At 53.5% G+C, this 230,686-nt stretch carries 192 protein-coding genes, 3 tRNA genes, 2 pseudogenes and 1 riboswitch (2 of these 198 only partly in view); of the genes and pseudogenes, 102 read left to right on the top strand and 95 right to left on the bottom strand.

Features of this window, described 5'->3' with window-relative positions:
* From RA157_RS04085 to RA157_RS04110, 6 genes are all read right to left on the bottom strand, one after another.
* Positions 1 to 371: the 5' portion of a hypothetical protein gene (locus RA157_RS04085; RefSeq protein WP_350335203.1), read on the bottom strand. Its footprint begins 442 nt before the window's first position; the window shows 371 of its 813 coding nt (coding positions 1-371); the start codon lies at positions 369 to 371; its stop codon lies off the left edge, out of view.
* Between the two features lie 225 nt (positions 372 to 596).
* A complete protein-coding gene (locus tag RA157_RS04090) occupies positions 597 to 1,991 on the bottom strand; it encodes an NAD(P)(+) transhydrogenase (Re/Si-specific) subunit beta (RefSeq protein ID WP_350336151.1) in 1,395 nt (464 codons plus the stop codon).
* Between the two features lie 9 nt (positions 1,992 to 2,000).
* Positions 2,001 to 2,465, bottom strand: coding sequence for a proton-translocating transhydrogenase family protein (locus RA157_RS04095; RefSeq protein WP_350335204.1), 465 nt, complete (start codon positions 2,463 to 2,465; stop codon positions 2,001 to 2,003).
* Entirely contained in the window at positions 2,462 to 3,607 is a 1,146-nt protein-coding gene (locus tag RA157_RS04100; RefSeq protein ID WP_350335205.1) for a Re/Si-specific NAD(P)(+) transhydrogenase subunit alpha, read from the bottom strand. The genes RA157_RS04095 and RA157_RS04100 overlap by 4 nt, the downstream gene beginning before the upstream one ends.
* Positions 3,608 to 3,733: 126 nt before the next feature.
* The gene (locus tag RA157_RS04105) at positions 3,734 to 3,868 is read right to left on the bottom strand and encodes an aa3-type cytochrome c oxidase subunit IV (RefSeq protein ID WP_434058468.1); all 135 of its coding nucleotides are present in this window, start codon (positions 3,866 to 3,868) and stop codon (positions 3,734 to 3,736) included.
* 120 nt (positions 3,869 to 3,988) lie between these two features.
* Positions 3,989 to 5,362 (bottom strand): ABC1 kinase family protein, encoded by a 1,374-nt coding sequence (locus RA157_RS04110; RefSeq protein WP_350335206.1) that lies wholly within the window; start codon positions 5,360 to 5,362, stop codon positions 3,989 to 3,991.
* A 437-nt stretch (positions 5,363 to 5,799) separates the two neighbouring features.
* On the opposite strand from RA157_RS04110, the gene RA157_RS04115 reads away from it, so the two are divergent.
* A complete protein-coding gene (locus RA157_RS04115; protein ID WP_350335207.1) occupies positions 5,800 to 7,815 on the top strand; it encodes a methyl-accepting chemotaxis protein in 2,016 nt (671 codons plus the stop codon).
* A 74-nt stretch (positions 7,816 to 7,889) separates the two neighbouring features.
* Here RA157_RS04115 and RA157_RS04120 read toward each other — a convergent pair whose 3' ends face one another.
* Positions 7,890 to 9,704 carry a M3 family oligoendopeptidase gene (locus RA157_RS04120; protein ID WP_350335208.1) on the bottom strand — a complete coding sequence of 605 codons (1,815 nt, stop codon included), beginning with the start codon at positions 9,702 to 9,704 and terminating at the stop codon, positions 7,890 to 7,892.
* 239 nt (positions 9,705 to 9,943) lie between these two features.
* Between RA157_RS04120 and RA157_RS04125 the strand changes: the two genes are divergently transcribed.
* The 3 genes from RA157_RS04125 (at position 9,944) to RA157_RS04135 (ending at position 15,408) form a co-directional block, all read left to right on the top strand.
* The gene (locus tag RA157_RS04125; protein WP_350335209.1) at positions 9,944 to 11,458 is read left to right on the top strand and encodes a sigma-54-dependent transcriptional regulator; all 1,515 of its coding nucleotides are present in this window, start codon (positions 9,944 to 9,946) and stop codon (positions 11,456 to 11,458) included.
* Between the two features lie 98 nt (positions 11,459 to 11,556).
* The gene (locus RA157_RS04130; RefSeq protein WP_350335210.1) at positions 11,557 to 13,236 is read left to right on the top strand and encodes a L,D-transpeptidase family protein; all 1,680 of its coding nucleotides are present in this window, start codon (positions 11,557 to 11,559) and stop codon (positions 13,234 to 13,236) included.
* Positions 13,237 to 13,539: 303 nt separating this feature from the next.
* A complete protein-coding gene (locus RA157_RS04135; RefSeq protein ID WP_350335211.1) occupies positions 13,540 to 15,408 on the top strand; it encodes a peptidoglycan L,D-endopeptidase MepK in 1,869 nt (622 codons plus the stop codon).
* A 266-nt stretch (positions 15,409 to 15,674) separates the two neighbouring features.
* Here RA157_RS04135 and RA157_RS04140 read toward each other — a convergent pair whose 3' ends face one another.
* The 3 genes from RA157_RS04140 to RA157_RS04150 form a co-directional block, all read right to left on the bottom strand.
* Positions 15,675 to 15,944 carry a DUF2312 domain-containing protein gene (locus tag RA157_RS04140; RefSeq protein WP_350335212.1) on the bottom strand — a complete coding sequence of 90 codons (270 nt, stop codon included), beginning with the start codon at positions 15,942 to 15,944 and terminating at the stop codon, positions 15,675 to 15,677.
* Positions 15,945 to 16,069: 125 nt separating this feature from the next.
* Positions 16,070 to 16,378, bottom strand: coding sequence for a DUF1244 domain-containing protein (locus tag RA157_RS04145; protein ID WP_350335213.1), 309 nt, complete (start codon positions 16,376 to 16,378; stop codon positions 16,070 to 16,072).
* A 24-nt stretch (positions 16,379 to 16,402) separates the two neighbouring features.
* Positions 16,403 to 17,179 (bottom strand): N-formylglutamate amidohydrolase, encoded by a 777-nt coding sequence (locus RA157_RS04150; RefSeq protein WP_350335214.1) that lies wholly within the window; start codon positions 17,177 to 17,179, stop codon positions 16,403 to 16,405.
* 263 nt (positions 17,180 to 17,442) lie between these two features.
* On the opposite strand from RA157_RS04150, the gene RA157_RS04155 reads away from it, so the two are divergent.
* Positions 17,443 to 17,889, top strand: coding sequence for a DUF1036 domain-containing protein (locus RA157_RS04155; protein ID WP_350335215.1), 447 nt, complete (start codon positions 17,443 to 17,445; stop codon positions 17,887 to 17,889).
* Positions 17,890 to 17,915: 26 nt separating this feature from the next.
* On the opposite strand, the gene RA157_RS04160 is transcribed toward RA157_RS04155, so the two are convergent.
* The 5 genes from RA157_RS04160 to RA157_RS04180 form a co-directional block, all read right to left on the bottom strand.
* The gene (locus RA157_RS04160; protein WP_350335216.1) at positions 17,916 to 18,536 is read right to left on the bottom strand and encodes a tetratricopeptide repeat protein; all 621 of its coding nucleotides are present in this window, start codon (positions 18,534 to 18,536) and stop codon (positions 17,916 to 17,918) included.
* A gap of 61 nt (positions 18,537 to 18,597) precedes the next feature.
* The gene (gene ykgO / locus RA157_RS04165) at positions 18,598 to 18,723 is read right to left on the bottom strand and encodes a type B 50S ribosomal protein L36 (protein WP_350335217.1); all 126 of its coding nucleotides are present in this window, start codon (positions 18,721 to 18,723) and stop codon (positions 18,598 to 18,600) included.
* 482 nt (positions 18,724 to 19,205) lie between these two features.
* Positions 19,206 to 20,333, bottom strand: coding sequence for an aminotransferase class V-fold PLP-dependent enzyme (locus RA157_RS04170; protein ID WP_350335218.1), 1,128 nt, complete (start codon positions 20,331 to 20,333; stop codon positions 19,206 to 19,208).
* A gap of 309 nt (positions 20,334 to 20,642) precedes the next feature.
* Positions 20,643 to 20,906: a BQ00720 family protein gene (locus tag RA157_RS04175; RefSeq protein WP_350335219.1), complete on the bottom strand. Its 264-nt coding sequence runs from the start codon at positions 20,904 to 20,906 to the stop codon at positions 20,643 to 20,645.
* Positions 20,907 to 20,970: 64 nt separating this feature from the next.
* Positions 20,971 to 21,399, bottom strand: coding sequence for an Hsp20 family protein (locus tag RA157_RS04180; RefSeq protein WP_350335220.1), 429 nt, complete (start codon positions 21,397 to 21,399; stop codon positions 20,971 to 20,973).
* A gap of 247 nt (positions 21,400 to 21,646) precedes the next feature.
* Here RA157_RS04180 and RA157_RS04185 point away from each other — a divergent pair, with 247 nt between their 5' ends.
* The 5 genes from RA157_RS04185 to RA157_RS04205 all read left to right on the top strand — a co-directional run bounded on the left by RA157_RS04185 (position 21,647) and on the right by RA157_RS04205 (position 27,695).
* Positions 21,647 to 22,231 (top strand): sigma-70 family RNA polymerase sigma factor, encoded by a 585-nt coding sequence (locus tag RA157_RS04185; protein ID WP_350335221.1) that lies wholly within the window; start codon positions 21,647 to 21,649, stop codon positions 22,229 to 22,231.
* Positions 22,228 to 22,935: a hypothetical protein gene (locus RA157_RS04190; protein WP_350335222.1), complete on the top strand. Its 708-nt coding sequence runs from the start codon at positions 22,228 to 22,230 to the stop codon at positions 22,933 to 22,935. The genes RA157_RS04185 and RA157_RS04190 overlap by 4 nt, the downstream gene beginning before the upstream one ends.
* Before the next feature lie 187 nt (positions 22,936 to 23,122).
* Positions 23,123 to 24,610, top strand: coding sequence for a S8 family serine peptidase (locus RA157_RS04195; protein WP_350335223.1), 1,488 nt, complete (start codon positions 23,123 to 23,125; stop codon positions 24,608 to 24,610).
* A 318-nt stretch (positions 24,611 to 24,928) separates the two neighbouring features.
* Positions 24,929 to 25,507 (top strand): PDC sensor domain-containing protein, encoded by a 579-nt coding sequence (locus RA157_RS04200; protein WP_350335224.1) that lies wholly within the window; start codon positions 24,929 to 24,931, stop codon positions 25,505 to 25,507.
* A gap of 64 nt (positions 25,508 to 25,571) precedes the next feature.
* The gene (locus tag RA157_RS04205) at positions 25,572 to 27,695 is read left to right on the top strand and encodes a methyl-accepting chemotaxis protein (RefSeq protein ID WP_350335225.1); all 2,124 of its coding nucleotides are present in this window, start codon (positions 25,572 to 25,574) and stop codon (positions 27,693 to 27,695) included.
* A gap of 84 nt (positions 27,696 to 27,779) precedes the next feature.
* Here the strand turns inward: RA157_RS04205 and ptsN are convergent, their stop codons facing one another.
* A complete protein-coding gene (ptsN, locus tag RA157_RS04210) occupies positions 27,780 to 28,241 on the bottom strand; it encodes a PTS IIA-like nitrogen regulatory protein PtsN (protein WP_350335226.1) in 462 nt (153 codons plus the stop codon).
* 66 nt (positions 28,242 to 28,307) lie between these two features.
* A complete protein-coding gene (gene hpf, locus RA157_RS04215; RefSeq protein WP_350335227.1) occupies positions 28,308 to 28,877 on the bottom strand; it encodes a ribosome hibernation-promoting factor, HPF/YfiA family in 570 nt (189 codons plus the stop codon).
* Between the two features lie 912 nt (positions 28,878 to 29,789).
* Here hpf and RA157_RS04220 point away from each other — a divergent pair.
* From RA157_RS04220 to RA157_RS04255, 8 genes are all read left to right on the top strand, one after another.
* Positions 29,790 to 31,382, top strand: a complete 1,593-nt coding sequence (locus RA157_RS04220) for a M6 family metalloprotease domain-containing protein (RefSeq protein WP_350335228.1) — start codon at positions 29,790 to 29,792, stop codon at positions 31,380 to 31,382.
* Between the two features lie 94 nt (positions 31,383 to 31,476).
* A complete protein-coding gene (gene legP / locus RA157_RS04225) occupies positions 31,477 to 32,517 on the top strand; it encodes a Dot/Icm T4SS effector Zinc-dependent metalloprotease LegP (protein ID WP_350335229.1) in 1,041 nt (346 codons plus the stop codon).
* A gap of 60 nt (positions 32,518 to 32,577) precedes the next feature.
* Positions 32,578 to 32,796 carry a hypothetical protein gene (locus RA157_RS04230; protein WP_350335230.1) on the top strand — a complete coding sequence of 73 codons (219 nt, stop codon included), beginning with the start codon at positions 32,578 to 32,580 and terminating at the stop codon, positions 32,794 to 32,796.
* A gap of 171 nt (positions 32,797 to 32,967) precedes the next feature.
* Positions 32,968 to 33,753, top strand: a complete 786-nt coding sequence (locus tag RA157_RS04235) for a hypothetical protein (protein WP_350335231.1) — start codon at positions 32,968 to 32,970, stop codon at positions 33,751 to 33,753.
* Between the two features lie 208 nt (positions 33,754 to 33,961).
* Positions 33,962 to 34,351 (top strand): YbaY family lipoprotein, encoded by a 390-nt coding sequence (locus tag RA157_RS04240; RefSeq protein ID WP_350335232.1) that lies wholly within the window; start codon positions 33,962 to 33,964, stop codon positions 34,349 to 34,351.
* A 37-nt stretch (positions 34,352 to 34,388) separates the two neighbouring features.
* Positions 34,389 to 34,766: a hypothetical protein gene (locus tag RA157_RS04245; protein WP_350335233.1), complete on the top strand. Its 378-nt coding sequence runs from the start codon at positions 34,389 to 34,391 to the stop codon at positions 34,764 to 34,766.
* Positions 34,767 to 35,192: 426 nt separating this feature from the next.
* A complete protein-coding gene (locus tag RA157_RS04250; protein WP_350335234.1) occupies positions 35,193 to 35,627 on the top strand; it encodes a plasmid mobilization protein in 435 nt (144 codons plus the stop codon).
* Between the two features lie 2 nt (positions 35,628 to 35,629).
* Positions 35,630 to 38,404, top strand: coding sequence for an AAA family ATPase (locus tag RA157_RS04255; protein WP_350335235.1), 2,775 nt, complete (start codon positions 35,630 to 35,632; stop codon positions 38,402 to 38,404).
* Between the two features lie 286 nt (positions 38,405 to 38,690).
* Here the strand turns inward: RA157_RS04255 and RA157_RS04260 are convergent, their stop codons facing one another.
* From RA157_RS04260 to RA157_RS04270, 3 genes are all read right to left on the bottom strand, one after another.
* Positions 38,691 to 39,659: a hypothetical protein gene (locus RA157_RS04260; protein WP_350335236.1), complete on the bottom strand. Its 969-nt coding sequence runs from the start codon at positions 39,657 to 39,659 to the stop codon at positions 38,691 to 38,693.
* 257 nt (positions 39,660 to 39,916) lie between these two features.
* Complete coding sequence (locus tag RA157_RS04265) at positions 39,917 to 40,915, bottom strand: phosphatidylglycerol lysyltransferase domain-containing protein (RefSeq protein WP_350335237.1); 999 nt, start codon at positions 40,913 to 40,915, stop codon at positions 39,917 to 39,919.
* Positions 40,912 to 41,529, bottom strand: coding sequence for a hypothetical protein (locus tag RA157_RS04270; RefSeq protein WP_350335238.1), 618 nt, complete (start codon positions 41,527 to 41,529; stop codon positions 40,912 to 40,914). Before RA157_RS04270 ends, RA157_RS04265 begins: the two co-directional genes overlap by 4 nt.
* A 207-nt stretch (positions 41,530 to 41,736) precedes the next feature.
* Here RA157_RS04270 and RA157_RS04275 point away from each other — a divergent pair, with 207 nt between their 5' ends.
* The 3 genes from RA157_RS04275 to RA157_RS04285 are packed head-to-tail and all read left to right on the top strand — an operon-like array spanning position 41,737 to position 42,442.
* Complete coding sequence (locus RA157_RS04275) at positions 41,737 to 41,967, top strand: hypothetical protein (RefSeq protein ID WP_350335239.1); 231 nt, start codon at positions 41,737 to 41,739, stop codon at positions 41,965 to 41,967.
* Between the two features lie 14 nt (positions 41,968 to 41,981).
* Positions 41,982 to 42,269 (top strand): hypothetical protein, encoded by a 288-nt coding sequence (locus tag RA157_RS04280; RefSeq protein ID WP_350335240.1) that lies wholly within the window; start codon positions 41,982 to 41,984, stop codon positions 42,267 to 42,269.
* Entirely contained in the window at positions 42,266 to 42,442 is a 177-nt protein-coding gene (locus tag RA157_RS04285; protein WP_350335241.1) for a hypothetical protein, read from the top strand. The genes RA157_RS04280 and RA157_RS04285 overlap by 4 nt, the downstream gene beginning before the upstream one ends.
* Positions 42,443 to 42,513: 71 nt before the next feature.
* Here RA157_RS04285 and RA157_RS04290 read toward each other — a convergent pair whose 3' ends face one another.
* A complete protein-coding gene (locus RA157_RS04290; RefSeq protein ID WP_350335242.1) occupies positions 42,514 to 43,266 on the bottom strand; it encodes a hypothetical protein in 753 nt (250 codons plus the stop codon).
* Positions 43,267 to 43,626, bottom strand: coding sequence for a hypothetical protein (locus tag RA157_RS04295; RefSeq protein WP_350335243.1), 360 nt, complete (start codon positions 43,624 to 43,626; stop codon positions 43,267 to 43,269).
* A 193-nt stretch (positions 43,627 to 43,819) separates the two neighbouring features.
* Between RA157_RS04295 and RA157_RS04300 the strand changes: the two genes are divergently transcribed.
* From RA157_RS04300 to RA157_RS04310, 3 genes are read left to right on the top strand one after another with little or no spacing between them, the layout of a single operon-like run.
* Positions 43,820 to 44,377, top strand: a complete 558-nt coding sequence (locus RA157_RS04300) for a recombinase family protein (protein ID WP_350335244.1) — start codon at positions 43,820 to 43,822, stop codon at positions 44,375 to 44,377.
* A gap of 46 nt (positions 44,378 to 44,423) precedes the next feature.
* Entirely contained in the window at positions 44,424 to 44,693 is a 270-nt protein-coding gene (locus RA157_RS04305) for a type II toxin-antitoxin system ParD family antitoxin (RefSeq protein WP_350335245.1), read from the top strand.
* A 6-nt stretch (positions 44,694 to 44,699) separates the two neighbouring features.
* On the top strand, positions 44,700 to 45,002 hold the full coding sequence (locus tag RA157_RS04310; RefSeq protein ID WP_350335246.1) for a type II toxin-antitoxin system RelE/ParE family toxin: 303 nt from the start codon (positions 44,700 to 44,702) through the stop codon (positions 45,000 to 45,002).
* Between the two features lie 65 nt (positions 45,003 to 45,067).
* On the opposite strand, the gene RA157_RS04315 is transcribed toward RA157_RS04310, so the two are convergent.
* From RA157_RS04315 to RA157_RS04370, 12 genes are all read right to left on the bottom strand, one after another.
* Positions 45,068 to 46,810 (bottom strand): ParB/RepB/Spo0J family partition protein, encoded by a 1,743-nt coding sequence (locus tag RA157_RS04315; protein WP_350335247.1) that lies wholly within the window; start codon positions 46,808 to 46,810, stop codon positions 45,068 to 45,070.
* A 65-nt stretch (positions 46,811 to 46,875) separates the two neighbouring features.
* Positions 46,876 to 47,235, bottom strand: coding sequence for a DUF3768 domain-containing protein (locus tag RA157_RS04320; RefSeq protein WP_350335248.1), 360 nt, complete (start codon positions 47,233 to 47,235; stop codon positions 46,876 to 46,878).
* Positions 47,235 to 47,906: an antirestriction protein ArdA gene (locus RA157_RS04325; protein WP_350335249.1), complete on the bottom strand. Its 672-nt coding sequence runs from the start codon at positions 47,904 to 47,906 to the stop codon at positions 47,235 to 47,237. Before RA157_RS04325 ends, RA157_RS04320 begins: the two co-directional genes overlap by 1 nt.
* A gap of 556 nt (positions 47,907 to 48,462) precedes the next feature.
* A complete protein-coding gene (locus RA157_RS04330; protein ID WP_350335250.1) occupies positions 48,463 to 49,080 on the bottom strand; it encodes a hypothetical protein in 618 nt (205 codons plus the stop codon).
* A 98-nt stretch (positions 49,081 to 49,178) separates the two neighbouring features.
* The gene (locus RA157_RS04335) at positions 49,179 to 51,050 is read right to left on the bottom strand and encodes a response regulator receiver domain (protein WP_350335251.1); all 1,872 of its coding nucleotides are present in this window, start codon (positions 51,048 to 51,050) and stop codon (positions 49,179 to 49,181) included.
* A gap of 5 nt (positions 51,051 to 51,055) precedes the next feature.
* A complete protein-coding gene (locus tag RA157_RS04340) occupies positions 51,056 to 54,094 on the bottom strand; it encodes an ATP-binding protein (RefSeq protein WP_350335252.1) in 3,039 nt (1,012 codons plus the stop codon).
* An 11-nt stretch (positions 54,095 to 54,105) separates the two neighbouring features.
* Positions 54,106 to 55,245 (bottom strand): DNA cytosine methyltransferase, encoded by a 1,140-nt coding sequence (locus tag RA157_RS04345; RefSeq protein ID WP_350335253.1) that lies wholly within the window; start codon positions 55,243 to 55,245, stop codon positions 54,106 to 54,108.
* Positions 55,246 to 56,006: 761 nt separating this feature from the next.
* Positions 56,007 to 61,529, bottom strand: coding sequence for a calcium-binding protein (locus RA157_RS04350; RefSeq protein ID WP_350335254.1), 5,523 nt, complete (start codon positions 61,527 to 61,529; stop codon positions 56,007 to 56,009).
* Between the two features lie 616 nt (positions 61,530 to 62,145).
* Positions 62,146 to 62,547, bottom strand: coding sequence for a hypothetical protein (locus tag RA157_RS04355; RefSeq protein WP_350335255.1), 402 nt, complete (start codon positions 62,545 to 62,547; stop codon positions 62,146 to 62,148).
* A gap of 237 nt (positions 62,548 to 62,784) precedes the next feature.
* Positions 62,785 to 63,237, bottom strand: coding sequence for a hypothetical protein (locus RA157_RS04360; protein WP_350335256.1), 453 nt, complete (start codon positions 63,235 to 63,237; stop codon positions 62,785 to 62,787).
* 66 nt (positions 63,238 to 63,303) lie between these two features.
* Positions 63,304 to 63,858, bottom strand: coding sequence for a GNAT family N-acetyltransferase (locus tag RA157_RS04365; protein WP_350335257.1), 555 nt, complete (start codon positions 63,856 to 63,858; stop codon positions 63,304 to 63,306).
* Positions 63,859 to 63,865: 7 nt separating this feature from the next.
* Positions 63,866 to 66,007 (bottom strand): type I secretion system permease/ATPase, encoded by a 2,142-nt coding sequence (locus RA157_RS04370; RefSeq protein ID WP_350335258.1) that lies wholly within the window; start codon positions 66,005 to 66,007, stop codon positions 63,866 to 63,868.
* A gap of 106 nt (positions 66,008 to 66,113) precedes the next feature.
* On the opposite strand from RA157_RS04370, the gene RA157_RS04375 reads away from it, so the two are divergent.
* From RA157_RS04375 to RA157_RS04385, 3 genes are all read left to right on the top strand, one after another.
* Complete coding sequence (locus RA157_RS04375) at positions 66,114 to 67,457, top strand: HlyD family type I secretion periplasmic adaptor subunit (RefSeq protein WP_350335259.1); 1,344 nt, start codon at positions 66,114 to 66,116, stop codon at positions 67,455 to 67,457.
* Between the two features lie 4 nt (positions 67,458 to 67,461).
* A complete protein-coding gene (locus tag RA157_RS04380; protein ID WP_350335260.1) occupies positions 67,462 to 68,172 on the top strand; it encodes an adenine nucleotide alpha hydrolase family protein in 711 nt (236 codons plus the stop codon).
* 384 nt (positions 68,173 to 68,556) lie between these two features.
* Positions 68,557 to 69,372 carry a hypothetical protein gene (locus tag RA157_RS04385; RefSeq protein ID WP_350335261.1) on the top strand — a complete coding sequence of 272 codons (816 nt, stop codon included), beginning with the start codon at positions 68,557 to 68,559 and terminating at the stop codon, positions 69,370 to 69,372.
* Between the two features lie 56 nt (positions 69,373 to 69,428).
* Here RA157_RS04385 and RA157_RS04390 read toward each other — a convergent pair whose 3' ends face one another.
* From RA157_RS04390 to RA157_RS04400, 3 genes are read right to left on the bottom strand one after another with little or no spacing between them, the layout of a single operon-like run.
* Positions 69,429 to 69,818: an ankyrin repeat domain-containing protein gene (locus tag RA157_RS04390; RefSeq protein ID WP_350335262.1), complete on the bottom strand. Its 390-nt coding sequence runs from the start codon at positions 69,816 to 69,818 to the stop codon at positions 69,429 to 69,431.
* 1 nt (position 69,819) lies between these two features.
* Entirely contained in the window at positions 69,820 to 70,716 is an 897-nt protein-coding gene (locus RA157_RS04395) for a hypothetical protein (protein WP_350335263.1), read from the bottom strand.
* Positions 70,717 to 70,724: 8 nt separating this feature from the next.
* Positions 70,725 to 72,107 carry a hypothetical protein gene (locus RA157_RS04400; protein ID WP_350335264.1) on the bottom strand — a complete coding sequence of 461 codons (1,383 nt, stop codon included), beginning with the start codon at positions 72,105 to 72,107 and terminating at the stop codon, positions 70,725 to 70,727.
* A 79-nt stretch (positions 72,108 to 72,186) separates the two neighbouring features.
* On the opposite strand from RA157_RS04400, the gene RA157_RS04405 reads away from it, so the two are divergent.
* The 12 genes and pseudogenes from RA157_RS04405 to RA157_RS04460 all read left to right on the top strand — a co-directional run.
* Positions 72,187 to 72,771 carry a hypothetical protein gene (locus RA157_RS04405; protein ID WP_350335265.1) on the top strand — a complete coding sequence of 195 codons (585 nt, stop codon included), beginning with the start codon at positions 72,187 to 72,189 and terminating at the stop codon, positions 72,769 to 72,771.
* A gap of 105 nt (positions 72,772 to 72,876) precedes the next feature.
* Positions 72,877 to 73,245, top strand: coding sequence for a hypothetical protein (locus RA157_RS04410; RefSeq protein ID WP_350335266.1), 369 nt, complete (start codon positions 72,877 to 72,879; stop codon positions 73,243 to 73,245).
* Positions 73,242 to 74,240 carry a hypothetical protein gene (locus RA157_RS04415; protein WP_350335267.1) on the top strand — a complete coding sequence of 333 codons (999 nt, stop codon included), beginning with the start codon at positions 73,242 to 73,244 and terminating at the stop codon, positions 74,238 to 74,240. Before RA157_RS04410 ends, RA157_RS04415 begins: the two co-directional genes overlap by 4 nt.
* The gene (locus tag RA157_RS04420; protein ID WP_350335268.1) at positions 74,227 to 74,934 is read left to right on the top strand and encodes a hypothetical protein; all 708 of its coding nucleotides are present in this window, start codon (positions 74,227 to 74,229) and stop codon (positions 74,932 to 74,934) included. Before RA157_RS04415 ends, RA157_RS04420 begins: the two co-directional genes overlap by 14 nt.
* A gap of 15 nt (positions 74,935 to 74,949) precedes the next feature.
* Positions 74,950 to 75,258 (top strand): hypothetical protein, encoded by a 309-nt coding sequence (locus RA157_RS04425; RefSeq protein WP_350335269.1) that lies wholly within the window; start codon positions 74,950 to 74,952, stop codon positions 75,256 to 75,258.
* A 140-nt stretch (positions 75,259 to 75,398) separates the two neighbouring features.
* Positions 75,399 to 76,844, top strand: a complete 1,446-nt coding sequence (locus RA157_RS04430; protein WP_350335270.1) for a type IV secretory system conjugative DNA transfer family protein — start codon at positions 75,399 to 75,401, stop codon at positions 76,842 to 76,844.
* On the top strand, positions 76,844 to 77,113 hold the full coding sequence (locus RA157_RS04435) for a hypothetical protein (RefSeq protein ID WP_350335271.1): 270 nt from the start codon (positions 76,844 to 76,846) through the stop codon (positions 77,111 to 77,113). The genes RA157_RS04430 and RA157_RS04435 overlap by 1 nt, the downstream gene beginning before the upstream one ends.
* Positions 77,110 to 77,658, top strand: coding sequence for a hypothetical protein (locus tag RA157_RS04440; RefSeq protein ID WP_350335272.1), 549 nt, complete (start codon positions 77,110 to 77,112; stop codon positions 77,656 to 77,658). Before RA157_RS04435 ends, RA157_RS04440 begins: the two co-directional genes overlap by 4 nt.
* 10 nt (positions 77,659 to 77,668) lie before the next feature.
* Complete coding sequence (locus tag RA157_RS04445; RefSeq protein ID WP_350335273.1) at positions 77,669 to 78,145, top strand: hypothetical protein; 477 nt, start codon at positions 77,669 to 77,671, stop codon at positions 78,143 to 78,145.
* 144 nt (positions 78,146 to 78,289) lie between these two features.
* On the top strand, positions 78,290 to 78,898 hold the full coding sequence (locus RA157_RS04450) for a hypothetical protein (protein WP_350335274.1): 609 nt from the start codon (positions 78,290 to 78,292) through the stop codon (positions 78,896 to 78,898).
* Between the two features lie 6 nt (positions 78,899 to 78,904).
* A complete protein-coding gene (locus RA157_RS04455; protein ID WP_350335275.1) occupies positions 78,905 to 79,243 on the top strand; it encodes a hypothetical protein in 339 nt (112 codons plus the stop codon).
* A pseudogene (locus RA157_RS04460) lies at positions 79,240 to 80,262 on the top strand (recombinase family protein); the annotation flags it as partial. The gene RA157_RS04455 and the pseudogene RA157_RS04460, both read left to right, overlap by 4 nt.
* 511 nt (positions 80,263 to 80,773) lie before the next feature.
* Here the strand turns inward: RA157_RS04460 and RA157_RS04465 are convergent.
* Positions 80,774 to 80,863: transfer RNA gene (locus tag RA157_RS04465), tRNA-Ser, on the bottom strand.
* Positions 80,864 to 81,158: 295 nt separating this feature from the next.
* Between RA157_RS04465 and RA157_RS04470 the strand changes: the two genes are divergently transcribed.
* Both RA157_RS04470 and msrA read left to right on the top strand, forming a co-directional pair.
* Positions 81,159 to 81,473, top strand: a complete 315-nt coding sequence (locus tag RA157_RS04470) for a hypothetical protein (protein WP_350335276.1) — start codon at positions 81,159 to 81,161, stop codon at positions 81,471 to 81,473.
* Positions 81,474 to 81,523: 50 nt separating this feature from the next.
* Positions 81,524 to 82,183: a peptide-methionine (S)-S-oxide reductase MsrA gene (msrA, locus tag RA157_RS04475; RefSeq protein ID WP_350335277.1), complete on the top strand. Its 660-nt coding sequence runs from the start codon at positions 81,524 to 81,526 to the stop codon at positions 82,181 to 82,183.
* 28 nt (positions 82,184 to 82,211) lie between these two features.
* Here the strand turns inward: msrA and mepA are convergent, their stop codons facing one another.
* On the bottom strand, positions 82,212 to 83,198 hold the full coding sequence (gene mepA, locus RA157_RS04480; RefSeq protein WP_350335278.1) for a penicillin-insensitive murein endopeptidase: 987 nt from the start codon (positions 83,196 to 83,198) through the stop codon (positions 82,212 to 82,214).
* Between the two features lie 135 nt (positions 83,199 to 83,333).
* Here mepA and RA157_RS04485 point away from each other — a divergent pair, with 135 nt between their 5' ends.
* The gene (locus tag RA157_RS04485; RefSeq protein ID WP_350335279.1) at positions 83,334 to 83,882 is read left to right on the top strand and encodes a DUF2799 domain-containing protein; all 549 of its coding nucleotides are present in this window, start codon (positions 83,334 to 83,336) and stop codon (positions 83,880 to 83,882) included.
* Between the two features lie 6 nt (positions 83,883 to 83,888).
* Here RA157_RS04485 and RA157_RS04490 read toward each other — a convergent pair whose 3' ends face one another.
* Complete coding sequence (locus tag RA157_RS04490) at positions 83,889 to 84,311, bottom strand: GFA family protein (protein WP_350335280.1); 423 nt, start codon at positions 84,309 to 84,311, stop codon at positions 83,889 to 83,891.
* 245 nt (positions 84,312 to 84,556) lie between these two features.
* On the opposite strand from RA157_RS04490, the gene RA157_RS04495 reads away from it, so the two are divergent.
* The 6 genes from RA157_RS04495 to RA157_RS04520 all read left to right on the top strand — a co-directional run bounded on the left by RA157_RS04495 (position 84,557) and on the right by RA157_RS04520 (position 90,436).
* The gene (locus RA157_RS04495; RefSeq protein ID WP_350335281.1) at positions 84,557 to 85,171 is read left to right on the top strand and encodes a ribonuclease D; all 615 of its coding nucleotides are present in this window, start codon (positions 84,557 to 84,559) and stop codon (positions 85,169 to 85,171) included.
* Between the two features lie 155 nt (positions 85,172 to 85,326).
* Positions 85,327 to 86,100, top strand: coding sequence for an LPS export ABC transporter periplasmic protein LptC (lptC, locus tag RA157_RS04500; RefSeq protein WP_350335282.1), 774 nt, complete (start codon positions 85,327 to 85,329; stop codon positions 86,098 to 86,100).
* Positions 86,101 to 86,136: 36 nt separating this feature from the next.
* Positions 86,137 to 86,742, top strand: coding sequence for an LptA/OstA family protein (locus tag RA157_RS04505; RefSeq protein WP_350335283.1), 606 nt, complete (start codon positions 86,137 to 86,139; stop codon positions 86,740 to 86,742).
* A gap of 152 nt (positions 86,743 to 86,894) precedes the next feature.
* Entirely contained in the window at positions 86,895 to 87,737 is an 843-nt protein-coding gene (gene lptB / locus RA157_RS04510) for an LPS export ABC transporter ATP-binding protein (protein WP_434058469.1), read from the top strand.
* A gap of 144 nt (positions 87,738 to 87,881) precedes the next feature.
* Positions 87,882 to 89,438: an RNA polymerase factor sigma-54 gene (rpoN, locus tag RA157_RS04515; RefSeq protein WP_350335284.1), complete on the top strand. Its 1,557-nt coding sequence runs from the start codon at positions 87,882 to 87,884 to the stop codon at positions 89,436 to 89,438.
* 95 nt (positions 89,439 to 89,533) lie between these two features.
* Entirely contained in the window at positions 89,534 to 90,436 is a 903-nt protein-coding gene (locus RA157_RS04520) for an alpha/beta hydrolase (RefSeq protein WP_350335285.1), read from the top strand.
* Positions 90,437 to 90,553: 117 nt separating this feature from the next.
* On the opposite strand, the gene thiC is transcribed toward RA157_RS04520, so the two are convergent.
* Positions 90,554 to 92,359, bottom strand: coding sequence for a phosphomethylpyrimidine synthase ThiC (gene thiC, locus RA157_RS04525; protein WP_350335286.1), 1,806 nt, complete (start codon positions 92,357 to 92,359; stop codon positions 90,554 to 90,556).
* 92 nt (positions 92,360 to 92,451) lie between these two features.
* Positions 92,452 to 92,579: riboswitch (TPP riboswitch) on the bottom strand.
* Between the two features lie 142 nt (positions 92,580 to 92,721).
* On the opposite strand from thiC, the gene RA157_RS04530 reads away from it, so the two are divergent.
* Entirely contained in the window at positions 92,722 to 94,098 is a 1,377-nt protein-coding gene (locus RA157_RS04530; protein WP_350335287.1) for an aminotransferase, read from the top strand.
* A 44-nt stretch (positions 94,099 to 94,142) separates the two neighbouring features.
* On the opposite strand, the gene RA157_RS04535 is transcribed toward RA157_RS04530, so the two are convergent.
* Positions 94,143 to 95,117 carry an MBL fold metallo-hydrolase gene (locus tag RA157_RS04535; RefSeq protein WP_350335288.1) on the bottom strand — a complete coding sequence of 325 codons (975 nt, stop codon included), beginning with the start codon at positions 95,115 to 95,117 and terminating at the stop codon, positions 94,143 to 94,145.
* A gap of 227 nt (positions 95,118 to 95,344) precedes the next feature.
* Between RA157_RS04535 and RA157_RS04540 the strand changes: the two genes are divergently transcribed.
* Positions 95,345 to 96,733 (top strand): amidase, encoded by a 1,389-nt coding sequence (locus RA157_RS04540; protein ID WP_350335289.1) that lies wholly within the window; start codon positions 95,345 to 95,347, stop codon positions 96,731 to 96,733.
* Positions 96,734 to 96,772: 39 nt separating this feature from the next.
* Here the strand turns inward: RA157_RS04540 and RA157_RS04545 are convergent, their stop codons facing one another.
* The 5 genes from RA157_RS04545 to RA157_RS04565 form a co-directional block, all read right to left on the bottom strand.
* On the bottom strand, positions 96,773 to 97,543 hold the full coding sequence (locus RA157_RS04545; RefSeq protein ID WP_350335290.1) for a class II glutamine amidotransferase: 771 nt from the start codon (positions 97,541 to 97,543) through the stop codon (positions 96,773 to 96,775).
* Between the two features lie 96 nt (positions 97,544 to 97,639).
* Positions 97,640 to 98,287, bottom strand: a complete 648-nt coding sequence (bluB, locus tag RA157_RS04550; RefSeq protein ID WP_434058470.1) for a 5,6-dimethylbenzimidazole synthase — start codon at positions 98,285 to 98,287, stop codon at positions 97,640 to 97,642.
* Positions 98,288 to 98,418: 131 nt separating this feature from the next.
* Positions 98,419 to 100,284 carry an ABC transporter ATP-binding protein gene (locus RA157_RS04555; RefSeq protein WP_434058487.1) on the bottom strand — a complete coding sequence of 622 codons (1,866 nt, stop codon included), beginning with the start codon at positions 100,282 to 100,284 and terminating at the stop codon, positions 98,419 to 98,421.
* Positions 100,285 to 100,462: 178 nt separating this feature from the next.
* Positions 100,463 to 102,076 carry a phosphoenolpyruvate carboxykinase gene (locus RA157_RS04560; protein WP_434058488.1) on the bottom strand — a complete coding sequence of 538 codons (1,614 nt, stop codon included), beginning with the start codon at positions 102,074 to 102,076 and terminating at the stop codon, positions 100,463 to 100,465.
* Between the two features lie 261 nt (positions 102,077 to 102,337).
* A complete protein-coding gene (locus RA157_RS04565; RefSeq protein WP_350335293.1) occupies positions 102,338 to 103,066 on the bottom strand; it encodes a HugZ family pyridoxamine 5'-phosphate oxidase in 729 nt (242 codons plus the stop codon).
* Positions 103,067 to 103,396: 330 nt separating this feature from the next.
* Between RA157_RS04565 and RA157_RS04570 the strand changes: the two genes are divergently transcribed.
* The 9 genes from RA157_RS04570 (at position 103,397) to RA157_RS04610 (ending at position 111,700) form a co-directional block, all read left to right on the top strand.
* A complete protein-coding gene (locus tag RA157_RS04570) occupies positions 103,397 to 104,095 on the top strand; it encodes a response regulator transcription factor (RefSeq protein WP_350335294.1) in 699 nt (232 codons plus the stop codon).
* A 71-nt stretch (positions 104,096 to 104,166) separates the two neighbouring features.
* Entirely contained in the window at positions 104,167 to 105,927 is a 1,761-nt protein-coding gene (locus tag RA157_RS04575) for a stimulus-sensing domain-containing protein (protein WP_350335295.1), read from the top strand.
* Positions 105,924 to 106,346 carry an HPr kinase/phosphorylase gene (locus RA157_RS04580; protein WP_350335296.1) on the top strand — a complete coding sequence of 141 codons (423 nt, stop codon included), beginning with the start codon at positions 105,924 to 105,926 and terminating at the stop codon, positions 106,344 to 106,346. The genes RA157_RS04575 and RA157_RS04580 overlap by 4 nt, the downstream gene beginning before the upstream one ends.
* Before the next feature lie 134 nt (positions 106,347 to 106,480).
* Positions 106,481 to 106,879: a PTS sugar transporter subunit IIA gene (locus tag RA157_RS04585; protein WP_350335297.1), complete on the top strand. Its 399-nt coding sequence runs from the start codon at positions 106,481 to 106,483 to the stop codon at positions 106,877 to 106,879.
* Between the two features lie 21 nt (positions 106,880 to 106,900).
* Positions 106,901 to 107,197, top strand: coding sequence for an HPr family phosphocarrier protein (locus RA157_RS04590; RefSeq protein ID WP_350335298.1), 297 nt, complete (start codon positions 106,901 to 106,903; stop codon positions 107,195 to 107,197).
* A gap of 139 nt (positions 107,198 to 107,336) precedes the next feature.
* Positions 107,337 to 107,951 (top strand): hypothetical protein, encoded by a 615-nt coding sequence (locus RA157_RS04595; RefSeq protein ID WP_350335299.1) that lies wholly within the window; start codon positions 107,337 to 107,339, stop codon positions 107,949 to 107,951.
* 180 nt (positions 107,952 to 108,131) lie between these two features.
* Positions 108,132 to 109,529, top strand: coding sequence for an adenosylhomocysteinase (gene ahcY, locus RA157_RS04600; protein WP_350335300.1), 1,398 nt, complete (start codon positions 108,132 to 108,134; stop codon positions 109,527 to 109,529).
* Positions 109,530 to 109,731: 202 nt separating this feature from the next.
* Positions 109,732 to 110,184, top strand: coding sequence for an NUDIX hydrolase (locus RA157_RS04605; protein WP_350335301.1), 453 nt, complete (start codon positions 109,732 to 109,734; stop codon positions 110,182 to 110,184).
* Positions 110,177 to 111,700, top strand: a complete 1,524-nt coding sequence (locus RA157_RS04610) for an inorganic phosphate transporter (RefSeq protein ID WP_350335302.1) — start codon at positions 110,177 to 110,179, stop codon at positions 111,698 to 111,700. The genes RA157_RS04605 and RA157_RS04610 overlap by 8 nt, the downstream gene beginning before the upstream one ends.
* Before the next feature lie 32 nt (positions 111,701 to 111,732).
* On the opposite strand, the gene RA157_RS04615 is transcribed toward RA157_RS04610, so the two are convergent.
* The 6 genes from RA157_RS04615 to RA157_RS04640 form a co-directional block, all read right to left on the bottom strand.
* A complete protein-coding gene (locus tag RA157_RS04615) occupies positions 111,733 to 112,383 on the bottom strand; it encodes a L,D-transpeptidase (RefSeq protein WP_350335303.1) in 651 nt (216 codons plus the stop codon).
* A gap of 79 nt (positions 112,384 to 112,462) precedes the next feature.
* The gene (locus RA157_RS04620; RefSeq protein ID WP_350335304.1) at positions 112,463 to 113,935 is read right to left on the bottom strand and encodes a hypothetical protein; all 1,473 of its coding nucleotides are present in this window, start codon (positions 113,933 to 113,935) and stop codon (positions 112,463 to 112,465) included.
* 105 nt (positions 113,936 to 114,040) lie between these two features.
* Positions 114,041 to 114,718: an NnrU family protein gene (locus tag RA157_RS04625; RefSeq protein WP_350335305.1), complete on the bottom strand. Its 678-nt coding sequence runs from the start codon at positions 114,716 to 114,718 to the stop codon at positions 114,041 to 114,043.
* Between the two features lie 68 nt (positions 114,719 to 114,786).
* Entirely contained in the window at positions 114,787 to 115,314 is a 528-nt protein-coding gene (locus RA157_RS04630) for a methylated-DNA--[protein]-cysteine S-methyltransferase (protein WP_350335306.1), read from the bottom strand.
* A gap of 66 nt (positions 115,315 to 115,380) precedes the next feature.
* Positions 115,381 to 117,369 (bottom strand): acetyl/propionyl/methylcrotonyl-CoA carboxylase subunit alpha, encoded by a 1,989-nt coding sequence (locus tag RA157_RS04635; protein WP_350335307.1) that lies wholly within the window; start codon positions 117,367 to 117,369, stop codon positions 115,381 to 115,383.
* A 9-nt stretch (positions 117,370 to 117,378) separates the two neighbouring features.
* Positions 117,379 to 118,986: a carboxyl transferase domain-containing protein gene (locus RA157_RS04640; protein WP_350335308.1), complete on the bottom strand. Its 1,608-nt coding sequence runs from the start codon at positions 118,984 to 118,986 to the stop codon at positions 117,379 to 117,381.
* 473 nt (positions 118,987 to 119,459) lie between these two features.
* Here RA157_RS04640 and RA157_RS04645 point away from each other — a divergent pair, with 473 nt between their 5' ends.
* Positions 119,460 to 121,094 (top strand): acyl-CoA synthetase, encoded by a 1,635-nt coding sequence (locus RA157_RS04645; protein ID WP_350335309.1) that lies wholly within the window; start codon positions 119,460 to 119,462, stop codon positions 121,092 to 121,094.
* A 136-nt stretch (positions 121,095 to 121,230) separates the two neighbouring features.
* Positions 121,231 to 122,838 (top strand): thiamine pyrophosphate-binding protein, encoded by a 1,608-nt coding sequence (locus RA157_RS04650; protein ID WP_350335310.1) that lies wholly within the window; start codon positions 121,231 to 121,233, stop codon positions 122,836 to 122,838.
* A gap of 15 nt (positions 122,839 to 122,853) precedes the next feature.
* On the opposite strand, the gene arfB is transcribed toward RA157_RS04650, so the two are convergent.
* The 4 genes and pseudogenes from arfB to RA157_RS04670 form a co-directional block, all read right to left on the bottom strand.
* Positions 122,854 to 123,273, bottom strand: a complete 420-nt coding sequence (gene arfB / locus RA157_RS04655) for an alternative ribosome rescue aminoacyl-tRNA hydrolase ArfB (protein WP_350335311.1) — start codon at positions 123,271 to 123,273, stop codon at positions 122,854 to 122,856.
* A gap of 14 nt (positions 123,274 to 123,287) precedes the next feature.
* A complete protein-coding gene (locus RA157_RS04660) occupies positions 123,288 to 124,322 on the bottom strand; it encodes a proline racemase family protein (RefSeq protein WP_350335312.1) in 1,035 nt (344 codons plus the stop codon).
* Between the two features lie 153 nt (positions 124,323 to 124,475).
* Positions 124,476 to 127,190, bottom strand: a pseudogene (locus RA157_RS04665) (EAL domain-containing protein); the annotation flags it as partial.
* A 182-nt stretch (positions 127,191 to 127,372) separates the two neighbouring features.
* On the bottom strand, positions 127,373 to 128,731 hold the full coding sequence (locus tag RA157_RS04670) for a FecR family protein (protein ID WP_350335314.1): 1,359 nt from the start codon (positions 128,729 to 128,731) through the stop codon (positions 127,373 to 127,375).
* 236 nt (positions 128,732 to 128,967) lie between these two features.
* Here RA157_RS04670 and RA157_RS04675 point away from each other — a divergent pair, with 236 nt between their 5' ends.
* Positions 128,968 to 130,224 carry an outer membrane beta-barrel protein gene (locus RA157_RS04675; RefSeq protein ID WP_350335315.1) on the top strand — a complete coding sequence of 419 codons (1,257 nt, stop codon included), beginning with the start codon at positions 128,968 to 128,970 and terminating at the stop codon, positions 130,222 to 130,224.
* A 227-nt stretch (positions 130,225 to 130,451) separates the two neighbouring features.
* Here RA157_RS04675 and RA157_RS04680 read toward each other — a convergent pair whose 3' ends face one another.
* Positions 130,452 to 133,196, bottom strand: coding sequence for a calcium-binding protein (locus RA157_RS04680; RefSeq protein ID WP_350335316.1), 2,745 nt, complete (start codon positions 133,194 to 133,196; stop codon positions 130,452 to 130,454).
* A 723-nt stretch (positions 133,197 to 133,919) separates the two neighbouring features.
* Here RA157_RS04680 and RA157_RS04685 point away from each other — a divergent pair.
* Positions 133,920 to 136,037, top strand: a complete 2,118-nt coding sequence (locus RA157_RS04685; RefSeq protein ID WP_350335317.1) for a DUF4114 domain-containing protein — start codon at positions 133,920 to 133,922, stop codon at positions 136,035 to 136,037.
* A gap of 182 nt (positions 136,038 to 136,219) precedes the next feature.
* On the opposite strand, the gene RA157_RS04690 is transcribed toward RA157_RS04685, so the two are convergent.
* The 6 genes from RA157_RS04690 to RA157_RS04715 form a co-directional block, all read right to left on the bottom strand.
* Entirely contained in the window at positions 136,220 to 138,157 is a 1,938-nt protein-coding gene (locus RA157_RS04690; protein ID WP_350335318.1) for a hypothetical protein, read from the bottom strand.
* Positions 138,158 to 138,167: 10 nt separating this feature from the next.
* Entirely contained in the window at positions 138,168 to 139,670 is a 1,503-nt protein-coding gene (locus tag RA157_RS04695; protein ID WP_350335319.1) for an MBOAT family O-acyltransferase, read from the bottom strand.
* A gap of 72 nt (positions 139,671 to 139,742) precedes the next feature.
* The gene (locus tag RA157_RS04700; RefSeq protein ID WP_350335320.1) at positions 139,743 to 140,939 is read right to left on the bottom strand and encodes a tetratricopeptide repeat protein; all 1,197 of its coding nucleotides are present in this window, start codon (positions 140,937 to 140,939) and stop codon (positions 139,743 to 139,745) included.
* On the bottom strand, positions 140,932 to 142,191 hold the full coding sequence (locus tag RA157_RS04705) for a hypothetical protein (protein WP_350335321.1): 1,260 nt from the start codon (positions 142,189 to 142,191) through the stop codon (positions 140,932 to 140,934). The genes RA157_RS04700 and RA157_RS04705 overlap by 8 nt, the downstream gene beginning before the upstream one ends.
* 185 nt (positions 142,192 to 142,376) lie before the next feature.
* On the bottom strand, positions 142,377 to 143,999 hold the full coding sequence (locus tag RA157_RS04710) for a glycosyltransferase (protein ID WP_350335322.1): 1,623 nt from the start codon (positions 143,997 to 143,999) through the stop codon (positions 142,377 to 142,379).
* Positions 143,983 to 145,743, bottom strand: a complete 1,761-nt coding sequence (locus RA157_RS04715; RefSeq protein ID WP_350335323.1) for a PilZ domain-containing protein — start codon at positions 145,741 to 145,743, stop codon at positions 143,983 to 143,985. The genes RA157_RS04710 and RA157_RS04715 overlap by 17 nt, the downstream gene beginning before the upstream one ends.
* A gap of 149 nt (positions 145,744 to 145,892) precedes the next feature.
* On the opposite strand from RA157_RS04715, the gene RA157_RS04720 reads away from it, so the two are divergent.
* Positions 145,893 to 147,431 carry a mannose-1-phosphate guanylyltransferase/mannose-6-phosphate isomerase gene (locus RA157_RS04720; protein ID WP_350335324.1) on the top strand — a complete coding sequence of 513 codons (1,539 nt, stop codon included), beginning with the start codon at positions 145,893 to 145,895 and terminating at the stop codon, positions 147,429 to 147,431.
* Positions 147,428 to 148,186: a hypothetical protein gene (locus tag RA157_RS04725; protein WP_350335325.1), complete on the top strand. Its 759-nt coding sequence runs from the start codon at positions 147,428 to 147,430 to the stop codon at positions 148,184 to 148,186. Before RA157_RS04720 ends, RA157_RS04725 begins: the two co-directional genes overlap by 4 nt.
* Before the next feature lie 58 nt (positions 148,187 to 148,244).
* Here the strand turns inward: RA157_RS04725 and RA157_RS04730 are convergent, their stop codons facing one another.
* Entirely contained in the window at positions 148,245 to 149,696 is a 1,452-nt protein-coding gene (locus RA157_RS04730) for a sigma-54-dependent transcriptional regulator (RefSeq protein WP_350335326.1), read from the bottom strand.
* Positions 149,697 to 149,716: 20 nt separating this feature from the next.
* Positions 149,717 to 152,812 (bottom strand): PAS domain S-box protein, encoded by a 3,096-nt coding sequence (locus tag RA157_RS04735; protein WP_350335327.1) that lies wholly within the window; start codon positions 152,810 to 152,812, stop codon positions 149,717 to 149,719.
* Positions 152,813 to 153,144: 332 nt separating this feature from the next.
* Here RA157_RS04735 and RA157_RS04740 point away from each other — a divergent pair, with 332 nt between their 5' ends.
* Positions 153,145 to 154,551, top strand: coding sequence for a nucleotide sugar dehydrogenase (locus RA157_RS04740; protein WP_350335328.1), 1,407 nt, complete (start codon positions 153,145 to 153,147; stop codon positions 154,549 to 154,551).
* Positions 154,552 to 154,841: 290 nt separating this feature from the next.
* On the opposite strand, the gene RA157_RS04745 is transcribed toward RA157_RS04740, so the two are convergent.
* Positions 154,842 to 154,917: transfer RNA gene (locus RA157_RS04745), tRNA-Ala, on the bottom strand.
* A 91-nt stretch (positions 154,918 to 155,008) separates the two neighbouring features.
* Positions 155,009 to 155,413, bottom strand: coding sequence for a TIGR02300 family protein (locus RA157_RS04750; protein ID WP_350335329.1), 405 nt, complete (start codon positions 155,411 to 155,413; stop codon positions 155,009 to 155,011).
* Positions 155,414 to 155,639: 226 nt separating this feature from the next.
* Between RA157_RS04750 and aroA the strand changes: the two genes are divergently transcribed.
* The 12 genes from aroA to RA157_RS04810 all read left to right on the top strand — a co-directional run bounded on the left by aroA (position 155,640) and on the right by RA157_RS04810 (position 167,437).
* Positions 155,640 to 156,992 (top strand): 3-phosphoshikimate 1-carboxyvinyltransferase, encoded by a 1,353-nt coding sequence (aroA, locus tag RA157_RS04755; RefSeq protein ID WP_350335330.1) that lies wholly within the window; start codon positions 155,640 to 155,642, stop codon positions 156,990 to 156,992.
* Entirely contained in the window at positions 156,989 to 157,600 is a 612-nt protein-coding gene (locus RA157_RS04760) for a LysE family translocator (RefSeq protein WP_350335331.1), read from the top strand. The genes aroA and RA157_RS04760 overlap by 4 nt, the downstream gene beginning before the upstream one ends.
* Before the next feature lie 10 nt (positions 157,601 to 157,610).
* The gene (cmk, locus tag RA157_RS04765; protein WP_350335332.1) at positions 157,611 to 158,246 is read left to right on the top strand and encodes a (d)CMP kinase; all 636 of its coding nucleotides are present in this window, start codon (positions 157,611 to 157,613) and stop codon (positions 158,244 to 158,246) included.
* Positions 158,247 to 158,431: 185 nt separating this feature from the next.
* Positions 158,432 to 160,135, top strand: a complete 1,704-nt coding sequence (rpsA, locus tag RA157_RS04770; RefSeq protein ID WP_350335333.1) for a 30S ribosomal protein S1 — start codon at positions 158,432 to 158,434, stop codon at positions 160,133 to 160,135.
* A gap of 170 nt (positions 160,136 to 160,305) precedes the next feature.
* Positions 160,306 to 161,277: a signal peptide peptidase SppA gene (gene sppA / locus RA157_RS04775; RefSeq protein ID WP_350335334.1), complete on the top strand. Its 972-nt coding sequence runs from the start codon at positions 160,306 to 160,308 to the stop codon at positions 161,275 to 161,277.
* 47 nt (positions 161,278 to 161,324) lie between these two features.
* A complete protein-coding gene (gene ihfB, locus RA157_RS04780) occupies positions 161,325 to 161,606 on the top strand; it encodes an integration host factor subunit beta (RefSeq protein WP_350335335.1) in 282 nt (93 codons plus the stop codon).
* Positions 161,607 to 161,705: 99 nt separating this feature from the next.
* Positions 161,706 to 162,074, top strand: a complete 369-nt coding sequence (locus tag RA157_RS04785) for a lipopolysaccharide assembly protein LapA domain-containing protein (RefSeq protein WP_350335336.1) — start codon at positions 161,706 to 161,708, stop codon at positions 162,072 to 162,074.
* Positions 162,075 to 162,202: 128 nt separating this feature from the next.
* Positions 162,203 to 162,853 (top strand): phosphoribosylanthranilate isomerase, encoded by a 651-nt coding sequence (locus tag RA157_RS04790; protein ID WP_350335337.1) that lies wholly within the window; start codon positions 162,203 to 162,205, stop codon positions 162,851 to 162,853.
* A gap of 18 nt (positions 162,854 to 162,871) precedes the next feature.
* The gene (trpB, locus tag RA157_RS04795; RefSeq protein ID WP_350335338.1) at positions 162,872 to 164,104 is read left to right on the top strand and encodes a tryptophan synthase subunit beta; all 1,233 of its coding nucleotides are present in this window, start codon (positions 162,872 to 162,874) and stop codon (positions 164,102 to 164,104) included.
* Between the two features lie 5 nt (positions 164,105 to 164,109).
* Positions 164,110 to 164,952: a tryptophan synthase subunit alpha gene (trpA, locus tag RA157_RS04800; protein ID WP_350335339.1), complete on the top strand. Its 843-nt coding sequence runs from the start codon at positions 164,110 to 164,112 to the stop codon at positions 164,950 to 164,952.
* Positions 164,953 to 165,005: 53 nt separating this feature from the next.
* Positions 165,006 to 165,968, top strand: a complete 963-nt coding sequence (accD, locus tag RA157_RS04805) for an acetyl-CoA carboxylase, carboxyltransferase subunit beta (RefSeq protein ID WP_350335340.1) — start codon at positions 165,006 to 165,008, stop codon at positions 165,966 to 165,968.
* Between the two features lie 152 nt (positions 165,969 to 166,120).
* Positions 166,121 to 167,437: a bifunctional folylpolyglutamate synthase/dihydrofolate synthase gene (locus RA157_RS04810; protein WP_350335341.1), complete on the top strand. Its 1,317-nt coding sequence runs from the start codon at positions 166,121 to 166,123 to the stop codon at positions 167,435 to 167,437.
* A gap of 73 nt (positions 167,438 to 167,510) precedes the next feature.
* On the opposite strand, the gene trxA is transcribed toward RA157_RS04810, so the two are convergent.
* The 12 genes from trxA to rpmH all read right to left on the bottom strand — a co-directional run bounded on the left by trxA (position 167,511) and on the right by rpmH (position 184,506).
* On the bottom strand, positions 167,511 to 167,840 hold the full coding sequence (trxA, locus tag RA157_RS04815; protein WP_350335342.1) for a thioredoxin: 330 nt from the start codon (positions 167,838 to 167,840) through the stop codon (positions 167,511 to 167,513).
* 95 nt (positions 167,841 to 167,935) lie between these two features.
* Positions 167,936 to 171,490, bottom strand: coding sequence for a double-strand break repair helicase AddA (gene addA, locus RA157_RS04820; protein ID WP_350335343.1), 3,555 nt, complete (start codon positions 171,488 to 171,490; stop codon positions 167,936 to 167,938).
* On the bottom strand, positions 171,483 to 174,626 hold the full coding sequence (addB, locus tag RA157_RS04825) for a double-strand break repair protein AddB (RefSeq protein WP_350335344.1): 3,144 nt from the start codon (positions 174,624 to 174,626) through the stop codon (positions 171,483 to 171,485). The genes addA and addB overlap by 8 nt, the downstream gene beginning before the upstream one ends.
* Before the next feature lie 49 nt (positions 174,627 to 174,675).
* Positions 174,676 to 175,404: a nucleotidyltransferase family protein gene (locus RA157_RS04830; RefSeq protein ID WP_350335345.1), complete on the bottom strand. Its 729-nt coding sequence runs from the start codon at positions 175,402 to 175,404 to the stop codon at positions 174,676 to 174,678.
* On the bottom strand, positions 175,401 to 176,912 hold the full coding sequence (gene tsaE / locus RA157_RS04835; protein ID WP_350335346.1) for a tRNA (adenosine(37)-N6)-threonylcarbamoyltransferase complex ATPase subunit type 1 TsaE: 1,512 nt from the start codon (positions 176,910 to 176,912) through the stop codon (positions 175,401 to 175,403). The genes RA157_RS04830 and tsaE overlap by 4 nt, the downstream gene beginning before the upstream one ends.
* A gap of 8 nt (positions 176,913 to 176,920) precedes the next feature.
* Positions 176,921 to 179,341, bottom strand: coding sequence for a PAS domain-containing sensor histidine kinase (locus tag RA157_RS04840; RefSeq protein ID WP_350335347.1), 2,421 nt, complete (start codon positions 179,339 to 179,341; stop codon positions 176,921 to 176,923).
* Positions 179,342 to 179,595: 254 nt separating this feature from the next.
* Positions 179,596 to 180,288 carry a pyrimidine 5'-nucleotidase gene (locus tag RA157_RS04845; protein WP_350335348.1) on the bottom strand — a complete coding sequence of 231 codons (693 nt, stop codon included), beginning with the start codon at positions 180,286 to 180,288 and terminating at the stop codon, positions 179,596 to 179,598.
* A 10-nt stretch (positions 180,289 to 180,298) separates the two neighbouring features.
* The gene (gene argB / locus RA157_RS04850; RefSeq protein WP_350335349.1) at positions 180,299 to 181,192 is read right to left on the bottom strand and encodes an acetylglutamate kinase; all 894 of its coding nucleotides are present in this window, start codon (positions 181,190 to 181,192) and stop codon (positions 180,299 to 180,301) included.
* A 256-nt stretch (positions 181,193 to 181,448) separates the two neighbouring features.
* Positions 181,449 to 182,093 carry a ribosome biogenesis GTP-binding protein YihA/YsxC gene (gene yihA, locus RA157_RS04855; RefSeq protein ID WP_350335350.1) on the bottom strand — a complete coding sequence of 215 codons (645 nt, stop codon included), beginning with the start codon at positions 182,091 to 182,093 and terminating at the stop codon, positions 181,449 to 181,451.
* A 75-nt stretch (positions 182,094 to 182,168) separates the two neighbouring features.
* Positions 182,169 to 183,965 carry a membrane protein insertase YidC gene (gene yidC / locus RA157_RS04860; RefSeq protein ID WP_350335351.1) on the bottom strand — a complete coding sequence of 599 codons (1,797 nt, stop codon included), beginning with the start codon at positions 183,963 to 183,965 and terminating at the stop codon, positions 182,169 to 182,171.
* Positions 183,962 to 184,339 (bottom strand): ribonuclease P protein component, encoded by a 378-nt coding sequence (gene rnpA, locus RA157_RS04865; protein ID WP_350336154.1) that lies wholly within the window; start codon positions 184,337 to 184,339, stop codon positions 183,962 to 183,964. The genes yidC and rnpA overlap by 4 nt, the downstream gene beginning before the upstream one ends.
* A gap of 32 nt (positions 184,340 to 184,371) precedes the next feature.
* A complete protein-coding gene (rpmH, locus tag RA157_RS04870; RefSeq protein ID WP_350335352.1) occupies positions 184,372 to 184,506 on the bottom strand; it encodes a 50S ribosomal protein L34 in 135 nt (44 codons plus the stop codon).
* A gap of 471 nt (positions 184,507 to 184,977) precedes the next feature.
* Here rpmH and RA157_RS04875 point away from each other — a divergent pair, with 471 nt between their 5' ends.
* The 4 genes from RA157_RS04875 to RA157_RS04890 all read left to right on the top strand — a co-directional run bounded on the left by RA157_RS04875 (position 184,978) and on the right by RA157_RS04890 (position 189,005).
* Positions 184,978 to 185,790, top strand: coding sequence for a TVP38/TMEM64 family protein (locus tag RA157_RS04875; RefSeq protein WP_350335353.1), 813 nt, complete (start codon positions 184,978 to 184,980; stop codon positions 185,788 to 185,790).
* Between the two features lie 91 nt (positions 185,791 to 185,881).
* On the top strand, positions 185,882 to 187,306 hold the full coding sequence (locus RA157_RS04880; RefSeq protein WP_350335354.1) for a dihydrolipoyl dehydrogenase family protein: 1,425 nt from the start codon (positions 185,882 to 185,884) through the stop codon (positions 187,304 to 187,306).
* Between the two features lie 19 nt (positions 187,307 to 187,325).
* Positions 187,326 to 188,780, top strand: coding sequence for an ATP-binding protein (locus tag RA157_RS04885; RefSeq protein WP_350335355.1), 1,455 nt, complete (start codon positions 187,326 to 187,328; stop codon positions 188,778 to 188,780).
* Positions 188,781 to 188,928: 148 nt separating this feature from the next.
* A tRNA-Arg gene (locus RA157_RS04890) sits at positions 188,929 to 189,005 on the top strand.
* Positions 189,006 to 189,311: 306 nt separating this feature from the next.
* Here RA157_RS04890 and RA157_RS04895 read toward each other — a convergent pair.
* From RA157_RS04895 to RA157_RS04905, 3 genes are all read right to left on the bottom strand, one after another.
* Positions 189,312 to 190,235 (bottom strand): LAPAL motif-containing putative phage structural protein, encoded by a 924-nt coding sequence (locus tag RA157_RS04895; protein ID WP_350335356.1) that lies wholly within the window; start codon positions 190,233 to 190,235, stop codon positions 189,312 to 189,314.
* Between the two features lie 564 nt (positions 190,236 to 190,799).
* A complete protein-coding gene (locus RA157_RS04900) occupies positions 190,800 to 191,552 on the bottom strand; it encodes an autotransporter outer membrane beta-barrel domain-containing protein (RefSeq protein WP_350336155.1) in 753 nt (250 codons plus the stop codon).
* Positions 191,553 to 192,833: an Ig-like domain-containing protein gene (locus RA157_RS04905; RefSeq protein WP_350335357.1), complete on the bottom strand. Its 1,281-nt coding sequence runs from the start codon at positions 192,831 to 192,833 to the stop codon at positions 191,553 to 191,555.
* 928 nt (positions 192,834 to 193,761) lie between these two features.
* Here RA157_RS04905 and RA157_RS04910 point away from each other — a divergent pair.
* A complete protein-coding gene (locus RA157_RS04910) occupies positions 193,762 to 194,790 on the top strand; it encodes an AraC family transcriptional regulator (protein WP_350335358.1) in 1,029 nt (342 codons plus the stop codon).
* Positions 194,791 to 194,861: 71 nt separating this feature from the next.
* Here RA157_RS04910 and RA157_RS04915 read toward each other — a convergent pair whose 3' ends face one another.
* From RA157_RS04915 to RA157_RS04935, 5 genes are all read right to left on the bottom strand, one after another.
* Positions 194,862 to 196,886 carry a putative 2-aminoethylphosphonate ABC transporter permease subunit gene (locus RA157_RS04915; RefSeq protein ID WP_350335359.1) on the bottom strand — a complete coding sequence of 675 codons (2,025 nt, stop codon included), beginning with the start codon at positions 196,884 to 196,886 and terminating at the stop codon, positions 194,862 to 194,864.
* The gene (locus tag RA157_RS04920; protein WP_350335360.1) at positions 196,883 to 198,013 is read right to left on the bottom strand and encodes a putative 2-aminoethylphosphonate ABC transporter ATP-binding protein; all 1,131 of its coding nucleotides are present in this window, start codon (positions 198,011 to 198,013) and stop codon (positions 196,883 to 196,885) included. The genes RA157_RS04915 and RA157_RS04920 overlap by 4 nt, the downstream gene beginning before the upstream one ends.
* 107 nt (positions 198,014 to 198,120) lie before the next feature.
* Positions 198,121 to 199,137, bottom strand: coding sequence for a putative 2-aminoethylphosphonate ABC transporter substrate-binding protein (locus RA157_RS04925; RefSeq protein WP_350335361.1), 1,017 nt, complete (start codon positions 199,135 to 199,137; stop codon positions 198,121 to 198,123).
* A gap of 113 nt (positions 199,138 to 199,250) precedes the next feature.
* On the bottom strand, positions 199,251 to 201,710 hold the full coding sequence (locus RA157_RS04930; protein WP_434058471.1) for a GcvT family protein: 2,460 nt from the start codon (positions 201,708 to 201,710) through the stop codon (positions 199,251 to 199,253).
* Between the two features lie 85 nt (positions 201,711 to 201,795).
* Positions 201,796 to 202,551 (bottom strand): DeoR/GlpR family DNA-binding transcription regulator, encoded by a 756-nt coding sequence (locus RA157_RS04935; RefSeq protein WP_350335362.1) that lies wholly within the window; start codon positions 202,549 to 202,551, stop codon positions 201,796 to 201,798.
* A gap of 214 nt (positions 202,552 to 202,765) precedes the next feature.
* Between RA157_RS04935 and RA157_RS04940 the strand changes: the two genes are divergently transcribed.
* Genes RA157_RS04940 through RA157_RS04950 form a run of 3 tightly spaced genes read left to right on the top strand, consistent with a single transcriptional unit; the run spans position 202,766 to position 205,789 of the window.
* Positions 202,766 to 203,650 (top strand): DUF547 domain-containing protein, encoded by an 885-nt coding sequence (locus RA157_RS04940; protein ID WP_350335363.1) that lies wholly within the window; start codon positions 202,766 to 202,768, stop codon positions 203,648 to 203,650.
* A complete protein-coding gene (locus RA157_RS04945; RefSeq protein WP_350335364.1) occupies positions 203,628 to 205,076 on the top strand; it encodes an MptA/MptB family glycosyltransferase in 1,449 nt (482 codons plus the stop codon). Before RA157_RS04940 ends, RA157_RS04945 begins: the two co-directional genes overlap by 23 nt.
* Entirely contained in the window at positions 205,073 to 205,789 is a 717-nt protein-coding gene (locus RA157_RS04950; RefSeq protein WP_350335365.1) for a glycosyltransferase family 2 protein, read from the top strand. Before RA157_RS04945 ends, RA157_RS04950 begins: the two co-directional genes overlap by 4 nt.
* On the opposite strand, the gene RA157_RS04955 is transcribed toward RA157_RS04950, so the two are convergent.
* The 3 genes from RA157_RS04955 to RA157_RS04965 all read right to left on the bottom strand — a co-directional run bounded on the left by RA157_RS04955 (position 205,786) and on the right by RA157_RS04965 (position 208,448).
* On the bottom strand, positions 205,786 to 206,637 hold the full coding sequence (locus RA157_RS04955; RefSeq protein WP_350335366.1) for a CE1 family esterase: 852 nt from the start codon (positions 206,635 to 206,637) through the stop codon (positions 205,786 to 205,788). The genes RA157_RS04950 and RA157_RS04955 overlap by 4 nt on opposite strands.
* 129 nt (positions 206,638 to 206,766) lie before the next feature.
* The gene (locus RA157_RS04960; RefSeq protein WP_350335367.1) at positions 206,767 to 207,249 is read right to left on the bottom strand and encodes a DUF302 domain-containing protein; all 483 of its coding nucleotides are present in this window, start codon (positions 207,247 to 207,249) and stop codon (positions 206,767 to 206,769) included.
* 29 nt (positions 207,250 to 207,278) lie between these two features.
* Positions 207,279 to 208,448 (bottom strand): YeeE/YedE family protein, encoded by a 1,170-nt coding sequence (locus RA157_RS04965; RefSeq protein ID WP_350335368.1) that lies wholly within the window; start codon positions 208,446 to 208,448, stop codon positions 207,279 to 207,281.
* A 206-nt stretch (positions 208,449 to 208,654) separates the two neighbouring features.
* On the opposite strand from RA157_RS04965, the gene RA157_RS04970 reads away from it, so the two are divergent.
* The 14 genes from RA157_RS04970 to RA157_RS05035 all read left to right on the top strand — a co-directional run bounded on the left by RA157_RS04970 (position 208,655) and on the right by RA157_RS05035 (position 223,602).
* Complete coding sequence (locus tag RA157_RS04970) at positions 208,655 to 210,010, top strand: tetratricopeptide repeat protein (RefSeq protein WP_350335369.1); 1,356 nt, start codon at positions 208,655 to 208,657, stop codon at positions 210,008 to 210,010.
* A 74-nt stretch (positions 210,011 to 210,084) separates the two neighbouring features.
* On the top strand, positions 210,085 to 211,425 hold the full coding sequence (locus RA157_RS04975; RefSeq protein ID WP_350335370.1) for an OpgC family protein: 1,341 nt from the start codon (positions 210,085 to 210,087) through the stop codon (positions 211,423 to 211,425).
* A 70-nt stretch (positions 211,426 to 211,495) separates the two neighbouring features.
* Complete coding sequence (locus RA157_RS04980) at positions 211,496 to 213,037, top strand: OpgD/OpgG family glucan biosynthesis protein (protein ID WP_350335371.1); 1,542 nt, start codon at positions 211,496 to 211,498, stop codon at positions 213,035 to 213,037.
* The gene (mdoH, locus tag RA157_RS04985; RefSeq protein WP_350335372.1) at positions 213,025 to 215,022 is read left to right on the top strand and encodes a glucans biosynthesis glucosyltransferase MdoH; all 1,998 of its coding nucleotides are present in this window, start codon (positions 213,025 to 213,027) and stop codon (positions 215,020 to 215,022) included. Before RA157_RS04980 ends, mdoH begins: the two co-directional genes overlap by 13 nt.
* 59 nt (positions 215,023 to 215,081) lie before the next feature.
* Positions 215,082 to 215,486 (top strand): c-type cytochrome, encoded by a 405-nt coding sequence (locus RA157_RS04990; protein WP_350335373.1) that lies wholly within the window; start codon positions 215,082 to 215,084, stop codon positions 215,484 to 215,486.
* Between the two features lie 14 nt (positions 215,487 to 215,500).
* Positions 215,501 to 215,962: a c-type cytochrome gene (locus RA157_RS04995; RefSeq protein ID WP_350335374.1), complete on the top strand. Its 462-nt coding sequence runs from the start codon at positions 215,501 to 215,503 to the stop codon at positions 215,960 to 215,962.
* 167 nt (positions 215,963 to 216,129) lie between these two features.
* Entirely contained in the window at positions 216,130 to 217,737 is a 1,608-nt protein-coding gene (locus tag RA157_RS05000; RefSeq protein ID WP_350335375.1) for a glutamate synthase-related protein, read from the top strand.
* Between the two features lie 80 nt (positions 217,738 to 217,817).
* Entirely contained in the window at positions 217,818 to 219,194 is a 1,377-nt protein-coding gene (locus tag RA157_RS05005) for a DUF3179 domain-containing protein (protein WP_350335376.1), read from the top strand.
* A gap of 123 nt (positions 219,195 to 219,317) precedes the next feature.
* Positions 219,318 to 219,602: a hypothetical protein gene (locus tag RA157_RS05010; RefSeq protein WP_350335377.1), complete on the top strand. Its 285-nt coding sequence runs from the start codon at positions 219,318 to 219,320 to the stop codon at positions 219,600 to 219,602.
* A gap of 3 nt (positions 219,603 to 219,605) precedes the next feature.
* Complete coding sequence (locus RA157_RS05015) at positions 219,606 to 219,767, top strand: hypothetical protein (protein ID WP_350335378.1); 162 nt, start codon at positions 219,606 to 219,608, stop codon at positions 219,765 to 219,767.
* Entirely contained in the window at positions 219,764 to 220,825 is a 1,062-nt protein-coding gene (locus RA157_RS05020) for a Rieske 2Fe-2S domain-containing protein (RefSeq protein ID WP_350335379.1), read from the top strand. The genes RA157_RS05015 and RA157_RS05020 overlap by 4 nt, the downstream gene beginning before the upstream one ends.
* Positions 220,822 to 221,601: a hypothetical protein gene (locus tag RA157_RS05025; protein ID WP_350335380.1), complete on the top strand. Its 780-nt coding sequence runs from the start codon at positions 220,822 to 220,824 to the stop codon at positions 221,599 to 221,601. Before RA157_RS05020 ends, RA157_RS05025 begins: the two co-directional genes overlap by 4 nt.
* Complete coding sequence (locus RA157_RS05030; RefSeq protein ID WP_350335381.1) at positions 221,601 to 221,840, top strand: hypothetical protein; 240 nt, start codon at positions 221,601 to 221,603, stop codon at positions 221,838 to 221,840. The genes RA157_RS05025 and RA157_RS05030 overlap by 1 nt, the downstream gene beginning before the upstream one ends.
* A 49-nt stretch (positions 221,841 to 221,889) precedes the next feature.
* A complete protein-coding gene (locus RA157_RS05035) occupies positions 221,890 to 223,602 on the top strand; it encodes a patatin-like phospholipase family protein (protein ID WP_350335382.1) in 1,713 nt (570 codons plus the stop codon).
* 30 nt (positions 223,603 to 223,632) lie between these two features.
* On the opposite strand, the gene hutU is transcribed toward RA157_RS05035, so the two are convergent.
* From hutU to hutI, 4 genes are read right to left on the bottom strand one after another with little or no spacing between them, the layout of a single operon-like run.
* Positions 223,633 to 225,306: a urocanate hydratase gene (gene hutU, locus RA157_RS05040; protein ID WP_350335383.1), complete on the bottom strand. Its 1,674-nt coding sequence runs from the start codon at positions 225,304 to 225,306 to the stop codon at positions 223,633 to 223,635.
* The gene (gene hutG / locus RA157_RS05045) at positions 225,303 to 226,118 is read right to left on the bottom strand and encodes an N-formylglutamate deformylase (protein WP_350335384.1); all 816 of its coding nucleotides are present in this window, start codon (positions 226,116 to 226,118) and stop codon (positions 225,303 to 225,305) included. The genes hutU and hutG overlap by 4 nt, the downstream gene beginning before the upstream one ends.
* A complete protein-coding gene (hutH, locus tag RA157_RS05050; RefSeq protein WP_350335385.1) occupies positions 226,118 to 227,653 on the bottom strand; it encodes a histidine ammonia-lyase in 1,536 nt (511 codons plus the stop codon). The genes hutG and hutH overlap by 1 nt, the downstream gene beginning before the upstream one ends.
* Complete coding sequence (gene hutI, locus RA157_RS05055; RefSeq protein WP_350335386.1) at positions 227,650 to 228,858, bottom strand: imidazolonepropionase; 1,209 nt, start codon at positions 228,856 to 228,858, stop codon at positions 227,650 to 227,652. Before hutI ends, hutH begins: the two co-directional genes overlap by 4 nt.
* 81 nt (positions 228,859 to 228,939) lie before the next feature.
* Here hutI and RA157_RS05060 point away from each other — a divergent pair, with 81 nt between their 5' ends.
* Together RA157_RS05060 and hutC are read left to right on the top strand one after the other, a co-directional pair.
* Positions 228,940 to 230,301, top strand: coding sequence for a formimidoylglutamate deiminase (locus RA157_RS05060; protein WP_350335387.1), 1,362 nt, complete (start codon positions 228,940 to 228,942; stop codon positions 230,299 to 230,301).
* 162 nt (positions 230,302 to 230,463) lie between these two features.
* Positions 230,464 to 230,686, top strand: the 5' portion of a protein-coding gene (gene hutC / locus RA157_RS05065; protein WP_350335388.1) for a histidine utilization transcriptional repressor HutC. 482 nt of this gene lie beyond the right edge of the window; 223 of the gene's 705 nt are visible here — the first part of the coding sequence; its start codon is at positions 230,464 to 230,466; the stop codon falls past the right edge of the window.

Raw genomic sequence — 230,686 nt, forward strand, 5'->3', positions numbered from 1 at the left:
CCATCGAATCGGACACCAGCTGAGAGGTAGTAGTCGATGTCGGGATCATCTATTGCCCTCTCAAAGAGACTAGTGTCGTTAAGCATCGGAAAAGTGACGGGCACCCGAATTTGGTTGGTGATGCGACGCAATTCGTTGTCGCAAAGCCAGCGTCGAACGATAACGGAGGCTTGCCTGATATGGCGGTTTTGCACCGGACCATTGGGAAATGTAAGTTCGATCAGGCTTCTGACGTCGTCTTCGAAAAGGTTCGTGAGTTCGAGAAATTCTGCCTCCGAAATCGGTTCTGGTTTCGGCATATTGTCTTTCCCGTCTTTTTGCTCATTGAGATCATCAACGAAGATATAGAGTTGGTGCGGACGTTTGTGCAAGCGGGGCGAACGACTGCTTTGTCGGCATATCCGACATTCCCATCCCAAATATCTTTAGCTTCACAATCAGCCACTATGCTCGCAATCTGACCACGATCTAATAAGAACCGTTCGCAACACGGCACGCATACAACAAAATGCCACCCCGACGTCTCAATGCACCACGAACGAAAACAGGCCACCAGATGGCGGCCTGTTTGAGTGTGTCGGACTGTGTCGCTTGGATCAGTCCATGCCTTTGACGATGTCCTCGACCATTTTCTTGGCGTCGGCGAACAGCATCATGGTGTTGTCCTTGAAGAACAGCTCGTTCTGAATGCCTGCATAGCCGGAGCCCATGCCGCGTTTGACGAAGAGGCAGGTGCCTGCCTTGTCCACATCCAGAATAGGCATACCGAAGATCGGTGACTGCGGGTCATCACGAGCCGCCGGGTTTGTCACGTCATTGGCACCAATAACAAAGGCCACATCAGCCTGGGCAAACTCGGAGTTGATATCCTCAAGCTCGAACACCTCGTCATAGGAGACGTTGGCTTCAGCCAGAAGAACGTTCATATGACCAGGCATACGACCGGCAACCGGATGGATGGCATATTTGACTTCAACACCTTCCGCCTTCAGCAGGTCGCCCATCTCACGCAGGGCATGCTGGGCCTGGGCAACCGCCATGCCATAACCCGGCACGATGATAACCTTTGACGCGTTCTTCATGATGAAGGCCGCATCATCCGCAGAACCCTGCTTAACCGTACGGTCATCATCTCCGCCACCGGCTACAGCAGTCTCACCACCGAAACCGCCAAGGATCACCGAGATGAAGGAGCGGTTCATGCCCTTACACATGATGTAGCTGAGGATAGCACCGGACGAGCCCACAAGCGCACCCGTGATAATCAGTGCCGTATTGCCCAGCGTAAAGCCGATACCAGCCGCAGCCCAACCGGAATAGGAGTTGAGCATGGAGACCACCACCGGCATATCAGCGCCGCCAATCGGGATAATGATCAGAACACCTAGAACCAGAGAGGCAATGACGATCAGCCAGAACAGGGTATGGCTTTCCGTGGCACAGAACACGATGACCATGATAACCAGCGCCGCGGCCAGACCACCATTGATCACATGACGGGCCGGAAGAATAATCGGCTTGCCCGACATCCGTCCATCAAGCTTGAGGAAGGCAATAACCGACCCTGTAAAGGTGATCGCACCGATAGCCACGCCCAGCGACATCTCAACAAGACTGGCTGCTGAAATCGTGCCAATGGACCCGATACCAAACGACGATGGCGCATAAAGCGCAGCGGCTGCGACCATCACAGCGGCCAGACCTACCAGCGAATGGAAGGCCGCCACAAGCTGTGGCATTGCCGTCATCTCGATACGGCGGGCAATAACAGCACCGGCACCGCCACCGATGCCAAGTCCGAGCAGGATCAGAAGCCAGCCCTGGCCTGATGGTGCTGCGACCAGCAACGTGGTGATGATGGCAATGGCCATACCGGCCATACCGTAATAGTTCCCCTGACGGGATGTCTCGGGATGAGACAGGCCACGCAGAGACAGAATGAAGAAGACGCCCGAAACTACATAGAGAAGGGCTGCAATACTTGCTGACATCATACCCTCCTATCGCGCTTTCTTCTTGTACATCGCCAGCATGCGCTGGGTGACAAGGAAACCGCCGAAAATATTCACACTGGCCAGAATGAGCGCAACAAAGCCGAAGCCTTGCGCCATGCCACCAGCGCCATCAATCGCATCAACTCCCACCGCGAGCAGTGCGCCCACGACAATCACCGATGAAATCGCATTGGTCACCGACATCAGAGGCGTATGCAGCGCTGGCGTTACCGACCAGACCACATAGTAACCGACGAAGATCGCAAGAATGAAAATTGCGAACCGGAAGACAAACGGATCAATCGCTCCGCCTGTTGCAGCGGCCACACCACCGCCGATCCCGTCAGCGAGCTGGTCGGCATAAGCTTGCGCCACACTTGCCGCATCCTGCGCGGCCTGCGCGGAATCCCGGGCGGCATCAGCTGCAGCCTGGGCGCGTTCTGCCGCTTCCTGACTTGTTAAGTCTGTCATGATTCGCCTCCCTCTTTGGCAAATGCCGGGTGAACGATTGCGCCATCTCGTGTCAGAGCTGTTGCGGAGACAAGCTCATCGTCCCAGTCAACAGCCAGAGATTTCTGTTCCTTGTCGATCAGTGTCTCGACAAAGGCGAACAGGTTCTTCGCATAGAGCTGGGAAGACGACGCGGCGATCCGTCCGGCCATATTGGCATGACCGACAATGCGAACATGACCAACTTCAGCCACTTCGCCAGCCACGGCGCCTTCAACATTGCCGCCACGTTCAACAGCCAGATCAACCAGAACAGAACCTGGCTTCATGCTGTCCAGCATATCCTTGCTGACCAGCTTCGGTGCCGGACGGCCCGGGATAAGCGCAGTGGTGATCACGATATCCTGTTTGGCGATGTGAGATGCGACCAGCTCAGCCTGCTGTTTCTTGTAGTCGTCAGACATTTCCTTGGCATAACCACCAGAGGTTTCTGCCTGACGGAACTCGTCATTCTCGACCGCAATAAACTTGGCACCAAGGCTTTCCACCTGTTCCTTGGCTGCAGGGCGCACATCCGTTGCGGTGACAACGGCACCAAGACGACGGGCTGTCGCAATGGCTTGCAGTCCGGCAACACCGGCACCCATGACAAAGATCTTGGCAGCCGGAACCGTACCAGCAGCCGTCATCATCATCGGGAAAGCCCGGTCAAAGACGGCAGCACCTTCAATCACAGCCTGATAGCCGGCAAGGTTGGCCTGTGACGACAGAACATCCATAACCTGTGCACGGGTAATGCGCGGCATGAACTCCATGGCAAATGCAGAGACCCCGGCTTCAGCCATGGCCGCTACGGCATCTTCATGACCGTGCGGGTCCATGATACCGAAAACAAGCGCACCGCTTTTCGCCAGCTTCAGCTCAGAGGCATCCGGGCGTCTGACTTTCAGAACCACGTCTGCATCTGCCCATGTTGCCTCGGCAGACGGAGCAAGCGTAGCCCCGGCTGCTTCATACTCCTGATCCGGGATGCGGGACAATGCTCCGGCACCAGCCTCGACGACGACCTCGAATCCCAGCCCAACGAACCGCTTCACAGTGTCAGGACTTGCGGAAACACGAGGCTCATCCGCCGCGATTTCGCGCGGGACGGCTAACTTCATCAGATTTCCTCCTTGATTCACGCAGCAGAACAACTGCGCAATTCAGCGTTCGTTGAAAAGAGGCATCCCTGCTTCGATTACGGCCTTGCAACCGCCCCCCAACCGGATGCCTTCAATCCTGGAGCGCTATACCAGCGTCGCCGCCATGATGATCATCAGCAGGACAAGAGCAATCGTGCTCCACTTGGTCAGGCCAATGAAGAATTTGTAGGTCTTCTCGTGTTCGTTATAGTCCATTGCGGACGGCAGTTTCTCAGACATGCTAGTCTCCCAGTTACCAGTAAATCACGGTTTTACATCAACCCGGCTTCAAGGACAACGCGGCGCTTTGTCCCGAAAAAGGCTAGAAATTCAAACAGTGAACAAGGATCAGATACAGGCTTATGACGCATGTGCAGTCTCCAATCCCGCCTGTGACAGAATTTCACTTTGCCGAACGTCCAGAGCAGGCACAGTAAAACCGTCAATTCTTTCGTTGAACATCTGATAGAAATTCAGCTCGGCCCCCAGATGGAGGAAGACACCCCCCAGCCCGATGGCTGCACGATCCATAAAGACAAATTCTCTGGGGACGGTGACAGGCCCCTTTTCTTTCAAGGCCTTATGAACCTGGAAGGCCTGTCGCCTGCCATATTGGCCGGGCTCAATACCATCCGCTATCGAGCGGACCCGGTCATCCAGTAGCGGTCCGTAGATGAAACCGGCCCAGATATTGAGAATATCGATCAGCTCATTGGACAGGTTCTTGAAGCCCCAACATTCATAGGCTGCAACAATCCGGTCACGATCATCTGTCCGCAGGCCGTGATAGAGATCGACAACCCCTTCCACAAAGCGGGGCGGGAAAATCCTGATACAACCGAAATCAAGCAGGTTGATGCCTTCAGGGCCATCCCCCGAATCGCGCACCGAATAATTGCCCAGATGAGGGTCCCCGTGAATTACTCCATAAGACGAAAACGGCAGCCACCACGCCTTGAACATGGCTTTGGCAATCCGATTCCGTTCTTCAAGAGAATGCTGCTTGTAGTCCAGCAGATGATGGCCATCCAGCCAGCTCATCGTCAGCAAGCGCCCGGTGGACAGATCAGGCAACAGCTCCGGAATCGATATGGCGTCATCATCCGCAAAAATGGTTCGGTAGATCGACATGTGTCCGGCCTCCCGGACATAATCAAGCTCCTCGCGAACCCGTGCCGCGATTTCCTTGCCGATCTGGCTGGTATCAATAGCCGGGTCCATACGCCGGTGCAGAGACAGAATGATGTCAAGCTGCTTCAGGTCAGCCTCAACAGCGGATTGCATGTCCGGATACTGAAGCTTGCAGGCCAGAACACGGCCGTCTCGAGCCGTTGCCCTGTGCACCTGACCGAGAGAGGCCGCAGCCGATGGTTTCTTGTCAAAATCGGCAAAGCGCCTTTCCCAGCCTGGTCCGAGTTCGGACCGCATCCGTCGCTTGACAAAGGGCCACCCCATGGGCGGTGCATCTGACTGAAGTTGGCTGAGTTCAGCAGCATATTCCGGCGGCAACGCATCGGGAATAGTTGCCATTAACTGGGCAACTTTCATGATCGGCCCCTTAAGCCCGCCAAGAGCCGCAGCCAGTTCGCTGGCATTTTTATTGCGATCAAGAGAATAGCCGAAGACACGCGAGCCAATCATCTTGGCCGCAATGCCACCGACACCGCTTCCCACATGCGCATAACGCTTCATGCGACCGGTGAACCGGTTGGACTCCAGATCTTTCTCGCTCATCGCATTCACATCTCCGTGCTGTCCAGAACGCAGTCTATTCCGATCTGTATCTGACGAACACGTTTTTCAAGGCCACCCGCACTCCTCTCAATGCAACGCGAGGACTACAATAGGAAACATATTTAAATATCGGAAACAAAATTCAAGACCCTTTCACCCCCGATATCCGAATTACCCATAGTCGCCGGCCAGGATCAGAAGCGACGAAGGAGCATATCAGGGAGCTGCATCCGGGCAAAAAAAAGGGTCGGTTAAATGCAATAAATATTACACTCATAAGTAGATTTAACCTGCTTAACTGTAACAATTTACCGCATAACATGTAATTTGTAACAATATATAAGTTGAAAATCACATCCAGCGCTTACAGTATTTTTACGAACCACCCCCTAGTCTGAACATCAGAATTAAAGATTTCTGCTCTTAGGGGGTTGCAGATGTTGCGTAGCGTATTGCGTCTGAATATCGGGCGGCGCGTCTTTCTGGGGTTCATTGCAGCCATGGCTGTCTTTGCAGCCGGCTCAGTCGTATCTGTCATGGGCATTCATGCCATTACAGACGAGGTGGCGCTGCTGGACCAGTCCGCGAACGAAAAGACCATCGCGCTGACCTTGAACAGCAAGATTTCCGAAGTTGAAACTCTTGCAGGTGACTATCTCCGAACAACAAGCGCCGAAGATCATCAGAAACTCGATCAGGGTATCGAGACCTTCCGCTCCGCTCTGACCGACGCCACCAAGACACTGAAAAACGAGCAGCATCTGGCTGAGCTCAATGCTATCGGACAGGATATCACAGCCTTTGCAGCATCAATTGCGCAGATGGACGAGCTTATCCAGAAGCGGCAGAAACAAGCAAAAGAGCTGACCAACAAGACCGGCCCTAATGCCAGTGCAGGCGTCCGTGTGATCGCCAATGTTGCCCAGAAAACCGGCAATAAAGATCTGACCAAACTGACCACTCGTTTGCAGGATTACTTCATCGTTGCCCGTATTGAAACGGCGCAATATGCCGAAACAGGCGCTGCCACAGGCCTGAGCCGCATTCTCACGCAGCTTGACACCGCAGAGAAGAACCTTGCCGAGGCGGAAACCAATCCGAAGGTCAAGGCATTCAAAGGGTTACTGAAACCCGTTTCGATCTTTATCGGCAAGTATCGCAAGGGCCTTGACCAGCTGAAAGCGCTGAACATAGAGCGCGAAGCCCTGCATGCTAAGCTTTTCGATGATATCGCCAAGCGCATCAAGGCCCGCACATCAGGAATGGAAGCAGCCGCTGTTGCTGAATATGCTCTGCATTCCGCCAACACGATATCGTCTCTGGAAGCTGAGGCCACGCTGACTTTTGCAGTCAGCATACTTGCCGGAATAGCTGGCCTGCTCTGTGCCTGGGTCATTACCAGAAGCCTGTCTCATCCCATTCGCCACCTGACTGGCACCATGAGCGAACTGGCAAACGGCAACACTTCCATTACACTGAACGGTGAAAATCGCACCGACGAAATCGGCGACATGTCGAGGGCAGTCGCCGTTTTCAGGGACAATGCCATTGAACGCGAAAGGCTGGAATCAGCTCAGGCGACCAGCCACGCGAATCGCGAAAAACGCCAAGCAAACGTAGACAATCTCATTCAGACATTCCGCTCCGACATTGTCGAACTTCTTCAGACAGTCGACAACAATATGGAAGTCATGAACCTGTCAGCGCAAACTCTGACGGATATTTCAGATGCGACAGAAAATCAGGCATCATCTGCGGCATCCATGACAGAGCAGGCGGCAGGCAAGATTTCTGAAGTTTCCGATTCCACCAGGACTCTATCCGAATCCGTCCGTCTCATCGGGAGCCAAATCGGGGAAACCACCAAAATCGTCGCAGACGCAACAGATCGCACCCGGTCCACCAACGAAACCGTTTCCGGTCTTGCCGAAGCTGCAAATCGCATTGGCGATGTTATCTCTCTCATTCAGGCGATTGCCGAGCAGACCAACCTTCTGGCCCTCAATGCAACCATTGAAGCCGCCCGTGCTGGTGATCAGGGCAAGGGTTTTGCTGTCGTTGCTGCCGAGGTGAAGGATCTTGCCAATCAGACGGCAAAAGCCACCGAGGAAATCTCGGGCCAAATCTCAACCATCCAGGGCACCACACAGGAAGCCGTTGATGCCATTCATGCCATTGCCAAGGCCATGGAAGACGTCAACAGCAACACAAGTGAAATCGCCAGCGCTATTGAAGAACAGCAGCATTCCATGAACGCGATCAGCAATCAGGTCGAGGATGTCTCATCCGGAACGCAGGCTGTCACCGACAACATGACACATGTGGTCAACGGCGCGTCAGAAACGGCCCAATCCGTCCGCCAGGCCCAGGCCGCATCAGACGAAGCGGCGTCCTGCACTGGCACTCTCAGGCGCACTGTAGACGACTTCCTCAACCGTGTTGCTGCGGCATAAGACAAAAAACAGGGCCATCATCAGAAGGCCCTGTTTTTATTGTAGCAGAAAAGAGCCAGATCCGGGTCGTGGCCCTACTCCTGATCAAGCGCCTCAATCTCATCCACCATAGCCTCGATAACAGACAGGCCCATGGACCAGAACTGCGGATCAGATGCATCAAGATCAAACGGAGCCAGAAGGTCCTTGTGATGCTTTGAGCCTCCTGCCTTCAGCATCTCGATATATTTCTCGGCAAATCCGGCCTCTGCATCCTGATAGCGGGCATAGAGAGAATTCACCAGACAATCGCCGAACGCATAGGCGTAGACATAGAACGGGGCGTGAATGAAATGGGGGATATAGGCCCAGAATGTCTCATATCCCTCACCAAGCCGGATTGATGGCCCGAGACTCTCTTTCTGCACGTCAAGCCACAGCTCTCCCAACCGTTCAGACGTCAGTTCGCCCTTGCGGCGTTCTGCATGAACCAGCCGCTCGAAACAGTAGAATGCAATCTGCCGGACGACAGTGTTGAGCATGTCCTCAACCTTGGAAGCCAGCAACCGCTTGCGAGCCGCCTTATCCGGTGTCGCATCAAGCAGTGAGCGGAAGGTGAGCATTTCCCCAAACACGCTGGCAGTCTCAGCCAGGGTAAGCGGCGTCTCAGCCATCAGAGCACCCTGCCCGCCAGCAAGGACCTGATGAACGCCATGGCCAAGTTCATGGGCCAGCGTCATCACATCACGGATCTTGCCCTGATAATTGACCAGCACATAAGGGTGTGCGCTCGGAACCGTCGGATGTGCAAAGGCTCCCGGAGCCTTACCAGGCCTGACCGGTGCATCAATCCAGCCCCGCTCAAAGAAATCACCGGCGATGGATGCCACATCCGGAGAGAACTGCGCATAGGCATCAAGAACAATCTTGCGAGCTTCAGACCATTCGATCACCCGGTCATCACTGTCCGGCAAAGGCGCATTCCGGTCCCAGTGATTCAGCTGGTCCATACCCAGCCATTTCGCCTTCATGGCATAATAGCGATGCGACAGGCGTGGATAGGAATCCCTTACGGCCGAAACCAGCGCATCCACCACCTCACGCTCCACACGGTTCGCAAGATGGCGGGAATCCGCAATATCCTCAAACCCGCGCCAGCGATCCGAAATTTCCTTGTCTTTGGCAAGCGTGTTGGTGATCAAGGTAAATGTATTGATCTGCTCCCCGAAGGTTTTGGCAAGCGCATCTGATGCGGCCTTGCGGCGCGCACCATCCTTGGACACCAATCTGTTCAGCGTTGCCTCAAGCCCCAGCGCTTCACCATCAAGGTCAAAAGTCAGGCGTGCCATCGTGTCATCGAACAATCTGTTCCAGGCACCGCGACCGGTCACACTCTTCTCATGGAAAAGCTGCTCCAGCTGCTCACTAAGCTGATAGGGTTTGTCCTGACGCACCACATCAAGCCAGGGCTTGTAATAGGCAAGCGCTTCTGAAGAGGCGACAGACCCTGCTAGTGCATCATCCTCAATTGCATTGAGTTCCAGTGTGAAAAACAAGAGATGTGCGCTGGCATTGGTCAGCTGCTCCTGAATGTCGCCATAGAACTTGGCATGTACAGGATTCGTGGTGTCGCTCGCATATAGCAGGCTCGCATAGGACGCGAGTTTACCGAGCTGGTCTTCCAGCCGTTCAAAATCAGCAATCGCCGCAGCCAGATCATCGGCCTTGTCGCCAGTCATAACCTGCAGCTTGCCTTTGTATCGGTCGGCAAAGGCCTCACAATTTGCAAGCGCCGCCGCAATATCAGACTGGACCGCATCTGAATCAGGAGACGGATACAGGTCGGTCAGATCCCATTCCGGCAGGTTAGAAAGCTGCTCGGCCCCGCTACCAGTTCCACTATCTGCCATGGGGAGTTTCCATTCAAATCGCGACCGAACTGACATCATCACCTATCCGCTTCCATCATTGGCTGTTGAATCTGCATGCACTACAGATCCCTGATCGTTATCAATATTGGCGCTTTCAGACAGCATGCAACAGAAATCGTGATCACCTCACACGATTGCGTTGAACAAAAGATAACGAGACTTAAGGCACCATTTACCCCGGACCACTATCGTTTGGAGAACGGTAACTGGACGGATCCATGGCTCAAACAATCCTCATTGTCGATGACGACCCTGTACAAAGACGCCTTTTGCAGGAGGCGACCAAACGTCTCGGCTATGAAGTCACCGCCGTAGAAGATGGTGAATCTGCTCTGGATCGCCTGTCTGACCAGGCAGCATCGCCTGTCTCGCTGATGATTCTGGATTTGGTCATGCCCGGCCTTGATGGGATGGGTGTGCTGGAGCGGTTGCGTCAGACAGGTCTGATCGTCCCGACAATCGTCCAGACCGCACATGGCGGCATTGATGTTGTCGTCAGCGCCATGCGCGCCGGAGCGGTCGATTTCATCGTCAAACCGGTTTCACCTGAACGCCTCGACATCTCAATCAAGAATGCCCTCAAAGTCAACGCACTCGAAAGCGAGCTGACACGGATCAAGCGCTCGGCATCCGGCACCCTCACCTTCAAGGACCTCATCACCAAGAGCCCGAGAATGGAACGGGTTATCCGTCTCGGTGAACGCGCTGCCAAGTCCAACATTCCCATTCTGATCGAAGGAGAATCCGGGGTTGGCAAGGAAGTTATTGCCCGCGCCATTCAGGGCTCGAGTGAACGTCGTTCCAAGGGTTTTGTGACGGTAAACTGTGGCGCCATTCCGGAAAACCTGGTGGAAAGCACCCTGTTCGGACACGAAAAGGGGGCTTTTACCGGTGCAATCGACAAGCATATCGGCAAGTTTCAGGAAGCCCACAAAGGGACCTTGTTCCTCGACGAGGTAGGTGAGCTGCCACTGTCTGTTCAGGTCAAGCTGCTCCGCGCCCTTCAGGAGGGAGAAATCGATCCTGTGGGAGCCAAGCGCTCCCAACGGGTTGACCTGCGTCTGATCTCCGCCACGAACCGGACCCTGCTGGATCTGGTGAAGGATGGTGATTTCAGGGAAGATCTTTTTTACCGGTTAAATGTCTTTCCAATCTATGTGCCGCCCCTTCGCGAGCGGCGGGAAGAGATTGCGGATCTCGCCCTGCACTTCCTCGCGCGTTTTGCTGCAGAGGAAGGACGCCGCCATCTGACAGCCATCGCACCATCCGCGCTGGCACTGCTGGAAAATTACGACTGGCCCGGCAATGTGCGCCAGCTGGAAAATGCCATTTTCAGAGCTGTGGTCCTCTGCGATGGAAACGAGCTTACCGTCGATGACATGCCGCAGATCGCCATGCAGGTTGACGGTGCCAGTGTCAAACCAAGAACACTGGACACTGCCGAGGATGCTCTTCAGCAACAACAGACTCCAGGGGTAGCTCATCAACCATCCCATCAGCCTGTCGAACACAGGCCCGCCTATGGCGTGATTCCGTTTCTCGACGAGACCGGAGAGGCACGACAGCTTGCGGACATGGAGGCCGAAATGATTCGCCATGTGCTGGACCATTACGACAACCGAATGTCAGAAGTTGCCCGCCGTTTGGGCATCGGACGGTCAACCCTTTACCGCAAGCTGAAGGAATTTGGTCTCGACAATGAGGATACCGCTGGGGAAGTCGCAACAAGGTGATGAAAAATCACCCTGGAACTGTTGCAAAACAGGACAGTTTCGTCTTCTTTAGCACCTTAGGGGACTTTATGAGCGGTTTTTAACCGGGGACACAAATAATGCGCATTTCGATATCACTGCTCCTGGCAGGAGCAATGCTGTGGTCATATCCAGCTCTGGCCGCTCAGACACCCCAGGATCCAGCAACGGATATCAAAGCCGAAGCGGTGTCAGAAACATCCGGTGAAACCACCGTGGATGTGACACCCGTCGAACCGGTTGACCCTTTTTCTGTCGCTCTTGAGGAAGCCTTCAAAGGCTGGCCCAAAGCCAAAACACTTGCAGCAAAGAAAGACCTTGCCGGCCTTAAAGAGCATTACACTCAGAACAGCTTTAAACCGCTCTGGATCGAAGACGGCAAACTGTCCATGCGGGCTCGGAAACTCATCTTTTTCCTGAGCCGTGCCGGTCGTGACGGTCTGAACCCGGAAGACTACAAGACCCCGTCCCTTTCCATCGGCAAAGACAGCTCTGTAACACTGGATGAACTCGCCAGGGCAGAGCTGGAACTGTCTCTCGCCATTGTGACCTACGCGCGCCACGCTCAGGCCGGGCGTCTGAAACCAACCAAGGTCAGCAAAAGCATCACGCTTGTTCCTGTTAGCCCGGACCCGCTCGCTGTCATTGATCAGGTCTCAAGCGCCGAGAAGCCGGAGAAAAGCCTTCACAGTTTCCAGCCACAGCAGGATGGATACAAGCGCCTCCGGGAACAGCTGGCCAAGTTCAGAACCCTGCCGAAGGAAAAGACGCCCATCCAGATCGCGCCGGGAAAAGCTCTCAAGCTCGGCTCAAAGGGCAAGCGCGTTGAAGCCCTCCGGGAGCGCCTCAATGTGGCGGCAACCGAAGAAAATACACGCGCTGTCTTTGACGAGGCTCTTCTGAAGGCAGTCAAAGAATTCCAGAAAAACAAAGACTTGCATGTAGACGGAATTGTCGGACGCAGAACACTGGCAATCCTGAACGGCAAGAAAACAAGTTCAGAAGCAGATCTGATCGCCAATATGGAAATGTGGCGCTGGATGCCGCGTGACCTCGGTCGTTTCCACGTCTTTGTCAATGTCCCGGAATATCGTCTGCGGGTTTACAAGGATGGCAGCCAGACACACACCACCCGGGTCGTCGTCGGCAAGTTCAGAAACAAGACACCGATCTTCTCCGACGAGATGGAACATGTGGTGGTGAACCCATACTGGAATGTTCCCGCTTCCATCGCGGTCAAGGAACTCCTGCCAAAGATCCGTCGTGATCCGCGTGGTTATCTCGCCAAGCGCAATTATCAGGTTCTGACCCGCGTCAAAGGACGGACCCGGGTCGTTGATCCACGCCAGATCAACTGGTCGAAATTCAATGCCGGGCGCGTCAGAATTCGTCAGGCACCAGGTGGCCGCAATGCTCTGGGCCGGATCAAGTTCCTGTTCCCGAACAAGCATGCCGTATACCTGCATGACACACCATCAAAGAGCCTGTTTTCACGGCAACGGCGCGCGTTCAGTCACGGCTGTATCCGCGTCCACAATCCTTTTGAATTTGCCGAAGCACTCTTTGCGGAAGACAAGGACTGGAATTCAGCCCGACTGCGGTCAATGCTGGGGAACAAGGAACGCTGGGTCAATCTCGACAAGCATGTTCCTGTTCATCTTGCCTATTTCACCATCCGGGTAAATGATGATGGGGACCTGAATACCTTTGATGATATTTACGGTCATATCGGCAAGCTCAAGGTATCACTGGGCCTTTAAAGAACCAGACCTTTAACTTGAATTGGTAGCGATGCTTTGAGAGTCTGTTTTTGCGCGAGCTTTTATCTGAAAAGTCTATCAACTTTTCAGAAGCACGCTGTAGGCAGCGGATTGAGCACAAAATCGATCACAACTGTCATCATTTGACCGCTTTTTGAAATAAGGTAAAGTCCCGTTAACCATTGATGCGTGAAAACAGGAAGATGGGGCTGTTTCAGGGTATGAACTGAGACGAACAAGGCGGGTCGAGTGACGCAAGGGATCAGGTTTAACGCATCCTGCCTCAGGCAGAACGACGGGCAGATGGCAGGCAGACTGCACATCGCCGCTTCTTTGTGCCTTTTTTTCCTCCTTGCCATCACCCAGGCGGGCCCGGCTGCGGCAGCCGATCGGTCTCTGTATCTTTACAACACCCATACAAAAGAAACCGCCCGGATCACCTATAAACGCAATGGCCGTTTTGATCCGTCCGGTCTGCAGAAGATGAACCGCTTCCTTCGCGACTGGCGTCGGAATGAAAGCACCAAGATGGATCCTCGTCTGTTTGATCTCATCTGGGAAGTTTACCGGGAAAGCGGTGCGCGCAAGCCTATCCACGTGGTCTCTGGCTATAGATCGCCTGCAACCAACAAACTGCTGAAGAAACGCGGACGTGGTGTAGCACGCAAGTCCCAGCATATTCTCGGCAAGGCAATGGATTTCTACCTGCCGGACGTTCCTGTCAGCAAACTTCGTCGGATCGGTTTGACAAAGCAGGTTGGTGGCGTCGGCTACTATCCGCGCTCAGCATCCCCGTTCGTCCATATGGACACCGGTCGTGTGCGCCATTGGCCACGCATGACCCGCAGGCAGCTGGCCAAGGTTTTCCCCTCCGGTCGGACCTTGCATATTCCAAGCGACGGCAAGCCATTGTCCGGCTACAAGCTCGCCCTGGCAGACAGCAAGAAACGCAAGAGTTCAACCCCAACGGTCAGACAGCAGCAACGGCCAACAAATGGCCGGGACAGATCTGTTCCAACGCCCGTAGCCGGCCCGGAAAGAAGTGGCAGCGGTGGCCTTCTGGCGTCACTGTTCTCCTCGAAATCACCAGCTGAGACGACCAGACCCGACAATCAGCAGACCATTGCGCGCAATCGTGCGCCAGGTGCAGTGTTTGAGACCGGGCAGACCACGGTCAAGCTGCCATCTGCTCCCCCGGTACCGACCGCCAATCCGAACCGGCTGATAGCCCTGGCACCCAAAGTTGCGGAACCACCAGCGCAGCCGGAACAACCGGAACTGCAGAATCCTGTCATCGCAAGTCTTGGGCAACAGCGGCCAGTACAATTGCCGGAGCAGGAACCAACCGTTCTGGCCCGGGCAACGCTGCCTGCCCCCCCTGCAGGGCTCTCTGTAGAGCCCCCGGCTCCGCTGCTCGCAACGGGGCAGAACACCGCCTCATCCCCCATATCCGCAGAGATTCCAGCACCGCCTTCAGAAACATCTGCAGCATCTGCAAGTGCGTTCCGTCTGGCCTCTGTGAACGAGAACACACCGCCAGCTCCGATACAGGACAATACGTTCCTCTCCGGAATTCCAGCTCCGGAATTGTCACCGCAGATCACAACGGCCTACGCTCCAGACATTCCTTTGCCGCAGGCCAAGCCTCTGATTACAGCCGGATTGCCGGATGTGGACCCCTATGCTGGCGAGCGGGGACTGGCTCAGGATGAAGTCACAACAGCGGACCTGAGAGGGAACGAGACAGAAACTCCTGTGCCCCCTGCAGAACCCGAAGCCAAGCCTCGGCAGGTCGCAGCGCTTGATCCCAATATCGTGCTGCCTCAGCCCCGTCCGGCTATTGAAACCCAGTTTGCGGTACCAACACCGCGCAATCAGGTTCGCAGTGCTCCGGTTCTTACAGCCTCCAGCGATCCTCTGGCACAGCTGTCCTCACGCTACAACACCCGGGTCATTTCCAGCCTGATGAACACGGAAGTCACCACACGGAGTGTCTATTTCTCAGCACTTGGCAATGCTGACCCGAACGGGCTCTCCGGTCTGATGGATTCACCGCAGAGAATTGTCGAGGATCGCTTCAGAAAAGGCGGGCAGACTCGTTTGAGGACACACCAGTTCGCTGGTGCGTCAGTGGTTGGCCTGCGCGTTCTGGCCTATAACAGCACCCGATAAAAAAATGGCGGCCCACAGAGCAGCCGCCATTCAAGCCTGATTTCTTGCAGAGATTAGAGCGTGTTGCGCCAAAGTGGGAACCGGTTTGGCGACAAACAACTCGCGTCATCAAAAACATAGAGCATGCGCATGAATCCTGTTCATCGCAAAATGCTCTAAAAGACTAGAGCATTTTATGTGAGAACGGTGTCACTTCAAATGCTCTATCTCTTTGTTTTCAAGCATATTCTTATCCGAAAACCGCGCACACTTTTCGGGTATATGCTCTAAAGGTCACCACCTGCAATCATGCCAAGTGCATGCAGGTACAGGTCGAGAAGAGCTTCCTGCTCCTGCCGCTCATTCGGCTCCTGCTTGCGCAGACGGATCACCTGGCGCAAAACCTTGACGTCAAATCCGTTGGCCTTCGCTTCCGCATAGACGTCTTTCACGTCATCCGCGATCGCCTTCTTTTCTTCTTCAAGACGTTCAATACGCTCAACAAACGCCTTAAGCTGATCACGGGCGAAGCTCGCCGTTGGTTCCGGATCTTCCATTCATAACTCCTGTTGATCTGGATGTATTTCCCTGGCAACCAGCCAAAAGCCAGCCTGCCCCTTAATCTGAAAGCACTTATCCCGGGACGCGCATTCCTATCGTCGCACCGCCGGAAGCAAGCCGCTTATGAATGACCGGGATGGGAGGTTTCAAACGCCTTGCGCTGCTCCTCCGTTGCCTCGGTCTGATATTTCTCTTTCCATTCGCCATAGGGCATGCCGTAGACGATCTCACGGCTCTCATCCTTGGTCAGGGAGAGGCCCTGCTCTTCCGCTGCATCGCGATACCAGTTGGACAGGCAGTTACGACAGAAACCGGCAAGGTTCATCATGTCGATATTCTGCACATCCGTTCTCTCGCGCAGATGGTTGACCAGGCGACGAAAGGCAGCCGCTTCAAGCTCCTGGCGCTTGGCATCACTTATCTCTGTCATCAGTTTATCTCCTGGTCTCATCTATCAATCAGCTCGTGAACCATAGTGGCTTATCGTGTGAAGGTCAGGCTCATCAAGCACTTTATCAATCACATGCCCCAGTCGGTCTGCCCACTGGGCGATTCCCTCTTGATCACCAATCAGATCCTGCCGGACTTCTATCAGCGCATGGGCAAGACCGCGCGCGGTTCCATGCTTATACAGGCAATCATTCTTCAACGCGCCATCATATGGTTCATTGTCCCCAACTGTCAGCGTTTCATCTGCTTCCAGCGCCCGAATCATCGGTACAGCGAGGCGCGGGTCTTTGTCCCACAGAATGCCGACTTCCCACGGCCGCGGCGTTCCCTTCCAGTTGTCGGTAAAGGAATGAACAGAAACAATTACCGGAGGTCTCCCGGAGGCAATCATCCGGTCGATCAGATCGGAAACCGCATCATGATAGGGCCGGTAATACGACTCAATCCGCTCGGATCGCTCCACCTGCGTTAAAGCCGAATTTCCTGGAATCTTGGCGCCATCAGCGATCCGCATGATCAATGTGGGATCATCCTCGCCCCGGTTGGGATCAATCAGCAGACGGGTATACCGGGTCAGAACCGCAGGTGCACCAAACCGGCTGCTGAGATGGCGCGTGAGCGCGTCCACACCAATGTCATATCCGATATGCCGAGCCAGATCCGTCTCGGACAAACCAAGCGTCCCCAGATGATCGGGAACCCGGTTTGAGGCATGATCACACAGCAGCAGCAAACCGCCATCCAGTGCCCCATCCAGAACTTCATGACTTTCTGTCAGCACGTTGTCTCGTCCATTGTAGATTTGTCGATCAGGCAAGATCAATACAGCGCAGAATCCGTGCTGAACAGCCCTATAAGGCAGATATTGAGATCAATGCGAGATTCAGTTACACAAGTTGCCATTCTCCTGCCGCATTACGCTTTCACGACGGGGGAACTCTGTCCCGGAAACCGGCTTTCGCCGATCCGGGAACCCCAAGATATAAGAAACAGAAATCGAGTCTGCGTATGGCCTTCAATGCTGCCGGTCTGAAGAAAAAAATCATGGTCAGAAAGAGCACACATGTCGCTCTGCTTGTTTGCCTGTTCGGACTGGGCCTGGTCAGCATGCCATCCGCGTCTGAAGCCGGCCTGAGGCTTTGCAACAAGACCACAAGCCGTATCGGTGTCGCGATCGGCTATCGTGGCGACACTGACTGGGTAACAGAAGGCTGGTGGAACCTTCCTCCAAGCGAATGCGGCGTTCTTCTGCCAGATCCCTTGCTGGCCCGTTACTATTATGTCTATGCAGTGGATTATGACCTTGGCGGTGAATGGGGCGGCAGACGGTTTATGTGCATCAAGGACAAGGAATTCGTCATCAACGGCCTGCGCGACTGTACCGTGAGAGGGTTCAAACGTGCCGGTTTCTTCGAAATCGATACGGGTGAACAAAAGAACTGGACAGTCCAGCTGGGTGAACCGGATGCGGGGAATGGAAATAGTCAGTAGCCGTTCCCGCTGAAGACCTCAACGGCTCAGAGATCTTCCCCTTCAACGACTTTCTCAAGATCTGCGACAGCATCCTGCGCAGCTCTCAGGCCGGGGTGAACATCAAGCGCCTGTCGGAAAGCGTAGAGCGCGCGCTCATTGTCTCCCAGCTCCCGCATAATCAGGCCAAGCCCGCTCAAGGCCCCGAAATGCCGTGGCTCAAGCGCCAGCACTTTCTGAATGTCTGCAATTGATCGCTGTGGGTCCTGCACGAGAAAATAGACGGTTGCCCGCTTGTTCCAGCCTTCGGCATAATCCGGCTTCAAGGCAATGACCGCGTCCAGCAGATCCAGAGCAATCGGATAATTCTGATCCTGCATGGCATTGATGGCACGGGCCATCAGCAGATCCACCGTATCGCTCCCTGACATGAGCCAGGTCTGCAGTATGGCTTCTTCTATTTCTCGGAACTGATTGGGTGTGTCAGCGGTCTTCAGTTGACCGAACAGCTCATCCAGAGCGTCCTGCTGCTTGGCTGTTTCCGCTTCTCGTGCGGATTGGCTCTGAGCCTGAGGCTGGGCCTGAGTCTGCGCTATAGCATATCCAGTAAGGCCGGTCAGAAAACCGGCAGATCCCATCAGGGTGAGACCAAAAAGTAAAACGGGCACTCTCATAAGATCCGAGGATGGACCTTATGAGAGTGCCCGTCAAAACAATTCGTCGTGTTGCTTAGCCCTGACGAGCTTTAAAGCGCGGGTTCTGTTTATTGATGATATAAACCCGACCCTTACGACGGATCATGCGGTTCGCGCGATGGCGCTTCGCAAGAGCCTTAAGAGAGTTCTTAATTTTCATCGGTCACTGCCTTCAGCGTTTCCTAGCAGAAAACACAAGAGCGCACCTGAGTGCGCCCAAATTCGAGGCGGACATTAGGCGGGAGCCCTTCACTTGTCAAGCGTGACAAACAGAAAAGCAAGGTGCTGCAGATATTCTTCTGAACATCCTTTGAACATTCCATTGAAGGTCGGACTGAACAAAGCCTGCCCGTCCGACAGTTTCCAGTTGGCTCCAGCCTTCTACAGACGACCGGGCACCCCTGAATAAGACTTGAATTCAAGCTCTTAGAAGGAAGGAATATCACGCAAAACGATAAAACGTGAAAAATATCGTCATATTAGGACTTGCATAACACCGCTATCCCGGCGATGCTTATCAGGTCCAAAATGGATCCGGCATGGCCTGACACATCATATGTGTCGCCTGCTGATGTGTTTGGGACGGAGCTAACTTCAAGAGGTGGATCACTCCACCTCTTTTTTCTTGTCTGCAATCCGGATCTACAAAACCTGGTCGAGAATCGCCTCAAGCGACGCCACCGAACGATCCACATTATGCAGCTTGTCGAGGCCAAAGAGACCCAGTCGGAACGTGCGGAAATCCTCAGGCTCATCACACTGGAGCGGAACGCCCGCTGCAATCTGCATGCCCTGAGCGGCAAATTTCTTGCCATTCTGGATGTCTGGATCATTGGTGTAACTGACCACAACACCAGGCGCTTCAAACCCTGACGCGGCCACACTGCGAATCTGCCTGCTTGCCAGAAGCGCACGTACGCGACTGCCAAGCTCGAGCTGCTCCGCCTTGACCTTGTCGAAACCATAAGCCTCGGTCTCTTTCATCACATCCCGGAATACTGTCAGGGCATCGGTTGGCATGGTCGCATGATAAGCATGTCCACCGTTGATATAGGCCTGCATGATGTCATGCCATTTCCTGAGATCACAGGCGAAGCTGCTGCTCTGCGTTTCAGACAAACGTGCAAGGGCTCCGGCACCCAGCATCACCAGCCCGGCACATGGAGATGCGCTCCATCCTTTCTGGGGCGCGCTGATCAGAACATCGACCCCAAGCGCCTTCATATCAACCCAGATGGCACCTGATGCAATACAATCGAGAACAAACAATCCACCAACAGAATGCACGGCATCTGCGACGGCTTTGATATAGGCATCAGGCAGTATGATTCCCGACGATGTTTCCACATGCGGAGCAAAGACCATCTGAGGACGGGTTTCCTCAATGGTACGAACAACATCTTCAATAGCTGCCGGTGCAAAGGGTGCCTGGGAGCCTGCCTCGATCTGCCGGGCTTTCAGCACTTCACATGACGAGGGAATGTTCCCTGCCTCGAAAATCTGTGTCCAGCGGAAACTGAACCAGCCATTCCGCAGAACCATACAGGACTGCCCTGTCGCAAACTGCCGGGCCACAGCTTCCATGGCATAGGTACCACCGCCGGGGATCACCACGGATGCATCAGCCTGATAGACCGAATTCAGCGTTGAGTAGATATCGCGCATCACCTGCTGGAAGGATTGCGACATGTGATTCAGCGAGCGATCCGTGAAAACCACGGAATATTCCAGCAGACCATCCGGGTCTACATTCGGCAACAATCCAGCCATTCCCAAACTCCATTCGACAAGAAATCCTGAGAGACACAATCTCCGAGATTACATCTCGTACCACGATTTCAGGCAAGGGAATAACCAGATAACGTCAACAGTTCTGACGTTATCAATCCCTTTGATCTATCAATAGGAGAACAGATCCGGTTTCAGGCTGAAGTGTGCCACTCGTGAAACCTGTCGCTACCGACTCAAATGGTGCTTTACAGCGTGCTTCTGAAAAGTTGATAGACTTTTCAGATAAAAGCTCGCGCAAAAACAGACTCTTAAAGCACCGCGACCAATTCAAGTTAAAGGTCTGGTGCTTTAATGAACACTCGCAATGGTCATGTCTCGCTCAAGCGCATCAGCTTCAGCAACCTGGCGGGTATCGCTGACAATAATCGGAGAGCCGTCCGCACCGAGGAGCGCCCAGAGCATCATGGTTGGCTCAAGGTCACGAACCTCCGGCAGAATCTCGGCAAGATCGCCTGCCTGCATTTCACGCAGGAACGCGACTTCACCATTGCCAAGGTCTCTGAAACCGACAGAAGAAAGAGCGTCCCGGAATTCACTGGGTAACTTGGTCATGAAACGTCTCCTTTTCACTCAATACTGACGACAAGGCAGCCCGGATTGATCGGAGCAATCACATTTAAGTGGTCGTGATCTCGATCTTGCGGATGATCTTCTCGGGCTGTGGTCGCGCGAGGTCAATCATCAGCAGGCCATCCCGGAGCTCGGCTCCCAGGATCTCGATACCCTCAGCAAGGACAAATGAGCGCTGGAACTGCCGGGCCGCAATACCCCGATGCAGAAACTCCCGACCCTTGTCATCATCGACCTGACGGCCGCGGATAACAAGCTGGTTCTCCTCAAGAGACACGTCAAGCTGATCTCGCGTGAACCCGGCCACAGCCAGCGTGATACGCAACACATCACCCTGCTCGTCCGATTTGGGAAGACGTTCAATATTATATGGCGGATATCCATCACTGCTGCCCTTGGCAACACGATCCAGAACACGCTCAATCTCATCAAAGCCGAGCATGAACGGGCTCGACAATTGGGTTAGCCGTGACATAGGCATTGTCCTTCAAAAAGCGACTGGCGGGTAAACCCGAAGCATTTACCGCGATAACTGGAATATGGGTTTTTCAGACACGCTCCGCAAGAGAACTATCATCATATCCCCCGAACAGAACCGTGATCCGGGTGAGATTGGCGACTGTTCTACCGGCACTGTCTTGCGTCTTTATGGACTCATGCTAGGCTCTGGATGCAAATCGATTGAACCTTTCGATCCCTTACCGCGACATATGGGGGAGCTGTTGGCGGAAAGACAGCAAGTGAACAGTGTGGGCGACGACGATCACGACCTCGTCCGCCGGATTGCTGAAGGTGATAAAGAGGCCATGCGGCGTCTTTATAGCCATCATCATCTCCGGGTTTATCGGTTCATTTTGCGGTTTATCTCAAACAGTGCGACCGCTGAAGACTTGACCAACGATGTCTTCATCGATGTCTGGCAACAGGCAGGCCGTTTCGAATTCAAGTCAAAGGTTTCGACCTGGCTTCTTGGAATGGCCCGTTTCAAGGCGCTCTCCGAGATACGGAAAACCCGCATCTCGGTTGATCCCGATGATGCGCTCGGTGAGATGGAAGATGACGCGGATACGCCTGAAGTCACGGCTCAGAAACGCGATAAGGGAGCAGCATTGCGCGCCTGTATCGAAAAACTGACGCCTGACCACCGCGAGGTGATTGATCTGGTTTATTACCATGAGAAGTCAATCAAGGAGATCAGCGAAATCGTCGGAATTTCGGAAAACACCGTCAAAACGCGGATGTTTCATGCACGCAAGAAGCTCTCGGTCCTGATGCAAAGAGCCGGAATAGATCGAGGTTGGCCATGACCAGAGAACTGCAAACAGAAACACCTGATGAGCTCGAGCTTCTACTGCCCTTCTATGTGAACGGAACGCTGGACAGCGAAACCTGTGCCCGGATTGATGCAGCACTGGAAACCGATGACCGACTGGCTCACAGCCTCGCTCTGCTGATGGAAGACCAGGGCGAAGCCGTTGCAATGGCCAATGCCATCCCGGCACCGGCTTCAATGGAAACACGATTCCTTGCCCAGCTGGACAGTGAAATTGCACGGGCTAAATCCCAGGCGACCGTTGCCGACCACCAGAAAGCAGGAATTTTCAGCGCTATAGGGCAATGGCTGCAGGACAGCTTTGCTCTGATGACTCCACAACGCCTTGGCGTAGCCGGAGCCGTGGCCGCCCTCGTAATCGCTGTTCAGGCCGGTTACATCGCAACAACAGTCACAGGCGACAAACCAGCCACAGGCAGCACCTATCAGACTGCCTCGGGTGACGCCCAATCCGGCGAGACAGGACCTGCCGTTCTGGTTCAGTTTACACCGGGCGCAAGCATGGCGGACCTGTCCGCATTTCTTGAAGCGGAGAAAGGCATGATTGTCGATGGTCCTCTTCCCGGCGGTTTCTTCAAGCTGCGGTTTGATGAAACAGAAGGACGGACGACCGAAACAGTTCTTGAGCAAGTCCGCACGCGCAATGACCTCTTTACACTGAGCCTGCCAAGCGAATAAGCGCTTCCTTTTGCGCTTTTGCGCTAATCACGATACCATACGGGCCAAGAGAATACCTCGACTGACAGGCTGACTATGTCGCTGCAAGAGCAGACAGATTGCCTGAACGTCACACTCAACTGCTATGCGGGCGCTATCAAAGCTCCAGACAAGACGCTATGCAGCTGGATATAATCGGGAGGGAAAAATGACGGGAACCAAACACCTCTGGCGGATGACTGCAGCACTGGGCCTCAGTCTGGCTCTGATCGTCCCCTCACTTCCGACGCCGGCTCAGGCCAATCCAGCAAGTGGTCATACAAGCGGTGGCGGCAGCAAAACTGACGTTGGCGCGGCCATTTTCCTAGGCATTCAGGCCGGGAAAATCATTTATGATGCGGTCAAGGAAAAGAACAAGAAGAAAACCAAGAAGACCACAAAAACCAAGCCCAAGAAAAAGAAGACAAAACGCGTAACGCGCAGCAAGAAGCAACCCAAAAAGGCAACAGTCAAGCGCACCAGCAAAACACCTGCCAAGCGCCAGACTGCGAAACGTTCGGCACCACCGAAACAATTTGCCAGCGGCATGCCTCCTGAAACCGAAGACAGATATATCGACAATGAAGTAATTGTCCGGTACCGCATCGGTGCATCACAACGGCAGATGAATGCACTTGTTGGACGTCTTAAACTGCAATGGCGCAGTGCTCGAACATTCCGTCTGGCAGGCACGACAGTGCATCGCTACCGGATCAACAATGACACACCGGTCAGAGATGTGATTGCCGCTCTGGAGCAGGACCCGACCGTCGCCTCGGCTCAGCCCAATTATCTCTACAGCCTGCAGCAAGCCGCCGGGAACGCCGCAAATTCAGCCCAGTATGCATTGGCCAAACTGTCAATCTCTCCGGTCCACAGCATCACCCGTGGCGGCGCGGTGCCCATAGCCGTCATTGATTCCGGCATCGATATGAAACATCCGGAACTGAAAGCCACATCAATCGAGGCGATAGATACAACAGGCGAAAAGAAACACCAAGCAGATGCCCATGGCACCTCAATCGCAGGCATCATCGCATCAAACGGCACACTTCTTGGCATCGCTCCAGAATCACGCCTGATCGGCATTCGGGCATTTCTGAAGGACAAGACGACAGGCCTTTCAACCAGCTCAAGCTGGGCCATTGCAACGGCCCTGGATCGCGCTCACAAGGCAGGTGCAAGAGTTATCAATATGAGCTTTGCCGGACCAAAAGATCCACTGGTGGGTGATTCCATCAGAAGCGCCATCGATAAGGGACTGATTCCGGTGGCCGCTGCTGGAAATGACGGACCGGAATCACAGCCGCTCTATCCGGCTGCCTATGAAGGTGTCATTGCTGTCACGGCGACGGATAAAGATGACAGCGCCTATTCCAAGGCCAACCGTGGTGACTACATAACCGTTGCAGCTCCCGGCGTTGATATTCTCGCGCCAATTCCAAATGGCGGATATAGCGTCTCTTCAGGAACATCCATGGCCGCAGCTCATGTGAGCGGCCTGATTGCACTGGTTCTGAGCCGCGACAGCGACCTCGGATATGATGATATTCTCAAGGTCCTCAGCACATCCTCAACTGATCTTGGCAAACCGGGGCGCGACCCGGTCTTCGGCACAGGCCTGCCATCGGCAGCACAAGCATTGAATAAGCTTTAGGACTCGCCAGACAATAAGGACCAGACAAGTGATATAGATGGGAGTTCAAGTCTCCCATCTATACGATTTCGTCCAGCGAACAACAGCTGCTGAAGTAAAATGGTAGCTGGCTTGAGAACAATCCAGCGCTTGCAACCCTCTAAGATACTGAAGGCTAAAGCATAGAGAAACCCGCTATATTCAGCACTAAGCTCCAAATGCTGCATTGCAACACAACATGCCATACAAAAGTCTCATGCGATTCTGTTTTTGTTAACAAGATCGGAGGTAATCTGTTGACATGGACACCCCGTGGTGGGGGCAGCCAATGGAGGACACATGTTCAAGAACCTTATGAAGGGCGCAGCGCTTGTAGCAATTCTCGCTTGCTCCCCAGCTTCCGCAAATGAATTCGCAGACGGTCTCAATGCTCTGGCCAAAAACCAGATCAAAGCGTTCGCTCAGTCTGCTGATGTTGTTGCAGCAATCAAGGCCCAGAACGCCGAGACCGCTGGTTATGATGAAGCTGAGATCCTGAAGCTTGATAACAAATGGCGTGCTGAGGCTGATGCAGACAGCCAGCCAATGATCGATGGCGTGCTGGCTCGCCCGGCATCTGAAGCTCTGGCCAAAATCCGTGAGGACAGCGACGGTCTCTACACCGAAATCTTCGTCATGGACGCGAAAGGCCTGAACGTGGCCCAGAGCGACCCGACATCAGATTACTGGCAGGGCGACGAAGCCAAGTGGCAGAAGACCTACCAGGTTGGCCCGGACGCTATCCATCTGAGCGAAGTGGAAGAAGACGAATCCACACAGACCTTCCAGAGCCAGGTCAGCATGTCAATTACCGATCCTGCAGATGGCTCGGTGATCGGCGCCATTACAGTCGGCGTAAACGTCGAGTTGCTGCCTTAAGCTACGGGGAAAGACCAGGCGCGCACTCTCTGGTGCGCGCTTCTTCTGCATATTGGGGGCTCTAATGAAGATCTCGACACGATTTTCTGCAATTATTCTTGGTATCACACTCGCTTCGACCGCCGGTGTTGGCATCGCAAGTTATATTTCCGCGTCTGCCACAATCAATTCAATCGCCGAAGACCGGTTGAGAGCAAAAGCAGATGTCCAGAAAAACGATTTTGTTAACTACCTGACCGCAATCGAACGAGATCTAAAGGCTCTTTCCGACAGCTATGTGACCCGCAGAGCATTGACTGAGCTCAAGAAGGGCTGGAAGAAGGCCGGTGACAATCCCACTGAAGCCCTTCAGACCGCATATATCACGAAGAACAAATATCCATCTGAACGGGAAAAGCTCGTCTCAGGTGGTCGTTCCAAATATGACAAGGCCCACAAGTCGGTTCATCCGACCCTTCTGCGCCATCTGACTGACAACGGCTATTACGATATCTACGTCTTCGATACCGATGGAAATCTGATTTACTCGGTCAAGAAGAACAATGACTTCGCCACCAACATCAAGTCAGGTGCCTGGAAGGATACCCCCCTGCGGCAGGCTTTTGATCTGGCTATGGGCGGCGATACCAAAGACGCACATTATCTCGACTTCAAGCCTTATGCCGCGATGGACGGGCAGCACGCCAGTTTCCTCTCGACGCCAATCGCGATTGGTCGCAAGAAGATCGGTGTTCTGGCCTACCAGATGCCAATCAGCCGCATCACTTATTATACCTCCCGCTATCAGGGTCTGGGAGAGACCGGTGATCTGTTCCTGATCGGAAATGACGGACTGGCCCGTAACGATTCAGGCCGCACCGCCGATACAGATGAGTTCTTTAAACAGAGTTTCTCAGGCTCCGTTGTCAAACAGGCCATCGGGGGACAAGATGCATACGGCACGATTTCGGATTTCAGAGGCGAGTCCTACGACATAGCCACAGCCCCCTTCTCCTTTGGTGGGGTCAACTATGTGGCTGCTGTTTTGCAGGCTGAATCAGAAGTTCGCGCACCTCTTGTCTCCTTACGCAACTGGATGCTCATCATTGCAGGCCTGTGCGCCGCCATTGCAGGCGTTATCGGGTTCGTCATCACACGCGGTACAACAAACCGTATCGGAGTTCTCGTTGATGTCATGACCCGCCTGTCCAAAGGCGATCATTCAATTGACATCAAAGGTCGCGATCGCAAGGACGAACTGGGCAGTATGGCCCGCGCCGTCCAGGTTTTCCGCGATGCCGCAATCGAGAATGAACGCCTGTCAGCGGAGAGCGAACAGGCCAATCAGAATCGTATGCATCGCCAGGCAGCTGTAGAAGATCTGGTGAACGGTTTCGATCAGGATGTAACCAGCCTGCTTGGCACCGTCATGAACAATGCCGAAGTCATGAAATCAACCGCGGCATCCTTGACGGACACAACATCAGCCACATCCAACCGTACGGATAATGCAGCCTCTGCGACAGATGAAATGAGCTCCAACATCCAGATGGTGGCATCAGCCGCTGAGGAGCTTGAACAGTCCATCCGCGAGATTGCGCGGCAGGTTGGAGAGACGAAAGCTGTCGTCAAATCAGCAACTGACCAGGCAGATCAGGCGAATAGCCGCGTTGGAGCGCTGGATGAAGCAGCCCAGCGCATTGGTGATGTGGTCAGCCTCATCCAGGACATTGCAGAACAGACTAACCTTCTGGCTCTGAACGCAACCATCGAGGCTGCCCGTGCCGGGGAAATGGGCAAAGGCTTCGCTGTCGTTGCCGCAGAGGTGAAAGAACTGGCAAACCAGACCTCGAAGGCAACGGAAGAAATCTCGTCCCAGATTTCAGCAATCCAGCTTTCCACAAAGGATGCGGTGTCCTCTATTGAACAGATTGCCGGAACGATGGGAGAGGTCAATTCCTTCACCGGCTCCATCGCAGCCGCTGTCGACCAGCAGGGCGTTGCAACAAGCAACATCAGCGCCAATGTTCAGCAGGCCGCAACAGGGGCCAAACAGGTCTCCGACAATATGTCGGATGTTCGGACGCTCATTGGCGAGACCGATGGGTCTTCCGCCCAGGTGCTGGGGGCATCAGAAGATCTCAACAGCAGAACGGAAGAGCTGCGCGGGCTGGTAGCCAGCTTCCTCCAGAAGGTCAAGGCTGCTTAGCACCCTTTCCAGATCCGATAATGCATAAAGCCGCTGGATTAATCATCCAGCGGCTTTTCCTTTGAAAGAAAACCCGTGAAACCGTCAGGCTGCTGTTGCCACTTGTTGTGTCAACAGGGCAAAGATCGCAGCCCCATCATCGGTAGCCCTGAGCTTGGCAGCGACTTCCTTGTCACGAAGGACACGCGCAATCCGGGCCAGCGCCTTCAGATGATCAGCTCCTGCACTTTCCGGTGCCAGCAGCATGAACACCAGATCGACCGGTTCATCATCCAGCGATTCAAAATTGATCGGTTTTTCAAGCCGGGCAAACACGCCGGCAATCGATGTGATTTCTGACAGCTTGCCATGCGGAATGGCAATGCCATGGCCAACACCAGTCGAGCCCAGCCGCTCTCGCTGCAGCAGGGTATCGAAAATGACACGATGCGGGAGACTGGTTACATCTGCCGCAATCTCTGCCATTTCCTGGATAACCTGCTTCTTGGACGACGCCTTGAGCGCCGGAAGAATGGCATCCTGGGATAGCAGATCACTCAAATCCATGGTCTAATCCACTTGTTTCAAGCCGCATCAGCTCAACTGACACGGCTCGATCTCTTGATTATCTTGCTATTCAGCCAAAGCCGGGTCGACCCAGCCCACATGACCATCAGGGCGTCTGTAAACAACATTAACGCCACCGTTTCCAGCGTTACGGAACACGACCACAGAGGCCTCTGTTATATCCAGTTCCATAACGGCCTCCCCGACAGATAAGGTCGACAGGGTCGTTGAGCTTTCCGCAATAATCACCGGACTGTAATCTTCCGGGACTTCTTCCTCATCATCCGGCTGCTGCAAGACGTAAGCAGCAACATCAACGCCATTGCCACGGCCGTTGTTGGAATGATGGTCTTTCAGGCGACGCTTGTAGCGTCTCAGACGTTTCTCGATCTTCTCGGCGGCCTTATCAAAGCTGCCATGAGCATCTCCAGCATTTCCGCTGGCCTGCAAGACGGTGCCCGTATCCAGATGCACCATGCATTCCGCCTTGAAGCCCGACCCTTCCTTGGTAAAGGTCACATGGCCGGAATATCCGCCGTCAAAATACTTGCCGACCGATTCCTCAATCCGATCTTCTGCGGTGCCCCGAAGAGCATCGCCCACATCCATATTCTTTCCTGAAACACGTAGAGTCATAGATCCCCCTGACTATTAGGGTCTTCCCAAGTGCAGGATGCACCAGTGATTTGGGCCAATATCATCGTCCAAGGGATTGCGTATTACCAGAGCTTTGGTAGATGGCCTGTGGACAGCGGGGGCCCTTTTATTGCCGTGCACACCCCGTGTCAATGTTCCGCCTGAGCGATTAAGCTGAAAATTGGCCATCCTTATGAAATAATCCTTATCGCCGCCAAGGTCCAGAGAAAACATCTCACATCTGGGTAATCCCCATGCATGGTGGATAATCAGCAGGGGCCTCATCAGGGGTATGTGCGCTGTATCATATCTGGAAAACCCGCTCCTTCACACTCACCTCAAGAAGGTAACAGGGCTTCTACGCAGCCAGATGATCCCTACAGGAATATTTTTTCAACAAAGGAATCGACATTAAGAGGAGATCATAAAGCGTTGAAAGAACTGACCGGACAAAAATAGCAGAAGTAATATAGTACGCATTATCATTATAGACCGACCGTTTGAATAGACGAAGATCTCTTGACAAAATACAACTTTAAATATTCAATTCAGAAAACAAAATAATTGAATCTATCTATTATATTTGCAACCAGGCGATCTTTGATCGCAGTTGGGAGGTTGACTGCAAATGGCTTACTTGCACACCTAAATAAAATTTGAATTGAAGAGCTTCGGAAGGCGTAAAAACCCCGAAAACTATCATAAAATTAAGCGGAAGTGTCATCATGTACAGTTTTGGCGCTAACAGTTACTTTTTGTCTATTCTTCAGATGAATTGGTCTGCTTGGATAACGCGCAGCACCGATCTCCTCTCGAGCCTCCCTGTCATTGAATCATCACACAAAAACAACCAGTGCGTGTTGTTCAGTCTGTTGCAGACCTGTCGACACGATCCATCCAAAGGAGTTTATCATGTGTGGCTGTGATCATTTCTGCATGGCTCCTCCATCCCCGGAGCTGGAGGAACAGATTATCAGATCCAAGCAACGGCTGGACTCCGGTGCGGGTCTGCCTGAAACCGGCGACGATACGGTTCTGGATTTCGATCGCGCATACAGGATTCTCAACCGACCCAAGAAAACCCGCGCGCATACATTGATCCAGCGTGTAGCAGACCGGTCTCCTGTGGTTGGAACCCGCAAGGCCCTTGTTCTTCTTGTAGACTTTTCTGACCACCCGGCCAGCCAGTCCCAGGCCCATTACTCCAACATGCTGTTCTCTCAGGGAACCTATCCGACCGGTAGTATGCGGGACTACTACAGAGAAGCCTCGTACAATCAGCTGGACGTTACCGGCGAGGTAAGCGGGACCGGCGGCCCCACCGCAGGCTGGTATCGGGCACCCCAGACCAAGGCCTATTACACCAACAATGATTTTGGCTTCGGTTCATATCCGCAGAATGCCCAGAAACTCGTTGAGGATGTGGTCGATCTGGCTGCACCACACGTGAATTTTGCGGACTATGACAATGACGGTGACGGCGTGGTGGACGCGCTTGTCATCATCGTCGCCGGATCAGGTGGTGAGGCAACCGGCAACAAGGGCGATGTCTGGTCACACAAGTGGAGCATAACACCACGTGTCAAAGACGGGGTTCGCATCCAGAGTTACTTCATGGCACCTGAAGACGGCCGGGTCGGTGTCATGTCCCACGAACTTGGCCATCTCCTGATGAAGTGGCCCGACCTCTATGACACGGACTACAGCTCGCGCGGCACGGGCCGTTGGGATCTGATGGCAGGTGGCAGCTGGAACAATGGCGGCAATACGCCCGCCCATCCAACGGCCTGGTGCAAGCTTCAGGCCGGGTGGATCAGCCCTTCCACCGTCACAGGCGCAGCACAGGACGTCACCATCCAGCCCTACAATGCCAATGGTGATGTCTACAAACTGCCAATCGGCGGGGCGAATTCCAAGGAATACTTCCTCGTTTCCAACCGCCAGAGGTCCGGCTTTGACAGCCATATACCCGGCGAGGGCTGCCTTATCGAACATGTGGACGACAATCAGTCCAACAATACGGACGAAGATCACTATCTCGTTGATATTGAGCAGGCCGATGGACGGCGGGACCTCAACACCAATGCCAATTCCGGAGATGCGGAAGACGTTTATCCGACCGCATCAAACAACCGGTTTGATGGCGCTTCCACGCCAAACAGCAATTCCTACAACGGCACAGCTTCCAATATCTCCATCACCAATATCCAGCGCGCCGGAAACACAATCACCGCCCGCATTGACACAGGCGGCGGCGGTGGAGGTGGCGGCGGCGCAGCGACCGAACAATGGCACACCAACAAAGCGGTGCTGCGCACCTATACAAGCCATCACTCGCAGAATGCCTGGGCCTTTATCGAAGATCTTGGCTGGCTGAAAGTAGAGACCGGCTTCGCCGACGGTGTCACCAATTGTTTCGTGTTGCTCTGCGATGCCAGATCCAATGGACGCAATGTCAGCGTCTTCACAGATGGCACCACAATTTCAAGAGCTTATCTGCTCTGACCACAGGGGCATTGCCCCCGGCCTTAAGGCCGACACATAGCCGCACCCGACACACGGGTTAAACACTGGACCAGACAAAACAGGGACGAAATCCATGGCAGACAATGACCAATATGATGCCGATAATGATGGAATGCTCTCCGGAGAGGATGTCAGAACCGGGTTCATTTCAGGTGCAAATTTTACCAACAAACCGGTCCAGTACACCGTTGTTGACGGGGAAGCCATCCTGGAGGGTTGTATTGTCCTTGGCACCGTCGAGGAGATGGAAGCCAATGCGGCAGCCGTACGCGCCAGCATGGCTGAAGGCAGTTCCGGACAATCTGACCAGCCACAACGCGGTGTCGCCATATCGGGAGACCGGTTCCGCTGGCCCGATGCCTTGATGCCTTATGAGATCGATTCGAATCTCCCCAATCAGGCGCGAGTCACAAACGCTATCGCCCATTGGGAACAGAACACCAATATGCGGTTTGTGCGGCGGACATCCGCCAATGCATCGCAATATCCCAACTATGTGCGTTTCCGCCCCGGCAATGGTTGTTCATCGTCCGTCGGCATGCGCGGTGGACGCCAGAACATAACTTTGGCCAGCGGCTGCTCAACCGGCAACACAATCCACGAGATCGGTCATGCTTTCGGCCTCTGGCATGAGCAATCACGGGAGGATCGCGACCAGCATGTGACGATCAACTGGAGCAATATCACCTCCGGCAAGTCTCACAATTTCAACCAGCATGTATCCGATGGCGATGATTACGGCGCCTATGATTTCGGCTCGATCATGCACTATGGCGCAACAGCTTTCTCAAAGAACGGCCAGCCGACCATCACAACCATCCCGCCCGGCACACCTATAGGCCAGCGAACAGGCCTGAGCCCTGGTGACATCGCAACGATCCACGCCATGTACACGACCTGGCACAACAACAAGCGGGTACAGCGTGTTTATTCCACCCATGATTCCCAGAACGCATGGGCCGCGATTGAAGGGCTTGGTTGGCGCAAGATCAAGACTGGCGACAAGGACGGCGTGACCAACTGCTTCATCACCGTCTGCGACGCCATGGCAAATAATCGCAACGTCAATGTCTACGCGGACGGCTCAACGATCTCCCGGGTCTATCTGCTTTAGACCCGCGCACCGAATGACGAGAACACGCTAACAGACCTAATTCCAGGAAAGGACAAACCCATGTGGCATACAAACAAAACCGTTTCCCGCGTTTACACCACCCATGACGACCAGAATGCCTGGGCCAATATTGCCGGTCTCGGCTGGAGGCGGATCAAAACCGGCGACAAAGACGGCGTCACAAATACCTTTGTGCTGCTGTCAGGAGCAAAGGCAAACAACAGGACCGTCAATGTCTACATCGTGTCTGACCTGATTGAACGCGCTTATATGAACTAAAAGCGCGACACCCGTCAGACCTACGCATCTGCTCTTGGCCGGAGCCCATACTGCTCTGGCCAAGGTGGAACGCAGAGATGATCCTGATCATTCGACAATCTATCGCTCCGGTGAACTGAGCGCGGGCCTGGTCTCGCACCAGAAACCGGAAAATCGAAACGGAACCATCCAATGGCGACACACAGCACAAACCTACCTCCCGGGCCGGAAGAGCTATCTGGCCCTGCCTCAGTCGGCGCCGTATTGGTGAGTGGCGATGCCCCCGCACCTGATGATCTGTTCACAGACACTCAAACCGCGACGTCGACCACAGACGGAACGGCCCCAGGGCCGGAAGAACTGGCCGGTGATGAGCAGACCGGTTCAGCTCATGAAGGCGCACCGGCACCGGATGACGGGCTGGACGCGGCCAATGCAGTGACAACCAGCCTCGACACAGCCCCCGCCCCTTCGGATTCAGAAGGTGCTCTCGCTACCGCATCTGGCTCTCCACCCGGGCCGGACGAAGACCCGGGCAGCATCAGTTCGGGCATGAACGGCTCATCATCCCACAGCGCCCAGATACCAGGGCCAGAGGATAACCCGCCGCAGAACTACGCGGCCGGCTCTTCTCAGAAGACCGGGGGGCCTCCACCGGATGACACAGACTTCGGGCAGGACATGGCCAATATCGCAATAGGCAGCGCCCCTGGGCCATCAGGTGCTGATACCGAGCAGGTCAGCAGTTCATCAGAGGGCCACCCACCAGAGCCTGATGATCTTGATGGTACAGACACCGGCTCGTCATCATCTGCGTCCGGGCATCATGCCTCGCCAGGACCAGAAGAGCCAGAAGAGGATGAGCAGACCCAGCTCGCAGATCAGAGCTCATCAAACAGCGCTCCACCGCCTGATAACGAGGATGGTCTTGAAACAGGCAAGGAAAAGAAAGGCAAAGGCAAGAAAAAGAAGAAATGACATGCTTTTGCCAAAACCAGGCCAAGGTCTGCGCTAAACTTACAGCGTGCTTCTGGAAAGCGTACAGACTTTTCAGACAAAAGCTCACGCAGAGACAAACTCTTAGGGTCAAGACACATTGCTGACACCCATTCTGCTTATCAGCGATGCGCTGAATAGACAGAAACAAAACGACCGCACAACAACCTTGTATCAAAGGACGTGACCAATGTGTCCTGACCCAGACTTTCTGCGACCGGAACAAGCCTACCAGATAAGCGGTCAGATCCTGATCGGGCCTGAGGTGCCTCACATCAGGGCAGCCACACTGCATATCTATCTGGAAGACATAACAGTGCAGGATAGCGACGCTTTTCCTGTTGCCGGGAGCATAATTCCGGGCATCAGCCACGAGCCGGGACATGATGATCATCATCCGTTCGTGCTGAACTTCATGGCTGCTCTGGATGAGCGCGCTGACTATGCCCTGCGCGCGCATCTTGACCTGACCGGCGACACAGAGATCAAGACCGGTGACTGCATCACGACGCAAAACTATCCGGTACTCACGTTTGGCCACCCGACAACAGATCTGCTTCTGCGTCTTCATCAGATCTAACGTTCAGACTGACGGGTGAGGAACAGGGAGACTTGCAATGCGCTGGCTAACTCTCAATACTCTTCTCACGGCTCTCTTTTTAGGATGTGGCGCAATGGCACAAAACGGACCCACCCCTCCCCCAAGACCCGGCGGCGTGATCGCAGCTCCAAACCTTTCAAACATAGAAGCCGTACTGACCAGTTTGTCCCCGGTCGAGGACATTCCCGGAAAAACGGACCTCGAATTCAAGACCGTAATAGTCAAACCCTTGAGCGGCCCCACCTTCGCCGAACCCGGCGAGACCCTGCCCGGCTTCACATTCCAGGACGTAACAGGATTGTCCACAGGCGATCGCGTCAGCATGGAAACGGAATATATCGGGGGCCCGAAAGGCGGTCTTTATCAAGTCATCAGAATAGAGAAACTGCCATAACCAGGATCGCAGCGGAGGCCTTGCGAACAAGTTCGAGCCTGAAGAGCTCACAAACACAACCGCGCGCTGTCCGGTGAGGGTGCCCTATCTGAAGCATGAGCACAGCAAACTGTCGTGAGACAGATGAGAAATTTCGAACCTGAAGGGTTCGCAAGCACAAGCGTGCGCCGACCGGTCAGGTCGCCCCCGCGGAGGCGTTGAGCAAAGCGAAACTGCCGTGAGCGAAAGAATGGCGGACACGGAGGGATTGTCTTCGAACTCTTCTTCGCTGACAAAACTCTTTGAAGAACTAGAAAACTGGGAAGCATGTCTCAAGTCTGATCCAGAGCTTTCCCGGCATCTCCGTAAACTTGGGAATGAAAACTCTGAGGAGGAAAGTTCGGCTCGCCAAGCCTCATCCGCACCACAGATGCGGGGGCCGTCACGATGAAGCAAGACTTTCAAACGGCTTTCGGCAACACCTCAAACAAACCAAATACGAACCCTGTCAGAGAAAAAAAGCGAAAGACTAAGCGTTCTCACTCCCCGGTCACCCTTCGCCTGACAGCAGACGAACGGAAGACGCTGGAGACGTTGGCCCAAGGCATGACGTTATCAGCCTATATCCGCGCATGTATCTTTGAGCACGAGGATAAACGGCGCAAGAAACGTCCACAAAAGCAGGTAGCCGATAAACGGCTGCTTTCTGAGACACTGGCATTGCTCGGGCAGTCGCGCATCGCCAACAATCTCAATCAGCTTGCCTATCAAGCCAATGTCGGTGCGCTGGTGATTGATCAGCGGGAACAGAAGCAGATTGAGGAAGCCTATGGTTATGTCTGTGAACTGCGCATTTTGTTGATCAGGGCATTAAAAGCCTAGCCATGCTGTTTGTCGGCAATGAACGTGGATATGGATCAGAACTCGCCCGGCATTTGATGAATGGTCGGGATAATGAGCATGTCACGGTGCATTCTGTTGACGGGTTTATTGCCGATAATCTTCATGACGCCTTTGCGGAGGTCGAGGCAGTAGCGGCTGGCACGCAATGCCAGAACTACCTTTATTCTCTATCGCTCAATCCTCCCCAAAGTGCGCAAGTCCCTGTTCGAATGTTCGAAGAAACCATTGCCCGTATCGAGCAGGAATTCGGCTTGGCAGGCCAACCGCGCGCAATTGTCTTTCACGAAAAGAAAGGACGTCGTCATTGTCATTGCGTCTGGTCGCGTATTAATGCGCAGCAAATGCGGGCGATTAATCTGTCTCTGACCAAATCCCGCTTGATGCGCATATCCTATGCGATCTTTCAGGAACAGGGCTGGGAAATGCCAAAGGGTCTTGAAGACTGGCGCAAGCGTGATCCCAATGGTTATACGCGGGCACAGGCTGAACAAGCCAAACGTGCTGCGATTGATCCCCAAGAAACCAAGAAGATGTTTGTGCGCTGCTGGCAGCAATCAGACTCACGTGCCTCTTTTGCAGCGGCCTTGTGGTCTGAGGGCTATTGTCTGGCTCAGGGAGACCGCCGGGGCTTTGTCGCGATTGATGGCAATGGCAAGGTCCATTCCCTGTCTCGTTGGTGCGGGGTGAAGTCCAAAGAACTGAATGCTCGTCTGGGCGATTTTAATGAACTGCCGACGGTTAAAGAAGCGATAGCCATTCTCCACGGCACGGAACAAGCCGAACAGTCAAAGCGCACTGAACAACCCAATGCTGATTTTGCTGATCGCCGGGACAAGCTGGTGGCAAAGCAACGGGCAGAACGGGAAGCTTTACAGGCCGCACAGGAACAGCGCCGCATTCGCGAAACCAGACAACGTCAGGAACGGCTCCCAACGGGCATGAAACGCGTCTGGGCGCGGCTGTCGGGAAGCTATGATCGCCTTTTGAAAGAGTTAGAGACTGAGGCTTTGGCCAATCAGGCGCGGGATGAAGCCGAACACCAGACACTTATAGAAAAGCACCTTCGGGAATATCAGCATCTCACACCAGACAGCCGCTTTGACCCACAACATGATCGCGACATACGCAATAAGCTGGATCAGGCTTTTGCTGCGGCTCTTACAGACACGCGTCAAGAACTCATATTGCCGGAAGAGCCTCTTCCCTTCACCAAAGCGCAATTGCAACGGCAACCGGTACGGATACTGGATTATCTATCCGACAAACAATCGCGTTTTACAGCGCTTGATATCAAGCGCTCCCTTGCACGGTTCATTGATGACCCGCTGTCGTTGCGTACCGCCATTGATACGGTGATGGCCTCAAACGAACTGGTACAGCTCAGTCACGCTGGCACTATTGATTACACCACCCGTTCATATAAGCGGGCGGAGGATGCATTGTTCGCTACTACGTCCACCATGCACAAGCTTGGCAACTTCGGTGTCAGTTCGCGGCATGTCCAATGGGTCATCCGTTATCAAAACGCCATCATGCAACGCGGCTTTGGCGGTGAATTAAGTGATGAACAACAAAAAGCCCTGCATCATATTCTCGATAATAATCAGTTTGCAAATGTGTTCGGGATTGCCGGAGCTGGTAAAAGCATCATGCTCAATGCAGCCCGGATAGCATGGGAGAAACAGGGCATCAGAGTTCATGGGGCGGCCCTTGCGGGTATTGCCGCTGATGGCTTGCAAGCCTCTTCGGGCATTGAAAGCCGGACACTGGCCTCCCTTGAACTGAGTTGGGAGAATGGCAATCAACCAATCAGACAAGGTGATGTGTTGGTAATTGATGAGGCAGGCATGATTGGCACACGGCAATTATCCCGCATTGCCACTAAAATAAACGAAATCGGGGCAAAGCTTGTTCTGGTTGGTGATCCTGAGCAGCTCCAGCCGATTGAGGCGGGGCAACCCTTCCGCCAGTTGGTGAAGCGGCTTGATGCAGCAACCCTGACCGAAGTCCACCGCCAGAAATCCGACTGGCAGAAACAAGCGTCCTTGGATTTATCCCAAGGCCAACTTGAAAAGGCCGTAACCGCCTATCAGGAGAACGGCTCGGTTCATGTAGATCATAATAAGGACTCTGCGCTGTCAGCTCTGGTTGCCTCCTATCTGGCAGACAGGAAAACCGCACCGGACGCATCCCGCCTTGCCTTCGCGCATCGCCGCAAAGATGTTTACGATATCAATCAGGCCATACGGGCAGAGCTGCGTCACCGTATGGCTCTTCCTAACGAAGAATATCTCATCAAAACTGACAGCGGGCCCCGCATGTTTTCCATTGGTGACAGGATTGTGCTGACCCGTAACGACACATCACTCGGCGTGAAAAACGGCATGCTTGGCACCATCACCAAAATGGATCACGGCCTGATAGAACTGGCACTGGACCATAACAAACAAACCTCCGTGACGTTCAACCCACGGCGCTACCGTACTTTTGATCACGGGTATGCTGTCACCATTCACAAGTCCCAGGGCGCAACGGTAGATCGCGGGTTTGTATTGGCCAGCAAACGGCTTGATCCTCACCTTACCTATGTTGCCATGACACGGCATCGCGAGAAGCTAAACGTCTTCGTCAACGAGAAAGATAAGCCCAGAAGCTGGGGCTTTGATCTCAAGCGCAGCACTATTGAGGCAGACCGCAGGCAACGCCAAGACCACCAGCACAGTCAGCAACGCCACACGCTGCGATATGAGCGATAGGGCCACCACCCTATTTAACTATCATATGCTGTAGGTTTTCTTGTAACTCTCAGATGCAGCGGTATCATCTGAATCATCAATCATAGCCGTGAATTACTGAGTTGCGGGCAGAGCGACATTCATTTGTTCCCACTGGTCGAGGAGGCGACTGTATTCAGAATCTCAAATACATCTATAGATGGCCCTCTACCAGCCAATTTAAAGCGCTTTAATGGGAAATTCTTGATGCAAGCGCAGCCGGTGGTCTAAGTTGGAACTGCACTTTATCTTCGATATTAAAATTCAATTATCCTGCAAATGGGGCGCAAACTTCATTCGTATCGAATTTTGCTGAGACTTTTGCTGCGAGACTGGCCACCAAAACTGACCCTTCACCACCAATTTCAACTGTGAATTGATCTGGCCGAAATGCACTTTTACACACAGATTCAACGGTTGCTGCCATAGCATCTTGGATACTTGAAAATATGTCAGTACCCCATTTTGCAAGCCTTTTTCGGAAGTCCCCAGAGCTTGAGATTTGCGCCTTCTGAGCTTCGCTCAAAGGTACGCCATGAGGCTGCAATATCAACTCTGTAATCTCTCCCATTTTGTTGGAGAGCACATACGCATCTACTAGACCATTCGGTCTAGGCAAGCCTAACTTCTTAAGATCAACAGGGGCAACTGGGTCTTCAAACCACTGCCTTAACTGGCCTTCGCTAACACGGGGCTTCAGGAAATTTTCTCCAAACATCGCACCATCGCTGTAAACTTGGGGAGCCACCCGCAATATCTCTTCATTGGTCTTCGGCTCCTGCACCTCAAGACTCGCTACTCCAATAGGTTCGGAAAATCCAACTCCATATATGTTCATCCCGAGTTTCCCTCTGGCAATCATCTCGGACTGTATTTTCCTAAAGAAAGCTTCTTCATCTGTCTCAATCTTTGGTATTTCAAATATATTGTTTAACAATGCATCGTAATCCACTGGTCTGTTTGAAGAAAAATCTTTGAAGGCCTTCTTGTACCAATCTTTGCTTTTTGCGTGATCAGAGAAACCTGCGATTCCTTGTTCGGGAAAAGCCCCTCCGGACATAAAATTCTTTCCATCAGTCCCACGTAAGAAAAAACTACCGAAATTTTCAACTTTTATTCCAGAATCGTTTTGCCAGCTTGGGGAGGCTAGTTGAGAAATATGCTCGTCTGCCCCAATAGAATTCATGGACATAGAAAATGCTACAAGAAAAGCGAACCCACAAATAATGTTTCTCATTGATCTGCCCCCAATATTTACGTCCAATAATTTAGCCCACAAACTAGCACAACTCGCGTAGGGGGAAAATTGGAAAAATTCAGTATATAGTTGCATCAATTTGATAATTGTGGTGTGAAATTAAGTCACAGCATATCAAGTTGCTCGGCTGGATTCCGTCTAAATCGACCTAATTACATCCGTCCGCAACCGTTCTAAATGACGAAACAGGATGTTTGCTTTCCGTAGTTTGCAGAAACAAATCTGAACGCAAATGGTTATGGTTGCCGCGTAAATGCCGATTGCAGGGGTACGGACTTAACCGGGTTCATCTTGCGTTTGAACTGATCCAGCCCTGCGGTTTCTGACCCGCCAATACAAAGATGTGAGAAGCCGCGCCTGTTGAGTATTTCGCACATGGACAGATAGATGAACTCAATAACGCCCTTACCTTCGACCGCCAGTCCACATTGTGATGTGGCTGTTCGGTTGACTGGATCGGTTTCCTCCCATGTCATAAAGCCGACAGGGACGCCGTTCTTTTGAACCATCAAACCGTGAAGCGGTAATTCGGTATTCTCCATCAAGGAGAGAATGGCGTTGGTTGGTGCCACCAGATCATCAAGGGAATACCGTCTTCTGATACTCTCTGCCGCCCACTGATTGGTCAGGTTCTGGATTGCTGCTTTATCGCACTTCAAGTCGATCAAGGATGCGGTCAGATTGGCATCGCGGGCAAGGTTGATGCCGTGGCGAAAATTCCTGAACTGCCGTCCTTTGTGTTCGCTGACGGCTTTTGTTGAAAGGGTGTGAACTGGAAATAGCCAATCCAGCATTCCTTCCGGCGCAACTGTCATATGACCGGAAGCTTGCACCCATGCCAATAAAAGCTGATCTTGTTCGCTTATTCTGGCAAGCTGGACTTGCCCGCTGGAAATTCGCGTATCGTGAAGCGCCTGACTGAACAACTGTGCCGGTTCCCGCCCCATGGGTGGAAACAGCAACAAATGATCATTCTTATTGGGATGGCTGGCAACCACCATAAATGTGTCATCGGTTGAATAGAGCCAAAGGCCATTGCGTCCTGTCATGGCCAAATAAGACGCTGACTGCGAATAAGCGTCTGCCCTCGTTGTGCGTAACAAAGCGCGTTGCAGCATGCCAAGGTCGCTATCTTGCAATGGACGCAGGGATGGAAAGCGAGACGATTGCGCCTCTTCGGTAACGCGTTCAAATGTATCTTGTGCGATTGTCTGTTGGCGGGTTTGAGTGATCATGATGCGCTCTCCGCGTTAGAGAGAGGCGTTGCCCGCTTCCACAAGGCATAGAACATGGCGCGGAAGGTTTGCGCCATCAGACGGTCTTGCAGGATCGTCACCCGCTGTTGGGGTTCCCAGCTAATAATCGCCAGCTTGTCACCATATAAATGATGCGGTGCGGCGCTAAAGTCTTCTTCTGCTAATGATCTATGCCATTCGATGGGCGCGAGAAGATTGCTGTCGCCCTCCTCCACCAGTATTTTCTCGGTGATATTGGCATCTTGCAGCCGTTGGATATGCGCATGGACAAACTCTGTCAGGGTTTCATCTTCTTCTTCCGGCTCTGACAATCCGGCAATCAACACTTCACCGCCCCCGTCTTTGAGCGTGTGATAAATGTCATCCATCATATCCTTGACGGCAGAATCCCCCTCAAGAATGGAAACAAGACTGTCTTGCCATTCCACACCACCGTTTTTCGTGAAGGCAATTCCGGCCAGCTCGAATGCATGAACGATACGACGCATGGTGCGCGCCGCTGGTTTTGAAGCCCCGCCCTTTTCAAAGCTGATGATGGGATTGACGGTCAGTCCACTTCTTTGAGCCAGATCGGGTTGGCTCCAATTGAGCAAGGCTCGGGCAGCTCTACATTGTTCCGGTAATATTATTTGTGAATTCACAGCTTTATTCTTGTAGTTATTATTAAATCAAAATAAATATACTATATATCATAGTAAAAACGTAATGTTAATTATTTTTTAATAATTAATACGTATAAACACGTCTATTGATTACATAATCAATGTTTTTACTTAACCAATATTGAAAAGGGGAAAATTATGACTTCGATATTAAAAACAAGCCGGGCAGCTCTCGACCGGATAAAAACATGGGGCAACGCATCAGAACCGGTATCATTCGTCGAGGTCAAGGAACTGTACGACAATGCCTATGCAGCCATTGATGATTTGAACAAGCACAGCGTCCTGATCCGCAAAGCAGACCGCCTCAAACAGCGTTACATCAACCAACTGCAAGACAATCATCAGAGATTGGCAGGTGCCCTATGAGTGTGAAAATCAGAATGATCCATCTTCGTGATCCCGATGATCTGTTTGGACGAGAGAGCACAGAGCAAGAGATTTCGGCAAATCTCGTGACTGCGGAAGACATCGCAGCAGAAAGCCGCGCTAATGAGATTCTGGCAAAAATTCTTGACATCCGCCGCATGCTGCCACGCTCACAATTCCTGAACCAGATGATTGAGCGGACTGCCTTTCAGGACTTCAACACATTGCTGGATGAAGTGATTGAGGATTTTAAGCAGGCCTTCAGAAACCAGCAGACGCATAAAGGGGATAAGGTGACATGAGCAAGTCCAAAAAAGACCAAACACCTGTCGGCTATTCCAGTTCTGCCGGATTGAGTGCGAATATAGGCCAGCTTTGCAGCAGCATCAGAACGCTTGAGGCGGAGAAAATGGCCAAGCTTCTCACCAGACTAACAGCTATTGAGGCTCTGGTGTTTGAGGCAGAAAAGAAATAGCTGAAACCTGATACAACAGATTAGCGGGTGCTTGCCTGTGCGGGTATTTCGCTAATCTTGTTTGAGCGAGATTATTGGCCAAGGCCGGGTGTTACCGGGGCTTGCGCTGGCGCAACAGTAGAGATGGCTACATCTCTTGCTGTCGCCATAAAATCGGATGTCAGGCTTGTTTCCTGTGTCGGCTCGTAATCCGGCAACTGACGCTGAACGGCTGGGGGCATACGACCATCGAGATCCGCTTCCAGCTCCGCCAGTTCATCCTCTGTTATTTCGCCGGAACTGGCGTGTTCACGTACAGCATCCAGCTTTTCCTGATATTGGAATATTTCCTGACGTTCTATTTTGAGTTCACCTAACGTGCTTACAGATGCGTCAAAGCTTTCCCAAGTTGGTGCTTGATCAGATATTGATTCCGGATCGACGACTAATTGGTCAAGTTCGTTCCCATGCTCATCGAATACTCTTCTGCCGTCTTCGGTTTTGAAGACACGGCGACCATCTTCTAATTTATGCGCGCGGCTTAACATGTCGTCGATCTCAGCCTGAACAGCATCCAATGCCTCCTGATTTTCCATCAGGGCTCGCACTGTCGCTTCATCATAAGTATCAAGCTTTCGATTGAAGGCTTCGATCTGCGCTTCGGTGGCTATGGTGGCAGCAATAGCGAGGTCAATAAAGGTGTCTTCTGCACGCTCCTCCATCTCCTCGCGCTTTTGCCTTTGTTCTTTCGAAGCGATGAACCACTTTCTGCGCATGGCCTCAACTTGCTCGGGCGAGCCTGGCTTGCGGCTTGATGTGTGAAAATGGCTCAAGGCTGTCTGCATTTACTCTCCACAATCTCTTTTGATAAGAACGTATAATAGTCCATTGGCTTGCCTATTCAGATGCTTGCCAAGCCATGTTTGGATGCGCCGCTGCTGCGGTTTTCCACCCTTGTAATACCAGTTGTAGATACAATTCATCCCGGCTTGATCCGGTTTATCTTTTATCCAGCGAGCTTGCGCAAGCCCATCAACAAATCCAGAAAAGTATCCTGCCTGCTGGTCAGTATTCATTTTGTTGAGGACATCATCTGCCGTTAATGCATAAGCCTCTTTTTTATATAAGCCGTTGAACATAATAGCTAAAATTATAGCAGCGAATAGTGAAGATTTACTTAAAGTTAACGAAGTCCTACCCAACATAAGTCATGACTTTTGCGCAAATTTGCATCACGACCTGAGAGTTTGATAAACTGGTATGTGAAATGCATAAAAATCAACAGGTTAGGAAATTTAGGCAAAAGCCAAAGAGCGGACATTATTCGGATCACGAAAGGGATGACTTGTGTAGCAATAAACACAACAAAAGTGAATCCCCAGGAAGGTTCGGTCCAGCATGAAAATCGGTTATGTCCGCGTCAGCACAGAAGAACAGATCACAGACCGTCAGTTTGTCCAGCTCGTGGATATTTGCGACAAGGTGTTGGCAGAAAAGAAAAGCGCCAAGAATACAGATCGTCCCGTTTATCAACGCGTCATGAATATGCTGAAGGAAGGCGATACGCTGGTGATCATGTCCATAGACCGGGCGTTTCGCAACACGATGGATGCGCTTGGGGAGGAGAAGAAACTGCGGGAACGCGGGATATTCTTCCAGATCCTCAATCTGGCCGTTGATACATCAAACGCCGATGGCAGGCTGGCCTTTACCGTAGTGGCCGCTGTTGCACAGCATGAGCGTGAACGAAACGCGGAACGGGTCAAACAGGGTCAGGCGGTTGCCAAAGCTAAGGGTCAACATATCGGCAGGCCGCCCGTCATGTCGCCGCGCCAAATCCGCATTGCCAAAGAGAAGATCGACAGAGGTGAAGCGACTATTGAGGAAATCGCGGCACTGAACGGCATCCATCCGTGGACGGTCACGCGCAGCATTAAGCGGCTGGAGAAAGTATGACACTTTCATACTATTTATGATAGACTGGTATGAAAGGAGAAATTCAATGTCAGGAACGGATAGACGCACAGTCAGTCTCACCTCTGAAAACGCCGCTTTCATTGATGGCAAGGTCAAATCAGGTGGCTATGCGAATGCCAGTGAGGTTGTGCGTGCGGGGCTACGGGCTTTGCAGGAGCGTGATGAAGCGGTTGAACGCTGGCTATTGCGCGAGGTTGCTCCGACTTATGATGCGGTAAAATCCGGTGAGATGAAGACGTATCCGGTTGGTGATGTTCTGGACGATATCCGCAACCGTCACAAGGTAAAGAACTGACCCTTCATGAGACGGCGTATTGTCGAGATATCAGAAGCGGCCAGACAGGACATAGCCGGCATCTACGATTGGATTGCTACGGCTGGCAGTCCTCAAGATGGTTTGGGCTATGTTGAGCGTATCGTGGCCTTTTGCGAGGGATTTGATCTGGCCAGCGAGCGTGGCTCGTTGCGTGAGGATATCAGACCTGGCCTTCGCATCGTCGGGTTTGAGCGAAACGCCACCATCGCCTTCATGGTCGAAGATGAGCGTGTTATTATTCTGCGTGTCTTTTATGGCGGGCAGAATTGGGAAGATGCGATGGCGTAGCGTGCAAAGCCGCCTGCACCAAGAACGCCGAACACTGTCAGTATTCGGCGCTTTTGGTCTCCATCTTATGCCGCATAGGTCTTTTTGAGCGATTTCCAGTGCTCAACGGTACGTATACCGCTATTCTTGGTATAGGCTTTCATCGGGAAGTTCATATAGCGCGGTTGCCAATCCCTTTTCGCCTTACCCTTGCGCGTTCCATTGAGACAATTTTGAATAACCTGTTTTTGCACTTTGGCTGTTGAGGTGATGTGCGCGTCTGCGGTGATCTTTCCTGCCGCTTCCTTCACCATGGCATTAATAGCGCTCTTGTCACGCAAGAGATTGAAATAAGTTTCATCGGGCTTCCAGTAGTCCGCCATATTGACATTGAAGCGATTGCCAAGCACTTCCACCAAACCAGAACCAGAATCCAGTGTTTCGGCAATCACAAAAGTGAGGATTAGCGATACGCTGGCATCGTCGAGTTCGAGAAGCTTGGCGAACACATCATGGATATAATGACGCTTGTCCCAATCGCCTTTGCGGGGAACAAAGGTTTCATTGTTATGGTTTCTGATACCAAGCAAAGAGAAGACACGCTCTCTTTCTTCCGCGAATGCGGCTTCGGCCTTATTATCGGCAAGGCTGTCTTTGATGGCATCACTGCTGGCTTTTTGCGGGTCGGCTGTGGCGTTGAGTAAGCCGCCCCCTGCTATGATCTGTGCGGTTGCCAAACGAAGCGCCACGCCTTGGTGCGATAGCAATTCACAGCGCACCACCGCATGTCGATGGAGGCTCAGATAGTTTAGCATCGGGTTTGAGAGTTCGGGCTTGGCTTTGATCTCATCACTACCTTCCCCGTCTGCCTTCTCGGATGTGTCTGGGGCTTTCCGTCTGGCTTTTGCTTCCTTGCGGGATAACTGCCCTTCATAAAACGTCACTTCACCATTATGGGCAGTCGCAATATAGACCTTGCCACCATCTTGCCTTTCGGCATCGACATAATCATAGGACGGGAAGTACTCACCGCGTTCCAGAATAATAACATCCTGCCAACCATCGACCAGATAGGTTTCCCTTGCTTGTGCAATTGCGGTGTTTTGTAATTCCCAGAATTGTTCAGGGTCATCAAAATAGCTTTCCTCCCCAAACAGGTCGGAAACGATGCCACCGTTATAGTCCTCCACATCAAACAAGGCGGCACTGGTCGCAATCTGCTCCCCGCCAAATAGCCAATCTTTCAAACGATAGCCTTCGGGTGCACCTTCATCACTGCGCCATAATCCCAGCCATGCTTTTTGTTGTTTCTTGGTCGCCATGGTGAGAATACGAACGGTTTGGGCGTGTATTTCTTGCTTGCGGTAGAGCGTCAAAATTGGTGATAACAGATTGGCAATTGCCAATCGTTGTTTAACCAATCGCTCCGTCACACCGAATTGTGCGGCGATATCGTCAATCTCTTGCCCTTGCTTCACCAAAGCGGCGAAGGCTTTGAACTGGTCGATTTCGTCCATCGGCAGGCGGGCAATATTCTCTGCCAAGGATGCTTCAATCGCCTTGGCATCCTCCTCATCATCCATGATGATACAGGGCACAAGCGTCACATCCTGATTGTCTTCTTCTGTCGCCAGTTTGAGCGCGGCATGATAGCGGCGCTGTCCAGCCACCACCTCATACCCTTCACAGTTCGGGCGCACCAACAATGGTTGGACAATGCCAAGCGAGCGAATGGATGGCACAAGGTCATCGACGGACTTTGCGCCTTGCTTGCGAACATTCAGCGGGGTTGTTTTGAGGTGATCGAGTTCAATATGTTGCAGTTGCATTTTTAAAATTCCTTTCTTTAAAATCAGTGCGAAATTGCACCAGCGAACGGTCTTCGCAGGCCGCTCTATGGTGAAATCGGCTCACGGCAATATTCATCGGCAAGCATGAGTTTAAGAACGCGTGTGGTGATGTTAGGATTAGACGGATCAGTGCTTTTCCCGCCCGTATCCGTATCAAGATATTCAATCTTCCAGATCAGGCGGTGTGCGCCAATGGCGAAAGCCCCGAAGTCACGTTCGTCAAACGGGTCTGTATGACCTGATAAACTCTTGGCATCACGGACAAGCTGAAAAGCGCACATTTGCGTATAGGTATTGAGCGCATCAATACCCGCTGTTGTTTCCACACGTCCGCCTTTGAGAGAACGGCGGAAGGCATCATTCATTGCGCCAATCTTGCGGTAGTAACTTTCGAAGTCGCTCATTATGACGCTCTGTAGATAAGGTGTTCACCCGCGATAGTGGTTTCCGTGTATTCCACACTCAGGTCACGGGCGATTGCGTCATAATCTATGTAGAATTGCAGGTTTTCGGGGATATCGCCGTAGAGTCCTTCTTCGACAAATTGCTCTGCCAACGCCTTCATGGTGCTGACACAATAAATATCAATACCGTAATGGTCAGGGTCATTTTGCGGGTCAAAATCGTACCCAAGCTCATCAAGGGCAATGATAGTGTTGATTTTTTCCCAAAGCTCCCAAGCATCCACGCATTCAAGAAAGTCCTTAAAATTGGCCTGACTTAATCCAATGGCTTTAGCGAGGTGATTATCTTCCGTTTCACCGTCAATGAATTGTATTTCAAATTCTTCAACTGATTGACCAAAGCGGTCTTTGCAGGTTGCGGCCTTGCGGTCATATTCCTCACCATCATGAAAATAAAACCCCTGTGCCTCAATGTTGTAGGGTTGTGCATATAAAACTGTTCCCATCTTTCCCGTCCTTTCTCGGTGTTTGGGGTTTCCGACATCGGAGGAAACACGCGCTCCAACCCTTGCCGCACCCACCACCCCCCGCCGCATTTTTCCGGCCCGGGAGGGGGCGGATAAGAAAGTCGGGATTTTCAGCCACGGTTCTGAAATCAAGATCGCAACCACGTCCGTCTTGATTTCACGGTTCTGGCTGAGAGAAATTTTGACTTTCCGCCCCCTGCCGCGCGGGAAAAATCAATAAAAAAGCCGCCCTCGATTGATCGGGGGCGACTGTGTTGATCTGTCAGGGATGGAAGCCGAATGGCCAAGACCGCTTGTGGGCTTGGTTCACGACAGCTCGACCCGGCTTTCATTTATGAAAAGGCCGGGGACAGGATTCAAGAAGCGCTACTCCGAAGCGAGAGTGTCTGAACAACAAGTAACGTCGATAAACAAACGACGCTCTTGGATGAACAGCACCTGTGACATTGGTACGATAGCCAGTAGAGGTAGTCGCAGACTACAGGGCATGGATGGGCGGGGAGCGGACCTCTACCGCGGGTGCGAGATCCGAGACGCCTCCAATCGAAGCAGACATTCGAGAGAGCTCGAAACGCGTCCTGCGAGTAGTAGGCCCGTCGGTCGGGGAGCGGACATATTTTTGTATTCAGCAGTCTAATACAACGTGCTGATTGCACGGCATAACCACCAGCCCATCACTGTGATAAAAGCCGGAAGAATCTTATTCTCGGCGGTCTGAAGTTGGGGCTCGCTGCAGATTCAGTTTGTCAAACTCAGCTTGCCGCATAATTACTTCTTTCGCAAACTTGACCATATCTGTGATCACCCGAGCGTAAAGTATGAGCTCACCGTCATGTGCCTTTTCTAGACCGCATCCTGCAGCTTTTGCGCAGGCCAGTAGCAAAGGAACCTGGTCCTTATTTGCAAACAACACGACAAGGGCATGCTCTTCATGATGATTAGTATCCAGAAGACCACCACTACAACTTGAGAAAGTGAAGAAACCTGCGGCTGAAAGGGCAATTACACTTGCTGCAATGCCTACGTCGAGACCAGATATTTCACAATCTTCGCAACGCTCGTCGTCAATTTGCTCAAGCTCCCCATGCGGATCTTGAGCAGTTTCTATTCTTTGCAGAAATTCTTGCTCTTGTTCCAAAACGAGTCGAGCGTCGGCCCATGGCCAGCCTTGATAATTAGCGAAACTATGGTTTCCACCAAAGTATCCTGATTCATCTGCTGCCTCCAGTTCATCACGTTCTGGCTGTAAATCATATGCGTCAGGGACATCTCGTACGATTTCAATATCGGAACATCGAAAGATAGATTGTCTCTCCATTACTATCTCCTTTGTCGTTCAGAACCGCTTCTAGCCTTGAAATCTTGATCAATACAGAAACAAGCGCAGCACATGGATCCCGTCTTTCGACAACTTTTCTATGACGAAATAAACTCAAGTCCAACGCGCGTAAGATTGCTTCCGAGTTTCTGGTTTAGATTTAGCGCATATTCGTAGCGAAGCTGCCATTTGACTTCGGCTTGGAGGCTCTTGATCTCCAGATCTCTATGGGTGGAAGAAACCCAACTCAACTCCAATGTGCGAACCTTTTTGCCATCTACCTGATCGAAATTTCCCGCGTTCTTTGCCATAAATAGCCGCCAGTGCGGTTGTTTCGCACGGTCTGCATTCTCTTCGCCAAGCTTTCCATAAATACTGCGAACGAGAATTTCCCCCCTATCTTCAAGGAAGACGAATTCATTAGAGTTCACCTGATCAGCATTGAGTTGCTCTTGACCGAAACCGCCTTCCAGTCTGACGGCCATGAAAGCCTTTGCCGTGTTGCCATTTTCATCCGCTGAGCCTGGCTCTAAACCCACTTTTCGTTGGCCTGGCACCATGTCACAAGCAGGTGAAACACAAACCCAATACTCAGGTGGCTGATTAGTTTTTTTGGTAATGGTGAAAATGTGACCAGAGGTCAGATATGTCCCAGTGGCGGGTTTACTCGAAATATATGAGTTATAATGACATTCAGATGCTTCACACTCTTCTTTAGAAAAAACGCCATAGTGAGACAGTAAATTCTCGCCATTCTGGTCTGCTGCCAGAAGCCTCATGCCGAAGTCAACCACCGGTGCATTAGAGCGATCAAGGAGGCCTTCATGGTACCGATTAATCTGGTCACTGAGAGTTGCTCTTTTATCGGCCTCGCTTTTTTGTTCTTTTAGATGTTCAAAGAATTTTCGGAAAACCTGCCTTTTGCTTAGCAGATCATCTTCAACAGATACGCCCTGTCTATCAAGTTCAGCACGAAGACGTGTCGAAATAAGTCTGGATGGTGTCGGCTTCCATTGCTCTATTGCGTCTTGCAATACTTTGACGAGGTCATCTGCCTGAGACTTCTTTGCAAACGCTATGAAACCGCGATCAGAGCGTATCCAGAATACGCCATCTTCATGTCGTTGATCGCACCAATCCAGTGCATCATGAGGCGAACGGGAAAACTTGGGGGCTAATTTGTCCTGCCAACGCTTCAGCGCAAAAACCGCAAAATGGAAGGGTTCATTTTCCTCTGACAGTCCTTTTGATTTCGCCCAAACTTCAAATGGGCTGAACAATCCAGATCGATTAATTGTTCCCATGTCCATTTTATTGCTTGATGAGTGCTTATAGCAATAGAGGAACTGTTGGATGCCAATCAATTGTTCAAGCTCGCGATTAAAGTCTTCTATGGCGTCTTCGTCTTCCTCCTCTTTCCAGCTGCTGATGAGCCTTTCATAAATCCGCTGACCTCTTGCTACGAGGGGATCAGGGAAGCTTTTTTCTTCATGCAGTAGCCCGATTAACATCTGCTCGAAAGGTTCAGCCAAATCCTCAATGGCAGTGTGTACAGCTATCAAGTTATAGTGGGGATTTTCGAGCATTTGGCGTGCGATTTCAATTGCCTTGTCACCGCCGCCTTCAGCACCGTCTAGTTGATAGTCCAATACAAGCATATCGGAATGGTAGAGATGAGCGGCCAGTTGTTCGAACTGATCGTTTTCCTCAGTAGGCACCAGTTTGAGGTCATCATTACAGGCTTGTGCTGAAACACCATCATGCATGTCAACAATCATATTTGGCTTGCGGTTCTTAAACGCCTGTACCATTCGCCTGATACGGTCTTTATTAGTTAGCCATTTGGCGTGCTGCTTGTTATCTCCTTGATCACCCAAGATTTTGTTCCAAGTCGGGTATTCATCATCAATAATCAGAACGGAACGAATTGGATCGATGAAGGCTTCTCGAACAAGATCTGAATAGGACATCGTTATTACATATTCTCAAAATTGGAAAAGGTTACTGCGAAATTGGCGCCGTCAAGTGGCATTGAGGTTGCATCTGCCACATAGTCAATGGAGTGACCACCTGCTCTCAGGTTGGCTCGACAAAGATAGAGTCCGACACCACGCCCACCTCTGGACTTTCTGGTAAAGAAGAGCTGAAACAAGCGCTTAACATCATGGGCCTCAATGCCAGGGCCATTATCAGACACGATGGCCTTGCCGTCGATTAGGTCCAGCCGAATTTCTTTATTTTCTTTTTCGGTAACGAATAGCCAATATTGACTATTATTCACGAGGTTGATGAACACCGGAAATAGGCGGGCGGGTTGGTCATAAACCTTTATGTTTTTGAAAGTTTCAGAAGCTGAGAACTTAATATGTCTTTTCCTCAACAACTCCTCAAAGAAGTTCCGCAGATAATCAAACAACTCTTCGCCAGAAATGTTTCTAAATGTTCTTTGTCCAGACACCTTCAAAGGGGCAAGGAAATTGAGTTGCTTGGAAACCCCTTCATAGCCATTACGGATAGAATCAGCTGCTTGTGATTTGCGCACTTCTTCTGGAAGGTTCGCAAGTCCTCTCGACATCATATTGTCATAAGCGTGAAGCTCGTGGCCAAGTATTTCAACAGCAACACCGAGCTGGGCCAACTCATTCAAACGCTCTACTTCGGCTCTTAAATCCTCGCTCTCCGCAACCCCATGCAAGGCAACATTTTCAAGGTCAATACTTTCCTTCAGTGCGTCTAACGAAGAGATGTAGCTTTCAAATATCTCTGTATCTTCTTGCATAAACTCCGCATGCCATACTTCTAGCTTCTTGGTTGCAACCGCAAGCGTTTCGCGACCTTCTTGAACAAGATGCAATAGCAAATCGGCTTGCTTATCAAACTCAGTGGCTCTTTCTGCTCTGATCTTTGAAATTCGAGCGCGTTCACCGTCGAGAAGCGTGTCTACTTTCTGCTTCCAAATACCAAAGTTTCGCGAAGATTGCGTTTTCAATCGTTTGATTTGCTTATCAAGTAACTCTGCTGGCTTCGCAGGAGCGTCTCGCTCGATCCACTCAGAAATTCTAACTGAAAGCCTTTCTGCCAGTCCAGTCGCTTCCGCTATAGAGTGTTGATATGCCTGATAATCCCGGTCTTCTTTCCGAGTTGTTTTTGCTGGTATGCCGCTTCGAATCTTTATTCTTGCAATTGTCCGGCGAGCATTTTCAAGCTTCTCCTGCGCTGACTGAATATCACTCGATGCACTGGCCTTCGCTTGCTTAAGGTGCTGTCGTATTTCTTCAATTAGTTGCGGTAATAGCTTATTTGCAGCGTCCAAATTTTTCCCGAATTCTTTTTTCTGTTTAGCCTTCAGCTTTTCAGCATCTAGCTCTGCCTTCTCCTTAGCTTTCTTCTCAAGATTCTCGTTTTGGATAGTTTTTAGCTCAGATGTACGAATTTCGGACGCGCTTCCAAAATAATCCCTCGCCGCTGTCATCAAAATGTTTTCGACAAGTTTTTTAAGGGTTTTAGCGCTCGTATTATCAATGAAACCTTCTCTTCCAGCCTTGTCTTTCAAGTTAGGATTTAGTGAGCGGCTTAATCCTAACCTGCCAAACATTCTGCGCTTGTTCCAGAACTCTCGCCCAGCGTTAAGACTTCGTCGCTGTTCTATTTCAAAGAAATCGTTGTCTTCTCGTCCGTATGGTAGGACACGGAGACCATCTCTATAGATATAAAATCCTGAGTAACGTAAGGCTAGTTCCTCGAAAAACGCGAATTGTTCATCACTGAGTGTTGAGCTATTTAGAACCCTATCGTAGGTTCCTATATAGATGTCACAAGGTCCTAATTTAGAATCTGATCGTTTGGGGATATGCAAATCTTTAGGCGGAAATATCTTGTAAGTATAGTCACCCACTCTCCACTTTCCAAAAACCTTAACACAACCGCTGAAGACTCCATGTTCATCTATTGTGCCATAAAAAACGTGCTCTAGCTCATTAATAATTTTACGGTCAAAGGGTGTTTTCTCATCAACCTCAGCTCTACGCCGATTAGCTTCAACAATATCCATAGAAGGGGAAAAATCAACATTAACGGCATTGACTTCCTTTGAAATTAGTGGGCTATCGCCTTTATCAAAATAGGGATCCACAAAAGCTGCTAATGTTTGAAAGAATCTATCCTTGATATATCCCTGCGTGCTTGAGGTATTCCCGTCCTGCAAATAGACGTGGAAATCTTCGTTTATCTCAGAAACGAGCATGATCGTGCCGTGGTCCGACTGATTGTTCCACAGGGGCCATGCATCGGCATGACGCTCCTCGAAACCAGCATCGACAATAGATTGCGCTATTCTTTCTGAAGGCGCTAACCATTTTTTATTGTCAAACAGGTCCATTTTATCGTTGAAAGAGAGCCAATCCTCATGGGCACCTTTGTCAAATTCAGTCCATGCATTCTGGATCCGGGCGTTTCTTGCGTCATCGCCTGATGTTCCCCAAACATTCTCCATCAAGCTTTCGACGAGCAAAGGAACTTCTTCGAACAACAACCCTTTGTTAGCCACAGTAGTTACAGGAATCTGGATATCGGAAAGGAGCAGATATGGATTTTCGAACAAGCGCCAATCAATCATGGCGATGACAAACTCATCATTCTGTCGTTTGGAGATTAAAAGCATGATCGGGCCCAAATGGGCGGAAGAAAGCCGACCAATGCCCTTTTGTCCCTGTTTGGATCGACGCGGTAACCCAAATCTATCGGCTATAGGTGTCTCAGAAGAATGCATTTTGCTTTCGGTACCAACTACCAACCACTTCTCGACGAACTCGTCATAGTTCATCCCATGGCCATCATCGGCAATTGCTACAACAGGCTTTTCACCGTCATACAGCGTTACGTTAACGCCAGTTGAATAAGCGTCGTAGGCATTCTTCCATAATTCGGAAATAGCAGTGGGAACATCAGCAATTTGCTCCCTTCCCAGGTGATCAAGGGTTCTAGCGCGGGTCTTGAAAGTCAGAGAGTTGATCATTGGCTGGATCTTTAAGCTGCGTCGCTGACAACAGAGCAACTTTTTTCCTGCTCTGCAATCAAAGATTTAATATGCTTTACTAATACCATCCCCAACTTCACAGGAACGGCATTGCCAATCTGCGCTCCTGCGGCGATGAGCCCTCCATGAAAGACAAACTCATCAGGGAATGTTTGAATTCTGGCAGCGTGTCTGATGGTTATTCCGTGATGCTCAGTAGGGTGAACGAATCGTCCTTTTGATGGATTGATACATGCCGTCGTCATTGTTGGCGCTGGCTCGCTGGGATTTATTCTCCCGTACACATCTTTATGCCCGTCGTGATTCTCATGGCATGGAAGGATTCTTCCGGAATCTTTTCTAGACCCGCCGTTCAATGGTGTTCGTTTGAAAGCTTCAATCAACTCCGGGCCATGATTCATGTGACGATCATTGGGGTCATCTGGAACGGCTTCAATGAACACAGTCGAACACGGAACCCAAGGAAGCAAGTTCTCATCTTCGGTTCGTGCTTTTTCGCTTCCGTGCGATGGTGCCGGTGGCCATTGGAAAGCGCCAAGATCTAATCCCTCATCCACACCAAGAATAAAGACCCTCTTCCGTCGCTGTGGTACACCATAGTCTCGCGCATCGAGCGTCACTGGGTCGAAAAGCCGATATCCCGCTTTGAGACCTTGTTCATAAAACTTGCCTAGATAATTCTTGTGGCGGCTCCAAAGAATTCCCGGAACGTTTTCCATCAGGAAAGCTTTTGGGCGCAAAGCTCTTACAAAATCAAAATAGGCGTAGACGAGCCCATTTCTTGGGTCATCGACACCTGCGTTATTAATTCTATGGGTCGAAAAGCCTTGGCAAGGAGGACCACCCAAAAGAAGATCACATTGGCCAGGTTCACTAAAATGCTTCTCGCGGATTTTATCGGCAGAGAGCGTCAAAATATCTTCTGAATACAGGCATGGCGCATCGCTGCGGTTACCCACACCAAAATACTGCCTATAGCTTTCTGAAGCGTGGCGATTATTCTCAATTGCGAATGCAATTTTTGCGCCGCAAGCATGTGCAGCGAGAGAGAATCCGCCAGCTCCCGAAAACAAATCTGCAACCAAGAATTCTCGCTCTGAGTCATCTTGGGCACACGCCGAATCAATCATGTTCCACATCTTTTGCATTTAAGTTGCATCAGGATATAGATACTAGGCTGTGTTGACAAAAGGGTTTGCAAATCAGTCTTTATTTGATTCAAGGATTCTTTTACGAAGGTATCCTTGTCCGAAGTTCAACATCGCTGGGATCTAAATGATTTTCTAAGCCGAAGCGAACTGACACCTCGTTCGCACTGCCGACGCCAGTCATTGACGCCATCGCATATGCAGCGAATGTCCGCTATTTGATAAACACGACGCATTATCGAACAGCAGGAATGGGCCGGAAGCAGCATAGCACTTGGTAGACTTGCCGTTTCGGATAGAAGCTCGCGCAGAAACAAACTCTTAAAGCATCACAGCCAATTCAGGTTAAAGGCGTGGTGTTTTAGCCACGAGATACAGCTCAAGGAAAAACAATCAACAGCTTCAGAATGGTCATTGTTCCAACCTCATAATTGCTAAGAGTTTTCCCATGCTACCAAAAGATTCACAACCGGAAGAGATCAAGATTTTTGTCTTTGATTGGGAACCGAAGGGGCCTAGGTGGTGATCCAGTCGCTTGACCCGAACCATTTGAATGTAGAATTCGCTCCTGTTTCTTCCTCATGCCTAGACTGCGATCCAGGTCTGCTGAGAAGAGTCCTTGCATAGCCAAGTGACGCGGGCCAGATGATACGGTTGGCGTCAGCCTGGCAATGAAGGTAAGGCCTTAATAAGAAAAGAGGAGCAATAAATGCTCCTCTTGGGTTCAAGTTTATCAGCTAGGGTTATCGTCGAGACGACACCGGCCCAGACGGACTTCCCCGATAGCTACTCGTGCTACTCTCATAATTCGTTGGATCTTTCCATGTCCATGCAGATGCGATGCTCGTGGAAACAGCTTCAGGCAGCCGCGACCCGGTAATACCGTCGGCAGACCGGCCATCATTCGGGCTATGAGAAGCCATGGCAGAGATTAACTGCTGCAACCTGCCATGTGTCAGCTCACGATACCCTGTTTCAAATTTAGCCACTCTGTTGCCAGAACTGGAGAAGTAATCCTCAAACAACATGTCATCATCAGTGCCAATGATCGAAACGCGAAGATCATCACTTTCCTTTTCAAACCATAGATCTTCGGCACGAATGTCATTGGAAAACCGAACAATGTCAGCGGCGGCATTGACCCTGTTTTCTACCCGGAGCGTGTCATGACCATCACCAACACCAAACCGGATTTCATCAACACCGTGTCCTCGAATAATAAGATCGTCACCCAATGATCCGTTTATAACGTCATCATGGGCACCACCCGTTAGCGTATCATCGCCAATACCGCCAAACAGCCGGTCTTTGCCATTGCCTCCAGTAAGCCTGTCATCACCAGAGTTGCCATGGATGGTATCATCACCATCATCGCCATTTACTGTGTCATCGCCGTCACCAGCAAAGATGGCATCATGACCAGCACCGCCTCTCAGCGTATCTCGACCATCCAGAGCGATAATCCGGTCATCGCCAGATCCTCCAGACAGTGTATCATTCTTGTTGGATCCCTCGATCCAGTCTGCACGACTGGATCCGGTGACCGATCCACCATTCGTATTGGCAGCATAGGCATTGTCAATATCACTAAGCCTGAGCGCCAAACCATCAGTAAATTCGAGCCACTCAATACGGTTTGCTGCTTGGTTCCAATTTGACACTTTTATCCGATTGTCGCGTTGAGATGGTTTGACATCTGGCTGCTCGTTATCCCGGAGCGCTACGAAGAGATCATTCCCTACGCGTTCCAAAGCAACATGCTGCAGCGAGATGCCTGGGCCAAATACAATCGTGTCTTCGGAACCACCAGCATCGCTAATGGTATCAGCACCATCTCCAAAGTTGAAAACGTAAACATCATTACCGCCAGCATCCGTAATGCTGTCGTTGCCACGACCACCAACATAGATGTCACGCGAAGTTCCACCACTTATGTTGTCGTTGCCAAGATCACCGTCAAACCAGCTCGCTTGTGTCGCACTCAGAGTATCGTTGCCAGTCCCCCCGGTTTTGCTACCCTTCAGAGTGCTGATATCAGCGGCATAGCCATTAGCAAACAAAACCTCCTCAATGGAGTTTGTTGCATTGGTAAACTTGCTGATCGTGACTGTGTGATCGGGCTGATCGTTTTGCCCGTAAGGCAGAATTGAGAATTTCAGGTCACCGGAAGATGCATTGATATCAACCTTGAGGTCTGAGAACCAGATGCCTTGGCCAAACTGAAGCTGGTCCTGCCCTGATGTATCAAAAATAGTGTCATGATCTTCATTTCGGCCGATAAGATACACATCGTCTCCGGAGCCGCCACGCAGTATATCGTCACCACGTTCACCTCCGATCAGGTCGCGCCCCGCACGTCCTTCAATCGTATCATTGCCGTCATCGCCCGTAAGATAGTCGTCACCATTACCACCATCTACAAGGTCATCACCATCACCACCGAATAGGCGGTCATTCCCATCATAACCGCGAATTTTGTCGTCCCCATCAGCGCCAATGAACAGGTTTGCATCAGAAGATCCATTGATCGTATCATTTCCGTTGCCACCGACGTAAATACCGCGTCGATTGCTGACAGAGTCATTGTTAGCCGAACCAACACTGAATGTTCTGCCTTGATCTCCGGCAAAGCTGATGATGTTGATCGAGGAGTGGTCTGCAAACGTCAGGCGTTCAATAGAATGGGGATTGACCTCCTGGCCCTGATGATTTTCGCGTAGCGCCCAGTCCTTGATACGGACACGGTTCTCCATAGACCGTGCTGACGTCGACAGAGGGTTATCATCTTCAATTCCGATGATCAGATCATTTCCATCCACCTCAAAGGCAAGGTCGTCCAGTTCGATGCCCCGACCGAATAAGATCGTATCCCCGATGTGGTCTCCGTCAGGGTCGTGGTTATAGGTGACCGACGATGTAGCCGTCGTCCAGGTTTCTTTGTCCTCAGCGGCCCCTATCGATTGGGTAACAACACTTGAAGTGGCCGTATAATCAATGTTGTCACTGCGCAGGTCGTAAATCTCATCTACACCGCCATCCTTGCGGATAAAGTACAGATCATCGCCTTTGCCGCCATGCAGTTTGTCATTGCCTTCACCGCCAGCAAGAATATCGTCTCCGTCGCCGCCAAAAAGGTCATCATGACCTTCGTCGCCGAAGAGTGTATCGTGATCATCCCCGCCCCAGATGTCATCGTTTCCAGCGCCACCACGCAGCAAATCCTGGCCTTCATGGCCATATAACCGGTCATTACCATCACCGCCAATCGCGGTATCATCACCTTCACCGCCGGACAAGATATCTTTACCATCTCCCCCTTCCAGATGGTCGTGCCCCCCTTCCCCTTTAAGAGTGTCGTCTCCCCCGGAACCAAAGGCGATATCGTTACCTGCGCCCAGGATAATACGGTCTTTCTCATTTCCTGCGCGAATATACTGATCACCAGAATTGCCGGAATAATCATGCAACCTGCGTGTATCACCGGAATTCAGCTGTGACAAATAACCGGTTATATCCGTTCTTACACCATCAGCTGTTTCAACCCATTCAATCCGGTCTTTTTCATTGGTCCAGTTCTTGAGCACAATGCGATCAGCAAGTTTGGTGGGGTCTGTTGCAGGTTGGGCTGGGTTGACAATACCCGCAACAATATCATTACCCACGCGTTTAAAGAGCAAATCGGATATATCAATACCTGGTCCAAGAAGAATCGTATCCTGACCACCGTCAACATGATCTGTACGCGTTTTGGTCACATTACGAGACCCCACAAAAGTGGTTGGCCCAAAAACACCGTTTGCTGTGTATGTGTATGTTTCTCTTTCAACATAGGATTCGGTGACTTCATGATGATCTGTGATCGTCTCAACACCAGACCCTTTGCCGAAGACATAGACATCATCACCTCCGCCCCCATTCAGACGATCCGAACCGCCGCGGCCATCCAGAAGATCGTCATCCTTAGAGCCATTCAGGGTATTATTGCCTGAATTCCCCAAAACACGTTTGTGGTTTGTGTATGCATTTGCAGATGCCAGAGATTCGGACGGTGTCGGAAGAGAAATGGACTGCGATGTGTATCCGTTAGATATCTGTTCAATGCGTGACAGATCAAACACGGTCCCATCGCCAAAGCTGATATATTCGATCTTTTTGTTTGAGTTGACCCAGTCTTTGATCCGTATCTCATCATCACCGAAAGCACCGGTTTCATCATCTACGATACGTAATCGCAGGTCGCCACCATTGACAATGTCGATATGAACATCTTCGGCATCAATGCCATATCCGAAAGCTAATCGATCAACACCACCTTCAACGGACACAGCCTCATCGATTTCATCACGCCCATCACCACGAAGGTAAATGTAGAGATCATTCCCCTTGCCTCCAGACAACTTGTCCGCGCCCTGATCCCCGCGCAGGATATCATCCCCGGTTCCTGTGGTCAGAATGTCATTACCACCACGACCACGCAGGACGGAACCGTCCTCCGACAATGCTCTCAGATGATCATGCCCCTCAGTCCCGATAGCCGACTCAAACCCACGATCCGACAGCCTGAGATTGAAGCCACGATCTCCTTCAAGGATCAGGAGGTCATTGCCTTCACCCCCAGAAATCTGTGTCCAGTCATCTTCCTTGTCAGCCACGACGATGTCATCCCCGCCGCCAGCGTGCAACCAGTCGCGACCTGCACCACCATCCAGACGGTCATTGCCGTCATGACCCGTCAGACGGTCATTACCTTCGCCGCCGATCAGGACATCGGACAGCGCACCACCGACGAGATAATCATTACCCTTACCGCCGGACATAACGCTGTTCAGACGATCAGAACTCCCCCGAGACAGACGGTCGTGACCATCGCCACCATAGACCGCTTCCAGATTTGCTGATGTCAGATTGAGTGTGAGACCCTGATCGCCTTCGACATAGGCAACATCATAGCCGTCACCACCATCAATAACTTTGTCTGAGCCGTCAACGAAAAGAGCATCATGGCCATCGCCAGCCCGCAGGGTATCGGCTCCATCGCCACCAATCAGGACGTCATGACCAACCCCGGTCGTGAGAATGTCATCCCCGGCCTTGCCATCCAGAACCACGCCAGTTTTGTTCGAAGATGTGAAGCGGTCATTTCCACGGCCACCCGTCGCGCCAGAATAGTTCGTTCCACTGCCTTCAAGGGCCATATTGACTGGCGCATCGCCAGAGGCTTCGAAGTAATGATACTCAGTTCCCCAGGTTTCCAGAATGACCTTGCGACCGGTTGAGGTCTGCTCTTCTTTGATGCCGTTCTTCAGATGTGCGAATCCAAAGTCACCGGCATTGACCGTGGTGCCATCCGTGCGAGTGACTTCAGCCACGCCATGGATGGTTGAGCCATCCCTGAAAATAGCCAGTGGAGCTGCTTCAGTTTCGCCATTTTCGTCAAGGTCGACTTCTTCCGGGTCGACATTACCAAGATCAATTGACTGAATCTCTGCTTCAGCAAGGGTCAGCAATTCGCCGTCGTCAGAAACACCATTGAGATTTTCGTCCTTCCAGATCCGGAACTCGGACCACCGCGCATCCTTGCTGTCAAAAACACCGTCCTTGTTGGAATCGAAGCCACGCTTCAGTGCATCCAGATCTGTCAGAGCCCCCGAAATCAGTTCGGTCAGAACAATTTCTTCCGCACGGGTTATCTGGCCATCCGGGCCAGCTGATCCGTCTTCTGCCAGATCCAGCACCAGCAGCCCGTCATCCGGTCCAACCCACGCCGTTCTTTCCCTGAACCCGTCATTATCAATGTCAAAATAGACCGGAGACTGATCTGTTGTAAGGATTTCCAGACCATCACCATCCAGATCAATGACAATAGGCTTTGCAGAACCTGCGTCACCTTTACCGTCGTCCCGACCACCGAACACACTACCCAGAAGGTCACCAATCGCATCGCCAACGGTTTTTTTGCCTTCTCGTGCGCGTTCTGTCTGTTCCCTCGCAGACAATGCGGCCCAACCACCAGCGCTGATATCCGAACTGTGAGATAAAGCCGCAGACAGACCTATGCTGTAATCCTGGCTTTTCCAGCCATTATAGCCACTGATATTCGTCACCTCTTTAGGAACACCCGGGCTCGCCTGAGTCGTTTTCTTCAAGCCCTGCGTAGATGAGAAGGAAAAAGCAAGTGGCGTTGTTATCGTAGGTGTGCCGAAGTTGATTTCATCCGTCAGATCAAAGGCGGGGTCAAAGAAGTTCTGCAGGCCGGGTTCAACCAATGACGCTGCTGAAGGTGGTCGGTGACCTGCATACTGACCATAGGTTCCAGGATCATTGTGAGCAAGATCAGCAAGAAAATCTCCAGTGTTATACTCACTCCCAGCTAACGAGTAACTATCATTTATAGGATGAGTAACAGCAGCAGCGTTAACACTAGATACATGGCTTGTGTTAACGACTTGTCCACTGTGAATACCAAAATCAAAAGAAGGAGGCCCAGAATAGAATCCGTTATATAGCTGTTCTCCCAAAAACGAGCCAACAAAACTTCCGGTAGCAAATCCGATCGGACCAGCAACTGCCCCAACAATAGAACCTAATAAGAGTCCACCAGTAGCTTCAAACCCTAGCAGACCTGCTTCATATTGAACACCGGTTATCCCATTTGATGAATAAGCCACACCCAGCCGGACGGTACCAATAGCAATTCCCGTGATAGAATTAAATTTATCCAGATCATAATCCGTAACAGTAGATATAAACCCAGACTGAACAGATTTATAAGCTCCAATTACCTCTATAACACCCGTGTTATTATCCACTGGTCGATCTGAAGTACTAAAAACAGAACCAATAACACCACCTCTAAGATCATTCTCACCAATATTTGACATTTTACAGCACACTCCAACGAGTTCTTATAACCAGCCTTGCCATAACCATGTAATCAATCCCTATCATCCCGAAACAACTAATTAGAAAAGCGTCTCTTACAAAGAAAAACTCACCTTTTCCGATCATTGGATAGATCGGAAATCGCCCATTCGAATACCCAGCCTCATTACTTAAAATATAAATACCAAAAACTGCTAAACAAATAGCAGATCCAATAATAAAATAATTCAAGATATCAAATTCAGGATAATCATTTCCAATTTTTTCTTTTAATTTAGCTTTAAAGAAGGAAATAACAATAAATATTATTGCCAATAAATAGGACACAGAAACAAAAATAGAGAATTTTTTAAAAATTAATAAATCATTATTAGCGCTCAATTCATTAAATAATGATGTCATTATATTTTCAAAATCAAAACCTATCAAATAGTATAAACTAATGTAGAAATCACTGGATATACAAATTACATAATTTACAATTATCAGAAATGAAAATAGTATCTTCAGATATAGAATATCTGATAAAGATTTTTCATCTATATAAAAATCTCGAAAATTAATGTATTCTCTTCTTATGTTCTTCATGGAGCTCACCCAGTCGCATCTACAGCAAGATCAATCCCATTAGCTATCAAATTAGACATTACTACCCTCTCTCAGGCTAAATGATCCAAAAACACCATTCACAGCAAGACCAGACAAAGAAAAAACAAATATACCAGGAAACAAAACCCAAATAAAAAACTGAAAAATAAGAGACGTTTTTGCAAAACGAATTATTTCAACCCCATCATTTGCATCGATTGAATTCAAAGGTAATTTAAATTTTACAAAATTATTATTTAAATAAATCCACCCGTTTCTTGTAAATACTGACGGACTAAAGAAATATGAATTTATAAGCGCTGCAGACAACAAAAACAAACAACAAGCGCCGATAAAGACAAATACATTGTCATAAAAATAATCTAAACCAAGCTTGTATAAAGAAAAAAAGGCTGAAGTGGAAAGAATGAATACTGCGGTAGCTACGATTTTTCCAAATAGCAGGTTCTTATAATTTAAAGTGATATTATTAATATTTTGCATGATTGCCCCTTTTTTTCTTTAAGAAATTAAAATCGAATAACTAAGCTCCATACAGGTGCAAGAGTTCTAAAACAAAAGCTTTGACACATTTAATCCTAATACCTCATATCCCACCTTACCCAAAATAGAATAAAGGCGCCGATCCCGAACCGTACTCGCCGTATCATGCACCAACAGTCTTTTGCACCCGCGATGCTGAGACCAAAGCTCTGCTGCCTTGATCAGTCCTAGACCGACCCGGCCGACCAGCAATGTTCCACGCACTTCATCAGAAACATAGAAGACATGAACCGTTGTCATCGCGGTGCCTTCTCCGAAGAGATATTCCCCAGCAGAACAATAGAGAAAGCCCAAAGTGCGTCCGTGAAGCTCGGCCATTAAAACGGCTGACCGATTGGGATGCGAAACCGCATCCGCAAACAGACGGCGGCATTTGTCTTCGCTGAACGTGATATCGGAATAGATGCTCTTATCGTGAAACTCTCGACCCAAGGGGAGGATCTTCACCACTTCTTCCGCTTCCTGCGCAACGCGAATGCGCAGTCCTCTTCCGGCAACACGGCCCTTGTCGGCCTCGCTTTTGTCGCCTGCACTATTCTCGTCTGATGCTGTCAGCATCATGACCCCCCTATTGCATTCTGACCAACTCCGCATAGAGACCATCGGCTTTCACCAGGTCATTCTGCGTTCCGGTTTCTGCAACCTGCCCCTCGTCCATTACCACGATACGATCAGCACCCCTGACTGTGGTAAGGCGATGGGCCACAATTATCACGGTTCTTCCTCTCGCTACAAGAGACAAATTCTTCTGAAACGTGCGTTCTGATTCATAATCAAGCGCTGCAGTTGCTTCATCCAGAATGAGAATTCGCGGATTTGTCGCAAGCGCTCGGGCAATCGCGATCCGCTGCCTTTGGCCACCCGAAAGGTTGGAGCCGCGCTCCTCCAAAAGGGTGTCATATCCATGGGGTAATTGCAGGATGAACTCATGTGCACCTGCCAGCTCAGCGGCTTGAATCACCCGTTTCATCGGCATGGCCGGGTTAGATAATGCGATATTATCCCGCACGCTCCTGTTGAACAGAATATTGTCCTGAAGCACCACACCGATCTGCCGTCTGAGACGGGCTGGATCCAAAAGGCTGATATCTGTACCATCAATGAGAACACGACCATGCTCTGGGACATATAGTCGCTGCACCAGTTTGGTGATCGTTGACTTGCCTGATCCCGAGCGACCAACAATCCCAATTGTCTCACCTGATTCGATCGTCAGCGAAACATCACGCAGAATCTCCGGTTCACCTGGTCGGTATCTGAAGGTGACATTCTTAAGCTCTATACGCCCCTTGAGGCGGGGCAAATTGTCGGGCGTTGACGATGTAGTCGCTTCGGTTCTCGTATTCAGAATATCCCCGAGACGCTCAATCGAAATTCGAAACTGCTGAAAGTCCTGCCAAAGCTGGGCAAGACGAATAACCGGCTGACTGATATGACCCGCAAGCATATTGAAAGCCACAAGTTGGCCAACTGTCAGTTCCCCATTGATGACGGCCTTTGCACCTATCCAGAGAACCAGAGCCATTGTGATCTTGTTGATTGTCTGGACGGCCTGGGATCCGGCAGCTCCCAGCGTAATGGTCTTGAAGGAAGACTTCACATAGGCGGCAAGGTTTTCATCCCACCTCCTGTGCATCTGTGGCTCAACAGCCATAGATTTAAGGGTTTCGACCCCTGCAATGTTCTCCACCAGAAAAGACTGATTGATCGCCCCGCGCTGGAAACGCTCCTCCACACGCCTTCGCATCGCTGGCGTAATGCCAATCGATAGCGCAATGTAGAATGGCACAGACCCCAGTACAATCAGCGTCAGAACTGGCGAGAACAGCCACATGACCGAGAAGAAAACCACTGTAAACAGAAGATCAATTACAAGGGTCAATGCGGAGCTGGTCAGGAACTCCCGGATGCTATCAAGCTCACGAATCCGCGCAACCGTCTGCCCTGTCGGGCGGCTCTCAAAATACGCAATCGGTAGAGCCAGCATGTGGCGGAACAACTGGGCACCAAGCTGCACGTCAACACGGCTTGTCGTATGTGAGAAGATATAAGTTCTCAGGAAGCTGAGTACAGCTTCAAAAAATATGATGCCAACCAGACCGATGATCAGCACATCCAGCGTTGTCAGCCCCTGATGGACCAGCACCTTGTCGATAATAACCTGAAAGAAGAGTGGTGTTATCAGCGCAAAACACTGAATGAAGAATGAGGCAATCAAAACCTCCGAAAAGAGCCGTTTGTATTTTGCTATGATTGGCAGGAACCAACGAAACCCAAATTTCAGACTGGTCGCAAGATCCTGAGCCCGTCGGGCACCAAGGATAAGCTCCCCGGGCCACTCTGCCTCAAGCTCCGAAAGCAACATGTCTTCTGCGGGCTCCCCAGGCCTCTGGATCAGCACCCTGTCGCCACTCACTTTGGCGATAATAAAATATGTTCCATTTCTGGCACGTCCAATGCCTGGAAGTGGCAGGTTGCCCAGTTTACGTGAAGACGTTGTGACTGCTTTGGCCTTTAGACCCTGCTGCCGGGCAGCGCGGACCATATCAATTGGATTGATTTGCCCGTCATCCGATGAAAAGTGATGGGTGATCTGCTCGACATCTGCACGTATCCCGTGATAACCAAGCAGCAACACAAGGGATTCTGCACCTCCGAATGCCACATCCGGATCGTCAGATTCGGCTATTTCAGCGGGCTGTACGCTCACAACATTGATCCCGGAACAAGAAACTGTTACCACACATAAACAATCTTTGATATTTAGTCATCTACCCGTGATGGGAAAATTTGCCCTGTGGATGGTATGCGCGGAAATGACACAGTCTAAAGTATTTAAATCCGCCTCGGCGAACGACGCCCTTGAGTTTCTGCCTGCAGCACTCGAAGTTCTTGAAACCCCACCTGCACCTTCAGGGCGTATTCTCGCTCTGGTGATCGCATCCTTTTTTCTGATAGCAGTCGTCTGGGCAGCGATGGGCAGCATTGAAGTTGTTGCGGTGGCTCAGGGGCAAATCATTCCCAGCGGCCAAGTCAAGACGATCCAACCCCTGGAAACTGGCGTCATACGGGCGATCCATGTGAAAGACGGGCAGACAGTTGACCAAGGCGCACTTCTCATCGAACTGGATCCCACGGATGCATCAGCCAATGTGAACACATTGGAGCATGACCTTCTGATGACTCGCCTTGAAGCCGCGAGAACCAGTGCGCTGATGTCGGATAACGCGCTTGATGCATTTGAGCCGCCTAAAGGCTTAACAACGGCATTGGTCTCAAACGCAAGAAATCTGATTTCAGACACGAGAGAAAGACACAAGGCAGCGCTGAAAAGTCTGGAAGCAGAAATCGAGCGCAACCAGTCGACCCTTCGCTCGCTGAATATTGAGAAGGACAAACTGGATAAACTGCTGCCGATTGTCCGTGAGCGTCTCGACGCTCAAGAGCAATTGCTTGAAAAAGAGCTAACCCAGAAACCGATTGTCTTGTCGCTTAAGCAGGAATTGATCGAACGGACAGCCACCTGGAAAGATTTGAGAGAGAAACGGGCACAGACCTTCGCAACAATCGAAGGGCTTAAACAACGAAAGCAAGAACTGATCGCAAGCTTCATGCAGGAGCTCTATACTCAACATCAAACCTCACTTGCAGAAACAGCAAAGCTTGAACAGCAGCTCATTAAAGAAAAAAAACGACAAACCTATCGACAGTTGACATCACCGGTTACGGGCACTGTTCACCAACTCTCAGTTCATACTGTCGGGGCTGTGGTGAACTCCGCGCAAATGCTGATGACCATTGTACCGGCGCATTCAAAGCTTGAGATTGAAGCGATGATACCAAACAAGGATATTGGCTTTGTAGAACCCGGCCAGAAAGCCAGAGTCAAACTTGAGGCCTTTCCCTTCACGCGTTACGGCCATATCGATGGCACGTTGGCATCAATCAGTACAGATGCGATTGCCCATAAGGATCTTGGCGCAGTCTACAAAGCAGTTGTTCAACTGGATACACAAACAATAACCGCCGATGGCAAGGCAATTTCCCTGTCGCCGGGAATGTCAGCAACCGTAGAGGTCAATACTGGCCACCGAAGAATTATTGAATTTTTCCTGTCACCACTCCTGCGCTACCGAGACGAAGCTATCCGAGAACGCTGAAAACATGACTGACACTGTAATTGAAAACCCATTTGAAACGACGCTCGGTGATTCAAGCTGGGTAACGGAAATCAACAAGGATGATCAGGGCCAGCTGTTCAAAATGCGCCGAAAGCGTGCAAGTCTGATTATGTTTTCTGGCGGAATCGACAGCACCTACGCGCTCAAGAGAATGCTTAACGACACAGACGACGATATTCTGGTCCATCACATTCACCTCATTAATATTGAAGGTCGGCATAAAGCGGAAGCAAGAAGCTGTGCAGCGATTGTTGATCATCTGAAGGCAACGACACGAGACTTCTTCTATACGGAATGCACAATTGATCGCAGCCGGTTCCGGGCTTTCGGCATGGACGTCGTAACAGCAGCTTTCGAGGCTGGCATAGTCGCATCGAGCTTCTTTAGAGAGCGTGGCTATATGGCAGATCGCTGGACAACAGGCGCTTGCTTGGATGAGATTGAAAATTCAGGTGTCGAAGATGAGAAACAGAGGCTGGAAGCCATGTTGATGGCAGTAGACATAAACTGTCGCCCCAATCCATCACCCAAATATTTTCAGCTCCCGTACATCAGAAAGAAAGATCAGATCGCTTACCTCGGCCCAGAGCTGACTCAAATGTGCTGGACATGCAGAACGCCGATCGCAAATGAAGACGGCACGTTTGAAGCATGTGGTGAATGCAAAACATGCAAATTGATGCAGCGCTTGTGATTGTTCGTAGGGCTACCGAATTTGAGAGAGACCAAGATTATTCGTTGATATCATTATAAGCCGCAAGAATATTTCAACATATCGGGATGCAACGGGGCTTTGCCCCTTGCCAAGGTCGTATTGTAATACAATACACACCTTGCCTTGCCTTGCCTTGCCTTGCCTTTCGCGACATGTTTTCTTAGATCACCAGCATCACAAGAGTATCGCTAACATGTTTCGTTTGCTTCTGAAATTAACCGATGGCGACTATCGACGGTTTCTTGCGTCATACCCAAATGAAATTACAATGTCGTACTGGGAGTTCGTCAGCATCCGCCGAAGCTTTGAAAGAAAACGTCAACATGACCGAGCAGATGTAAATTTCTGGAAACGTCAAAGGGAATGTTCGAATTGAACCCAGCGGCAAAGATGGTAACCTTCATAAAAGTCGAAATGGGGTTGATCTTCTATGAATTATACGCGCGCATGCGCTACCTCCTTGCATGGCGTATCACGGCAGCGGTTCTGCTGGTTCCCATCGGGTATGCCCTTACAGTTGGCGCTATTGCATTTAATAACAACGTATCGAGCTGGGCAAGTTATTGGTCTCTGCATTACTTTGAGAGTGAAGAGGGTTTTGCGAAACATGATATCAATTTAGCAGACCCTATTGAGACACTTGAAACTACCACTGGACGGCACACCCTATACCGAGCAAAAGACTATGTGTGCCGTGTCGAGACTTGCTATGTAATTACAACAACGCACTCGCTGGGATTGGGTAATCCTATCCCACTACGAGAAGAAGAAGCACGCGAGCTTTTTCCTCAAATCACCACCAGTAATGACATCGTGCAGATACGTGGCCTCGTTCCGTACAACGCCAATGATGAACTTGCAATCTACAAAAAGCACGTCCAAATCTGGTTTGGTTTGTTGAGTGGATGGGGAGTAATAAATACGTTGCATCTGGATAATGAGGATATCAAAGAGAGTATCTGGCAATTCTTTCGCGACAACCAAGATGCGCAGGTAATTCAATGCATCTATTTTGATAGTGGCGATGGATATAGAATATTTTATTGGTTGGGGGACACGTGGCCTGATGGAGTTCAGCACAGTAAGTTAGTCGAAAGATGGGGCGCTAATCGACATCCCCTGCAGATAATACAGGAACCAAAGAGAAGCTGTCCAAAGTTGCGGAATTTTACCCACTAATTTAGAAATACGCGCTCCCGTGGAGGCATGCCCGGATAAATACCCACAATAAACAACTATATAGTGTAAGAAGGCGGCTTGCCTGTAGATTCATGCCGATACGGATTCATCTTATCCATCAACATTGTGCCAAGAGCATCATGGCCAATTCTTGCTGCATGTAAGAGAGCTGTTTCACCCCTCTTATCCTCTGCGTTCACATCAATGTCTGTGTGATCAACAAGGTATTTTGCGCAAGAATAATTGCCCAATCCGGCAGAAAAATGTAGGGCGTTCTTGCCCGTAAATTCGTCCACATAATGCACACAGGCTGGATTTTCGGCGACAGCCTGTTTTATGCCATCCAGATCACCGTAATATGCAGCCTCAATAATATCGTGTCTAAAATCCTTTATAAGATTACCCAAATTGTCAATTACGTTAAATGAAATAATATTACTTACCATTTTATACTATTCTTTCGAAATTATCAAAAAATATTTGAATATCAGGCCTATCTAATACCTCTATACTGGAAAACGGCTGTAAATATCCGGGCGTTGCAAAGGAAACAAAACTACATTCAAGCTGTTCATCAGGGTCGGCTTTGAATAGCAAATAAAGCGGAATGTGCGCATTATGGCTTGTCAGGTGACATGAAACGCCGTTCCGGGTAGCAATGCCAACGCCGGAGTATTGTTCTTCATTCCAATCACTCAAATCCTTTCCGGTGATCGACAATCGCGAAAACTCAATCTCTTCTGGTAACGGAATGATGGACACCCAGTAAAAGTGTTCATTTGGAATCTTAGTGATATAAATCAGGATAAGTTTGGATTGTAGTGGACCGGGGATCTGAGAAGTTTGCTCATGACAGACGTATAAGCAGCGCTCTCGCTTTAAAGCACCGAGCGAGTAACGGTCCGGCGGCGAGCCTTCGTCGTAATACTGAATTGCGGTCGATGCTCCCAACGTATCAAGGAATGTTTCGCGGTTGAACAGAACCAGCGCACCACGATTCTGAGCTATTAGGTAAGCCTGTACTGATCGACAGGTATGAAGTTCTGTCTTTGCGACACGATTCATTGACCCATTCAAAAAACGATCTAGTGTTTTGTAAGATAGACTTCCAAGTTCGAACGGCTGCTTGGTTTCTGGGTTTACAAGCGTCGTATCGCTATCTTGGAAATCCAGAACTTTTCTCCGAAAATGGTCGTGGAACGCCGGAAAACCTCCGCGCCCAGTCTGCGTTTGTCGCCAAGATAAGTGAGCGTCAGATAGTTGTTTCCACAATAGGATCTTCGCCGTTCGATCATACTCCACAGACAATTCGATAGTTTTTTGATCAGAAACAAGATGAATCATGAATAGCTCTAAAGCGCCTTTTGCCTGCCACTTTGTCCTAAATTCGTTGGTGTCAATCCGGCACCAGTGTGATGTCGAATTGTTGGGCCGTTTTCATCATATTGAACGGTATATGGCAGGCAAAAGTGCTCAATTTCAAATGGACGACCAGACTGCACGGCTTTGCTGACATCTAGATAAGTGCGTACATCGCCTAGAAATACTGCTCGTTGGTTTTCGGGATCAGTGATATCATGCGTTGCATCTCTGAAACATTGAAAGGCTATTTCGATAAATCGTTTTGCTCCTTCCTCTCCATATTCTTGCCGCAGGTTCAATAGTATTTTTTTGATAATGCTGATATCTGCAACCGGAAATCTTTCAACACCCGCATTACTTGCCAACTGAGAAACGGCATTCATATGTTCTTGACGTTGACTGGACTTTAAACCCTCGAGATGAACAACCTCTGAGCCAGAATGCTCTGGAGTTCGTCGCCTGATAACGATTTTATTCATCCCCTCCTGTGGCCCGGTACGTGCAAAATCGTGATCAGTCAGCCATGCAAACATACAAGCGGACGATAAAGCGCTTGCTACGGTCAGTGTTTCAGCATCGGCGACAGCTGCTTCACTCAAGTTTTCAAATTCATATTCACTCTCTGAAACCTCATCAATATCCCTCTTGAATATTCGACGAAAAAAACCTGTTAGTGATTTTAGCATGTTGTTCCTTTCCCACCTTGAATGGGCGCTCCAATAGACGGAACAGTTCCCAATGATGGGAACCAATATGGGGTTTTCATAGTAATGAAGTTTAAAGTCTTTCATGGAATTCGAACCTGTGAAAACCAAAAATTTATATGAATCTTCGTCGATGATCTTGAGAAGTCTTTTCCTCATTCTTCGAAAGTGTTTTGGTTTCAGGTCGTCAAACTTAAGCATTCTGGTCTGTGAGAAATGGCTCAGCATACAGTCGTATCTCGCTCCAAATATTACCTCAGCATAAATGCTCAGCATGATGGCGTTGACAATTTGGGAAGCATTTTCCGATGTCCAACATAACTGACGAGAAAACATAACCTCTACTTCTGGCTGCGAGGTCAGACGGAGTGCTGTGTCTACAACTGTGGCAGAGGGTTTATCTTCGTGGTTCAGCTCCAAGATTGGCTTTTGATTGCCGCCACACACCATGTATTCGACCTGCGGCTGAAGATTTGGCAACTGACCTAACAGCAACCAAGACTTACTAAAGGGTCGCTCACGGTCCTTTTCAGAATTCAGCGTCGGATAAAATGCATCATAAGGACGGCCAGCCTTTAACCAGTGTGCAATCGCCTGCTGTGACACGTTGTATGCGTACACAGCGACAGCGTTCTTAGCAATTTCCTTCGGAATTTCTCTTTTTTCCAACTTGTCCCATCCGTGTCCAACTCGCGGGTTGGCGACCCGTTATGAGAGATAAGTATCTCAGACGAAGGTGAAGAAATCCATGGTACAACCAGTAGAAAATAGACGACCTGATGTCACCGTTGCAAAAGCCTCGCCGCAGGTAGATTCCATCAAGCCACTAGGACAGCATTCACAAACCGATGCGTGCTCATTGTGGGCAGGAATAGAAGCCCATGCTCACCACCACCACCCTTACGATCATCTCAATAAGTCGCTACGTGACAACCTCTGCTCGTGTGATCACTACGCGCCGCCCCTTGAAGTGCTGGTCTCCACGGCCTTCAACCGTGACTTGGCAGCTTACTGGACCATCGAGGGTACCGGTGCCCCGGAGATCTACAAGGCGGTTCTTGATGAGCTCACCGTCTACCACACGGGCAAGCTCTACGGCTTCGACCGGAAGCGGCTAGATTTGTTCAAATGGGGCGAAGGTGGAGACGATTTCATTGACCGTGCCTTCGGTCAGGACGCCTATCGTTCCCTGCGGCGTTATCTGGATCGGGTGCGTGTTAATCGCGTCAACCGATTGAGCCGCGTTCACTATGACCTTGCTCTGCTTCTTCATCACGGCAGATCTATCAGAAATTGCCGCCTGATCGGCCCCTGCGCTCAAAGAGAGCGCTAGCCCTCATTTTTTCTCCGACAAATCCGCCCGCACCTAACGGGTGCGGGCGTCATCATTGTCTTGCCTGTTCCAGACAGGTTCACCCCCAAGAAGGAGGCTCCAGCCATGCTGAGGCATTTGAAGAGCTCGACCCCTGATGATGACACCGGCACCGAAATCGCTGTCACATCATCAAGCACGACGCCACCACCGACATCGCCATCAGGGTTCAACTGGAAACATGCGGTCACGCAATCTCTACGCGTGAACTGCATGGCCCCGTCTGCTGACGATATCACCCATGCCTATGATCTTTATTGCGATGAGCTGGATGCACCGTTTCTGGAGATCGAGCAGGAACAGGGCCTGATCTATGAGGAGCTGGTTGAAAGCATCGGAGCCCTCAAATCCCTTGCTCCTGAGATAGTCGAACGAGCGCTGGCGCAGCACGCAGTCGAGTATTCCCGTCCGGAAATCGAAGACGGGAGGTCATGATGAACTATTCAGAAGCACTGCCACGTGTGCAGCAAGTGCTCGGCTATCTGTCGAATGCGATACAGATTGAGGATCATCGTTACAAGGTCGCTCGCTGGAACATCGGAATATTCGGCTCCATGTTTGCAGGGACCGTCATTCTGGAAACCGTTCTCGCGGCCATGATGCTCTCCTTGTTGCAGGTCGAGATACTTGGCCATGTGGTCACAGGAGCAATCTTCGCCCTGCTGGTGCCGATTGTCATCGCAGCAGCCCATATCAAGCTGCATCATGAAGGCGAGTGGTTCATCCGGTTCTGGCTGCAGCGTTTAAGCAGTCTTGGCATTTTGCTGTTCGTTGTCGGCATGTCGCTGATGGTGGGGTATTCCTCATGGCAGGCCGCGCAAGACGCCGCATCGGAATATTCTCAAGGTCCTACGGGAACGATTGGTGGACAATCCATTGCAGGGGCCCCTGATACATCATCAGGGATAGCGGACTTGATCGCCCCCATTCCCAATGCGTTTCTTTTCCTCGGGCTTTCGTTCGCAATGATCATCTCGGTCTACTTTGCCAGTTTTTGTCTGGGCAAAGTGATTGATGCGCTGGCGCTCATCACCGAAGGGCCTCGGACTAACGAGAGAGTGCGTGAACTTATCGACCGGGCCAATGACGTGATTGCGCGCCTGCGTCTGTTGCAGCAGCAAGTGAAGACAGAGCAACGCAAGCTGCCCTTCGACAAGAAACACAAGTTTGCGCGCGAAGCCTCACAGGCCTGTCGTGCGGTAATCGAGAAAAAGCTGACTGTTGCCAAGCGCAAGTTTGCAACAACCGGGCCTGACCCGTTGAGCACCATCGGGACGGACACCGAAGCCGAAACCATCCCCGTATTCATTTCAACTCAAGACGAATTTGCCCGTCACATGGCTGACCAGATGGATGCCGTCCGCGTCCCCTATCTACTCAGCGTTCTGACAGGCGTTTCACCAGAAGGAGAGAACAATGACGTTGTTTAAGACAATTCTGACCACGACGGCACTAGCAACAACGTTTATGGCTGCTGTCATTGCTCCTACTCAGGCTGATCAATCAGTGCGCCGTACCTTGTTCGTTGTTGATACGTCCGGTTCTTCAACGTTTCTGGTTGAACAGTATTTTGCGGATCAGGCCGCTGACTATGTCCACGGCTATATTCTGGGGTTGAAGCCGCCGCATGATCTGCGGATGATCTCGGTTGGCAATGAAGGCTTTCATAAATCCCCCATCAATGTGCGTGGCAAGGTCACGAAGCGCCGTGCCTCCAGCCCAAAACGCGTTGCACCGCAATTTGCAGGGTATTTTAGATCCCTGCCGACTCTCGCCAAACAGGGTGTTGTTCAAGCCGATGGCATGACTTCCCTGACAGCGTTTTTTGAATCGCTGGAACCAATCTGCTCATCGGCCCCGTCGCGCGTAATCGTGTTCTCAGATGGCGTGCAGTGGGATTCACAAATTGACGGTCGTCAGTTCATCGCTGGAAAAGTCAAACTATCCAAGCCCATCGGAACACCGCTGACAGGTTGCCACGTTGAAATGCTTGGCGTGGGGCAACTGAAGATATCGCAGGCGTCTGACGGGCTCGCTGCCCGCCTCATCCCGCAATGGAAGGTCTGGCTGGAAGAAGCTGGCGCAACGTCTGTGCGCGTTGTCGGCAAGCTGTTTGCATTTTGAGATGGAGGATTGATCATGAATAACCAACAGGATGAAAGCACCTCGATCTGGAATATCAACTTCCGTTTTTTGTATTCGGTCTTCATCATGGCCGTGGGCTATGGCTACTGGCTGATGTCTTCCAGGGAGTGGTTCTTCTTCTACGTTCTTGCCATTGGCTGTGCCATTGCGGGAACCGCGTACTTTCTAGTCACGTTGAAGCTCCTCTTCCAGCGTATTCGTATGGACAGCAAGGCTGAGGCCTTCCGCACGAAGGGAACTACGGCCAAAGGCGATAAGCTGCCCGGCCCTGAGGACCTGCGCAAGCGGGGGCTTCTGAGATAACCGCTCTCTTCCATCACAAGCGGTCTGCTGCCTGTGGAACATCAACAGGCGGCAGAGAAACCCGCCCCCAGCAAAACATAACTCATGAGAAAAACGCCTGACCGACATCAAACCCTGTAATCCTCACAAGGAGTACGCAAATGAGTTGGCCATTTGGCAAACCCAAAGGGGTTGTACGAGCAAGAGAGAAGAAAGTCGTCGACAATGAAGGGCGGCGGATTCTCGGCTTCACCTTTGAAGGGAAAGCCATTCTTGAACCGAATACCTCTGCATCTTCCATTACCTATGCGGCAGCTGGTGGCGGCAAGACTACCGGCATCGCTATTCCAACTGTGCAGGCTCTTCTGGCCAGTACGAGCTGTGGCCTTGTGATCAATGATGTCAAATCTGAGATCGCCATGCAGATCGCAGACATGTGCATCAAGTATGGCCGCAAGTTTGGTGTCATCGATCCCTTTCACGTGTTGGGGAAAGATTATCCATACCAGCTATCCGTGAACCTCCTTTCCACGATTGTCGAAGCTGCCAGGAGCGGAGATCCGGATCTCCCTTTCTACATAGAGAGCTTTGTCCATACGGTGATCCCTGAGCCAAAGGGGGCGGAGAACGGAAGCGACCGGAATTTTTTCTGGAGAGAGATGCCCAGACAATACCTCTCGACGGCTTTGCGCAAGCTGCTCGCCTATCCGGAGATTGCGACACCCGGAGGTCTGGCGGATCTGGTCGGTAATCCCGAACTGTTTGCTGCCAGCATGAAAATGCTCGCCGAAGATGGTGACATGCCACTGAGTGGTCGTGCTGCACAGATTCTGGAGACAAGAGATCATAATCCGCAACTCTATTCCCAACATCTGACATCAGCTCAATCCGCACTGAATATTTTTGCGGAAGGTCCATTGCATGGCTTCGGCACGGATGCTGATGCCTCATTTGAGGAGCTGCTTTCTGAGAGCTACATTATTTGTGTCGTGATGCCCGGGCAACATGCCGAACGACTCGGCTCGGCCATTGCCCTGACCTTCAATGCAATGACTGACCTGCAAATGACTGGCCGCGTCGGCAGGACAGTCTTTCTGATTGATGAAGCCTGTGCGGGACCATTCGAGCCTGCATTGCGACGCATTACAATCATGTGTTGTATTGGTGGTGTTCTGGTTACGATCTGTCAGTCCAGAAAAGACCTTATCCGAAAATACGGCGAGGAGTTCACGGTCATTCTGGAAGAGAACAGCCTAGTAAAACACTACCTCAAAATTACCCAGTATGACGAAGCAGAACGCCTGTCCAAAGCAATCGGGGAATCCCTGATGCTGCAGGAGGGTTTGAGTATCGATCATAAAGACCCGTCCAAGATGAGTGGGACACTGGGACTGGGTCGTCAGAGACATTGGTCAGCCGCTGAATTAATGGCGCTACCGGAGGGAACCCAGATCCTTCATATCGCCGGTATCGGCTACATCCATTGCCTCACCCCCAAGCAGAATTGGCTTGGTCCCTATTGCTATGACCTTGGCTTCAACGAGTTCGAGGGCGGCATTCTGCCACCTGATCCCAAAATCACCCTGAAAACACCGGAGGTCGTCTGATGATGAAACGCCTTTTGCATCCGCGCTATCTGATGATGTGGCTGTGGCTCATCGTACCGATTGTCCTGTTCATGATCTACCTACTGGCCGGGCTTCCGCACATGATCATTGAATATCAATACCGCGCTCACAATGGCCGTCACTACGATCCATTTGCAGAGCGCACTTATTTCACATGCACATACGGTGGTCCTTACGGATTTAAAACGCGTCCTGCCATAAACGGGAAATGCGCATGGTTCCGCTTCTTCAAGGAGCAGGGTCAATGAGCCTCGACCTCACACGGAAAGTTCAAACGACTTTTAATCTGGCCGTCATGCGCCATGAGGTGAGCATGCGCGAGCGTGCGCACCAGTCCCAACGAGGGAAAGAACTGGCGCAACAAGATCGTGACAAGGACGCCGCGCAGGACATTGTCGAACGTCACAACAAGAGGCGTGATGAATTGCATGAGCATTACCGCGAGACCTATGACACACGCATAGCGGAAGCACGCCAGATTGTGCAGCGTGAAATCGCACAGATGCGCCAACAACCCCGACCTCCCTATGAGCTGGGCGCGGCACGAACCGACCAATTTGACACTGAATTGATTGATCGCCGCGCTGCAAAGCTGGTGGAGCGGGATTTGCAACGTGACCTGATGTCAATTGACCAGGATGAGACACAAGACCTCCAAACGCATTTTGAAACCGCATCGTATTCTGATGCGGCACCATCCCGAGACTACCAAAGCCGAACAACCGAGCGCGAAAACGCGCCGGATCAAACGCAAAATGCATCTTTGGCACAAGCCTTCCAACCCGTCCGATGAGGAATAAGGAATGAAACGCGATAGCTGGAATGCACTGGATTTGGATTTGCTGCGCCGTGAAGCCCGGTCACTAAACCGCACGGCTGATAGGGAAACCGCCGTCAAGATAACAGCAGATCATCATAAACTTCGCAGGATACAGGTACGTCGTTTTGAACGGGACAAAGACAAACGCATTGAAACGATGAAGAATCGCATTGCCAAAGAAAAGGGCATCAACTTTGACAGCATCAAACACCGCCGGGATTTGCGCAGCAGACGCCTTACCCACGCCGTGACTTCCAGAGCGACCAAAGAAGTGATGTTGGATCATCGCCGCCGGATTGATCACATTAACAATGCCGAGGGCAAGAAACTCACGGTTCTGATTGAAACTGCTCATCAGCGTGAACGGCTCGCCCGTGAAAACCCCAATCAACCCTCTCCACCCAAACAGCTTACAGATCAGCGCCAAAGCCCTGATCGCCTGCCGTTTCCGAGCCGATAGATCAATTCAGAATAAGGAGAAAACCCACGTAACATTATGAAAAATATATAGTTTTTGTTGAGTTTTGTAGGAATTTATGCCTATATTGTTCCCTTTTTGTACTCATTTGAGTGCAAGCAATAAACCAGAAAAGGAGACAACACCATGACAACAGAAACCCCGGATACAAAACACCTCGCAGCCCGCGACAGCTTCCATGGCAAGGCCATGACCGAGGCCCGGTTTGAAATGACCAACGCCATGGCAGGCATGCTTGAACGGGAAATCCGGAAATCGGGATCATTCTACAATCTAAGAATTGATCTGACGACGGCCCTTGCCCGCAACGAGAACATTGACCAACCCAAAGCTGAAGCCATGATTGCTGACGTGTTTAAGGCGCGCACGGGCGTCACCATGAAACAAATGCGCGATGGTTTGATCGAACGAGAAAAGCACCTTGCCGATACGATTGGTGATCAGGCACTGCAACAGGCCTATGCCAGCCTCAACATGATCAAAGACGCTGAAACCATGCCGCGTTATCGGGCAACCGATATTGCTGCTGTCACCTTGGCACAGGAAAACTCCATCACCGAGCTTGGCGCGAAACGATTCATGTCTGTGGCCTATGAACAGGCTGAGGGCAAGGAGTTCCACGAGGCCGGGAAAGAGGTTGAAGACGCCTATCACAAACCTGTCCGTGAAGCGCGAATTGCTGCCAGAAAGCAAACCGCACTTGAGAACCGCCAGCAACACCAGCCAACACGGTGATCCGATATGAACAAACCTGAAATTCCGCCACCCAAGTCAGACACAGGTTTGATGCCCGATGCGGACGCACCCGGCATTCGATTTGAGGTCGATGAATGGCTGCCGTATTTTGAAGATACGGACCTGACTTACGAGCAGAAATGTGAAACCGCAGAGGCTCTGTTCAACTTTATCCTTTCCGTCGTTGATCTGTATTTTGGCATGAATCCGACACAGGCGGCCTGTGGAGAGAAATTCGATATCGCCGCTATTTTGCAGCATCTTATGGTAGACTCGGATGATCACACAAATGCTGAATTCAACCAATTTGCAAAGGAGACAACGCCTAAGGAGGAGACCCTATGACAAATGAGACAGAAAAACCGTTGATTGCGATTATATACTGCCGTGTATCAACCGCATCCCAGACTAAAAAAGGAGACGGTCTTGGGTCACAAGAAACAAGATGCCGCGAGATATGCCAAGCGCGAGACTGGCCTGTAGAGCGAGTATTCTATGATCGGGCTGTTTCCGGGAGCCTATTAGATCGTCCGGGAATTAAAGAGCTTTTGCAGATTCTCAAACTCTCAAAGCATCCAGAAAATTATGTGGTTGTGTTTGATGATATCAGCCGCTTTGCCCGCGATATACGCACCCATCTTGATCTACGAGATGCCATTATTAATTCAGGGGCACAGATTTACTGCCCTACCGTGAAATTCGCCGAAGACTCTCACAGCCGCTACTTTGAAGAAATGAATGCATTGAACGCGCAGCACTATCGCCGCCTCAATGCGGAACAAACCTTGGAGCGCATGCGTGCGAGGGCACTGAAAGGCTACTGGCCGTTCAGTGCGCCTCCCGGTTACAAGTTCAAGAAGAAAGTGCCGGGCCATGGCAACGTGCTGGTACGCGACGAACCAATTGCCTCCATTCTTCAAGAGGCTTTACAGGGCTTCGCCAGCGGGCGGTTTGAAACTCAAGGGGAAGTCAAAACATTCCTTGAATCCCAACCGGAATTCACCTCCGGCAAAAAGAACCGCACAGTGCGCTACGAGGATGTCATTCGCATTCTTACACGGCCTCATTACTCTGGTTACATTGAATTCCCTGAATGGGATGTCTCGTTGCGTAAAGCCTATCATGAGCCATTGATCAGCCTCGAAGAGTATCAGCAAATTCAGGACCGGATTAATGGACGGGCAAAGGCAGCTGCACGAAAAGATATCAATGAAGATTTTCCTTTGCGAGGGTTTGTCACCTGCAATGATTGCAGCAACCCGCTGACCGCATCCTGGTCAACCAGCAAGACCGGGAAAAAACATCCTTACTACATGTGCTTTACCAAGGGCTGTGAGAGCTATCGCAAGTCTATCCGCCGGGACACATCGGAAGGTGAGTTTGCCGCACTCCTACACAACTTGCAGCCTTCTCAGAATCTCGTCAGCGTTACACAAGCCATGATCCGCAAGGTATGGGATGCGAGGATCGCTCAAGTCAAAGCTGGCTTCACGCGCCTGAAAGCGGAAACGACCAAACTGCAAAGACAAATCGACGGTTTACTTGACCGCATTGTAGACGCTGCTTCGCCCACAGTTATCACAGCCTACGAAACACGCTTGGCGAAGCTGGAAAAAGAAAAGCTGCTGACACAGGAAAAGCTCGCCAATCCGCCTGATTTTTCGAAAGGCTGTGATGAATTGTTCGAACTCGCTTTAATATTCCTCGCAAACCCTTGGAAACTATGGGATTCGGGGCGTTTAACCCTGCGTAGGACGGTGCTGAAACTGGCCTTTGTGGAGCCGATTTCTTACTGTCGGAAATCAGGACTTCGAACCCCAAAAACCACCTTACCGTTCAAGGTGTTAGAGGGAATTAGTACGGGGAAATGTGAAATGGCGGAGAGACAGGGATTCGAACCCTGGAGACGGTTTCCCGCCTACACGCGTTCCAGGCGTGCGCCTTCGACCACTCGGCCACCTCTCCGCAGGGCTGTGTGTTACAGCCAGCGCGGCGCACTATACTGATGATTTTCCAATAGGCAAGCCTCGTTTCAAAGGCTTGTGAACAAACGTGCATCCGCATAGGCTTGTGCTCTGATCTTATTGAGCTATTTCGTAAGGTCACAGAGCCTGAATCACGGGCTTTAGAGCGTGCTTCTGAAAAGTTGATAGACTTTTCAGATAAAAGCTCGCGCAGAAACAAACTCTTAAAGCACCGCCACCGGTTCAGGTTAAAGGTCTGGTGCTTTAATATGGAAACAGAAAGCCGGGGGCTGTAAATGATACGTCGAACCGTTCTACTGATTGGCCTGGCACTGATTGGCGTGGCAGCCGTGCTTGGTCTGTTCGACGCCACACGCAGTCTGGCAGCGGCCAGTCTTGAACTCACGCCACTTGGCGAAACCTGGTATCGGACAAGCCCCTATTCCCTCAATCTGTGCCAGGCAATTATCCAGCGCTATCTGTTGCCGGAAATCTGGGATCCGGGCATTCAGACTATTCTTCAATGGCCGAGTACTGCTGTCATCGGTATCAGCGGTTTCATGCTGCTGTTCCTTGGTCGCAAAAAGCGCCCCTCGACGGTGCGCGCCTGACCAGATAGGCTGCTGTTCCCTAAATTGACCTGCTGACCCTGGAGGATCTGATGTTTCTGATCAACATGCTCAACAAGAAACTGAAAATGCCTTCTGCTGAAGACGCTCTTCCAGGCAGGGCTGATCCGATCAAGACGGCGGATACTCATTTCATCAATGGCAATCCGCTGAAGGGCCCGTTTCCCGAGCATCTGGCCTTTGCCATGTTCGGCATGGGCTGCTTCTGGGGAGCCGAGCGGAAGTTCTGGCAGACCGATGGTGTATACATCACCGCCGTTGGCTACGCGGCAGGCTTGACCCGGAACGCCACCTATCAGGAAGTCTGCACAGGCCTGACGGGCCACAACGAAGTAGTTTTCGTCGCCTATGACCCGGATTTGATCTCCTATGAACAGCTGCTGGCCCTGTTCTGGGAAAGTCACGATCCCACGCAAGGTATGCGACAAGGCAACGACACTGGTACGCAATACCGATCAGGCATCTATACCTATTCGGATAGCCAGCACGAAACAGCACTCGCCTCCAAGACAGCGTTTCAGGCAGAACTGACACGGGCCGGATATGGACAGATCACAACGGAGATTCTGCCTGCCCCCGAGTTCTATTACGCGGAAGAGGCTCATCAGCAATATCTGGCCAAGAACCCTGGCGGCTATTGCGGACTGGGTGGCACGGGAGTGAGCTGTCCCACAGGCCTTGAAACAGCCTGAACCGGAACGACCAATCCGATTCTATTGATCAGTTCTGCCCCAGTGGTGCAGCATCAAGGACTGCTGTGCAGGACGGCGGAAGGTCCGCCAGTTTCAGCGGCCCACGTGGTTTCTTCGGCTTCTTTGACGGCTTGGGTGCCCAGGCCTCATCCGAAAACCACCAGGACAGTTCAGCGCCACATCCATCTCCAGCCGGCGGAGCAGCCTGATTGACGCACCCTGCCTGTCCTTCCGGACAGGATAGACGCACATGGAAATGATAGTGGTGTCCGTACCATGGCCGGACCTTGCGCAACCAATCTCGTGAGCCTGTTTCGGTTTCGCACAGCTTCTTCTTAATTCCAGGATGCACAAAAATCCGCGCCAAACCCACACCTTGCGCAGCCCGCTTCAAAACCCTGAAATGGGCTTCTGTCCAGACCCGGTCATCCACTTTCAATGTGTTCTTTTTCAGAACGGAAATAGCCGAGACAGTTTCCCGTTCTGCCTTTGAAAACCGCTTAGCAGGCATGGGGCGTAACCAGATATCCGCGTCGAGGCCAAGCTGATGAGATCGATGCCCTGTCAGCATCGGCCCGCCACGTGGTTGAGCAATGTCACCCACCAGCAATCCTGGCCAACCATCCAGCCGGGCAGCGTCACCGGCCAGTTTCTCAAGAAAACCGATCATGGCCGGATGACCCCAGTTCCGGTTCCGGCTTAGCCGCATTGCCTGCCAGTGGGGCCCATCAACGGACAGGGCCCGGCCGCCAGCCAGGCATCCCCGCGCGTAAGAACCAATGGACCGGGCCGCCAGGTTTGCGGGGCCATTCACATGACCAAACAGGGTCTTTGCCGCATCCCGGGTGCGATTACTTTTTGACGCGGGAACATGTGCAGGTGTCGTTTTCTCGGGAACATCATAAGGTCGGGACAAGGGAGCAGGAATCGTCGTAGCTTGCCCCTGCACCCCCAAAGCAGACCATATCACCACCCCAAGAAGTCCCGAAATCAGTCGTCCGTTCCCAGCGCTCATGATCTGCCTCTTATCCAATGCAAGAATCAGGTCCATGGTTGGTCGTTTTGCAATTGCGGTCAAGGCCATCCAGGAGTTGCATTGACCTGATGGAACAGGCACAGTTTCAGGAACGGTTCTATTAAGGTGATACTGATGCTGCGGTTTTCAGTTTTTTTCCTGTTCCTGCTCAGCCTCTCGGCCTGTTCTTTAATGTCGAAACGCGAATGCGCCAGCGCTGATTGGTCTTCCATCGGTCTCAACGACGCCTTGAGCGGTTTCCCCTCGGGCCTGTTCGCGGAACGGGCAAGTGCCTGTGCCAGCCACCATGTTGCGGCAGATGAAGAAGCCTATAGGCGTGGTTACTCCGTAGGTCTCATCAAATATTGCACCCCGGCAAGTGGCCTCGCCTCTGGACGCAACGGGGTTCTCTATCAGAAAACCTGCCCGAAGAACGAGGAACCACTCTTTCTCAAGGCTTATGAAGCTGGCAGCAAGGAAAGGGAAGCCCGGCAGGCTCTCGAAAGAGCCCAAGCAAGGGTCGATGAACTCACGCAGGCTCTGGAGCAGGAAACAGACAGCGGGAGGCGCAAAGATCTGCGCTACGACCTGAAACAGGCCGACAGGCAATTGAAAGCGGCTGAAAAGGAATGGAACACGGCCAGGGAGGCGAGTGAATCCTTTGAAACATCAGAGGAAAGCTGAACTACTCTATTCTGGAGCAAAGCCCCTGGGAGCACCATAATCCGGAAGATCATAGTAATCACCGGCATCCTCGCAATGGATCTGGGACCCATGACGGAAGCCAGACGGATCGTCGAACAGGCCGGGAGATATGGAGATTGTATGTTCGGCGTCTTCAGCCTGATCTGACCGATGATAGAAAAGCGATGACCCGCAACAGCGGCAGAATGCGCGTCGCGCCACGTCTGAAGATTGATACCAGGCGATCTGCTCTTCACCCTCATCAATGCTGAGATTATCGCAATAGACGCTGGTGGCACCCCAGTAATAACCGGTCCAGCGCCGACACTGTTTGCAATGACAGGCGATCACTTCCCGAAACGGGCCTGATGCAGACAGCTTGACCGCCCCACATAGACATTGGCCCGATTTCACTCTCTCGTCCGCCATAACGCGCACTCCCTAGGATCAAGACACATTGCTCGCAGATCAGGAAGCATGCTGGCACAGCGCAGGGAGCAGGCCTTGGTAAAACAGACCGAATTTGACTGGAAAGCGACTTCACTCCATCAAATCATGCAGAAACCGGCTGTTCAGCAAGTCTTGAGACTTTCTCTGTATGTGCGTATAGCAACAGCAAGGACGATGGCCTGTAACAGGCCAGAACAACAGAACAAGCCGGACGGATAAGACTCATGACCATCAGACTTCATAAAGGCGATCTGCCAGACCTGTCTCGCTATACCGGCTCCGTTGCAATCGACACGGAAACCATGGGCCTCAACCCACACAGGGACAGGCTCTGCGTGATTCAGCTCTCCCCGGGCGATGGCACGGCAGATGTGGTGCAGATTGCGCAGGGGCAAACAAAAGCGCCCAATATTCAGGCCCTCTTGGCGGATGCAACCAAGACGAAACTCTTTCACTTTGCCCGTTTTGATGTTGCCGTTCTCTACAACGCGTTCGGCACCATGACTGATGGTATCTACTGCACCAAGATCGCCTCCAAGCTGGTCAGAACCTACACAGATCGTCATGGTTTGAGAGATCTTTGCCGTGAGCTGATCGAGGTGGATATCTCCAAGCAACAGCAGAGTTCAGACTGGGGCGCTGACGAGTTGACTGAAGCCCAGACCGCTTATGCTGCATCAGACGTCCTGTATCTCCATCAGTTACGCTCCGTACTTGATGAACGGCTGGACCGTGAGGGGCGCAGCGAGATAGCCGATGCCTGCTTCTCATTCCTGCCGATACGCGCCAAACTGGATCTCGTTGGCTGGCCGGAAACAGATATTTTTGCGCATTCATAAGGCGGGCGATCAACTCTGCCCCGCTTTGTGGGGCAAATGCTCTACTTTCGTCACAATTCGTTATAATGTGAGCTGAATTCACCTGACCCTGGGGCGAGCCCCGGCAAGACCTTTGAGACATCCGGTTCGTCACAAAGGGCAATAGACGGATAGAGATGCAGAAATCAGATAACATCATCGCGGGTAATGCAGGATGGAAATCATCCTCGCTGATGCAGGCTCTGCATCAGCTGCGCCAGATGATTAAGACTGGTTTTCAACGCAGCAAAAACCGGCACGCCGGAAAGGGTCACGAAGCCTCACTGGCTACGCTGGCGCAGGATCGCCGTCAGATCTTTGAGAAGGCCAGACGGCACAGCCGCCGGGTCAGACGCCTCCGCTTCTGGCTTCCGATTTCAAGTGCTCTGATCATCGTGCTGTTTATCGGGTTTTCCTATGTCTCAAAAATAGGCCCCGGTCTTCTGATCACAGCAGCCTTGCTGTCTCAGGGAGGGTTGACCATGGACAATCCCAAGCTGAACGGCTTCGTTGATGGTCGCGCTTATCATGTGGAAGCCAAACAGGCGCGTCAAAGTCTGGATAATCCCAACGTGATCGATCTGGACACAATCCTGGCCAAAATCGATATGGACGACGGTCTCACCGTATCTTTCACGGCAGGACGCGGTCTGTTTGACACGAAAAAGGAAACTCTGGCGCTGGATCAGTCCATTACCATCGAGTCGAGCCAGGGTCATGCCGGTCGTCTTGAATCTGCCGACATTGATCTCAAGGCAGGCAAGCTGACAACAAATGGCAGCATTACACTGAGCCTTCCCGATGGCCGATTAGAAGCAGGTCACATGAGTGTTCGGGACGAGGGACGAACCGTTATTTTTGACCAGGGTGTGCGGATCAGCATCTTGCCAATCGGTAACTCGTTCCGCTAACAGATATATCGGACAGCAGGAAAGTCGGAAATCAACATGCTTATGCGCATCTGTCATGACATTGCCAGCCGCTTTTCAGCAGCTCTCACCAGCGGCCTGCTGCTTTCTTTTCTGCTTGTTTTTCCAGCAAACGCACAAGGGATCGGTGATGCCTTCAAGGGCTTTCGCAACAACTCAACCGACCCCATCCAGATTGAGGCTGGAAGCTTCGAGCTGCAGGACAAGAATCGCGTCGGCATTTTCCGTGGCAGCGTCGATGTCAGGCAGGCCAAGACACGTCTGAGAACTGCAGAACTCAGGGTTTATTATGCTGGAGATCTGACGGGCGGACAAAGCGACAGCGCCAGCAAAATCGAGCGATTGGAAGCCAAGGGCAAGGTCCGCGTGGATGCTGAGGGCGCAACCGCCACCGGAGACAGGGCCTGGGTTAATCTGAAGACAAACGAAGCCGAGCTCATCGGCAATGTTGTCCTCAGCCAGGATGGCAACGTCGCCAAAGGTGATCGCCTGATTGTCGACCTCAAGGCCGGGACCAGCCGTCTTGTGGCAGGGAAGAAAACAGGCCAGGCGAAAAAAGACGGTGGCCGAATTCGTATTCTGCTACAATCGCCAAGCAGTGCGAAAACGTTAAACAAGCAGTGATACAACACAGCGACCCGGATCTGTGATCCACGTGCTGGCGCCCTTATGGACTTGATGTGAAACCGTTCGACCCTAACCTAGATGCTTATCATCCGGCCTCGGACCAGCCTCTGACAGAGGCGGAATATGCACGTCAGCAAGAGCAAAGGGAAATGGATCTGATGGACGAGCTGGTCGGACAGACTGACCCGGCCTTTTTCCATCATCCGGAAGCACCTTATGAACATAGCTATGCGGACAACTATCCCCAGGAACCACTGATCCAGTCCGGTCCGGGATGGCTGACGGTGCGCGGCATCGGCAAGAGCTATCGCAAAAGAGCCGTTGTAAAGGGTGTAAGCCTGGCCCTTGCAAGAGGAGAAGCTGTCGGGCTTCTGGGTCCGAATGGCGCAGGTAAGACGACAGTATTCTATATGATTTCCGGCCTTGTCAGACCGGATTTCGGCGACATAGAACTGGATGGACAGGTCATCACGGATTACCCGATGTATCGCCGGGCACGGCTTGGCATCGGCTACCTGCCTCAGGAAGCGTCCATCTTCCGGGGATTATCTGTTGCCGACAATATCATGGCCGTCCTTGAGATGGTTGAACCCAGCCGCAAGCGCAGGCGTGAAGAGCTGGATGCTCTTCTGGAAGAATTCCGCATCACCCATCTGCGTAAGTCTGCCGCGATCGCCCTGTCCGGCGGTGAGCGTCGCCGTCTCGAAATTGCGCGCGCCCTGGCCAGCCGTCCCGCCTTTGTGCTGCTGGATGAGCCCTTTGCAGGCGTTGACCCGATTGCTGTCGGTGACATTCAGCAGCTTGTCCATCATCTGAAACTGCGCGGCATCGGCGTTCTGATTACCGACCACAACGTACGCGAGACCCTCGGCCTTATCGACCGGGCCTATATCATCCATAGCGGCAACGTACTGAAAAGCGGCACGCCCTCAGAGATCGTTTCCGACAAGGACGTTCGCCGCCTGTATCTTGGCGAAGGCTTCACGCTATAAAGCTACGATCCCGGTTCAAACCATTAAACATCTTTACAGATACCGGCGGGCATAACCCCCTGAGAGGGCTTTTCAGCTAATCGAGAAACGAATAGAGTAGCTGCAGGCAAAAAACAGGCCAACTCTCGAGGCACTTCACGACCCATGGCGTTATCCCCGCGGCTAGAAATCAGACAAAGCCAGTCTCTGGTGATGACGCCGCAACTGATGCAGGCCATTAAACTGCTTCAGATGTCGTCCCTCGATATTTCTGCTTATCTGGCTGAAGAACTGGACCGCAACCCTCTTCTGGAGATGTCACAAACTACAGAAGAGCCCGAAGAGGCCAGCTGGGCGGACGCTGAAACGCCAATAGAACCCCATCCAGATGACCAGACTGCCGGAGATCAGGCAGAAGCGTCTGATGAGAACTGGATGGAGAACAGCCTTGAGACCAGCGCGGACAGTATTTCCGACAAGCTGGATTCCTCTCTCGAGAACGTTTTCCCCGATGATTCAGAAACGCCGAAAGAAAGCCTCGAGCTGCCCGGCTCTGTTGACCCCTGGGGTACGGTCTCTCCCTCATCGACTGTCAGCTCGGATGACACAAATCTTGAAGCCTTCATCGCTGCGGAAGCAACCTTGGCCGACCATCTGTCAGAGCAGCTTTCTCTCGCCACCGATGATCCTGCCCTCCGCTTAATCGGACATTATCTGATCGATTTTGTCGATGACGCCGGATATCTGCGCGTTGATCTCGAAGAGGTTGAAGCGCGCCTTGGCGTGGTTAGTACACAGCTTGCGGAAGCTTTGGGCCTTCTGCAGAGTTTTGAGCCAAGCGGTGTCTGCGCACTGGATGTGAAGGATTGTATGAAGATCCAGCTGCGCGAACGTGATCGCCTGGACCCGGCCATGGAAGCGCTGGTTGATCATCTTGAACTGATAGCCGAGCACGATTTCGATCGCCTGAAAACGCTCTGCCGCGTGGATGACGAGGACTTCGCCGACATGCTCCAGGAGCTGCGATCTCTGCACCCCAAGCCGGGGCACCTGTTTGGCGGCGCGCCAACCCAGCCAATCGTGCCGGAGGTCTCCGTGCGCGCAGCCAATGACGGAAGCTGGCATGTGGAACTGAACGCAGACGCCATGCCAAAGGTGCTCGTCAACCAGACCTATTACGCAACAATTGCCAAGTCCGCATCATCAAAGGACGAAATCACTTATCTCAACGATTGCCTCCAGACGGCCAACTGGCTGGTGAAAAGCCTCGACCAGCGGGCACGGACAATCCTGAAAGTCTCGTCAGAAATCGTCCGTCAACAGGATGGTTTCCTGACCTACGGGATCAGTCATCTCCGCCCGCTGAATCTCAAAACGGTGGCCGAGGCAATCGATATGCACGAGTCCACCGTCAGTCGGGTAACATCGAACAAATACATGATGACACCCCGCGGTATTTTCGAGCTGAAATATTTCTTCTCATCATCCATTTCCGGCACGGACGGTGAGGATGCCCATTCCTCTGAAGCCGTCCGGCATCAGATCAAGGAACTGGTTGATGCGGAAAACCCGAAAAAGATCCTGTCTGATGATGCCATAGTCAAACTGCTGAAAGACAAAGGCATCGACATTGCCCGCCGCACCGTCGCCAAATATCGGGAAGCCATGCATATCCCCTCTTCCGTCCAGCGTCGGCGGGAGAAGAAGCATCTGCAGACCTGAAGTCACTGTCTGGTCACAAGGCTGTCAATCTCTGATCTGCCAACCGTCAACGAAGGTATCAATCATCAGACCACGTCGGCCTGGATGAGCCTTGAATGACTGCAACAAAACCCTGGAAGCGGCTGCAACAGCTTATACTTGCTCTTGGTATGACCCTGCTGGCCGGGTGTCAGCAGCTCGGGCTGAGCGTTGTCAACTGGCCGACCTATGCCAATTTTGACATGACGCTTCACAAGGGTATCGCCTATGGCGACCAGCCTCACCAGACACTGGATATCTATTTACCGGGCCCGGATGTATCCGGTTTTATCCCTGTTGTGGTGTTCTTCCATGGCGGCAGTTGGAGAGATGGCCAGAAAGAGGACTATCGCTTCCTTGGAGACCGTCTGACAAAGCACGGCCTGGCAGTCGTCATCCCGGATTACAGGAAATTTCCTGACGTCACATTCCCTGCATTCATGCACGATGCCGCAAAAGCTGTTGGCTGGGTCCACCGGACAATGAAGAAGATCGATCCACGCGTGAGCAACCTGCACCTGATGGGCCATTCCGCCGGGGCGCATATGGGTGCACTTCTCGCTGTTGATCCCGATTATCTTACTACGGAAGGACTAGCTCCCGATGCCATCACATCTTTCATCGGTCTCGCAGGTCCTTATGACTTCACGCCTGAAGAAGAGCCCTACACGACGATCTTCGGCCCGGAAGAAACCTATCCCAGAATGCGTGCCACAACGTTTGTCAGAGGGACAGAGCCGCCAATGATTCTGCTCCATGGCTCTGACGATGATGTGGTGAACGTCAGCAACCAGAACCGCCTGGCAGAAGCAATCAGGGCAAAAGGCGGCGTGGTTAAAACACGTGTCTACGACGACACCGATCACATCAGTATCATCAGCGCCTTCACATGGCTCTATGCTGACAGTTCAGACATTGTCAGAGATGTCATACAGGACATCCAGCCACGCGCGAATACAGGCTCGCCACAAGCAAACTAGACGGTCGTCCGACTCGAACTGAGCAGAATCAGCGAATGTCTGCAAAGACAATATCTTAGAGCATTGAGAAGGCTGGATTTCCCGACCTTCTCAACGCTCGAAAGATCGGTATCCAACCTATTTCACATCTCTGTCCAGCGGCATATAGAGGTCTCCACCCTCGCGGAACTTCTCTGCCATTTTCGCCATTCCCTCCTTCTGCGCCTCGGAACGAATGTCATGGGAAATCCGCATAGAGCAGAACTTCGGACCACACATGGAACAGAAATGTGCCACCTTGTGCGCTTCCTTCGGCAGGGTCTGGTCATGGAACGAGCGGGCCGTTTCCGGGTCGAGAGACAGGTTGAACTGGTCTTCCCAGCGAAACTCGAACCGCGCCCAGGATAGAGCGTCGTCTCTGATCTGCGCAGCGGGATGTCCCTTTGCCAGATCGGCTGCATGAGCCGCGACCTTGTAGGTGATCACTCCGGTTTTCACATCATCCCTGTCGGGCAGCCCAAGATGCTCTTTCGGCGTCACATAGCAAAGCATGGCCGTACCATACCAGCCAATCATCGCAGCCCCGATACCTGAAGTAATATGGTCATAACCCGGAGCAATATCCGTGGTCAGAGGGCCAAGCGTATAGAATGGCGCTTCACCGCAGGTCTCCAGCTGCTTGTCCATATTGGCCTTGATCTTGTGCATCGGCACATGACCCGGGCCCTCTATGATCACCTGACAGTCCTTGGCCCAGGCAATCTTGGTCAATTCACCAAGGGTTTCAAGCTCGGCAAACTGGGCCGCGTCATTGGCATCGGCAATGGATCCCGGCCGGAGGCCATCCCCGAGGGAGAAGCTGACATCATAGGCGCGGCAGATATCGCAGATTTCATTAAAATGCTCATACAGGAAGCTTTCCTTGTGATGATGCAGGCACCACTTGGCCATGATTGAACCACCCCGGGACACAATACCCGTCACCCGGTCAACCGTGAGCGGGATATGATGCAGCCTGATACCCGCATGGATGGTGAAGTAATCGACCCCCTGCTCCGCCTGCTCAATCAGCGTATCCCGATAAACCTCCCAGGTCAGATCCTCGGCGATCCCGTCAACCTTCTCAAGCGCCTGATAAAGCGGCACGGTTCCGATCGGCACAGGTGAGTTCCGGATAATCCATTCCCGGATATTGTGGATGTTCCGGCCCGTGGAGAGGTCCATCACCGTGTCTGCTCCCCAGCGGGTTGCCCAGACCATCTTCTCCACTTCCTCAGCCATTGAGGACGTAACAGCAGAGTTGCCGATATTGGCATTGATCTTGACGAGGAAGTTCCGCCCGATAATCATCGGCTCGGATTCCGGGTGATTGATATTTGACGGGATCACCGCCCGACCACGTGCGACCTCATCGCGAACAAATTCAGGTGTGATGAAATCCGGAATACTCGCGCCCCAGTCTTCTCCATCACGCTGCATTTTTTCTTTCAGCTCAGCCCGGCCGAGATTCTCGCGAATAGCAATAAATTCCATCTCAGGCGTGACAATGCCCGCCCGTGCATAGGCCAACTGGGTCACGGCCTTGCCATCCGTGGCACGCAGGGGCTGATGCTTTGACGGGAATTCGGGAACCAGCTTGGCACCGGAAACATTGCCATTATCTTCCGGCTTCACATCACGTCCCTGATAGGCTTCCACATCACCGCGTGCCTTTATCCATTCTGCGCGGTGGCGGTTCAGTCCCTTACTGATATCGGTCTGGATATCGGGATCGGTATACGGGCCGGAGGCATCATAAACGACAACGGCAGGTTCACCTGCAGTCGGGTGAACGGCAATCTCACGCATTGGCACCCGGATATCGGGAAACCGGACGCCATTCATGTAGATCTTGCGGGACGCGGGCAACGGACCCACGGAAACAGTTGGTGTTACAGCATTCATCAGGCTCTCCTCACAAAAGGAGATCCAGATTCAATTGGGTGGGAAGCGTTGCCCGGTTCCTTGCCCTGGACGGACTCCAGTCCGCGAACAGGCTTGCAGGCTCTGACCATCCCTACGCCAGTGTGAACTGGATCAGGTTCTAAGGGTCACTGCACCGCCTGTTCAACAGAACCGCATAGCAGACTCTCAGCCCCTTGCCGGGACTCCCCTGGTACGGAGCACACCATAAGGATGCGTGACGGGGACCGTCAACCCGGCCCGATTGATAAATCCGTGCACATGATAGCCTTCCCTCTTGGCAGGCACTGTAAAAACTCTCTAGGCTACAGACAGTAACAGTCATCAGCTCCTGGAGATCCCTTATGGCCGTCAGCAAGCCGAACTCGCTTGAAGCGAAAGACACGACCTTTCTGGTACATCCCTATACCAATCTGGCAGTTCATGAAGACAAAGGCCCGATGATCATTGATCATGCCAAAGGGATCCGTCTCTATGATCAGGACGGAAACGGCTATATTGACGGTCTTGGCGGCCTCTGGTGTGTTTCACTCGGCTTCAGCGAGAAACGCCTGCGGGATGCGGCTCAGAAGCAGCTGGAAACTCTGCCGTTTTCTCACAGTTTTGCCCATCGCTCCCATAAACCAGTCATCGAACTGGCTGAAAAACTCGTATCCATGGCACCGGAGCCAATCTCGCGCGCCTTCTTTACCAATTCCGGTTCGGAATCTGTCGACACCGCCATCAAGACCGTCTGGTATTACAACAACGCTCTGGATCGGCCTGAGAAGAAGAAAATCATCGGACGGGAACGCGCCTATCACGGGGTTCTCTGTGCATCCGGCAGCCTCACCGCGCTGCCCTACGCATCTGCTGGCTTTGACATGCCGGTGAATGACCGCTTCCTGAAAGTTTCAACACCCTGCCACTATCGATATGGCCAGGAGGGTGAAAGCGAGGAAGAGTTCGCCACACGTCTGGCCCAGGAACTGGATGACCTGATCATCGCAGAAGGCCCTGAGACAGTCGCCGCTTTCTTCGCCGAGCCGCTGATGGGTGCGGGTGGCGTCATGCCACCGCCAGCGACCTATTTCGACAAGGTTCAGGCAGTCCTCAAAAAGCATGATGTGCTGTTTGTGGCTGATGAGGTTATCTGCGGCTTTGGTCGCACGGGCAAGATGTGGGGATCGGAAACCTATGGCATTAAGCCGGATCTGATTACCTGCGCCAAACAGCTGTCCTCAGCCTATCTGCCAATCGGGGCCGTCCTGATGTCGGAACAGATCTATGAAGCCCTACGTGAACATTCTGCAAAGCTCGGCGTCTTCGGCATCGGCCTGACCTATGGCGGCCATCCTGTAAGCGCGGCTGTGGCTCTGGAAACGCTTCGGATCTATGAAGAAGACAACATTATTGACCATGTGCAGGCTGTCAGCCCACACTTCCAGAAGCGCCTGCGCGCGCTCGGCGACCACCCGCTGGTAGGCGACGCCCGTGGTGCGGGTCTGATCGGCGGGCTGGAACTGGTCAGAAACAAGGACACCAAAGAGAATTTTGACCCATCCGAGAAGATCGGTCCGATGGCGGTCGAAGAAGCACAACACCGGGGCCTGCTGAACCGGGCAACGCCGTTTGATACATACGCTCTATGCCCGCCACTGATCGTCAATGAGGCGGATATTGATGATATGTTTGATATCACCGAAGCCGCCCTGGATGCGGTCAAGGCTCGCATAGGTTAAGCGGAGAATGGTCTGGCTTCAAAAGGAAGCCAGACCATCTGACATTATTTCACGGCAAACTGGTAACTTGCCGGGGTCCAGACATAGCTGGTCTGATGCTTGGCCACATAGCCGACAGCCGGGAACGGCATATGATACCCGGTTACCGGAATCCGATCCGTCGCCACCATATCCAGAATACGCCTGCGGGTCTTTGCAGCGGCTTCCTTGTCAAAATCAAAGACGATATGCCATTCCGGTCTCTGCAGTGAGAGAACGAAATGGTTACAGATATCGCCCCAGATCAGGAGCTGCTGGCCCTCACTTTCAATGTGATAGGCCATATGCCCCGGTGTATGTCCAAATGTGGCCAGTGCCTTGATGCCGGTGACCACATCCCCTTCATTCTCAAGGAAACTCAGTTTCTCGGCAATCGGCTTGACATTGGACTGGACCAGCGTCCCGATGCGGGCTGTCGGGCCTGACAGGTGCTTGTCATCACTCCAGAAATCATACTCCACACGGCCCGTTACATAACGGGCATTCGGGAAGACTTCCTGACCATTGGCCATAATCCCGCCGATATGGTCCGGATGCATGTGGGTGATGACCACAACAGTCACAGAGGCCGGGTCGATGCCAGCCGCCTTCATACCATGGACGAGTTGACCACTGCCATCAGAGCCCTGGGCATTGCCCGTGTCGAACAGCACGACATCCTTGCCGGTCTTGATGATAACCGGGGTAAACTGGATCGCCATGGCACTGGTTGGCAGGAAATTGCTATCGGCCAGCGTGTGGACGTCATCAACCGGCTGATCAATGCCAAACACTTTGGTAATCGGCGACACCTTCCGGACACCGTCCAGAATGGTGGTGATTTCAAACGACCCCAGTTTGAACTGGTTGACCGTTGGGGTAACCAGCGGCGAAGACGCGGCGATTGCCGGGCTGGATGTAATAGACAATGACGGAGCAACCGCTGCAGCAGTCGCACCGGCTAACAAGGCACGGCGTGAGAAAGATAGATCTTGAGACATGATTTCACTCCCTTTTGGTGAAGTCTCACAATGGATACAGATTATTGGACCGCTCGTTCTTGTGTCGAGTTAAACACCCCTCATACGCAGACAACTTTTCGTTAGATCGGAATATGCCATGGAGACGCAGCGTTTGAATGACGACAAACGACAATCCATTTGACACAAGAGCCGGATCATGTCCCGACTAGGATCAAGACTCAGGGGCCACATCAGGATTTGCAGCGATGACAGACCTTGCCTTCACACCCGCAACCGATCTTATCGACATGCTGGACCGGCGGGAACTCTCTCCCGTTGAACTGATGGAGGCCATCATTGCGCGCATTGATGCAGACAATGACCAGATCAACGCTTTCATCACTCTTGATCTTGACCAGGCAATGGATGAGGCAAGGGCTTCCGAACGTCGGCGCATGCAAAACAATGCAAAAGGTATACTCGACGGCATTCCTTATGCGGTCAAGGATTCCTTCGATACGAAAGATCTGCGCAGTACGTCCGGCTCTCTGATTCATGAGGACAGGGTACCGGACCGCGACCATCTCCATGTCAAACGAATGCGGGATGCCGGAGCCATCGTCTTCGGCAAGACCAATATTCCCGAATTCTGTTATGGCGGGCAAAGTGCCAATGCCGTGGCAGGCATCACCCGCAATCCCTATGATCTGTCGCGCACCGTTGGCGGCAGTTCCGGTGGAGCGGGTGCTGCCATCGCAGCCGGGATGGCAAGTCTCGCCGATGGCAGCGATCTGGGCGGCTCTGTCCGCGTGCCTGCCGGATGGTGCAATATGGTCGGCTATCGGCCTTCTGTCGGCGGCATGCCGACCTACCCCAAGGCTTCTCCCTTTGATGGTCTTAGCGTCTGGGGGCCAATGACCCGCACAATCGCCGATACGGCACTGATGGTGGATGTGACAACAGGTTGGGACAAGCGCTCCCCGCTCAAGACCACATCGCGCCATGGATCCTGCCTCAAACGATTGAACAGACCCATCAGCGGGCTACGGATCGCATGGTCTTCAAGGCCTCTCGGAGCGCAAACGCATCCAGATGTAGAAACAGTCTTGGATACAGCACGGCAGGTGCTGGTCGATCTGGGCTGCGATGTAACGGATGCCTGTCCTGATATTCAGGAGATTTTCATCGCCCAGCACGTAGCACGCAGCTTGAAAGCCTTTTCCGAACTAGGCCCTCTTGTCGGAGAAAACGAGACCATCGTCAGCAAGGCCGTGCGAAATTCCATTGATGATGGCCGCCGCCTGTCTGTGCAGCAAATCGCTCATGCCCGACGTATTCAAGCCCAGTGCTGGGAAACGCTTATCGCATTCTTTGACGATTATGACATCCTGGCCTGGCCAACCAATCCGGGATTGGCCTTTTCGGCCGACACTCCGGTTCACGATGTGGAAGCGGACTGGACCAGTGTCACGGCAACACCGATCCTCGGCCTGCCCGCTCTTTCTGTGCCTGCCGGCTTCAGTCCGGATGGCTTGCCTGTGGGATTGCAGCTTCTGGCTCCGGTTTATGAAGACCTCGAGCTTCTGCAATTGGCCCACGCCTTTGAAGAGGCAACCGGCTGGTGGAAAACACGACCGACAGGCAGAGGTGACTAGGGCCAGTGTCAGGATCAGAACCCTGACCCGGCATACGCTCTAAACAGAGAACGGTTTGATGTGAACACCATCGCCGTCAGCGCACAGGGTGTGATGAGGCGGGACGCTGTTCCAGCATTCCGTCTGATCATCGAGAGGTTCAGACACGACAATCAGATCTCCCTTCAGGTTCCGCCTGTGATAGAGCGTTGGGGGAGCGTCATCTGATGCGCAGCGGAATGCAAAAATGCGTTCCCCATCTGATAGACAGGCCGTAAACCGCAGTGCGGATTCAATTCCAGCTTTGCGCATTTCATCCCGCGTCATTTCAAGCACCGTACGAACAGCCTCAATCGGATCCTGTTCCAGCCCGTGCATGATCATCAGCTTGAACAAAAGCTCTGAATCGGTCGTCCCAAGGCGGGACGCATAAAGATCATCGGGCAGTCTGTTCTCAAGCGCCCGACGGACCTTCCCATATCCTCCAATCTGACCATTATGCATAAACAGCCAGTTATTCCAGGTAAACGGATGACAGTTGGCACGGGTTGTCGCTGTGCCCGTTGACGCGCGCACATGAGCAAAGAACAGGCGTGACTGAATCTGGTCTGCCAGATGCCTGAGATTGTCATCATTCCAGGCCGGCAGAATTTCCCTGTAGAGACCTGGCACATCCCGGGAGCCATACCAGCCAAGCCCGAAACCGTCACCATTGGTCTCTGTCTTGGCCTCACTCGCATGCAGGCTCTGGTGGATCAGCGAATGATCCGGCTGTGTTACCAGGGCGCTGAGATAGACAGGTTCTCCATGATAGGCCAGCCAGCGGCACATGTCTCAATCCTCCGACATTGTTTATCGCAGCCTGCCACAAATCCCTTTCACAGCACGTTAAATTTACAGAGAGGCCAGGGTCAGGACCCTAACACCCTATCGCACATGGATGGTTCTGCACTTGTCGTCGCGCACCTGCCAACCGTGCCGGACAAGTTCCGGGTCTGCGTGTTCTTCTTCCGGATAACCGACACACAGAAGGGCGATGAACTGCCAGCTCTCCGGCACATCAAGGGAAGCCTTGATTTCATCCGGATCAATAATCGACACCCACCCAACACCAATCCGCTCGGCCCGTGCGGCAAGCCAGAGCGTATAGATGGCGGTTACGGTAGAATAGGCCAGGGTTTCGGGCATGGTTTTGCGCCCAAGTCCATGCCCTTCTTCCGGTTCTGTTTCCGAAAAAACCGCCAGAAGAACCGGCGCATCCTTCAGACCGGACAATTTGAGTTGAGCATAGAGCCGGGCCTGCTCGCCTTTATAGTCCTGAAGGGCCTCTGCATTGGCTGCTTCGAAATTCCGGATCAATCCATGCCGCAGTTCCGGCGATTTGATGGAGATAAACCGCCATGGCTGCGCATTCCCGACCGACGGGGAAAGGGACGCCACATCAATAAGGCCCTGAACCTGATCATCAGTCAGGGGGTCTGTTCTGAAGCGGCGCACATCCCGACGCCAGATCAGCAGATCCTGAAACTGATCCTGAAAATCTTCACCGAATTCCGGCGGCGATAGCTCCTGCACCGATAGCCCCAATTCTGTCCCCGAATATGATCGCATAAAGCTGATCTCTACAACCACAGGCACCCGAAATCACACATCTCGTCAAGTGTAAAGTATGCCGTAGCTTCATCTCATATTTATGCGTTTGTTACTTATTCGGCAACTGCCAGATCGGAGCTGAGGAAACCACCGGATTGCCGCGCCCAGAGAGAGGCATAAAGCCCACCACGCGCAAGGAGCTCATCATGGGTACCCTCTTCCACAATCCGGCCCTGATCCATGACAACCAGCCGGTCCATTGCCGCAATGGTCGAGAGGCGATGGGCAATGGCGATTACCGTCTTGCCTTCCATCAGCTCATAGAGATTTTCCTGAATGGCCGCTTCGACCTCACTGTCGAGCGCACTTGTGGCTTCATCAAGCACAAGGATAGGCGCATTTTTCAGGAGCACACGCGCAATGGCTATTCTCTGTCTCTGGCCGCCTGACAGCTTGACGCCGCGCTCACCCACATGGGCGTCATAGCCGCTGCGACCATTCATGTCTTCAAGCCCGAGAATAAAATCATGCGCCGACGCCTTGCGCGCCGCTTCCATCACATCGTCCCAGCTGGCGTCCGGATTGCCATAGCAGATATTGTCATAAACAGACCGATGCAGCAGCGATGTATCCTGTGTCACCATGCCGATAGCCTGCCGCAGGCTGTCCTGTGTCACAGCGGAAACATCCTGCCCGTCAATTTCAATTCGGCCGGTTTCAATATCATAGAAGCGCAGAAGCAGAGACACGAGTGTCGACTTGCCCGCTCCGGAACGACCCACAAGGCCAATTTTCTCACCCGGAGCAATGGACAGGGACAGATTGTCGATAACACCCGCAGTGCTCGAGCCAGCCCCCTTGCCATAATTGAAATGAATGGTCTGATAGGAGATGGAGCCTTTCGCCACGTCCAGTTTCCGTGCTCCCGGCCTGTCCACCACAGACTGGGTACAGGCAATGGTCTCCATTCCATCCCGAACAACGCCGATATTCTCAAACAGAACAAACACTTCCCAGAGAATCCACTGGGACATGCCCTGCAACCTGAGAACAAGCCCCATGGCAAAAGCCACCGCACCTGCCGTAACCGCTTCAGCCTGCCACAGCCAGACGGATACCGCGCCCACGGAAAAGATCAGCAGGCCATTCAGCAGATGCAGGATTGATGTGAGATTTGTCGACAGGCGCATCATCCGGAACACGGACTGCAGAAACCGGTCCATGCCCTCTCGCGCATAGGCATCTTCATGATGGGCATCGGCAAACATCTTGACCGTTGCAATATTGGTGTAGCTGTCCACAATCCGCCCGGTCACACCGGAGCGTTCATCAGCCTGTTCCTTGGCCAGAAGGCTCATCTTCGGAACATAATATCGCAGGATGATCAGGTACCCCGTGAACCACAGAATCATGGGCGCGGACAACCGGATATCCGTTGCCGCAAACATCACCACGGCGGCGGTGAAATAGACGACAACATAGAGCAGGACTTCAGTGATCTTGAGGACCGTGTCCCGGATCGCCAGAGAGGTTTGCATGATCTTGGTCGCCAGCCGCCCGGCAAAATCATCCTGAAAATACGCCAGGCTCTGGCGAAGCAGATAGCGGTGGGCCTGCCAGCGAATCCGCATGGCAAAGTTACCCAGAAGCCCCTGATGCAGAATGGCTTCGTAGATGAATTTGAGCACAGGCAGAACAATCAGGGTCAATATGCCCATTACAAGCAGGTCTGAGCTGTGATCCTGCCAGAACGTCTCCCGATTGCTGGACGATAGCCAGTCGACAATATCGCCCACAAACGAAAACAGCAGCACATCCAGGACGCCAACCACGGTCGCCAGGAGCGATGTCACTGCCAGCAGAGGCCAGAATGGTCGTGCATAGTGAATAATAAACGTCCAGAAGCCTTGCGGCGGCATATCAGGCCGCGCATCCGGAAAAGATGGCGTGAGAGATTCAAGCCATCGATAAAGTGACATCAGCACGAACGCCTCCGATGCAATCACTTGGCAACAAACGAAATTAATAGGTCTTGACCCTAGCATAAACAAAAATGAATTTATGCACTTAAATCATGAAACATATTGATCAATAGACAAAAAGAAAACGCTGCGGGTTATCCCGCAGCGCTTCCGTTTTCTGCATACCTGAAAAGGCCTATTCAGCAGCAATCGAGTAACAGGGAGCCGCCCCGAGTACACTGTCATCCACATGGTTCTCAAATTTTGAGAAATTCTCCACAAACATACCCACTAGGCGCGCAGCCTGAGCATCATAGGCGTCTTTGTCAGCCCATGTTTCACGCGGGTTGAGGATGCCGTTATCCAATCCGTCCAGAGCAATCGGCACATCAAAGCCGAAATGCTCATCCTGACGGAAGGAGGCATTCTCCAGCGAGCCATCAAGCGCGGCGCTCAGCAAACGGCGCGTTGCCTTGATCGGCATCCGCTCACCAACACCATAAGCGCCTCCGGTCCAGCCGGTATTCACCAGCCAGCAGGTCGCATCATGACGGGCAATGAGGTCGCGCAGCAGATTGCCGTATTCTGACGGATGCCGCGGCATGAACGGAGCACCAAAACATGTGGAGAATGTCGCCTGCGGTTCGGTCACACCTTTCTCGGTTCCAGCAACCTTGGCGGTATAACCGGACAGGAAGTGGTACATGGCCTGGGCCGGTGTCATTCTGGCAATCGGAGGCAGCACGCCAAAGGCATCCGCTGTCAACATGATGATGGACTTGGGATGCGGTGCACGACCGGTTGCGCTGGCATTTGGAATGAAGTGGATCGGATAGGCACACCGGGTGTTCTCCGTCTTCGATCCGTCAAAGAAATCCGGCTTGTGGGTATCTTCATCCAGAACCACATTTTCAAGAACGGTCCCAAACCGCTCCGTCGTCGCATAGATTTCCGGCTCAGCTTCACGGGTCAGGCGAATGGTTTTCGCGTAACAGCCCCCTTCGAAGTTGAAGATGCCGTCTTCACCCCAACCATGCTCATCATCCCCGATGAGCGTACGGTCCGGGTCAGCTGACAGGGTGGTCTTGCCAGTTCCGGAGAGACCAAAGAACAGGGCGGAATCTCCATTGTCTCCCACATTGGCTGAGCAATGCATCGGCATGACGCCCTGTGGTGGCAGCAGGAAATTCAGATAGGAGAAGACAGACTTTTTCATCTCGCCCGCATAGGACGTTCCTCCGACCAGAACAATCATCCGTGTGAGGTCGCAGGCGATAACCGTTTCAGTCCGGCATCCATGCCGCTCCGGATCAGTCTTGAAGCTGGGCAGATCGATGATCGTCATCTTCGCAGCGAAATCCGCCAGCTCATCACGCCCGGGGCGCAACAACAGATTACGAATGAAAAGGGAATGCCACGCATATTCTGTATAAACGCGCACAGGAAGGCGATAACTCGGATCCGCCCCGCCATAAAGATCCTGGGCGAACAGCTCACGCCCTTCGGCATGGGCCACAAAGTCCGACAGAAGCAGGTCGAAATGCTCCTGTGTCATCGGTTTGTTATTGTCCCACCATACTGTGTTTTCAGTGGTTGAATCACGGACGATGAATTTATCCTGGGCGGAACGACCGGTATGCTGGCCGGTTTCTACCGTCAGGGCTCCGCCTTCAGCCAGGCGGCTTTCACCGCGCTTCAGGCTTTCCTCGTAAAGGCGGGGCTCGGTATAGTTCCAGTGAACAGCGGCCAGATTGGTCAGGCTGATGGCATCAGTCCCTGCGATGGGACCTGTGGTGCTGGTCTGTGTCACCATGCACTCCCTGTTTGCGACAAGCTGGATGCACCGAATGCCGCAACAGGCCCCGGTACACCGTGTTTTGGGCGATGGACGAGCTTAAGCTCTGTAGTTTGAATGCCGCGAAACTAGTGGGTCTTCAGTAGACTGACAAGCTGTTCTTTTGTTCCATCCGACCTTTTTTATTCTATTTCCGAACAGAGAAATTATGTTCCGATATGCGAAATTTCGACAGATTGACTCCATCCATCGGAGAAAATGCGCCGAATTCTCCTATCAGGAGCCCGTTCTGGCCTTCCGGGCCATGGTTGCAAGCACCGCCCGCAGCTGATCCGGTGTGACTACCCTCTCAGGAAAGGGAATCCGCATCCGGTCGGCTCCGTTGGTGATGTCAATTCCATCCGGATCAAGCCCTGTCATCGTCCAGTTCACATCTACAGACTGATCGCCATGCATCTGCGCATAGAGCGCAAGGGCATCAGCGTGGTCAGTGTTCATATGCTCAATCGCACCCGCTTCCGCTTCAATCAGAGCTTCCGCATCAGAGCAATCAGTCAGAATATCCTCAGCTGCAACACTGACGATCCGTCCGAAGCCGGCCACCAGATGCGCCGCATCGATGGCCATGCGGTAGATGGCAAAATCCTTAAAATGGGCATACCCCTCAGCCTCTGGCTGCGCTGCAAGAAACCGGGCGCGATCAACAGGATCATCGGAGACAGAAACCTGCCCCATCATGGTGACACGGGCGATCATCAGGGGATCACCCGGCGCAAATTCATCACACAGGAGCGACACATGGCCATTCGCCTTGATGTTGGCTGTGTGCCTTGCCAGATCAGAAAGCAGCATCAGCGGTGATCCGTCATGAGCGGTCGCCACGGTCACCAGGCTGACAAAGGGATGACCTGTCTCGGCATCCTGGGTCCCGAGTGCCGCTGTGCGTGATGAACGGATCAGGCGACGGATTGTGTCAACGGGCGAGAATTCATCTTTTTCTGACATGGAACAGCTCATCTGAAAATCAAGCAAGAGGCATCGTTGATATCAAGTTGGCCCTCTGGATCTCAATCCACAACCCCGCGGCCAATTGTCGTCGTAAAAACACAGGTCAAATATCGAAACGCCGGAACAGATATACGCATCATCTGGCCCAACTTCACTCCTGATTGCCTGAAAAACAACGAAAAATACCGCTTCATCGCCTTATCTCCACTCGCATTTCCCGGCACTTGCCTTATTTTATACGTAATCGTCGGCGCAAAAGCGGATGATGACGAATAGGACCAAACAGGGGGGCTCCCAGAAGCCCATGGTCCGAAGAGGAGTCGATTTATGCCCACTATCGCGCTCGTTGATGATGACCGCAACATTCTCACATCCGTCTCCATGGTTCTGGAAGCGGAAGGCTACAAGGTACAGACCTATACCGACGGAGCATCCGCACTGGATGGCCTTGACATCGGCATGCCGGACCTTGCGATCTTCGACATCAAGATGCCTCGTATGGACGGCATGGAATTGTTGCGCCGCCTGCGACAGAAATCAGAACTGCCGGTTATCTTCCTGACATCCAAGGATGATGAGATTGACGAACTGTTCGGCCTGAAAATGGGGGCCGACGACTATATCCGCAAACCGTTCTCACAGCGTCTTCTGGTGGAGCGGGTGAAAGCTGTTCTGCGTCGCGCACAGCCCCGCATGGATGCAACGGCAAAACCCACCGATAGCGCTAAACTCCTGGAACGTGGCGCCCTGTCCATGGATCAGGAGCGCCACACCTGCACCTGGAATGGTGAGCAGGTCACCCTGACCGTAACCGAGTTCCTGATCCTCTATGCGCTGGCTCAACGCCCTGGCGTTGTCAAAAGCCGCAACGCCCTGATGGATGCCGCCTATGACGATCAGGTCTATGTGGATGACCGCACCATCGACAGCCACATCAAGCGCCTGCGGAAAAAATTCAAGGTCGTTGATGATGATTTCGACATGATTGAAACTCTTTATGGCGTAGGATATCGCTTCCGCGAGTGATCATCCTGACGCGGGGTCCAGTGTGAACCCGATCTGGGCCGAGAATGTGCAAGGCCCAAATGTGAGCAGAAATGGCTGAAGTACAGCAAAACAGAACTGCATCCCCTCTGTGGCGAAGGGCCAAGCGCCTGCCCCTGATGCGGTTATGGCTGCGCATTGGCCATTTCATCCGCCTGCATCTGCTATCAAGCCTGACGCGGCGCATTGCCGTGCTTAATCTGGCAGCGCTGGTGGTTCTGGTCTCAGGCATTCTTTACCTCAACCAGTTTCGCGATGGTCTGAATGATGCACGTGTGGAAAGCCTGCTGGTTCAAGGCGAGATCATTGCAGCGGCCATTGCATCTTCAGCGACGGTCGAAACCGACACCCTGACGGTTGACCCGGAACGACTTTTGCAGCTTCAGGCTGGCGAAAGTGTGTCACCGTTTGACGAGTTCCTCGACGACTTCCCGATCAATCCGGAGAAGGTTGCCCCAATTCTGCGTCGATTGATCTCACCAACACGGACCCGGGCCCGGATCTATGACCGGAATGGCGATCTGACGCTTGATTCCCGGAACCTCTACTCCCGCGGTCAGATCTTCAGCTTCAATCTGCCCAGCCCGGCAACCAGACAGCTACCCTGGTATCAGTCTGCCTGGTCCAGTTTCATCGCCTGGTTCAATCGCAATGATCTTCCGCCCTATAAGGAGCTTGGCGCGGCCAACGGACGCGGCTATCCGGAAGTGGTCACGGCACTGAATGGCTCACCCGCCAGTGTCATCCGCTCGACTGAGGACGGCGTTCAGATTGTATCGGTCGCGGTACCGATTTCGCGGTTCCGCGCTGTACATGGCGTATTGCTTTTATCCAAGCGCGGTGGCGATATTGATGCGATCATCCAGGCGGAACGTCTGGCGATTGTGCGCGTATTTGCCGTAGCCGCAGTCGTTACAAGCGTTCTCTCGATCCTGCTGGCCAGTACCATTGCAGGACCGATCCGCCGCCTGGCGGCAGCTGCAGACCGGGTACGCCAGTCTATTCGAGCCCGTGAAGAAATTCCGGATTTCTCTGAGCGTTCCGATGAAATTGCGGCTCTCTCCGGCTCTCTCCGCGACATGACCCGCGCGCTTTACGATCGGATTGCCGCCATTGAGAGTTTTGCAGCAGACGTGGCCCACGAATTGAAGAATCCGCTCACCTCTCTCAGAAGCGCGGTCGAGACCCTGCCGCTTGCACGCAATGATGAAAGTCGGGAACGGCTGCTTGGCATCATTCAGCACGATGTAAGACGGCTCGACAGGCTGATCAGTGATATCTCCGACGCATCCCGTCTGGATGCGGAACTGGTCAGACGTGATACAGAAACCGTCGATGTGGCAGAGCTGGTCGACGCGATGGTCTCACTTCAGCAGGAAACCGCGGCCCGTCACAACGTCACCATAGCGCACCATATCGAGCAGGATGGTGCGTCACTCAAGGTCCTGGGCCATGGCAGTCGGTTGGCGCAGGTTCTCACCAACCTGATGGACAATGCCCTGTCGTTTTCACCGGATGGAGGGACCATTACCCTGACCGTACGCCGCTATGGCCATTTTGTGGAAGTCATCGTGGATGACAATGGTCCCGGTATCCAGGCCGATCAGGTCGACCGTATTTTCACACGATTCTATACAGACAGGCCGGAAGGCGAAAGCTTCGGCAACCATAGCGGCCTCGGTCTCTCCATCTCCCGTCAGATCGTCGAGGCCCACAAAGGCACGCTTTCAGCGGAAAACCGCTATGCGCCGGATGCGGATGAGACTGCACGACCGGAAGGCGCGCGTTTCATCGTCTGCTTGCCTGCAAAATGACGACCACCTGTCTGCATGCAACAACCATCAGACTTGGCCATCACGGCGTCATGATCCGTGGGGCGTCCGGGTCCGGTAAATCAAGTCTCGCAGCCCACATTCTCAGACACAACGCCTCAGCCCTTGTCAGTGATGACTATACAAGCGTTACAGCCGTAAACGGCAGGCTGATTGGAAAAGCACCAGACACGATCAACGGCCTCATCGAAATCAGAGGAAAAGGCATAGAACGCTTCCCGGCAGAGCCTGCGGTTTGCATCCATCTCGTTGTCGATTTACTGCCTCGCGCTGATGTGGACCGCATGCCTGAACCAGAAGCACTGGAATGCACTATTCTTGATGTCGCGGTAAAACGGCAGCCTGTTCCCTGTTTCGATGAGAATGCAGAGGATCTGATCCGCTTCGCGCTGAGGGGCTGATTGAGGTTAAAACTGTCACAAAAAGCACCATTCTTTATTATTGGCACTTGCACTTGTAGTGTGACGAGCCAATGATATCTGACACAATGAGAAAGTCTTGCGACTCACTCGGGCATAACAAGGATACAAGCGGCATGATTGGCCTGATATTGGTGACCCATGGACGCCTGGCAGAGGAATTCAGGTCAGCCCTGGAACATGTAGTCGGTCCTCAATCCCATCTGGAAACCATCTGCATCGGCCCTGATGATGATATGGAGCAGCGGCGCGAGGATATTCTCGGCGCCATTGCCAGTGTGGAAACAGGGGAAGGGGCTGTTCTCCTCACAGATATGTTCGGCGGCACACCCTCCAATCTGGCCATTTCAGTAATGGAAGCAAACCGCATTGAGGTTGTTGCAGGGGTCAATCTGCCCATGCTGATCAAGCTGGCCAGTGTCAGACAGGACCGCACCCTCGCAGAAGCTGTAAGCGAGGCACAGGACTCAGGACGGAAATATATTACAGTAGCCAGTCAGGTTCTGCAGGGCTGATCAGGGGATAACAAAGACACTATGACTGTAGAAGCCGTTTCTGATGCGGACATCAAGACAACACTCACAATCGTCAACCAGCGTGGTCTTCACGCCAGAGCATCAGCTAAGTTCGTTCAGTGCGTTGAGCAGTTCTCTGCACAGATCACAGTGTCAAAAGATGGCCAGAACGTCTGCGGCACTTCAATCATGGGCCTGATGATGCTGGCCGCATCCCGGGGCTGCACCATTGATGTTGCAGCATCCGGCCCTGAAGCAGACCAGGTAATCAAGGCTCTTACAGAGCTCGTGGGAGACAAGTTTGGCGAAGGCGAATAACGCCTGGTGATCCAGTGTGAAAAACTGTGATACTACCTGAACGCTATATGAACGCGCTGTTCCGATTGGATACAGACAAGTTTGGCTAATCTCCTTTTCAACAGATCGGGCACCGCCCGCCAGCACCGAGGAGACCAACATGACATACGTTGCACGCAAACTGGTTCTGTCACTTATCGCCGCCTCCACCCTGTCACTGGGTGCGGTACAGGCATCCCACGCAAAAGGCGCCGTCACCTGGTCGGGTGTCGCAACAGAGCAGACAAGAACCGTCCAGCAGATTCATCACCGGGAAATTCGACGCAAACAGGTCCGCCGTATCCTGCGCCGCAATGGCTTTCATAATATTCATGACATCCGTCGCAAAGGCCGGATCTATGTCGCCCACGCCGTAACCAGCTATGGTCGGGATGCCAAGATCAAAGTTCATGCAAGATCCGGAGAGATTCTGTCTGTCCGCCACAAGCAGGCTCACCGCGCCCATGGCAAGCGTCAGGTCCGCAAGACAATTCAACGACTGCGGCACAAGGGATTCCACAATTTTTCCCACAGACGCCAACGGAACGGCCTGGTTATCTTTAAAGCCACAAACCGTTACGGAGAACGGATCAAATTCAAAATTGATCGCTATAGCGGCCGCGTCGTCAAACGTAAATTCGTTGGCTATGATCACAGAGCGAAGCCATATCACACCGGAAGCGATTTCAATTTTACAAGCCCGGACGGTTCTTTCAGCCTTGGCGTGAGTTTCTGAAAACACCCGCCCGCAAGAACTGCAGAGACGACAAGGTGGAGCAGTGATGCTCCACCTTTTTCATTTCTCATAAAGCATTCTTTATATCTTGATTGAACCATAACTCTTTCCGGTCTATATAAACCGCCGAGTAAAGGTTCAACCATGGGGTCATCTGACCGCTTGATCGAGAGAACAGCCATGACGAAGACAGAAGATTTTGTCGTCAAAGACCTGTCGCTGGCCGACTGGGGACGGAAAGAAATCGATATTGCAGAAACCGAAATGCCAGGTCTGATGGCCTGCCGCGATGAATTCGGTGCAAATCAGCCACTCAAGGGCGCCCGTATCACCGGCTCCCTGCACATGACGATTCAGACCGCCGTTCTGATCGAGACCCTGCAGGCTCTTGGCGCTGAAGTCCGCTGGGCATCCTGTAACATCTTCTCCACCCAGGACCATGCCGCAGCCGCGATTGCAGCAACCGGCACACCTGTCTTTGCCGTCAAAGGTGAGTCCCTCGAAGAATACTGGGATTACGTAGATCGCATTTTCGACTGGCCGGGTGAGCCATGCAACATGATCCTGGATGATGGCGGCGATGCCACCATGTACATCCTGCTCGGCGCAAAGGTCGACGCTGGTGAAGAAGTCATCCCGAACCCGGACAACGAAGAGGAAGAAGTGCTGAAAGCACAGATCCTCAAGCGCGCCAAGGCAACTCCGGGCTGGTTCACCAAGATCCGTGATTCCATTCTCGGCGTCTCCGAAGAAACCACCACAGGTGTTCACCGGCTGTATCAGCTGGCTCAGAAAGGTGAACTGCCTTTCCCTGCCATCAACGTGAACGATTCCGTCACCAAGTCGAAATTCGACAACCTTTATGGTTGCCGCGAATCACTCGTGGACGGCGTCAAACGCGCCACCGATGTGATGATTTCCGGCAAGGTCGCCGTCGTCGCCGGGTTCGGCGATGTGGGCAAAGGCTCAGCTGAATCTCTGCGCTCACAGGGTGCCCGCGTGATTGTCACAGAGATTGACCCGATCTGTGCTCTTCAGGCTGCCATGCAGGGCTATGAAGTCAAGACGATGGAAGTTGCGGCTCCGGAAGGCGACATTTTTGTCACCACAACCGGCAATAAGGACGTGATCACCATCGATCATATGCGGGACATGAAGGACCGCGCCATTGTTTGCAACATTGGCCATTTCGATAGTGAAATTCAGGTCGCTGCCCTGAAAAACTATGAATGGACGAACATCAAGCCACAGGTTGACGAGATCAAGTTCCCGGATGGCAAGAAGCTAATTCTGCTGGCAGAAGGTCGTCTGGTCAATCTGGGCTGCGCCACAGGTCACCCGAGCTTTGTGATGTCTGCGAGCTTCACCAACCAGACCCTGGCCCAGATTGAGCTGTTCCACAGCCATGGCAACTACAAGAACGATGTCTATGTCCTGCCGAAGCATCTTGATGAGAAGGTTGCACGCCTTCACCTCGACAAACTCGGCGTCAAGCTGACATCCCTCAGCCAGGATCAGGCAGACTATATCGGCGTTCCCGTCGAAGGCCCGTTCAAGCCTGAGCATTACCGTTATTAATCTGTCATAATTCGCATGCAGATTGAAACGCCGCATCCCGCCCGGATGCGGCGTTTCTTGTTGTCCAAGTACGTATTATAAGGTAAACAGGCGCGCCTTCACATTAGCCGGCTACACAGCACCACAAAGATTGAATTCGGTTCTGACTGACCATATTTGGTCTCTTTGGTGAACCACCCTCCAACCCCGGATTTGATTGACAATGGATCAGTTCAATCAATATGCCGCACTGCCTTATGTTGTCGTGGACAACAAACCCTTGCTGCTGCTCGCCACCAGCCGGGAAACACGGCGCTGGGTTCTGCCAAAGGGGTGGCATAAGGATGGGCTTGAACCTCACGAACTGGCCGAGCTCGAAGCGCTCGAAGAAGTCGGACTGAAAGGTACGATCTCCAGCACACCACTCGGCTGGTACACGTATACAAAGCGCCTTCATTTCTTCTCGCGCGTTACCTGCAAAGTCGACATCTTCGCCTTGAAGGCCGATCATCACCTGCTCGACTGGGCTGAAAAGAACCAGCGGGATCTGGCCTGGGTTTCACCTGGCGATGCCGCGAATATGGTCAGCGAGCGGGAACTGACCTCGCTTCTTGAGACCATTACCCTTCTGGATACTGAACTGACAGTCCACCCAACGGAGACAACAGGTGTCTGAGTCTCCGCGCCAGTTCGAAAAACAGGCTATCGACAAGGATCTCTCAAAGATCGGCCGCCTTGAAGATGCCGGTCGGTCCCAGATCCGACGTCTGGCTGTCCCCAGCCTCGGCGTCCTTGCCGGCCTCGTCTGCATGCTGATCATCGCCTTGACGACCGGCTGGAACCTCGAGTCCGCTCTGGTCGCAACGGCAATTCTGCTAGGTCTTTACATGGGCCTCAGCATCGGAGCCAACGACGTGGCCAATAATGTGGGACCAGCGGTTGGTGCCCAGGCCATGACCATGACAACGGCCCTTCTGATGGCCGCCACCTTCGAGATCAGCGGTGCACTCATTGCCGGAGGTGAGGTGGTGGAAACCATCCGGGGTGACATCATCAATGCCGAGCTGATGCCAAGTAGCCATGCTCTGGTTCTGACCATGCTGGCGGCTCTTCTTTCCGCCGCTCTCTGGGTTCACTGCGCCACTTATCTCCGGGCCCCGGTTTCAACAACACATTCCGTCATTGGCGGCATTCTGGGCGCGGCTATTGCCGCTGCCGGTTTTTCTGCTGTGAACTGGAATATTGTTGCTGCCGTCACCTCAAGCTGGATGGTGTCCCCCCTGCTTGGTGGCCTTGTCGGAGCCCTGCTCCAGTTGCTGGTAATGGATCGCATTCTGGAGCGTCAGAACAAGATAGCTGCCGCACGCTTCTGGGTACCGCTGCTTCTGGCCATCATGGCCTGTGCATTCATCAATTATCTGATCTTGAAAGGCTTCACCCATCTCTGGCAGCCACAGCCGGGAACACTGACCCTGACAACAGTGTTGCTGTTCGCAGGCACATATGCGCTTTGCAGGCCGTTGATCCATTTTCAGTCAAAGCCGCTTGAGAACAGCAAGCGCTCCGTCAGACAGCTCTTTCGTTTTCCTCTGCTTGTAGCCGCTGCACTTCTGTCCTTCGCGCACGGTGCCAACGATATCGCCAACGCGATTGGCCCTGTGGCCGCCATTCTGGAAACCGTTCAGACAGGTCGGATCTCAACCACAAGCACTGTCCCGTTCTGGGTCCTGGTTCTGGGGGCTCTGGGGATATCATCCGGGCTCCTGCTCTTTGGCAGACGCCTGGTCAGGCTGGTCGGTCACGAGATCACCCGCATGAATCCGATCCGTGCCTTTTGCATTGCCCTTGCAGCCACATCAACGGTCCTGCTTGCCAGCACACTGGGCCTGCCGGTCAGCACAACGCATATTACAATCGGCGCCTTGTTCGGGGTGGGCTTTGCCCGTGAGTTCAGAACCGCCTTTCAACGGGGCAGTCGGCTTAAATCAAAAAGCCTCCAGTCAAAGACCGCCAACGGGACCGCCAGCGGGACCGCGGACAAGTTTCAGCTTCAGGCCTACCAGAGACGCAAACTTGTACGCCGGTCGCATATCCTGACAATCAGCACGGCATGGGTCATCACCGTGCCGCTGACAGCCCTGCTGTCAGCCTTCATCTTTGCTGTTCTGTCAGCACTGTCCATCAGCGTCTGATCAGCCGCTACATCCTGAAACGGATTGAGGTTCTAGCTGTGTTCGACGACCACATCCGCATTGGGCTTGACCCGCTCATAAAGGTCAATAATGTCGTGATTATAGAGGCGAATGCAACCGCTGGAAGCAGCCGTCCCCACAGACCCCGGCTTGTTGGTGCCATGGATGCGGTAATAGTTATCGATGCCATTCTCAAGCAGATAGAGAGCCCGCGCGCCAAGCGGATTACTCAGACCCGGGTCCATGCCATCTTCATAGCGACGCAGTACCGGACGGCGTTGGATCATCTCTTTTGTCGGCGTCCATTTCGGCCATTCACGCTTCCAGCCGACTTTCGCGCGTCCTGACCAGGAATATCCGGCCCGACCTACACCAACGCGATAGCGCAGTGCCTTGTCCTGACCAAGCACCAGATAAAGAAACTTGTCCTTTGTGTTGATGACCAGAGTGCCACGCTTCTCATCGGTTTCATAATCAACCAGAACACGACGGTTCTGTTCCGGGATCCGTTCCACGTTCAGGGCATTAATCGGGAACTGTTCTTCCGGCAGGGATGAGTAAAGCGCCGCATAATCCGTGACACCCGCCTGCGGGAAATCAGCAAGGTTCAGCGTATTACATCCAGCCAGTCCAAGAGCCAGAGCACCTGCGAGCAATCCATTGCGTGTTACAGTCCAAGTCATCGGCTGAGGCCCACCATCCCTGAAAAACCATGCGATACTGCCTACACTGAAGATGGTTTCTTCACAAGTCTGCAGCCTATCAATTCTCATCATCCGATGGTGCAGGCACAGCCTTGCCAGCTTCCGGCTTGTTCTCAGGCATCGCCTTTTCTTCTGGCTGGTCGCTGGTTTTCAAGTCATGGAACAGCAGATGAACCGGCTGGTTGACCCAGGCCGCAATCGCTTTCTGTGCGTGTTCCGGTGTCTCCGTCGTACCGCGTATCCAGTCGTTCACAACCCCTTCGGATTCGCCCAGAAGTGCAATCAGGTTCTTGCGTGTCCGCTCACCACCCGCAGCTTCGCTCCTGGCCAAAGCAGCTTCCACACCGAACGCCCAGCGCCCCTTGCCAGCCAGATTTGCAGGCTTAAACAGGTTTTCCCCGGCCCGGTGCACATTCCCCAGCGCATTCTGGGCCATCAGGCCCGACACGATTGCAAGAAACGAGACAAAGAACGGGCTCAGGCTGTTGCCCGATCCGCTGGCAGTGGACGGATCAGCGACCACCAGCACACCGGCCTTTGCCAGGATGTAAATCGTGACTGCAGCGGAAACGCCCAGTATGGGCCGGAAAATATAATAGGATGGAGATTCGTTACGCTCCCCATAGAGGAAACCCTGGGTCAGATGGATCAGACCACCCAGCATACCCATGACCATCACAAGGATCAGAATGAGGATTTCAGGCTGCAGTGACACCAGTTTGAAGATTGGAATATAGCTTTTCTCTATGCTCTTGAGGCTCTGGAACTCGCTGGCAATCTTGTGGAGCTTGACGAATTCCTTGTTCTCACCATCCTTCACCTCGCCACTGACCTTGAACGTATAGCCCGTGACCTTCTGCACATATTCCCGTACGTCGGTAATCTGACTTTGCAGGCTCTTTTCGTTTTCAAGATCAGGTTTGCCCGCTTCAATGGCGCTGATCTGCCGGATTTGCACGTCAATCCGATCCTGTACAGCATTACGTCTGGTTACAGCCGCCTCGTAGGACAGGCGCAATTCCGTCAGCTTCCCGACATCAAGCTGGGCCGTTGAATCCGCGATCTCGATCGCGTAATTCACAAAAGACTCCATCGTGCTGTAAGTGGTTGGATAGCGCTCGCGTATCCCGGCCATAGCCTCAGGAGAGACCGCTTCGTAAACTTTCTTGCGGATCTGGATTTTCAGGGCGGAGACCGCCTCACTCTCCTTCAGCTTCACTTCCTGAAGAGCTTTCAGGCTGTCATTGGCCTGCTGAACATCATCCCGGTAGGCACGATTGCGATCCTCGCGATCGCTCAGCTTGTCTAGATAAAGCGCGATATCCTTGACCATCGAAATGGACACCGCTTCACCATTGATCTGGAGACTCTGCGCCTTGTGCTGCATCTGGTGCGCTGCAAGCGTCAGGACGACCGCAAGAATACAGAAGAGATAGAGAACAATCAGATAACTGCCAAGCAGGATCATCCGCCCCTGGCTGAACAGATCAAAAAGTGTCGACAGAAAAATCTGAAACCGTGTCTTCGACATGGTCCAACGCCCTCCCCCAAACAGAACGCAACACACGAATGGAGTGCATTTTCTCTGATACTAGCGGAAAAGAACGGAAATCACCAGAACAGGACACATTTGCAGTTAACGCACGAGAGCCACCGGGTCAGCACCAATCAGCCACAGGTGGGCTCCATGCATGAATCCCATATAGATGATCAGCCCCAGACTTCCGCCGATCAGAACGGACGCGGTTTTCAGTCCTCTCACCCTGATGAACGGGACTGCGCCAGCACCCGATACGGCCGACAGCCAGGCCTCTCGTCCCATCAGCCGTTGCATGCGCTTGTCAAAACCAAAGCTGCCCATAAGCGCGAAGAATGCAAAACTGCCGAACAGCAGGACAGAAATCAGATCACCATTTGGCGGAATATGAGACAGGGCCCACAGACCGAAGGCCCAAAGAATAGGATGACGCGACAGCACCCCCAGTGCAGACGGTATCCGGTTCGCATCCCCCTTCCGGAATCCGACAGAGAGAGGGTTGGGCACCAGACTGCCAGCAAAAAACAGGATTGAGGCAACAGGCATCACTGCAATCGGCACCCAGGCCTGCCAGACAGCGAAGGACCACAGTTCAATATAGGGGCCGCGTGCTGCAGCCGAGATAATCCAGACCAGAAGCCCCAGTGACAGGCCGGAATAGAGCACCATATAGGCGGGCCGCCCGATGACAGGGATCAACCTCTCACGCAGAGCCAGTTTGCGTGGCAGAACATGCGCTGCAAGAAACACAACAATCGACAGAACGAACTCAATCATGATCAGCTTCACTCACACACTCGATATGATCCCGGACATCTTCTGATCGAGCCATAAAAGCGCGTGTTCTAAAATGCAAACTGCATTTGGTCGCGGGGAGGATCGCCGGGAACCGGAATATTCTCGTGACGGAGCAGCCAGACCTTCAGATCAAGCCCGCCACCAAACCCGACCAGAGCACCATTGGCACCAATCACGCGGTGACAGGGCACAATCACAGGCAGAGGATTGGCATTGTTGGCCAGCCCGACCGCCCGGCTGGCACCAGGATTACCAAGCCGCCTGGCCACGTCACCATAAGACCATGTTTCCCCGAACGGGATCTGTTCAAGCTGAGCCCAGACCGATTTCTGGAACTCCGTGCCATCCAGACGGTAATCCAGATCAAACTCTGTCAGCTCACCGGCAAAATAGGCATCAAGCTGGGCGCAAGCTTCCGAAAAACCTGCATCATCCCGTCGCCAGGTCTCCGCTGGCTGTCGTAACCGATCGCTTTCGGGGAAATGCATGAAGGTCAGATGATCCGCATCACCGCCAATCAGCAGCGGCCCGATCGCGCTGTCGAGAATTGTATATCGAATGAGATCATCAGCCATGATCGAATCTCCCTGAGAGAGCAATCATCATAACAGGGGATGTTATGCCACGCCGCCCGTTTCCGGTTACGTCTGCTCGGGAGGCATGACGCGAGCCAGCAGGCTGCCATCTTCCACTTGCGCGCCGACACCATCAAACAGCAAATCAACCCGCCCGGCCACAGAAGCCGTCAAGGTATGTTCCATCTTCATGGCTTCCATCACAAGAACCGGCTGCCCCACGTCAATGATATCGCCATCAGCAACAAACAGCTTGGTGATGACCCCCGGCAGCGGTGCCGTCAATGTTGTATCACCACCAGCCGCATCATCAGCGTCAGCCAGAAGGTCTGGCAGTTCGAACACATACATCCGACCCTGATGCAGAACAGAGACCCGTCCGTCAGACGGAATAATTGTTGCCGTTACGATGCGGCCACCAAGATCGAGGCGATACCGGTCACCATCCGTATCACGAACAGAGACCCCGATTTCCTCATCTGCCACCGTCACCGTAAAGCGCCCTCCCCCCTGCGCAGTCACCAACAGATCGGACCGGTCTCCCTGATAATCGAGACTGATATGCTGCCGCGCCTCGCTCCAGTGACGCCAGCCGGACAGGGTCTCCCATGGATCGGTTCCCTCTTTCGGTTTCAAGAGCCCGAGGGCAAACAACCCCGCCACTGCAAACGCGCCCTTTGGAGGTTCAGCCGGAGCAGTCAGATCATCCAGATGCCGCTCAATCAGACCAGTATCCACATCCCCCCTGGAGAAATCTGCCTGTCGGGTCAGACGCGCCAGAAAATCAGCATTGGTCGTGCATCCAACTGCCTCTGTCGCTGTAAGGGCCTGCCACAAGCGGTTCAGCGCGGCATCCCGGTTGGGGCCATGCACAATGACCTTCGCGATCATCGGATCATAAAACGGAGTGATCACATCCCCCTGCCGCACCCCTGTATCAATACGGGCAAGCTCCTCAGGCAAGGACAGATGATGCAGTTTGCCAGTGGCGGGCATGAAGGTTCTTGACGGGTCTTCCGCATAAAGCCGAGCCTCAAAAGCCCAGCCGTTCAAGGTCAGATCATCCTGCGCGAACGGCAGAACCGCACCGGATGCGACAGCCAGTTGCAGGGCAACCAGATCAAGCCCGGTGATCAGCTCAGTGACCGGATGTTCCACCTGCAGGCGGGTATTCATTTCCATGAACCAGAAGCGATCGGGTTTGAGCCCGTCTGACCCGTCAACGATAAACTCGACAGTCCCGGCACCCTGATAGCCCACGGCCTTTGCCGCCTTGACAGCCGCGGCCCCCATGGCCTGGCGCATTGCGTCCGTCATACCCGGGGCAGGTGCTTCCTCGATGACCTTCTGATGGCGGCGCTGAAGAGAACAGTCCCGCTCGAACAGATGCACCACATTGCCATGACTGTCACCAAACACCTGGATCTCAATATGACGCGGAGAGGTGATGTATTTCTCGATCAGAACCCGACCATCGCCGAAACTCGATTGCCCCTCTCTCTGGGCAGCCTCAAGCGCAGCCTCAAAGGCGTCCGGTTGTTCCACCAGTCGCATGCCCTTGCCTCCGCCACCGGCACGCGCCTTGATCAGAACCGGATAGCCGATCTTGTCGGCCTCAGATGCCAGAAAAGCCGCATCCTGATTGTCCCCGTGATAGCCGGGAACCACGGGCACACCGGCCTCTTCCATCAGAGCCTTGGCAGCATCTTTCAGCCCCATATCCCGAATTGCAGATGCAGGTGGCCCAACAAAGACAAGGCCTGCAGCCTCAACCGCTTCAACAAATTCAGGATTCTCCGACAGAAAGCCGTAACCGGGATGGATTGCGTCTGCACCCGCTTTCCGGGCCGCTTCAATAATCCGGTCACCTTTGAGATAGCTTTCAGCAACAGCTGGAGGGCCAATCCGATATGCTTCATCAGCAAGCGTTACATGCATCGCATTCACATCCGCATCCGAATAGACGGCTACGGTGTGAATCCCGAGCTCTCTGGCAGACCGGATAATCCGACAGGCGATTTCGCCGCGATTCGCAATCAGAAGAGATCTGAACATGGTCCGGCCTCACATACGGAAAACGCCGAAGCGCGTTTCAGGAACAGGGGCATTCAGGCTGGCAGACAGGGACAGCGCCAGCACGTCGCGGCTCTTGCGCGGATCGATAATCCCGTCATCCCAGAGACGGGCCGATGCATAGAGCGGATGTCCCTGATGCTCGAACTGATCAATGATCGGTTGCTTGAACGCCATTTCCTCCTCTTCGGACCACGCGCCGCCCTTCCGCTCAATTCCGTCACGTCGAACTGTCGCCAGAACGCCGGCGGCCTGCTCACCACCCATCACGGATATCCGGCTGTTGGGCCATGTCCAGAGGAAGCGCGGCGAATAAGCCCGACCACACATGCCATAGTTTCCTGCGCCGAAAGACCCACCAACCAGCATGGTGATTTTCGGCACCCTTGCGCACGCCACAGCGGTTACAAGCTTGGCTCCATCCTTGGCGATGCCGCCAGTCTCATATTTGCGCCCGACCATAAACCCGGTGATATTCTGCAGGAACACCAGAGGAATACGCCGCTGGCAGCAGAGTTCGACAAAATGCGCGCCCTTGACTGCGCTTTCCGAAAACAGCACCCCGTTATTGGCAATAATCCCCACCGGCATACCATGGATATGGGCAAAGCCCGTTACCAGGGTCGTGCCATAGCGGGCTTTGAATTCATCAAACCGGGACCCATCCACCAGCCGTGCAATCACTTCCCTGATGTCATAGGGTTGCCTTAAATCCTGGGGAACAATTCCGGCAATCTCGGCCGGATCATAAAGCGGGTCTTCCGGGGTCTGAAGCTCCACATCCATCAGCTTCGGACGGTTCAGATCAGCAATTGATCGGCGCGCCAGAGCCAGAGCATGGGCATCATCCCGCGCCAGATGGTCCGCAACACCGGACAGTCTGGTGTGTACATCACCACCACCCAGATCTTCCGCCGTGACCTCTTCGCCTGTCGCAGCCTTCACCAGTGGCGGACCCGCAAGAAAGATCGTGCCCTGTTCTCGGACGATAATCGTCTCATCCGACATAGCCGGCACATAGGCTCCACCGGCGGTGCACGACCCCATCACAACAGCAATCTGCGGAATACCGTTGGCCGACATGTTGGCCTGGTTGAAAAAAATCCGCCCAAAATGGTCCCTGTCCGGAAACACTTCATCCTGATTGGGCAGATTGGCCCCACCGGAATCCACCAGATAGATACAGGGCAGATTATTCTCAGCGGCGATTTCCTGAGCGCGGAGATGCTTCTTCACCGACATCGGATAATACGTACCACCCTTAACAGTGGCATCATTGGCAACGATCATACAGTCGCGCCCGGAGACCCGGCCAACACCGGTGATGACACCTGCGGCGGGTGCGGCACCATCATACATGTCATGAGCCGCAAAAAGCCCTGTTTCGAGAAACGGGGAACCGGGATCCAGCAGACGACTGACACGCTCACGTGGCAGGATCTTGCCACGGGCCTCATGCCTGGCGCGCGCAGCATCTCCACCACCGGCAAGTGCCGAACCGACAGCGCCTTCGACCTCTGCCATGGCGTCTTGCATCGCCGCAACATTGTCCGCAAATCCCGGTGACGCGGGACTGATCTCACTTTTGAGAACCGCCACTCCTATCCTCCGCCTGTTCACCAAACCCAGAGTTCTGAACTCAGAACCCAAACCCTAAGCCATTGATGCACAGGACGCCATATCCGATCACAATCGAAAGCGGGGATAACATAACGTCAGCTGCCCAGGCATGGATGAAGTCTTCTAGGGTTCAGACTCATAAATTCCATCCGTTCTGCGGAGGATGGTTTTCTGTTCGGCGCGGCGGAAATCTGCAGGAAGCCTAGATGGCTTTCAAAGATTTCCAACAAAGCCGGGCTGGAAAACATCCCCGCCCTTCGGGTCTACGGGCAAGACACAGCCTGCACACGAATCAGGACTTGAATAGGATCCACCTGTCCTGCGTCCTGATTTCCGTCCATTCTGTGTCTTTCTCGTAGACAGAATGGACGGAATTTATGAGTCTGAACCCTAAATCCACTCCTCAGCCTGTAAAGAAAATGCAGTCTGGATGAAAAGGGAGACCCGGCACCATGCTGCCCGACGCTGATTCCTATGATGAACTGTGCAATGGCTTTGATTGGCAGATTCCTGAATTTTATAATATTGGCGTCGATATTTGCGACAAGTGGGCCAACAGGGAACCGGATCGCCTGGCTCTGATTGATGTGGGTGACAATGGACAGGTCAGCCACGTCACCTTTGGTGCACTCAAGGATATGTCCAATCAGCTCGCCAACCTGCTCTCCTCACTTGGTGTGGCGCGTGGGAACCGGATTGGGATTTTGCTTCCCCAAAGTGTTGAAACAGCATCCGGTCATATCGCAGCTCACAAGCTTGGCTGCATTTCCATTCCGCTTTTCATGCTGTTTGGTGAGGAAGCTCTGGCCTATCGGCTGTCAAATTCCGGCGCAAAGGTGGTGCTGACCAACAGGACCGGGGCAGAAAAACTGTCGGGCATCAGGGACGCGCTCCCCGCACTGACAACAATTCTGACCATCGACGGTTCCCATGACGGCAGCCTTGATCTCCATGCCGGGCTTGCTGACCAGTCAACTCATTTCGAACCGGTCAAAACCCGTGCGGACGATCCCGCTATCCTCATCTATACCTCTGGCACCACCGGCCAGCCGAAGGGCGCGCTTCATGCACACCGCGTTCTTCTCGGCCACCTGCCCGGCGTGGAAATGAGTCATGATCTCTTTCCCCAACCCGGTGACCGCATATGGACACCGGCTGACTGGGCCTGGATAGGCGGTCTCCTCGATGTCCTCATGCCGGCTCTTCATCATGGTGTTCCCGTGGTTGCCAGGCGGTTTGAGAAATTCACGGCAGAAGCCGCTTTTGAGCTGATTGCCGAACAGCAGATCCGCAATGCCTTCCTGCCACCAACGGCCCTGAAATTGATGCGCTCTGAACCGGAGCCGGAAAAACGCTGGACATTCGCCATGCGCACCATAGCAAGCGGCGGGGAAACGCTCGGCACCGAACTGATTGAATGGGGACGAAAGACATTCGGCCTCACGATCAATGAATTCTACGGCCAGACCGAATGCAACATGATCGTCTCGTCCTGCGCAAAACTGATGGAAGCCCGCCCCGGCATTATGGGACGCCCCGTCCCCGGCCATGAACTGGCAATCGTGTCAGACAAGGGAGAGATTCTGCCACCGGGTACTCTCGGCAATATTGCCGTCAAAAGACCTGATCCTGTCATGTTTCTTCAATACTGGAACAATCAGCAGGCAACAGAACAGAAGTTTGCCGGTGACTGGCTTCTGACCGGCGACACAGGCCTTCTGAGCGAGGACGGCTGGATTCGCTTTGTCGGGCGGGATGATGATGTCATCACCTCATCAGGTTACAGGATTGGCCCAGGGGAAATCGAAGACTGTCTGCTTGGGCATCCTGCCGTGCGCATGGCTGGTGTCGTCGGCAAACCGGACCCTCAGAGGACCGAAATCGTCAAAGCCTATATCCTCCTTGAGGACGGCACGCTGCCAGGTGACGAGCTGGCGGATGAAATCAAAGCCTGGGTCAAGTCGCGTCTGGCAGCCCACGAGTATCCACGTGAGGTCGCCTTTGTGGATGCCTTGCCAATGACAACAACCGGAAAGATCATCCGACGCAGTCTGAGAGAACAGGCCTGCGCGGAACTTGACGCTTGAGTTCTCAGAGTAGAGACACATATTCACATCATGATATCTTGAGCAGTTCTTGAGAAAACCTCATTGGCATGGTTCAAGCCCTTCCCATATGATCCGCCGCGAATAATCACTCTTTGAAGATTTCGGAACGACCCTCATGCAGTCAGCCGCAGATATTATTGCCGCCCGCCTTTATCAGGCCGGATGTCGTCACGCCTTTGGCATACCGGGCGGGGAAGTCCTCGCTCTCATGGATTCCCTCGACCGGGCAGGCCTGCGCATTACCCTGACCAAACATGAGAACTGCGCCGGTTTCATGGGCGAAGGGGTTCATCATGCCGATGGTGCCCCGGCAGTCCTGTTCGCGACCATCGGCCCCGGCCTTGCCAACGCGGCCAATGTTATCGCCAACGCCATGCAGGACCGCGTGCCGATGATCGTGCTGACCGGCTGCGCCCCTGCCATCGAGCGCCAAACCTATACACATCAGATCTTTGATCATGTCAAACTGTGCGAACCGATCGCAAAGGCTGTGTTCAGGGTGGAACCAGGAACCGCAGGCATTCTGATCGATAAGGCCGTCGCTATCGCCACTGAAGGTCGCCCGGGTCCTGTGGTTCTGGACGTGCCAATCGATGTGCAGAAAGAAATGCGGGACATCTGGCTGACCCCTCAACGACAGGACGCCGTGGCAATGGTTCCTGCGGACAGCCCGACACTCACCACAGCCCGGCACTGGTTCAAGGAAGCCCGAAAGCCCGTGATGATCGCCGGTGTGGATGCCATCAACCAGAATGCCCAGGATGATGTGGCGGCATTCTGCCAGGCCCATTCCATCCCGCTGATCACCACCTATAAAGGCAAAGGCATTCTGCCCGAGGATGACCCGCTTTCACTGGGTGCAGCCGGGCTTTCTCCGAAGATTGACAAGCTCGTACTGCCGTTCATCAAGGAGTCCGATTGTATTCTGCTTGCAGGATACGATCCGATCGAGATGCGCGTAGGCTGGCAGGATCCCTGGACACCGGACGACCGTGTTATCGACATCACCTCTGAGGTCAATCACCACTATATGCATCAGTCAGCACTGAACATTATCGGTGATATTTCTGCGACCCTGAACACCATTGCGGATGGAAGTTCAGTCACTGAAAGCTGGGCGGGCGGGCGCGCAGAAGCCTTGCGTGCAGATATCGTCGCCTCCAAGAACCTTAATGAAAACTGGGGTCCATCTGCCATTTCCGACGCCATCCGTTCGGTCACACCGCGCGATACAGTGGTCACCATGGATTCAGGCGCTCACCGCATTGTCCTCAGTCAGGTCTGGGATACCTATGTGCCACGCGGGGTTCTCCAGTCCTCGGCCCTTTGCACCATGGGCTCCGCCGTGCCCCTCGCGATTGGCCGCAAGCTGGCAGAGCCGGACCGGCCCGTCATTGCCTTTGTGGGAGATGCGGGGCTTGAAATGTTCCTTGGCGAACTGGCCACGGCCCGTGACCTGAAACTCGGCCTGCCTGTGGTTGTTTTTGTTGATGAACAACTGGCATTGATCGAACTGAAACAACGCGGCATGCAGATGCCCAATCTTGGTGTCGAATTCGCCGGGACCGATTTTCCCGCAGTCGCCAGGGCTATGGGCGGCCATGGTTTCGCTGTCAGGGACAGGGAAGCCCTGCAATCCGCGATCAAAGAGAGTTTTGACCGCGATACGTTTACGGTCATTGCTGCCATTATTGGCCGACAAGCCTATGACGGCCGCATCTGAAGCATCCGGCCAGGGTCAAAACTCAGGCTTGTCACGGCGCAGTTTCTTTAACGCGCCGTGCTTTGTCTTCTTGTCCATCCGGCGCTTCTGAGAGGCTCTGCTGGGCCTGGTCGGTCGCCGTGGCGGATCGCGGTGAGCCGCTTCTTTCAGAAGCGTCACAAGCCGTTCAAGCGCATCCGAGCGGTTCATATCCTGGGTTCTGTGCCGCATGGCCGAAATGACAATCACACCATCCTTGGTCAGTCGCTTGCCTGCCAATTGCTCCGCTCTGGCCTTCACATAATCAGGCAGGGATGGAGAGTGCCTGATATCGAAGCGCAACTGAACGGCCGTCGAGACCTTATTGACATTCTGCCCGCCCGGCCCTGCCGCGCGCACGAAAGTCTCCTCAAGCTCATCCTCGGAAATCGAAATGGTTCTGGTGATCTCAATCATTTCACCAGCCCCGGTTACAGCAGGAGGTCAAAGGCGTCCCCCCAGGTATCAGACAAAAGGAACCCCTGCGGATAGGGATCTGTCGGATCAACGCCGATCTGATGCAAGCCATGGATCCAGCCCCGTCCCGACAGGCGCGTCAATGTAGCCGGACGGTCACCCACACGGGTCTCACCAATCAGTTCCGCGTTGAAACGGCTGCCAATAATCGAACAAGCCTCAACCTTGTCGCCGACAGAAACCTCTCCGCGGGCATGGCGGACCGCCATGCGTGCTGTATTACCGGTTCCGCAGGGTGACCGGTCGAACCGCCCGGGCGGCAGGACCGTTCCGCCGATCAGCGCTCCATCCTCACGCTGGTCCACAAACATGGTGTAGGAAATCGTGTTGAGCGATGGCTCCGTCGGATGATTGAGAAGCACCGTCTCATTCAAGGCACGGTGAACCCGACTGCCAATATCGACCAGTGCCCGTGCCTGATCCGGTTCAATTACCCGCCCGAACTGTTTGGGGTCTATCAGGGCATAATAAACCCCGCCAAAGGCAATATCGACTGTCACAGGATCAAGGCCTGGAACATCAATCCGATAGTCGAGATGCTCAACAAAACCGGGAACCATATCCAGGACAACACGCTCGCATTTGCCGTCATGACACAGCGCCCTGGCTGTAACCAGCCCGGCAGGTGTATCAAGCTTTACGACGGTTTCAGGCTCTGTCATCGGCACAATGCCGGTTTCAAGCAGCACAGTCACAACGCAGATACAGTTTGACCCTGACATGGCATGGGCTCTGTCTCCCTGCAGGATGATAAAGCCTGCATCCGCGTCCGGTCTTGATGGTGGAAACAGAAGATTGGTACTCATCTGGGCAGAGCCGCGTGGCTCAAAGACACAGAACCGGCGCAGACTGTCATCCACATCGTTGAGATAGTTCATCTTTTCAAGCATGGTTTCGCCGGGCACAGTCAACACACCGCCGGTCACCACGCGGCCCACTTCGCCTTCCGCATGGGCCTCAACCATTGTCAGTGTTTTTGTCCAGCGCATTCGGATCACCTCTTTTGCTCAACGGCAGAGTGATGTCGGACGGTGATTAACGCAAGTCTTTTGGTCTTAAGAAACTGCTATCAAAGGTGCTTTCACCGGCTCGAATTGTCCGATCAGGCGTTCCCAGTCCGCAGTCGGCATCGGTTTGCCATAGAGATAGCCCTGACCGTAAGTGCAGCCGGCCAGATGCAACAGAGCCTGTTGCTCGGGCGTCTCGATACCTTCCGCCACTGTTTCCATGTTCAGGTCCGTTGCAAGCGTTGCCACAGAACGGATGATGGCAAGGGACTGGGAATCAAGCCCGATACCCCGGACAAAGGACTGATCGATCTTGATCTTGTCGATGGGAAAGCTCTGGATATAACCAAGCGATGAGTAACCCGTGCCGAAGTCATCCAGTGCAAAACGGAGACCCATATCCTTGATCTGCTGCATCAGGGACAGAATGTGGTCACTGTCCTCCACAAACAGGCTTTCCGTGATTTCCAGGTCAAGTCGGGACACAGGCAGGTGTGACCGCTCGAGGGCTCTTTCAACCGTCTTGACCACATCACCCTGCATGAACTGGACAGGAGACAGGTTGACGGCAACCTTCAAATCATTCGGCCATTTGGCCGCTTCCAAACAGGCGCGCTCCAGAATCCACGCACCCAGATCAACAATCAGATTGGATTGTTCGGCGATCGGTATAAACTCACCCGGAGATACCGGCCCGCGCTCCGGATGGATCCAGCGAACCAGAGCCTCAGCCCCGATAAGCTTGCCAGAAGACAGAGAGATCTGCGGCTGATAGTAGACAGAGAACTGATCCCGTTCAAAAGCCTTCCAAAGGTCAAGCTCAAGAGCCTGACGGGTCTTGATCCGCGACTCCATCCTGTCATCAAAAACAGAAAAACTGACTCCTGTCTGAGCGCGCGCTGCATCCAGAGCAATACCGGCTCGTTTTGCAAGGCTGTCGTAAGAAACCCCGGATGCATGATAGGCAATCCCCACTGTCAGTCCGATCGCAGCTCCGTGGCCTTCCAGGTAATAGGGCTGGCTGACATCCTCAATGGTGCACTTTACCAGTTCCTCAACAACGGCCCGGTCATCAAGGCTGCCGACAAATAACAGGAATTCACCATCACCAATCGCTGACAGAACATCGCCCGAACAGAGCAGACTGCGCAACCGGACGACGACCTGCTTCAGAATGGAATCCGCGAAATCCCCTCCCAGAGCATCCTTGACCTGCTGCAATCGGTCCACTGAGAGATGCAGAACAGCCGTAGCCGGGCCCGGTTCTTCGGATTGTTCGTCCAGAAGTTCAATGAACCGGCGTCGATTGGGCAAGCCGGTCAGTTCATCAAACCGTGCCATGTAATCAAGGCGTTCTTCGGCGATTTTCCTGTCGGTAATGTCCCGGAAACTGACACAGATGACGACCTGATCAGGCTTGGCCTGCCCGGAGCGATCCATCCCGCCATCCAGCCAGGAAGCCGTCACCACATATTCAATCACCAGTCTCTGGTCGTGGTCCGGGCGATAGTCGAGCACGATTGGACCGCCATTGGGGGACCCGCCGGACCGCATCAGACTGATAGCCTGTTCGACCGCAACGCCCATTTCTTCTGGAGCTATCAGTTGAAACCGGATACCTTTCAGGGTTTTGGATCCAAACCTCTTTGCTGTCCCAATCTCAGAGAAAAAGGCTAGTGCAGCCCGGTTAGCATTGTGGATTGTACCGTCTTCCTGAACGATGACGATGCCGTCGAAATTGTCCGCAATCACCCTGTCAAAGATGATCCGCATATTTTCAATGCGGCTCTCATAGATGACCTGCAGCAGTTTCCCAAGGTTGATCTCTCTAAAGACAATCAACGTTGCGAAGGAGAAAACCGCAAAATGCAGAGCTGCGGTCCGCATCGCATCAGCATACGCAACCTGTAAGACGGCCGCACCTGCCTCTAGTGCCAGAGCGAAGACGACACAGGCCAGAAGCATCTGGCTCCAGCGTACCTTACGCTGAAGAAAGAAAAGCCCCGCTCCAACAAGCAGCAACAGGCCTGCCGTGATCGGATTATCTGACTGCAATAACGCGCGATTCTGAAGCAGTGTCTCAGCTGCGACAGCCTGCAGCAAGTGACCCGAAATAATGCCAAATCGGGGTATGGCAAAGAAATCCCGAAGCTCAGCTGCACTGGCACCGACAATCACCTTACGACCATTCAGCTGCTCGGCGGGAACAGAACCATTGAGCAGGTCATGGACCGGAATATGTTCGATCAGATCAGCCCTGATACCGAAATCAATCAGATAGGCCCCATCCGTGCCACCAGAAAACCCACCGAGGACCGCAGCAATGGACTGCACCGGCTCACCATTGATCTCTTCACCGAATGGAAAAGTCCGGATCACACTGTCTGGGTCGGGAAAGACATTGACACTGGCAGGCCAGCTCAGATCGCCCAGTTGAGAAATGGCACTGTTGCCGTGCAGCTCCTCCGACAAAACCGATTTCGGTTGATTGAAGGCGGCAAGAATGACCAGCGCGTCCGAACGTTCAATGGCCTTGGCGAACAAGGCATCATCATAAGGATTTGATGGGCTGCTGAAATCGATATCGAACGCAATCTCACTGACACCGAGGGTATTGAGCCGATCAATAATGTCGCCATAGATACGCCGTTTCCAGGGCCATGCTCCAAGCTTTTCTATGCTTGCCGCATCAATATCAATGAGAACAATATCACCGGTAGGCGCACGATTGTCAGCGCTGAACCGCATATCGCGCAGGAAACGATCAACCGGTTCAAAAAGGCCGAAAAAATGCAGCGTGAACGCAAGGCAGATCACGAGAACAGGTGATTTCCTCAAACCCATCAACATGTTTTCCGCCACTCTCCCCTGCCACCCGGCATAAAGATCGCAGTTCGGTCAGAAAGATGCCGAATGCAGATCAAGGGAGAATAATAATTCCAACCTCTTAAGATTGGCTGAAATTGGCTGGAATCCAAAAGGCTGCATCTGATGACTGATACAGCCTCGAATCTTATTTCGGTTAAACCAGCTTAGCGGACTTTGTTGTTATTACGGATATATTGAACGGTCTGTATCAGATGTTTACCGGGGTACCAGCCCCCGGCCTGTTTGTCATTCCCATTACCCTGACCATTGTTGCCATTGGACTGGCCGAAGGCGTTACCATTGCCGTTGCCGTTGCCGTTGCCGTTGCCGTTGCCGTTGCCGTTGCCGTTGCCGTTGCCGTTGCCGTTGCCGTTGCCGTTGCCGTTGCCGTTGCCGTTGCCGTTGCCGTTGGAATTACCAGCTACACCGCTATTGCCACCATTATTTTGCGACTGTTCTGAAGAATTTCCATTCCCCTGATTCCCGGCACTGTTGCCATTGCCATTGCCATTGCCATTGCCATTGCCATTGCCATTGGGTCGCTCGTTAACGGCATCCTGTCCATTGTTATTTGAACCATTAGAGCCAGACAAAATCTGACGCACGATGCTCGTTTCAAAACGCGTCTTGTTTACAGTGCCTTTTTCACGGCCAGAATTTTGCTTCGGAGCGCTTGCGACTGATTTCGATTGCGCAGCCTTTGTCGCAGACCGTTCCTTGGCGCCTGCAAACCCGCGATAACCTGCTGTCGCATTCCAACCTGATCCGCTGTCTTTGGATGCTGATTCTGAGCTCTGCTTCTTGGCAGGTGCACTGGCAGCTTCCGTATCACCGCCGTCATTGGCTTTCGGAGCACTACGGGACGGCGCAGCGGCCTTTTTGATCGCCGCACGCACAGCACGTGCCGATTTCTGTGTCGGGCTGGCAGTCGGCTTACGTCTTTTGACAGAGATCTTACTGCCGCGTTTTGCCCGAAGGCCCGCGCCGGACCGGTTGGATGTTCCTACAGACTGACCACGACGAACATTAGCGAACTGACCAGTATCGTAGTCACCAACCTCTACCACACCACGCTGCACGGCAACCTGCGAACTCTTCTTCCCGACAGCAACCGTGAAGACGGTCCCTTTCACCACGGCAGCAAGGTAAGGCGTATCAACAGCAAAATGTTTCACATTCTTCTTTTTAACCGAATATGTGACAGCACCTGCATGCTGGTGGACAGCCGTCTTGCCACCACCATTACCTGCTTTCGGCAAGGTTATGACCGTTCCGGGACCAAGGGCCATGCTTTCCCGATTGCGTTTCAGGATGGCGCGCCCCCGTTTTCCGGTACGTAATGTGGCTCCGCGTTTCAGCGTCATACCGCGCTTGAGAGAAATCCACTGCCCCTTTGTATAAAGGTGCACATCCTTGTTGGCTTTCACCAGAGTCCAGGTGCTCGCGGCAGCCATTGCTGGCGACAGCAGCATCGGAGCCAGACACACAAGACATGTTGCAACAAATTTCAAAAGGGCACGCATAATGTTCCTCCTGGAACGCGGGTTTTCACAGCGTGGACCCTACTTCAAGAAATTTGAAAAACCGCAAACAACATATTTAGAATTTTAATCGGTGCGGTGCCTGAGTAGCCCTTGGTGACAAAATTCAGGCAAATAATGTCAGTATTTTCCTCTATCAACATAATTATTCAACCTTCATTAAGCATAGAAGGAATAAATTTATTGGTACCGGGGATCATTCAACAAACAGACACTTCATGCAGCGCGTATCAAAATACCTCTACTTGGCACTGCTGTATACGCTCCTCGCGTCCTTGCAAGCAACCGTCCATGCACAGTCTGTTGATCTTACCGACAACTACAATCTCGGATACAGAAGTCACGAGAAGAGTGACCCTTACAAGCTGGGAAGCTTCAAGGCAGGTGGTTCTGTAGGATCTGCCGTCGGCTATGATGACAATGTCCACGAGACGCCCGACGACAAGCGATCCGGTGCATTCGTGCAGACCGACGCCTTCTTGTGGATCAACTCAGACTGGGAGCGACATGCCCTCAACATCTCTGCCTATGGCAGCCAGTCCGTTTACCCCGACAACAATTCCGAAGACGAATATTACGCCAACATCTTTACCTATGGGCGTCTTGATCTGCCGTCTGACGTTCAGTTCGAACTGATCAGTACCTATCAGTTTGATGAAGATCCGCGCGGGGATCCGCGCATTCTGTTTAACCCATCCAAGACATCAGTTGACCAGGAAGCCGCTGTCAAAGCCTTTCTGTCAAAAGGGTTCGGCAAGGCCGCAATCACCGTGCGCGGCGGTGTCACGTACTCCCAGCACGAAGATACAACATCAAATCTCGGCCTTTCCCTGCAGCGGGATGACGATGACAGTATCCTCTATGATGTGCGCCTTCGCGGCAGTTTCAATTTCGGAGAACGTCTCAACGCCTATGTGGAAGGCGGATACAACCGCTGGGACTTTGAGCGCGAGACCGATCGCAATGGCATTCAGCGAGGGTCTCAAGGTGGCCATGTTGCAGCCGGACTTCTGTTCCAGCCCAACAACAAGATCAGCGGCGAGATTGCTGTCGGCTACAGACACCAGCAGTTCCGTGACCCGGGCTTTTCCGACTCAGGTGCACTAACCCTTGATGCCTGGGTTACATGGGCCGTAACCGACCGCTTCAACCTGAGCGCCGTTGCCGACACCCGGTTTGAAGAAGATAGTATTTTTGGGCAGGCCGGAACCCTGTCGCGCTCCCTGACATTGCAGGCTGACTATCGCGTTCATGATCGTCTGCGCCTGTTCACCAGCGGCTACTATCTTTACGAGGACAATATCGGAAGCAGTTTAGACGATCAGACCCTGATCGCCACAATCGGCTTCGACTATGAACTTTATTCAAGACTGGTTCTGACCGGCAAATATGAATACGAGTATTTCGATGCTGGTTTTGCAGGCGGTGACTACGATGCCAATCGCGTTCAGCTTGGTTTGAAGCTGACCCGGTAGGTTTATCGGGAACACCCTCAACACGGGCGTCTCAAAGCCCATTAAAGCGCCAGACCTTTAACCTGAATTTGCAATGGTGCTTTAGGAATTTGCTTCTGCGCGAGTTTTTATCTGAAGCACGCTCTAGCCATACGTCCTGAGAGGGCAAAGGCACGAGGCGATCACCAACGATCACGCCCCATGCACCAGACAGACCTGCGTCAAATCAAACGCAAATGCGAAGCAGATCAGACGAACCGGAAGTCATCATCATGAAGGTCAGCAACAACAGTATTCTTCAGAACAATACTGTTGCCGGCATCCAGCGTTATCGTCGTATCCGTGCCATCATCAGAAGCCAGAGCCAGCACCTCTGAAAAGTCACTCAATGCGGCTACACCATCGAATTCGATAACATCATCAGAGCCCGCACCTGCTGTGAAGTCGTCTATGACGTCTTGACCAAAGCCTGGGGCGAAAACGAAGGTGTCGTCTCCATTCCCACCTTCCAGACGGTCATTGCCACCAGCGCCCTCAAGTCGGTCATCACCACCGAAACCACGCAGCCAGTTCGCACCAGAATCACCGGTCAGATCATCATTTCCGGTACGCGAGCCGATGACATTCTCAATCGAAACATAGGCATCACCAGCAGCATCACCGAGGTTTTTGCTGTTATCTGACAGGTTGACCGTAACACCGGAACGGGAATTGTAGTACCGCACCGTATCAATACCGCTGCCACCATCAAGATAGTCTGCGCCGGACCCGTTGGCATTCAGGGTATCGTTACCGCCCTCACCAAAGAGGCGATCTTCACCACCATTGCCATACAGAACATTATTGGCTGAATTGCCCGTCAGAACATCATTGTGACGAGAGCCTGCGATCCACTCGATATTGGACAGAATGTCACCCTGAGCGTCACCACCAGACCCGGTTCCATTGGTCAGGTTGACTGTTACGCCCGTAGAAGACCCGGAATAAACTGCAAGGTCATTGCTACCAGAACCACCGTCCAATCGGTCAGCGCCCTGCCCACCTTCAAGACGGTCTTTGCCATCACCACCTTCAACGCTGTCATTGCCACCAGCACCACGAAGGCTGTCATTGCCACCAAAGCCGCGTAACCAGTTCGCACCAGAATCACCGGTCAGATCATCATTGCCGGTACGCGAGCCGATGACATTCTCAATCGAAACATAAACGTCACCAGCAGCATCACCACGGTTCTTGCTGTTATCGGTCAGGTTAACTGTCACACCGGAACGGGAATTATAGTACCGCACCGTATCGATACCGCTGCCACCATCAAGATAGTCTGCACCGGACCCGTTGGCATTCAGGGTGTCGTTACCACCCTCACCAAAGAGGCGATCTTCACCACCATTGCCGTACAGAACATTGTTGGCTGAATTGCCCGTCAGAACATCATTATGACGAGACCCGGCGATCCACTCGATATTGGACAGAGTATCACCCTGAGCGTCACCGCCAGACCCGGTTCCATTGGTCAGATTAACTGTTACGCCCGTAGAAGACCCGGAGTAAATTGCGAGGTCGCTACTGCCGGAACCGCCGTTCAGCTGGTCAGCGCCCTGCCCGCCTTCAAGGCGATCTTTGCCATCACCACCTTCAAGGCGGTCATTGCCACCAGCGCCCCGAAGGCTGTCGTTGCCACCGAAACCGCGTAGCCAGTTCGCGCCGGAATCACCGGTCAGACTATCATTGCCGGTACGTGACCCAACGACATTTTCGATGGAAACATAAACATCACCAGCAGCATCACCACGGTTCTTGCTGTTATCGGACAGGTTGACCGTCACACCGGAACGGGAATTGTAGTACCGCACCGTATCAATGCCACTACCGCCATCAAGATAGTCGGCACCAGGCCCGTTAGCATTCAGGATGTCATCGCCACCTTCCCCAAAGAGACGATCTTCACCACCATTGCCATAAAGATAGTTCCTGCCACCATCACCCGTAAGCACATCATCGTGCCGGGAGCCTGCAATATGCTCGATATTGAAGAGGCGATCACCACTGGCGTCTCCGCCAGATCCAAATGTTGTCGTCAGGTTTACGGTAACGCCAACCGATGAACCGGAGTAGATGGCGATATCATTATTCCCGGCACCACCGTCAAGTCGGTCGGCACCACGTCCACCATCAAGGCGATCCGTATCATCCCCACCATCAAGCTGATCATTGCTGTCACCACCATAAAGGCGATCATTACCACGACCACCCCTCAGGTCGTCGCTACCATCACCTCCATAGAGGTGATCATGGCCATCATCTCCTTCGAGAATGTCATTTCCATCCTCGCCAAAAAGCCTGTCATGATCATCACCACCGGAGAGACGGTCTCCATCGCGCCCACCGTAGATAATGTCATTTCCAGCGCCACCATCAAACGTATTGGAACCGATATTGCCAATAATCAGATCACGGGCAGAGCCGGAAGAAGTGTAATCGGTTGACACAGTCCAGGCCCGGTCGATTTTCTGCCCCATGGCATAATCCCGACCAACTGTCAGTGTGTTCGGGAAAGCGCCGCCGACATAGGAGAGCTGCTCATCAATGCCGAGCTCTTTATAGATGAGGTTGGCTTGAGTAACGGTGTCACCAGAGTGATCAAACTGACCCTGCCAATTGTCCAGCAAGCCATCAAGAGCATGCACAAATTCATGGGCTATTGTTCCGGCAACAGTTTCCTGGACAGCCACACCTTCCTTGTTGATATAGATGAAATTTCTACTGAAATTCACATCGTATAATACAATGCCTGTATTGAGAAAGGCTGCTGCCTGATTGGCTTCATATTCAAAGGAAATGGTGTTAGACGGAAAAGACAGAAAACGATCAATCATCGCTTTGCCAGTCGGCGTTTCATAGATATCCTGCATAGCAGCTTTGATCGTCGCAATATCCGCCGGATTAGTGTAACCTTCAAATGTCGTTCTGCTCAGAACAGTAGCAAAATTCATAACGAAGCCTTTGACTTACATAGAACCACTGACCCGGGGTCCAGGTTCATTCATCTCACACTTTCGGGAAATGCGTTTCGCGCCCAGCGCATCAGAAGCCCCTCGAAGCAAGATAAAGCTCGAGACTCCCAACGTAAAACCAGCCCAGAAACAACCCCACTCTTCAACACATTCGGAAAAGAGACGTCTAACACACAGCTCCATAACTCCAGGAGCTAGCCTCCAATCCAAAAGCAATCACAATCTATGGCGGAAGGTCGTGCTCATTCCTTAGATGGATAATACCCAAAGATTGCAATTCCACTACCATAACACCACGAATTTGAATCGTGTATATCCGCTTCAGCAAGCATTAATCCACCAGATATCTACCTTCGGTGTTATTTTTTCCAACCACCCGCTTGCGAGTTTTTGTCGCAGTCCCCCGCAAGTCCAGCCCACGGGATAAGGACCGGTCAACGTCAAGAGCATCAAGAATTCAATTCAGGGAAAATAGGTGTTCTCGCTTTGCAAAAGCAAAAACAATTCTGGCATTTTGCAAGACACCATTCCCAAGACCGGGGCAAGAAATCCTTAAAACATTGTAAATGCAGAGAGTTACATTTGACTCAGACACGTCCTGAACGTGGCATGTGCCTTGCCTCTCTGAACGGCAGGATGAACGAGCGGATCAAGCCGAGACCTTGTTTGTCTACACGCAATGCAGTTCAAAAGAGGTAGATTATGGCAGGCTTACCGGCAACACGACCGATTATCGGCACACAAGACAATGACACAATTATCGGGACGCGCCATTCCGATGTGATTTCGGGCCGAAATGGCGACGATACTCTTTATGGTCAGGATGGTTGGGACGAAGTCTGGGGCGGTCGTGGTGATGACACGCTGTATGGCAACAGTGGCAATGACATTCTTTATGGATCCGGAGGTCCAAACCTGGTCAATGTCACGTCAGTGACAATTGCCGATGACTATCCTGTTTCCGTAACATTTGAGGGAGAAACAGCCGGCTATCGCAATTCCTTCGGTTACTACAAGGTAGATAGCGAAACCGGTCAGATCGGGGATGTCCAGATCATCTGGGAGAACGCCTCCCTGCAAGGCAGTGGGGGCAGTCTGATCCAGGGTGTAACCAACCATGTGCTTGATGTGTCACAAGGTGATCAGATCGGCTTTTTTATCGTGTCCAATGGATACAGCTATAACAACTTCAGTGCTCTTGGCAGCGGATCTTATGCGTTCATCAACAATGACAGTTCAACAGCAACTCTGAACAGCGTTGACCCGACACTGGTCTTCACAGGCGACGATGGGAGCCAGACAGAAATCCGCTACCACACTTATCACACGGCAGCCTATGGAGATACGCTTCAGCTGAATCCGGACGGCATTCTTCATACAACGGGTGTTCTCAAGACAGACATGGGTACCCTGACACTCGGTTTCGAAGATCTCTTCGGAGGGGGTGACCGAGACTTCGATGACAGCGTTTTCACGGTCAATCTCGGCCCAACCAACGCGTCAGTTCTGAACGCACATTACCGCCTGGCCAACGGCCTCCCCGACCCTTCAGGACTGGAGGAGGGAACATCTCCAATCGTACCCGATTATCAGGATAACGATCTGCTTTATGGTGGAGCAGGCAGTGACGAGCTCTACGGTTTCCGCGGCAACGATGTCCTCTACGGAGGCAATGGCAGCGACGAGCTCCACGGTGGTCTTGGCAGCGATATTCTCTACGGTGGACAGGGCGAAGACGAGATCTACGGCAATTCTGGTGATGATGAGCTTTATGGAGGCAATCAGAACGACCTCCTGAACGGGAGTTCGGGAGACGATCTCCTCGACGGCGGTCACGGCGACGATACGCTTCTTGGTGGTTCAGGCGATGATCTTCTTCGTGGCGGTGACGGAAACGACATTCTCACCGGTACCGGAGGGAATGACGAACTCCATGGAGACAGCGGAAATGATGAACTCTCCGGTGGCAGTGGAAACGATGAACTCCACGGTGGCGCGGGAGCTGATGAACTCATCGGCAATTCCGGCTCGGACGTCCTGTCAGGCGGGAACGGTGATGACAGTCTGAGTGGTGGCAGCGACGCTGATATCCTCCAGGGCGGTTCAGGCAGCGATACTCTCAACGGCAACAGCGGCGATGATCTGCTTGATGGCGGATCGGGTAATGATACCATCAACGGAGGATCAGGAACGGATACGGTCGACTACAGCAGTTGGTCCAACAAAGTCAGCGGCAGCCTTCTTTCAGGTACCATCCGAGGTGATGGCACAGATACGCTGATCAGCGTTGAGAATGTCATCGGCACCAACTACTCCGACAACATTGTGGGCAATAGAAAAGACAATGTCCTGACCGGTCTTGATGGTAATGATCGCCTTATCGGCTATTCAGGTGATGATGAGCTCCACGGTGGAAATGGCTCTGACTATCTCCATGGTTCAAGTGGCGCGGACACGATCTACGGTGATGCTGGTGACGATATCATAAGGGGTGGAACAGGCAGCGACCAGATCTCCGGTGGCGAAGGTAACGATATCCTGACAGGTGGCGGCCTCAATCGCGCCGACGGCGTCATGGATCAGTTTATTTTCAACGTCGGAGATGGCCAGGACACAATCGTCGACTTTGAAATGGGCATCGATCAGCTGGTTGTCAGCAATGATCACTCTGTCGATATATATCTGGCTGCCCTTTCAGAAACCGACGATGGTGTTCTGATGAATTTCGAAGACATTGTCGCCGGATCTGAAGACAGCATCCTCTTTGAAAACCTGTCCCTCGACGACTTCTCGGCAAACGACTGGCTCTTTTTCATCTAGGGCTCAGACCCATAAGTGAAGACCTCTGAACTCAAACAGCAAAACCTCCTCATACGTCTTGTATGAGGAGGTTTTGTTATGAATTCCGGCCCATCACTTCGATGGCGATGACCCGTGCACTGTTCTGGGCTGGCAGAGAATACAGAACAAGGCCCTGATCAGAGCCAAAATCAGCAGGCTTTTCATGGAAGTTCTTTGATTGTGAAATACGGATTGTTCTCTACAAGATCCGTAAGCGAGTTCATTTGCCAGGCATTAATCCGCTCGCATCCGTCAAGATGACAGATCAGCTGTTTCAGGTTCACAGTCACAGGCTGTGACACGTCAACCAGATTGGCATAGGCCAGATGTTGATCTGTTGAAACACCTCCCGGCAGCTTACGGCTATAGAACTCCCGAAATCTCTCTGTGGCATAAGCGTCGAACCCCGCACCGGGTAACCAGCGAGGACCACGCGGGCCCTGGCCATCCAGATCCCGGGGGGTATTCAGATCACTCGGGAGCAAACGATCCAGTGTCTTTTTAAGAGGGGTCTTGAGATCGTTCGGAAGAGATGTGGACAGCCCGTTCAACCCGATCAGGCTTATTCCTGCATGACTGGTATCCTCGAAACGTCTTGGCACATGTTGTTTCTGGGTTGGTCGGCTCTTTGAGACCCCCATATCCAGCGTCCAGCCCTTGTAAAACTCCTCAGGCCAGTAATGCCATAATGCCCCTGCCTCGGAACGTGTCCAGCTCGTCAGAAATGCGCTGGAGAGACGGGAAGCCCGATCCGTCAGATATGGTTCGTTGAAGGCCTTGCCGACATGCTCGAGTACTGGCGCCCAGCTCATGTGCCAGTTCCAGGGAGCCCAGATACCGTCAAACCGGAAATTCACTCCGTAAGGAATCCGGTAGAGACCCGTTGCTGCATCGAAATTCGATTCATACGCGCGCACCAAGCATTGTGCATTATGCAGGATTTCCTGTTTCAATGCTGAAGGGCAGTGACCACCAAGAGCATCGCACGCCTCAATCATGCCAGCAGAAATCATGGCCTGGTTCACCAGAAAGGAAATCGGAGTTCTGCGATCATCTGAATAGATTCTTGAAGCCCAGGCACAGCCTGGGTTGACGTTGCCCGCTATCCCAGTGGTCCGGTTTGTCTGGCCAAGCGTTTGCCGGACCGCCATCCTGGCCAGAACCGCAAAGACGGGATGCTCGGTCTTGCCCGCAAGCACTCCCAGAACGCGCGTTCGGTAAGCCTGCCCCCAGCTCTGTCGTCCCGCTTCATCCGACGACCGACTGAACGGCTCTCCGAGTGACGACAGAAAGATACCTGAAACCGCGTGGAATGCTGTCAGACCATTTCGATTTCCGCTGAGATGGACAACCTGGATGCCAGTCCTATCAGGCGATGGCAAGGCGCCAAGGATTTCATCAGCCGGATCGTTGGCAAGCACGATTGTATTGCCGGTTTCAAAATCGAAATACAGAATATCATTGCCGGTTTTCATGCCACAGAATGCCTGAATGGCGAGGCCGTTTCCGTAGGGCTTTGCGGCCATGAAGAGACAGGTATTCAAAGATCCCAGGCGCGTTGGTGTCCTGCTCAGACTGCCATCCTGATTCCGGCTGTAGGCGAGAAATTCCATCCCCCCTGTCTGCCGGTCCTGTGACCCGAGAACCAGAGACTGCCTTGAGTAAGAGATCACTCTGATCAGCGCATCCCGTGGCCAATCCAGAACAGCGGTTCCATCCTGAAAAAGCTGGACACGGGCTTCAGGTCCTTTTGTCATATGCAGATAGACATAAGACCCACCGCGATCCATTTTAAAACCGCTCACGCGCGAGATATCATTCATGTCCTTGCCATCAACAAGGAGCTCACCATTCAGCTCGACGGTTTCACGAAAGCTGCCATTTTCCCAGTAGCGCAGAAGCACTTCATTCCTGCGTCTGATAACCGATACCAGACCCGGCCGGGTTATGCCTTTGATTGTCAGCATCCCCGTTTCCGTGTTGAACACTGTCTTGCGGCCAACAAGCTCAATTTCATAATGCGGGTCAGATGCAGAGGCGGTCTGCTGAGGTCCCAGAAAGCCGAGAAGCAGAGCTGCTGCGGGCAAGGTTCGATACATGACGCTGACCCTAGAAATTGAAGTAGATGAATTCTGTCATGTCACCCAGCATGTAAAGCTGGACCAGCGCCGTCAGGACCATGGCGGAGCTTGCAAAAGCCCAACGCCCTGTCGGCTTCCAGACAAAGCCTGGCTCTCTGAATTTCGAACCGAGGCTGGCTGCCATTTCCGTTATCGGACGATAGCGACGCATCAGCTCAATACTGTTCGGCATGAAGAAAACAACAAGGCCGAGACCTGCAAACTGAACCCAGGCGCTGGCGCTCACTGCCAGGAAGTCTCTCCAGACTCTCGTATCCACACTGCCTTCCAACCCCGCCATTGAGAGCAGAATTGTAGACGCTCCATTGAATGTTTCTGCCCTGAAGAAAACCCACGCGACAATGACGGCAAGCATGGTGATGGCTTGCGCCAGAATTCGGCGGATTTGCAAAGGGACATAAGCCATTGCCGTCATATCTTTCGTCATCATGTTCCAGCCATGATTGATGATGAGATACAGTCCGTGCAGGAACCCCCAGAAGACAAAAGTCCAGGCGGCACCATGCCAAAGGCCACCCAGAACCATCGTCGCCATAAGGTTGACGTAGCGACGGGCCGGACCCTTCTTGTTGCCGCCAAGCGGGATGTAGAGATAATCTCGCAGGAAGCGGGACAGCGTAATGTGCCAGCGCCTCCAGAAGTCGACAATCGATGTCGCCTTGTAAGGTGAATAGAAGTTGATCGGCAGGCGGATCCCGAACATGCGTGCCAGGCCAAGAGCCATGTCGCAATATCCCGAAAAGTCGAAATAGATCTGGAAAGTGTAGCTGAGAGCACCGATCCAGGCAGCTTCCATTGGAACAGCCTCCCCGGAATCAGCGAGGCCAAACACCATGTTGACCATCGGGGCGACCCCATCTGCAAAAACGAGTTTTTTAAACAGGCCAATGCCGAAAAGCGTGCCGCCAATGGCAAGATTGAGGAAGATCCGGTTCTGAAACACCGTGAGCCGAAACTGCGGGATTGTGTCTTTCTGCAGAACGATAGGTCCCGCAATCAGTTGCGGGAAGAAGACAACAAACAGACAGTACTTTGAAAAGTCACAATCAGCGATATCGCCCTTATACGTGTCATAGAGAAACGAGATCTGCTGGAATGTAAAAAAGGAAATCGCAAGCGGCAGCACAATCGATAGTACTGGCAACTCATTACCAAACAGCGGATTGATCATGTCCACTAGGAAATTCGCGTATTTGAAATAGGCGAGTGTCGCAAGGTTCCCGGAAATCCCAATCCCCAGAACCATTTTGCTCCGGTTCGCGAGAATGACACGATGAAGGGCGAAGTTGATGACGACCGAACTGATCAGAAGAACGAGATGGACAGGACTCCACCAGGCATAAAACGCCAGCGAAGCCACAATCAGCCACCAGATAATGCCACGTTCGGTACCAAGCCACCTGAGCAGCAGGAAAACACCAAGAACCGGCGGCAGGAACAGGTAGATAAATTCAAAAGAACTGAAAACCATGAAGTATCTCCGGAATATGCTTGGAAACAAAGCTAGAGCACTTGAAGTGACTCCGTTTTCACACGAAATGCTCTAGCTCGTTTTTCTGGGTTTCTCATCGACTGCGGTCATCTCACCGGAGCGCAGGTCCTTCAGCAGCTTCCTGGCGCCACGATGGCCAAGATCAGCACCCTGTTGCGCAAGAGCGAGGGCACCTCGCAGGTCTTTCGGGACGAGCTCACCACGAGCTTTCAGGCGTGCAAGCTCCTCCATGGAACCGCCATGGCTGGCTTTCACGCCTTTCTCGAACCAGGGGATCGCTCCTTCACGCTGAAGACCGAACTTCTCATGGAGATGCAGGCGGCCGAGAGCTGTCATCGCTCCACCGTGATTGAGCATCGCTGCCTTCTTTAGCCAGTCCAGGGCTTCTTCCAGGATTTGCTTGTCCTGCGCCATTACCGTTGTTGCAAGAAGTGCAAATTCATGCATGCCGCCCGGATCACCGAGAAGGCTGGATCGGCGAAACCAGTACATTGCCTTGGCATCACTTTGTCGGACGAATTCACCGTCACGATAAAGCCGACCGATAACCTTTGCCGCTGTCCCGGAGCCGTTTGCCGCCTTCACTTCGTAAGCAAGAATAGCCCGTTCAGCCAGAGCCTGCGCTCTGGCCGCATCGACATCCAGACCAGATCGCCCTGCCGCGTAAAGACGTGCAACACGCAGTGACACGGTTTCAAACCCGGCTTCAGCCGCCAGTTCATAATGTTCGAGAGCCAGGTCAATGTTCTTTTCAACACCGATACCCTGCTCGTAATGAATGGCAAGTTGGCGGTGCGCTTTCGGATAGTTCCATTTCAGCGCCTTCATAAACCAGGCAACGGCAACAGTCTGGCAGTTCTCCCCCGTTGACTGCTCATAAAGGCGCCCGAGTTTATAGGCACTTTCACCGCGCAGGTCGAACGTGTACTGCACGGCATCAAGGAGCAATTCCCGCGCCTCTTCCAGATCCGGTTCCACACCCCAGCCACTCATGTAAGCTTTGGCGAGGTAGAACATCGCTGTCGGATGGCCGAGAGCGGAAAGACGCTCCAGCTCGATAAAAGCTTCAGAGACCTTTCCGGCCTTTTGCAGACTACGGGCCTGTCGGACTGCTTCCACGATCTGAGGATCAATCGGCGGGTCTTTCGCTGCCATCTGCGAACCCGGTCCATGATAGAGGACTGCAGACGCCGCCATGCCTGCTGCCAGCACGCTGACAATGATAATGGTCTTCTTGCCCTTACCCATGGTTCCACGTCCATATTCTGCAGGATTGTCCCTCAACAACAGTCGCTGTACCGTCTGAGAATGTGTCGCTGGTATCAGCCGGGCTGACAGGACAGATGATGTCACTGCGCTTTCGTTGCGCGCGTTGCCGGATCCTCTTGTTATCTGAAATCAAAAGCGAAATTTCGCCGACAATTGCATGCGCGGACTTGCCTCTGAAGTGATAAGCATCTGTGAACCGGGAAAGGTCACGGGTGAATTTGCTGTCAAAATCGAAGTCAAATACCGGCGCGAGTTCCGAAAGCTTCACCCGGAAACGGTGGTTCAGATCCGTAAAACCGAAGCCAGCCATGCGCTGCTGCATCTCGACAATTGTGGGCGGGATGACAAAGACAAGCTGAACATTATTTTCACGGCTCCAGCTGGCAATGGTTTCAATCTTTTCCCAGAGCTCTTCGGAGAACCGGAAGCCCTCCCAGTCATTTGCACCATTCTTCCTGACCTGACGTTCGAACTTCCCCGGAAGGTCACGATTCAGCGCAACACTGCTCCACAAATGTCCCCAATGACCATATCCTCGACCAAGTCCGAGGTTGATCTGACGGGCAAGTCCTGGGTGCGGGTCAGCTTTTTTGCCAGTTGGCAGCACGCAATCTCGGCAATACCCGCGTCCTACCAGATCCGAAAGGTTGAAATCATCAGGTTGCTTGTCTTCTGCAGCCTTTGCAGTCCCGACCCATTCCGGAGTGAGGCGTTCGAGTTTTCTAAAAAAACCAGGGTAACGATGCTGGAGATTCCGTAAGCTCATCTTTGCAACAAACCAGCTGCTGTAATAGCTGATCGGATCCTGTGCGAGTCTGATTGCTTCCGGAACCCTGTTCATTCCGCCGCGATGGTCAGGGTCAAAACTGCGGAGAGGGAGTCCGACAACAAGAGTCTTGAGCTTGGGGCTGCTCTTCACATGCAGGAATGTGTCGTAGATTTCAGAAATCGTCGCCCCGCCATAGGCAAAGTTAAAGGCGTCGTGGCCAAGCCCCTTCCAGATCTTCTCTCGTAGTGCACGCGCACGGCTGTCACCCAGGATGACCACTTCCGCTCCGTCTTCAGGGAAGTTGATCATTTTCCATAAGGGATAATGCGCCCGTTCGCTGACCCGGAACTTTTCAAGATCAAGATCAAACCGGTTATTCATCCCGTAAGGATCAACGACGAAGTTGAAGAGAAAGGGCGTCAGGCCCGCTGCAAATGCAGCGCCCAGACTGAAGGCAAACAATCTTCCTCTGGAATAGTGATGTTTCACAACTGCTGCTCCAAGTTGATGATCAATCATCTCGAAGCACACGGCGTGCCAACTTCAACTATCTGTTTTTATTGATCTTTATCCCTCGGATAGATTTGCATTCCGCAATGTTCGCAATTTGCAAGGTGCCGTTTTCCAGTTCGCATAACAGGGCTGTCTCAGAAACCAGCCACTGATCTCAAGATTTCCTGGGATGGCACTGGTATCAGACCGGAATAATGCAACGTCACAATGAAAAGCAGGACAACCGACACAAATGTGCACCAGTTGGCCATGTTGTCACGGTAAACCTCAAGAAGCGAACCACCATCCAGGCCTGCGCTCTGATTTCCGCGATTGGACCAGCGCTGCTTGGACAGGCGGAAAATGCAATAGACCTTCACTGCGGCGTTGATGAGCTGGTTGAAATACAGGATCCAGGGATAATGCATGATCACACGCCTTGAATATCCGAACAGAAAAAGGGAAAGCAGCATCCTGCTGATCGCTATAAACAGGATATAGGACAACAGGTAGGCAAAACCCTTGATGAAGGTGGCACAAAGCGCCAGAACCGGGCTCACGAGCATGGTCCACATCGACAATCTCTGATCGACCAGACACCACCAGATAAACAAAGGCATACGCCTTGGTCCAAGTGCGATTGCTCTCGCCCCGTTCCGCAGCATATTACCCGACCAGCGCCGAAAATTCTGAACCATGCGATCCAGGCCGGACCCTTCAATGACTTCCACCGTATAACCCAAGGCATCAGGCACATATCGCATATGGGCACCGGATTTCAGCATGTAGTACCATGTACTTTTGTCATCTCCTGACAGGAACCTGAAATCACCCCAAAGCCAGTGGGACAGATGATCGGCTTCAAGCAGACGGATAAACTCATACTGCAAGAGATGCCGTGCTCGAAAAACCGACATGCGCCCGGTCAGGGTGAGAACACGACGTGACAGGGCATGGGACTGCATCGCCAGTCGTCTTTGCGAAAATCGCATCTTCAGCCAGTTCTCAACCCAGCGCGGCCCTATGCAGATAACTTCTTCATCTGTCGTGCATGCCTGAAGGTCAGGATAGAGTTTAAAGAGCGGCATACACCGGCTGATCGCACCCTTGTCGAGAATAAAATCACCATCCATGAAGATGACCAGATCATCATCCTGCACAGACGACCGGCTCATCGCCCGGAGAACAAGTCCGATGGCGGCCCGCTTGCCACTCACATTCTGCCGAATGATACGCAGCGTCAAATCGAGGCCTGCGGCTTCCCGCGCCAGGAAGTTCTGGATGATATCTTCATCATATCGGTCTGAAGAACCGAGCCAGATTGTTCCAGAAACACCGGAATCCGCAATTTCTCTGATAATTGAACGCACCACCATTTCGGTGATTTTTCGATGTTCCTTATAGGTCGTCATCATGAAGTGAAGATGGCGCGGCCGCCATCCGCTCTCCCAGATATTCTGGCCTTCGCGCCGCATCCTGGGATAGACGAATTTTCCATAGATATAGGCGCGAACTGCATGGGTAAACCACCAGCCGTATCGCCAGATACCAAGCGCGCCGATCACAAATGTGATCTGTCGCGTTTCAATATCCCAGATCACATTCGGAACGGTGAGAACGCCAATCAGGCAGCAGGCAAAATAGACAGACAGTTTCAACCAGACCAGGAAGGTCCATTTGTGCCGCCCCCCACGCCAGTCTGTCGGGTCGTCAATGGATTTGATTGTATGATATTTGACGTTCTCGAGAGCAACTTTCGTTTCAGATACCGAGACCATTGCTGCTCTCCCTTAGTGCGGAAAATAGCGCTCCGATACGCGCATGCAGTTCGCTCGTGGCACGACGATTGAAAACCACCACGGCGGGAAGGCCTGCCGACATCTGTTGGGCAGCAATAGTGTTCGCGTCAATCTTCAGGGAAACAACAGCAGACCTCCTGTCTGCCTCCTGCCAGCTGTAGTGCTGTGCGTTCGGATCAATCGCACTTGCATTTCGATCAACAGCGCTCACCGTCGCCTCAACAAGCTGGTCAAGTGCCGGCACATAAATGGATGCCTTGTCCTGAAGGCCGACTTCCAGAACTTCATCCTGACTTAAAAAGGCCGTAACAGATAGCTGGCTTGTCTGTTCGATTGTGAGCAAGGGCGCGTTCCGATCAACAGCTGTATCGGGAGGCTGAAAGACAGCAACCACATAGCCATCATTGGGTGCTTTGATGACGGTCTGCGCCTTCTGCCGCTCAAGGTTGGACAATTCCGCAAGCTCTATCTCCAGCTTTGAGCGAGCCTGACTGACTGCGACCTCCACCAGATCAAGATCAGCGACAAATACTTTATGATTGTAGTGACGACGTTTCGAAATTGTCTTCATGGCAATCGCCTGGCTGTGCTCAAGCTCTGCTTGTTTCAAAGCTGCCGCAGCCATGGCCTGACGGAGAACAGCATCCTCCAGCTCTGTTTTGGTGGCATAGCCGCTGGTGGCGAGCTCTGTCATGCGGGCAAAGTGGGTATCAGCAGCTTGCAGGACTTTTCTTTGCGCTTTCACCTTTGCGATAGAGACCTCCAGGTCTGTCTCGCTCACAAGCTGATAAAGCTTCATCCGGGCCTTTTCTATGCGGGCTTTTTGCTCCGCTTGCCATAACGCATGTCTGGCCTGACGGACCTGCAGCCGCGCATCCTCAATTCTCGCATCTATAACCGGACTCGAAATGCGAGCGATCAGGTCACCCTTTCTGAGGTGGAGACCAACTTCGTATCTGACCGGGATAATCCGCCCGTCAACCGGCATTCTGAGTGTACTGAGAGGTGCAGATACAACGGCTGTCTTCACTTCAAGCTTCATCGCAGTTGCATAGAGAAGCACTGCGGCATAACTGAACACAAAAAACCCCACGACCATATAGGCCGCACTCATGATGATTGTCTTGAGCGGCCAGCGCCTTAAACCTGTTTCCTCTTGCTGATTGACATCCGGTTGCGTTGAAATTGGCGTTACCGGGACATCAATCCTGCAGATCGTGTCCTCCACACTCGCCATTTTCCCCCGTATCAGATCATCAATGAAATGCGTCATCAGGTCCCGAGCCCGTTCGGGCAACTCCAAGAACTCAGCAGCAAAGGAATTTTGTTCATCGATGATATGAACAACACGGGCCTCAACCTCGAATGCAATGTCAAAGCCCTGGAACGGCAAATGCAATGTCAGTGGTAAAATCTGATCATTCTCTGGAAGTTCATCTGTCCAGGACACAATGCGCACTCCACCAAGACTCCAATCCGCTGCCGTGCATGTTCTTCCACTCTCTGCGGTGATTTTAAGCGGTGCGCTAACTCTGTGATAACGCCGCTGACAAGGTTTTTCGCGCGTTACTTTCATGCGACCTCCAAAGGTGGACTGACAGTCAACTGTCACTTTCTCACCAATAGAGTGGCAAACTGCATGCCAGTTATTTGAGCCTTTCTGAGGGGAATCCTTTTGCAACTTGCAAAGATACTGCAGGGTGAGAATATTCTTGCCCTGCATTCTGCAAAATCGGATATCAGACAGCAGATCTTAAAAGCTCAGGTAAAAATAAAAACAAACATAATCAAATACTTAAATAAAACCAATTCATGCTGAAAGATGTTGGCCCGCAGCTTGCGACAACGTTGATCACCAACAGGGAGATCAACATGTCCAGAGTACGCCCCTCTCTTGTAACTCAGGTTCCATCTGTAACACCTGTGATCCTCGCAGGCGGTGATGGCAGCCGTTTGTGGCCGGCATCACGTCCAGATTTGCCAAAACAGTTCATCGGCCTTGATGGTGACAGGTCATTATTTCAACAGACACTGCTGCGCTGTATTCAGTTTGAAGCCTTTCGGGCGCCCATCATTGTCGTTGGCGAGCGCCATCAGCATGTTGTTCAACGCCAGATCGATGAGCTGGGATTGACACCAGGCGCTCTGATCGTGGAGCCGGTCGGTCGTGACACGACAGCAGCCATTACGATGGCTGCCATGGCTGCTGCCGAAGATGGGCAGGACAACTCACTTATTGCTGTATTTCCGAGTGACCACAAAATCACCAATGAGGAAGCCTTCCGAACCGTTCTGAGTCAGGCCATTGTCGTTGCCCAACGCACAGGCATGCTCCTCACATTTGGTGTCAAGCCGACATCACCGGCAACCGGCTATGGCTATATCCGTCAAGGAGCGAAGCTGTATGAGCATCAGGCTCATCTGGTAGAGGATTTTGTTGAAAAGCCAAACAAAGCGCTGGCTGAACAATATCTGGCTGCTGGAACATATCTTTGGAACAGTGGCATGTTCCTCTTCCCGATTGACACTTTTCTGGCGGAAATGGCCAATTATTGCCAGTCAACACTCGTCGGGGTCGAGCGGGCTCTCACAGGAGGGCACAGTGACGGATATGCCATTTATCCGGCTCGGGATGTGTTTGATGAGATCGAAAAGCGCTCGATTGACTATGATCTGATGGAAAAAACCGGACTGTGCGCTGTCATGGCCTTTCCCTCAGAGTGGGACGATCTCGGTGACTGGGACGCCATTTGGCGGACCTCCAGACAGGACCACTCGGGGAATGGAACTTTCGGCCATGTTGCACTCAAAGAGACGCGGAACAGCTATATCCACACAACCGGCCCACTGACCTCTGTTATCGGCATGGACAACTGTATTGTTGTCGCCACACCTGATGCTATTCTTGTCACGGAGAAATCAAGAGCTTCTGAACTGAAATCCATGGTGCAGAAGTTGAAACGTCAGGAACGACCCGAGGTCTGCAAGCATCCTGGAGAGATACGCCCCTGGGGGCGTTTCGCCCCGCTGCACAATGGTGATGCCCATCAGGTCAAGGTCATTGAGGTCAATCCTGGTGGCCAGCTGTCTCTTCAGAAACATCGATACAGGGCAGAACACTGGGTCGTTGTATCCGGACAAGCAACCGTGACAATTGACGATGCCCGCATAACCGCCGGGCCAGGCGAGCACGTCCATATCCCACTGGGTGCTGTGCACCGCCTGGAAAACTTCTCCACCAGCCCTGTCATCCTGATCGAGATACAGACCGGCACTTATTTTGGTGAAGACGACATAATCCGGCTTGAAGATGTGTATGGCAGAGAGCCTGAGCCCGAGATGGCGACAGGTAATCACTCCAACCAAATCGACAGAACAGAAACCGTCAGGGCTGAAGGAGAGACGTCATGAAACCTGTCCTGCTCATGAACATCAATGGGGTTGTCTTATCAGAAACCTATGCTGATCGACGAGCCTTCGTGCAACAGTTCCTCGATGCAGGGAAAAAGCACCACATTCTCCTGCTCAGTGGCATGTCCTATGACCATGTCTATCATGTTCTGCCTGAACCGATCCGGAAAGGCGTTACGGGAATCATCTCTGGAAGCGGTTCTGAATTGTGGCGCAAAGACAATATAATCTGGCAGCAGGACGCCACCTTTCCAAAGACACTCACAAGCTTTGTTGATCGGTTTATCCATGCCGCTCGCGCTCCGACTCCAAAAGGCGGCTGGATTACGCCCCATAGCGCTTCCTTATCCTTCAACCTGGCCGGACACATGGCAAGCAGACAGATGAGGCACCTGTTTTCTTATTATGATGGCATCTATCACTACAGGGACCGTTTGCGTCGGGCCATCAACACGACGTATTCCGATCTGGAAGCAACCCTTGCCGGTTATACAAGTATAAATGTTGTGCCAAAGTTCGGCGGCTTCACTCAAGCAGTCAAATTCATCGCAAACAAGATTGAACGACCCAACTTCGCGTTAGTCAGCAACAGCCACAAAGATGGTATGCACCTGTCATCACTCGCAAACTATCTCAGGGTTGAACATAATGCAGGAGGCCAGATTCTCAGTTCATCCTGCCCCGATGAAACAGCAGCGCTCCTTGGGAGACTGGAACAGCGGATTGCTGACTATCAGCACTTTGAATCAGCATAACACTTATGCCAAAGAGCCGGGCAATCTGCCTGGCTCTTTCCGCGTCCTGAAGCTCCGTTTATCCGATCACGCTCAGATCAGTGTTGAGCCATTGCTCGCGTTTCCGATACAGTGTTGACGGACTCAATCCAAGTATATGTGCTGCTTTAGGCAGTGAGCCATCACATCGTGAAATCACGGCTTCGATAACTTCACGTTCAATCTCCGCCAAAGGTCGCTCGATGTTAACGGTCAAGCTCTTGTCTGCTGCGTGATAATCACCGGGCAATGAACTTACGGGAGCAGAAGCCGCTCTCTCATACTCGACAGGCAGTGAAGGTGGAGCTGTATGGTCAGCTGCGCTCAACATCGCTTCAGCCACTGCTTCACCATCATTCATGACCGCAACACCAGTAATGAGGTTTTCCAACTGACGCACGTTCCCCGGCCATCTGTGAGACAAAAGCCAGTTTTGCGCCTGGGCCTCAAAAGAGCATAAATCCTTTCCTTCCGCAGAAGACACCCGCTTCAGGAAATATTCGGCAAGTTCGAGGATGTCATGTCCACGGTCTCTGAGAGGTGGCAGAGAAATAGCCAGAACATGAAGTCGGTAGTAGAGATCTTCTCTAAAACGGCCTTCGGCCACTTCTTCAATCGGACGCCTGTTCGTAGCGGAAACAATACGAACATCAACGGTCTGAGTTTTGTCATCTCCTACCCGCTGAATCTGATTGGTCTGCAAAAACCGCAGGAGCTTGGCCTGCAGGTTGATGTCCATCTCACAGATTTCATCAAGAAACAACGTTCCACCAGATGCACTCATCACAGCGCCCAGTCGATCAGTTGTCGCCCCCGTGAAGGCGCCTTTCTTGTGTCCAAAAATCTCCGATTCAATCAGATCTTTCGGGATGGCTGCACAGTTAATGGCAATAAACGGCCCATCCTTGCGAGGACCAGCCTGGTGAATGGACTGGGCACATATTTCCTTTCCCGTCCCGCTTTCCCCGGTAATGAACACAGGCGCCTGGGATCGCGCAACACTCTCAACCATGCGATATACACCCTGCATCGCTGCAGAAGATCCGATAAATCCAAACGTGTTGTTTTCCTGCCCGGATACTGGGCCGCGTTCAGGCTTCTGGCTGACGATCCGGTTACTCTCAACCGCATTCCGCACACTGGTCACAAGGCGTTCGGAAGAAACGGGTTTCATCAGAAAGTCATATGCACCATGTCGCATCGCTTCCACTGCAATATTGACCGAGCCATGAGCGGTAATCATGATAGTGGTGACACTGACCCCGGCACGCTCTGCTGAGGCCAGAACCGAGCAACCGTCCTGATCCGGCAGTTGCAGGTCAAGCAGCATCACATCATATGTTTGCTTGCAAAGGGCCTCCAGGGCATCAGAACCTGTTTCAACAATATCCCCGGCAATTCCAGCAACTTGAAGCTGGTTCTGGTACAACGTAGCCAGCGAGGGGGTATCCTCGACAATCAAGACCCGTACATGATCCTTATGAGGTGGCATGTGCTGCTCCTTCCTGTCTTTCAGTTTGATGTCTCTGGTTTACTGTTGACATGATCAAACACCGTCAGCAGCGCATCCCGGCTTAGAGCCAATAACGTTGTGAAGTCAGCTATGACCTCCGCAATAGCGTCATGGTCTTCTGTCTTCGCCAGATTGGATAATTTCTCTGCAGAGGCATACAGCGCGGTCAGTCCGAAAGTGGAGGCAACGCCCTTCATAACATGCAGATGCCGACGCATCAGGGTTATGTCTTTCTCTCTGGACGCTTCAACGACTGCCTGTCCGTTTTCATCTATGTCAGCCAGACAGGTTGCCTGCAGTTTCGCCCGAACCGGGCGTGACACGCTTTCAAGCAATTCGATGGCAATATCTCTGTCCACAACAGACGAACCGCCCGGCCCTTCGTTGGAACTGAGCTGGTGCAGATCGGCATGGTTTGGCCCTCTGCCGGCAGTCAGCAGTTGCCTCAACGCAGTCATCACGCTACTGCGACGCGCCGGTTTCAGGAGCACATCGTCAAACCCCGAAGCAAGAAAACCATTGATCTCATGTTGCTGGGTGTAAGCCGTATAGGCCAGCATCGGAACCCTGTCACCGTTCGCCATCTGGCGGATGTTGCGCGCCGCTGTTGCTCCATCCATCTCAGGCATACCGATATCGAGAATAATCAGATCAAACACATCACCTGAAAAGCGCTCAAGCGCTTCCTTTCCGTTGGTGACTGAGGTGACCAGAATTCCCAGCGAAGTCAGCATGTCCGTCATCACCAGATTGTTGGTCGGATTATCTTCTGCGATGAGCACTTTCTTTCCGGCAAAATCAGCCTCGCCCTGACCAGAATCGTCAAGCTTATCATCGGGAGCCTGCAGGCCAATGGCAGGCCTCAGAGGCAGACGGACCGTAAAGCAACTTCCGACGCCCTCATCACTTTCGACCAGGATTTCTCCACCGAGCAGATCAACGAGCCCGCGTGAGATCGTCAACCCGAGGCCTGTGCCGCCGCGAACACGCGAGGGAGCATTATCGAGGGTGCGGAATCGCTCGAATAACCCCTCAAGATCGTGCGGGCTGATTCCAATACCCGTATCCGCAACATGAATGGCAAGACAATCTTCCCCTTCCTGGTCCCGATCCCGTGCCAGTTCGATCGTTACATGTCCCTTATCGGTAAACTTGATGGCATTGCCGGTCAGATTGAACAGAACCTGCCGCAGTCGCATCTGATCTTCTTCAATGAAACGAGGCAGAGTCTCATCCTGCTTGATGCGCAGTTCAAGCCCCTTCGCATTGGCCAGCGGGCGCACAAGATCCAATGTACTGTCAACCAGTGTGCGGGGTGAGAAAACTGTTCGGTTTGCGGCAACCTTCCCGGCCTCAAGTTTTGAGTAGTCCAGGATATCGTTCAGAAGTGTCGACAAGGCATTGGCGCTGTCCAGCGCAGTTTGCGCGTATTGATGGACCTTGGCTGCTGCCGGGCGCTGCTCAATTAATCCGAGAAGGCCAAGAACTCCGTTCAGCGGCGTTCTGATCTCATGACTCATGACAGCCAGGAACGCAGCCTTGGCACGGCTGGCCTGTTCAGCTTGATCCTTTGCCAGACTAAGCGCTTCCTGCTGTGCAAGGCTCTCTGTAATATCGCGCAGATACCCGACAAAAACCGGTCCATCGAACCCGTCAGCCAGATTCACCGCGAGCTCGACCGTGATCTCATTACCACTTTTTGTCTGCGCTTCGATCGTCAGTCTTTGGCCAAGGATCTTACCCTCACCGCCCTCTCTCAGTCGACGCATTCCGGCTTCATGGGCCTGCTGATAACGATGCGGGATGATGAGGTCAGTCATGGACTGCCCGACAGCTTCTGTCTTGCTGTATCCAAACACCTTTGTCGCAGCAGGATTAAATTCCAGGACTATCCCGTCGAGATTGATAATCAGGATTGGATCAAGTGCCGATTCTATGGTTGCCCTGAGCTGACCCTCTTTTGCGGCAAGAGCAAATTCGCGCTCTTTCAGCTCTGTGATATCGATCCTGAACCCAACAATGCCACCCATGTCGGTCCGCCGCTCAAATATGCGCAGCCATCTCCCGTCAGCCAGTTGCTGCTCTATCGGGTAGTCAAGCGGGTGTAAATGACGTGATAGGCGCTCTGCAATCCAGGCCTCGGGATTCGAAGCTGCTTCAGGATACTGCCCCCGGGCGACACCTTCGCGGATGATATCCTCAAATCGCACACCAGGTGCGATCAAGCCTGAACTTAACTTGTAGATTTCCCGGTATTTCTCGTTACAGAGCAGAAGCCTGTCATTCTCGTCATAAAGAACGAAACCATCCGGCAGGGCTTCCACCGCGTTCATCAGGCGTCTGTCGGATTCAATCAGCTGAGCGGTAACACGTTCCAGATCCTCCACGCGCTGCTTTTCTTCCTTTGCCTTCTCCTCAAGAGCAGTCACAACGCGTTGGTTTTTTACCGAGAGAAAAACAACAAATACAAGAAGCACTGCCAGGATTACTGCATACGTCATCAGGAAGGGTGTCAAACGCGTGAGTACGGGTTCGCTGTCGCTCCAGGAAATTTCAACCTGCTGCACACCCCGGACATCCCCGGCTTTCCAATCAGTTTTCGTCGACAGGGGATGGTTATTATGGCAGCTCACACAGGCCTGCTCCATGATAACCGGAACAGCATAACAAAGCACCGCATCACCATTTTCCTTATGGAAAAAGCGGTAGAACGGTTTATCCGGATTTGCCTGCAACTGCTCCAGCGCCGCTTTACTGAAGGCCGTTGTCGGGCGTTCTTTTCGGTGCTCAAACGGAAAGTCACTGACAATACTGTAGCTGGAACCCGTCATCTGGCCATTCAATTGCTCTGCGAGATCCATGGTCATGGTGACCGGAATAGGAAGTGCGCGCGTCTGATCCTGGTAGTCATGAGAAAAGGAAACATCAACGTCGTCCTGCTGCAGACGCCCCACCACATGCGTGGTGTAGTAGGAGCGAAACGCCAGCAAAGCGTCCGTTTGCGATCGCGCCGCCTGCAGGAGAAGTTCTTCTTTTTCCGATTTAAGAAACGATGTGGTCTGCGCAACCAACACGGCACAAGAAAGCAGCCCCATAGTGAATATGAGAAATACTCTTACAAAGAGATACCGTGGGATACGCAGCATATAATACCTTAATACTCCAAATTATTAGAAGTTATTTATGAAAAATGCTGGGATCACATTTCAATTTTCATAATTTTTATAGATAAAACAAAAGAAAATAGATCATTAAATATTTAAATTTTACTCTTTGCATGATGGATCAACACCTTTGCATCTTGCAATCACCACTTCTTACAGCCGATCACTGATTTTAGATAAAGTATTGATTCTAAAAGAAAGGCCAAGCTGGCATGCATCTTGTTACGTAGCTGTCAGGATCTCTAAGTCCTGGGAGCAAACGAATGAATATTGTTTCAAATAGCAGTGCTTGCGAAAGTCATCTGGAAAAACTTACATCGGCTGACACCGCTGACACGACAATCAGCATTATTGGTCTCGGATATGTGGGCACGGTCTCAGCCGCCTGCATGGCCAATCTGGGGTATTCCGTCATTGGCGTGGATCTGGATGCAACACTATGCGTTCGGTTGGCGGCAGGCATCTCACCGGTCAGTGAACCTGGTGTTGGCGAACTGCTCAGGCAGGCGGTTACAGATGCCCGGCTGTCAGCGACAGCATCACTGGGTGAAGCAATTGCAAAGTCGAATGTCACGTTCGTTTCAGTCAATACACCAACAGCCGATGATGGCTCCTGCAACACAGACGCAATCAGAGCTGTTGCAAAAGATATTGGCAGAGCTCTGTCCGAAAAGGATACCTACCACCTTCTGGTACTCCGCTGCTCTGTCCCCCCAGGAACGACCGAAGGTATTTTCCAGGCCATTGTTGAGCGCTGGTCCGGGAAGACAGCAGGGCAGGACTTCGGTGTCTGCTTCAATCCGGAATTCTTGAGAGAGAGTACCGCGGTGGAGGATTTCAACAGTCCTCCCAAAACGATCATCGGCGCATCCGATGATCGGGCTGGTCGGATGCTGGCCACCCTCTTAGCCCCCATTGACCAGCATCCGATCCATGCCACTCCGAAGGAAGCCGAAATGGTGAAATATGCCGATAATGTCTGGCATGCCGCCAAGGTCTGTTTCGGCAATGAGATAGGGCGTCTGTGCCATGTCCTGGATATAGACGGTCACAGGGTAATGGATCAGTTCTGTCAGGATCAGGTCCTGAACATTTCTCCTCAGTATCTGAAACCGGGTTTCGCCTATGGTGGGTCCTGCCTCCCGAAAGAAGTACGGGCTATGGCCCATCTGGGTCGAGCCTATGGCGTCGGTTTGCCACTTGTCGACAGCCTCCCCGGCTCCAACGAAACTCAGATCTGTCAGGCTCTGGATCTGATTGTAAAAACACAGCGCAAGCGTATCGGAATTTGCGGGCTGACTTTCAAACCGGACACCGACGATTTGAGGGAGAGTCCATCAACGGCACTCGCAAAACAGCTTCTGGACGCGGGATATGAAGCTTACGTCGCAGACCCGTTGTACACGAAACTGGAAGCCCTGCATCAGCAGGCCGTCCTTATGAAACCTCACTATCCAGAGGATGCAGCAACCCTTTATCGCCTCACACAGTTCCTGTGTTCGAGCACCGATGAACTGCTGCGGAACTGCGATGTCATCGTGACTGTCCACAAGAGCGATTACTGGGCGGACCAGCTGCGTGGCAGAACAGACAATCACCATATTGTTGATGTCAGTCGCTTATTCCATCGCGAGCCTGATTGCGTAACCTACCAGGGCATCGGTTGGTAACACCTGCCTTGCCCAGGGCTCAGGCCTTCAAAGCTCAGAAAGAACTGGCAGAATACGTCTGACGGTACGCGAACCAGCCGAACAAAGATATTTTAGGGAAAATGGTGGAGCATCGCGGAGACATATCGAACCCAGCGGGTTCGCAAGCACAAGCGTGCGCCGCGCTGTTAGCGCGTCCTATCGGAGACATGAGCAAAGCGAATTGTCGTGAGATAAAAAAGTGGTGGAGCCCAACGGACGAAGTCCGCACCACTCCCAGGAAACCATCAAGGGTTCGATTTTAAGAGAAATGGTGGAGCTAAGCGGAATCGAACCGCTGACCTCTTGAATGCCATTCAAGCGCTCTCCCAACTGAGCTATAGCCCCTCACCGAGGATGGCTGCGGTATAGGCCGCAGCCAGAGAAAGATCAAGCGAAAAAAGAGACTTTTTCACAGGGCCTGTTTCAGGCCGGGCAATCAGCCTTCGTCGTCGTCTTTGCCGCCGACTTCCGGGATGAACGGGACATTATCATCATCGTCATCTTCGAGGAAGGTGTCGTCGTCCTCATCGCCGATGTCCTCGACATCGTCCTCGCCGTCCAGATCAGGGATATCTTCCCCATCATCATCGTCAGCACCCTGCTCGGCATCAGCTTCTTCCAGAGAGATGATTTCCGGACCACTGGCGTCGTCCTCATCTTCATCATCATCGCTTTCAGTTGCCTTAGAGGCAGTTGCCGGAGTAACCGAGCTGACTGCCGCAGTGGCAACTTCAAACTCGCTGCCGCATTTCGGGCAGAAGATCGGCGACTTCTGGAGGTCGTAGAATTTAGCGCTGCAGCTGAGACAGGTGCGCTTTGTTCCAAGTTCAGGTTTGGCCACGGCTTACCCTCGATTTTTCAGTAAAGTTGCGACTGCATATGACAGGCATTGGCCACATGTCAAAGACAAATGCACAAGAATTGCTCCTTCTTTAGACTGTTTCTCGTGAAAATGCGGTTTGAAACGATGACGCTCACTGAAACTTGTGTTAACGAGCAGCTGCTTTGTCGCAACCTGCCAGCCGTTACCGGCACCATGGCTCAGACACAATCGGCATGAACCGACTATGACACATTCTCTCCCCCTGTCACCGATGCGCGCACATCAATCCCGTGGTCTTCAAGGACGTTTCCACCTTCCGGGAGACAAATCCGTGTCCCATCGGTCGCTGATGTTCGGCGCAATGGCTCTGGGTGAAACACGGATTACGGGCCTGCTGGAATCAGGCGACATCATGAGCACCGCGGATGCCATGCGGGCCTATGGCGCGACAATCACACGGAATGATGATGGCAGCTGGTCTGTGACAGGTTGCGGCGTTGGCGGGTTCAGCGAGCCGGACAATGTGATCGACTTCGGCAATGCAGGCACCGGTGTCCGCCTGGTCATGGGACTGGCGGCAGGTTATGATTTTGCATCGACCTTTGTTGGAGATGCCTCTCTTTCAAAGCGCCCGATGGGCCGGGTCCTCAATCCTTTGCGCGATATGGGCGTTCAGGTACTGGGACGCAGCGGAGATCGGCTGCCCCTCACATTGCAGGGCCCGCAGACACTTGCCCCCATCACCTATCGGGTACCCGTAGCTTCGGCCCAGGTAAAATCTGCCGTGCTCCTGGCCGGGTTGCACGCCCCAGGCATCACGTCTGTCATTGAACCGGTCATGACACGCGATCACACGGAAAAAATGCTGCAGGGCTTTGGGGCTGATCTATCAGTGGAAACAGATCAGGACGGCGTGCGCACGATTTCCCTTCAGGGGCATCCGACCCTGAAAGCCTGCTCGATTGCGGTTCCCGGGGACCCGAGCTCGGCTGCCTTTGCTCTGGTCGCTGCTCTTATTGTTCCGGGCTCCGAAATCGTAATTGAGAATCTTCTGCTCAACCCGACCCGCACCGGTCTAATCGACACTCTGATCGAAATGGGCGGTGATATCCGCATCGAGAACGAGCGCCTGGAAGGCGGTGAAACCGTCGGCGATATCCGCGTCAAGTCGAGCGACTTGAAAGGTGTCACCGTCCCCGCAGACCGCGCGCCCTCAATGATTGATGAATATCCGGTCCTCGCAATTGCCGCAGCCTTTGCCGAGGGCGAGACGCGGATGGACGGTCTTGAGGAATTGCGGGTGAAAGAATCTGACCGCCTGTCTGCGGTTGCTGCCGGGCTCGCCGTAAATGGCGTTGATCATGAAGAAGGGCCAGCCAGCCTGGTCGTCCGTGGAACCGGCCATCCTCCTGCAGGCGGCGGCACCGTTGAAACCCATCTTGACCACCGGATCGCCATGAGCTTCCTCACCATGGGCCTCGCTTCGAAGGAACCGGTCACAGTCGACGATGCAGCAATCATCGCAACCAGCTTCCCGAGTTTTAAACCAACCATGGAACGTCTGGGTGCAGAGTTCAGCGAGGGCGCGACGCAATGAATCTCGAGCTATGGCTCGCGTTTGCTGTAACCTATACTGTAATTTCAGCTATTCCCGGGCCAAGCGTTCTTATGGTTCTCGGGCTCACATTGAGCCATGGCCCGAAGACAGCCGCCTTCTGCATATTGGGAGATATACTCGGAGGATTGGCGATCATTTCACTCGCTTTCCTTGGCGTTGGAACGATTCTGGCTGCATCAGCCGAGCTTTTCCAGGCGCTCAAATGGGCCGGGATTCTCTATATGATTTACCTCGGCATCCAGCAGATACGGGTAGCACGTAAAGCAACGCAGACAACCATCACCAGAACAACAGGCAAGCAAGGTTTTCAAACCGGGTTTCTGACAGGGATTCTCAATCCAAAAGCCATTCTGTTCTATGTGGCTTTCCTCCCACAGTTTATGGACCCGACCTATGACGCTTTGGTACAGATCCTGATGTTGAGCGCCACGTCGTCAGCAATCGTTTTGATCATCCTGTCACTCTACCTGCTGATGGCGGTCAGGATTAGTCGAGCTATCCAATCACCATCGACCCAGCGCTATATCGGTTATGCAGGTGGGGGATGTCTTTTGGGCGGCGCTACCGCCATGGCAATAACGCGTTAGGGCAACACATATGATCATCGCAATTGACGGGCCTGCGGCGTCAGGCAAGGGAACCCTGGCCAGACGGCTTGCGGCTCATTTCAGTCTGGCTCATCTGGATACGGGCCTGACCTTTCGGGCCGTTGCCCATGCACTGCTTGAAGCGGGTCTGCCTCTTGATGATGAAGCTACTGCAGCCCGAACCGCATCCGAACTCGACCTGGGACAGCTGGATGGCAGCATTCTGTCTGCCCATCATATCGGTGAAGCCGCGTCCCGTGTGGCTGTGATGCCTCAGGTGCGCACTGCTCTTGTTGAAGCACAGCGTGATTTTGCAAAGCGCCCGGGCGGAGCGGTTCTTGATGGGCGCGATATTGGCACAGTTGTCTGCCCGGATGCCGATGTGAAGCTTTATGTGACAGCCAGCGCTGAGGTCCGCGCCAAGCGCCGAACGGATGAAACCATCGCCAAAGGCAAGGATGTACGCTTTGCTGATATTCTGGCCGACATCGTCCAGCGCGACGAGCGGGACATGAACAGAAGTGTCGCTCCGTTGAAACCTGCTGAAGATGCCTACTTGCTTGATACGAGCGATTTGGATATAGAAACAGCGTTCAAGGAAGCTGTGGATATCATTGAACGGTCCCGAAATGGCCAATTGGCCTGACAGGCCATCAGATCCAGCCAGCCCATCCGGCCTTTCAGCACTCTTGAACAAGCCTAATCATGCCGCATTGCATCCGCTACGGCGCCTCTCGTCTTTCGGGACGGGTTTCCTTGTTGGGAAAGCGGAACCATGCGGTCGGACAATTCAAACCCGGCGCCAGGACCGAAAGGTCATCAGGAGCATTTATGAGCTACGCAGCACCCTCCATGGAGGAATTTGAGGCCCTTCTCGAAGAATCGTTCCAGAAAACGGAACTGATGGAAGGCCAGGTCGTCAACGGTACGGTTATTGCAATCGAGAAAGACCAGGCGATCATTGACGTTGGTCTGAAAGTTGAAGGCCGCGTTCCGCTGAAAGAATTCGGCGCAGCCGCCAAGAATGGCGAGCTGGTTGTCGGAACCGAAGTTGAAGTTTACCTCGACCGCGTCGAAAACGCCCTCGGTGAAGCTATCCTCTCCCGCGACAAAGCCCGTCGTGAGGAAAGCTGGGTTCGCCTTGAGAAGGCTTTCGAAGCCGGCGAAAAAACCCAGGGCGTTATCTTCAACCAGGTCAAAGGCGGCTTCACCGTCGATCTGGATGGCGCAGTGGCCTTCCTGCCACGCAGCCAGGTGGATATTCGTCCGGTTCGCGACGTAACCCCGCTGATGAACAACCCGCAGCCGTTCCAGATCCTGAAAATGGACAAGCGTCGCGGCAACATCGTGGTTTCCCGTCGCGTGGTTCTCGAAGAGACCCGTGCCGAGCAGCGCTCTGAAATCGTCCAGAACCTCGAAGAAGGTCAGGTCGTTGAAGGCGTTGTCAAGAACATCACCGATTACGGTGCGTTCGTTGATCTCGGCGGCATTGACGGTCTGCTGCACGTCACCGACATTGCATGGCGTCGCATCAACCATCCGAGCGAAGTTCTGACCATCGGCCAGACGGTCAAGGTTCAGATCATCCGCGTCAACCACGAGACACACCGCATCAGCCTCGGCATGAAGCAGCTGGAAAGCGATCCGTGGGAAGGTATCGAAGCGAAATACCCGCTCGAAGCCAAATTCTCCGGTCGTGTTACGAACATCACCGACTACGGTGCGTTCGTCGAGCTGGAGCCAGGCATCGAAGGCCTTATCCACGTTTCCGAAATGTCCTGGACCAAGAAAAACGTCCATCCGGGCAAGGTGGTTTCCACCAGCCAGGAAGTGGAAGTCATGGTTCTCGAAGTGGATCCGGTCAAGCGTCGTATCTCTCTCGGCCTCAAGCAGACCCTCGACAATCCGTGGGATGCCTTTGCTGCTAACCACCCGATCGGTGCAACCGTTGAAGGTGAAGTCAAGAACAAGACCGAGTTCGGTCTGTTCATCGGCCTTGAAGGCGATGTTGACGGCATGGTTCACCTGTCCGATCTGGACTGGAACCGCCCGGGCGAGCAGGTCATCGACGAGTTCAACAAGGGCGACATGGTCAAAGCCATCGTTCTTGACGTGGATATCGATAAAGAGCGTATCTCCCTCGGCATCAAGCAGCTTGAAGGCGATCCGTTTGAATCTGCCGCATCTGGCGGAGAAGTTCGCAAGGGTGCAGTTGTTACCTGTGAAGTTGTTGAAGTCCAGGATGGTGGTCTTGAAGTCAAGATCGCTGACACAGACGTTACAGCTTACCTGCGTCGTGCAGACCTCAGCCGCGATCGCTCCGAACAGCGTCCTGAGCGTTTTGCCGTTGGCGACAAAATCGATGCACGCGTCACCCAGTTCGACAAGCGCAGCCGCAAGGTTTCCGTGTCGATCAAAGCTCTGGAGATCGCAGAAGAGAAAGAAGCAGTCGCACAGTTCGGCTCTTCCGACTCCGGCGCATCTCTCGGCGACATTCTCGGCGCTGCCCTCAAGGCCCGCGAAGACGACGAATAAGCCGAACGCTTTTCAAAACAAAATCGGAACCCGGGGCAATAGCTCCGGGTTTTTTGTTGCGTGCAAGACTTCCTTATCTAAAGATGGAGTGAGCATCGACGATCCTTGTCTTGCTGCTCCTGATTGCGTATATCCGGGACACCTGTTTTTCCTGACACGTGAGTGAACTTATGTCCCTTGATCTTGACGCTGTTCTTGACCGCAGGCGTCTCAGACGCAAACTGACCGTCTGGCGGGTGATTGCCTTCGCACTCGTGGCAGGCCTGATCGTGGTCGCTGCCAGCAGCATTCTTGATCAGTTTGGCGGGGATCATGTGGCCCGTGTCTCTATTCACGGCTTCATCTCGGAAGATCCGAACCAGCTGGCCATGCTGAAGCAGATCGAGAAGGACAAGAAGATCAAGGCGGTCATTGTCAGCATTGATTCTCCCGGCGGCTCCACCGCTGGCGGAGAAGCCCTGTATGAAGCGCTGCGCCGCATTGCCGAGAAAAAACCCATGGTAGCCACCATGAGCACGGTCGCGGCATCCGCCGGATATATGGTTGCCCTTGCGTCAGATCACATCCTGGCACGCCGCACCACCATTACCGGGTCCATTGGCGTTATCTTCCAGTCACCAGATGCATCAAAACTGCTGAATACCGTCGGCATCTCCTTTGAAGAGATCAAGAGTTCTCCGCTCAAAGCCGAGCCTGATCCACTGACGCCCACAACCGATGAAGCCCGTGAAATGGTCCGCTCTGTCATCCTTGATACATATGACTGGTTTGTAGACCTGGTGGCTGAACGACGTCCGTTTGACCGGGACACGGCGCTGGCTCTCGCGGATGGCCGGATCTTTTCAGGTCGCCAGGCCGTCGAAGCCAGACTTGTGGATGCCATCGGCGCTCAGGAAGAGGCGAGAGACTGGCTGAACACGGAGCACAAGGTCGCAACCGACCTGCCGTTGCGGGACTGGAAGCCCCACAATCCTGAAGAGGAGTTCGGTTTTCTGGGCCGGGCATTAACCGGCATCCGGGAAATTTCAGGACTTTCTGGCCTTTTGGGGCAATTATCTCAGCAGTTTGAGGGCATTAAACACCCTACTGCGCTTGACGGACTACGTTCGGTTTGGCAACCTCAACCCTCACAGGGTGAATAATTAGAACAATTCAACATCCACTACGTTCATCTCAGAGGAAGCGCGTTATGATCAAGTCCGAGCTGGTTCAAAGGATTGCAGAACAAAATCCGCATCTTTATCAGAGGGACGTCGAGAATATCGTCAACGCTATTCTGGATGAGGTCATTGACGCGATGGCGCGCGGAGATCGGGTCGAATTGCGCGGCTTCGGTGCGTTTTCCGTCAAGAACCGCCCGGCCCGCGTCGGCCGCAATCCACGGACCGGTGAAACCGTATCCGTGGATGAGAAACATGTGCCGTTCTTCAAGACCGGCAAGGAAATGCGCGAGCGCCTTAACGACGGCTGAGCGTCTTTCAAATAATCCTTATCCAGTCGTTTCTCAGCTTGGCAAATCATCGCCGAGATGATTGAATAGCGTTGTTTATATGCGTCGCGGGAGACAAGCGTGGTTCGCCTGTTCAAATTGCTGATCCTTATTCCAATCACCATTGTGACGGTGATTTTTCTGGTGATCAACAGAGCACCGGTGACGCTGACATTTGACCCGTTTTCATCCGACGCACCGGCCTTCACCCTGACTTTACCGCTGTTCATCATCATTGTTGCCTGTTTCGCACTTGGTGTTCTTGCAGGTGGCATTGGCGCCTGGATGAAGCAGGGCAAGTGGCGCAAGGCAGCCCGTGACACCCAGTACGAAGCCGCACGATGGCGTAGACGTGCCGGGCAGCTCAAGGATGAGCAGGAGCGCGCGCGCACAACAGCTGACACCAGCCTGTCAGCCCTTCCCGCGCCTCAGAACAGAACTGCAGCCTGATTATTCAGGTTTCCCTTCTGCCCTATTGAACCGATTGCTGCATGCATCTCTATGCATGAGAATGCGATCCTGTGTTCATCATCAAATCGTCTGCCCAAGCCATAGCCTTACACGGATAGAGTGATCCCATGACCCTAGACATCAAAACGTGCGGACTGAGCACCCCGGAGACAGTTGACGCGGCTCTTGACGCAGGCGCCGATATGATCGGATTTGTCTTCTTTCCCAAATCCCCCCGTGCCGTCACAGCTGACCGCGCTGCTGAACTGGCAAAACCCGCTCGTAACAGAACAGCCATCGTGTCGCTCAGCGTCAATATGGATGATGCCGGACTTGAAGCCATCGTCAGCATATTGAAACCGGATCTGCTGCAGCTGCATGGTTCGGAAACGCCTGAACGCGTCCGGGAGGTGAAGGAGAAATTCGGCCGTCCGGTCATGAAAGCCATCGGGGTGGCAAACGCCGGAGACCTTGACGTGATCACATCCTATCAGGGAGTAGCCGACAGGCTACTCATTGATGCAAAGCCACCGAAAGATGCCGATCTTCCAGGCGGGAATGGTCTCGCCTTTGACTGGCGACTGATCGAACGCCTTTCTGAGGAAACGCCTTTCATGCTGTCCGGCGGGCTGACTGTTGACAATGTGGCTGACGCCATCCGGATGACCCATCCGGGCGGTGTGGATGTTTCCTCTGGCATAGAACGGGAAAAGGGCATCAAGGACCCGGATCTCATTTATCAGTTTATCAGACATGCACGCGAGGCCGTTCAGGCCTGATCCTCAAGGAGCTGTTCCATGGCACAGACAGAAAACCAGCGCGCGAATTCCCTCAGAACCGGTCCGGATGAAGAGGGTTTCTTTGGCATATTCGGCGGACGTTTCGTCCCGGAAACGCTCATGCCGCTTATTCTGGATCTGGAACAGGCCTGGATGGAGGCTCGTGAGGACCCTGTCTTTCAGAGCGAACTCTACCAGCTCAATAAATACTACACGGGCCGCCCAAGCCCGCTCTATTTCGCAGAACGCCTGACCGAGCATCTGGGCGGAGCGAAAGTCTATTTCAAGCGGGACGAGCTCAACCACACCGGCAGCCACAAGATCAACAATTGCCTGGGCCAGATCCTGCTTGCAAAGCGCATGGGAAAAACCCGCATCATTGCAGAAACCGGTGCCGGGCAGCATGGCGTGGCATCTGCAACGGTTTGCGCCCGCTTCGGTTATCCCTGTGAGGTCTATATGGGCAAGACCGACGTGGAGCGGCAAAGTCCCAATGTCTTCCGCATGCGATTGCTTGGCGCTGAGGTCCATCCGGTCACCGCCGGGGCGGGCACGCTGAAAGATGCCATGAACGAAGCAATCCGCGACTGGGTCACCAATGTGGACAGTACCTACTACATCATCGGGACAGCAGCAGGAATGCACCCCTATCCGATGATGGTCCGCGACTTCCAGTCCGTTATCGGCAAGGAAGTCAGGACCCAGATGATGGAAGCGGAAGGCCGCCTGCCTGATGCGGTCGTCGCCTGCATTGGCGGCGGATCAAACGCCATCGGTCTGTTCCACCCTTTCCTTGATGACGAGGATGTGGAGATCATCGGCGTGGAAGCCGGAGGCAAGGGCCTTCAGGGCGACGAACATTGCGCCAGTCTCGCAGGCGGCCGCCCCGGCGTTCTTCACGGTAACCGGACGTATCTGCTGCAGAATGATGACGGCCAGATCCTCGAAGGCCATTCCATTTCGGCCGGTCTTGATTACCCCGGCATCGGGCCGGAACATTCCTGGCTGAAAGAAACGGGCCGGGTCCGGTACATTTCGGCAACCGATCAGGAAGCGCTTGAGGCCTTCCAGCTCTGCACCCGGCTTGAGGGTATTATTCCGGCTCTCGAACCAAGTCACGCCCTGGCAAAGGTCATGGAAATCGCACCCACCATGGCGAAGGACCAGATCATCGTCATGAACCTCTGCGGACGCGGCGACAAGGACGTCTTTACCGTCGCCAAACTGCTCGGCGTCGATATTGAAGGATAAGGCAGATGACAGACACACGCATTGACCGTCGTTTCGCCAGATTGCGCGACGAGAACCGTCCGGCACTGGTCACATTCATCACTGCCGGAGATCCATCTGAAGAGGTCGGCCAGGCCATTCTTGACGCTCTGCCGCAGGCAGGTGCTGATATTATCGAGCTCGGCATGCCCTTCTCGGACCCGATGGCCGAAGGTATTCCCATTCAGCTGTCATCACAAAGAGCCCTGAATGCGGGACAGACCCTGACAAAAACACTCGATATGGTTAAGGCGTTCAGAACCAGGGATAATGAAACCCCCATTGTCCTGATGGGGTATTACAATCCGATCTACTCCTATGGATCAGAGCGATTCCTGGATGATGCCAAAGACGCTGGTGTTGACGGCTTCATCATTGTCGACCTCCCGCCCGAAGTTGATACCGAGCTCTGTATTCCGGCAGTCAAACGCGGTTTGAATTTCATCCGTCTGGCCACGCCAACCACAGACGGGAAGCGGCTTCCCCGTGTCTTGCAGAACACCTCCGGCTTTGTCTACTATGTCTCCATCAAAGGCATAACAGGCACTGCCGCACCGGACAGCAGCGCGGTTTCAGAGGCTGTCACGCGGATCAAGTCCCATACCGATCTGCCTGTTGCAGTGGGATTTGGTGTCAAGACACCGGAACAGGCAAGAGAGCTCGGGCGCACCTCTGACGGGGTTGTTGTCGGCTCTGCTCTGGTGGAAGCGATAAGAACAAGTCTTGACTCAAACGGCAATGCCACGGAAAAGACAGTTTCAGCCGTTAGCGACCTGGTTCGGTCTCTGGCGGACGGGGTATGTTCGGCGCGATCCGCCGCAGCCGAATAAGCAGATGAACGCCGCCATATTGGCTCTGGCGTCTAACAGACAGGACGGAACCGGTGAACTGGATTAACAACGTCGTTCGACCGAAAATCAGATCGCTGCTGCCCAAGCGCGAGGTCCCGGACAATCTCTGGATCAAATGTCCGGAATCCGGTGAGATGGTTTTCCATCGCGATCTGGAAGCCAACCAGTGGGTCATTCCCAATTCCGGCTACCATATGAAGGTGCCCGCACGGGGCAGGCTGGAAAATCTGTTCGACGATGCCACATGGGATGACATTGAGTTACCTGATGTTGCCATTGATCCGCTCAAGTTCCGTGACGAGCGGAAATATACTGATCGTCTGAAGGACGCCCGTGCGAAGACCGGACGCAACGATGCTATCCTTGCAGGCACCGGCAAGGTGTTTGGCCAGCCGGTCACCGCAGCGGTTCAGGACTTCAACTTCATGGGCGGCTCCCTGGGCATGGCAGCAGGTGAAGGCCTCGTCACGTCCATGGAAAAGGCCGTTGAGCTGAAAACCCCTTATGTGCTGTTTGCCTCTTCTGGTGGCGCGCGCATGCAGGAAGGCATCCTGTCCCTCATGCAGATGCCGCGCACAACAGTTGCGGTTCAGGAACTGCGTGAAAACGGCCTGCCTTATATTGTGGTTCTGACCAATCCGACAACAGGCGGCGTCACTGCATCCTATGCAATGCTGGGCGATATTCATCTGGCAGAACCTGGCGCACTCATCGGCTTTGCCGGTCCACGCGTGATCGAACAGACCATTCGGGAAAAGCTGCCAGCCGGTTTCCAGCGCTCCGAGTATCTCAAGGATCACGGTATGGTCGACATGGTCGTTCATCGCCATGAACTGAAGCAGACCATCTCAAATCTCTGCTCAATCCTGATGAAATGGCAGCCGGAAGACACAGCGGTCGTCCCTGTTGAAGAACCTGAAGAAGCAGAAGTTCCAGCAGATGAGCCCGCAGCAGACGAGGCGACAGAAACCACGGCCCAGACCGAACAGGCCTGAAACACGCAAAGCTGAGCCGAACCCGGCTCAGCATGATTCTGTAGTTTGAGAACACCTGGATACATGCGATCCCTTAGAGTGAGGCGTCTCATGGTCCAGGGGCAGGACAGTCTCCGGCCTTTCGGCCGTTCCCTTAGAAAAGGCTGGGCTCCATGGCGGATTCCACAGCAATCCTTGATCGCCTGATCAAGCTCCACCCACGCGCGATTGATCTCTCTCTGGGCCGGATGGAACGGCTTCTGGAAGCCATTGGTCATCCGGAGAAACGTCTGCCACCGGTTCTGCATGTGGCAGGGACAAACGGCAAGGGCTCAACCGGCGCCTTCATGCGGTCCATTCTGGAAGCATCCGGCCTCGCTGTTCATGTCTACACGTCCCCCCATCTCGTTCGCTTTCATGAGCGCATACGACTGGGCAAACCGGGCGGTGGCCACTTTGTGGACGAAGACATTCTGGTTCAGGCCCTGCTGGATTGTGAAGCCGCCAACAGCGGTGAACCCATTACCCTGTTCGAAATCACCACAGCCGCCGCGCTGAAGCTCTTTGCTGATCACCCAGCTGATGTCCTGATCATGGAAGTCGGCCTTGGCGGTCGTCTGGACGCAACCAATGTGATTGATGAACCTCTGGTCTCTGTCATCACACCGGTTTCAGTCGACCATGAAGGGTTCCTCGGGTCATCCATTACAGGCATTGCAAAAGAGAAGGCCGGTATTCTCAAATCCGAGCGTCCCGGCATTCTGGCTCCACAGACCGATGAAGTCCGCGACACCATAGAAACCATCGCCGCAAGCCTCTCGGCACCTCTGTCCATCGCCAATCAGGACTGGCAGGTCTATGAGGAAAACGGCCGGATGATCTATCAGGATACGCACGGGCTGATGGATTTGCCCATGCCGAGGCTTCCCGGCCATCATCAGATCTGGAATGCTGGCACTGCCATCGCCGCACTGCGCGCAGCGCACTACCTGCCCGATGCAGATGTTATTGAGCGCGGGCTCCTGTCAACAACCTGGCCCGCACGGATGCAACGCCTGACGGAGGGCCATTTTGTCGAACAGGCCGGATCAGATGTAGAAATCTGGGTTGATGGCGGTCACAATCCTGGCGCAGGCATTGTCATCGCGCAGGCTCTTGCGGATCTGGAAGAGCGGTCTCCAAAGCCGCTTTACATGATCGCGGGCATGATCAACACCAAGGAGCCTGTCGGGTACTTCAAACCGTTCACCGGTCTGGCCCGGACAGTGATAGCGGTTCCTGTCACCATGTCGGATGCAGGCATTCCCCCTGTAGACCTGATCGCCTTTGTTACAGAAGCCGGGCTGAACGGACTTGAAACATCATCTCTGTCAGAAGCCTTTGACCTCGCCCTGAAAGAAATCGGCGATGGCCCGGCCCGTATTCTGTTCTGCGGCTCTCTCTATCTTGCCGGCGAAGTGCTCGAACAGAACGGCACCCTGCCTGCCTGATCCTGAAAACAACTCTGAAACAAAAAAGCCCGGAACGCATGTCCGGGCTTTTTGCATATCTGTCGGTCAGTGATCAGACTTCGCCATTGATCCAGTTGACCACATCGTTTTTGGAGTTGAGGCCACCAACACCAATCTTCATGGCAGCTGGCTCCCCATCCTTGAAGATCAGCAGCATCGGGATGGAACGAACGCCATAATTGGCCGCAACAGCCTGGTTCTCGTCCACATTGACCTTGGCCACTTTGACCTTGCCACCGAGGTCAGCTGCAGCATCTTCGAGCAGCGGAGACAGAGCCTTGCACGGGCCGCACCATGGTGCCCAGAAGTCTACCACTACCGGCTCGGATGAATTCAGAACATCTTCCTGGAAGGAAGCATCGGTTACATTAATGGTCGCCATTGTACCCACTTTCTTTGCCCGGGATCGCCAATCAGAGCGATCCACTTGATTTCACAGGTCAGCTGAAACTGTTTCAGCGCCTGAAAGTTCAATCTCTATGCACCGGAATCAGGTGCGTTGTCTGCTGAAAGGTAGGTAGCCGCCTCAGGCCCGTCAAGGCGTGTCGATGCGTCCGTCGACCAATCCGCCCAGGCAGCGTTCATCTGACCCTCTGGCAGCTCCATCAGACGGGCTGTCTCTGTCCAGTAGAGGAACCCTCTGACTGAAAGATCGGGATAGGCAGCTCCCAGCAGCTGCACATAGGCAGACATCTGCGCCAGATAGGAAAGCGGCACATTTTCCGCTGTAACAGGCGGCTTTCTGTTGGTCTTGTAGTCAAGGATAAACAGCTCAGCCCCCTGTTTCACCAGCCTGTCTATCCGTCCTGCAATCCGCACCGGCTTCCCTTCCCGCTCAAGCACGCCGACAATCGGCACCTCTGAGCGGGCATCTGCTGAAAAGAACGGGGTAAGCTGGGGGGAGGAAAGCATCACACAAACGTGATCTGCAAGTTGCTCTGCTTCTGCCCGGGATATACCGGGATGCCCTGATAGATAGGCAAACGCTCGTACGCGCCGTTCGTCTTCCACCACATCCGGGAGAAATTCCAGAAGCTTGTGAAGAAGAGTCCCGCGTTCTGCCCCCGACAACCCCGATGCCTGCGCCAGCGCTGCGACACCATCAGTGAAATCCGCATCATCAAGAGCGGACGCTGCAAGCGGGCGCGGTGGTTTGCTTTCGGGCCTCGCTGCGTGGGCCAGCCAGGCTGGCAGCGATGGAGCAGCGCGCGCGGCCTGTTCCGCCGCATCCGGTTTATGCTCTCGGGACGGCTGAACGCTGTCCCTCCACAACAGGCTTTCCCCTTCTGGCCTCTGCAGAAGGTTCGAGGATGCTGAAAGCCCCGCCTTGATGAGCGCGTACCAGCTTTGATCATGCGGTTCTTTCTGATTGCCATAGGCCGTCACCAGAAGACGATCACGTGCCCGCGTCATCGCCACATAAAGCAATCGCCTATATTCCTCTTCCTGTTTGCCGCGCAACATCTGAAGACGGTCTGCAAAGGCAGAAGGGCGGATAGCCTTGCGCGGAGCCCAAAGGAGCCTGGGATAATCCTCTTTAGGCTGAAGCAGAGACGGATCATGAGCCGCACTAACCGGGGCCGAACCGCTGTCGACGAGAAACACCACCGGTGCCTCAAGGCCCTTGGCACCATGAACGGTCATGACCCGGATTTCATCCCGACCCTGATCCAGCTCTCTTTTGATATCCGTGCCACTCTTGCGCATCAGTGTGAGAAAGCCCTGCAGCGACGGGATACCTTTCGATTCAAATGACAGGGCCAAGTTGAGGAATTCGTCCAGAACATCCTCCGCCTCTGCACCAAGCTGGCCAAGGATGGACTTACGACCTCCGCCCTCACCGAGAACACGGGCATAGAATTCAAAAGGCCGGTCAAAGTCTGTCCGTTCACGCCAGAGATTGAGTTGCCTGAAGGCTCTTTCGTGACAGCTACCCTTCTCCGTCCGTGCCCGGCGGCCAAGCTCACCCCACAGGGTTCCTTTCCTGTGGGCGGCCAGATCATAGAGTTCATCTTCGGAATATCCCACAAGCGGTGATTTCAGAACCACAGCGAGAGACAGGTCATCCTCCGGCAACAGCATCACATCGCCAAGAGCCAGCAGATCCTCAACCACGATGTGATCCGACAGAGACAACCGGTCCGCTCCGGCAATGGGAATGCTGCGATCCTTCAGAGCCCGATTGAGCGCATCAATGAAAGCACCACGTTTCCGCACCAGCACAAGGATATCACCAGCACTGATCCGTTCGCCTGTTCCTTCAAGACGCTCTCCATCCTGAAGCCAGCGCTGAATCGTATCGGCAATCCTGTTCGCCAGCCGGGAAAGCCCGGTCTGAGCCCCCACATGGTCCACCGGCACAGTCCAATCCGTATCGGCCTCGAGGTGATCCGTCAGTGTGGGTGGCCAGATCTCGACCAAGCCCGGATCATTCCGCCGTACGGCCTCGTGTACGGGTGGTTCTGGTTCAAGAGACAATCCCCGATGGGCATCCGGTGACCGGAACACCTGATCAACGGCCCCAAGCACATCCGGCGTAGAACGGAAGGACAGGTTCAGCTTCAGGGAATGCCAGGTCTTTTCCACTGCACGCGCTCGCCCAGAAAACGCCTTTTCCATACGGGCAAACTCTTCAGGTGCAGCCCCCTGAAATGAATAAATCGACTGCTTCTCATCACCCACGGCAAACAGGGTTCTCTCAACAGGGCGTGCACTGTCCCCGTCAAAGAAATCATCAGCCAGAGCACGGATAACCTGCCACTGGTTCGGGCTGGTATCCTGCGCCTCATCAACCAGAATATGATCCAGCCCCTGATCCATTTTGTACTGAACCCAGCGAGCTGCTTCCGTATCTGAAAGGAGACGCATTGTCTTCAGGATCAGATCATCATAATCCAGCAGTCCGCGATTGTTCTTCATCCGCTCATAGCGAGCAATAACCGCGTCACTCAGCCGAACAATTGCTTCTGTGGCTTCCAGCGCCTTCAACAGACGATACTGATCCAGAACGGCCAGAAGGCGGTCCTGTTCCTGAAGAACCTTGTCCTCAAATTCCGGATAGGTGGCCTTCACCGCTTTTGTGCAAAAGCGGGACCAGGCGCGGGGCTTCTCATCCCCTGGCTTGCCGGTAAAAAACACCTGAACCCAGGCCATCAGCCGCGCTTCATCATCAGACGCGTTCAACGCCGCTTCAAATCGGTCTGCGAGACTCTGATCAATCGAACTCCCCTGCCGCAACAGGATCAGAAGGTCATCAACAAACCGGTTTGGAAGCGTCGGAGAATGGCAACCCGATGTCAGAACCTGCGGCAGAGACAAACCTTCCGGCAGGTCGAGTGATCGAGCCAGCTCTGCCATGGCTTCAGGCACGGATCCAACCGTTTCAAGCCAGCGCCGAAGCACATCCCGCCGCCCGATCATGTCTGAGACAGCATCACGAGCCGCATCGTCAGACGCTGCAGCCACGGCATCAACAAGAGCCCTGCCCAGAACCGCAGCCGGATCAGCGGCCGCTTCCACCAGAACGGAATTGAGCGCCTCTGCAAGCATTTCCGATTGCTCGGCGTCATCAACAACCGAGAAATGCCCTGCTACATTGGCCTCGAACGGAAACTGCTGAAGGAGAGCCTGACAGAACGCGTGGATGGTCTGCACTTTCAGCCCGCCCGGCGTCTCAAGTGCGCGGGCAAACAACTGCCGCGCCTCATCCCGTTCGCCCGCCTTCGGCCTACGACCGACAAGGTCTTCCAGTCGCTTGTCCAGCTCCATATCCGAGAGGCCAGTCCAGTCCGCAAGCTCATCAAAGACCCGTGTCTTCATTTCTGCAGCCGCAGCTTTGGTAAAGGTCAGGCACAAAAGCCGGGAAGGGTCCGAGCCTGACAGCAACAGACGAATGACCCGCCGCGAGAGAACGAACGTCTTGCCCGATCCGGCATTGGCTGACACCCAGGCAGAGGATTCCGGGTCACAGGCCTTGCGCTGGGCCGCAATTGTCTCGGCAGGGATCGTCAGAGCAGGTAGAGCCTCAGTCATCAATCTGCTCCCCTGCCACCATCCATTCCTTCACCCGTGCCAGGTGATCATAATCTCCGGCAAACCGGTTTTCCCGTTCCACACGTGCGCGGGACAGGTAAGGCGTCGTCACCTGCCGGAAATGAGCAATCAGGCGCAGCAGTCGTTGTTCTGCTTCGAGCGCCAGCTGCTCGGGCGTCTTTTCCTTGTTCGCTGGCTTGACCTCTCCGGCTGGCATGCCGCCAGACAGTCTGACATAGGCTATCTCTGATGGTTGCCTGGGCCCAAGTCCCTTGAAACCGCCTCGCATGGCAATCAGCGCTTCCAGAGGCAATTGCGGAGCCAGCATGGATTCCACCTGCCGCGCCGTACTCGGTTGCCCGGTCTTGAAATCAACGACTGAAACAGTGCCATCGAGTTTTTCATCAACCCGATCCGCTCGGCCATGCAGAACAAAGGGCGGTTCCATCGCATCGAACGACAAACGGCCCGGGATCTCCGCATGACGACGATCCAGGTCAAGCACACGGGACACTTCCCAATCCTCAACAACCCATCGGGCGACCCGTTCAAAGCGCGGCCACCAGAACGCGCAAACTTCCGGGAAATCTGAAACCGTTTCAAAGGCCGCTTCTCCACAATCAAGCAAATGGGTAAGTGCGGCTTCTGTCAAAGGGCCATCCCAGCTCGCTGCAAAGTCGGCAAGCGCCTCGTGTATGATTGTTCCTTTTTCGGCAGCACCGGGCAGTTCACCAATCGGCCTTATGGGCTTCAGATTGAGAACATGCCTGGCATAGATCGCATAAGGATCGCGGATCAGGGTTTCAATTTCAGTGATGGACAGGCTATCGGGGCGATCATCAACCGGCGGGCACGGTGCCGGGCGCTCAATCGGACGCACCTGGTCCGGTTCATCAAGTCGTCTGGCCCAATCCAGAATTTCCGCCCCTCGCGCGCGACACACAGCCATTCTGGGCGAACCGGCGAAGGCTTCCAGACGCTGCAGCCAGCGAGAAGCAACAGAAGGCGCTCCATCAGTCCGGAGCGCGCGGGTGTAAACGACCTCCTGCATTCCGGATGCCATAATGAAATCATGCGCAGCAAGCCCGACCCGACGCTCTGGTGGGTCAAGTGTCATATCCCGTTTCATCGGGCGCGACAGCCATGGATCAGACCGGGTCTCGCCGGGCCAGACACCCTCGTTGAGACCACCAAGGACTATGCAGCTGACCGTTTGAAGCCGGGCTTCAAGCGAACCCCAGATGTGCACGCGAGGATGACCGGGAAGCCGCGACCGCACCGAATAGCGCGCCATGAAAGCATCGAACAGGGGATGGTAGTCATGACCGGCAACCGTCAGGGCAACATCCTGGGCATCTTCGCATTCATCAAGGAATGCCCGGAACATGTCCCCGGCGTCCCCTTCATAAAGCTCTCCGGTCGTCCCTGCTTCATCCAGGCACAATCCTTCCAGCACCTGTCGCTGGCACTGCAGAAGGTCATGGAACGGGACGACCTCACCCTGATCAAGGAGATTTTCAAGGGGCGCAAAGATATCCGCAAGCCGCATCAGACAGTCATGCGCACGATCCCAATCCTCATCAGACGCCCGAATCACCTGATCGGGAACCCTGACAGATTTTTGAGAAACAGCCTCCCGTCTGGCCCGAAAGGCATGGATCAGGGCTTCAAGCCCCGGCGTAACACGCGGGCCGCGCAGCAGTGCCAGCTCCACAAGGCGCGCCGCACGACGCACAAGACGACGATCCAGACCAAGGGCGACCAGCGGATGACGCAAAACCGCGAGAACAAGCTTCGGTTCGGTTCCCTGATGCACCAGATCAATCACAAGCCTTGAAAGAATGCCCGGCGGGGTCTGCGCCAGAGGCCGACCGGCTGAATCATCTACCGGGATTTTCCAGCGAAGCAGTTCCCCGGCAACCCGGCGAGCCAGCAGCCTGTCCGGTGTCACAAGAGCTGCGGTAGCACTGTCATTCTCTTCAATGACCTGCCGAAGCTTCAGGGCAATGGCCAGCGCTTCCTCACGGCTGTTATTGGCCTCAAGCAGCGTCACCGCGTTGAGGGCGTCTGTAATCTGCACATCACCCATCTGCTGACGGCTGTGTATCCAGCCAGCCGTTTCAGCCGATGGCCGCATCACTTCGGAAATGAGACGGTCCCGGGCCGGATGCAGGATGCCCCGCGCAGGCTCAAGCGACCGGACATCCTCACGATACGCTCCAAGACCATCCAGTATCCGCTTCAGAGCAGTTTGCGGATGGCCGACCTGATAGGGATGGATGCCTCCATCACCCAACGAAGCCCACCCCTCGGAGCTCATCTGGAAATCAAGACCAGGCAAGACCAGAGCGCCCTGGGGCAGAGCGCAAATGGTTCGCATCAGGTCAATGGCAGCTCGTGCGGTTGAGGTTGCCCCCAGAACAATAACCGGAGATGACGGCTGTGCGATATCGTAGCGTTCAGCCGCCAGACGCAACTGGGCATTTCTGAACTCGGCCGTATCTGACACTCCGCTTTCACTGAGGAACAGAGGCCACTGCTCTGTGACAATCCGCAGGAATGTGAGGGTCAGTTCCCAATACCCGGCATAGTCAGCCGGAACGAGTGACTGGAGCCCTTCCCAGTCTCCTCCTTCATTGGCGACCTGATCCATCAGCGAGAGGAGGTCACCGGCAAGCCAGGCCGCGTCCGCCGGGCTTGATGGAATGGCAATCTGGCGCAGCTGGTCAGCGGGCAGTACCCGTTGGGCCAGGCTTTGAGCCCAGCCATAAACCAGGCGGGTCATGGCCATTTGCCGCTTAAGAGAACTGATGGGCGGGGCTGATGTCTCAGATAAAAGCGCATCAATCGGGAAATCTGCCGAAAGGGTCAGCTCATCCTCATCAGAAACGCCCAGAAGCTCGATACGCGGCAGAATGGCTGCCTTCCCGCCCAGCCGGTCCAGGAAAACATCTTCAAGCCCGCGAACCGCTCGCCGTGTCGGCACAAGCACCGTGACATCGGCAAGGGCAAACGGATCCTCAGAAGGCCTGGATACGGGTCGGATCTGACCAGCCAGCAGTGCATCCACAAAGGTTTCAAAGAACGGCGCACTCGGCGGGATAGAAAACAGTGCAGACGTCGGCGAAACAGTCATGCCCGCACTCCAATCAGGATCTGATAACAACCGAATTCATCGGACCAGTTTATGAACCGCAACGCTGATCTGCAATCACCCGTTCAGCGGCAGGGATCGCATCCGGTGTCCCCACATGCAGCCAGACCCCATCCATCACCACACCAAACAGTCGCCCTTCGGAAAGGGCATGATCGAAGAGTACATTCATGGAGAAGGCACCATCTGGCGCATGGTCAAAAAGACGTCTGTGATAAAGCGCGGCACCGGCAAAGGCATAGCCCTGCCCCTCACCTTTCCCGAAACGGGCAAGGTGACCTGAAGCCGTTTTCTGGAAATCCCCCTCACCTGCATAACCGACAGCCCTGTCCAAAGGCGCAAGAAGAAGCAGCGCATCCATCCTGCCTTCATCCCACGCCTCAGTCATTTTCGAGAGGTTGGGTTCATCTCCATCCAGCCAGAACGTATCCGCATTCAAAGCAAAGAATGCCTCACCACTGAGAAGCGGCAAGGCGCGAACAATGCCGCCACCGGTTTCCAGAATGCTGTCACGCTCGTCAGATACGGTGACCGCTGGCTCATGGCGATTGCGCACATGGGCCTCAATCTGATCCGGCAGATAATGCACATTCACCACCGCATGGCTTATCGGGACACGGGCGAGAGCATCGAAGGCGTAGTCAATCAGGGGTTTGCCGGAAACCGGAACCAGCGGTTTGGGAATGCTGTCCGTTATGGGACGCATACGTTTGCCAAAACCAGCCGACAGAACAATCCCATCCGTGACAGGTCGGGTCATTGCCCCGCCTCCCCGGATGCAAATTGCTCGAACCAGCTCGCCAGCGGCTGCAAAGCCTCATGAGCAAAGGAGCGGTGCAGATAGTCGTGAATGCGGGGCAGGTGACGCAGATATCCTGACTTGCTATCTCTCATATGAAGGCGCGCAAAAATACCGAGAATCTTTGTATTCCGCTGGGCTGACATGATCGCATGTGACCGGCAGAAATCCGCCTCGTCGAAGCTAGCATCAGCCGTCGCTCTCAGCACACAATACCTTGTCAGAAGATCGCGATCCATGCCCTCGGAAACCGTAACCCGCGCATCTCGCGTCAGGCTTGCCACATCATAGGATGCCGGCCCCCTTACCGCGTCCTGAAAGTCAATCAGACCAACCCGTCTGGTACCCTGGCGGTCTGGCAGCCAGATGAGATTGGGCGAATGAAAATCCCGCAGACACCATGTCTCCTGCCTTGCGGCTTCCGGTTTAAGCAACTCCGTCCAGAGGGACTTAAACGCTGCTTCAGCGTCATCAGACAGGCGGGCACCACTGACATACGGCACATACCAGTCAAGCAGCAGGTCAACCTCTATCATCATAGCCTCAAGCCCATAGGCCGGGACATGATGTTGAAGACCATCAGGCAGGTGGACATTCTCAGGCCAGGACTGACTATGCATCTCGGCCAGCACCTCAATCGCAGCCTGATAACGGTCAGCAATTGTCCCGGTCTCATCGACCACCGACCCGACCCCGAGATCCTCAAGGACAATCAGACCATCCTCAGCAGACGAGGCCCGAATTTCCGGTGTACTGAGATGACGGTCAAAGAGACTTTGTCCAATGGCCAGAAACGGTCGAACATCCTCAGCCAGACACGCAATCCGGCTATAGGGAAGACCATTCCGGATGGGCGGCCCGTCGGGCTGCTTCGGGGCATTCATCAGAATGTGCGCGTCCCCCTGCTCATCCACAAGACGTTCATAGGCTCTTGTGGATGCATCACCCTGAATAGCCTGACGTCGGGCCGCCGCGAAGCCCTTTTGATCAAGGAAAGTCCGAATAAGGAGCGTGCGCTCAATGCGACGCAGCCAGGCATCGTCGCCCGCAAAGACGAATCGGCGAACCGTTCGCCCTTCAGGCTCGATCGTCACATCAAGACGATCTGAAGGCAGGTCATCCCCAGCCTTTGATGGCCATTCAATCAGCAATGCGGCATGATGGATGGCATCAAAGAAACCGATCTCTTCCAGCTCATCCGGGCTGCCGAGCCGATAGAGGTCGAAGTGGCTGACAGGGCAACGCGCCAGATCATAATCCTGGACCAGTGTGAAGGTCGGACTTGGAACTTCCAGAGCCTCATCATGGGCCAGAGCACGGATCAGAGCTCGCGCAAACGTGCTCTTTCCGACCCCCAGATCACCATGAAGTGCCAGCACATCACCAGAAGACAGGATAGTCGCGATATCTGCGGCCAACCGACCGGTTGCCGCCTCATCCTCACACAGAACGCTCACTGATTGCGCCATCAACGCCTCTATTCAGCAGCCTGAGCCAACTGATCCGGTCTGAGCGGGAATGAGCAGGACACCATGGAGCCTTCGCCCTCCGTTGACTGGACTTCGACCTCACCACCGTGGAGCTCCACAAAGCTCTTCACAATTGACAGGCCGAGGCCCGCTCCTCTGCGACCACCGGCTGAATCGCCGCTGATGAACCGATCAAAGACCGTGTCCAGAATGTCCTGCGGAATCCCGCTGCCATTGTCACAAACGGCGAACCGGACAAAGGACCCGCCGATTTCACAATGCAGTTCAATCTGGTCACCCTTGTCGGAATGGGCAATGGCATTGGATAGCAGATTAAACAGAACCTGGCGAATACGCTTTTCATCACCAACAAAGCTTGCGCCATCTTCCGGCAGCTGTGCCTGAATGGTGATATCTTCCTCCTGCAGCCGGTCGCGAATACCCTCAATCGCTGCTTCAAGGGTCGTCCGGACATCAATCTCGGTCAGATTGAGTTCCATGATCCCGGCGTCAATTGTTGCCAGATCAAGAATATCGTTGATCAACGCCAGCAGCGCAGCGCCGGACGACATGATGTGTTCGATATACTCGCCCTGCTTGTCATTCAGCTCGCCAATCCGCACATCATTCAGAAGTTCCGCGAAGCCGATAATATTAGTCAGCGGCGAGCGCAACTCATATGAAATGTGCTGAATGAAGGTGTTTTTCAGCCGGTCTGCTTCCTCAAGCGCATCATTACGCTCTTTCAGAGCGCGCTGGACCTGCACAGTTGCCGTCACATTGGTGAAGGTCAGCATGCTGGCGCCATCCGGGAGCGGAACAGTGGCAAAATCGATGACCCGTCCGTCCTCGTTCTCAATCCGCCCGCGATTGCGCTCACGACTATCTGCAAGGCCTGTCACATGCCGTGCAATACCGTCCCACGCATCCTGTTCCTGACCATCAAAATCAAGGAGGCCCGACAGATCCCGGATATGAGGCTCAGCCTCTAGATCCTTGCTCGCAACACCCCAGAGCTTCTGAAACGCCGGATTGAACAGGCGCAGGCGACCATCAGAGCCAAACACCGCCACCGCTTCACTCAGATGATCAAGCGTCTCACCCTGAACCCGTGTCAGAGTATTGTAGCGGCTTTCCAGCTCAATCTGCTCGGTAACATTCTCATAGATATAGGTGACACCGCCTTGGGGATGCGGGTTGGCAACCACACGGAGGGTCTTGCCATCCGGCAAATGCCACCAGAGTTCGCGGGCCTCAACGGCCTGATAGGATGCCAGAATATCGCGCTTCCAGCTCTTGTAGTCAGCCTGTTCCGGCAGCTTGCGCTGAGCCCGCAACTGGTCGAGAACCGCGCTGTCTTCAGGCGACTGCTCAAGAAAGGCCGCAGACAATCCGAAGAGATCGGTAAAGGCCTGATTATAGAACCGGAGACGCTTGTCAGAACCGAAAATCGCCACGGCTGTTGCCAGCTGATCAAGCGTTCTGGTGTGGAAATCAAGCGCCCGTCTCAGAGCCGTCTCCGCTTCTTCAAGAGCGCTGACGTCAGTAGCAATACCGGCGCTGCCCATCTCGGACGAGACATCAACAATATCCGCCACACGCCGCTTGCCGTTAATGATCACCGGCTGCCGACCCGTATAGAGCTCTGTCTTAAGCTGCTCGGCTGTGACGATATCCCGGTTGCGGCTGTCGAGAAGCTCCATGCTGTCCGAGACAGCATCCGCTTCATTATCCGCATCAACCGCATCCGCATAAGCCTGGTTCACCCAGGTCAGCTTGCCGTCTGCACCGCGCATCCAGACAGGTTGCGGCATGGTATGAAGAAGAGCTCTGACGACATCCACATCGCGCACCAGGCGGCCATAGCGCTCACGCAATTCAGCATGCTCAAGCCGTTCGCCAGCCAGATTTCGGATTCGGACAAAGGCGCGGGTCCCGATGGTCCGGCCAATCGCCTCAACAAAAATATTGCCCTTGGTCGCAATCGACAGGGAGAACACTTCCCCACGGGACCGAAGATTGGCAACGGCCCGATCAAGTTCAGTCGCTGATTCTGCCGTAAGCCAGGACCCGAATGAAAGGAAGGCGGTGACGTCGGAGGGAGCGGTATCGATCAGTGACAACCGGCCCGACACTTTTGGCATGCCGTCTCCGGACCACTGGACAATGACTTCATCCCCGGCCTCAATCAGGGCTTCCACCCGATCGAGCTCGGCCTGAAGCCGTCCCATCTGCCCGCGACGATCAGCGTCTTCAGCCGCTAGCTTGCGCTTCTGGGCAAGCGCCCAGGTCGCAACTGCAGCGGCTCCGCCAAGCGCTACAGCACCAAGAATACCAGAGATCATCCCTGTACTAGCTCCCGCATCCAGCGCCGTTTGCGCCAGAGCAGTTTTGGACGACAATCCGGTAAAAACAGATGCCAAAAGCAAGGACCTGGTCCGTGTTAGACTCCCCCCGTTAACCCGGCCGCATCCAGGCATTACACCACCCTCATTGTAAACATCTTTGCCGCGCTGCAGTCCGGGCGTTGCCTCTGCGCCTGGCTGCGAATCACTTTAAGTTACACTGTTCGGGAATCGCGCTAAAGAGTCCGAAAGAATAAATTCTGAACTTTTCGTAAATATCTTTGATAACCGCCTCGTCATCCCCAGTCATCATTCCCGGGAACGGGCAAACAGCCTCTTTACAGCTCAGCCAGTACAGACTGCAGGAAGCCCGCAAGATTATCTGTAACGAACTGAATATGCGGGGCATTGCGACCTTCAGCTTCCCACTCCTCATGGAAAACCTCGCGCGTATGCTCTGGCACAAGCAGCACAGTCCGCATGCCCATGTCATGGGGCACCTCGAGATTCCGGGACAGATCCTCAAACATGGCTGTCCGTTTCGGATCAAGCCCGGTTTCTTCCGCAAGGCGGTCATAGACCACACGATGCGGCTTCGGGATCAGATCAGCCCAGACGATATCAAAAATCTCTTCAAAATGATCGGTGACACCAAGGCGGTTAGCCACCGCCTCCGCATGGGCAACGGTACCATTGGTAAAGATGAATTTCCGTCCCGGCAGGGCCTCAATCGCTTTTGCAAGCGCGGGATCAGGCTTGACGGGTGAATGGTCGATATCGTGCACATATTCGAGAAATTCATCCGGCTCGATACCGTGTTCGATCATCAGTCCGCGAAGCGTGGTGCCGTATTCCTTGTAATAACTCTTCTGCAGGCGATGGGCATCGTCTGCGGGCATATCCAGCAGACATGATACGAAGTCACGAATCCGCACATCAACCTGGGCAAACAGGTCGCAATGGCGCGGATAAAGCGTGTTATCGAGATCGAACAGCCAGGTATCGACTCCACGAAAGGACGTCAGCTCCATGGGATCACTTTCAGCGTTTGATCAGTGTACCGATACCATGCTCTGTGAAGAGCTCCAGCAGCACCGTGTGAGGAACCTTGCCATTGAGGATAACAACACCCTCAACACCCTGCTCAACAGCCTGAATACAGGTCTCGACTTTCGGGATCATGCCACCCGAGATCGTGCCATCTGCAATAAGCCCGCGGGCCTCGGCAATCGTCAGTTCTTCAATGAGCTTGCCATTCTGATCAAGAACGCCATTCACATCGGTCAGGAACAGAAGACGCTTGGCATGCAGAGCACCCGCCACTGATCCGGCAAATGTATCCGCATTGACATTGTAGGTCTGACCATCTTCACCCGGACAGACCGGCGCGATCACCGGAATAAGATTACCGGTTGCCACAGTATCAAGAACCTGGCGGTTCACATGATAGGGTTCCCCGACAAATCCGAGATCGATCACTTTCTCAATGTTGGAATCCGGATCCACAATCGTCCGCGTCAGCTTGCGCGCGGTCACCATATTGCCGTCCTTGCCGCAGAGGCCGATGGCCCGACCACCCTGAGCGGTGATGGATTGCACGATCTGCTTGTTGATAGACCCGGCAAGAACCATTTCGACCACTTCAACAGTGGCCTTGTCCGTAATCCGCAGGCCTTCGGCAAACTCGCTCTTGATCTGCAGACGCTGCAGCATGGCCGCAATCTGCGGGCCGCCACCATGAACCACAACCGGATTGACGCCTGCCTGCTTCAGAACACCGATATCCCGTGCAAACGCTTTGCCAAGCTCAGGGTCACCCATGGCATGGCCGCCATACTTCACCACAACGGTCTGGCTTTCGTATCGCTGCATATAAGGCAGCGCTTCTGACAGAATACGTGCTTTTTCGAAAACTTGGCCGCTATCGGCTGACATGGCAGACTTCCTGACTTCCCTATTCTTATCGCCTAGAGCATTTTGAGCTTAAACAGAGTCACTCATAATGCTCTATCTACTTGTTTGTAAGCATATTCTTGTCCGAAAACCGCACACACTTTTCGGGAATATGCTCTAGCTCTCATCGAACAGGCGATTTTGACAGCCATAGCGCGTTTGGCCCGCACACTCAATTATCTTAAGCGTGAGCTCTCAGACTATCGGGAAAACAATTCAGCTTCCCGGACCCGGAGGCCTATTCTTCGCGCAGCATTGCAATCTCGGCCCGCAATTCATCAAGCCCCAGACGTTTCTCGCTGGATGTTGCCAGAATGAAGGGATGCGATGCCGGGTGTTTGCGAAGAGTTTCAAGAGATGCGGCCTTGAGCGCCTCCAGTTGCGTCGCGGAAATCTTGTCTGCCTTGGTCAGCACCACCTGATAGGAGACCGCTGACTTATCCAGCATGGACATCACTTCAATATCATTGGTCTTGATGCCATGCCGGGCATCGATCAGCACGTAGACGCGCCGGAGATTGGGGCGTCCCCGCAGATAGGAGCGGATCAATCTGTTCCAGTCATCAACCTTGGCTTTTGGCGCTTTGGCAAAGCCATAGCCAGGCATATCGACAATTGTAATGCCGGATTCCGAGACAAAGAAATTCAGCTCTTGCGTCCGGCCTGGCGTGTTGGATGTCCGCGCCAGCCCGTGCTGGCTGGTCAGAGCATTGATCAGGCTCGACTTACCAACATTCGACCGCCCGGCAAAAGCCACTTCAACCCCGTCAGCTTCCGGCAGGAACTTCATGGAGGGAACGCCTCGGGTAAACGTCCACGGTCGCGCAAACATGACACGCGCCTCTTCAAGGAGTTCCGGTTCGTACTGGCTGTCCTGATCCATCTCGTAACAATCTCACATCATCTGAAGAAAATGGCGCGGAAATCCGCGCCATCTGCAACCTCATACAACAAGGCTCTAACTGCTTGCCTCATCCTTCGACTTGCGGAAGGTATCCTTGATATTCTTGAGGATCTCCACCTTCACGCCCTGACGACGCATGATGACATATTGCTGGATGATGGACAGGAAGTTGTTCCACGCCCAGTAGATCACCAGACCAGCCGGGAAGCTCGCCAGCATGAAGGTAAACAGCACCGGCATCCAGTTGAAGATCATCTGCTGCGTCTTGTCTGGTGGTGCCGGGTTCAGCTTCATCTGGATGAACATGGTAACACCCATGATAAGCGGCCAGATACCAAGCGCCGGGAGCCAGCTCGGGTCCCAGGGGATCGCACCAAACAGGTTGAACAGGGATGTCGGGTCCGGCGCGGCCAGATCCTGAATCCATCCAAAGAACGGCGCCTGCCGCATCTCGATGGTGACGAACAGAACCTTATAGAGCGCAAAGAAGACCGGGATCTGGATAAAGATCGGCAGACAACCCGCAGCCGGATTGATCTTCTCTTTCTTGTAGAGCTCCATCATGGCCTTCTGCTGGGCCGGCTTGTCATCCTTGAAGCGCTCGCGGATCTTTTCCATTTCAGGCTGAACAAGCTTCATCTTACTCATGGATGCGTAAGACTTGTTGGCCAGCGGGAAGAAGACCATTTTCACCAGAACCGTTACAGCAAGAATGGCCAGACCGAAATTACCAAGCAGGTGGAAGAGCCAGTCGATCACATAGAAGAGCGGCTTGGTAATGAAGTGGAACCAGCCCCAGTCAATCAGAAGCTCGAACCGGTCAATGCCAATATTCTGCTCGTAGCCGTCAATCATATTGACCTGTTTGGCACCGGCAAACAGATGCGCTTCAATCGACTGTTCAGAGCCTGCCGCAATCGTCACGCTCTGCCCCAGATAATCGGCCTGATAGGCGTCCGCTGCCGAACCGCCCGTAAAGTCGAACCGCGGGGTAAAGGACTGATCCCGTGATGGAATCAGCGCAGCAGCCCAATATTTGTCCGTAAAGCCGAGCCAGCCACCTTTTGAAGCCCCAAACGTCTGGGCTCCATCTTCCTTCAGCTCGTCATAGTCGACTTCCTTGAGGCCATCTTCGCCAAAGACACCCAGAAGACCTTCATGCAGGATGAAGAAGCCTGAGATTTCAGGTGTGCCCGCCCGGGAGATAATACCGTATGGAAAGAGCGTAACCGGATTTGAACCGGTATTTTTCACACTCTGGCGAACTGAGAACATGTAGTTCTCATCCACAGAGATAACCCGCTTGAACTCAAGACCCTGACCATTGTCATAGCTCAGTTCTACCGGCGCATTTACAGAGAGGGTCTGATTACCATTGACGGTCCACTCGCTTTCAAGTGTCGGCAAACCATCAAGCGCACCACCAGAGCCAATCCAGCCATGATAGGAATAATAGGCGTTTGGACCACCCTGAGGAGAGAACAGGATAATGGTCTCGCTGTCCGCATCCACAGTCTCGCGATAATCCTTGAGACGCAGATCATCAAACCGCGCACCCTTCAGATTGATTGAACCGGCAAGACGCGGGGTATCAATCGTGACCCGGCCGCCCTGGGCCAGAGCTTCATCACGCGTTCCGGTAACCGTCTGCTGCACAGAGCCGGGAACAGACTGCTCAACAGAAGCGGCACCAGGTGTCTGGCTGGCAGGAGCCTCTCCGGTCTGGGTCTGCTGGGCGGCTGCGCGCAGCCGGTCCGCCTCCAGGCGAGGCTCAATAATGAAATACTGCCAGCCGATCAGGATCAGAACTGACAGCACCATGGCCAGGATTAGATTCTTGTTCTCGGTCATGGGTTCTTCAAACCTTCCATGGTCGATACTTGCGACCGTTTCCGTTTGTCACGACTGACGCGATGAAGCGCCTGACGAAAATCATTCAACAGTGCCGAATAAGGTTCTGTCAGGGTGCCCCGACGGCCGATCAGCACATAATCATGTCCCGGTTCGGAAAGCACTTCAGCCTCCCGCACCAATGCCCGCAACCGTCGCTTGACCCGATTGCGCACGACAGCATTGCCAACTTTCTTCGTCACGGTGAAACCAAACCGGGCAACGGGCCCGCCTTTCAGTCCGTGATCGAGCACTTGAAGAACAAAGCCGCGGCGAGGGATTTTCGTCCCTTTCGCCGCGGCCAAAAATTCAGAGCGTTTTTTTAGCCGAACCATCGGCAAATCCCCGGCCCAGAAGGAGACCGGGATTAAGCTGAAAGGCGCTTGCGGCCGCGAGCGCGGCGAGCAGCAAGAACCTTGCGGCCACCCTTGGTCGCCATACGCGCACGGAAACCGTGACGACGCTTGCGAACAAGCTTACTCGGTTGATATGTCCGTTTCATAGGTCTATTCCGCGCAAGCGCGGTCCCTAATTGCTCCAGATACAAAGATCGGAGTGTTAAGCTGGAAATCGATGCCCAAAGAGAGGTCACTCTTTGGCGACCCTCAAAAAACATCTCTAGTCGACCGCGGTCTATAAGTCCTTGTGCGATGGAAGTCAACGGAGTGTCGCCTCTTCAGAGCGATTCACCCTCAGTTTTCTTCTCTGACCGTCAAAACAGAGGGAACAGAGTTTCTGACTCCCGGATAAACGTCTTATAATACCTCACTCAGTATTCTGACAGCTCAAACCCCGTCCAAAGGGATCAAGGCTTATGACACACTCTGACAAACCCATCAAAACCCGGTGAGATCGCTGAAATTCAACCACCAGGGCCTCTACATGAAAGCCGGAAGCGAGTAGGTTCCCGGTCAACATACACAATGCTGAATGTGAACCGAAACTTAGGAAAACTACGCGAAGGTAAACCAGCATGACGCAACAAGACGGGGCACTTATGGAATCGGGTGACACTTCGGAAAAGCAAAAGAGTCCACTCAAGCGGTGGCTGCCACTGATCCTTATTGGGGGCCTGTCGCTCTTTGCAATCAGCCAGGGCTGGCATAATCACCTGTCGCTGACCTCTCTTGCAATCCACCGTACAGCTCTCCTCGACTTTGTCGCCAGCAATTTTCTTGTCGCTCTGCTTGGCTATATTGCCCTCTATACAACGCTGGTGGCCCTGTCTTCACCGGTGGCCAGTCTGGCAACGATTACCGGCGGGTTTCTGTTTGGCTGGCTCGTGGCCGGTCCTGCAACGGTTCTGTCCGCAACGCTTGGGGCATCCATTCTGTTCCTTGCCGCAAAAACATCCCTGGGCGGCGCGCTTGAAGCCAAGGCCGGTCCATGGCTACAGAAACTATCGGCAGGCTTCCGGTCCGAGGCTTTCAGTTATCTGCTGTTTCTGCGGCTGGTTCCGGTTTTCCCTTTCTGGCTGGTCAATCTGGCACCAGCCTTCTTCAACGTCCCACTGAAGACCTATGCTGTGGCAACTGCACTCGGCATTATCCCGGGCACATTTGCCTTTACCTATATCGGTGTGGGGCTGGGCTCGATCATTGACGCGCAAATGGAAGCCAGCGGCGCAACGCCAGCTTGCCTTGAGGCGGGAACATGTACACTCGAATTCAATATCGGCTCGCTCGTCACACCGGAACTCCTGATTGCGCTGGCAGGCCTCGGTATTGTCGCGATTATCCCCGTCGTTCTGAAAAAGCTGCGTAGCAACAAGGAAGCCGGAGCCTGAGCGCTCTCCGGCACAAGACACGTGCAGAGTCCGGCAACCTGTGCCGGGCTCTGTCTCATGAAGGCAACACTTACGGAGCATCGTTCCGACCATGACCAAAACCCTCACTCCCGATATCTGTGTCATCGGAGCCGGATCAGGTGGCCTGACCGTGGCTGCGGTGGCTGCCGCATTCAACGTGCCGGTCGTATTGATTGAAAAAGGCAAGATGGGCGGTGATTGCCTGAATTATGGATGCGTCCCCTCCAAAGCCCTGATTGCCGCAGGAAAACAGGCTCAGGCCATACGGGATGGAGCCAAGTTCGGTATCTCGGCTGGTGATCCGGTCGTGGATTTTGAACAGGTCCACAAGCACGTTCACGACGTCATCGCTGAAATCGCACCCCATGATTCAGTCGAGCGCTTCGAAGGGCTCGGTGTAACGGTCATTCAGGAAGCCGCCCGTTTTATCGACCATGAGACAGTTCAGGCCGGAGATGTGACGGTCAAGGCCAGACGGTTTGTCATCGCCACAGGCTCATCAGCAGCCCTGCCACCCGTTGAGGGCCTTGATGACGTTCCCTACCTGACAAACGAAACGGTCTTTGACCTCACAGAGCAACCCGAGCACCTGATTGTCATCGGTGGCGGCCCCATCGGCATGGAACTGGCACAGGCTCATCACCGGCTTGGCAGCCGCGTCACTGTTCTGGAAGCCTTCAAGGCGCTCGGCAAGGATGACCCGGAGCTGACCTCTATCGTTCTGGATCGCATCCGTTCAGAAGGCGTGGACATTCGCGAAGGTGTAAGAATTGCCCGTGTGGAATCTCTCGACGAGGGCATTCGGGTCGTTCTGGAACATGATGGCGGAGAACTCGCTCTAGACGGCGACAGATTGCTGGTTGCAGCGGGTCGCGCGCCCAACATTACAGGCCTCGGCCTTGATGAAGCGGGCATCAAACACGATAAGCGCTCTGTTCTTGTGGACCGGAGCCTGCGGACATCAAACCGCAAGGTCTATGCGATTGGTGATGTCATTGGAGGGCTGCAGTTCACCCATGTGGCATCCTATCACGCAACTCTGGTCATCCAGCAGATCCTGTTCCGTCTGCCGGCCAAGGAAGATCGATCCATCATTCCCTGGGCAACTTACACGGACCCGGAAATTGCTCATATCGGCCTGACAGAAGAAGACGCACGCAAGGCACACGGAACAATTTCTGTGCTGCGCTGGCCCTATTCAGAAAATGATCGTGCGCAGGCCGAGAAAAAAACCACCGGTCTCATCAAGATTATTACAGACAAGAAGGGTCGTATCCTTGGCGTCAGCATTGTCGGCGACAAGGCCAGCGAGATGATCAACATGTGGTCCCTTGTGGTCAGTCAGAAACAATCCGTCGGCAAGGTGAAAGGGTTCATTTCCCCCTACCCGACCATGACTGAAATCGGAAAGCGCGCTGCTGTGACCTTTTTCAAGGACTTCCCATCCAAGCCTCTGGTAGGGTATATCATTCGCATGCTGCGCGTGTTCGGTTAGGAGCAAGAGCATAGACCAGATGGCCGGGTCAGAGGCAAATGAGACTGGCAAGTCCAAGACAGTCCAACTCAAATGGAGTTTGTCGACCAAACTCCTGCTGCTGACGATTGCCTTCATCATGCTCAGCGAAGTGCTGATTTTCATTCCGTCAGCCGCCAATTTCCGCAACAACTGGCTGAAAGACAAGGTCGCGATGGCAGCAGTTGCCGCCGTGGGCGTGACCACCTTCGATCAGCGCGAGCCACCAAGGGTCCTCCAGGATCGCCTACTGGCGGCCACCGGGGCCCATGCAATTGCCGTCAGGTCTGCCGGGCTGAGACGCCTTGTTGCCATGGACCGCATGCCCTCTTCTGTCGATATCAGCACCGATCTGAGGGAGATCGGCCCGCTCACATCCATCATGCAGACCTTTGAGACCCTTTTTGCTTCAGACGGCCGCACACTTTTGGCCATAGGCACGCCTCCGGAAGGTGGAGAGGCGCTGGAGGTGATCATGGATGAAACCCCTCTCAGGGCCGATCTGATTGCCTTCAGCATCAACATTCTGCAGCTCTCCCTCATCATTTCCTTTGTGACCGCTGCATTGGTCTACATCAGCCTTCGCGCCCTGTTCCTGAAACCGATGGAAGCACTGACCCATGCCATTGTCGCATTCCGGGATGCACCGGAAGACAAGGCCAGCCGTGTGGTGCCAACCAATCGCACTGACGAAATCGGCCTGATGGAACAGAGCTTCTCGGACATGCAGGAGCAATTGTCAGACACCCTGCACCAGCAGAAGCGGCTCGCCGACCTGGGACTGGCCGTCTCCAAGATCAATCATGATTTGAGAAACATCCTGGCTTCAGCACAGCTCTTCTCAGATCGCCTGTCCGATCTGGATGACCCTCTGGCCAAACGGATTGTGCCAAAGATCTTCCATGCCCTCGACAGGGCTGTAAACTACACCAAGTCCGTTATGGACTACGGCAAGGCGCAGGAAGCCCCACCGTCCCGCCGTCGCATTCACTTGCGCAAGGTGATTGATGACATCGGCGAGACTCTGGCTCTTGGCGATCGGGAAGATATCGACTGGTATATTGCCTGTGATGACCACGTAGAACTGGATGCTGATCCGGAACAACTGTTCCGGGCCATGCTGAACCTCTGTCGCAATGCCATTCAGGCCATGGAAAGTGACAACCGGCCGGAGGTCATTCGCCGTCTGTCTGTCTATGCCATGCAGGCCGATGTGGGCATCCTGATCCGGATTTGTGATACAGGTCCCGGCGTGCCGGAAAAGGCCAAGGAAAAACTCTTCCAGGCATTCCAGGGCTCTGTTCGGCAAGGCGGAACCGGCCTTGGTCTGGCGATAGCTTCAGAACTGATCCGCGCCCATGACGGCACGTTGAGACTGGTTGAATCAGACACCGGAGCCACGTTCGAGATCTTCATACCAATGCCCGAACAAGAGCAGGTTCTGGCCGCCAAGTAGCAGGCTGCTGCACGCGCTACAAAGCCCAGGCAGGGCAGAGAATCTTTTTTGTTCACAAGCCCAAAAGAAAAACAAGAATAGGCTTGCCAAACCCTCCAGAAGCTATTACGAGTACGCCCCACACGAGGCAGTCAACTGCCCGCGGCAAGCACCGGTAGCTCAGCTGGATAGAGCACCAGACTACGAATCTGGGGGTCGGGAGTTCGAATCTTCCCCGGTGCGCCATTCCCCAAAGACACCATCAAAATAACCGACTGATATTTCAATGTTTTCGCAAGAGAGCATGACAGCGTGATTCTGAAAAGCTGATAGACTTTTCAGATAAAAACTCGTGAAAATACAAACCCTTAAAGCACCGCTACCAATTCAAGTTAAAGGTCTGGCGCTTGTGGCGCGCCTTTTCATTCTGCACAGACTGCGCTTTTAACGTGCACAGAGCGCTTTGTGGATGATGCTTTAATCAAGCGCATTTAGCGCCATCTCTTTGTGGTTCTTTTAACGCAACTTTTATGAGCGGATTAAACTGCACCATTATGCGTCGAACAAATCACCCGTTTTATCGGTTTGCAGGACAGCAAGAACCCTAACAATAGTTTGGTCACTATCCTTTAGATTTCCCAGTTCATCATATTTGTAATCGTGCCGCACACGAACCCTCAATGCTTGACCTGGTGTGATTGGATGCTTACCGGCATGGAACTCTTCCAGCCACTGTTCGTCTTCGATTGGAGCGTTAAAGTTGTTCTTTCCATGTTTGAACTGCCATTGGGATTGCCCAAGTAAATCAGGTTTCCTAATGATCAGCACCATGTCGATCTCATTAGACAACTCCTGAGCGGCTTCAACATCTGGCATATGCTCCGATGGCATCCATTTTGACTGTAAATCAACGGAATACTCTGTCTCGTCGAGTGTGATGGTAAGGCTTTCTCCGTCCTTGAACCTCTCTTTTGTCCGCTGGATCCGGTCGAGAGATTGAGCAACTCTCGATGAATTTAGTTTTGGGTAATCAGGCACATGCCTAACATCGGTTTCCTGAGCCAAGGCACGAAACTTCTCAGTCAGATCTTCAATCTGTACTGATTCTTCTTCATCGATATCTCGGTCGAGCCATTGAAGCGCTGCATATTTCGCCTTGACTAGATACTTGCCGACTTGGGGTTTCCAATCGAGGTCTTTCAGAGCTTGATCATCAGCTTCCTTCAATAGATTTCGCAGAAAGATTTTGATGCTGGATTTTTCAATATCTTCCAGGATTAACTGGGTTGAGATTTTCGTATCAATAGACGTAATCAGAACCCCATCCAGATCTTCGAAAGAGCGGATGAGCTCACTGGCAATATCAAACACCCGAGCCGCCGAACCGGTGGTGTCCCGATAATCAATTTTGATAACCAGATCAGATGGAGGTGTTCCCATTTTGTCACCTAGTACAATTTCAAAAGAATCATTCATGGGAATGATGATGTTTTGATTAAGGTGTATGAATTGATAATTCATCTAGAGATTGGTTGGAAATCACTAGCTCCCACGCCTTCTTTGAATCCTTTGCACCAGCCGCGTAACTCAATGTGACCTCCTCGAAATCGAAACCTGAGAAGATTTCGCGGATCTCTGGCACGTCATGAATCGACATCAGGAACCGGCCTTTTAGAGACCTGAGTTGATCGGCAAGGCTCTGGAAGTCTTCTACGCTGAATACGCTTTTGCCGTAGTGGCCGGATGTCAGACCAACATCCTCAATTCATTTTTCAAAGCGCGGCATATTCTGTTTTATCGCCGTATTCCGAAAAATCTGATGGAGCATGGTCAGGTCGACAGACTTGTAGTGTGCTTGAAGGCCAGGTGCCTATAGCAGGCTTCGGTGATACCGGGGCCTCTTCAAGACGTCGCTTAAGGGTCAGACCGACCCTTTACCCAGAACCAGGGTTCAGGCTCATAGGTTCCATCCGTTCTACATCTCTTCTTTAGACAGAACGGACAGAACCTATGAGCCTACCCCCCTGTTTCTCCCGGTTTTTACCAGTTGAGGCCTGCGCGTGCTCTTACGGTCCATGCTTCGAACGTGTCATCTCCGATACCGGCATAGCTGCCATCCACATTGAAATGCATGCCATCGGCTGTCATGAGAGCGAGACCGGCTGTGACGGATGCACTCAGGCGCTCGTCTGCCAATGTTGACGGGTTGGACTGGAACCGGTTCGCTGTGTTCTCGGCCGAGAACGTCCAGACCCCCCGGGCTCCAAGACTTGGGGTCAGTGCCATGCCGTTATCCAGCTCGAACGTTCTGCTGAAGGTCGGGCCGAATTCCAGCGTTCCCGATTCATAGGTCAGTGACGGGATCGCGGTGCCGACAGTGTCGACATAGGCATCTGTGTCCTCACGATAGTAGGACAGACGCACTTCCGGCTGGACCAGAACCTCATGGAAGGAAAACTCTCCAATCAGGGCACCTGTGACCAGCCACCGCTCTGAATCGAAATCATCAGAATACGTTCCCAGGGGAGAGACACTGTTGTCGGCCTGCCCCCAGGATGCTGCTGCATCGATATAGAACTGATCGGTGACCTTAGCCGTTAGATATGGCCCGACCATAAAGCCAAATCCGTCTGATTGACCGGCACCTGACGATTGATCATAGGTGATCCAGTCAAGCTGGGCACCAACACCAAGCAGCAGCCGTGATGTCATCAGATAGTCAGCCCCGGCGTGGAGAACTGTAAAGTTGCCCTCCCCTGACAGGCCCTCATATCGGCTGTATTTGCCTTCCAGTCAGATGTCAAACGGGTTGGTCTCTTTAACTCCGGGGCCACGCTCAAGCCCTTGCAGCTCATTGAGGGGCAGCTCATTGAGGGCACGCACACTCTCTGCATGTGTCTGACCTATGTCTGTGGTCTGTGTGGCATAGCCTGACGCGTGTGGCGGCGTCGACACGCTGCCGGCGCTGTCCCGGCGTTCTGTCGTCTCTTGTGGTGTCTTGTAGCTGCCCTGTGAGGGACGCGGTCCGGTCTGCTGAATCCCGGCATAGGACAGGATTGTGACGGGATCGGCGGAGACTGACGTCTCAGCGCCTGCGGCTTGCGCTTTACGGAGGCTGAAAGAGAAGCGTCCCTCTGTATCACTGATTGTTGCGGAGAAGGGCAGATAACCGCTCGACACCGTTACCCCAAACCCGGAAATGCCGCCATTATTTGTATCACGACCGTTTAACCGATCCAGACGACGGGACTGGCTCGGACGGTTCTGGAGGAGAAGATTGCCCCGGTTCTCAAGGAGAGACCCGATGATGGCCGTCGTCTGCTCCAAAGCCGTACCTTCTACGGTGACACGCGTTGCTGCGGTATTGTCGTTGCCTGCCTGGTCCTGCGCGACGCCTGCGGCCACATCGATTGTGATGTCAGACCCTGATGACGGTGTAATCGATGCGGTGAAGCTCTGATTATCCGTTGTTGTGAGGGCTGTCACGGTGCCATTGCCAACGGTTACATCCCCGGCAACGAAGTTCACAACGGGTTCTGAGAACTGAACCGTCACATTGAAGGGTGCAGTGCCATCATGCGTACCTGGCGCGTTCAGAATGGAAACGGTGGGCGCGATTGCATCTGCTACGGTGACCCGTGTTGCTGCAGCATTGTCGTTGCCAGCCTGGTCCTGCGCGACCCCAGCCGCTACATCAACTGTGACGGCAGCCCCTGATGACGGTGTAATCGATGCGGTGAAGCTCTGGTTATCGGTCGTTGTGAGACTGGTCACAGTGCCATTGCCGACGGTTACGTCCCCAGCAACGAAGTTCACCACGGGTTCGGAAAACTGAACAGTCACATCAAACGGCGTCACCCCGTCATGAGAGGCCGGGGCATTCAGAATGGAAACAGTGGGCGCGGTTATATCGGCTAAGGTGATGGATGCAGAGGTGGTCGGGATCGAATTTGCATCCGTAGACGCCAGACTGTACCGAAAATCGTAGACTGTCGTTCCGTCGCCGGTGATTGTACCGCTGGACGTACCAAAGCTTTGTCCATTATCGATTACGGCACGAAAACTTAGCCTCATTCTCACAAGCTCTGCAAAATTTGTCGCCGTGGCGCCTGAGGCAGTCTCAAATCCGGAAGAGACATTTGTAACAGAACTGAGACCACACATCCCCAGGAAACCCGCATCAACGACGGAACTAGCGGGCATTGCGGTTGCGTTCACAGCGCCTCCGAACACGCTTACCCTAATATCTGCACCCGTAGGGCTAGCACTCGTAAACGACGAAAAAGCGAACAATGCGTTGGTGGCCGAGTATGTAATGGCTCCAGTCGACCCGGTACTGTCGCGAAAAACATCTAAAAAGAAACCGCAAGCCCCGAAAGCGGGCAGAAGTCGAGCGAAATAGTCCTGCGTATCATTCCAGGCCCGGGCAGGAGATGACATCCCGATTGCTGCAGCGACAACAGCGAAGACCAGACCCAGCTTGACCAACCACGCCTGAAGGGACTGACCCAACTCTGACACGCGTGATGGTCTGGCTCCTGAACCCCGCCACATCCGGTACACCGCATTAGTATTTTTGATCGCTGAACTCTTACGGATAGATTTCATCTTGACGTGTCAATGCCGCAAAACAGCCCCTGTGTTTCGCTGCATTCTCTCCCCATGCCTTGGTTGTTTCAGGCGACAAAGACCAGCTTTTCGTTCTTTTCTGGCGACTGCGCCCAATTTGTTGCTTTCAACGCCCTACAGGAAGAAATTGCTCTGAGACAAATGAAAACAGGGGGTAATGGGGTATGTGAGACGCTCAAGCAATGTTTCTGAGACAAAGCGACCTGTTGTTCAGGCTTTTGAAATTCTATGAATAAAACTCTATACAACGAGAACCAGATAACAGGTCTCATTTATGCGAATTGCCGTTAGCATAGATCAAGATCAGTAGAATGGCAGTTCTGTGAACGGCCCAATAACAGAAAAATGGAATACGAAGCCAAGGGAGAGGAGCTTGGAACAAGAAAATGCAAAAAACTCAGCTTCCAAACACAGAATTGAATTCTGCACCGATAATGTTGATGCAAACGTCTCACTAGATTTTTGGAAAGACAAAATGGAAGCCTTTTTTGATGTAAAAGGCTTCGGTGAAGATGCGCCTTTGCAAGGTATTCAAGGGCACATCGCTCTTCTCCAGACCAATCGAACGATTTTTGGTAAAGTCAGCGCACAGCGCCAGACTTTTTATCGCGATAATCAGAAAATAGCGTCCGATTCACTGGACCATTTTATCGTACAGGTTTTCCTGAAAGGTGGAGGGCCGGTGCTGGATGGCCCGACAGTGCAAAACGGTGATCTCTTTGTCATCGACATGGCGCGTTTTCACGAGCGACTGAGTTATCCGTTCACAAATCTGTCCTTCATCATCCCGCGGGACCGTGATCCATCGCTCTCTCACATATTGGAGAGGCTGCACAATAAAACCCTGCCGGGGCGGCACCCTCTGGTCGCCATGATCCGAAGACAGATGACACAATTGTGGGACTATCAGGACGACTTTTCCATTGCGCAGATGGAGCTGGCAATGGAGAACACGGTCGAGCTCATCAAAGCAACGCTCAATCAATCCAATCCTGCCTCTTGTGAGGCGACCTATAACGCCAGCCCGGCTCTGGGACATGCGATCCGGGACTATATTGAGCAGAATCTGGGGCGCCCCCTGGAGGTTGAACGTCTTGTCGCCCGTTTTCAGATTTCACGGGCCCAACTCTATCGCTTGTTCGCGCAACATTCCGGGATTTCCCGTTATGTGCAAGAGCGGCGTCTGATGATGGCTTATCGGCTGCTTCTGCAAAAGGGCAATTCACTCAGCATATTTTCCATTGCTGCGACCTGTGGCTTTAAATCGGAAAGCCATTTTTCCAACTCCTTCAGAGCCCGTTTTGGACGAACAGCACAAGATGTCCGCGCGGAAGGGAATATACTGAAATTGCGGACAGACGGGGATCGTAAGCTTTTGGACCAGTGGCTTTCAGATCTGTAGGATCAAAATAAAACCTCCCAAACCATAAGATCCGGGAGGTTTTGTCGTCATGTCTCTGACAGACAGATAACCTATCTGTGCCGCCATTGCTGGGTTCTGGTCAGGATACCCTTTGAGATGATCTGATGCAGAATGCGGGCCGCTGCATTGGTATAGAAGATCATCATACCCATCGCCGCCGCAGGCGCGATATCTCCCGCATCATCCATGTTAAGCACGGCAATGGATGCCAGCGTGGTTTTTGGCGAATAGAGGAACACCACCGCTGAAACCGTCGTCATCGCATTCACAAAGAGATAGATCGAGATATCAAGAATGGCAGGCAGACACACCGGCACGGTAACCCGGCTGAACAGCTTCAGAGTCGGCTGTTTCAATGAAGCTGAAACCGATTCAAACTCCTTGTCCATCTGCTTCAGCGCCGTTACCGCAGTCAGATGGGATACCGTATAGAAGTGCGTCACGGTACAAACCACCAGAATAATCATGGTGCCATAGATCACACCGAGCGGGTTTGCCGGGTTGTTAAAGAAGAAGATATAGGCGAGACCGAGAACCATCCCAGGAATGGCCATGGGTAGCATGGCAATCATCTGGAAGGCTGTTCTGCCGGTCTTGAACCCGTTCGACTTCTCAACCAGATAGGCACCGAAGAAGATAACGGCAGTACCGATAACCGCAGTCAGGAACGCCATCTTGATGGAGTTGAAATAGGACCCCCATCCACCGCCATCCATGCGGTCAAAGTCATAATTGGTCAGACTGAGGCTCAGATCATACGGCCAGAACTTAATCAGCGCTGCGAACTGGCAGACCGCCAGAATACCGACGATGAAAATTGCAACGCCTGAGCAATAGGCAAAGAAGATGCGATCCATCTTCCGGTTCGGCTTCGGCTGGAACGGCACCGACCGCGCAGACAACAGGGCCACCTGACGGGACTGCACCAGTCGATCGATGGCAAAAGCAAGAATAGCCGGGATCACCAGAACAACCGAGACCACAGCCCCCATTTCAAAATTCTGCTGACCGATAACCTGCTTGTAGATGTCCACCGCCAGAACATTGAACTGCCCGCCAATAACCTTGGGCAGGCCGAAATCGGTGATCACCAGATTGAACACAACGAAAATCGCCGAGATCAGACCATAGCGGGCTCCGGGAATGGTAACAGTCCAGAAGGTGCGCCACGGCGACGCCCGAAGGCTGGATGCAGCCTCATAAAGCCGGGCATCCGAAATAGCCAGAGCGGTGGAGATGATGATGAAAGCATGCGGGAAGGTGAAGAAGACAGAGCCAATCACAATGCCTATCGGCCCATAAATACTGGCCCCGAACAGCAGCTCCTTGATCATGCCCTGATTGCCAAACAGGTAGACAAGAGCGATCCCCGGCAGCAGGGACGGCACAAGAATGGGTGCCATGGCCACCAGACGGAAAAAGCCTTTATATCGCATGCAGCTGCGATTGAGCGCATAAGCAAACCAGAATGCCAGTGACACCGTGATCACAGTACTGATCACCGCAATAACAACTGAATTCTGGATTGAATTGAACAGCGCCGGTGTCGAGAAATAATTGACGAAGTTCCCGATACCGGTGGATTTGGCCGGTCGCAGTTGCACACGCCGGAATGTGTTGCTGTCCAGCTCCAGCCACTCTGTCCCTGTCTGCAGGTTAGAGCCAACCAGAAAACGCCCGCCATCTACAACGTTGCGGATTTTGTATTTCACGGGGCTTCTGAAGCTGAAATCCGGGAAGAACTGCGTCAGTCCAAGACGACCGTCTGACCCCGCGATCAGGTCCTGCTCAGACAAGAGCTTCATATCCGCGTTTAATTGCGCGGGTGTCAGAATCTCAGTGCCAAACACACCCTGTTCGTCACTGACCTGCAACTCATAGGCGGCCAGATCGAACTTGAAGGTGGAAAAGCTCTTGGACAGCATGGCCCAGAGCGGAAAGACCATCGTGATAACGAGATAAAGCGCAATGATAACCATGCCGAGCCGCATGATGATATCATCCCGGCTGAGTTTACCTTTGATATCCGGCCCATCGGGCATCTTGCTGATTGGGGTGAGAACATCAGTCATCATGATTTCTCCGGCTGCGCAAACGCCATCAATCTGTTCTGCGGCAATTCAACTGATACCGTCTTGCCACTCTCAACATTCAGGCGTCGCACCGCATTGATAGACAGGTCCGCAATAAGATGTCCTGTACCCAGAATGTCATGCGACAGTCGGCAGCGCCAGAATGAGCCAAGAAATTCCATCTCGACAATCATCATATCAAAGGTGTTTTCCGGCGTGGTAATCACATCCGGGGCACCTGGTGAACGCGCGCCTTCACCATGTGGAATGATATCTTCCGGCCGGATTGCAGCAACAATCTTGTCCCCAGCCGCATGGCTATGCGCCTCACACTTCAGAGTAGCGCTTCCGATTGTCAGGCTGTCGCCCTGACCGGCAAGTGCCGGGATCTGGTTCATCTCACCGATGAAATCCGCAACGAAAAGATTGGCCGGATGGCGATAAATCTCCGTCGGCGTACCAACCTGCTCGATAACACCGTGGTTCATAACCACAATGCGGTCTGCCATGGCCAGAGCTTCTTCCTGGTCATGGGTCACCATAACTGTGGTAACACCCAGTTTCCGCTGAAGCTCCTTGATCTCATGACGCAGATGGACACGAACCTTGGCATCAAGAGCCGACAATGGCTCATCGAGCAGCAGCAGTCCGGGCTTGGATGCAATAGCGCGCGCCAGCGCAATACGCTGCTGCTGACCGCCTGACAATTGTGCCGGATATTTCTTGCCCTGATCCGGCAGGCCCACAAGCTCCAGCAGCTCGGCGACCCGAACGGCAATTTCAGAACTGCTGCGCCCGGAATTCTCAAGACCAAACGCGATATTCTTCTCAATCGTCAGATTAGGGAAAAGGGCGTAGGACTGGAACACGATGCCGAAATCACGCTCGGACGGCGGCAGATTGGACACATCCCGACCGCCTTGCATGACGGTGCCCTTGGTTTGCAGGTCAAGGCCTGCAATTGCCCTGAGAAGCGTTGTTTTTCCGCAGCCTGAGGGGCCAAGGAAACAGACGAATTCCCGCTCATTGATCTCGAGCGAGATGTCCTTGAGCGCAAGAAAGTCCCCGAAGGCTTTCCAGAGATTGTCAATGCTGAGATAAAGCGGAGCGTTGGCAGTATGCTCGGTCACGGGCGGGGTCCTTCTCCTCAAAAGGGCAAAGATGTCCTGTGTCTGGCGAAAGATAAGGCCAGAACGGAATCAGGGGGCTGTAAACAGCCCCCTGTACAGAATGTCACTTAGTTTTTCGGCTCGGATTTGCCGTCATAACGCTTGGCCCATTCTTTCAGAATGGCCGCACGATTATTTGCGGCATATTCGAAGTCGTTCTTGATCATCGCATCAAGAAGACCTTCCGGGAAATGCTCAACCGGCTTGGCAACGCCAGGCATGGCAACAACGGCGTAGCCTTTGTTGTACATTTCCATGGCACCTTTGGTGATGGAGAAGTCAACCAGCTTCTGGGCTGCTTCCGGAGCATCGGTACCGGCGACGATAGCCGTTGCTTCCATATCCCAGCCTACACCTTCACTTGGAACGATGATGTCGAGCGGCGCACCGGCTGCCTTGGACTTGGCTCCACGGAACGCGAAGGAAATTCCGATAGGAATCTCACCGGCTGCGGCCAGTTTACAAGGCTTGGAACCGGAATGGGTGTAGCGGGCAATATTCTGATGGAGACCATCCATATAGTTCCAGCCACCTTCTTCACCGAACATCTGCAGCCAGCTGGACACATCCAGGAAGCCGGTTCCGGAAGAATTCGGGTTCGGCATGATCACATGACCCTTGTACTGCGGGTCAGTCAGGTCTTTCCATGATTTCGGCGGGGTCAGGCCAAGCTTTCCTGCTTCAACTGTATTGTAACAGACAGAAGCAACCCAGGCATCCATGCCAACCCAGGTCGGCGTGTCACCGGAATCAACGAATTTTGGATCAAGTTTCTCAACACCAGCCGGCTTGTATGCTTCCAGCATGCCTTCTGACTTCAGAAGCAGCAGAGACGTCGCAGCAAGACCCCAGACAACATCGGCCTGCGGGTTGTCACGTTCGGCCAGAAGCTTGGCGGTGATGATACCTGTAGAGTCACGAACCCAATTGATCTTGATATCGGGATGCTTTTCGTTGAAAGCAGCCGCATAACGGCTCAGATCTTCCGCCTCAACGGCTGTATAAACCGTCAACTCGGTTTCCGCGAAAGCTGTTCCGGTAGCAAACACACCAGCCAGCAGCGACGCCATCCATGTCTTTTTCATGTTTCCTCCAAGGGGTTTTGAGACTTCTTTCTTATGATCCTTATGTTGCAGTTATATGACAGAAACTATCATTCGTACAGATATATTCATTCAAACTTATAATAGAAAATTTTCTACCCTGCTTTCGGTCGTGTGCCAGCAGGGTCATACGGCGTTCGCAGAACAGCCTGTGCCGAGATTTTTTTCCCTGCAATATCAATGAGAAAGGATGAACGGGACAGGAAGTCTCCGGTCACCGGCTGCGCCGCATGAATGTGGCACAGAGCCACCGACGCACCCAATGTATGACCATAACTTGCAGATCGAACCTCACCCATTTCCTGACCATTGCACAAAACGGCTTCACCACCCCAGAGCTGCGCCTCGCCACAGTCCAGAATCATCTGAACAACTCGGGTATTGAGATGAGCAGGATCCTCCTTCGCAGCCAGAAGGGCATCATGGCCGATGAATCCACCCGGTTTGTTCCAGTCCACAGCGAAACCAAGGCCAGCCTGAAGCGGCGTAATGTCAGGCGTCAGCTCACGACTCCAGGCGCGATATCCTTTTTCGATACGCAGACCCTCCAGAGCATAATATCCCGCATCACGGATGCCGAATGCAGCACCTGCAGACATAAGATCCTCGTAGACGCCAATGGTAAATTCCACGGGCACCAGAAGCTCCCAGCCGAGCTCACCCACATAGGTCATCCGATTGGCCAGAACCGTGGCATATCCAAGGTCGATGCTTTTATGTGTCCCAAACGGAAAAGCATCGTTTGACAGCTTCTGCCTCGTCAGGCTTTGCAAGACATCACGCGCTTTTGGCCCCATGACAGACAGCACGGACCAGGATGTGGTTACATCGGTCAGAAAGGCATGTGCATCTTCGGCGAGATTCTTTCTGATCCAGTCGGCATCACGCACAGCCTGCGCCGAACCTGTGACAAGAAGAAACTCCTCGTGCTTCAGACGCAGCACCGTCAAATCACTCTCATAACCGCCCCGCTCATTCAGGAGGCCGGTATAGACTGTCTGTCCGATCGCAACATCAACATTGGCAGAACAGATCCGGTTCAGCTCTCTGGCTGCATCGCGACCTTGCACCAGCAGCTTCGCAAATGAGCTCTGGTCAAACACAGCAACCCTTTCACGAACGGCTCTATGCTCCTCAGCCACAGCATCATGCCAGTTCTGTCGGTCGAAACTGTAGTCAATCGCCTTTTCCTGATCATTGCGTGCAAAATAGTTTGCCCGTTCCCATCCCATCTTTGATCCAAAGACAGCACCCTTTGCGGCCAACCTGTCATACAGTGCGGAACGGCGGAACGGTCTGGCGCTGTCGAGTTCGCGATTGGGCCACGGCATGGCGTAGTGAAGTCCGAGCGTCTCCTTCACCCTGTCATGAAGCCAGTTGGGATTGTTATTGAAATCAGCAAAACGCCGGATATCCACTGCAAAGAGATCCATTGTTGGAGCACCTTCGACAATCCACTCGGCAAGTGCGCGTCCGGCACCGCCCGCACTGGCAATTCCCATCGAGTTAAAGCCTGCGCCAACAAAGAAGTTTTTCAACTCAGGAGCTTCACCAAGCAGATAATTGTTGTCTGGCGTGAAGCTTTCGGGGCCGTTGTAGAATTTCCGCACACCGCTCTCTGCCATCTGAGGCACCCTGACCAGCGCATTCTCCATCAGAATCTCGAACTGATCCCAGTCATCTTCAAGCAGTTGAAAAAAGAACTTGTCCGGAATTCCATTCATGCCCCAGGGCTTGGCCTCCGGCTCAAACCCGCCCATGACAAGACCTCCGGTCTCTTCCTTGAAATAGATGTAGCCATCCGGGTCCCGCAGAACCGGAAGGTCAGGCGCAACACCTTCAATCTGCTCGGTAACAAGATACATGTGCTCAGCAGAATGAAGCGGCACATTAACCCCGCACATCAGCCCGATTTTGCGAGCCCATTGCCCGGCACAATTAATGACAACCCGCGCAGAAACACTACCCCAATCCGTCTCTACCCCAGTAACAGCGCCCTTTTCCGTCAGAATACCAGTAACTTCTATGCCTTCCAGCACTGTGACACCGCGCATACGTGCGCCCTTGGCAAGAGACTGAGTCAGATCCGTAGGGTTGGCCTTGCCGTCGCCAGGCATCCACAGACCGCCCTTGAGATCTGAAACCTGCATCACCGGCCACTTCGCCTGAGCCTCTTCAGGAGTGATAACATCCACCTCGACACCCTGCGCTCTGGCAGAGGCCGCTGTGCGTAACAACATGGTCATCCGGTCATCGGTCCGCGCAACGGTCACCGAACCGCATTGCGACCACCCGGTCGCAAGACCGGTCTCCGCTTCAATGTCTGAATAAAGCTGCGTCGAATAGCGAATGAGGTTGGTCATGGCCGGGGTAGACCGCAGCTGCCCCACAAGCCCGGCCGCATGCCAGGTCGTTCCACAGCTCAGCTGACCCTGCTCCAACAGAAGCACATCAGACTTGCCAAGTTTTGCAAGGTGATACGCAACGGAGCAGCCAACAATACCTCCACCAATAATGACGTATTCAGCGGAGGATGGGAGGTTTTTCATAGACATTGGCGCAACATCAGCCCTGTTCTGAGAATGATCAGGCTAGTTTTGTTGATTTTGCAAAATTTTGCAAATATTTTCTTTTGCCAAATTATCGCGCCGTAATGAGCTCTATCCCGTGCTCTTCCAGAACGCCGGACAAAGCAAAATCAGGCTCGCAATCACTAAGGATTGTGACATTGTCAGCCAGTGAAACCTGAATCCGGCTGACGCCGCCAAACTTGCTGCTGTCTGCAAGAACAAACGCATGCTCTGCCTGCCGCATCATCTGTTCACGGAGCGCCGATGTTTCACGGGAGAAATCAGTCGCCAGACAGCTCTCGGACAGGCCGCCAATACCGATGAGGGCAAACTCCGCCCTGTAGCGACTGAGGTGCTCAATGGCCTCTATCCCGTAAATCGCATGATCTTCAGGGTCCAGCCGTCCACCCAGAACAACCACTTCACGAGCAGCCCGGCCAATCGCCCAGGCAACCCTGAGGTCATTGGTGTAGATCATCAGATCTTTCCGCTCCGCCGCCAGACGCTTCGCCGAAGCAAGCGTTGTCGAACCACTGTCGATGATAACAGAGGCACCATCAGGAATACGGTCCATCACCAGGCCGGCAATTGCCGCCTTGCCTTCAGGGTTGGTTTCCGTCCGGTCCGCAATAGGCGGCTCCATCGCAAGAACCGGCACGGCACCGCCGCGAACCTGCTGCAGCCGCCCCTGTTCCGACAGGAAAACAATATCCTTTCGAACGGTTTCTCTGGAGACACCCAGCCGCTCGGTAAGATCACGAATGGAGACGGAAGGCTGACGGGAGACTTCCTCAAGAATAATCGAACGACGTTCCGTTGCCAGCACTTGGCTACCCCTGTCCCTGACAGATTGATCTCAGGCTTTGCAATCCGGTATCGAAGCCCGGACAGACCTGAATTTATCCGGATCCCAGGCCCTGACTCAAGCCTGCCATGCCTACGCTTAGACAGGCGAACCTCACTTCACAAGCCTATGATTGGTCAGATCGCCCTCAAAAGGTGATAGTCTGCCAGTCATTTTTCGGAGAACGTGGGTGAATATGATGATGCTTCGTATCCTGTGGACTTCTGTTCTGGTTCTGTGTGTATCCGCTGGCGTCTCACGGGTGGCGGCAGCACCAGAAGCAGAGGCCTGGACCTATTGGGCAACCCATGACCAGTCATCCCAGGCACAGATCGATCACAAGGTATGGAATACCATCCTGCAACAGGTGGTTTTCCGCGACAAGAACGGCATCAACCGCGTCGATTATGCGCGCCTGAAAACGCGCTGGCATCGGGAACTTACAAGCTATCTCGAAGACATGCAGAGCGTAACGGTCACCAGACTGAACAGGGACCAGCAATTCGCCTATTGGGTCAACCTCTATAACGCGCTGACGGTCAAGGTCATCGCCGATCACCACCCAGTCCGATCCATCAAGGATATCGATATCTCGCCCGGTTTCTTTTCCGATGGCCCATGGGGCGCGGAACTGCTCAAGATTGAAGGACACAGCCTGAGCCTTGACGATATCGAACACCGGATTCTCCGACCTCTCTGGCGTGACCCGCGCATTCATTATGCCGTCAATTGCGCGTCGGTCGGCTGCCCGAACCTGGCCACCTCAGCCTATGTGGCAGGGAAGCTTGAAAACCAGCTCGACAGGGCTGCGCAGGCCTTCATCAATCACCCCCGCGCTGTCACAGAAGCAAACGGCCGCCTGATCGCCTCAAAAATCTATTCCTGGTTTGAAGAAGATTTCGGCAAGGACAGTGCTGATGTTATCGCCCATCTCAAGCGCTATGCCGAACCTGATCTTGCCCAGACACTCAGTCGGGCTGATACCATCTCATCCTATCGCTATGACTGGAGCCTGAACGATCGCAAACCGGCCGGATCAACATCAGGGCGTGGATTTTATGACGGTCGCCGCGGCAGCTAAAATACGATCGGACCTGCCAGACCGTTCAACAGGCAGATCAGCAATCCTCATTGGCTGCCTGATTGGCTATCTGGCTGCTCCGGCCTATGCGATCCTTCTCTATCACACCCACAGCCTCGAGCTATTGTTTGAGCAGCTCGGCTTTAATGCACTGTTTCTTCTGCCCGCAATCGGCATTGCAGCCGGATTGGCTTATCTCGTCATGTGCATGGCACTTCTCGGAGAAGAGATCAAAACGAGGGTGTTCTGGACAGCCATCCTTGCCGGATGCCTCTGCAGAGCGATCCTGTTCTTCACAGATCCGGTCGCAGAGGCCGACTTCTTCCGTTATCTCTGGGATGGAGCTTCTGTGGCAAACGGCCTGTCTCCCTATGGATTCTCACCGGACGATGTCCTGTCCGGCACCGCAGGACCAGACCATCATGCGCTGATCACATCTGAAGACGCCCGAAATTGGCTGACACAGGTGACCTACCCTGACCTGCCGACAATTTACCCGATCATCACACAGCTCTTCTTTGGTCTTTCCCAGGCCATGACACCGTGGTCTCTGGCCGGGTGGAAACTGGTTCTGCTGGCTGTTGACGGTGCTACGCTCTGGTTGCTTTTCAGAACACTGCAGCAGCAGGATCTGCCGACATCGCTGGTTCTGATCTACTGGCTCAACCCGATCCTGCTGCGCTACGGCCACGCCAGTCTCCATATGGATGGCCTTGTCATGCTTGGACTGGCGGCAATGCTCTATTGCTTTTCAAGATACCGCCTTTGGCAGGCCACGGCATCCCTGAGCCTTGCCATCGGGGTAAAACTCTGGCCGATTTTGCTGGTACCGCTGCTTCTGCAATATCAGAAATTTAGTATCCGGCAGCGCCTCCTCGCCTGCAGCCTTGCGGGCTCCATAAGTGTAGCCTTTGTTGCAATAATGGTTTTGGGAGGCTCAAGCCTGCAGGTCTTTGCATCAGAATGGCAGCGGAATGATGCAGTCTTCGGAACTCTGGTTCTGTTTCTGGATCATTTTATATCAGACAGTTCCACAGCGGCACTGGACAGCAATCGCCTTGCCCGGCTGTTCTCCGGCCTGATGATCATGGTTCTGCTCTGTTTCCAGCTCAGGAAGCCATGGCATACAGAGTCTCAGATCGCATCAATTGCCACCATTGTCACTGCAGCTCTGTTTCTGCTCGCGCCCACTGGTTACCCCTGGTATTTCCTGTGGCTTCTGCCATTCCTGACCATTCGCCCGCAGATCGCTCTCCTGGCCCTGAGCGTCACACTGCCCCTTTACGAGCTCCGCTTCTGGTACGAGAATCTGCCTGATGCCAACTGGTGGAAGCAACTCGTGGTCTGGATTGAATTCGGCCCCATACTCATATGGCTTCTGGTCACCTCGATCAAACGGCCAGAACCAGACGAGGCAGCGAGATGAGGCACGGCCATTCTATTGTTGCCCTGATCCCCGCACTCAATGAAGCCGAGAGCATTTCCCATGTTCTTCGGGCAATGCCTCGCTGGGTCGATCAGGTAATCGTCGTGGACAATGGCTCAGAAGACGCCACAGCCAGTCTGGCCCGGGCATCAGGAGCAGATGTCATCTCAGAGCCAAGACGGGGTTACGGCGCGGCCTGTCTCCGCGGCCTTGATGCTGTTCAGGCGACAGACATCATCCTCTTTACCGATGCAGATTACAGTGATGACCTGGAACAGGCAGCCGAGCTCGTCGATCCTGTTGCGAAAGGTGATGCCGATCTGGTTATCGGCGCACGGGCCTCCGGTCTTGCGGAACCCGGTGCACTGTCACCGCATCAGAGGTTTGGCAACGGACTGGCCTGCTTGCTGATTCGCCGGATATGGGGCAGTTCGGTCTCAGACCTCGGCCCTTTCCGTGCGATCCGGGCAGAGACCCTCCGCAAACTCGCTATGCATGATCATGGTTATGGCTGGACCATCGAAATGCAGATCAAGGCCATCCAGCATAATCTGGAGATCCTGGAAATCCCTGTCACCTATCGGCGCCGGATTGGAACATCAAAGATATCGGGAACCGTCAGTGGAAGCCTCAAGGCAGGCTACACGATCCTCAAGGTCCTGTTCTCTCTTGCTCTGAAGGAGCGTTTTTCGCAATTGTCTGCGAAATTCTAATTCCACTTCAGCCGATCACTGAGCAGACGCCAGGCACGGGCGACCCAGACAGGACGGACAGAATGTCCACCGCTATGCTTGCAGAATTCCACAATCCGGCTGCCGCAATGTGAGCGGCGTTCACAGGTCAAACGCCCTTCCCGGATGGTCCTGGGCGGTTCTGCACTGCATTGCCCCTGTTTATAGACACGCTTGAACATCTCCCGGATATCACCTTGCTTCCACTGACCACGAATCCAGCGCCCAGTCAGCGGAAAAGTCTTGTCGGAGGTTCCATGTACGTGAATGATATTGGGTACGGGGCTCGGGCAGCTTATCGGCAGCGGCTCCCACAAAGTCCCCGCGATAGGTGCAAAACCGGCAAACTGGCTGCCACGGTAACAGGCCAGATTCCATGCCATGGTGCCGCCGATTGAAAAGCCCGAGACCATGATCCGGGACCGGTCAATCGCAAAACGCTTCATCGCATCATTCAGGACATCATCAATGAAGGCCAGTTCATCACGCCTCTGGCGTGGTCCGCCGGGAAAAGACCAGCTGCGATAGAGGCCATCCGGCGCGATCAGCGCGACGCCAAGTTCATCGGTCACCCGCTTCAGTGCGTTGAAATTCAACACGCCTTCCGCATTGCCATTGAACCCGTGGAAATAGAGGATTGCACCGACTTTTTGCCCCGGCTTGACACCATCCGGCATTCTCAGTCGGTAATCACCGCTTTTGACCTGACAAGGCTGGTCAAGGCCGCAGGACTGCTCCGCCTGTCTGGCATGCACAGATGTCGAAAAGCCTGATACAGACAGGAAAGCCAGAGCAAATCCGGCATATAGGGAACAAAAAGATCGCTTCATTGAGGACCCCGGCAATGGCTCTCACGAGAATAGTCTCATCACAGATTGCCCGTACGGGAGTGCTAATCAAGCGAAGCTTGAACACAAGCCTGTGAGGCACCGGACACAGCCCGGCACCTCCTCATGCGCTTATTCAGCAATCGCCTTTTTGGCAATAGAAGCGAAAATGCCGTCCAGCTCAGACGCCAGCGCCTTCAGCGCTTCACCACCCTCTTTGAAATAAGGAGAGAAGACATGGGTGGGCGTCTTGTAGGACAGGGTCGCCGTGCCATCCTCATTCTCGGTCACATAGAAACGGACCGGTGCTTCGATACCCGCTGAGACCGAGGCCTTCAGCATGCGGCGTGCAAAGTCATTGCGATAGACACCAATGATCCTGTTGCCCGGGATAGTAATGCCCTGCCGCTTGGCCCCTCCAGAGGCTGTTGCTGTGGTCACAAGCCCCATCTTGTGGTCCTTGACGGACGCTCTCACCCGCTCAACAAGATCGCTATAGCTATGCGTTGTCGGGTGGACATGCCATCCCTCCCGCTCAGCCGGAGCACCGGCAAACGCCAGACCGGACAAGGCGAAGCAGCCCAAAACAGCCATTAGAATTCTGGAAATCATCATAATTCTCCACCAATGAAAAATAATCGAAATCAAACCGCCTGCCGAGACCGGCCCGGCCAGGAATCAACAAGAGCTTTCAGATGAGAGCCGACAGTACTGCCGATAAAACCGAACACCAGCCAGCCCCAGCCATGCAGGCTGCCGGATACGAGACCGCCCAGATAGGCACCAATATTGCACCCGTAAGCAAGTCGTGCGCCGTATCCCATCAGAAGCCCGCCGAAAATAGCCGTTGCAATTTCTTTTGGTGGAATTTTGGCAACAGGCGCGAAGCGGCCGGACAGGGATGCAGCAATCAGCGCGCCCAGAATAATGCCAAAATTCATCACCGAGGTTGAATCCGTCAGAAGACTGCGATTGAGGCGACCCACCTGGTTCTGCCAGTAGGGCCAGGTTTCCACTTCTATCCCGGCGACAGAGAACACTTTCGCTCCCCAAAGCGCAAAGGCCGACGTAATCCCCCAGGGCCGCCCAAGAACCAGCAGCGTGGCCACAACAACAATAACCAGCGCCAGAGCACCTGCCAGCATCGACCATGGGCCTTTCAGGAAGGATTCGGTTTTCCCGAAGGACTGAAGTGTCCCATGGGATCGCTTCTCAAACACGATTGTCAGAAGGGCAATCGTGCCAAGCAGGCCAAGCGTCAGCAGTAATGCGGGTCCCAGACCCAGCTGCCTCACCATGGAATAGGCCTTGAGACTTGGCAAAGCCTGCCACTCAGGCAAATGAGCTGTTGCGATAACCGATCCGGCCACAAAGGCCGCAAGCGTAATCACCATTCGGGTTGAACCGCCACCCACCGTAAACAAGGTGCCGGATGCACAGCCGCCTCCAAATTGCATGCCAAGACCGAACATGAAGGCACCGAAGGCTGCCGCAATACCAAACGGAAACACAAAACCACCGGTTCTAAAACCGACATCAGCACCATAAACAAACAGAGGAAAGGAGATACAGACCGAGAGGCCGATCAGAATCATCTGAGCTCTCAGACCGGCACCACGGCGCTCAAGCACCATCCGTCGCCAGGCTGCTGTGAAGCCGAATTTCGCATGGTAAAGCGCAATACCGGCAAAGGCTCCAATAGCTGCACCACTAGCTATCCGACCGGATCCGATCTCAGCTGCAGCCCATATTAAAGCCACCAAAAGGCCAAATGCGACAACAAGAGGCGTAGTCTGGAGTTTGGTGTCCGACATAGAATTGCCTCATTAAAAGGAAAAGTGGCAAACAGCGCTGTTCCTAACGGAACGGATGCGGAGGGGGAATGCATATCGCAAAAATCAAGCATTCGAAAGTTCGCATCTATTCAAAGCTCGGTGAACAAGTTTGATGAGACCCGTTACCGGGCGCGCGTGTATAGAACCGAATACATATGTTCAAATGAATAAGTACGGAGCCAGCCATGCCGACAACCGATATGTTCGGTTACGAGATTTCCCTTGACGATAAGGCCGCTCTATCTTCCTGGAATTCTTTGGTTTTCGCTTTTCTTGCCCACTCCGCGGAAACCCCTGTTCATCTCGAAGCCCTGTTCAAACGCCTGCCGGATGCACCGATGGGACATGTTATGAAGGGTTTCTTCTGCCTGTTGCTCGGCAGGCGGGAGCTCGTCGAAACAGCCGCTGCAACAGCCGCAAAGGTAACCGGACTGCGTCAGATCGGTGCGCTTAATGAGCGCGAAAGCCTTTATGCCGACGCCTTGAATGCCTGGCTGAGCGGTCGCCCGACCCTTTCAGCCGAGCTGATGGACCGCATTCTGGCCCGCTGGCCCGCAGATGCTGTCGCTCTTAAGCTCGGTCATGGCATCCGCTTTATCCTGGGCGATTCAAAAGGCATGTTGACTTCCATTGAAGCTGTGCAGAACACCTACGGCACCGACCATCCTGCCTTTGGCTATGTGCAGGGGTGCCGGGCCTTTGCACTTGAGGAATGCGGTCGTCAGACAGAAGCCGAACAGGCTGGCATTCTGGCTCTGCAACACGCCAGAGACGACGCCTGGGGTCTGCATGCCGTCGCCCATGTCTATGACATGACCGGTCGGGCTGATACTGGCGTCACATGGCTGTCGAGCCAGCCGGAAGCCTGGCAGCATTGTAACAATTTCGGTTATCATGTCTGGTGGCACCTGGCGTTGTTCCATCTTGATCGCCGCGAGTTTGACGTGGTGCTTGACCTCTATGATCGCCATGTTCGCAAGGATCAGTCTGACGACTATCGCGACATTTCAAACGGTGCATCCATGCTGATGCGACTGGAGCTGGAAGGTGTCGATGTCGGCAATCGCTGGGAAGAGATGGCCGCCATCAGCGAAGGGCGGACGGAAGACGGTTGTGTTGTCTTTGCCGACCTTCACTATCTGCTGGCTCTGATGGGCGGTGACAGAACGGATTCCGCCAAGACCCTGGTGAACAGAATTCGCCGCGACGCAGTCAGACACCAGACGGATATGGATCAGGTCGCTCATACCCCTGGTATTGCCGCCGCCATCGGGATACAGGCCTTCATGGATGGAGATAACGCGTCAGCGTTTACCCATCTGAAGACGGCTTACGGATCCATGCAGCGCATCGGCGGCAGCCACGCGCAGCGTGATGTATTTGATCGACTGACCATTGAAGCCGCCATTCGCTCCGGCCAGATTGAGGACGCCAACCGGCTCCTTGAAGACCGTGTCAACAGACGCGGTGGCGAGGATGGCTATACAAGAACACGCGCGTCGTTTATAGCGCAGCTGGGAAGAGTTGAAGCCACGGCCTGACCGGGGTTTCTGCTCGACAGGAGCCACCACAAACGCTCCATCAGAAGACAAAGACCAAAGAGAGACCTGAAGGCATGAGTGCAACATCCGCACAGGCTAAGAAAAAGCCACGTGATCCGCGTCTGGACTTCTTTCGCGGCATAGCGATGTTCATCATCTTCATTGCTCATGTGCCGGGCAACTCCTGGACCATGTGGATTCCGGCACGCTTCGGATATTCAGACGCAACCGAGATCTTCGTCTTCTGCTCCGGCATGGCATCATCCTTTGCCTTTGCCAGCGTTTTCGTCTCTCATGGCTGGTGGATGGGCGCGGCCCGTATCTCACACCGCATCTGGCAGGTCTACTGGGCACAAATTGGCCTGTTCTTTGTCATTGCAGGCATGCTTTGGGCCATGGAAGCCAACAAGGAAGCACTGATTTCCACGCTGGCCGGGACATTTGACCCCACAGTTCACACACGGGATTTCGTCGGCGCGCTCAACCTCCGCAACTTTTTCAATGATCCCGGAACCAATCTGGTCGGGTTGATGACCCTGACCTATGTGCCGAACTATTTCGACATTCTGCCGATGTATCTGGGCATTCTGGCTCTTATTCCCGCAGTGATGCTGGCTCACCGGTATGGCGGCATGCCGCTGGTGATTGCTCTGAGCGTTGTGCTGTGGACCTGGGCTAATCTGTCCAATTTCGACGCCTTCATCTCGCAACTGGTCGGCAGCACGGACGGAATTGGTCTCTCCGCCTTGACCCTGCAACTGCCTGCAGAGCCCTGGACCGAGCGTCCCTGGTTTTTCAATCCGTTTGCCTGGCAGCTTGTGTTCTTCACCGGCTTTGCCTTCGGCCTCGGCTGGCTGAAGCAGCCTCCAGTCCGCAAAGGTCTGATTATTCTGGCCATTGCTGTTGTACTCATCAACATTCCTCTGCGCTTTCATCTGGTTCTGCGGAATATTCCAGACATTCAGGACGTCATCGGCTTTTTCCCAGACACGCGTGAATGGAGAGACTTCCTCCGCCCGCTTGGACAAAAGACCGAGTTTGGTGTTCTGCGTTACATCCATTTCCTTGCGCTGGCCTATCTGGCCTGGGCCGCTTTCGGGCGCTGGGGCTGGGCTCTGCTTGAATCACCCGTCTGGAGCCGGACCATCAATGTAATCCGCAAGGTTGGCCAGCAGTCCCTGGCCGTCTTCCTGGTCAGCATGGTCGCATCACGCGGCATTGGTGAAATTATCTGGATTTTCGAGCGGACAGAGCTTGCCCGTGCAATCGGTAATCTTTCAGGCTTTGCCATGTTGATCGCAACCGCTTATACCGTCTCCTGGTACAAGTCCCAGCCTTGGCGGAAGGTGGCTCCATCACCAGCCACCAACGCATTCGGAGACGCAACACCACCGGTACGGCAGCCTGCCGAGTGAGATTTCTGCCTCTGCTTCCAGTACCCGGATAACCGGGCAGGTACAGTTGGCAAGACTGTTGGGAGAACAGATGGATCTGCGCCGACGTAACGTTCTGCAAGCTTTGGCTTTTCTGGGCTTTATACCAGCTATTGGCAGCCCGACCGCCACACTTGCCGGTATGCCGGAACTGGAGGGTGACGAACCGTTCTCTCCCGACACCGTAAGGACCCTTGCGCAGGCGCTGTCAAAGGAAAGCTTCACACCGTCCAGCCCGTTGCCAAAAGCCTGGCGCGCACTGAGCTATCACCAGCATCACGAAATCCAGCCAAGAGCAGAAAAAGCCGTTTGGGCCGGACGCGAGGATGTAAAGGCACGCGGGCATCTTCTGGCACCGGGCTCGGTCTACAGAACTCCGGTCAACGTCTTTCTGGTGGAAGATAACCGCCAGCGACGCCTGGTCTTTGATGCCGACGCTTTCCACTTCGGCCCCGATGTTCCCAATCTGCCGATTAACGAGCAGGTCAATTATTCAGGCGTTGAATTGCTGACACCTGATGGCGGTGACCAACAGCTCCATCCCTTCCTCACCTTCCAGGGTGCCAGTTATTTCCGTGCGATTGCCCAGGGGCAGCACTATGGCCTCTCAGCCCGGGGACTTGCTCTCAGAACGGCAACCCATCACGGGGAGGAGTTCCCGGCGTTCAGAACGTTCTGGCTGGAAACACCTGACGACGGCGATCAGAAACTGGTGGTCCATGCTCTTCTTGAATCGCCCAGTGTTTCAGGGGCTTATACCTTCCATATCTGGCATGGAAATCCGACCCGGATGGATGTAAGCGCCTCTCTTTTCCCGCGTGTTGATCTGGACCATGTGGGGATAGCGCCCCTCACTTCCATGTTCCTCTACGATGAAAAGAACCGCATAAAGTTTGATGATGTAAGACCAGCGATACATGATTCAGACGGCTTGCTGGTCCATAACGGCAATGGGGAATGGCTCTGGCGTCCGCTGAACAATCCGGCATCCCTGCAGGTCAGCCAGTTTCTGGATACAAACCCGCAAGGGTTTGGTCTGGCCCAGCGGTCTCGCGAATTCAGTGATTTCGCAGACCCGGCAGCCCGGTATGAAATTCGGCCCACCCTCTGGGTTGAGCCCCATGATCCGTGGGGTAAAGGTGCTGTTTCACTCGTCGAGATTCCATCTGACAAGGAAACCAACGACAATATCGTTGCCTTCTGGCGACCGGACACGCCTCTGGAAGCCGAACGGGAACACCGGTTCGGCTATACGCTGCAATGGTGCTGGGAGCCTCCAGTCGATTGTCCCCTTTCAAAAGTCCAGACCACGCGGGAGGGCAAAAGCCGCACACACGCGCGTGTGATGGCAATTGATTTCCATAAATCCGACCTTCTGCCCGATGATGCTGGCGCGGTACGACCTTTCGTTAGCGGCTACCCGGGGGCAATCAGTAATGTATCCGTCACAAAAAATCCCGAAACAGGCGGTATGCAATTGCTGTTTGACTTTGATCCCGGTGAAGAAACAGCTATGGAACTGCGTGCCCAACTGCGAACACCTGACGGCAAGAACCCATTGACGGAGGTCTGGTTATACCGATGGACCAGCTAACCCATCTAGCAAATGCAGAGAAGATTGCCGTCCTTGGACCAAAGGCAGGCGATATTCATCCGCTGGTGCCGGAGGAAAATGGTCTGGATATGCCGGATCAGGACTTCAGTCAGACCTTTCAGGATGAAGATGCGCCTGAACGCCTGAAAGACCCTCAGGCCCGGATCTGGCGGATTGTGGTCTTTGGTGCAACTGCCGCATTATCCGGCTGGTGTTCATGGGAAATGTTCTCAATCCTGTCCATGCAGGGACTGAGCATTCTCGAAGCCATGATGGGCTTTGCCTTCACACTGAGCTTCATCTGGATTGCACTTGCCTGCGTCAATGCGATGATTGGCACCACAACGCTGCTCGGTGGCCTTTTGTCATCCCGCTGGCGGACAGAGGCGCAAGGGCCCACCGATCATCTGGATGTAGCCCTCTTGCTGCCGACCTATAATGAAAGTCCTTCCATGGTGCTCGGCAATGCGGTCGCCATGCTGCAGGAACTGGGTCAGGCCGAAACGAAGCATCAGTTCTCACTCTATGTCCTGAGTGACACGACAGATTATGCGGTTGTCGTAAAAGAGATCCAGGCAATCCAGGCAGCCCGTCGTCTTCTTCCGGACGGTACTCGCCTTTACTATCGACGTCGCGACAAGAATATCGGCAAGAAAGCTGGCAATATTGCCGAATGGTGTCGCCGCTGGGGTGGTCGCTACGATGCAATGCTGACGCTGGATGCTGACAGCCTGATGAGCAGCAGGGCTATTATCTCACTATCCGATGCCCTTGCATCTGATCCAACGGCAGGGCTCGTCCAGTCCATGCCGCAGATCATCAAGACCCAGACACTGTTTGCCCGCCTGCAGCAATTTGCCAACACCGCCTACGGTCCGGTTCTGGCCGCTGGTCTTGCCACATGGTCTCGTGGTGAAGGCAATTACTGGGGCCACAATGCCATTATCAGAACCCGCGTCTTTGCCAAATGTGCAGGCCTTCCGCACCTGAAAGGCCCAGGACTGATGGGTGGTCATATTCTGAGCCATGATTTCGTCGAAGCCGCTCTTTTGCGTCGTGCCGGCTGGCGGGTCCGTATGCTGCCGACACGGGAAGGGTCTTATGAAGAAGCGCCTCCAGGTCTGGTCGATCACGTCGTGCGCGACCGCCGCTGGTGTCAGGGCAACCTGCAGCATCTGGGCCTTCTGATGGCACGTGGCCTGCACCCGGTCAGCCGCTTTCACCTGCTGCAGGGCGCGATGGCCTACCTGTCTGCCCTGCTCTGGTTTGCCTTTCTGGCCGTGGGCATTGCAGTTGCCTCACAGGCCGAGGTCATGCCGGTCAATTACTTCCCCGACCCCTATGCACTGTTCCCCATCTGGCCGGTTCTGGACAGTGAACGCGCATGGACATTGCTTGCATGGACCATTGGTGTTCTGCTGATGCCAAAGGCACTGGGCATTCTGACCACGCTGATCCTGCCACCGGGAGCTCCAAGCTGGGGTGGCGCATTACGCTTTCTTGCCGGTGCCATTATCGAGCTCATTCTGTCAGCAGTTCTGGCACCCGTTATGATGATCCAGCAGACCATTGCGATATTCCGGATCGTCAGCGGCATTGATTCAGGCTGGAAACCGCAGCGCCGGGAAAGTGAGCCGCTGCCATTTCTCGACATCCTCCGCTTTCACCTGACCGAAACAGTTCTGGGCCTCGGGCTGACAGCAACACTCGTTATGGGCTGGATGCCGCTACTCCTGAGCCCTATCGCTATCAGCCTGCTTCTGGCCGTGCCGCTGTCACTTCTGACACAGGCACGGGTGAGCTGGCTGGTTCAGCGCGCCGGTATTCTGGCTACTCCAGCAGACATTCAGGAGCCGGAAATCGTCACCCAGGCCACATTGCACAGCCAGATCATCGATCATGTGCTGACAAAATGGCCAACCACTGTTGAAGACGCCCAGGATACGGTGCTTTCAGGCTCCGGCCCAAAGGCAGAAGCAGGATAAGAAAACAGCTTGAGCTTCCAGTAACTAGAACCTTTAAAACAGGTTCAAGGGAGTTCGAGATGATCCGAAGTTATCTTATGCTTGGCTGTATTGTGATTGTTGCAGGACTGTCCGCATTTCTGGTCAGTCAGGTGAGCCATACAGATATCGAAGCCCCAACGACGATCAAGTTCCCAAGCCTGACCGGTATGGCCCTTGAAGGCCAGACTGCTTTCAGGACAAGTTGCAGTTCCTGTCATGGCACCGGAGGGACAGGAACAGAATACGGCCCGCCTTTGATCCACAAGATCTACAAACCTTCTCATCATGGAGACGGCGCCTTCTGGGTTGCTGTTCGAAATGGAGTACGAGCACATCACTGGCAATTCGGAAACATGCCACCGCAGGCGGATGTGTCAGACAAAGAGATCACAAGCATCATTGCATATGTTCGGGCCGTTCAGAGATATAACAACATCAGGTAGAGAAAGACTGAGACATGATGTCCAAGAAAAAGGCCCGGTATGGGCTGTGTATTGCTCTTATCGCCATCCCGGCAATGGCCTTCGCTCATGGCGGTGCCACTGGTATTATCAAGCACCGTATGGATGCCATGACTTCTATCGGTGACAGCATGAAACTGATTGTAGCATCAGCCCGCGGCCAGCGTGCATTTGACAAAGACGCCATCAAAGGTGCTGCTGCTCGCATCTCTGCTCACGCAACAGACATTCCAAAACTCTTTCCCGAAGGAAGCCTCGACAAGCCGACAGAGGCCGTCCCGGCCATCTGGCAGGACTGGGATAGATTTACGGCCCTCGCCACAGACCTTGAAACCAGTGCCAAGGCACTCGAAACCAAAGTCGACAGTCTTTCAGATCCATCCGAACTCGGGGCATTCATCCCTGCCATGGGACAGACATGCAAGTCCTGCCACGAGTCTTTCCGTATCAAGAAGTAAGCCTGGCTGCTGAAGCTGCTCCGTTTGGCTCCCCTATCCCCCTTCTGACACAAGGGTGATTATCAGAACGGGCTAATCCGCTATAGTTTTGTGATTGGACGGATCATCACGCTCTCTTTCAGAGAACAGGCCCGGCCACTGGCACAGACAGAGCTGCGGGGGTTCCTATGCAGAAGGTTTCAATTGCGCAATTTGACGAGCTGGAGGACCGGCAACCGGCCTACGCCCTGGTTGGCGAAGTGGATCTGGTGGTCGTCCGGTTCGATGATGATGTATCCGTCATGTATGGCCGATGCCTCCATCGGGGCGCTCTTCTGTCAGATGGATATGTTCGCGGCCGCAATCTGATGTGCGGCCTTCACCATTGGGATTATCGGCTTGAGTCAGGCGTCTCCGCCTACAACAATGAAGAAGCGCTCCAGAAATTCGAAAGCTGGATCGAAGAGGGTCAGGTCTGGGTCAATGAGGATGAAATCCGCGCCTGGGGCCGGGAGAACCCGCAACCCTATGCACGGAAAGCATATCTGGGTCTGTATGCTGATCTTCACGGCACTGAAGATGAGCCCTATGTCAAGGAGATCCAGACCTATGCACGATCTGGTCTGTCCAAGACCGGTCATCATGGTGTTGTCGATGCAATGGGCGTCCCGCGCCACAAGCTCCCTGACTGGGATGACATCCAGATCCTGACAGGCCAGCTCAGTACACCACCTCTTCTTGATGACGAAGACGTGAGCACAGAAGTTGTTATCGGACCGGATGCTCAAAAACCCCTGAAACTGGCCATGCCACTCTTTGTGTCTGACATGAGTTTCGGCGCGCTGTCAGAACCGGCCAAGCGGGCTCTTGCCCGAGGAGCAGAACTTGCAGGAACAGGCATCTGTTCCGGCGAAGGAGGCATGCTGCCGGAAGAGCAGGAAGAGAATTCCCGCTATTTCTATGAGCTGGCATCAGGGCGGTTCGGTTTTTCATGGGACAAGCTTGAAAAGGTCCAGGCTTTCCATTTCAAGGGCGGACAAGGTGCCAAGACCGGCACAGGTGGCCACCTGCCCGGTGAGAAGGTGAAAGGCAAGATTGCAGAAGTACGGGGCCTTGCAGAGGGCGAAGCGGCTATCTCGCCTGCCCGTTTTCCGAACTGGACGTCTACGGATCAGATAAAGGCCTTTGCCGATGAAGTCCGTGACCGGACCGGTGGCATTCCCATCGGCTACAAGCTCTCGGCCCAGCACGTAGAAAAAGATATCGATGCAGCCCTCGCCGTGGGTGTCGATTACATCATCCTGGATGGTCGCGGCGGCGGAACAGGTGCCGCTCCAACCATCTTCCGTGACCATATTTCTGTCCCGACCATCCCCGCCCTGGCCCGTGCAAGACGGCATCTCGATGCATCGGGTGCGCGCGCTGTCACACTGGTCATAACCGGCGGATTGCGGACTCCCGCTGATTTCGTCAAGGCCCTGGCCCTGGGCGCTGATGCGGTTGCGCTCTCCACAGCTGCAATGCATGCCATCGGTTGCATCGCCATGCGGGCCTGTCATACGAACAATTGCCCCGTTGGCATCGCCACGCAGAAACCACATCTCGTCTCACGTCTGGTTATTGAAAATTCCGCTCAGCGCCTGACCAATTTCTTTGACGCATCCAACGAGCTGATCAAGGTTATGGCACGCGCATGTGGTCATCGTCATATCAGTCAGTTTACGCCGGACGACCTGACCACCTGGAACCACGATATGGCCAGGCTGTCTGGTATATCCTATGCCGGTGTCTCATGACGTATTCATAACCTGAAATTTAAGTGCAGGTGACCGCCCTCCATATCACTCTAGCAACAGATCAAGTTGGAGAGACCCGGATGATCACCAGACGCGCATTCGCGACACTTGCTGCCACAACGGCTCTGCTGCCGGAGGTATCCCTCGCGCAATCCATCCCCGAAGCCAGTGGTCTTTACCGGGCTCAGTGGGATCTGATTTTCGGAACCGATCAGGCATTCAACAAGGCTCTGGAGCAGATCCACGAGCGCGGCAACCCGGATATGGCCGCCAGCATCATTCAGGCGCTGCGGTTTTCCAATGGCTCCACAGAAGCCATGGTGGAGACCCTGGAAGCGATTACGGGAACAAAGAGCGGCAAGACCTGGTTTGACTGGATGCTCTGGCAGGAGACCCATCCCGAGGTCATACCACATCCCACATACACCCGGTTCAAACGCGAAATCTTCCTGCGGATCGACCCGAATTTCAGCGATTTTCTCAAGCCTGACTATCTCGCACGCGATCGCATGAAAATCCGCCTTGAGGAAATCACCTGGGGCGGTGTCTACAAGGATGGCATACCCTCTCTCGACAACCCGACCCTGATCCCTGCCACCGATGCCGACTACATGCTCGATACCGATCTGGTCTTCGGCGTGTCGATCAATGGTGACACACGTGCCTACCCGCTTCGGATCATGGGCTGGCATGAAATGTTCAACGAGGTGATCGGTGGTGTTCCTGTTGCGCTCGCCTATTGCACATTATGCGGCTCGGGGATCCTGTTCGAGACGGACGTAAAAGGCAGGCAGAAGCCCTTTGTGTTTGGATCATCGGGTTTTCTTTATCGATCAAACAAGCTGATGTTCGACCGGGAAACCCATTCTCTGTGGAACCAGTTCACAGGAAAGCCGGTTGTCGGACCACTCGTCGACCGCAATATTGAGCTCAAGCAGAGGCCGGTGGTCATCACCAGCTGGGCCGAGTGGCGCAGGAACAATCCTGATACCCGTATTCTTTCACTTAAAACCGGGCACAGGCGCGACTACGGGTCCGGCGTTGTCTATCAGGACTATTTCGCCTCAAATGACCTGATGTTCCCGACCCGGGTCGATCAAACCCGTCATCGCCAGAAGGATTATGTTTTCGGCATCCGCACTCAGGGCGCAGCCAAAGCCTGGCCACTGAAGGTTTTTGCAGGCGGCAAGGTCATCAATGACCGGATCAACGCGACGCCGCTTGTTCTCATCGGAGATGAAGCCACCCGCACGGTCCGCGCCTATGAAAGCCAAGGCCTTGTATTCAAAATCAAGGGCGATGGCCTCATCTCCGGCGATGGCCGTGCCTGGACAATATCAGAAGACAACCTCAAGGCCTCTGACGGTCAAAACCTGCCGCGCGTGGCAGGACATATCGCATACTGGTTTGCCTGGAACGGCTATCTTGGTGCGGAATCAGAGCTCTATGAAAGCTGATCAGAACATCACGGCTGTCGCCGGAGACAGGAAAACTGCACCTATATGAAATTGTGACAGGATTCGCATAAGATAGCAGAATGAATCGCCGAAACCATAAAGGTTCGAAACCGGGAGGATTATGTGACACTTGCTGAGACAATCATATCCGGTGTCGAAATATACGGGATAATCGGCCTTGTTATCGCCGGCTTATTTCTCTTTGTCGGGTTGGACAGGGTGGACCCGGCAGCCAAGGATGCCTACGCCTTCAGACCACTCCTCGTACCAGGCATCGTTGTGCTCTGGCCACTCGTGCTCTGGCGCTGGGCACAATTGGAGAAAGTCCGGGCAAAAGGATGCGGAAGTGATCATTGCCAGACATCCGAGGCTTCTACATCATCATCTGATCTGAAATCAGGAGGCTGACCCATGCGTCGCAGCCTGCGCTCTGCACACAAAACCATCTGGATTGGTTTCGCTCTCCTGATTCCGGCCATCATCGTAACCGCCCTTCTTGTCCGCCAGACCGGCCCTCTGGAAAAGGCACCGGTTCTGCTGTCTCCACCTGTCGCGGAAGGAGCAGCCTCATGAGTCATACCTACCGCCCGGTTCTCTGGAACAAGAACAAATACTGGTATGATGCGGTCCTTATTGTTGGCGTCACACTCTATCTGCTGGTCTTTCTCAAACTGGCACCGGAGTTTCAGTCCGTCACACGTCCGGTTGATGTTCCAATCCAGCGGATGCGAGCCTTTGGCTCCTGCGCTTTCCTGATGCTGACAGTCATTCTCTGTATCGGCCCGCTGGCGCGGCTCGACAGACGATTTGTGCCATTGCTCTACAACCGCCGTCATTTCGGCGTTCTGACCTGCATCGTGGCACTGCTCCATCTGCGCTATGTGCTGGCCTGGTACTATTCCTTCTCGCCCACACAGGATTTCGTAGCACTTCTGACCAGCAATACGAGCTTTGGCCAGTTGCTTGGTTTTCCGTTTGAACTGTTTGGCATCTTTGCCCTGATCATCCTGATCATTCTGGCTGTGACAAGCCATGACTTCTGGCTCAGCTTTCTGACGCCACCAGTCTGGAAAACCCTGCATATGGGAATTTATTTCGCCTATGCGTCCCTGGTGGCTCATGTGGCATTCGGCTATCTGCAGGATGTGGACAACCCGCTCTTTGCACTGGTCTTCATGGGAGGCGCACTCCTCGTTGTCGCCTTGCATGTGGTCGCAGGCCTGAAGGAAAGCGCGACAGATGGCCATCGGGATGGAGAAGCCCATCAGAACTGGGTGCCGGTCTGTGACGTGGATGAAATCGCCAACAAGCGAGGCCGTGTCGTTATCCTCCCCAATGATGAGCGCGCGGCTGTTTTTCGCTATGACGGCAAGCTTTCCGCCCTTTCCAATCTCTGTGCCCATCAGAATGGCCCTCTGGGTGAAGGGCGTATTCTCTATGGCTGTGTGACCTGTCCATGGCATGGCTTTCAGTATCGGCCAGCCGATGGCAGAGCACCGGCCCCGTTCACAGAAAAGCTGCCAACCTACCGTTTGAAACTGGAAGGCAACATGATCTTCATTGATCCAAAAGCCAATCCCGCGGGCACCTATGTGGAACCGGTTCTGATCCCGGAGGAGAATGCATCATGAGCGGCACCCGTTATGACGGCTTTTTCATCGGCTGGAGCAAGAAGCTTCCGAAGGGTCTACAGGTATTTCTGCCCGCTTTCGCCATGCTGCTTATCGGGCTTTTTGCCGGTGTTGCCTATTCTGTCGCTGTCACACAGGATGATCCGGGCGACGGGCGCTTTGCCTTCAATCTCGGTCGCCAGACGGTGGTGGGTGTGCTGGAAGCCGATCCCTATCCGACTATCCGCATTCCTCCGAATGAAACCTATCCGGACGGTCACACCATGATGCTGTCCGGCCCGGGCAAGCGCGGCGTTGCCAAACAGGCGCGCGCCCTTGATGGCCGCGTGGTCCATGCAACCGGCGTCCTGTTGCAACGGGGTGATCTGGATATGCTGCAGGTCAATGGCGGACGCTTGCGGTTGGCAACAGCAGTATCTGAAGACCCGGCACAGATGCCTGAAGATCTGATGACAGCGCAGAACCTTGGACGCTGGCGCCTCACCGGCGAAATCTGCGACGGTAAATGCTATGTGGGGGCCATGCGCCCCGGCTCCGGTCTGGCTCACAAGGCCTGCGCTAATCTTTGCCTTACCGGTGGCATACCGCCGGTTTTTGTCACAACAGGGCCGGTTGAAGGGCAAACCTTCTTTCTTCTTGGAGACAAGGACGGCAAGGCACTGACAGACCGCATTACAGATCTGACCGCCCTCCTGATCAAGGCCGAGGGCGAGATTGAACGGCGGGGAGACCTGCTGGTGTTCAAAATGGATCTTGAGACTGTGAAGGTGCAATAATGACAGGCAAGTTACGCCACGGTGTCGGACTGGGCATTGCAGCGCTCCTGATTGGTCTTATCTATTACGGCTGGGACACGGGTCTGCCGATGTTCGAACGGGAATTGAGGGGTTTACGCCTGTTTGGCAAGAACTATCCTGAACTGGCAACTCTGTTAGCCGTGTTTGGTGCCTACGGGTTGATGAGCTTCGCCCAGTGGCTGTGGGACAAGGTGCCGGGAGGGGACCATCACAGCTGATGGTGAGTAAGACGTGCGCAATGAGTTTTGACCCTGGGAGACACATCTGTTGCCGGTAGAGCCTGAACGGCTGAAGTCAGTGCCGCTGCTGAAAAGCCTCTCTGACCAGGATCTCGCCCATGTGGCGAGCAAGATGACCCGTATTCACCTGGCCGCTTCTGAAACACTGTTCCGGGCTGGTGAAGCCGGAGACGCGATTTATATCCTTGCGGCAGGATCACTTGGCATCTACGCGGAGGATAATCCTCTATCCCGACGCCTCGTCGCTTTGACGAAACCGGGAGAGACCGTCGGCGAGATGGCTCTCATCACCGATGAGCCACGATCAGCAACCGTGATCGGCATACGGGACTCAACCCTGTTCAAACTGACCCGTCAGAACTTCGAGCGCCTTGTCACCCTATACCCCTCCATTCTGATTGGTGTCAGCCGCCTGCTGGCCGAACGCCTGCGCGCAAGCTTTGACCCTCAGGGCCCAAGGATAGAACCCAAGGTCACCGCTCTTCTGCCGGTAACCTCCTCCTGCGCTCCTCTCGATATGGCAAATCGCCTCGCTGATATCCTGCGCGCCTCTGGTTCGAGTGTTTTCATCGCCACATCGGATGATAGAGACCAGCGCACGGGCTGGTTTGCAGAACTGGAAAGCCAGTATGATCATGTCCTGCTCTGCGGCGATATCACATCCAATGACTGGCTGGGCCGATGCGCCCGGCAGGCTGACCGTATTCTGGTCCTGTCCCGATCGGAAGACGTTCTGTTCTCACGCTTCCAGAGTGCTCTTCTGGCTCAGCGGGCAGAACACCAGCTCGTCGATCTTGTGGTTCTGCACGACAGTGAACGCCGACGCCCCACCGGGACATATCGCTGCCACAAGGATCTCTGCTTCAACCGGCATTTCCACATCAGGGAGCATCAGCCCCAGGACTGGCAGCGTCTCGCGAGACTGGTCTCAGGCAAAGCTGTAGGCTTGGTGCTTGGCGGCGGTGGAGCCCGCGCATACGCACATATCGGTGTTTACAAAGCCTGCCTTGAAAAAGGTATTCCCATTGATTTTGTCGGTGGCACATCCATGGGGGCCATTATTGCCGCCTGCATTGCCATGGGTTGGAATCTTGACGACATCATCCGCCGCATCAGGGCGACATTTGTGAAGAGCAATCCGCTGTCAGATTACTCACTTCCCCTGCTCGGACTTGTCAGTGGTGCCAAAGTGGAACGCCTTTTAAAGGAGCACTTCCGAGACATTCAGATAGCCGATATGTGGCTGCCCTTTTATTGCGTGTCATCAAATCTGACCACAGCCTCGGTGCACATTCACATGTCGGGCATGGTGAGAGAGGCCCTGCGCGCTTCCATTTCCCTGCCCGGCATCCTTCCGCCCGTCATCAACGATACAGGCGTCCTTGTGGACGGCGGCGTTATGAACAACCTGCCGGTAGACATCATGCAGCAGCAGAACCCCGGTGCGGTGATAGCGGTTGATGTCGCCCGGGATCTGTCCCTGACCCCGGACGCCCTGCGCCGGGAGCAGGAGAAACCCTTGTGGAGACGTTTTCTGTCCCCTCCTATTTTTAGCATCCTGATGCGTTCAGGTACGCTTGCAAGTGAGGCAGAAAACCAGGTGCAGCTTTCGGCCAGTGACTTGTCTATTACCCCGTCTCTCGGAGACATAGACATCCGCCACTGGCGCCGCTTTGATGATGTTGTTGAAGCAGGTTATCAGAGCGCCATGGCAACTCTTGAGCAGTTCAACGTGAGCTGAGGGTAGCCGCACTTCGCTTCAGGCCTCCTGTCAGTTGCCCAGAATACCAGGCAGACGCAGACCATGTTCGCGGGCGCAATCCTTGGCAGATTCATAACCTGCATCAGCATGACGCCAGACCCCCGATGCGGGATCGTTCCACAGAACACGTTCCAGGCGTTTGGCCGCGTCATCCGTACCATCCGCACAGATCACGACACCAGCATGCTGACTGAACCCCATACCCACGCCGCCACCGTGGTGCAATGACACCCAGGTCGCGCCTGATGCGGTGTTGACCAAAGCGTTCAGAAGTGGCCAGTCAGAGACAGCATCCGAGCCGTCCATCATCGCTTCAGTTTCACGGTTGGGCGAAGCCACGGAACCAGAATCAAGATGGTCACGTCCGATAACCACCGGTGCGCTCAGTTCACCGGTCCTGACCATCTCGTTGAAGGCAAGGCCCAGACGGTGGCGGTCTCCAAGACCAACCCAGCAGATACGGGCTGGCAGACCCTGGAAGGCAATGCGGTCGCGTGCCATATCCAGCCAGTTATGCAGATGCGTGTTATCCGGCAACAGCTCCTTGACCTTCTGATCGGTCTTGTAGATGTCCTCCGGATCACCGGAAAGGGCTGCCCAGCGGAACGGTCCAATCCCGCGACAGAACAGCGGACGAATATAGGCTGGTACAAACCCGGGGAAAGCAAAGGCATCATCCAGGCCTTCCTCCAGCGCCATCTGGCGAATGTTGTTGCCATAGTCGACCGTTGGCACTCCATCATTGTGGAAAGCCACCATGGCCTCAACCTGCACCTTCATTGAAGCGCGGGCAGCCTTTTCGACGTCCTTGGGGGCAGTTTCAGCTTTGGCTCGCCATTCAGCGACAGTCCAGCCCTGCGGCAGATAGCCATTGACCGGATCATGAGCCGACGTCTGATCGGTAACGATGTCCGGTCGAATACCCCGCTTGTGGATCTCCGGGAAGATATCGGCAGCATTTCCAATCAATGCCACCGACTTGGCCTCACCTGCACTGGTCCAGCGATCAATCATCTCAAGCGCTTCATCCAGGCTATGGGTTTTCTCATCCACATAGCGAGTGCGCAGTCGGAAATCGACCGATTTCTCATCGCATTCAACAGCCAGACAGCAGGCGCCAGCCATCACGCCGGCCAGAGGCTGTGCGCCGCCCATACCACCCAGTCCACCGGTCAGGATCCAGCGCCCTTTCAGATCACCACCATAATGTTGACGTCCCGCTTCCATGAATGTCTCATAGGTGCCCTGAACAATGCCCTGTGACCCGATATAGATCCACGACCCGGCCGTCATCTGGCCATACATGGCCAGGCCCTTCTTATCCAGCTTGTTGAAATGATCCCAGTTCGCCCAATGCGGCACGAGATTCGAGTTGGCAATCAGCACCCGTGGTGCATCCTTGTGGGTCGTGACGATTGCCACCGGTTTGCCGGACTGAACAACCAGCGTCTCATCCTCTTCCAGATCCTTCAGACTGTCGACAATCAGGTCAAAGTCCTTCCAGGTCCGGGCAGCGCGACCAATCCCGCCATAGACGACCAGCTCATGCGGGTTCTCGGCCACGTCCGGATGCAGGTTGTTCATCAGCATGCGCAGCGGCGCCTCGGTCAACCAGCTCTTCGCGTTCAGTTCAGGACCGGTCGGCGGAAAGACATCACGGGTGTTTTTGCGAGGATCACTCATTGGTCGCTTCCTTCAGAAGAAATGGAGCCCGAAAGGGCGAGATTATTGAGGTCTTCAAGCATCTGTTTCAGATGCTGCCGAACAGTCATAGCGCGGGCATTATCCCAGCCCCATGGCGGGGCCTCATGCATATAGGCGCGCTGCGCAAGTTCCATCTGAACGGCATGAATGCCAGTATCTGGCCGACCATAATGTCGTGTGGTCCAGCCGCCCTTGAAACGTCCGTTCAGAACCGCCCCCATGCCGGAGGCCCGGGCCACAGCATCAACTGCCGCCTCAATCTCGGGCGCACATGTCTCACCTGAATTGGTACCGGTATTGAAGACCGGCAATTCACCTTCGAAGAGAAACGGGATATGGGAGCGAATCGAATGGCAATCGAACAGGATTGCTACCCCGTGCCTGGCCCGGACGCGTTCCAGTTCGGCCTGCAGGGCATCGTGATAGGGCGCGTGATAGGTGAGGTGTCGTGTTTCCACCTCATCATCAGAAGGCTCCTGCCCGTCAGCCCAGATCGCCTGCCCGTCAAAATCAGTCAGTGGCACCAGTGTCGTTGTATTCTGGCCGGGGTAAAGCGACACGCCTTCAGGATCACGGTTGGCATCAATCACATAGCGATGCACATTGGATTTCACTACTGTGGCACCTGGCAGCAGGTCCTCATAAAGACGGGTTATATGCCAGTCCGTATCGGCCAGTCCGCTCCCGTTCTGATTAAGCCGCCCGGCGATGGCCTCAGGCACATACGTGCCGCCATGTGGCTGTCCCAGGACGATTGGCCCGTCACCGGATATGACATCAAAGACCTGCATCACATCAGCTCCGGCAGGTCCATGTTCAGAGCATCCAGCAAGGTTCCGGACGCAACGAGCTCCTTGGCTGTTTTCAGGTCCGGGGCCATATAACGGTCCTCCTGCAGGCTTGAGACATCCTCGCGCAGGCGTGCAATGGTTCTTTGCAGCAATGGGCTGGTCTGCAACGGTGCCCGGAATTCCACACCACGGGCTGCACACAAAAGCTCCACACCAAGAATGTGGTTCAGATTCTCAATCATGCGGCTCAGACGGCGCGCACCATGAGCAGCCATCGAAACATGATCTTCCTGGTTAGCGGAGGTCGGCGTGCTGTCGGTGACACAGGGATTAGCCAGATGCTTGTTCTCGCTCATCAGTGCTGCCGTGGTGACTTCCGCGATCATCAGGCCTGAATTGAGGCCTGGCTCAGGTGTCAGGAAGGGCGGCAGATCAAAACTCAGCGCCGGGTCTACCATCAGAGCAATGCGACGCTGGCTGATGGCGCCGATTTCAGACAGCGCCAGGGCCATCATATCGGCTGCAAAACCAACAGGCTCCGCATGGAAGTTACCACCGGACACGATCATACCCGTTTCAGTCAGAACGAGCGGGTTGTCGGTGGCAGCATTCGCTTCGACCAGGAGTGTCTGCGCCGCCTGTCGCAAGACATCCATGGCCGCGCCGGTAACCTGTGGCTGGCAGCGGATACAATAGGGATCCTGCACCCGGGTATCATTGTCCCGATGGCTCTCACGGATTTCGGAACCCGACAGGATTGAACGCATTGCATTGGCCGCATCAATCTGGCCATGATGTCCGCGCAACAGATGAATTTCCGGCTGCAGCGGGGCCGTTGACCCCATAATGGCATCCGTGGACATCGCAGAGGTCACTAACGCATTGCGGGCCGCGCGCCACCCGTCAAACAGGCCAGCAAGAGCATAGGCCGTCGAAAACTGCGTACCATTGATAAAGGCAAGGCCTTCTTTGGGTCCCAGCTCTATGGGAGCCAACCCGGCCTTGAGCAAGGCCTCGCTTCCAGGCAGGATTTTCCCGTCGTATTCCGCTTCCCCTTCGCCAATGACAACAGCAGTCATATGTGACAGCGGTGCCAGATCACCGGATGCACCGACAGACCCCTGAGCGGGCACAACAGGCGTCACACCGCGTTCCAGCATATCTTGCAGAAGCTCAATGAGTGCCCATCGCACACCCGAAGCCCCCCGACCGAAACTCAGAAGCTTCAGGGACATCATCAGCCGGACCAGCTGACGCGGCATGGCTTCGCCGACACCACAGCAATGGCTCAAAATCAGATTCCGTTGCAGGGTTGCTGTATCTTCAGCCTCGATCTTGAGGCTTGCCAGCTTCCCAAAACCGGTATTTACGCCATAGACGGGCGCATCTCCGGCGGCTGCGGCGGCGATACGGCTCGCTGCTTCCTCAACAGCCGAACGGCAGCACGGATCCAGACTGATGGGCGCTTCATCCCGATAGACGGTTTCAAGCTGTGACAGAGTAACCTGCCCGGGCTTCAGAGTGAGAACAGTCACACTTGACCTCCGAAGATACGATGATGCAGCGGGTTAAACCCGATACGATAGGAAAGTTCAGCAGGGTGTTCCACATCCCAGATGGCGAGATCAGCTCTCTGGCCTGGCGCAATCACACCCCGGTCATTCAGAGCCAGGGCCAGCGCGGCGTTACGCGTCACACCCGCGAGAGCCTCTTCCGGCGTCATCCGGAACAGGGTACAGGCCATATTCATCGTCAAAAGCAGGGATGTCAGCGGTGATGAGCCAGGATTACAGTCTGTTGCCAGCGCCATCGGGACCTTATATCGACGCAACAGATCGATTGGCGGCTGTTGTGTTTCACGCAAGGTATAGAACGCACCTGGCAGGATCACAGCCGCGGTTCCAGCCCGCGCCATGGCAGTCACGCCATCTTCATCAAGATATTCGATATGATCTGCAGACATTGCCCCGTAGGATGCTGCCATTCTGGCACCGCCCAGATTGGAAAGCTGTTCTGCATGCAGCTTCACAGGCAGACCAAGAGCCGTCGCTACATCAAAGACGCGGGCAATCTGTCGAGGCTGAAAGGCAATTCCCTCACAGAACCCGTCAACGGCATCAACCAGACCTTCTGCATGGGCTGCTTCGAGTGCCGGAATAACCACCTCGTCAATATAGGCGTCATCTTGATCCTTATAGTCCGGCGGGGTTGCATGAGCGCCAAGATACGTCGTGCGCACCGTGATCGGGCGGCATTTGCCAATCTCTCGGGCTGCCCGCAGCATGTTCAGTTCAGTTTCGTGGTTCAGCCCGTAACCTGACTTGATCTCAATGGTGGTCAACCCTTCCGCAATCAACGCATCAACGCGCGGCAAGGCTCCTTCGATTAACTGTTCAAGGCTGGCGGCCCGTGTCGCACGGACCGTTGAATTGATGCCCCCTCCGGCGCGAGCGATTTCCTCATATCCGGCCCCGTTCAGGCGCATTTCAAATTCCTGCGCGCGGTCACCACCAAAGATAACGTGCGTGTGGCAGTCAATCAGCCCCGGCGTCACAAGACGCCCCTCCAGATCAACAGCATCAAGAGACAAATACTCGTCCGGGGCGTCTGCAGCGGCTCCAACCCAGTCAATCTGGTCATCAGCCAGCACAAGGATACCATCATTGATCATTCCATAAGGCGTCTGATCATTGGCCTGTGTGGCGATCCTAGCGTTACGAAGAACGGTTTTCCCTGTCATGAGGATCTGTTCCAACATTGCATTTACAAGGCAATTGATATACTCAATATATTTTATTGTATACACAAAATGAAGATGAAAATGAAGATTCACGCTCGTCACGTTCTTTCCGGGCAGAACTGGTTGAAGGACTGCCGCATCACGTTGGTTGAAGGTCGGATAGCCAACATTGAGGAAGGCATGCCCGTCGCCGCTGCTGATTACTCCGTTGATGTCCTGCTTCCGTCCCTTGGAAACCTGCACAGTCATACGTTCCAGAGAGCAATGGCTGGCATGACGGAATTCCGGGCCGCCGGTAAAGAGAGCTTCTGGACCTGGCGTGAACTGATGTATCGGTTCCTCGATCACCTGACACCGGAGCAGTTTGAAGCAATTGCCGCGATGGTGTTCATGGAGATGCAGGAAGCCGGATATGCCTCGGTCGGTGAGTTTCATTATGTCCACCATCAACCTGGTGGCAGCCCCTATACCAGACTGTCCGAGCTAAGCGAACGTATCTTCGCCGCGGCCAGCCAGACCGGCATTGGCCTGACACACCTGCCTGTTCTCTACACGTATGGCGGGGTGAATCAGGAGCCTCTGGCGGGTGGTCAGCTGCGTTTTGCCAATGATGTGGACCGCTTCCTGTCCCTGACTGAAGCCTGCAGAGACAATCTCTCCAGCCTGCCTGCAGATGCACAGGTCGGAATCGCCCCTCATTCGTTGCGCGCCACATCACCTGCCGATCTGACACATGTGCTGAAAGAAACACCTCAGGGACCGATCCATATTCACATCTCGGAGCAACTCAGGGAAGTGGCAGATGTGGAAGCCAGACTGGGTCAGCGTCCGGTTGCCTGGCTGCTGGACAATGTGGACGTCGACACCCGCTGGTGCCTGATTCACGCAACCCATATGACTGAGGCTGAAACCATCTCAATGGCTAAAAGCGGTGCGGTTGCCGGCCTTTGCCCGATAACCGAAGCCAATCTCGGCGATGGTCCATTCAGCGGCCCCACTTATCTGGAGGGCGGTGGCCGATTCGGGCTGGGATCGGATTCAAACATCCGGATTTCACTGACCGAAGAATTGCGCACCCTGGAATATTCCCAACGTCTGCGTGACCTGAATCGCAATGTGCTTGTTGTGGGAGAAGGGTCTGTCGGAAAAGCTCTCTACACCGGCGCAGCGCTCGGCGGCGCTCAGGCGCTTGGTCGTGACGCGGGTATAGTCGAGATTGGCAAACTCGCGGACTTGGTTGCGATCGATCGAAGCCATCCTGCACTGTGCACTCTTCAGGATGACCAGCTTCTGGATGGCCTCTGTTTTGTCGCCCCCGACACCATTGTCACGGATACCTGGTCTGCAGGCCGTCATGTTGTTCAAGACGGCCGTCACCGCGAACGAGACTCAATCATAGCCCGCTACAGGGCAGCCCTTTCCGATTTGCTGGAGGCAGTATAGATGTCAAAAATGTGCAAGAGAGATAAAAGCCTGAAGCCGATCTGTCCCATTGATCTCAAGGTCGTCCGCTGAAAGCCGCCAGTAAATACACCGCACGTCACGGTCACCTCATTATGACTGTATATCTTTCCATCAAGACTGATCTATCGTCCGGACAGAACCATGCCAAGAGCTGCTGACAACCTGAGCTATCGCGACATCAAGCAGGTCGTCCTGGACCGAATACGAACCGGGATATGGCATCCGGACTCCCTGCTTCCGAGCGAGATGGATCTGGCAGCAGAGTTCTCCAGCACACGGACAACTGTAAACAGAGCTTTGAGAGAGCTTGCTGAAGAAGGATATCTCGAAAGGAAACGCAAGGCGGGCACCCGGGTCCTGAAAG

This window comes from Coralliovum pocilloporae, from assembly GCF_030845175.1.
Lineage (GTDB): Bacteria > Pseudomonadota > Alphaproteobacteria > Rhizobiales > Cohaesibacteraceae > Coralliovum > Coralliovum pocilloporae.

Excerpts from the sequence above, each read along its gene's own strand:
- RA157_RS04090 (WP_350336151.1), bottom strand. The coding sequence starts at position 1,991 with ATGTCAGCAAGTATTGCAGCCCTTCTCTATGTAGTTTCGGGCGTCTTC.
- RA157_RS04095 (WP_350335204.1), bottom strand. The coding sequence starts at position 2,465 with ATGACAGACTTAACAAGTCAGGAAGCGGCAGAACGCGCCCAGGCTGCA.
- RA157_RS04100 (WP_350335205.1), bottom strand. The coding sequence starts at position 3,607 with ATGAAGTTAGCCGTCCCGCGCGAAATCGCGGCGGATGAGCCTCGTGTT.
- RA157_RS04105 (WP_434058468.1), bottom strand. The coding sequence starts at position 3,868 with ATGTCTGAGAAACTGCCGTCCGCAATGGACTATAACGAACACGAGAAG.
- RA157_RS04110 (WP_350335206.1), bottom strand. The coding sequence starts at position 5,362 with ATGAGCGAGAAAGATCTGGAGTCCAACCGGTTCACCGGTCGCATGAAG.
- RA157_RS04115 (WP_350335207.1), top strand. The coding sequence starts at position 5,800 with ATGTTGCGTAGCGTATTGCGTCTGAATATCGGGCGGCGCGTCTTTCTG.
- RA157_RS04120 (WP_350335208.1), bottom strand. The coding sequence starts at position 9,704 with ATGGCAGATAGTGGAACTGGTAGCGGGGCCGAGCAGCTTTCTAACCTG.
- RA157_RS04125 (WP_350335209.1), top strand. The coding sequence starts at position 9,944 with ATGGCTCAAACAATCCTCATTGTCGATGACGACCCTGTACAAAGACGC.
- RA157_RS04130 (WP_350335210.1), top strand. The coding sequence starts at position 11,557 with ATGCGCATTTCGATATCACTGCTCCTGGCAGGAGCAATGCTGTGGTCA.
- RA157_RS04135 (WP_350335211.1), top strand. The coding sequence starts at position 13,540 with ATGGCAGGCAGACTGCACATCGCCGCTTCTTTGTGCCTTTTTTTCCTC.
- RA157_RS04140 (WP_350335212.1), bottom strand. The coding sequence starts at position 15,944 with ATGGAAGATCCGGAACCAACGGCGAGCTTCGCCCGTGATCAGCTTAAG.
- RA157_RS04145 (WP_350335213.1), bottom strand. The coding sequence starts at position 16,378 with ATGACAGAGATAAGTGATGCCAAGCGCCAGGAGCTTGAAGCGGCTGCC.
- RA157_RS04155 (WP_350335215.1), top strand. The coding sequence starts at position 17,443 with ATGGTCAGAAAGAGCACACATGTCGCTCTGCTTGTTTGCCTGTTCGGA.
- ykgO (WP_350335217.1), bottom strand. The coding sequence starts at position 18,723 with ATGAAAATTAAGAACTCTCTTAAGGCTCTTGCGAAGCGCCATCGCGCG.
- RA157_RS04170 (WP_350335218.1), bottom strand. The coding sequence starts at position 20,333 with ATGGCTGGATTGTTGCCGAATGTAGACCCGGATGGTCTGCTGGAATAT.
- RA157_RS04175 (WP_350335219.1), bottom strand. The coding sequence starts at position 20,906 with ATGACCAAGTTACCCAGTGAATTCCGGGACGCTCTTTCTTCTGTCGGT.
- RA157_RS04180 (WP_350335220.1), bottom strand. The coding sequence starts at position 21,399 with ATGTCACGGCTAACCCAATTGTCGAGCCCGTTCATGCTCGGCTTTGAT.
- RA157_RS04190 (WP_350335222.1), top strand. The coding sequence starts at position 22,228 with ATGACCAGAGAACTGCAAACAGAAACACCTGATGAGCTCGAGCTTCTA.
- RA157_RS04195 (WP_350335223.1), top strand. The coding sequence starts at position 23,123 with ATGACGGGAACCAAACACCTCTGGCGGATGACTGCAGCACTGGGCCTC.
- RA157_RS04200 (WP_350335224.1), top strand. The coding sequence starts at position 24,929 with ATGTTCAAGAACCTTATGAAGGGCGCAGCGCTTGTAGCAATTCTCGCT.
- RA157_RS04205 (WP_350335225.1), top strand. The coding sequence starts at position 25,572 with ATGAAGATCTCGACACGATTTTCTGCAATTATTCTTGGTATCACACTC.
- ptsN (WP_350335226.1), bottom strand. The coding sequence starts at position 28,241 with ATGGATTTGAGTGATCTGCTATCCCAGGATGCCATTCTTCCGGCGCTC.
- hpf (WP_350335227.1), bottom strand. The coding sequence starts at position 28,877 with ATGACTCTACGTGTTTCAGGAAAGAATATGGATGTGGGCGATGCTCTT.
- RA157_RS04220 (WP_350335228.1), top strand. The coding sequence starts at position 29,790 with ATGTGTGGCTGTGATCATTTCTGCATGGCTCCTCCATCCCCGGAGCTG.
- legP (WP_350335229.1), top strand. The coding sequence starts at position 31,477 with ATGGCAGACAATGACCAATATGATGCCGATAATGATGGAATGCTCTCC.
- RA157_RS04230 (WP_350335230.1), top strand. The coding sequence starts at position 32,578 with ATGTGGCATACAAACAAAACCGTTTCCCGCGTTTACACCACCCATGAC.
- RA157_RS04235 (WP_350335231.1), top strand. The coding sequence starts at position 32,968 with ATGGCGACACACAGCACAAACCTACCTCCCGGGCCGGAAGAGCTATCT.
- RA157_RS04240 (WP_350335232.1), top strand. The coding sequence starts at position 33,962 with ATGTGTCCTGACCCAGACTTTCTGCGACCGGAACAAGCCTACCAGATA.
- RA157_RS04245 (WP_350335233.1), top strand. The coding sequence starts at position 34,389 with ATGCGCTGGCTAACTCTCAATACTCTTCTCACGGCTCTCTTTTTAGGA.
- RA157_RS04250 (WP_350335234.1), top strand. The coding sequence starts at position 35,193 with ATGAAGCAAGACTTTCAAACGGCTTTCGGCAACACCTCAAACAAACCA.
- RA157_RS04255 (WP_350335235.1), top strand. The coding sequence starts at position 35,630 with ATGCTGTTTGTCGGCAATGAACGTGGATATGGATCAGAACTCGCCCGG.
- RA157_RS04260 (WP_350335236.1), bottom strand. The coding sequence starts at position 39,659 with ATGAGAAACATTATTTGTGGGTTCGCTTTTCTTGTAGCATTTTCTATG.
- RA157_RS04265 (WP_350335237.1), bottom strand. The coding sequence starts at position 40,915 with ATGATCACTCAAACCCGCCAACAGACAATCGCACAAGATACATTTGAA.
- RA157_RS04275 (WP_350335239.1), top strand. The coding sequence starts at position 41,737 with ATGACTTCGATATTAAAAACAAGCCGGGCAGCTCTCGACCGGATAAAA.
- RA157_RS04280 (WP_350335240.1), top strand. The coding sequence starts at position 41,982 with ATGATCCATCTTCGTGATCCCGATGATCTGTTTGGACGAGAGAGCACA.
- RA157_RS04285 (WP_350335241.1), top strand. The coding sequence starts at position 42,266 with ATGAGCAAGTCCAAAAAAGACCAAACACCTGTCGGCTATTCCAGTTCT.
- RA157_RS04290 (WP_350335242.1), bottom strand. The coding sequence starts at position 43,266 with ATGCAGACAGCCTTGAGCCATTTTCACACATCAAGCCGCAAGCCAGGC.
- RA157_RS04295 (WP_350335243.1), bottom strand. The coding sequence starts at position 43,626 with ATGTTGGGTAGGACTTCGTTAACTTTAAGTAAATCTTCACTATTCGCT.
- RA157_RS04300 (WP_350335244.1), top strand. The coding sequence starts at position 43,820 with ATGAAAATCGGTTATGTCCGCGTCAGCACAGAAGAACAGATCACAGAC.
- RA157_RS04305 (WP_350335245.1), top strand. The coding sequence starts at position 44,424 with ATGTCAGGAACGGATAGACGCACAGTCAGTCTCACCTCTGAAAACGCC.
- RA157_RS04310 (WP_350335246.1), top strand. The coding sequence starts at position 44,700 with ATGAGACGGCGTATTGTCGAGATATCAGAAGCGGCCAGACAGGACATA.
- RA157_RS04315 (WP_350335247.1), bottom strand. The coding sequence starts at position 46,810 with ATGCAACTGCAACATATTGAACTCGATCACCTCAAAACAACCCCGCTG.
- RA157_RS04320 (WP_350335248.1), bottom strand. The coding sequence starts at position 47,235 with ATGAGCGACTTCGAAAGTTACTACCGCAAGATTGGCGCAATGAATGAT.
- RA157_RS04330 (WP_350335250.1), bottom strand. The coding sequence starts at position 49,080 with ATGGAGAGACAATCTATCTTTCGATGTTCCGATATTGAAATCGTACGA.
- RA157_RS04335 (WP_350335251.1), bottom strand. The coding sequence starts at position 51,050 with ATGTCCTATTCAGATCTTGTTCGAGAAGCCTTCATCGATCCAATTCGT.
- RA157_RS04340 (WP_350335252.1), bottom strand. The coding sequence starts at position 54,094 with ATGATCAACTCTCTGACTTTCAAGACCCGCGCTAGAACCCTTGATCAC.
- RA157_RS04345 (WP_350335253.1), bottom strand. The coding sequence starts at position 55,245 with ATGATTGATTCGGCGTGTGCCCAAGATGACTCAGAGCGAGAATTCTTG.
- RA157_RS04355 (WP_350335255.1), bottom strand. The coding sequence starts at position 62,547 with ATGACATCATTATTTAATGAATTGAGCGCTAATAATGATTTATTAATT.
- RA157_RS04360 (WP_350335256.1), bottom strand. The coding sequence starts at position 63,237 with ATGCAAAATATTAATAATATCACTTTAAATTATAAGAACCTGCTATTT.
- RA157_RS04365 (WP_350335257.1), bottom strand. The coding sequence starts at position 63,858 with ATGATGCTGACAGCATCAGACGAGAATAGTGCAGGCGACAAAAGCGAG.
- RA157_RS04375 (WP_350335259.1), top strand. The coding sequence starts at position 66,114 with ATGACACAGTCTAAAGTATTTAAATCCGCCTCGGCGAACGACGCCCTT.
- RA157_RS04380 (WP_350335260.1), top strand. The coding sequence starts at position 67,462 with ATGACTGACACTGTAATTGAAAACCCATTTGAAACGACGCTCGGTGAT.
- RA157_RS04385 (WP_350335261.1), top strand. The coding sequence starts at position 68,557 with ATGTTCGAATTGAACCCAGCGGCAAAGATGGTAACCTTCATAAAAGTC.
- RA157_RS04390 (WP_350335262.1), bottom strand. The coding sequence starts at position 69,818 with ATGGTAAGTAATATTATTTCATTTAACGTAATTGACAATTTGGGTAAT.
- RA157_RS04395 (WP_350335263.1), bottom strand. The coding sequence starts at position 70,716 with ATGATTCATCTTGTTTCTGATCAAAAAACTATCGAATTGTCTGTGGAG.
- RA157_RS04405 (WP_350335265.1), top strand. The coding sequence starts at position 72,187 with ATGGTACAACCAGTAGAAAATAGACGACCTGATGTCACCGTTGCAAAA.
- RA157_RS04410 (WP_350335266.1), top strand. The coding sequence starts at position 72,877 with ATGCTGAGGCATTTGAAGAGCTCGACCCCTGATGATGACACCGGCACC.
- RA157_RS04415 (WP_350335267.1), top strand. The coding sequence starts at position 73,242 with ATGATGAACTATTCAGAAGCACTGCCACGTGTGCAGCAAGTGCTCGGC.
- RA157_RS04420 (WP_350335268.1), top strand. The coding sequence starts at position 74,227 with ATGACGTTGTTTAAGACAATTCTGACCACGACGGCACTAGCAACAACG.
- RA157_RS04425 (WP_350335269.1), top strand. The coding sequence starts at position 74,950 with ATGAATAACCAACAGGATGAAAGCACCTCGATCTGGAATATCAACTTC.
- RA157_RS04430 (WP_350335270.1), top strand. The coding sequence starts at position 75,399 with ATGAGTTGGCCATTTGGCAAACCCAAAGGGGTTGTACGAGCAAGAGAG.
- RA157_RS04435 (WP_350335271.1), top strand. The coding sequence starts at position 76,844 with ATGATGAAACGCCTTTTGCATCCGCGCTATCTGATGATGTGGCTGTGG.
- RA157_RS04440 (WP_350335272.1), top strand. The coding sequence starts at position 77,110 with ATGAGCCTCGACCTCACACGGAAAGTTCAAACGACTTTTAATCTGGCC.
- RA157_RS04445 (WP_350335273.1), top strand. The coding sequence starts at position 77,669 with ATGAAACGCGATAGCTGGAATGCACTGGATTTGGATTTGCTGCGCCGT.
- RA157_RS04450 (WP_350335274.1), top strand. The coding sequence starts at position 78,290 with ATGACAACAGAAACCCCGGATACAAAACACCTCGCAGCCCGCGACAGC.
- RA157_RS04455 (WP_350335275.1), top strand. The coding sequence starts at position 78,905 with ATGAACAAACCTGAAATTCCGCCACCCAAGTCAGACACAGGTTTGATG.
- RA157_RS04470 (WP_350335276.1), top strand. The coding sequence starts at position 81,159 with ATGATACGTCGAACCGTTCTACTGATTGGCCTGGCACTGATTGGCGTG.
- msrA (WP_350335277.1), top strand. The coding sequence starts at position 81,524 with ATGTTTCTGATCAACATGCTCAACAAGAAACTGAAAATGCCTTCTGCT.
- mepA (WP_350335278.1), bottom strand. The coding sequence starts at position 83,198 with ATGAGCGCTGGGAACGGACGACTGATTTCGGGACTTCTTGGGGTGGTG.
- RA157_RS04485 (WP_350335279.1), top strand. The coding sequence starts at position 83,334 with ATGCTGCGGTTTTCAGTTTTTTTCCTGTTCCTGCTCAGCCTCTCGGCC.
- RA157_RS04490 (WP_350335280.1), bottom strand. The coding sequence starts at position 84,311 with ATGGCGGACGAGAGAGTGAAATCGGGCCAATGTCTATGTGGGGCGGTC.
- RA157_RS04495 (WP_350335281.1), top strand. The coding sequence starts at position 84,557 with ATGACCATCAGACTTCATAAAGGCGATCTGCCAGACCTGTCTCGCTAT.
- lptC (WP_350335282.1), top strand. The coding sequence starts at position 85,327 with ATGCAGAAATCAGATAACATCATCGCGGGTAATGCAGGATGGAAATCA.
- RA157_RS04505 (WP_350335283.1), top strand. The coding sequence starts at position 86,137 with ATGCTTATGCGCATCTGTCATGACATTGCCAGCCGCTTTTCAGCAGCT.
- lptB (WP_434058469.1), top strand. The coding sequence starts at position 86,895 with ATGGATCTGATGGACGAGCTGGTCGGACAGACTGACCCGGCCTTTTTC.
- rpoN (WP_350335284.1), top strand. The coding sequence starts at position 87,882 with ATGGCGTTATCCCCGCGGCTAGAAATCAGACAAAGCCAGTCTCTGGTG.
- RA157_RS04520 (WP_350335285.1), top strand. The coding sequence starts at position 89,534 with ATGACTGCAACAAAACCCTGGAAGCGGCTGCAACAGCTTATACTTGCT.
- thiC (WP_350335286.1), bottom strand. The coding sequence starts at position 92,359 with ATGAATGCTGTAACACCAACTGTTTCCGTGGGTCCGTTGCCCGCGTCC.
- RA157_RS04530 (WP_350335287.1), top strand. The coding sequence starts at position 92,722 with ATGGCCGTCAGCAAGCCGAACTCGCTTGAAGCGAAAGACACGACCTTT.
- RA157_RS04535 (WP_350335288.1), bottom strand. The coding sequence starts at position 95,117 with ATGTCTCAAGATCTATCTTTCTCACGCCGTGCCTTGTTAGCCGGTGCG.
- RA157_RS04540 (WP_350335289.1), top strand. The coding sequence starts at position 95,345 with ATGACAGACCTTGCCTTCACACCCGCAACCGATCTTATCGACATGCTG.
- RA157_RS04545 (WP_350335290.1), bottom strand. The coding sequence starts at position 97,543 with ATGTGCCGCTGGCTGGCCTATCATGGAGAACCTGTCTATCTCAGCGCC.
- RA157_RS04555 (WP_434058487.1), bottom strand. The coding sequence starts at position 100,284 with ATGTCACTTTATCGATGGCTTGAATCTCTCACGCCATCTTTTCCGGAT.
- RA157_RS04565 (WP_350335293.1), bottom strand. The coding sequence starts at position 103,066 with ATGTCAGAAAAAGATGAATTCTCGCCCGTTGACACAATCCGTCGCCTG.
- RA157_RS04570 (WP_350335294.1), top strand. The coding sequence starts at position 103,397 with ATGCCCACTATCGCGCTCGTTGATGATGACCGCAACATTCTCACATCC.
- RA157_RS04575 (WP_350335295.1), top strand. The coding sequence starts at position 104,167 with ATGGCTGAAGTACAGCAAAACAGAACTGCATCCCCTCTGTGGCGAAGG.
- RA157_RS04580 (WP_350335296.1), top strand. The coding sequence starts at position 105,924 with ATGACGACCACCTGTCTGCATGCAACAACCATCAGACTTGGCCATCAC.
- RA157_RS04585 (WP_350335297.1), top strand. The coding sequence starts at position 106,481 with ATGATTGGCCTGATATTGGTGACCCATGGACGCCTGGCAGAGGAATTC.
- RA157_RS04590 (WP_350335298.1), top strand. The coding sequence starts at position 106,901 with ATGACTGTAGAAGCCGTTTCTGATGCGGACATCAAGACAACACTCACA.
- RA157_RS04595 (WP_350335299.1), top strand. The coding sequence starts at position 107,337 with ATGACATACGTTGCACGCAAACTGGTTCTGTCACTTATCGCCGCCTCC.
- ahcY (WP_350335300.1), top strand. The coding sequence starts at position 108,132 with ATGACGAAGACAGAAGATTTTGTCGTCAAAGACCTGTCGCTGGCCGAC.
- RA157_RS04605 (WP_350335301.1), top strand. The coding sequence starts at position 109,732 with ATGGATCAGTTCAATCAATATGCCGCACTGCCTTATGTTGTCGTGGAC.
- RA157_RS04615 (WP_350335303.1), bottom strand. The coding sequence starts at position 112,383 with ATGACTTGGACTGTAACACGCAATGGATTGCTCGCAGGTGCTCTGGCT.
- RA157_RS04620 (WP_350335304.1), bottom strand. The coding sequence starts at position 113,935 with ATGTCGAAGACACGGTTTCAGATTTTTCTGTCGACACTTTTTGATCTG.
- RA157_RS04625 (WP_350335305.1), bottom strand. The coding sequence starts at position 114,718 with ATGATTGAGTTCGTTCTGTCGATTGTTGTGTTTCTTGCAGCGCATGTT.
- RA157_RS04630 (WP_350335306.1), bottom strand. The coding sequence starts at position 115,314 with ATGGCTGATGATCTCATTCGATATACAATTCTCGACAGCGCGATCGGG.
- RA157_RS04635 (WP_350335307.1), bottom strand. The coding sequence starts at position 117,369 with ATGTTCAGATCTCTTCTGATTGCGAATCGCGGCGAAATCGCCTGTCGG.
- RA157_RS04645 (WP_350335309.1), top strand. The coding sequence starts at position 119,460 with ATGCTGCCCGACGCTGATTCCTATGATGAACTGTGCAATGGCTTTGAT.
- RA157_RS04650 (WP_350335310.1), top strand. The coding sequence starts at position 121,231 with ATGCAGTCAGCCGCAGATATTATTGCCGCCCGCCTTTATCAGGCCGGA.
- arfB (WP_350335311.1), bottom strand. The coding sequence starts at position 123,273 with ATGATTGAGATCACCAGAACCATTTCGATTTCCGAGGATGAGCTTGAG.
- RA157_RS04660 (WP_350335312.1), bottom strand. The coding sequence starts at position 124,322 with ATGCGCTGGACAAAAACACTGACAATGGTTGAGGCCCATGCGGAAGGC.
- RA157_RS04670 (WP_350335314.1), bottom strand. The coding sequence starts at position 128,731 with ATGCGTGCCCTTTTGAAATTTGTTGCAACATGTCTTGTGTGTCTGGCT.
- RA157_RS04675 (WP_350335315.1), top strand. The coding sequence starts at position 128,968 with ATGCAGCGCGTATCAAAATACCTCTACTTGGCACTGCTGTATACGCTC.
- RA157_RS04680 (WP_350335316.1), bottom strand. The coding sequence starts at position 133,196 with ATGAATTTTGCTACTGTTCTGAGCAGAACGACATTTGAAGGTTACACT.
- RA157_RS04685 (WP_350335317.1), top strand. The coding sequence starts at position 133,920 with ATGGCAGGCTTACCGGCAACACGACCGATTATCGGCACACAAGACAAT.
- RA157_RS04690 (WP_350335318.1), bottom strand. The coding sequence starts at position 138,157 with ATGTATCGAACCTTGCCCGCAGCAGCTCTGCTTCTCGGCTTTCTGGGA.
- RA157_RS04695 (WP_350335319.1), bottom strand. The coding sequence starts at position 139,670 with ATGGTTTTCAGTTCTTTTGAATTTATCTACCTGTTCCTGCCGCCGGTT.
- RA157_RS04700 (WP_350335320.1), bottom strand. The coding sequence starts at position 140,939 with ATGGGTAAGGGCAAGAAGACCATTATCATTGTCAGCGTGCTGGCAGCA.
- RA157_RS04710 (WP_350335322.1), bottom strand. The coding sequence starts at position 143,999 with ATGGTCTCGGTATCTGAAACGAAAGTTGCTCTCGAGAACGTCAAATAT.
- RA157_RS04715 (WP_350335323.1), bottom strand. The coding sequence starts at position 145,743 with ATGCAGGGCAAGAATATTCTCACCCTGCAGTATCTTTGCAAGTTGCAA.
- RA157_RS04720 (WP_350335324.1), top strand. The coding sequence starts at position 145,893 with ATGTCCAGAGTACGCCCCTCTCTTGTAACTCAGGTTCCATCTGTAACA.
- RA157_RS04725 (WP_350335325.1), top strand. The coding sequence starts at position 147,428 with ATGAAACCTGTCCTGCTCATGAACATCAATGGGGTTGTCTTATCAGAA.
- RA157_RS04730 (WP_350335326.1), bottom strand. The coding sequence starts at position 149,696 with ATGCCACCTCATAAGGATCATGTACGGGTCTTGATTGTCGAGGATACC.
- RA157_RS04735 (WP_350335327.1), bottom strand. The coding sequence starts at position 152,812 with ATGGGGCTGCTTTCTTGTGCCGTGTTGGTTGCGCAGACCACATCGTTT.
- RA157_RS04740 (WP_350335328.1), top strand. The coding sequence starts at position 153,145 with ATGAATATTGTTTCAAATAGCAGTGCTTGCGAAAGTCATCTGGAAAAA.
- aroA (WP_350335330.1), top strand. The coding sequence starts at position 155,640 with ATGACACATTCTCTCCCCCTGTCACCGATGCGCGCACATCAATCCCGT.
- RA157_RS04760 (WP_350335331.1), top strand. The coding sequence starts at position 156,989 with ATGAATCTCGAGCTATGGCTCGCGTTTGCTGTAACCTATACTGTAATT.
- cmk (WP_350335332.1), top strand. The coding sequence starts at position 157,611 with ATGATCATCGCAATTGACGGGCCTGCGGCGTCAGGCAAGGGAACCCTG.
- rpsA (WP_350335333.1), top strand. The coding sequence starts at position 158,432 with ATGAGCTACGCAGCACCCTCCATGGAGGAATTTGAGGCCCTTCTCGAA.
- sppA (WP_350335334.1), top strand. The coding sequence starts at position 160,306 with ATGTCCCTTGATCTTGACGCTGTTCTTGACCGCAGGCGTCTCAGACGC.
- ihfB (WP_350335335.1), top strand. The coding sequence starts at position 161,325 with ATGATCAAGTCCGAGCTGGTTCAAAGGATTGCAGAACAAAATCCGCAT.
- RA157_RS04790 (WP_350335337.1), top strand. The coding sequence starts at position 162,203 with ATGACCCTAGACATCAAAACGTGCGGACTGAGCACCCCGGAGACAGTT.
- trpB (WP_350335338.1), top strand. The coding sequence starts at position 162,872 with ATGGCACAGACAGAAAACCAGCGCGCGAATTCCCTCAGAACCGGTCCG.
- trpA (WP_350335339.1), top strand. The coding sequence starts at position 164,110 with ATGACAGACACACGCATTGACCGTCGTTTCGCCAGATTGCGCGACGAG.
- RA157_RS04810 (WP_350335341.1), top strand. The coding sequence starts at position 166,121 with ATGGCGGATTCCACAGCAATCCTTGATCGCCTGATCAAGCTCCACCCA.
- trxA (WP_350335342.1), bottom strand. The coding sequence starts at position 167,840 with ATGGCGACCATTAATGTAACCGATGCTTCCTTCCAGGAAGATGTTCTG.
- addA (WP_350335343.1), bottom strand. The coding sequence starts at position 171,490 with ATGACTGAGGCTCTACCTGCTCTGACGATCCCTGCCGAGACAATTGCG.
- addB (WP_350335344.1), bottom strand. The coding sequence starts at position 174,626 with ATGACTGTTTCGCCGACGTCTGCACTGTTTTCTATCCCGCCGAGTGCG.
- RA157_RS04830 (WP_350335345.1), bottom strand. The coding sequence starts at position 175,404 with ATGACCCGACCTGTCACGGATGGGATTGTTCTGTCGGCTGGTTTTGGC.
- tsaE (WP_350335346.1), bottom strand. The coding sequence starts at position 176,912 with ATGGCGCAATCAGTGAGCGTTCTGTGTGAGGATGAGGCGGCAACCGGT.
- RA157_RS04845 (WP_350335348.1), bottom strand. The coding sequence starts at position 180,288 with ATGGAGCTGACGTCCTTTCGTGGAGTCGATACCTGGCTGTTCGATCTC.
- argB (WP_350335349.1), bottom strand. The coding sequence starts at position 181,192 with ATGTCAGCCGATAGCGGCCAAGTTTTCGAAAAAGCACGTATTCTGTCA.
- yihA (WP_350335350.1), bottom strand. The coding sequence starts at position 182,093 with ATGGATCAGGACAGCCAGTACGAACCGGAACTCCTTGAAGAGGCGCGT.
- yidC (WP_350335351.1), bottom strand. The coding sequence starts at position 183,965 with ATGACCGAGAACAAGAATCTAATCCTGGCCATGGTGCTGTCAGTTCTG.
- rnpA (WP_350336154.1), bottom strand. The coding sequence starts at position 184,339 with ATGGTTCGGCTAAAAAAACGCTCTGAATTTTTGGCCGCGGCGAAAGGG.
- rpmH (WP_350335352.1), bottom strand. The coding sequence starts at position 184,506 with ATGAAACGGACATATCAACCGAGTAAGCTTGTTCGCAAGCGTCGTCAC.
- RA157_RS04875 (WP_350335353.1), top strand. The coding sequence starts at position 184,978 with ATGACGCAACAAGACGGGGCACTTATGGAATCGGGTGACACTTCGGAA.
- RA157_RS04880 (WP_350335354.1), top strand. The coding sequence starts at position 185,882 with ATGACCAAAACCCTCACTCCCGATATCTGTGTCATCGGAGCCGGATCA.
- RA157_RS04885 (WP_350335355.1), top strand. The coding sequence starts at position 187,326 with ATGGCCGGGTCAGAGGCAAATGAGACTGGCAAGTCCAAGACAGTCCAA.
- RA157_RS04895 (WP_350335356.1), bottom strand. The coding sequence starts at position 190,235 with ATGAATGATTCTTTTGAAATTGTACTAGGTGACAAAATGGGAACACCT.
- RA157_RS04905 (WP_350335357.1), bottom strand. The coding sequence starts at position 192,833 with ATGAGGCTAAGTTTTCGTGCCGTAATCGATAATGGACAAAGCTTTGGT.
- RA157_RS04915 (WP_350335359.1), bottom strand. The coding sequence starts at position 196,886 with ATGATGACTGATGTTCTCACCCCAATCAGCAAGATGCCCGATGGGCCG.
- RA157_RS04925 (WP_350335361.1), bottom strand. The coding sequence starts at position 199,137 with ATGAAAAAGACATGGATGGCGTCGCTGCTGGCTGGTGTGTTTGCTACC.
- RA157_RS04930 (WP_434058471.1), bottom strand. The coding sequence starts at position 201,710 with ATGTCTATGAAAAACCTCCCATCCTCCGCTGAATACGTCATTATTGGT.
- RA157_RS04940 (WP_350335363.1), top strand. The coding sequence starts at position 202,766 with ATGATGATGCTTCGTATCCTGTGGACTTCTGTTCTGGTTCTGTGTGTA.
- RA157_RS04945 (WP_350335364.1), top strand. The coding sequence starts at position 203,628 with ATGACGGTCGCCGCGGCAGCTAAAATACGATCGGACCTGCCAGACCGT.
- RA157_RS04950 (WP_350335365.1), top strand. The coding sequence starts at position 205,073 with ATGAGGCACGGCCATTCTATTGTTGCCCTGATCCCCGCACTCAATGAA.
- RA157_RS04955 (WP_350335366.1), bottom strand. The coding sequence starts at position 206,637 with ATGAAGCGATCTTTTTGTTCCCTATATGCCGGATTTGCTCTGGCTTTC.
- RA157_RS04960 (WP_350335367.1), bottom strand. The coding sequence starts at position 207,249 with ATGATGATTTCCAGAATTCTAATGGCTGTTTTGGGCTGCTTCGCCTTG.
- RA157_RS04965 (WP_350335368.1), bottom strand. The coding sequence starts at position 208,448 with ATGTCGGACACCAAACTCCAGACTACGCCTCTTGTTGTCGCATTTGGC.
- RA157_RS04970 (WP_350335369.1), top strand. The coding sequence starts at position 208,655 with ATGCCGACAACCGATATGTTCGGTTACGAGATTTCCCTTGACGATAAG.
- RA157_RS04975 (WP_350335370.1), top strand. The coding sequence starts at position 210,085 with ATGAGTGCAACATCCGCACAGGCTAAGAAAAAGCCACGTGATCCGCGT.
- RA157_RS04980 (WP_350335371.1), top strand. The coding sequence starts at position 211,496 with ATGGATCTGCGCCGACGTAACGTTCTGCAAGCTTTGGCTTTTCTGGGC.
- mdoH (WP_350335372.1), top strand. The coding sequence starts at position 213,025 with ATGGACCAGCTAACCCATCTAGCAAATGCAGAGAAGATTGCCGTCCTT.
- RA157_RS04990 (WP_350335373.1), top strand. The coding sequence starts at position 215,082 with ATGATCCGAAGTTATCTTATGCTTGGCTGTATTGTGATTGTTGCAGGA.
- RA157_RS04995 (WP_350335374.1), top strand. The coding sequence starts at position 215,501 with ATGATGTCCAAGAAAAAGGCCCGGTATGGGCTGTGTATTGCTCTTATC.
- RA157_RS05000 (WP_350335375.1), top strand. The coding sequence starts at position 216,130 with ATGCAGAAGGTTTCAATTGCGCAATTTGACGAGCTGGAGGACCGGCAA.
- RA157_RS05005 (WP_350335376.1), top strand. The coding sequence starts at position 217,818 with ATGATCACCAGACGCGCATTCGCGACACTTGCTGCCACAACGGCTCTG.
- RA157_RS05015 (WP_350335378.1), top strand. The coding sequence starts at position 219,606 with ATGCGTCGCAGCCTGCGCTCTGCACACAAAACCATCTGGATTGGTTTC.
- RA157_RS05020 (WP_350335379.1), top strand. The coding sequence starts at position 219,764 with ATGAGTCATACCTACCGCCCGGTTCTCTGGAACAAGAACAAATACTGG.
- RA157_RS05025 (WP_350335380.1), top strand. The coding sequence starts at position 220,822 with ATGAGCGGCACCCGTTATGACGGCTTTTTCATCGGCTGGAGCAAGAAG.
- RA157_RS05030 (WP_350335381.1), top strand. The coding sequence starts at position 221,601 with ATGACAGGCAAGTTACGCCACGGTGTCGGACTGGGCATTGCAGCGCTC.
- hutU (WP_350335383.1), bottom strand. The coding sequence starts at position 225,306 with ATGAGTGATCCTCGCAAAAACACCCGTGATGTCTTTCCGCCGACCGGT.
- hutG (WP_350335384.1), bottom strand. The coding sequence starts at position 226,118 with ATGCAGGTCTTTGATGTCATATCCGGTGACGGGCCAATCGTCCTGGGA.
- hutI (WP_350335386.1), bottom strand. The coding sequence starts at position 228,858 with ATGACAGGGAAAACCGTTCTTCGTAACGCTAGGATCGCCACACAGGCC.
- RA157_RS05060 (WP_350335387.1), top strand. The coding sequence starts at position 228,940 with ATGAAGATTCACGCTCGTCACGTTCTTTCCGGGCAGAACTGGTTGAAG.